The organism is Exiguobacterium acetylicum, from assembly GCF_022170825.1.
Classification (GTDB): Bacteria; Bacillota; Bacilli; order Exiguobacteriales; family Exiguobacteriaceae; genus Exiguobacterium_A; species Exiguobacterium_A acetylicum_B.
In genome coordinates this window covers 2,991,571-3,176,680 of the sequence record NZ_CP081878.1, presented here as the reverse complement: position 1 = coordinate 3,176,680, position 185,110 = coordinate 2,991,571, and the positions used below count along the sequence as shown (strand labels likewise).

The following is a 185,110-nucleotide window of genomic DNA, read 5'->3' as shown; positions in this document are numbered from 1 at the left end:
AAATACCCCCCTTTTTTTATCAAGATAGAAAATTTTTGTACACAGGCTTATACACAGACAAAGTTAATGAAGAAACTCGACTTATCCCCATAACGTAAAAACTGTGGATAACGTTATCCACAGGCAGTTGAATCTGTGTATAAAGTTATCCACAGGGTGTGTATAACTTGTTTTGTCCTGAACGATCAGGATCATGTTATGCACAATTAGTGTATCAAAAGAAATGAGCCCTGGCAATGGTTGGAATGATTTATCCACAAGTAAATTAAACCGTCCACAGGTAGTTACCCACAAGCTGTGGATAGTGTGGATAAATTGTGGATAAGAGGTGGATAACTTTTCGAAAGAGGAAGCGTCAAAAAAGAGTTATTCACAAAATGCAAAAGAAGTGTAAAAAGAGAATCCAAAATCGAGGATTGACGTCGATTTTAAAAAATACTATTGTAGACAAAGTGAAGAGTTATCCACGGAAAGTGTGGATAATGTGGATAAGTCTGTGGATAGGTGGATAAGTCTACAAACATCCCCTCCATGATCCATATGTATTCTATCGCGTAATAGAGTTTGCTCAGTCGAATCCTATCGCCTGTTTTCGAACCAGAAATCCCTTAAGCAGGACAAGAAATCTTCCGAACTTTCATTGACAATGCCACAATCAGTTTATATAATGTACAAGACTGCCTTAAAGTAGAAAATAACAATTGGTTATAAAAATCTTTTAAAGGAGGTGCAGACGAATGAAACCAACTTTCAACCCAAACAACCGTAAGCGTAAAAAAGTTCACGGATTCCGTGCGCGTATGGCTACGAAGAGTGGCCGCCGTATCTTGGCTGCTCGCCGTCTTAAGGGCCGCAAAGCCTTGACTGTCTAATGCATTGATGCATCCATCACTTCGGGCATGATCCGAGGTGATTTTTTTTATGTTTTTTCGTGTGTTCCTGCTTTTGTCACATGCGCCCTATCGCGTCGCATGTTTATTCTATGATATGATGAGAGACGACGAATTTTCGTAGTGTCAGGATGGAGTGTGAATAAGGTGAAGAAGGAATACCGCGTCAAGAAAGACAAGGAGTTCCAAGCGGTGTTTACTAAAGGAGCCTCTGTCGCAAATCGGCAATTTGTCGTGTATGCCTTGAAAAAGGAGCAACAGACTCACTTTCGGGTTGGTTTATCCGTCAGTAAGAAAATCGGGAATGCCGTCGTCCGGAATCAGGTAAAACGGTATCTTCGGGAAGCATGCCAGCAGCATGAAGCCTCGATTGCCCCGAATTATGATTTGGTGATCATCGCGCGCAATCCGGCCGCTAAGATGACCGCGCAAGAAGTGGCTGACAGTCTCCGTCACGTCCTTAAACGTTCCGGTGTCTGGATGCGATCAAAAAAATGAATCGTAGCAATGCATCCTGTTGATTTGTACGGCGCTCCCTTTCCTTGCCTTACTATAGAAGAAGATGGCGTTCGACAAAGCGTAAACAATTTCTAGGAGGAATTATGAACAAGAGAACTAAGATTTGGTTAACTCTCGGACTCATGTCCGTGCTCGCGATCGTATTATCCGGTTGTACACCTAGCTCGTATGGTACTGGTGAACCGATCACAGCAGACACAGAAGGTTTTTGGAAACATTACTTCGTTTGGCCGATGGCGTGGTTGATTCGTGAGATTTCACAGTTCTTTAGCGGTGATTACGGTATCGGGATCATCATTACGACACTTCTCGTTCGTCTTGTCATCCTTCCATTGATGATCAAACAAACGAAGAGTATGGGTGGAATGCAAGTCATTCAACCAGAAATGATGAAACTTCGTGAAAAATACAGCTCAAAAGACCAAGAAACGCAACAAAAATTGCAACAGGAAATGATGAAGCTCTACCAAGAGCATAACGTCAATCCGCTTGCAGGCTGTTTGCCGATTTTGATCCAAATGCCGATCTTGATCGCGTTCTACAACGCCATCATCTATACACCGGCTATTTTCCAACACACATTCCTTTGGTTCGACCTTGGGAAACCGGATCCATTCTTCATCTTGCCGATCATGTCTGCGGTACTAACGTATCTCCAGCAAAAGATCTCGATGGCAGGTCAAGAAGACAATCCACAAATGAAAATCATGCTTTATGTCTTCCCGATCATGATTTTCATCATGGGGGTTACACTCCCATCTGCCCTTTCTCTTTACTGGGTCGTCGGTTACATCTTCTCGATCATCGTTACGATCGTCATCATGAAGCCAATGCGTGAAAAGATTAAGTTGCAGACGGAAGCGACAATGGCTGCTAAACGTGAAAAAGAAGCGGCACAAGCAGCACCGGCTCCTAAAAAATCGAAAAAGAAACGCTAATATTTGAAGAGCGACGCTTTGTTTTGACAGAGTGTCGCTCTTTTTCTTTTGCGTCATTTCGTGTATAGTTGTTTCGTTATACCCATTGTAATAATTAAGGATTAAATACTCATAAAAAGACAGAAGAAAAACGAGGTGGAAGAACGGATGATGGAATTTGATACGATTGCCGCGATTTCGACGCCGATGGGAGAAGGGGCGATTGCGATCGTTCGCTTATCAGGTCCTGATGCAGTCGCTGTAGCCGACCGTGTCTATAAAGGGAGCAACCGCTTGACGGAAGTACCAACCCATACGATTCATTACGGGAAATTGGTCGACCACGAGGCGGATCGTGTCGTCGATGAAGTAATGGTGAGTGTCATGCGCGCACCAAAAACGTTTACACGTGAAGATGTCATCGAATTGAATTGTCATGGAGGAGTCGTCGCGGTCAATCGTGTCCTCGAACTCATCCTCGCACAACCGGAAGTTCGGTTAGCGGAACCTGGTGAATTTACGAAACGCGCGTTTTTGAACGGGCGAATCGATTTGTCGCAGGCGGAAGCCGTCATGGATCTGATCCGGGCGAAAACGGACCGAGCGATGCATGTCGCCGTTAGTCAGATTGAAGGGCGTCTTTCAAAACTCGTCCAAGACTTACGTCAACAATTGCTACAAACGATTGCTGCGATCGAAGTCAATATCGATTACCCCGAATACGATGCAGAAGAGATGACGCAACAGATCGTCGAACGCGATGCGGGTGCTGTTCGTGCGATTCTAGCAGAGTTATTAACAACGGCACGCCAAGGGAAAATCTTGCGCGAAGGGTTATCCACAGCGATCATCGGTCGTCCGAACGTCGGAAAGTCGTCTTTGCTCAACACATTGGTGCAAGAAGCAAAGGCCATCGTTACGGATATCGCGGGAACGACGCGCGATACGATCGAGGAGTACGTCAACGTTCGTGGTGTACCGTTGAAGTTGATCGATACGGCAGGGATTCGCGAGACGGAAGATATCGTCGAACGGATGGGTGTTGAAAAATCACGTCAAGCATTAAAGACAGCTGATTTGATCTTACTCGTCTTAAACGGAAACGATGTTCTGACAGATGAGGATGTTTTGCTGTTTGAAGCGATCAAAGGGATGAACGCGATCATCATCGTCAACAAGAGTGACCTGGCGCAACAGATTGATTTGGCGCGTGTCACGGAACTTGCTGATGGTCGACCAATCGTTACGACATCCTTGCTCGAAGAAGCAGGCGTCAACGATCTTGAAGCAGCGATTGCGAGTCTGTTCTTTGAACAGGGTGTCGAAAGTCAGGATATGACGTACGTCTCAAATGCGCGTCACATCCAGCTCATCAAACGAGCGAGTCAAATGATTGAAGATGCTCTCGGTGCAGCAGAAGCAGCGATGCCGATCGACATGGTACAGATCGATTTACGACGAGCGTGGGATACGCTTGGCGAGATCAATGGTGATACAGCACAGGATAGTTTATTGGATCAGTTGTTTTCGCAGTTCTGTCTTGGGAAATAATTCGAGACGACTGCGTGTGGAATTAAGAAGGAGGAACCAGTACTATGGCTTATCAAGCAGGTGAATTCGACGTCATCGTCGTCGGAGCCGGACATGCCGGCATCGAAGCCTCTCTTGCTGCGGCACGAATGGGCTCGAAAACGGTCATGTTGACAATGAATCCCGATATGGTCGGATTCATGTATTGCAACCCGTCGATCGGTGGTCCTGCAAAAGGGATCGTCGTCCGGGAAATCGATGCGCTCGGTGGCGAAATGGCACGTGCAATCGATGCAACGTATATTCAAATGAAAATGTTGAACACGTCTAAAGGTCCTGCAGTGCGTGCACTCCGGGCACAGGCGGATAAATTCGAATACCAAAATCGGATGAAAAAGGCACTCGAAGATGAACCGAATCTTCTTTTGCGTCAAGCACTCGTCGAGCGGTTGTTGATTGACGACGAAGGACGCTGTGTTGGTGTCGTCACGAACACAGGAGCGGAGTATCGAGCGAAAGCGGTCATCATCACGACAGGAACGTTCATGCGTGGAAAAATCATCATCGGTGAATTGTCGTATGAGAGTGGTCCGAACAATCAGATGCCATCGATCAATCTATCGAAACATCTTGAAGAACTTGGATTCGAACTCGCACGTTTCAAAACAGGTACACCACCGCGAATCGACGGAAAAACGATCGATTATTCGAAGACTGAGATCCAACCCGGCGATGAGGTAGCACTTCCGTTTAGTCATGAAACGACTCAGATGATCACGGAACAAATTCCATGCTGGTTGACGTATACGACAGAGTATACGCATCAGTTGATCGATGCGAACTTACACCGTTCACCGATGTTCTCAGGAATGATCAAAGGAACGGGTCCACGTTATTGCCCATCGATCGAAGATAAGGTCGTCCGGTTCAACGATAAACCGCGTCACCAAATCTTCCTTGAGCCGGAAGGTCGCGATACGGAAGAAGTCTACGTTCAAGGATTATCAACAAGCTTGCCGGAAGACGTTCAACACGATATTCTCCGCTCGATTCCAGGGCTTGAAAACTCTGAAATGATGCGTCCTGGTTACGCGATTGAATACGATGCGGTCGTTCCGACACAACTTTGGCCAACGCTCGAGACAAAACGTGTTCCTGGTTTATTCACAGCAGGTCAAATCAACGGAACAAGTGGCTACGAAGAAGCAGCCGGACAAGGAATCATGGCAGGGATCAATGCCGGACTTCAAGTCCAAGGCAAAGAACCGCTCATCTTATCACGTTCACAAGGTTATATCGGTGTCATGATTGACGATCTCGTCACGAAAGGTACGAACGAACCGTACCGTCTTTTGACGTCACGTGCTGAGTATCGTTTGTTACTCCGTCATGATAATGCGGATCTTCGTCTATCAGAAATCGGTCATGAACTTGGATTGATTTCAGACGAACGCCAAGCGAAGTTACTCGATAAACAAAAGCAAATCCGTCTTGAGATGAAACGTCTTGAGAAAGTCGTTATCAAAGCGACGCCAGAAGTGAATGCACAGCTAGAAGCGATTGGTGCGTCACCACTAAAAGAGGCTTTGCATGCGATCACGTTACTGAAGCGTCCGGAAATCACGTACGCGATGATCGCGCAAATGACGCCACCGGAAACACCACTGTCTGCAGAAGCAGCAGAACAAGTCGAAATCCAAGTCAAATATGCCGGCTACATCGATAAACAACTCGATCAAGTGGAAAAAATGATGCGGATGGAGCAAAAACGGATTCCAGATCGTCTTGATTACGATGCGATCAGTGGATTAGCGATCGAAGCGAAACAAAAACTAAACCAAGTGCGTCCGCTCTCGATCGGACAAGCATCTCGGATCTCAGGGGTTAACCCGTCTGATATCTCGATCCTGCTTGTCTATATCGAGCAAGGCCAATACGCATTGACTGCGGAGTGAACGAGATGAACCAACAGCAATTCGTAACAGCATTGGCAGCACAGGGACTTGAGGTCTCAGAACATCAGTTGCATCAATTTAAACGGTATTATGAACTGCTCGTCGAGTGGAATGAAAAGATGAATCTGACGGCGATAACGGACGAAGAAGATGTCTATCTCAAGCACTTCTACGATTCGATTACAGCAGCGTTCTATTTTGATTTCACGACAGTCACGACGGTTTGTGATGTTGGTGCGGGTGCTGGTTTCCCAAGTCTACCGATTAAAATCATGTTCCCGCATCTCCAAGTGACGATCGTTGATTCACTCAATAAACGAATCGGCTTCTTGAATCATTTGGCGACGGAACTCGGACTCGAAGGTGTGGCGTTTCATCATGGACGTGCCGAAGAGTTCGGTAAAAATAAACAATTCCGCGAACGGTTCGACGTCGTGACAGCTCGTGCGGTCGCCCGGATGTCCGTTCTCGCGGAATATTGCCTACCGCTTGCGAAAGTCGGTGGACAATTCGTTGCCTTGAAGGCAGCGAAAGTCAGTGAAGAGCTCGAGGATGGTGCGATTGCCTTAAAAGTACTCGGTGGGAATTTACGGGAAAGTTTCCAGTTCCAATTGCCAGGCGAGGAAAGTGAGCGTAATATCGTTATTGTAGATAAAAAACGAACAACACCCGGGAAATATCCGCGTAAAGCGGGTACGCCTGCAAAAGATCCATTAAGCTAAACACCGTTTCACGTGAAACGATGACTGATAAAGGTGAGGTGCGCCAACGTGAGAAATGCAATTGCCAAGCTGCTCGGTAAGGGAGGGCAACCTGCTACGATCGAGCTTGACCCACAAGAGACGGTTCAGGAATTACCATTGACAGAACTTGTCGCGAATCAATTCCAACCACGGACAGTGTTTGATGGGGACCGAATTGAAGAGCTAGCCGTTACGATCGAAGAGCATGGATTACTCCAGCCGATCGTCGTTCGAAAACAAGGAACAGGATACGAGATCATTGCGGGAGAACGACGATACCGGGCAGTGCGCTCGCTTGGCTGGGAAACGATTCCTGCCATCGTCAAAGAGATGACGGACGAGACGACTGCTTCACTGGCATTGATTGAAAATCTGCAACGCGAAGATTTGACACCAATCGAAGAAGCAGAAGCCTATGAGCGCTTGCTTGCGTTACAAGACATCACGCAAGAAGTGTTAGCTCGTAAGCTCGGACGTAGTCAATCGACGATTGCCAACAAATTGCGTTTGCTTCGATTGCCAACGGATGTCCGGGAAGCATTGAAGCAACGGACGATCACGGAGCGTCATGCCCGTGCGTTATTACCGCTCAAGGATGAAGCGCTACAAGTAACGGTACTCGCTGAAATTCTGGAACGGGAATGGAACGTCAAGGAGACGGAGCGCCGGGTGGAACGATTGATGACACCACAGCCACCGAAGAAAAAACGTCATAAGAGCTTTGCTCGCGATACACGGATTGCGTTAAATACCCTTCGCGATTCTGTCGATATGATCGAGCAAACCGGATTGACGATTGAAAAAGAAGAAGTCGATTGTGAAGAATATGTAGAGGTGCGGATTCGCATCGTGAAGGCACGTCCGGAATAAGCGGTCGTGCCTTCCGCTACGTTTAGGAGAGAAGGCAAGTGAACGAATTACCTGTTCGGGCGATTCGCCCGAATCCGACTCAACCCCGGAAACGATTCAATGAAAAAGCATTAGAAGAACTCGCCCAATCACTCGTTCGGCACGGGATGATCCAACCGATCGTCGTCCGACCACGTGATGGCTATTATGAAATCATCGCCGGCGAACGACGGTATCAAGCAGCGAGTCGCGCAGGATTCGAACGTGTACCGGTCCTCGTAATCGAAGCAGACGAGACACGCGTGATGGAGCTCGCTTTGATCGAAAACATCCAACGGGCGGATTTATCCGCGATTGAAGAGGCGATGGCGTATGCGGAGATGATCGAGGAATTCGGTATCACGCAAGCAGAGCTTGCGCAGCGTGTCGGCAAAAGTCGTTCGCACATCACGAACAGTCTTCGGTTACTACAATTGCCGTTACTCGTTCAACAAGCAGTGATGGATGAGCGGCTATCGATGGGACATGCCCGTGCCCTATTGTCGCTGAAGCATCCAAAGAAGATCGAGCAGATGGCAGAACGCGTCATGGCGGAAAACTGGAACGTCCGTCGATTAGAGCAGGCACTTCGGGAACGGAAAGAATCCGTTCGTCCGCAACAAGCGACCGCCGTTCAATTCGTCGAAGAATCACTTCGAGAAAAGTACGGTGCGACAGTCCGGATTAAACAAGGGAAACAGTCAGGGAAACTAGAGATCGATTTTGCAGACGAAGACGATCTCAACCGGTTGCTCGACTTGTTATTGCCCGAATTAGACCAATAAAAAGAAGCGATCCTGACGGCTCGCTTCTTTTTGATTACATCGAACGTGGTGTAAAGGAAATCGTCGTCCGAGTTGATTCAGCGGATAGTTTCGCATCGACTAAGTGGAAGCTGTTCGCGACAAGTTCCGCTAACTCATAAACGAGATGTAGGCGTGTGTTCTGCAGGATCATCATCTCCATGAACCCACTGACGTTGACGACAGCCTTGATGTTGAAGTCACCGACCGCAGGTAACTCTTTTTGAACGCCAGCACCAGGTGCAAGTGGACCTTCTGAGAAGAAGACATGTCCAACGCTTGAAAGTCGACCGAGGCACGCATCGATTGCAATGACGAGCGGACGGTAATGTGTTGTTTGGATCGAATGAATGGTTTCGGCGAGATTCAGTGCATGGACAGGTTTAGCGAGTGTGCCGTAGACGTGAAGATGAGCAGGTGCTTGTTTTTCAAGAAATGTCCCGACTAGTGGACCAAGGGAGTCACCTGTCGAACGATCAGAACCAATGCAGACGAGTACGATTGGTCGTTTTTCTTGGACAGCGGAGATTTGTTCGAATAGTTGTTCGGCTAAGCGTTCTTTCGCGAACGGTTCCGTATATTCTAAAAAGAAAGAATAGGGCTTGGGCTCGTGCGAATGAAAGCGGAAGTTCATCGAAATCATCCTTTCTTCTCTTGGTGTCGGTGTCGTGGTGGGTTGGCAAGAGTGAAGGGTTCTTAGATGATTTTCCTTTCCCGGTTTTTCCGAAAATCTAACGTCAAAATCGGCTCTTTGGTTGAAACTCAACTAAAATCACGTATACTGTCGTAATAGAGAGAACAAGAAAGGATGGAGAGAATGGCTACCAATCAAGATGTACAAGAATCCGTCGCCCAAGTCGATAAACTAATCAATCAAGTAATGGATGCGGATATGTGGATTCGTTTTGGGATAAAACTATTGATTGCGCTCATCATCATCGCGGCGTTCTACGTGTTAACGCGTGTTTTGACTGGGGCAGTCTCACGTCTCTTTACGATCAGGAAAATTAATGAACAGGATTACTTGGCACAACGTCAGAACGAAACCCTGCTGAAGTTGCTTCAAAATGCAATCCGTTACGTGCTCGGAATCGTCATGTTGTTGACGGTACTCAGTCAATTCGGAATCAACATCACCGGTCTTGTCGCCAGTGCCGGAATCGCCGGTCTTGCGATTTCGTTCGGTGCGAAGAACTTGGTGCAAGATATTATTACCGGAGCGTTCATCATCTTCGAACGCCAGTTTAAAGTCGGAGATTATGTACGCGTCGGTGTGATTGAAGGTGTCGTAACGGAACTCGGGATTCGAACGACGAAGTTAAAAGGACTCAATGGTGAGATCCATATCATCCCGAACGGTCAGATTTTGCAAGTCACGAACTATTCGGTCGACAACAGTTTTGCGCTAGTCGACGTTCAAGTCTCGTATGACGAAGATCTCGAACGTGTCGAACAAGTCTTGCATGAGATTGCGGACCGGACGACGAAGAAGTATGTCGATATGTTCGTCGAACCGATTCAAATGCTCGGTGTCCAGACGCTTGGTCCTTCTGAAGTCGTCTATCGTTTGATGGCGGAAGTACCACCGATGCAACACTTCCAAGCGGGTCGTCTCATCCGTAAGGAATTGAAACAAGGACTAGAAGAAGAGAACATCAAGATCCCGTATCCACGGATGGTCATGATGAATCCAGAACAAAAGAATGGTGGACAGACGGATGATTCCAAAAACGTATCAACTCCATGATTATGTTGAGATGAAGAAGCAGCATCCATGCGGTGCGAACCGATGGCAAATCATTCGGGTCGGCATGGATATCCGAATCAAATGTCAAGGTTGCGGGGCGAGCATCTTGATGCCACGCCGTGATTTTGATAAACGATTGAAAAAAGTCTTACCAGAGTGACGAAAAGCGGATCTGATCCTTGTGATTGGATCCGCTTTTTGATTGTCTTTTGTAAGCCGAGCAGTTGCCTTCGTTTAAGACGTGATTAAAAAAGACGGTCGAGCTCCTTGCTTAAAAAAATTGAACTATCTATAATTGTGAAAGATGTGCTGACGTGGTGTAATCATTCTACCCACTGCGGCCGCTAGCACGGATTTCCTAGGAAATACCGAAAAGGAGGAATTCCAAGTGGGATTAACAGCAGGAATCGTTGGCTTACCAAACGTAGGAAAATCAACACTTTTTAACGCCATCACACAAGCAGGTGTAGAGGCGGCGAACTACCCGTTCGCAACAATCGACCCGAACGTCGGTGTCGTTGAAGTACCAGATGCACGTCTTCGGAAATTGACGGAACTCGTCAACCCGAAAAAGACGATCCCAACAGCATTCGAATTCACGGATATCGCTGGTATCGTAAAAGGAGCATCAAAAGGTGAAGGGCTCGGAAATAAATTCCTCGCGAACATTCGTGAAGTAGATGCGATTTGTCAGGTCGTCCGTTGTTTCATTGACGAAAACATCACTCACGTTTCAGGAAAAGTCTCACCGATCGATGATATTGAGACGATCAACCTCGAATTGATCCTTGCTGACCTCGAGCAGGTTGAAAAACGGATCCAGCGTGTTCAAAAACAAGTTAAGTCACGTGATAAAAACGCAGCGGCTGAACTCGAAGCACTTGAAATCGTGTTGGCATTGCTCGAAGACGAGAAACCAGCACGCTTGGCTGAATTGAACGAAGATCAAGCAGCCATCGTCAAACACTTCCAGTTGTTGACGATGAAACCGATGCTTTACGTCGCAAACGTCGGTGAAGATGAAGTCGCAGATGCGGACAGCAACGAGAACGTGCGTCTCGTTCGTGAATTCGCAGCTAAAGAGGGTGCAGAAGTCATCGTCATCTGTGCACGGATTGAAGAAGAGATTGCGGAGCTTGAGCCAGAAGAACGCCAAGAGTTCCTCGTCGATCTCGGAATCGAAGAGTCAGGTCTTGATCAATTGATCCACGCGGCGTATAGCACGCTTGGTCTTGCGACATACTTCACAGCAGGTGAAAAAGAAGTACGCGCTTGGACGTTCAAAAAAGGGATGAAAGCCCCACAATGTGCGGGTGTCATCCACTCGGACTTCGAACGCGGATTCATCCGTGCAGAAGTCGTCGCGTATGAAGATTTAGCAGCTGCAGGCAACATGACGACAGTGAAGGAACAAGGACGTTACCGTTCAGAAGGTAAGGAATATGTCTTCCAAGACGGCGATGTCGTCACATTCCGCTTCAACGTCTAATCGAAAACGAATCGTTATTGCATAAAGCAAAATACTTTGGTAGTATTAACGAATGTGAGTAATGAATTATTGCTCCTTGCTCGAACATTCGAGCCGCCAGTCCAAGAGGAGGTGACAGATATGCGTAAATACGAAGTACTTTACATCATCCGTCCGGAACTTGATGAGGAAGCACGCAAAGCAACAGTGGAGCGTTTCAACAAAGTCCTCACTGATAACGGTGGTACAGTTGATAAAACAACTGAAATGGGTAAACGTCGTTTCGCTTACGAAATCAATGATATGCGTGAAGGGTTCTACGTTCTTCTTAACGTTTCTGCTGAACCAGCAGCTACAAAAGAACTTGACCGTCTCATGAAGATCAGTGACGATATCGTTCGCTTAATGATCACAAAAGACGAGAAATAAGCTGAAACAGGAGAGTGATTCTGATGATTAACCGCGTCGTTTTAGTCGGTCGGTTAACTCGTGACCCGGAAATGCGTTATACGCAGAGCGGGATTGCGGTAACGCGATTCACACTCGCATGTGACCGTCCTTTCACAGGGCAAGATGGGAAGCGAGAAGCTGATTTCATCGATTGCGTCGTTTGGCGCAAGCAAGCAGAGAACGTTGCTCAGTATTTGAAGAAGGGTAGTCTTGCTGGTGTAGAGGGTCGCCTCCAGATTAGCAGCTACGACGATAAAGAAGGGCAACGCCGTTATCGTGCGGAAGTCGTCGCTGATAGCGTCCGCTTCCTTGAGTCACGTAACGCGAGCCGTTCATCGGATGGTAGCGAAGGCTACGCTTCATCTACTGGTGGAAACGGGAATGCTGCAGGATGGGGTTCACAGCAACAGCAGAACAACTCTTCCTCGCCAGCACCCGCTTCATCGAATTCGGGCTTCGGCGCTGATCCGTTCAGCGGCGGTAGTTCGATCGACCTTTCAGATGACGATCTCCCGTTCTAAGGAAATCGTCCTGAAAAATTTAACTTAAAAGGAGGTTAATCACATGGCACGTCGTCCAGGTGGAAAACGTCGTCGTAAAGTATGTTACTTCACGTCGAACCACATCACTCATATCGATTATAAAGACGTAGAACTTCTCAAACGTTTCATTTCGGAACGCGGTAAGATTCTTCCACGTCGTGTGACTGGTACTTCAGCGAAATACCAACGTCCACTTACAATCGCAATCAAACGCGCACGTCAAATGGCTTTAATCCCATACGTGGCTGACTGATTTCGTAGCACCATCCTCATACGTGAGGGTGGTGCTTTTTTTCGCTTCCCTTTCATCCCCTCCTGCTTTTCGGTTATAATAAATAAGTTACTAAAAATTTAAATGAACCCTATAGAGCATAGAAGGAGGACACGATGGAGTCAGGTCAACAAGTATCACCGGAACGAGAACGACGCATCGTTCGCTTCATTCCGTATCTATTAATCGTCGGTCTGCTTCTCGTCGTCGCTGTACGTGAACCGATCATCTCCGCTATCGGAGCCGTCGTGACTGCCCTCCTCTTCGGATTACACTTGTACGAAGAACGTCGTGCGCGCAGGGCATGGGAAACGTATGTCGCCGGAATCTCGATGCAAGTCGAGGAGACGGGACAAGATGCATTGACGAACATGCCAATCGGGATTTTGTTATACGATGAGGAAACACTAGTTACCTGGTTTAATGATCCGATGCGGGACATCTTTGATGATGTCTCGATGGGACAGACCCTCAATGAGCTTGATCCCTTATTCATCGAGATGGTTGCGACGAATGAGGACCAGGCGACGCTTGAAATCGGTGATGCCGTATACCGTGTCTTTTCGAACCATGAGAACCGGACTTTTTATCTGTTTGATATGACAGAAGAAGCACAAGTCGAACAACAACTCGTCGACAATCAGACGGTCATCGGCGTCATTTATCTCGATAACTATGATGAGATGACACAAGGCATCGAAGATCAGTTGCGCAGTGAGTTGAACAGTCGTGTCACTCAACTATTGAATCACTGGGCAGCCGAACACGGGACGTATATCAAGCGGACCGCATCTGATCGGTATTTCATCGTCACGACAGAAGAGAATCTCCGGATTCTCGAACGATCGAAGTTCACGATTCTCGATACCGTTCGCGAAGAGACGAGTCAGCGTGGTGTCCAGTTGACGTTATCGATCGGAATTGGTTGCGGAAGTGACCCGATTCCGGCGCTTGGTCTGATGGCTCAGTCGAGTCTCGATCTCGCATTAGGACGGGGAGGCGACCAAGTCGTCATTAAACGTGATGGAAAAGTCCGCTTTTATGGCGGCAAGACGAATCCGACAGAAAAACGGACACGTGTCCGGGCTCGGGTCATTGCCAACTCGCTTCGTGACCTAATGCAGGAATCGAGCCGTGTCCTGATCATGGGGCATAAGAATCCGGATATGGATGCACTCGGATCAGCGATCGGCATTTTGAAGCTTGCGGAAATGAACGATAAGGAAGCGCATATCGTTTTACCGCCAGAAGAAATCGGTCGTGGGATTCGCCGGATGATGGACGAGATCGCTGAAGTACCACAACTCGAGACACGGTTCGTCAATGCGTTTCAAGCAGATCAGTTAATTGACGATCAGACGTTACTCGTCGTCGTCGATACACACAAACCGTCGCTCGTCGTCGTGCCGACGTTACTCGATCGATTCGAGCACATGGTCGTCATCGATCATCACCGGCGCGGAGAGGATTTCATCGAAGATGCGGTCCTCGTCTATCTCGAGCCATACGCGTCGTCGACGTCAGAACTCGTGACCGAGCTGATCGAGTATCAGCCGACGAATCAGAAGCTATCGATGCTTGAGGCGACGGCGTTACTTGCCGGAATCATCGTCGATACGAAAGGCTTCGCTCTTCGGACCGGCTCCCGGACGTTCGATGCTGCGTCTTACTTGCGTTCACAAGGCGCTGACACGGTGCTCGTGCAAGAGTTCCTCAGTCAGGACCTTGAAACGTACGTGGAGCAGTCACATATTCTCGAGCGTTCGGAAGTCTATACGAAGGGGATGGCGATTGCGACAGCGGAACCTGGTGTCATTCACGACCAGGTCTTGATTGCACAAGCAGCCGATCAATTGCTGTCGCTTCAAGGCATCCGTGCCGCTTTCGTCATCGCGGAACTCCAAGATGGACGGACGGCGATCAGTGCCCGTTCGCTTGGTGAGGTCAATGTCCAGTTGATCATGGAGACGCTCGGTGGCGGTGGTCATTTGACGAATGCGGCGACGCAGATGTCAGAATCGGTCATCACGGTTGCAGATGCCTTGCGCAAAGCAATCGATCAATATCTAGAAGATGAGACAAAAGGAGAGGAATCAGAATGAAGGTTATTTTCTTACAAGATGTAAAAGGACAAGGTAAAGCAGGAGACGTCAAAGACGTCGCCGATGCTTATGCAAATAATGTACTTTTCAAGAAAAAGTTAGCGCGTCCTGCGACGACTGGCAACTTGAAGCAACATGAAGCACATGAACGTAAAGCAGCAGAAGAAGCAAAAAAAAACTTGCTTGATGCGCAAGCGTTAAAAGAGAAAATCGAAAAAGAGACGATCGTCGTCTCGACAAAAGCTGGTGAAGGTGGTCGTGTCTTCGGTTCGGTCACAAGCAAACAGATCGCAGAAGCACTCAAGAGCATGGGCTACAAGATCGATAAACGCAAAATCGAGCTCGAGCATCCGATCAAGGCACTCGGCTTTACGAAAGTACCATTGAAGTTACACAACGAAGTGACAGCGACGCTGAACGTTCAGGTCAAAGAGGCGTGAGTAGAAAAGGGGACCGGTGATGAGTGAAGTCATGCAAAATATGCCTCCCCAAAGTATCGAGGCAGAACAAGCCGTCCTAGGGGCGATCATGATTGATGCGGATCGTTTGATCAGTGCATCTGAACGTTTGTTACCGCAGGACTTTTACCGTGCCTCTCACCAACGGATCTTCGAAGCGATGCTCGTGTTGTCCGACCGAGGCGAAGCGATCGACCTCGTCACGGTGACAGCCGAGCTAAGCACGCTTGGGATCCTAGATGAGATCGGTGGTCTACCGTATCTAGCGGAACTAGCGGAAGGTGTGCCAACCGCAGCCAACATCAATTACTACGTCAACGTCGTTGACCAGAAATCGACGCTCCGGCGTCTGATTCGGACGGCAGGCGAAATCGTCACTGACGGATATGAACGGCAAAATGAAGTCGACGTCCTGCTGAATGAGGCAGAGCGGAAGATTCTCGAAGTATCGCAAGGAAAAGGAAGTGCGAGCTTCATCCCGATCTCGGACGTCTTGACGAGTGCCTATGCAACGATTGATAAATTGCATAAGCAAAGCGGCGAGACGACGGGTATTCCGACGGGTTTCCAAGATCTCGATAAGATGACGGCTGGGTTCCAGCGTAACGATTTAATCATCGTTGCAGCACGTCCATCGGTCGGGAAGACGGCTTTTGCCTTGAACATCTCGCAAAACGTCGCAACACGTGCTGACGAAAATGTCGCCATCTTTAGTCTTGAGATGGGTGCCGAGCAGCTCGTCATGCGGATGCTCTGTGCCGAAGGAAACGTCGACGCCCAGCGTCTGCGGACCGGTCAACTTGAAGAAGAGGACTGGGGTAAGTTATCGCTTGCGATGAGTAATCTCTCTCAAGCCGGTATCTACATTGACGATACACCTGGTATTCGTGTCAACGACATCCGGGCAAAATGCCGTCGTTTGAAGCAGGAGCATGGGCTTGGGATGATCATGATCGATTACTTGCAGTTGATTCAAGGGAATGGTCGCTCAAGCGACAACCGCCAACAAGAGGTTTCGGAAATTTCCCGTTCCTTGAAATCGCTCGCGCGGGAACTCGAAGTCCCGGTCATCGCCTTATCTCAGCTCTCGCGTGGTGTTGAGAGCCGTCAAGATAAGCGACCGATGATGTCGGATATCCGAGAATCGGGAGCGATCGAGCAAGATGCCGATATCGTCGCCTTCTTGTATCGTGACGATTACTACAATAAAGAAACGGAAGATGCGAATACGATTGAGATCATCATCGCAAAACAGCGGAATGGTCCAACCGGTACCGTCAAACTTGCCTTTCGAAAAGAATTCAACAAGTTCGTGGATCTCGAGCCAAGCAACTCGTACGCGCCACCAGCTTAATCTAAGCTACGTTTTGTCTTCGATTGATCGGAGACAAAACGTAGCTTTTTTTATTTTTACCTAAAGATTCTCAGTTTATTCACCAAAAACGATAATTAAACGAACGAAAGAGAATTGTAACAATTAATTGTTCGGTATTTGGTTGACTTCTTTTTTTTATCGCGTTACACTTAGTCGTGGTTTTGAATCGTACGTGGAGGTGGATGATAAGATGTCATCAGTAGTAGTAGTCGGAACACAGTGGGGCGACGAAGGAAAAGGGAAAATTACCGATTTTCTTTCAAAACAAGCCGATGTCGTGGCACGTTATCAAGGTGGAGACAATGCAGGACATACGATCGTATTCAATAACGAGACGTACAAATTGCACTTGATCCCATCAGGTATTTTTTACTCGGATAAGAAATGTGTCATCGGGAACGGTCTCGTCGTTAACCCGAAATCACTCGTCAAGGAATTGAAGTATCTACACGATCGTGGTGTCTCAACGGATAACTTGTTAATTTCGAATCGGGCGCATGTCATCTTGCCGTACCATCAGTTGCAGGATCAGTTAGAAGAAGAAGCGAAGGGCGATGCGAAAGTCGGAACGACGCTAAAAGGAATCGGACCGTGTTACATGGATAAAGCAGCACGAATCGGTATCCGGATGGCAGACTTGCTCGACAAAGAAACATTCGCTGAGAAGCTGAAGATCGTTCTCGATCAAAAGAACCGCATGTTCACGAAGATGTATGACGCTGAACCAGTCGCGTTCGACGATATCTTCGAAGAGTACTATGCGTATGGACAAGAGTTCGCGAAATATGTCTGCGATACATCGGTCGTCGTCAACGATAGCCTTGATCACGGCGAAAAAGTGTTGTTTGAAGGCGCACAAGGTGTCTTACTCGACCTTGACCACGGAACGTATCCGTTCGTTACATCATCGAACGCATCTGCCGGTGGTGTCGCATCAGGTGTCGGTGTCGGTCCAGCCCGAATCGACCACGTCGTCGGTGTCTGTAAAGCGTACACGTCACGTGTCGGTGACGGTCCGTTCCCAACAGAATTGTTTGATGATATCGGTCATCAAATCCGTGAAGTCGGTCGTGAATACGGAACAACAACAGGACGTCCACGTCGTGTCGGTTGGTTCGACTCCGTCGTCGTTCGCCACTCACGCCGTACAAGTGGGTTGACGGACCTTGCGCTCAACTCGATTGACGTTTTGACAGGACTTGAAACGTTGAAGATCTGTACATCATACGAATTCAACGGGAAACAAATCGATGAGTACCCAGCAAGCTTCCGTGATCTTGAAGCATGTGTTCCAGTCTACGAAGAATTGCCGGGCTGGAAAGAAGACATCACAGGTGTCCGTCGCTTTGAAGATTTACCGTTGAACGCACAGAACTACGTTAAGCGGATTGCAGATCTGACAGGGATCTCACTTGTCACATTCTCGGTCGGACCAGGTCGTGAACAGACAGTCGTCTTACGTGATCTCTACGAAGAAGCATAAGTCGTTTCAACAGCCTCTTGCACCCTGCAAGAGGCTGTTTTTTGTGCGAAATGGTTCACAAACGGAAGCAAAAACAGGTATACTAAATACAGTGTTTCACGTGGAACCTCTCCCGTGAGACGACGAACAGCAGAGAGAGTGGCGCCGGGAGTTTCCGTCGCCACCTTTCTATATGCCGAAAAAACAGGTAAAATAGATTGAACAGAAATTTTTAAGGGGGCACACCCAGTGACGGAACGTAAAATTCTAGTCGTCGATGACGAGTTACCGATTGCAGATATACTCAAGTTTAAATTAGAAAAAGAAGGCTACCAGGTCGCGATTGCAAACGACGGCGTGGAGGCATTAGAAAAGTTCGAAGAGTTCAAACCCGATTTGATGTTGCTCGACATCATGCTTCCATTAATGGACGGCATGGAGGTCTGCCGGGAAGTCCGGAAGACGTCGAAGATTCCAATCATCATGCTGACAGCGAAGGATTCTGAGATCGATACGGTACTTGGTCTTGAGCTTGGCGCGAACGATTACGTGACGAAGCCATTTAGCTCGCGCGAGTTACTTGCCCGCGTTAAAGTCCATTTACGCAACACGAGCCCGGAAGCAACACCACAACCTGTTGGACCAGGTCCACTCAAAGTTGGAGAACTGTATATCGATACGAATTCGCATACGGTGACACGTAAGGATCAAAAGATCGAGCTGACGCAGCGTGAGTTCGAATTGTTGCACTACCTCGCGAAAAACATCGGTCAAGTCATGACACGTGAGCATTTGTTGCAAACGGTCTGGGGCTATGACTACTTCGGTGATGTCCGGACAGTCGACGTAACAGTGCGTCGTCTCCGTGAGAAAGTCGAAGACAACCCAAGTACGCCGGTCTATATCATGACGCGTCGTGGTGTTGGCTATTATCTCCAAGACGGGGAGAATGAATAACGATGTTAAAAGGAACGAACTTCTTTAAATCCATCCAATGGAAACTCGTCGTCATCTATGCCTTATTGATTTTAGTGGCGATGCAGGTCATTGGCGTCTATTTCGTTCGTTCCCTTGAAAAGCAGTACATTACGAACTTCTCGAAGTCGGTCGAGGACCGGGCAGGTCTTGTCGCCTATAATGTCGGGAAGGAATTCGATAAAACAGGCGATGATGACGCCTCCAAGCGGCAGTTGTCCCAATCACTAGGGCAACTGCTGTCTGAGTTTAGTAATGGCTCCACCTCAAGGAACGACATCCTCGAAGTCCAGATCATCGACCAGGACTCAATCATCCAAGCGACATCGGATAACGAGAACCAATCAGCGGTTGGACAACGGGCGACGAATTCACTGATTAAAAAAGCGCAGGCAACGAGCTCGACCCGAACGGACACCGTGCTTGATCCGGAATCAGAGGATAAGATTCGGATCTTTGCTGTACCGGTCACCTCGGAACGAGATGGTGTGACGACCGGGATGATTTATGTCCGCGCCTCGATGGAGTCGATCTATTCGCAGATGCAACAGGTCACGCGGATTCTTGCGACCGGGACGGTCATCGCCCTCGTCATCACGTCGATTCTCGGTGTCTTGTTATCGCGGACGATCACACGTCCGATTTCCGATATGCGGCGTCAAGCAATCGAGATGCGACGCGGGAACTTCTCGCGGAAGGTTAAGGTCTATTCGGATGATGAGATCGGGCAACTCGCTCGTTCCTTCAACGAATTAACAGATGAGCTACTCGAAGCGAACGCGACGACGGAAGCCGAACGGCGGAAGTTGACGAGCGTCCTCGAGAACATGACCGATGGCGTCATCGCGACGGACCGGACGCTTCGCGTCATCTTGATGAACGATCAAGCGAAGGATATCGTCGGGGCGGATGATGCGAGTGTCGTCGGAACGAACTTGAAGGACTTACTAGCACTTGGTGACGATTTCATGATTCCGGAAGACGGTACGATGCCACCGCGTCTACTTGATTTCAGTAGTGAAGATGAATTGTTCCTCGTCCGGGCATTCTTCTCGCCCGTCAAGAAACACAGTGGTCCGATTACCGGGATGATTGTCGTCCTGCATGACGTCACGGAACAGGAGCAGGTTGAACAGGATCGTCGCGAATTCGTCGCGAACGTCAGTCACGAGCTCCGGACACCGCTGACGACGATGCGCAGCTACCTCGAAGCCTTAGCAGAAGGAGCGTATCAAGACGAGGAACTCGCACCACGTTTCCTTGAGACGACACAAAACGAGACGGAGCGGATGATCCGCCTCGTCACCGATCTCTTACAACTGTCGAAGATGGACAGTAAGGAATACAAGATGAACAAGGTCCGCTTCGATTACATTCAGTTCTTAAATGAGATTCTCGATCGCCATGACATGACGAAACCGGAACGGATTCGTTTCCGTCGTAAGATCATGAAGCGGAAAGTCTACATCCGCGGCGATCAGGATAAATTGATTCAGGTCGCAGACAACATCCTGACGAATGCGATCAAGTACTCACCGGAAGGCGGCACGATCACCGTCCGGACGATGCTGCGGGCAAAACGGATCGTCATCAGCATCAAGGATGAGGGTGTCGGAATCCCGAAAGCGAATCTCCAAAAAATCTTTGAACGCTTCTATCGTGTCGATAAAGCCCGCGCCCGTAAAATCGGCGGCACCGGTCTTGGTCTGTCAATTGCGAAAGACGTCGTTTCCGCACATGGTGGCGACATCTGGGCAGAAAGTGAATGGGGACGCGGCACGACGATTTACTTCACGCTTCCGTATGAGGTGATCGAAGAGGTGGATGCCGGATGAAGAAACAACACTGGAGTTCGCTGTTACTCGTCCTGCTCGTCGCCGGTTCGATCGCTCAGACAGCGATGCTCTGGACCTATCATCCAAGCAGTGAATCGATCGAGCGGGAACAGGTCTCGTTCAACGAGATCGATGCCTCAAAGACGATTGAAAGCAACCAACTGATTAATCCAGAATTACTCGTCTATACGGATCAGGAAGGGATCTATCAGACGCAAATCATCGGTCGGACCTTCCTCAACCGAATCGGTGCGTCGTTTAACATCGGTGTCCTTGTCCTGACCGATAAAGCAAATAACATCCCGGTCGGTGACCGGAGTGTCGAGATGATTTTTCCAACGCCAATCAGTGCGACGATTCTTGAAGAGTTGCTTGGCGAAAAACAGATTGCCTTCTCGGAACCGATCAAACGGCTCTATTTGCTTGATTATGACGGACCAATCCTCCGTCTCGAATCAGCGACAGGTCGCCTGAAGGACTTCAAGCTCGTCGGCGATGAGACGGTTCTGAAACGATTGTTCGCGCACGATAAGAAAAAACCGATGACACGCGTCGAACTCAAAGGTGGCGATTATACGTATGTCGCGAGCGGTACGACGCGACTAGAGCAAGTCTTCGTCTACGACGAGGTCGGGCAATCGCCAAAACCACTCGATCGCATCCGCAGTGCCTTTTTCGCGGAGAATTCGAACGTCCAGCAAATCAAGAGTCGGGACGATCTCGACGTCTTGACGGACGGTGTCAGTGTTTCGACGTATGACCGAAACTACAATGTGTACCGTTTCAATACATTATCGCCGAACACGCAAAGCTCGACTGTCGATTACAGTACCCTCGTCAGCTATGTCAACATTCATGGGGGCTGGCTCGACCAAGATACGCAACGCAGTGGCTTCCGGTATTACTTCGATCAGATGAGTAAGAAGGAGGATGAACAGACAGCGACGTTCCGGTTGTACTTGAACCGCTATCCGGTCTTCGGAGAGAGTGGTCCGCTACTCGAACAAACGAAGTTTGATCTTGCGACACTCAAAATCATGTATGAGGAAAACCAAGTCCGGTCGCTCAGTCGTAGCATGCTTCGGGCGAAGCGGAAGCTCATTCTTCGGGAAGAGACGGTGCCGGCTGTTGAAACGGTCCTCGAACGTCTCAAACGTGCGGAACTCCTGACAGAGATCAGTGGAATCCGGATCGGATATGAGATGACGTATAAAATTTCAACGAGTCGCTACGCCGTCTTTGAGCCAACATGGTTCATTAAGATCGATGGGGTCTGGCAATCGATCAATCAAGCTGTCGGGAATGAGGGGTGAGGACGAATGGACTGGAGTAAAGCGAAGACCTTATTGATGCTGACCTTTTTGATCCTGAATGTCTACCTCGCCATTCAATTGATGGACCGGATGGTCGAGCCGCGGATCGTCGCGACGAGTGCGACCGGTAAATCAATCTTGAAGGATCGCCAAATCGATGAGAAGAAACTGCAGCCGGTCACGCGAGACATTGGCTATTTAACGGCTGAAGTTGACGCGCGGACGCTGGCACCACTTGCGAGTTCACCGATTCGGGACGCGGTCGCCTCCGTCAAAAATGATGTCGAGTGGTCGGTTCGGTTAACGAAACCGTATCCACTCGAAGCGAAGACGATGCGGGATTCCGCCTCATCATTCGTGCAAGCATCAGTCCGGTACGGCGCCGAATATACATTTTGGAAGTATGATAGCAAGTATCAGGAGATGACGTTCGTTCAGACGTATAAAGGACAACCGCTCTATTCGACACCACAACAATCGCGTGAAGATGACGCGATGATCGGACCGTCCTTACTTGTCTTGCAGCTGAACGATGCGAAGGAAATCGTCAGCTACAAACAACGCCACTTGAACAAGGTCGTCCGGCAAGCGCAGGACGTGACGTTGTTATCGGCAAGTGAAGCGATCGTCCAGTTGTCGGAGCAAGGCTTGTTCCCGGCATCGAAGCGGTTGACGAGTCATAAGCTCGGTTATTTCTGTCTCGTCACGGAAGGCACGGAATCGGTTCAAATCCTGCCGCCGACGTGGCAAATCGAGCTCGACAATGAAGAAGTCTACTTCGTCAATGCGATTGACGGCGGTGTCCAGACCGTCGAACGATTGGATACAGTCTCAGAGAAATGAGGAATGCACGATGAGCCTACACTACAGCGTCATGGCCAGTGGCTCGACGGGGAACGCCCTCTATATCGAAAGTGAACAGACCCGCTTGCTCGTCGACGCGGGACTGACCGGCAAGGCGATGCTCGCCTTGTTCGACCAGATTGACCGGTCGCCGCATGGCATCGATGGTCTGTTCGTCACCCATGAGCACTCCGACCATATCAAAGGCGTCGGCATCATGGCACGGAAGTACAATATCCCGCTCTATGCGAATGAAAAGACGTGGGCGGCGATGGAAGCGAAGATCGGCAAGATTGATCCGGCGCTGAAGTTCCTCTGGGAAGTCGGAGAGGTCAAGCAGTTCGGTGACATCGAAGTCGAATCGTTCAACGTCAGTCACGATGCAGCAGATCCGATGTTCTTTCAGTTCGCGCATGAAGGAAAACGGTTGGCGCACATCACGGATACCGGATACGTCTCGGATCGGATGAAAGGTGTCATTCGGGGCGCTGATGCTTATATCTTCGAAGCGAACCATGATATCGGTATGCTCCAGATGGGACATTACCCGTGGAGCGTCAAACGACGGATCCTTGGGGATTACGGACACGTCTCGAACGAGGACGCCGCAATCGCGATGAGCGAGGTCCTCGATGACCGGACAAAACGGATCCACATGGCCCACTTGAGCAAGGACAACAACATGAAGGAACTCGCCCGGATGAGTGTCTCCCAAACGCTCGCGAGCCGTGATGTCGATCTGAGTAAGATTCAGCTTCTCGACACGGATCCGGTCATTCCGACACCGCTCCTGAAGCTTTGATTATGGGAAATTACTGAATATGCTCAAAAGACCCCCACATTTGGCTCACTTGCCACGTGATGGGGGTATACTTGTGTAAAGAGAGTCATAAAGGAGGCGTATGTCGATGGATCGACCGGAAGAACCACGGAACGAATCCGAACGATACGAACAGTCATCCGATGAGAGCGGCTTCCCGCCCCGTCAGCCGGCAACGAGCGAACCGGTCAGCCCTTATCGTGAACCATATGAAGAACAACCAGAACCACCGCGTCGTCGTGGTGCCGGAAAAGCCTTTTTCGTCGGTCTGATCGGCGGAATCGTCGGAGCCTTGTTGATCGCTCTCGTCGCGTGGCCGTTCGTCCGCGATGAGATGACGAGTCCGACTCCGGTTTCGTCGACGACAGCGGAACAGACTGCAACACAGACGACAGAGGATGAAGCCGACATCGTCGGTGCTGTCGGTAAGACGAAGGAAGCCGTCGTGAGCGTGACGAACCTTCAGAGCTCGTTTCAAGGAACGGATCAGGAAACGGGTGCGGGGTCCGGCGTCATCTATAAAAAAGACGGGAATAAAGCCTACGTTGTCACGAACTACCACGTCGTTGAAGGCGCAAGCCGCTTGTCTGTCACGTTATCTGACGGAACAGCACTCGAGGCAAAAGTCCTCGGGGAAGATCCGACGTACGATTTAGCTGTCCTGTCAATCGATTCATCGAAAGTGACACAAGTCGTGAAACTCGGGGATTCGGATACGTTACGTGCCGGTGAAACGGTGCTTGCGATCGGAAATCCGCTCGGAATCTTTGCAAACTCCGTCACGCGCGGTGTCATCAGTGCGCAAGAACGGACGGTTCCAGTCGATACGAACAAGGATGGACAGCAAGACTTCAATACAGAAGTCATCCAAACGGATGCGGCAATCAACCCGGGTAACTCCGGTGGAGCGCTCATCAACACAGCGGGTCAATTGATCGGGATCAACTCGATGAAGATTGCGGAAGCGAGCGTCGAAGGAGTCGGATTTGCGATTCCAATCAACGAAGCGTTACCGATCATGCGTGATCTCGAACAAAACGGTGAAGTTGTTCGTCCACAGCTCGGGATTCAGATCCGTGACGTGCAGGAATTCCCAAGTGGATACCGCGAAGATCGGTTAAAATTACCGAATGATGTCACGAAAGGGATCGTCGTCGTCGGTTTGACGCGTAATAGTGGAGCCGAAAAAGCGGGTATGAAAGCAAACGATGTCATCGTTGAGATCAACGGAAAAGAAATTGCTTCCTTCGCTGATCTAAAAAGCGTTCTCTACCGGGATGCAAAAGTTGGCGAAACAGTCAAAGTCACGTTCTATCGTGGCGGTGAAAAGCAGACAGCAGATGTGAAGTTGTCCGCCCAGTCTCCGACCGTTCAGTAAGGCGTAATCTCAAAACCATCCACAGGTCCGACCTGTGGATGGTTTTTTTAAGTGAGGAAACCTACGGCTTTTCCGGTCAGGAAGGTTGATATTTGTTATACTGGAAGCGGATAAATGTGGATAAGTGAAAGGAGGAGACAACTTGTGGATAAGTACGTCTGTTTAGAACATGTCGAGCTCGCGCTTGACGAAATCGTGGATGAAACAGAACAATACCCGATTCTCGATCAGCTAAATCCAGAAAAAAACATCACGTGTGAATACTGTGACGCACCGGCAACATATCTTGTGTCAAGCAAAAAATAAATTTCAACATGTGGATTTGTGGATAACTCTGTGGATAACTCCTGAATTTTCTGTCAGAAAGCGAGAAAAAAGATGCAAATTACCATCATTACGGTCGGAAAGCTAAAAGAGAAGTATTTGAAACAAGGCATCGCCGAATATACGAAGCGTCTCAGCGCCTACTGTTCGATCCAAGAAATCGAGGTCGCGGACGAAAAGGCACCAGAGCAGTTGAGTGAAGCGGAGATGGCGCAAGTGAAGAAAAAAGAGGGTGAACGGATTTTAGCGAAGATCGGACCGGACGTTCATGTCCTTGCACTTGCTATTGAAGGAAAACAACGGACGAGTGAACAGTTCGCGAAAGAACTCGATCAACTCGCGACGTATGGTAAGAGCAAAATTGCTTTCGTCATCGGTGGATCACTTGGTCTTGCACCAGAAGTGATGCAGCGGGCAAATGATACAATCTCGTTTTCAAAGATGACATTCCCGCATCAATTAATGAAGATGATTCTCTGTGAACAGATTTATCGGGCGTACCGGATTAATCGGAATGAGCCGTATCATAAATAAACTTAAAAACTCTAAAATTTCTTAGAATATACTTAAATGTATGTTCTGAAGGATTTTAGAGTTTTTTAAATAACGAAATTTATATTATTTATTAAATTAGTAAAAATGTATAATTAGAAAAGGAAAAAAATACATTTTTAAGGAGAGCAAATTTTGAAAAAAACAATTATCACTAGCATAATCTCAATTGTATCTTTTGTAATGATAGGATTAGCTATTTTCTTCATATTCAAACCAATCGAACTAAAAACTGAAAAAAGGTCCAGTACCTCTCTGATCCAAGAAAAGATAGTAGAGCTATCGGAGCTAGCCACTTTAAAATATGAGTACAGTGATGTAGTGGTTAGTCGTACGAACAGAAAAATTTCACTTGGAGTCACCGATTTAAAGTTTGCTGAGGCGATAAAACTCATCAAATACTCTGGGTATTTAAAAGCAGGAACTGATCTTTCTAAAGCAAGTGTGTCGTATAACAAAGAAAAAAATTTGATGCTTGTACGAGTACCAAAAGCTAGAATTCTCGATAATGTTGCTGAAATCGAAAAAGCAGAGGTAGAAGATGTAAAGGGAAACATCCTATCGGACTATCCGACGCAAACTGTGTTCGATGTCATAAGTAAGAATAAAGAAAAGGTGGAAAAGAAAAAGATAAGTGAAGGACTTTTAGAAAAAGCAGATCAATCTACTCAAAAGTTGCTAACATCTTTTTTGAAATCGAATGAATATAAAAATATTTCGATTGAGTTTTATTGAGTTATTATACTGTTATAAATTTCATATAGTCCGCTTCTTTCTTAAACTGATCATTCACAATCAAATCTGGTGAAATCAAATAGGTTCCGGCATATTCACCGTACTTAATTTTGAAATAGCATGTCTTGGGTGCGAGTAGACTTTTCGATGGATGAATCTGCTCTCGTAATAGTGGCGTCCAACCTGATTGATTTTGTGAATTAGCAAAAGAGACAACAATCAATTGATCAGCTTGAATCAATAGTACAAGATCGTTGTCTTGTAAACGCGATGGATTGACGTGGGCGAGGATCGGATCGACAGACTTAGCGATAAACCCGCCAATAGTAGCGTGTGACTGCTGTTCCTTGATGAATTGTTGAATCATAGTTACCCCCCTGACTGTACCTATAGATTACTCCGACTTTTCTTTTGTGATGATACCAATACCGAAACCAAATAGCATGATGATACCCGTAACGAGTAACGCAGGCACGTGACCTTCTAATGCCATATAGAGACCTGCGCCACTTAAAATGACGCCGGTTGGAATCAAAACGTTTCGCATGAAGTATTCCTCCCTAAAAGGATAATGACGTTGTTCTCACTATACCGGATAGAACGTCAGATAAAACGCATGCTTTAGTAAATAATGACAATCTGATTTTGAATATGCAAAACGAAAAACAGACGCCACCCATTAACTTGGGCAGCGTCTGTTTTCATTATGTTCGTTCCAGTACATTGATGAGCATCTGATGAATGACATCATGATCCCGAACGTCATGGACACGATAAGTGCCGGGTAACGTATAGACGTCTATCGCCCCGACATAAGCAATCTTTAGTTCCAACGTCCCGTCTTCCTGACAGGTCGTCCGGAGTTCGAGTTCACCGCTGATGACACCAACTTCTTGCGTCATAACACCATGTGTGGCGGTAAAGGTAGAGGTTTTCGTTTCCATCGAATCGACTCCTTTTTAGTATGTACATGTGTTCAACATCGTTTGTAAGGCTGTTTTTTCACTCGACTGTAAGCTGAGGTTCCAGCGACTCTTCGTATTGATCCACATCTTTGAGTAGGCACAGCTCGCACCTGCACGTGTCGGCTTCCATGTCGACGGATCCTGATCCCCTTTTGAACGGTTCGAGCTTGCAGAGACAGCAATCAATTGCGGACCTGTTAAATCGTTTGCGAACGCTTGACGTGTCGTCGTCGTCCAGCTGCTTGCTCCTGAACGCCATGCTTCGGCAAGCGGTACGACGTGATCGATGTCGAGGTCAGACGGGTTCGTGAATGTCAGTCCGTCATAGTAACTATACCAAGAACCAGATGTAACGGGACACGATCCGACATATGAATCAGCGTCACGTTTTAAGACGACTTGTCGCGTATCACAGCCGCTTCCTTGACTGATCCAGTGCGGGAACAAATCACGCGAATAACCGGTCATACTGCCTTCTGTTTTAACCGTTAAGGCATCGAGTTGAGACTGGGCCGTCGCTTTCGACGAGATCCCTGAGGGCAGTGCGGAAACGGATGTCGTATCGAATTGAAAAGCGGTCAGGCAGACGAGCGTAGTGATGACGATGGACTTGATGGCTTTGAACACGTGTCATTCCTCCTATGTATGAGACGAGATGATGTGAAGACACCCTTCACAATTTTTAGTATGGCATCACTTATTTAGGAAAAAATAAATATCGTGTAAATGTTATAAAAATTAAACTTTTGTCATTATATAGAAGGGTCTGATGTTAGGATTTAGGTGGAGAAGAAAGGGGACTACATAATGAACGAACGAATCAGAGGATGGTTGATTGTGTTCGGTATCTTTTTATTCGTAAGTGGCACGTTAAAGGAAGCACAACGTTATTTCAACACAAAAGAACTAGAAAATTGTATCGCGCAAGCTCGCGCTGCCCACCAGGAATATGAATATGAGATCGTTAATCCTGTCACACGCGCGTATTCATTCCGTGCGCATTGATTTTCTAAAAGATGTCGGGTCATCTCGCATATGTTACGCTTTTCAAGAAGCAGGATTTTAATGATTCGAGGAGCTGGTATGCATGAATAAAAAAGACATCGCCGATATCCGTCGTCACTTTAAGATGGATGCCGATTTACTAAAAATCCATGAAATCTACAACGTCTATATCCGAAAAGAGACGAGTGAAATCTATCATGAGGAAGCACGACCGTTTCCATTGCTTGATCCGGAGCAACAGGAACTGTTCCTCGCGAACTTCAAGAAGGTACTAGGTGGAAAACTCGACGTCAAGCTGTTCGAGGTCAAGTTCACCCATCCGGAAGAAGGGGAGACGGTACACACGCAACAACTCCTTTACGAAGGACTCTATGCGGAAGAGCCGGAAGACTGGGTCGAACAGATGCAGACGATGGCGCTGAAAATGGTTCAAGACGTCCAGTACGAGAATGACCTTGTCGTCACGTTCATTCGTGGTCAATACTATAAAACGACGAAGCGCCAAGCGGATGAGACAGAGATCGATCCGAATGACGACGTCTATACGACACCATTCATTCTCGGTAGCCTGAACTTAACAGAGCTACCGAAGCAATCGCTTGTCTTTGATTTCGTCGAACGTGAATTCAAGTCGAACTTATTCATCAATCCGGTCATCAAACTCGCATCGCCAATCGGTGGGTTTCTCTTCCCGACCTTCACCGACAACGCAGCAGACGTCAATCACGTCTTGTATGCAGCGGGCAAGCCGAATAAACCAGATTTCGGCTTCCTTGAAAACGTCTTGAACGGTCAACCGATCGTCACAGCAGATGAGGATAAAGCGATTTTCGAGGAAATTGTCAAATCGGTCGTTGGCGAATCGATGGATACGAAGACGTTAGCCGGTGTCTATGAAAACATTAATCAGTTGATTGTTGTCGAAGAGGATCAAGATGAGGAAGAAGTGCCGATGCTCGACGTCCAGGAAGTCGAGCGTGTTCTCAAAGCGAGTGGTGTTGAAGACATCAGCACGGAGCAGGTCGAACGGGCATTCAAAACGGTTGTCGACGATCCGACGTACGAGATGAAGGCGAGTAACATCGTTCCGAACTATGAAGCGAAATCAATTAAAATCAATACGAAGGTCGCGAACATCGCGATCAGTCCGCAAGACTTGAAATACGTCAAACAAGTCAACTACCAAGGCAAACGCTGCCTGTTGATCGAGGTTGAGGAAGATACGGTCATCGATGGCTTTACGATCGTTTCACAAGAACAATTACGATGAGGATCAGCGCAGGCGACTGCGCTGATTTTTTTAGGTGAAACATTTGCTTCTCCTGTCAAAGACAGGTATATTGTGATGTAAGCGGTCTCTTTTTTGAAAAAGAGGCATTCGAATTTTTTTTAAATGTTATCGAAAGCGCTTTCGATAACATTTTGACTAGAAAGGAAGCGATCCACTTGTCTACTGCATCGATGCAAGATTTACTGCGAACGTTACGAAATTGTTCAGCGATCCATCAAGACGGACTCGAAATCGTCGATAAGCCGATTCCTGACGTCTCGACTCCAGGAACACTCGATCCACGCGTCCGTGAGGTCGTCCTCACGCAGCGTCCATCGGTCTCGATTCCGGAAGGTGCATCACAAGTCGACATGGCGCGTGCCGGCATGGGCTGGGACAATGAAGACGTGACGACACGGCAGATCTCAACGGACATCCTCGCGATTCCAAGACCCGGTACCACGATTGAAGCACGGCTGTATCGCCCGGAAGCGGCACGTCCGCTCCCACTCGTCGTCTACTTCCACGGCGGTGGTTTTTTCGGTGGCACGCTTGAGACAGTCGAGAACCCATGTAAGGCATTAGCCGATAAAGGGAACGTCGCTGTCTTATCGGTCGGCTACCGATTAGCGCCAGAGCATCCATTTCCGACAGGACTTGAGGATTGTCATGCGGCAATCGATTGGGCAGTTGAACACGCCGATCGACTTGGAATCGATCCAAGTGCGATTGCTGTCGCCGGCGATAGTGCGGGTGGGAACTTAGCGACGGTCTGTTGCCTGCTCGACCGCGAGCGTCCGACGCCGTACATTCGCTATCAAGTCTTATATTATCCGGTCGTTAATGTCGGCGAACATCCGAATTCGGAATATAACTGGACGCTAGAAGCGTATGACCGACAAACGGAACCGCAGTTACTCGAACGGATCATTTTGTCGCTGCAAGATGAAGAAGGTGTCCTCGAAGAGTGGTATGTCCAAGCGAGTGATTCGACGGATCCACGGATCTCACCGTTATTCGCGACGCTCAACGACTTACCAGAGGCACTCGTCATTACAGGAGAGTTTGATTACTTACGTCTTGAAGGGGAAGCGTATGCGAAAAAGCTCGCGCGCGCCGGCGTCAAGACTTGTTATCTCCAGTACCGTGGGATGGAACATGCTTTTCTCGATAAACTCGGTCTGTATCCGCAAGCCGAAGATAGCTTAGACGAAATCGCAAAGGACTTAAAACGACTCTTTTCTCAAACTAACTAACAAAGGTGGATGACTCATGACATATACACTCGATTGGCAAGCCTATACAAAGCTCGCACGACAAACCGTCGCGGAAGGAGCAGTACTCTTACAAAACGATGGTGTGCTCCCGTTGCAACCCGCAACAACGGTCGCAGTTTTCGGACGCAACCAGTTCAACTATTATAAAAGTGGCACAGGATCAGGCGGAATGGTCAACGTCACGAACGTCGTCAGTCCGCTCGATATGCTACGCGAAGACGTGACACTGAACACGGACGTCCTTGCGACGTACGAAACATGGCTTGAATCCCATCCGTTTGACCAAGGTGAAGGCTGGGCAGCCGAGCCATGGTCGCAAGAAGAGATGTCGCTTGACGCGACACTCGTTCAGCAAGCAGCGCTTGATTCCGATGTTGCTTTGATCATGATCGGTCGCACGGCTGGAGAAGACCGCGACAATACAGCGGATCCAGGAAGTTACTTCCTGACGGAGACGGAACAGGAGATGCTCCGACTCGTGACGACACACTTTAAGCAGACTGTCGTCGTCTTGAACGTCGGGAACATCATCGATATGCGCTGGGTCGAAGAGACGACGCCAAGTGCGGTCCTCTACGCGTGGCAAGGAGGAATGGAAGGCGGAACTGGACTGAGTGATCTCTTGCTCGGACGCATCTCACCGTCCGGGAAACTACCGGATACGATTGTCCGTTCACTCGATGATTATCCGTCGACACCACACTTCGGTCATGCTGATCGCGCGTTGTATCAGGAAGACATCTATGTCGGGTATCGTTATTTCGAGACGTTTGCACCGGAAGCGGTCTTGTATCCGTTTGGGTATGGATTATCGTATACGTCGTTCAACCTTACGACAGATGTGACGACGTCAGCTGATGCCTGGACGATTACAGCGACGGTGACGAATACCGGGCAGACGAGCGGGAAGGAAGTCGTACAAGGATACCTTGAGAAACCACAAGGACAACTCGGGAACCCAACGCGTCAGCTCGTGACGTTCGGAAAGACAAAAGAACTCGCACCTGGCGAGCAAGAATCGCTCACACTCGTCGTACCGTTCGCTTCGTTTGCGAGTTATGACGATAGTGGCGTCACTGGACATAAGTCTTCTTATGTCGTTGAACCCGGAACGTATCAGTTGTATCTCGGAACGGACGTCCGGTCGGCGGTTCCAGTCGCGAGCCATTCCGTCGAGACGCTTGACGTCACGGATGTCTTAACGGAGAACATGGCACCGGTGACGGCGTTTGAACGCATCAAACCGCAAGCGACCGAAACGGGATATACGGTGACGTATGAAGCGACACCACTGCGGACGATCGATCCGGAACAGCGTCGTCAACAGGAGCGTCCCGTTGAACGGACACAGGCAGAAGATGCCGGTTGGAAGTTACGCGATGTCAAAGAAGACCGGGTCACGCTCGAGACGTTCCTCGATCAATTGACGGATGCGGATCTCGCGGCAATCGTCCGGGGGGAAGGGATGAACTCACCGCGTGTCACACCAGGAACGGCGGGTGCCTTCGGTGGCGTGACGACAGAACTCGAAGCACTTGGCATTCCAGCAGGCTGTTGCGCAGATGGTCCGTCCGGGATCCGGATGGACATCGGAACGAAAGCCTTCTCGTTACCGAACGGAACGTTGCTTGCTTCGACGTTCAACACGACGTTGATCGCGGATCTATTTGAGATGACAGGTCTTGAGTTACGGAAGAACGAGATTGATACGTTGCTTGGACCAGGGATGAACCTCCATCGTCATCCACTCAATGGACGGAACTTCGAGTATTTCTCGGAGGATTCGTATCTGACTGGGAAAATGGCCGTGGCACAACTCGACGGGATGCACCGGGTGGGTGTGACAGGAACGTTGAAACACTTCAGTGCCAACAACCAAGAGTTCCACCGGCATGATCTGGATTCGATCGTGTCAGAACGGGCGTTGCGTGAGTTGTACCTGAAAGGGTTCGAGATGGCAGTCAAAGACGGAAAAGCATACTCAATCATGACGACGTATGGTGCCGTCAATGGCATCTGGACCGCTGGCTTGTATGATCAGAACACACGGATCCTACGTGATGAGTGGGGCTTTGACGGAATCGTCATGACCGACTGGTGGGCGAAGATCAACGCGGAAGGGTTAGAAGCAAATCGTCAGCAAACGGCGACGATGGTCCGTTCACAAAACGACCTCTATATGGTCGTTGGCGAACCAGGAACGAATCCGTTCGAGGATGATACGTTGACGGCTCTTGCCGACGGGACACTTCGACGTTCCGAGTTACTGCGCAGTGCCGCGAACATCTGTCAGTTCCTACTGCGCTCACCGGTCATGGATCGCGTGATGGGAACCGCGACATCGATTGCTGTCCTCGGGGCACCGGTCGAAGAAGAGACACTCGAAGAGCAAGCGGTCTCACACCAACGTCTTGTCAGTGGGGATGCGTTCCCGTTAACAGACGTTACGACGACGACCGGCAGTAGTCATGTCTTCGCTGTTACAGCAGAAGAGACAGGAATGTACCAGGTCACGTTGACGGCACGTTCGAACGCCGGTGAACTGGCGCAAATGCCGGTGACACTGTTTGCGAACAATATGCCGGTCGCGACCTTCACCTTCAACGGAACGAACGGCGAGTGGGTCAGCCAGACGAAGGACGTCTTTGTCTTCAACCCGCACAACTATTTAAAGCTCTACTTTGCACTCGGAGGTCTTGAGTTAAAAGAGTTGACGTTTACGCTTGCGGAATCGTTTCATATGAAGAACGGCTAATCACATTAGCCGGACGGAAAGGACGGATCGCTTGCAGTTTTCCATCATCAAAAAACGGGTCGAGCAACTGCTCGCCCCGTCGTTACAAGGACGAATCGCTTTTCACGCCGCTGTCTACCGGATTCAAGATAGTCCTAGTCGCGTCTGGGTGACGTTTGACGGAGAAGAGATTCTCGGAGCAGACGACTTTCACTTCGAACGGGAAGTCGATCGGCGCTACGCGTTACAAGCTGCACAGTTAGCGGATAAACCAGAAGCATCCTTCCGAGAATTATGGCAGTCCGACTGGTTGAAGCAGTCGCATGCGTTATCGGCTGAGATCGAACGACAGGTCAAACAAGACGGGTATCTAGAGAACTATGAGATGCAACAAGATTTGTTACAGTACCCGAATCTCGCGTTTGAACAAGCGCTCGTTCATCCACATCCTTTCATCCGCGGCATCGCGCGACTCGATCGACGACTCGGGAAACGACGTTTCTTGTTACTGACACATGCTTCAGACTTTGAACAATGGTGTGCGCATACACGTCAAACAGTTGAACGCTGGTGACACCAAAAAGCACGCTTCCTCAACAAGAGGAGGCGTGCTTTACTGTTAGATCGAAAACGAGTTAACCTCGTGAATCCCTTCTTCTTCAACGAAAGCGTCGAGTAAAGCACGCACTTCGTCTGTTGAATTCGTCTCCATCAATTTGACACGCAGCTCACTCGCACCGCGGAATCCGCGGACGTAAATCTTGAAGAACCGGCGTAATGGTTTAAAGAGACGTGGCTCGAATTGAGTCGAGTAGTGATCATGCAAATCGAGCTGTAGACGTAACAAATCGAGTAATTCTTGGCTCGAATGGTCTTTTTTCTCGACTTCGAATGCAAACGGGTTGTGGAAGATCCCGCGACCGATCATGACGCCGTCGACACCGTACTTCTCGACGAGTTCAAGACCGTGTTGGCGATCGTTGATATCCCCGTTAATCGTCAATAACGTTTGTGGTGCGATCTCATCGCGTAACTTCTTGATTTCCGGGATCAATTCGAAGTGTGCTGGAACGGCACTCATCTCTTTACGTGTCCGGAGGTGAATCGAGAGGTTCGCGATATCTTGCTCGAGGATGTGGCGCAACCAATCGTGCCACTCTTCGACCTTCGTGTAGCCGAGACGCGTTTTGACGCTGACCGGGAGACCGCCTGCTTTTGCAGCTTGAATCAATTCAGCCGCGACTTCCGGACGATTGATCAAACCCGAGCCTTTTCCGTTAACAGCAACGTTATGGACGGGACAGCCCATGTTGATGTCGATTCCGCTAAAGCCCATCTCTGCCATGCCGATGCTCATTTCGCGGAAATATTCCGGTTTGTCGCCCCAGATGTGAGCGACCATTGGTTGTTCATCCTCCGTGAACTCGAGACGTCCGCGGACGCTCTGTTTGCCTTTCGGATGACAATAGCTTTCTGTATTCGTAAATTCCGTGAAGAAGACGTCCGGACGCGCCGCTTTTGCGACGACGTGGCGGAAGACAACATCGGTGACATCTTCCATCGGTGCTAAGACGAAAAATGGTCGTGGGAGGTCCTGCCAAAAGTTCTTTTTCATAGTATATTAAACCCTTTCCTTAAGGTAATGCACATGTGTGGTTAAAGAATTTCATCAACTATACACTTTAAGCGCTCTGGCTAAAAAGTGCAAGTAAGGGATGCGATTCACTAGATGCAGAAGGGAATGACGGAAATAACAGAAAGCTCGGCGGAGGTAGTTTCCAGATATTGAATCTTTTCCGTCGGTGAAAGCGTAAATGAAACTATACATTAAAGGAGGAGACCGGGATGCATACACTCTATATGAAACAAAAAGCCTTCAGTTTACGTGGGCGATTTGCGATTCAGGACGAAGCGGGACACGATGCGTATCATATCGAGGGGAGTTTCTTGAAACTACCGAAGACGTTCAGCGTGACGAACCGAGATGGCGAAGAGGTCGCGGAAATTACGAAAAAGACGTTTAGTTTCCGCCCTGTCTTTTATGTCGAAGCAGCAGGACAATCATTTGAAATCATTAAAGAACTTACCTTCTTCAAGGACCGTTATACGATCAACTCGGATCAGTTCGAAGTGACGGGCGACTGGTGGGATGTTGATTTTGAAGTCCTACAACAAGGGCAACGAATTGGACGTGTTCAGAAAAAATGGATTTCTTGGACCGATCAGTACATGATTGAAGTCGAAGATGAATCGATGGAAGAGTTATTGATTGCCCTTGTCGTCGCGATTGATTGCGTCAAGGCGGAGGAAAGTTCAAACAACTCGTCTTTCATCAATTAAAAAGGGGAATGATGCAAGATGGAGCAATGGGATGTATACACAGCCGACCGCAAGAAAACAGGACGGCTCTGGACACGGGGAACGCCACATACAGCAGGCGATTATCACATGACGATTCACGTCTGTGTCTTTAACGCCAAGGGAGAGATGCTCGTCCAACAACGACAGCCGTTTAAATCCGGTTGGCCGAACATGTGGGATCTGACGGTCGGGGGTAGTGCCATCAGCGGAGATACGAGTCAGATGGCAGCGCAACGTGAACTGTCTGAAGAGCTCGGTCTCGATATTGATTTCACGGGTGTCCGTCCTCATCTGACGATTCCCTTTGAAATCGGGTTTGACGATTATTATCTCGTCGAGCAGGAAGTGGATTTGACGACTTTGACGCTGCAGGAAGAAGAAGTTCAGCGCGTCGCTTGGATGACAGAAGAAGCGATCGTCAATGGAATCGAAGAAGGCTGGTTCATCGGCTATCATGAATCATTGATTCGACTGTTATTTGCTCTTCGTCATAGCTACGGCGCGCATAATGAAGCATAAAAACAAGCCCTTCCGGTGATGATCCAGAAGGGCTTGTTGGTTAATTAGGCAGATTTTCGAAGTGCATTCGTCCGTTTTGGTTTTGTTTCTGGTAAGAAGAACGTAAAGAACAGATACACGGAACAGCAGAGGAAGAAGACGATCATTGAGACCGTATATCCCGCATGTCCGAGTGCGTAACTCCAAATGATCGTAAAGATTGTCTGCGTCGCATAAGCGATCGCCCAGAAGAGACCGAATAAGACGGTAATCTTTTGCGGTGTCATCCCTTTTCGTTCGTGTGCCAAGTTCATGAAGATCGGATACTGGATGTACATCGCAAATCCAGAAATGAACGCAAAGACATATGAAACGAGTGGCGAGATGTTTCCGAACAAGACGGTGACGAGGAAACTCGCAATCATGACCGTTCCACTAATCAATAGAATCGGTTTACGAGGTGTGCCTTTGTTACCGATTCGTAGACCGACGAACGTACCGACGATCCCAGCCCCTGAGACCAACAGGTTGACGAGTGAACCGTTCAACTGCGTATACGTATCAAAGACCGGTTTCAAGCCGACGAGCGATAAGATGTAGAGCGTCAGGAAACCACCGAAGGCAACCGCATATTTCCAGAGGAATGCATCGCGGATAGCGTCTCCGTAACCGTAAGGCGTTTCGTCCGCATCCGCAGCATCGTTCAACTCGAACGACTCACTACCAATCCACCATGCGAAGAAGAGAATCGCTGTCAGACTCGCAAAGATCGTCAACGTCAGTTTCCAGTCACTGACGAATTGATCAGCGAATAGTGTGAACAAGAGTGAAACAACGAATGCACCAACGTTATAGGAGACAGTGTTGAAGGCATTGATCCGTAACTTTTCAGCTGGATCCTGAATGTAACGTGTTACGACAGGGTTCATGTAGACGATGACCATTGAACCACCAAGTCCCATGACCATGCGAGCGACCGTATATGCCCAGTAGTTCGGCAGATAGATGGCGACAATCGACATCATTAAGAACAACAGCGCGAGTAACGGTGCTTTTTTCGGACCGAGCTTCATTAAGATGAGCGCGGCGAGAATGTTAGCGAAGACACGTGCCGTCGTGATCGAATAGTTGACGAGTTGTGAGATGAGGGGGTCAACGGTCTGATTGCCGAAGAAATGCGCCGTGATTTGCGGCGTCAACGACGAACCGGCGACCCAGTTCATGGCGAAGGTCGCATAGGCGAACCAGAGGACGATCATCATGAAATAGCCTTTTTTTGTGGTAGACATAAAAATCCCTTCTTTTCTGAAGTTCCGCTTCATACATGAATCGAAAACTACTTAACTTTGTTATCAATTCATTCAATATAAAGCCGTTTCAAAGGGAAGTAAAATAGATAGTTCTTATGGTGAGTATAAGAAAATAGAATAAAAGAGCATCTGTGAAAACTAATAAATTACATAATTAGTTAATAGTTTTGAATAATTTACCGATAAAGATATGCACAAATAATTTTGTTAGATAGGGGAAGTAAGAATGAGATTAGCTAAAACGATTATAACGGGGTTATTACTTGCAATTTTAGTACTTGTTGCAAATGAAAATTTAGTAACAGCAAGTACAAAAAATTTAAAAGCAAGCGATGGGAAAAAATGTACAATCATTGGTACAAAAGGAAACGACACCTTAAAAGGCACTAATAAATCCGATGTAATCTGTGGTTTAGGTGGAAATGATAAAATTCAGGGTCTTGGAGGAAGCGATACAATTGATGGTGGAAGTGGTGATGATTCAATTGTTGCGGGTTCAGGAGACGATAAGCTATATGGAGGAACAGGAAACGATACGCTCAAAGGGGAAAGTGGATCAGATTATTTTAAAGGAAATGAAGGAATCGATACCGTTTCATATAGCGATAAGAAAAAAGAGTTGAATATCAGCTTAAACAATAAAAAAGATGATGGAGAAAAAAACGAAAAGGATTTAATTGGTAGTGATGTTGAAAACTTAACTGGCGGAACAGGAAACGATAAAATCCAAGGGAACGATCGTAAAAATACGCTCGTTGGACTCTCTGGAAACGATAAAATCGAAGGTAATAAAGGCAATGACGAAATCGTTGGAAAAGAAGGTAGTGATATTTTGAAAGGCAATCAAGGCGACGATCACATTAATGGAGGACAAGGTAGTAATACATGTTACTTGGATCAAGAAGATAGTGAGAGTTCGAGTTGCCAGTTGTTAAAAGATTTAGGTGATTTAGTGGTCCGCGTAAAAGGAACTATTTATAACAGTGACTTGAAAGGTTGCTATTTTTTCATGAATAGTCCGATTGGGGAAGAGCCTGCTGCTTCCGGTTTAATTGATAAAAACGGTCATTTTGAATTTGATGCCTTTACAGGAAAGTATCTTAACTGGCAGGTTGGGAAACTATTTGATAGTGGATACACGGATTACCCTGGAAAAAATCCAGAGTGCACATCAAACATAAGACTAAGTGGGAACATGTATAATCTTGAAATTGTTAAAAATATGCCTGAATTTTCGGTGAAATTACCTGATCTTATTGAATCGACAATTAGTGTGAAAAATACTTCTGGAAAACGAATAGCTGGGCTGACTTCAAGCTATGTTTATAGTAACTCTCGTCAAATATCTTCTTCTTGGGATGAGAACAGTAGTTTTTCTGTCATGATTCCATCGTTCACAACACAGGCAAATCAAGATCAAAAAGTGAAAGTATTAGAAGGCGATGACTACTATATTCGATTAAGCGGGAAGATTTACGGGATGAAGATTTCTAGAGAATTTGAAGGGGAATGGTCTAAAAAAGTTAACTTAGTCATCCAATAATTATAAAAAATAAGTAAGCGGATACAATTAATTTTAGAGTTAATTCTTGAAAATTAATATCAAAATTAATTTGACAAACGCTGTCGAGATTACTAGAATTAGAAACAATTCATCGATGCAGCGACGCATCGGATAATCAAATAAAGAGAAAGCTATGATTGTCATGGGTCACACTATGGCAGGAGCAGCTTCTGGAGAGACCGTGTCGACACGGCGCCGAAGGGTTCACAATCTCAGGCAAACGGACAGAAGAGTAATCACATGCAGCGACGGGCATTCATGGAATGTCGTAGTGGCGTGTATGGGTTATTCCTTTGATTTTGTTGAGATTGGACATTCGTCCAGTCTCTTTTTTTCTTTTTCAGGACCGACAGAACGGTCTGAAGTGTAGAGAAGCCATCATAAGGAGGAGTTCAGGTTTGGAACAGCAAGGATTAAAGCGGGATTTATCGAATCGTCATGTACAGTTGATTGCCATTGGTGGAACGATCGGAACGGGTTTGTTTTTAGGATCAGGTAAAGCGATCCAACTCGCCGGACCATCGATCATTTTTGCCTACTTACTCGTCGGGATTGCAATCTTCTTCGTCATGCGTGCACTTGGGGAATTGTTATTGTCAAAAGCAGGTTATCAGTCACTCACGGATATCGCAGAAGATTATCTCGGACCACGTGCCGCATTCGTGACCGGTTGGACGTACTGGTTCTGTTGGATTATGACCGCGATGGCGGACATCATCGCCGTCGGTGTGTACGTCAAGTATTGGTTTGATATCCCGCAATGGATTCCAGCCGTTCTTGCGCTCTTGATTTTACTTGGTTTTAACTTATTAACGGTTAAATTGTTCGGTGAACTCGAGTTTTGGTTTGCCTTGATCAAGGTCGTGACGATCCTTGCCTTGATTGGTGTCGGAATCGTCTTGCTCGCGATCGGTTTTAAAACGGACGCGGGTCCTGTGACGGTGTCGAACCTCTGGTCACATGGTGGCTGGATGCCAAACGGAATTACTGGATTCCTGCTATCGTTCCAAATGGTCGTCTTTGCCTATGTCGGTGTTGAGCTCGTTGGGGTATCCGCAGCGGAGACAGCGGATCCGAAAAAGAACATTCCGTCCGCGATCAATAAGATTCCGCTTCGGATCTTATTCTTCTATGTCGGTGCCTTACTCGTCCTCTTGATGATCAACCCATGGACAGGATTAAGTGCGACAGAAAGTCCGTTCGTCAAGACGTTTAGTCTGATCGGGATTCCACTCGCAGCAGGAATCATCAACTTCGTCGTACTGACGTCTGCTGCTTCTGCATGTAACAGCGGAATGTTCTCGACGAGCCGGATTCTGTATAACCTGGGAAATCAACAACAAGCATCGAACAAGTTCTCGAAGTTGAACAAAAACCATGTTCCAGCAAACGCCTTGTTCGTCTCGACGATCGTCGTCTCAGTTGGTGCTTTGCTCAGTAAACTGTTACCAGGGCAAGCGTTCAGTATCGTCACGACAATCAGTGCGATCTGTTTCATCTGGGTCTGGGGTGTCATCCTCGTCTGTCATCTCCGGTACAAGAAACAAAATCCGGAATTACATGCGGCGTCGACATTCAAAGCACCATTGACACCACTCGTCAATTACCTCGTACTCGGATTGTTTGCGGTCATTCTCGTCGTCATGCTGTTTGCTGACGATACACGTCCTGCCTTGTTGCTGACACCGGTCTGGTTCCTCGGACTATTCGGACTGTATCACCTCCGGAAAAAGAAACAACAAGCAGCTAATCAAAAAAGTGCGTAAGCCAAAACAAGCCGGTCGGATCTAATCCGACCGGCTTGTTTTATGGTGTATCGAAAGCACCGTCCTGTAGTTGTTTCCGAAGTGCTTTGGCTTTCTTGCGAATATCGCGTTTGCTGTCGGCATCGCGCTTTCCCCATTGCCGATACATCATCGACATCCGCTGATTATCAGCGAAGCGTTTTTCATGCCGGTCGATGAAGTCCCAGTACAAGGCGTTAAACGGACAGGCATCCTCTCCGAGCATGTCCTTTTGATGAAACGGACATCCCTTGCAATAATCACTCATCTTATGGATGTAATTCGCCGAAGCGATGTACGGTTTAGTCGATAACGTTCCCCCATCGGCATGAAGCGCCATCCCGAGGACGTTCGGTAAGACGACCCAATCGTAGGCATCGATGTACATCTCGTTGAACCAATCTGCTGTCTGTTGCGGCGAGATCGCAAACAGATTAGCGAAGTTTCCGAGCACCATCAAGCGTTGGATATGGTGATTATGGGCATGCTCGACAACAGGACGTAACGATTCAGCGACACAGTGCATGTTCGTTTTCCCGGTCCAGAAAAAGTCCGGTAAATCCGCTTCATGCCGTAGCGCATTGACGGAAGCATAGTCCGGTATCTCGGCTAGATAGACGGCACGCATGTATTCGCGCCACCCTAAGATTTGCCGAATAAAACCTTCGACCGCATTGAGCGGAGCATCTTGATCTTCGAGGGCTGCCTCGACTTGACGAATGACTTCTTCCGGTGTCAGCAAGCCGAGATTGATTGCTGCGGACAAGAGCGAATGCGATAACGTATCTTCACCGGTTAGCATGGCGTCTTGATACGTCCCGAACGTCTCGAGTCGTTCTTCGATGAAACGATGGAGAGCCCGCGTCGCTTCCTTGCGCGTGACCGGCCAATGGAAGGAATCAAGTGCTCCCGGATGATCGGAAAAATCACGCTCGACCTTGTCGATGACATCCTTTGTGATGCGATTGGGACGAAACTTAACGGGATCCGGAAACGCCGTCCCGGACTTCGCTGGTTTTCGGTTCTCGGCGTCAAACGACCATTTTCCACCGATCGGCTTGGAGCCGTTCATGAGAACGTTTCGTTCCTTGCGCAGTTTGCGATAAAAACGATCCATCTTGTATGGCTTGTCGCCGATTGCTTCGATCGCTTCTTCCTGCGTCAGTAAAAACAACGGCACGTCGGAACAAATCTCGACCGTGATTTTCTTCGGTAAAGCGTCTTGCCATTTGTGCATCGCCTTGCGCATCGGTTCATCCGTAACCGCCGTATAGAGGACATGATCCGGATCATAATCTTTGCGGTGCGCCTTGAATGCCTGATCAAACGAATCGGCTTCCCGGTAATCGACGGTGAAGCCTTTCTCTCGCAGTTCTTCCGCAAAATGTCGCATCGCTGAGAAGACGAGGACAAGCTTTTGTTTATGGTACGTCTTCCACTTGGAACGTGAGGTCGCTTCGACCATCAGGATGACGTCGTCTTGTTTGTTTGCTTCCTGCAATAAAGGGAGATCGTGATTCAATTGATTGCCGAATATCCAGCGTGTCGCCATGAGTGTTCCTCCTTTTACTTTCGTTATATGATTACCGTTTTTCGTTAAAGTCATGCCTGATTGTGTGCCGACTGATGAGAATCTTCTTAACGTAAGTGACGCCTTTGCACATTTCTGAATGTAAAAGAAGTTCCTTTCTGTGCAAGCTATGATAGGGTTATAATGGAAAGGTAAGTTGTCGTCATGAGGGGGAAGTTTTTCATGACAGGTAGTCCATAATATCAACGGGGATAGGAAGGATATCATGAGCAGTATGCCTAAAAAAACAGACGTTATTTTAATTGGTGCCGGAGTCATGAGCGCGACGTTAGGGGTCTTATTGAAAGAACTCGCGCCTGAGATGAACATCAAGGTATTCGAGAAACTCGCGAGTGCCGGGGAAGAGAGCTCGAATGAGTGGAACAATGCAGGAACAGGTCACGCCGCACTATGCGAACTGAACTATACGACGGAAAACGCTGATGGTTCAATCGATATTAGTAAAGCGGTCAAAGTAAATGAACAGTTCCAACTGTCACGTCAATTCTGGTCGCATCTCGTCAAGGAAGGTGTCTTGCCGAATCCAAAAGAATTCATCATGCCGATTCCACATATGAGTATGGTCGAAGGGACGGAAAACGTCGAATTCCTGAAAAAACGATTGGAAGCGCTATCAGCGAATCCATTGTTCTCAGGGATGGAATATTCGGAGGATCCAACGAAATTAGCCGAGTGGATTCCACTCATCATGAACGGTCGGACATCACCTGAGCCGATCGCTGCGACAAAAATCGATTCAGGAACGGACGTCAACTTTGGTGCGTTGACACGAATCCTGTTTGAATATCTCGCACAGAACGATGTAGAGATCAACTATCAGCACGGTGTCGAAGACTTGAAACGTGTTGACGGTGGTTGGGAAGTCAAAGTGAAGAATGAGCGCGATCACCGGATTGAGCATCATACGGCGCAGTTCGTCTTCATCGGAGGTGGCGGCGGTAGTCTACCGTTGCTCCAAAAAACAGGCATCGAGGAATCGAAGCAAATCGGTGGTTTCCCGGTCAGTGGTCTGTTCCTCGTCTGTAAAAATCCGGACATCATCGAACAGCACCATGCGAAAGTCTATGGAAAAGCGAAAGTCGGAGCACCGCCGATGTCAGTACCGCACTTGGATACACGGTATATCGATGGGAAGAAATCACTCCTCTTCGGACCGTTTGCTGGCTTCTCACCGAAGTTTCTCAAGACAGGATCAAATCTTGATTTGATCGCGTCCGTCAAACCGAACAACGTTTTGACGATGCTCGCTGCGGGAGCAAAAGAGATGGGATTGACGAAGTATCTGATCGAACAAGTCCTCTTGTCGACGGAGCAACGGATGAACGAATTACGAGAGTTCATCCCGAATGCGAAGACGGAAGACTGGGATGTCGTCATCGCTGGTCAACGTGTCCAAGTCATCAAGGATACACCGCAAGGAAAAGGGACACTCCAGTTCGGAACAGAGGTCGTCAGTGCAGCCGACGGATCTGTCGCTGCCTTACTTGGGGCGTCTCCAGGTGCCTCAACAGCGGTACCGGTCATGCTCGAAGTGCTCGGCAAATGTTTCCCGTCCGAATTACCGGCGTGGGAAGCAAAAATCAAGGAGATGATTCCGTCTTACGGGATCTCACTCGTTGAACATCCAGAACTGTTCGAGCAGATTCATGCCGAAACAGCAAAAACGCTTGAGCTTGAACAAGGTCAACCGATTCGCTAAACGAAAACCGTCCGACTCTACGAGGAGCCGGACGGTTTTTTGATTTAGCGGAAGTTACGGAAGAAACGTGTTTTCTTTAATGCCATCCCGACTGGAATCGCAACGAGGATTCCGATGACGTTTTGTGTGATGTTTCCTGGAATTGAAGTGGCTGGTGCGACCCAGTTGCTGAACATAATCCCTTCATGCACGAAGTAGACGAGTAGCATGACAGGAACGGAAGCGATCATCCCGATTAAGTTGAACGTGACATTCGTTCCGTTACGACCACCTGACCACGCGATGTAACCGACGATCAATCCTTGAAGTCCACGTGCGATGATCGTACCAGGTGCCCAAACCGCATAGCCCGATAGAAGATCGAATAATCCCATTCCAACAGCACCAGCAATCAATGCTGTCCGTGGACCGAATAAAATCGCGATGAGAAAGAGCATGGCTGTTCCCATATGAATGAGACCACCGTTTAGTGCGATTGGTAATTGAATCTTGATCAACATCGTCGCAACAAGAACAAGGGCGATCGACATCGCAGTGATGACGAGCTGGCGGGTACGAGTGCTAGAATACGGTGCTGCTTTTTGCATGTGACTAACCTTCTTTATGATAGATTTTAAGATATCTTCAATCTATCAGATGACTGGACTAGTCAAAAGTGTCAACTTTGAATTATTTATAGGGGTCAGATTGACTGAAGCATCGTCATTCGTTCTTAATTCCAGAAGAGTTTAATCTATTCATATAATCTTGAATGAAAAAATCTCTAAAACAGTCGCTCTTTTCGAATGTACCCTTCATTTTTTTCATACAATGAACGGAGAAGGGAAGGGGAAGTCAATGAAATATCAGATCGCAACAGCCGTTGTCATACTTGCTTCATTGTTACCAGTTACAACGGAGGCAAAGGATCAGACGACACAACATCAGCGTTATTACGTAGCATACGAGAAAATCGTACAGAAAATAAATCGGACGCATGAAAATGCAGATATGACGTTACTTGCAGCAGATCGTTTTTCAGACAAGGACTGGGTCTCGCCGAAACGTTTTCAGGAACGGGCACTCGAACGGTTGAAGCCATTGCATGTCCAAACGAGTCTAGAGTGGGATAGTGAACGGACACTCGAACGAACGGAACGCGAAAACGAAGTCAGAATTAGCGGGAATTTCGAGACAGAATTCTTGAAACAGAGTAAACGACAACGATTATCCGATGTCTTTTCGATGACGTCTCTTGCGATCGATGACGGAAAGTGGACGCAAACCGGATTCTCTGGTAATCCAATCGATGCAGGGCAAACGATGATCGTGACAGTCAGTGGTACATATGCAAAGCAAGGCATCTTAACAAAACACCACATCACAAAAGAATATCATTGTTCATGGTACGGTGAAATCTACTATTGAAATAGAAAAAGAGCGAAACTCAGGCGAGTTTCGCTCTTTTGTATTAATTCCGAATCAAGTGGTCGAAAGCACCCAGTGCAGCTGTTGCACCAGATCCCATCGAGATGATGATCTGTTTATACGCGCTATCCGTGCAGTCTCCTGCAGCGAAAACTCCTGGTACGTTCGTTGCGCCGTGGCGATCGACTTGGACTTCACCGAACTTGTTACGGCTCACTGTTTCACCGAGCCAGTCCGTGTTCGGTACGAGACCGATTTGGACGAAGACACCTTCGAGCTCAACGTGACGTTCGACGTTCGTTTCGCGCTCAATGTACGTGATGCCGTTCACTTTATCCGTTCCTGTGATTTCCTTCGTCTGTGCGTTGACGACGACCGTGACATTCGGAAGGGAAGCGAGGCGTTCTTGAAGAACAGCATCCGCTTTTAGTTCCGGTGCGAATTCAAGGACCGTGACGTGCTTGACGATTCCCGCGAGATCGATGGCTGCTTCGATCCCTGAGTTTCCGCCACCGATAACTGCGACACGTTTTCCTTCAAACAATGGACCGTCACAGTGTGGGCAGTAGGCGACGCCTTTATTCTTGAATTCGAGTTCGCCTGGAACACCGACGTTACGCCAGCGTGCACCTGTTGAAAGGATCAAACTCTTCGTCTTCAAGACAGCACCATTCTCAAGCTCAAGCTCAAGAAGGTCCTTCTTCTCAAGGCGAGTTGCCCGTTGTAGGTTCATGACGTCGATGCCATATTCCTTAACGTGCTCCTCAAGACTTGCGACGAGTTTTGGTCCTTCCGTGTATTTCATGCTGATGAAGTTCTCGATGCTCATCGTATCCATGACTTGTCCACCGAAGCGTTCTGCGACGATTCCTGTCCGGATCCCTTTACGGGCTGCATAAATCGCAGCACTCGATCCAGCAGGACCACCACCGACGACGAGAACGTCGTATGGATCTTTGTCAGCGAAATCAGCAGCATCGGCACCTGTGCCAAGCTTCGCAAGGATTTCTTCGAGTGACATCCGTCCGTTACCGAATGCTTCGCCGTTGACGAAGACTGTCGGAACAGCCATGATCTCTTTTTGTTCGACTTCTGTTTTAAATGCCGCACCATCAATCATCGTGTGACTGATGTTCGGGTTGAGGACGCTCATGACGTTCAACGCTTGTACGACATCCGGGCAGTTGTGGCAGCTCAAGCTGATGTACGACTCGAAGTGGTACGTTTCTTGAATGCCTTGAATCTGCTTGATGACGTCCGCATCGACCTTCGGTGCTCGACCGCTGACTTGTAGCAGGGCGAGAACGAGGGACGTGAACTCATGACCGAGTGGAATTCCCGCGAACGTGATGCCGCTTGTTTCACCGACACGGTTGACTGTGAAACTTGGTGTCCGGGGAAGACTTGCCTGCTCGACGGAGATGCGTGGTGTCATGCTTGCGATCTCTTCGACGAGTGCGCTCATCTCAAGCGAGACGGCGTCTGTCCCAGCGCTAACGGCTAGGACGAGATCGCCTTCGAGAAGCTCGAGGTACTGCGCGAGTTGTGCTTTAATGTCTGGTGCTAAAGCCATCGCGAATCCGCTCCTTAAATTTTTCCGACGAGGTCAAGGCTTGGTGTGAGTGTTGCAGAGCCTTCTTCCCATTTCGCTGGGCAGACTTCGCCTGGATTGTTACGTACATATTGTGCTGCTTTGATTTTGTTGACGAGCGTGCTCGCATCACGACCGATACCGCCTGCGTTGATCTCAACTGTTTGGATGACGCCGTCTGGATCGATGATGAACGTACCGCGATCAGCAAGACCATCTTGTTCGTTCAAGACTTCGAAGTTACGTGAGATGACGTGTGATGGGTCACCGATCATGACGTACTCGATTTTACCGATTGTTTCTGACGTTTCGTGCCATGCTTTATGTGTGAAATGCGTATCTGTTGAAACAGAGTAAACTTCAACGTCAAGCGCTTTAAGTGCTTCGTATTGGTTTTGAAGATCTTCGAGTTCTGTCGGGCAAACGAATGTAAAGTCTGCAGGGTAGAAACATACGACACTCCATTTACCGCGAAGGTTGGCATCCGTTAGGTCGACGAATTCTCCATTGTGGAATGCTGATGCGCTGAATGGTTTTACTTCACTTCCGATTAAAGACATGATAAAAATCCTCCTCAAGGGTTCTATATTTAGAATCTGTTCTAGTGCATACAGGCAATCTGTATTTATCACACTAGAATAATTCTAATCTAATACTAATTTCATATAGACCAACACTTTTGTCAAGGTATAATCGGTAAATTCTTATTTCAAGAAAGATTGTGTGAACAAAAAAAGAAATCCCGACACCTAAATGAAACAGGAGTCGGGATCTGTATTCCTTATTGCCAGTCTGTATGGAAGATGCCTTCGCGGTCTGTTCGAGCATACGTGTGAGCTCCGAAATAATCGCGTTGCGCTTGCAGCATGTTGGCATTCGAATTTGCTGTCCGGTAGCTATCATAATACGTCAACGACGTTGATAGACATGGTAGGGCGAAACCAGACAGAGCACCCTCAGCAACAACATGGCGTAACGATTCTTGATACGCCTGTACTTTCTCAGCGAAGAACGGTGCAAGCATCAAGTTCGAGAGATTCGCATCATTTTTAAACGCGTCACTGATGACGTTCAAGAAGTCGGCCCGGATGATACATCCGCCGCGGAAAATCAAGGCAATCTCTTCAAGCCGTAGATTCCAGTCATACAATTCAGACGATGTCCGGTACTGGGTAAAGCCTTGCGCGTAAGCTGCGACTTTCCCCATATAAAGCGCTTGACGAATCCGTTCGACCCACGCGTCTCGCTCAAGCGATGACAAGTCTTCTGGTCCCTTCAAGACAGCAGACGCTGCGACGCGTTCTTCTTTAACAGCCGAGAGGTAACGCGCGAACAAGGCTTCCGTAATGATAGAAGAGGCGATCCCATTATCAATGGCTTGCAGGCTCGTCCATTTTCCTGTTCCTTTTTGACCGGCTTGATCGAGAATGACATCGATCAACGGTTGTCCTGTTTCGTCATCCGTTTTCCGGAGGATATCTGCTGTAATCTCGATCAGGTAACTTTTCAGTTCGCCTGCGTTCCACTCAGCAAAGATGTCTGCAACTTCCGTGACATCAAGTCCGAGACGGAATCGAAGGAAACTGTACGCTTCTGCGATCAGTTGCATGTCGGCGTATTCAATGCCGTTATGAACCATCTTGACGAAGTGACCGGCACCTTTAGGACCGATATAGACACAACATGGATCGCCTTCGACGTGAGCGGCGATTTTCGTCAAGATCGGTGCGACATGGTCGTACGCTTCTTTTGATCCACCCGGCATGATCGCAGGGCCGGTCCGTGCGCCGACTTCTCCACCCGATACACCGACGCCGATGTATTCAATCCCGTGGCGTTGTAGTTCATCAAAACGGCGCTCTGTATCGAGGAAGTGCGAGTTCCCACCATCCATGATGATATCGCCTGCTTCAAGATGCGGAAGTAACGATTCGATGACCGAATCAATCGCGCTACCAGCCGTAACCATCATGAAGATTTTACGCGGGCGAGCGAGTGACTGAACGAATGCTTCGATATCGTAGTACGGATGGAGTGGTAATCCTTCATCATGTGCGACGAGATCATCTGTTAAATCACGTGTGTAGTTATAGATGGCGACTTCTTCTTGATGACTCGCCATATTCAGTGCTAAGTTGCGGCCCATGACACCAAGACCGATGACTCCGATAGAATGTTGCATAAGTAGAACGACTCCTTTTTTTAGACGACGAGGCTGAGGAGAAGAACGAAACCAAGTCCACAAACGGAAATGATCGTCTCAAGCACAGTCCATGTCGCAAACGTTTCTTTTAATGATAATCCGAAATACTCTTTAAACATCCAGAAACCAGCATCGTTGACGTGTGAAGCGATCAGACTACCTGCACCAGTCGCGAGAACGACGAGTGCTAAGTTGACGTCGGATTGCTCAAGTAACGGAATGACGAGACCTGCTGTCGATAAGGCAGCGACTGTTGCGGAACCGAGTGAGATCCGGAGAATTGCAGCGATCAACCAAGCGAGTAGAATCGGAGATAACGCCGATCCCTCAAATAATTGGGCGACGTATTTCCCAACACCACCGTCAATCAAGACTTGCTTGAAGGCACCGCCACCACCAATGATCAACAGCATCATCCCGATTTGGGCGATCGCTGTCGTACAGGATTCCATGACCGATTGCATCGGGATCTTGCGGGCAATTCCCATCGTGTAGACCGCGACGAGTAGTGAAATCAGCATCGCCGTTGAAGCGTTCCCGATGAATTCAATCGCCGAGATGACACTGTTTTCACCCCAACCGAGTGTCTCTTGTAAGAGTGTGAAGATTGTTGCGATCGACATCAAGAGGACCGGTAGCATCGCAGTGAAGACACTGATACCGAAGCCTGGTGTCTCTTCTAAATCAAATTCTTTTTGTTCCCCGAGTGACGCGATGTTTCCTGTCCGTGTAAACGATTCAGGTACGAGTCGTTTTGCGATTTTCGTAAAAATTGGCCCGGCGATGATGACGGTCGGAACAGCAACGATGAAACCATACAATAAGACTTCCCCGATATTTGCTTTATACTCACCAGCGATGACAGTCGGACCTGGGTGAGGTGGTAAGAATCCGTGCGTGACGGATAGGGCAGCGACCATCGGAATCCCAAGATATAAGATCGAGACACGAAGTTGACGTGAAATCGCAAAGACGATTGGAATCAACAGAACGAGTCCGACTTCGAAGAAGAGTGCAATCCCGATGATGAACGAAGCAACGACGACCGCCCATTGGATGTTCTTTTCCCCGAATCGTGCAACAAGCGTCATAGCGATTCGCTGCGCCCCCCCGGCGTCAGCGATCAGCTTTCCAAGCATGGCACCAAGACCAAAGATCAGTGCCAAGTGACCAAGCGTTCCTCCGATACCAGCTTCGATCGTCTTGACGATCTGATCGAGTGGCATGCCGAGCAGTAGTGCAACGCCAAAGGAAACGATGATGAGTGAGACGAACGTATTTAATTTCAACCCCATGATGAGAACGAGCAACGCAACGATCCCAATTCCTACGATGACTAAAGGCATGATGACTTCCCCCAAAAGATTAAGTTAGTTTTCTTCTTGAATCAAGCTCCGTTGATACGCAGCAATTCGTTTATGATCTGCAGATAATGTCCGCGCCAGGCTAATGAAAATCGGTAAGAGCTGACGGTATTCATGCATCGCTTCTTCATTTGGTACATGGCGATGCGTTTCCCCGATCATCTCGGAGACGACTTCGAACGAATCGACTTCCCCAGTCGCATACAGTCCGAGAATACAAGCACCGAGACATGAACTTTCGAAACTTTCCGGAATGACGACTTCCGATTCGAAGATGTCCGCCATCATTTGGCGCCAGACTTCAGACCGAGCAAAACCACCTGTTGCCTGAATCCGTGTCACGGGACCGTCCATGCACTCAATCAGGGCGAGGAAGACGGTGTAGAGATTGTAGATGACGCCTTCCAGTGCCGCCCGGATCATATGCTCTTTTTTATGCGAGAGAGTCAAACCGAAGAACGAACCGCTGACATCCGGATTCCATAGCGGCGCTCGTTCACCGGACAAGTAAGGGTGGAACAATAACCCGTCGGATCCTGGGCGGACGCGTTCGGCAATCTTCGTCAGGACGGCGTACGGATCGATGCCAAGGCGTTTTGCTGTCTCGACTTCTGCTGACGCGAGTTCGTCTCGGATCCATCGTAAGACCATTCCGCCATTATTGACGGGCCCACCGATGACCCAGTGGTCCTCGGTCAGGGCGTAACAGAACGTCCGTCCCTTTTCATCGGTCTGCGGACGATTGATAATCGTCCGAATGGCACCGCTCGTTCCGATCGTGATCGCAATTTCTCCTTTACGAATCGCGTTGACACCTAAGTTAGAAAGGACACCATCACTGGCACCGACTAAAAATGGTGTATCGACGGACAGTCCCATTTGTCGTGCATAATCGGCATTCAGTCCGGTACATGACGTCGTCGTCGGTACGGGTTCCGATAAATAGCTCGCATCGATTCCCGCGACGTGTAACGCACCAGTATCCCAGCCTAATTCATGAATATTGAAGAGACCGGTTGCTGAAGCGAGAGAGTGGTCGATGACATATGTTCCGAACAGTCGTTGGAAAACGAATTCCTTGATCCCGATATACTTTTTCGTCAAGGCATGGATTTCTGGGCGATCTTCGACGAGCCAACTGATTTTACTCAGTGGTGACATCGGATGGATCGGCGTACCGGTCCGGTGATAGATCGATAGACCATACTGCTCCTTGATTTTGTTCGACCATGCTTCACTGCGACTGTCCGCCCAGGTGATGCAAGCAGTTAATGGTTGGTGTTGTGCGTCCATCGCAATCAAACTGTGCATGGCACTGCTGAATGCGACAAACTTCGGTGGCATGCTCGGATGACGTTTTGTGATTAAGCGGATCGATTCGAGTACGGCATCGAAAATTTCTTCCGGATCTTGTTCTGCCGTTGAACGGTTCGGCGTATAGAGTGGATAACCGACATTCGTTTGTCCGATGACCTCTCCTTTTGTCGTAAATAAGACCGCCTTCGTACTCGTCGTTCCGATATCGACGCCTAACATGTATTCAGTCATGTGAATCGACTCCTTTCGACATCATTTGTTGCGTTTTCCAGAGATCTTCGACTTCCTGGACGTCATCAAAGTTCTGATGTAAGGAAGCAACCATCCGTTCACGATCCCCTGTCTCGATCGCTTCGATGTACAGGGCATGGTTCGCGAGGATGCGTTCGAAGTCTTCGATGTCTTCCTCGAATCGTACCCGCATCGATAGGAGGATGAAACTTTCCATGACCGGTTTGAGATTTTGCCAAATCATACTGACATACCCGTGATCAATCGAGCGGATGATCGTTTCGTGAAACAGCACATCTTGGAAAGAGAATTCATCGGCATCCTTATATTTGATAGCGACCTTCATCATTTCGAGAATCTTACTCAGTTCACGGACGAGCTCCGATCGTTCAATCTTGACGAGTCGCTCAAAGACGAACGTCTCGATGAGAAGCCGGACATCATAGATTTCTTGAATGTCACGCTCGGATAAACCGACGACGACCGCCCCCATTCGTTCTAGACGAATCAACTGCTCGGATGCAAGAACCTTTAGTGCATCACGGACGGGCGATCGACTGACGGAAAAGTCAGAGGCTAATTTGTTTTCGGATAAAATGGTACCGCTTTCAATACGTCCTGAAATGATACGCATCCGTAGTTCGTGCGCAACACGATCTCCAGCGGAAGCTTTTGATAACCACTTCAAGGGGTATAACAGTTCTGACAATGGAATCACCTGATTTCTAAAGTGAGTATACTTGTATACAAGTTAGTATATACGTTTTTTTCTAAAATGCAAACGCTTAACTTAAATCTGAATGCGTTAACCTGAAGTCAGGAAAACGATTCCAAATATGTTAGGGTGAAGGAGTAAACGGCACACAGAACGGGTAAGGAGGAGATAGTACATATGAACATTTTAGTCGTAGGTGCAGGGGCAGTCGGAGGGTATTTCGGAGGTCGTCTTGCTGAACAAGGTGAACAGGTGACATTCCTCGTTCGTCCGAAACGTTATGAACAGCTACAAAAAACAGGACTACAAATTACGAGTCCTCATGGAGATTTCACGATCACGCCTCAGTTAATGACACGAGATATGCGACCAGATCACGTCTTCGACGTCGTATTGCTTTCGACGAAAGCTTATCACTTAGATGATGTCTTGCAAGATCTTATGCCATTCGTCTCGACTAATACGTATATCATTCCTTTATTGAACGGGATGCAGCATATTCGACGGTTAACAGAAGTCTTTGGAGAAGACCGAGTGCTTGGAGGACTCTGTTTCATTGAGTCAACGCTTGATGCGGAAGGACGCATTTTACAGACAAGCCCGTCACATCGACTATTGTTTGGTTCTCGTACTGGTAAGCCAACAGCCCGTCTAAAAGAGATCGCAGCGTGTTTTGCGAAAACAAAGGCGCCGATGACGTACTCGATGCATATCATGGATGACATGTGGCAAAAGTACCTCTTCATTTCGACGTTCGCTGGCGTGACGACGCTCTTTCGTTCCGCGATCGGTCCGATTCGACAAGAGTCTGTCGGGCGTCAGATGATTGTAGACGTCATGAAGGAAGCGAAACAGGCAATGGAAGAACAAGGAGCAATCTTTAATGATGATGCAGAAACGGTACTTCTGAAACAGATGAATGCGATGGAAGATACGATGAAATCATCGATGTTGCGCGATATGGAAAAAGGTCAGCCAGTCGAAGTGGAACATTTTTTCAGTGCCTTGTTAGAACCTACGTCGACAGAACGGTTGAAAGCTTTAAAATTGGTCGAAGCAAACTTGCGCATGTATCTTGGAACGATTGAATAGTTACATTTTTCTATTTTAGAGAAATAATGGAGTGGTCCTAATGTTTCGTTTTGATGACGAAAGACCTGTTTCCCTTAGGATTCGTTGACTTTCGAAATAAAGTTCATCTATTCTTAATGAGATTGAAAAAAGTGATAATATATTTTTCCGTATTTTTTTCTTGCAAGGACGAATGAAACAGCTGAGAGGGGAAGTTTATCCATTATGAAACGTATTATTATTCGTGCAGGTATGACACCATTCGAACAGTTCGATGCTCCTTATTTGATGAAACATAATTCCATTGGAGGAAACGTTGGAAATCTCATTTATCAATACAGTATCTTTCGGACGTTGATGACGGAAGGTACAACGATTACACCGGACTATTACTATTACGATGAAGAACGAGCAGATGAGATCAATGCAAACTTCGATCTCTACGTCATTCCGTTAGCAGACGCATTCCGAAAAGAATTCGTACCGACGTTACGGAAGTACACACGTCTCATCAAAAAATTAAAAATTCCAGTCGTCGTCATCGGTGTCGGGTTACGTGCACCGTTTGAACCAGACTTAGACCGCGGATTCCCGTTCGATGAAGATGTTAAAGCATTCGTCAGCGCCGTTCTTGAGCGTTCGAGCATGCTTGGTCTTCGTGGGGAAATCACGTCGAAATACTTAACGCGTCTTGGCTTCCGCGAGGGGATCGATCACCGTGTCATCGGATGTCCTTCGATGTATGCGTTTGGTCGTGATTTGAATATCCGCGAAACGAACATTACGCCTGAATCGATGATTACGGTTAACTCGTCACGCTTGGCACCACAAAACGTTCTTGATTTCATTACGCGCGGGATGGAAGAGTATCCGAATCATTACTTCATTCCACAGTGGATGAAGGAACTGAAATTGACGTATACAGGAACGCATCCAATCGCGGACTTGTCTGTGACGAACTATCCAGTGAAGATGTCGGATCCTGCTTATATGAATGACCGTGTTCGTTTCTTCTTGAACGCACAAACGTGGTTCGATTTCATCGGACAAGCAGACCTCAGCTTCGGAGCTCGTTTACACGGAAACATCACGGCGACGCTTGCGGGTACGCCAAGCATTCTCATTCCAAAGGATGCACGGATGCGCGAATTGACGGATTATCATCAATTGACACATATTTGGGCGAACGATATCAAAGCAGATACACAATTATCTGACGTCGTAGCAAACGCTGACTTCCAAAGTCCAGTACGTGTTCAAGCACGTAACTTCGACAACTTCGTTGATTTCTTGAATGTCAATAATCTTGAGCATATCTATCAAGAGACGAACTATCCTGAGAATGTTCCGTTTGATCGTCAAATGGCACAAACCGAGTTGCTCCCACCGGTCCAACCGATCTCTGGCGTGAGTCTTGAGGAAGCAGTAGCACGTTTCGAACGTTTCTTCCCAGAACAAGAGAAGAAGATTGCGGATGCACAAAAGCAGACGAAAGCGCAATTAGCTGAAAAAGATAAGAAAATCAAAGCATTGCAGAAACAAACAGGAACGGCTCAAAAGGATCAAGAGATTGCAGCCTTGAAAGCGCAACTGGCCGAACAAACGAAAAAAATGAAACATCAGCAAGGAACATTGAACCGGAAAGCGGTTCGTGCAGCATTGAAAACAGCTGATTTATTCGCAAAAAAATAAAGCGTTCAAACATTCCGGGTCATCACGATGCGGAATGTTTTTTTGATAGGAGTATTCTGAATTGTGTTGACAATTCGAAAAAGACTTGATAGGGTTAGGAACAATTACATACTTATCCAGAGAGGTGGAGGGACTGGCCCTATGAAACCTCAGCAACAGGTCGAAAGATACTGTGCTAATTCCTGCGGGTGCTGCACCCGATCGATAAGATTTCCGAATTGTCGACCGACGCATCCGTGAGGATGCGTTTTTTGTTTGGAATAGGTTGAATGAGGAGGAAACGGATTCATGAAAACAAGCGGGGCTTTTCGACGAAAGATGGAATCACGTCATCTGATCATGCTGTCGTTAGGTGGTGTCATTGGAACAGGGTTATTTTTAAGTACAGGCTATACATTGGAACAAGCAGGGCGCGTCGGAACGATTTTGTCGTATTTGATCGGAGCCGTCGTCGTTTACTTAGTCATGTTAAGTCTCGGTGAACTGGCGGTGCACATGCCGGAAACCGGTTCATTCCATAAATACGCGACAAAGTATATCGGACCTGGCACAGGTTATACAGTGGCCTGGCTCTACTGGCTGACGTGGACGGTCGCCCTCGGTTCAGAATTCACGGCAGCAGGCATTTTGATGCAACGCTGGTTCCCATCCGTTCCTGTCTGGGTGTTCAGTGCATTATTCGCTGCGATGATCCTTGGGATCAACGTTTTGAAGGTCCGCGTGTTCGCTGAAGTCGAGTTTTGGTTCTCTGCCATTAAGGTCGTAACGATCATTGCGTTCATTTTACTTGGTGCCGGAGCAATCGTCGGCTTCATTCCATTGCAAGATGGTAGCCCGGCACCATTCTTTTCTTCATTAACCGAAGGTGGATTGTTCCCGAACGGTGCATTTGTCATCTTTATGACGATGCTTGCGGTGAACTTTGCTTACTCGGGAACGGAATTGATCGGTGTAGCAGCGGGTGAAGCGGTCGATCCGAAACGGACGATTCCGCTTGCAATCCGGACGACGATTCTACGACTGGTCCTCTTTTTCGTTGGGACGATCATCGTATTAGCCGTCTTGTTACCAACGGAAGGAAAGGGCGTACTTGAAAGTCCATTCGTCGCCGTGTTTGAACGAATTGGAATTCCCTACGCAGCAGACGTGATGAACTTCGTCATCTTGACCGCCATTTTGTCAGCTGCGAACTCTGGGCTTTATGCTGCCTCAAGGATGCTCTGGTCGCTTGCGAACGAACGCATGATTCCGCGCTTCTTTGCACAGGTGACGCCAAGTGGGGTTCCACTTCGAGCTGTATTGTTTAGCATGCTCGGTGGAGGACTTGCCTTGCTTTCTAGCATCTATGCAGCAGGAAGTGTCTATATCGCGCTCGTCTCGATTTCCGGACTTGCGGTTGTTGTCGTCTGGATGAGTATTAGTGTTGCGCAATATCGCTTCCGGAAACAATTCCTCCGCGAAGGGCATACGGTCGACGAATTAGTCTATCGTACACCACTCTTTCCATTCGTACCGATCGCAGCCTTCGTTGTCTGTTTGATTTCCCTGATTGGTATCGGATTTGATCCGACACAACGAATTGCCTTGTACTGCGGTATTCCATTCATCGTGATCTGTTATGTCGTTCATGCGTTCACGAATTCTTCTAAGAAACGGAGTGTTGAAGATGTCCCGAATCAAAAATCCAGTTGATCAACGATTACAGGAAGTTCCTTTTCTCATCTTAGATGGTGCCCTTGCGACCGAACTTGAACAAAAGGGATTCGACCTGAATGATCCGCTCTGGTCCGCACGCCTCTTAATTGAAGCACCGGAACAGATCGAACGCGTCCATCACGACTATTTTGAAGTAGGCGCAGACGTTGCCATCACCTCAAGCTATCAAGCAAGCATTGACGGATTGAAGCAACGTCACATCGAAACGGATGAAGCAAACGCTTTGATTCGTCAAACGGTCACATTGGCGCAAGATGCACGCGCGCGTAGCGGAAAGAGTGACGCACTGATTGCAGGATCGGTTGGTCCTTATGGGGCCTACTTAGCGGATGGTTCTGAATATCGCGGTCATTACGGTGTGTCACAGGACGTGCTAGAAGCTTTCCATCGACCACGGATCGAGGCATTAATTGAAGCAGGTGCTGATCTATTAGCGTTCGAGACGATTCCGTCGCTCGAGGAGGCAATCGTGTTATTCCGGATTCTCGAAGCCTATCCGGACGTCTCTGCTTGGTTGACGTTCTCGCTTCAAGATGCGACGCACATCAGTGAAGGAACGGCACTCGCGACATGCATCGAGACGATCGGACAGCACCCGCAACTAGCAGCAATCGGTGCAAATTGTTTTCCAGCGTCTTACGCGACTGATTTCATTCGCCACGTCAAGGCGTTGACGGATGTACCAATCATCGTCTATCCGAACTCTGGTGAGATCTATGATCCGGTCGCAAAAACCTGGTCGGGTACGAATCAGTGTACATCGTTTCAAACTGTCGCGAAGACGTGGTATGAGGCAGGGGCACGATTGATTGGCGGTTGTTGCCGGACGTCACCCGAGCATATCGCACAAATTCGGTCGGTTTGTCAGGTTTCTCATACATCATGAATAATGACGAAAAGAACGGACGCGAAATCGATTGATTTCGCGTCCGTTCTTTTAAATGGTGTAATTCCGTTATCGTTCGCGCAAAGCACGGTTGAATTGTTGCAACAGGCGTCCGAAATCTTTGGCATCATCTGCCGGCCAATCCGTCAGGAGACGTTCGATGCTCGCGAGGCGCGCTGTCCGGTAAATCGTGAGCTCTTCTTGTCCTTTATCTGTGATGTGATAGAAGAAGGCCCGTCCATCTGTCGGATCTTTTACTTTTTCAACGAGTTGTTTCTGATCAAGTGCCGCGGCTTGGCGACTGACGGTTGAGACATCGAGCTGAAGCTCACGGGCAAGCGTTTTGACACCGACCTTGCCGGAATCCGCTAATTGTCGCAGTAAGAGGTAGGAAGCACGATCCAAATTACGATTGTCAGCCGTCGCTGTCGTTAAGCGTCGGATCAGAATCGCTAGCTCCAATTCAATGGTTTCGAGTGCTTGTTGAGACATCGGGTATCTCCCCTTTCGAAAAAGTCTCTCTGTCCCTCATGATTACCCAATGTGGATAAGCTGTCAATGCGAAAAGCAGGAGGCTTGACAGAGTTGTAGTTGTATTATACAATCATTTTTGTTCTTTTAATTGTATCATACAACTTTAATAGATGAGAAACGAACGACAAAGGAGAATTCAGATGAAAGCTTATGAGTCGATGAAACAAGAAGTCATCACGGTACACGATACAGATCTGATTCGTACGGTCATTGAACGATTCATTCAGTCGGGTATTAGTGGCGTTCCCGTCATCAATGCCGAGCAGGAGGTCGTCGGATATATCAGTGACGGAGATATCATGCGAGCGATCGGGAAACACAAAGACATCATCGTCGACACGTTCTTATATGTAGATGTCATCAAAGGGGACGAAGAAGGCTACGAAGACCGGATTCGTCACATCTTGAATCGACCTGTCATGGAGCTTGCACGCCTGAAGGTCGTAACAGCGGACGCTGATACAGAAATGGAAGAGATCGCGGCGACACTTGGCGCAAAACGAATCAAAAAACTTCCGATTCTCAAAGCAGGACGTCTTGTTGGGATCATTAGTCGGGGCGACGTTATCCGAAATTCGTTTAAACAGTTCATGTAACACAATCAATAGAAAGAAGGGACACTATGGCACTTGCTGAAAAAACAACGACGCTTGAGCCGGAAACGGTATTAGCAGAAAGTAAACATGGATTATTCCATCAACCGATTGCTGTTTGGGCAGTCTTTTTCGCCAGCATCACAGCATTCATGGGAATGGGTCTCGTCAATCCGGTCTTACCGACGATTGCCGAGAATTTAGAAGCATCAAAAAGTGAGGTAACGCTCTTATTTACAAGTTATAACGCCGTCATGGCATTTGCGATGTTAATCACGGGTGCGATCTCGTCACGGATCGGTCAAAAAGGAACATTAATGCTCGGGATCGCCGTCATCGCAGTCGTTGCTGGTTTTGCTTCACAAGCAGACAGCATTTGGACGCTCGTCGCGCTACGCGGTGGTTGGGGACTAGGAAACGCCTTGTTCGTCGCAACCGCACTCGCTGCGATCGTTTCGCTGTCATCGGGCGGAACAGCAAAAGCTATCATTTTGTATGAAGCAGCCGTTGGTCTTGGGATTTCGATTGGACCACTATTAGGCGGAACGCTCGGATCAATCACATGGCGCGCCCCATTCATGGGTGTTGCGACAATCATGGTCATTGCGTTTCTTGTCTTGCTTTTCTTAATGCCAAAACCAGCAGCATCTGCTGCACCGAAACAAAAGTTGTCGCTGAAAGCACCGTTCCAAGCGATGAAGCATCGTTCGCTGTTGACACTCGGAATCGTTGCAGCACTTTATAACGTTGGTTTCTTTACAATCATGGCTTATGCACCGTTCGTCATGAAGCTACCAGCTCAAGGACTCGGATTCGTCTTCCTCGGCTGGGGAATGTTACTTGCGATCACATCGGTTTTAACAGCTCCGAAACTAAAACAATGGTTCGGAACGATCAAAGCGATGGTCATGATGTTGATTACATTTGCGATCTTGCTTCTGTTAATGGGGATCTTTACGGAAACACCAGCCGTCGTCATCGTCTGTGTCATCTTGGCGGGAGCTGTGCTTGGGAATAATAACACGCTCATCACGACAGCTGTCATGGACGCAGCACCTGTCGAACGTTCGACAGCATCTGCGGCATACAGTTTCCTACGTTTTCTCGGGGCAGCCATTGCGCCATTCATGGCCGGTAAATTGGCTGAAATCTTCAACGCGAACTTACCGTTTTATGTCGGAAGTGGCTTTGTCCTCTTATCCGTCATCATCATCGGGGTCAATCTCAAACACATTCGCCATATCGATCGGACAGAAGGCGGACATTAATTCGATAACAGGACAGCCGAAGCGAATCCGCTTCGGCTGTTTTTGTGTGAAATCAAGAAGGGTACATGGTTTTTAACGTGTAAATCGAGTGCTCGATCATCGCTCGTAACACGTCTAGGTCGATGTCAGTCAATCGTTTGACGTAGATACAGGACTTACCGCGTCGATACGTACCGAGAGTGGCAAGCAGTCGTTCTGATACGTCGTCTTCACCAAGCGCGAGATACAGGACAAGATTCGTCTTCCGCGGAGAAAAACCGACATAAAAGCTGTCGCCCTCATGACCTGAGGCATAGCGATAATGATAGGCACCATAACCAATCAAGGAAGAACCCCAAAGGACGGCTTCGTATCCCGTGATCTCTTCGAAGAACTGACGTAATGTGATACCATCTGCTTGACGTTGCGGCGGTTCGACTTGTGCTAGAAAAGCGTCGACGGACTGTTCTGTAGGACCTGTTTTTGGCGAATCAGACATAAGCAGACTCCTTTCGCATTGAGAAGATATCGGTTACTTTCGAGAAAAGGAAGCGAATATCCTGTATAGGGAAGGGAGAGAATCGGATGGTACATCGAATAGCATTCAGAGGAGAAGGACATAGTGTAAAGTGGGAGATTTTAGACGTAGATTCAGTCAAAGAGGAATTGACGATTCAGATGACAGGAGAAAACAGCGAACAACGATTTTCCATCCCGTTCGTAGCATACGATGCGTTCATTCGCGATTTTGCCCGCGTTCATGAGTCTTTACAGGGGGAAGTCGTATTTGAGCAGGATACGGTTCATCTTAGCTTACGATACGACCGACTTGGTCGTGTCTTCATCACTTGGTCTGACGGGGAAACGAGTCATCAGTTTCGTAGTGACCAAAGTTATGTAAGTGAGGCGTTGGCTCAGCTTGGTGTGTACGAATAGAGACTAAAAAAGAAGGGACGACTTTGGGTATTGTACCCGAAAATCGTCCCTTCTTTGTTTAATGTGAGTGAAGTGCTTGATGCAGCGGTGTCTTAATTAAGTTGAAACAAAACGCAATTGTTTGTTCATATTCGGATAACAGAATCGACTCATCCACTTGGTGTGCAAGACGAAAATCATGGAAAGAAGCGATCGCAATCGGGAATGATTTTTTCGATTGGCTGAACATGGCACCATCCGTACCACCTGGAATAGCGATTTTTCGTGGTATGACGCCGCTGACCTGCTCCATCGTATCTGCGACCTGTTGTAAGAAAGGTGCCTGTTCATCGGTTTCACATGACGGAATATCCTTGATGACCGTCACGTTCATTTCAAACTCAGGGTCTTCTGCTACAAGGCGACGTTCGATTTCTGTAAAGGCAGCAAGAACATCCTCTCGACCGAATCCAGGAATCGTCCGAATGTCCATATAGAACGAAGCCTGGCTTGGAACGACATTCGGTCCTTCACCTCCTGAAATCGAGGTGATTGACGCAACGACTGGACCGAGCGCTGGGTGATGATTCATCGTGATCGAGAAGCGTTCCGACTTCACTTCCTGAATGACACGATACATGGCATCAATCGCATTGCGTCCGAGTTGCGGGGCAGAGCTGTGCGCACTTTTCCCGCGACACGTCACTTCGATTCCGACGACACCTTTTTGCGCATAACCAATCATCCCGCTCGTTGGTTCTGTGATCAACAAAGCATCTAAATCATCCGCATACCCTTGTTCGGTCAAATGACGAGCCCCTGTCATCCCATTTTCCTCATCGGATGTAATCAGAAGTTTGACGGTGTTCGGACGGTCTTGACGTTCTCTATATTGAATCAGTGCTTGCACCATCGCCATGACACCTGATTTCATATCTGAAGCACCGCGACCATAAATGCGTCCATCTTCGATTTCACCACCGTACGGATCTTTCGTCCAGCCATCTCCTTGCACCGGAACCGTATCGAGATGTCCAGATAGCCCGAGCACGGCAGGACGTGAAACGTCTTCGCTCGCCGGAACGGTCGCGACGAGACAGATTCGTTTCGGTGAGACTTCAATCCATTCTGTCGTAATTTGATGATCGATCAGTAAGTCGTACACATAACGTGCGACGGCTTCTTCCCCGTCCATCGGATTGACGCTTGGAATTTGAAGACACCGTTGTAAGTAAGTAATGGCTGTTTGCATAAATATTTCCCCCTTTACCTATCCTGTACCCTGATAAAAATACTTCAGGGAGGTAAACGAATTCGGAAAATAATTTACGGGTCTGAACGTCTTGAGATAAAAGAAAAACGGTGCAACCGGAGGGTTACACCGTAAGATCATCATTCACTTTTTTCTGCTTCATCTTTCCACTTCGAATCGATCAACATCTCTCCCGGCCATGTATAGGCCATGATACCACCGTCCGCTGTAATGTCCTCACCTGTGACATACGAGCTGTCATCAGATGCGAGGAAGAGAGCGACCGTTGCCATCTCGCGTGGTTTACCGAGTCGTCCGAGTGGTGTGATCCAAGCGTTCGCATCACGGAACTGTTTACCTTGCTCTTTTTCTTTTTCACCGACAAGTGTATCGATGAGTGGTGTTTCGATCGTTCCTGGCGACAACGAATTGACACGAATGCCATGACGCGCATAATCAATTGCCATCGCGCGTGTGAAGTTCGCAATCCCGCCTTTTGCTGCGTTATAACCGGACCGGTTCAAGTCAGCTGCGCGACCCGACATCGATGACGTATTAATGATTGAACCACCGTTATCAAGCATGAGTGGGATCAAGAATTTACTGACGAGGAATGTACCGCGCAAGTCGACAGCAATGATCCGGTCGAAGAGATCGATTGGATAATCGTGGACTTTCCCGCCTTGTTCATCGATTCCGGCATTGTTGAAGAGGACGTCGACTGTACCGTATGTCTCTTTGATGTGCTTCGCAAGTTGCTCGACACTCTCGACGTCTGAGACGTCGACATGGACGGCTTCCGCTTTCCCGCCTTGTTGTGTAATCTGTTCTACTGTTTGTTGTGCTTTTTCAAGTGAGACATCGGCACAGACGACCGTTGCTCCCTGTTCTGCGAAGACAAGTGCGGTCGCTTGTCCAATCCCTGTTGCCGAGCCGGTAATGACAGCTACTTTTTGATCGAGTCTACCCATTTGTTAAATCCCTCCTAAGTCGTATCATTCACCTTATGAAAGATTCCCGGAGAAATGGAGATTAAACCCATCGATGCGTCTAGTGTTAGCGGATAGGGGGTACATCTACAACAGCACAATCGCTGTATAGAGGGAGATGAGAACGCTGACATCCGAGCAATGGCAACTTGCCAAAAAATTATTACACGAAGCCGTCCAGTATCAAATGATACTCGAGAAGAGTGCATTCGCAAGTGAATTGATCGACCAAACGACACCTGTCCTCTGGTTTGGTGATGCGACGCGTAGCAGTTGGATAACGATCGCGACGAACCCATCCCGATCGCAGTTTTTAGACCGGACGGGTGCATTACGATTTGACGAGCACGGTCCGCTTTTCATACGTCCACAATCCATGACATGGAATGCGTATTTACAAGAAGAGACATTGACGGAATCGATCCGGCGCTTCAATAGCTACTTCAAACAACCAAATGTGTACCGGACCTGGTTCGGTCGACCGGGTGGCGGTAAGCTCGAAGGATTCTTGAATGGACTCGGTGCATCGTTTTACGAGAAGACGCTTGATTCAGTCATTCATCTGGATTTTTTCCCGTTTCCGACATACCACTACATGGGAGCAATCAAAGAACGTGGATTGTTGGAAGATAGTCCGTTCGGTCAGACATTTTTGTTACGCCTGCTTGAACTGTTTTCGATAAAAGGAATCATCCTACTCGGGAAGGAACACACGGAACGATTTGCGAAGCTTGAACCAGACATCGATTGGACGACCTATCAACCAACGGATTATCCGGACGCGATTTTTCAAGTCAGCTTTTCGTCACGATTTCAGGTACCTGTCGTCGGGCTCCACTTCAAACCAAGTGAACAGTTCATCGGTCTCGGTAATCGAAAGGATGAAAATGGCGTCAGCCATGGCACCTACGGGTCAGCAGAACACTTACGTCAAATCGGAATGATCGTCCGTGAAAAAGTCACGACCTACAGTGAAAAAGGAGATTGACAGATATTTCGAACTCCCTAATAATAGGAGATGAATTAGCACTCTATATGATTGAGTGCTAAAAAAGGGAGGCAGAATGAGCATGGAAACGAAACAATTTAAGGCGGAATCAAAACGATTGCTGGAGATGATGATTCATTCCATCTATACGCATAAGGAGATTTTCCTGCGCGAATTGATCTCGAATGCAAGTGACGCCATGGATAAGATGTACTACAAAGCGTTGACGGACGAGACGATTTCGTTCGAGAAAGAACACTACAAAATTACGATTGAACCAAATAAAGAAGCGCGTCAGCTCATCATTCGTGATACGGGAATCGGAATGACGAAGGACGAACTAGAAGAGAATCTCGGTACAATCGCGAAGAGTGGCTCGCTTGCCTTCAAGGCAGAAAACGAGGCACAAGACGGTCATGATATCATTGGTCAATTCGGTGTCGGATTCTATTCCGCATTCATGGTCGCAGACGTCGTCACTGTCGTTACAAAACCATTTGGCAGTGCAGTCGCCTATAAATGGGAATCGCGTGGTGTCGAAGGCTATACGATCGAGGAAGTCGACAAAGAAACCGTCGGAACGGAGATTACGCTCCACATCAAGGCGAACGAGGAAGAAGAATCGTATGACGAATACCTCGAGACGTATCGTTTGCGCAGTATCATCAAAAAATACTCAGATTTCATCCGTTATCCAATCGAGATGAAGGAACTCGAACGTCAGCCAATCGAAGGCAGTGATGAGACGGAAGAGGTTGAAGTCGTCAAGACGATCAACAGCATGGTGCCAATCTGGCGGAAGAACAAACGGGAATTGACAGACGAGGACTATACGAACTTCTACCAAGAGAAACGATATGGTTTTGACACACCGGCAAAACACATCCATATCAGTGTCGATGGTGCCGTTCGTTATCAATCGATCTTATTCATTCCGGAGCAGGCACCGTACGATTATTATTCGAAGGAATTTGAAAAAGGTCTCGAACTCTATGCCAACGGTGTCTTGATCATGGAAAAATGCAGCGACTTGTTGCCGGATCACTTCAGTTTCGTTAAAGGGATGGTCGACTCGGAAGACTTATCGCTCAACATCTCGCGCGAGTTACTGCAACACGATCGTCAATTGAAACTGATCGCGAAAAACATCCAAAGTAAAATCAAGACGCAACTCGAAGCCCTCCTGCGCGAGGATCGTACAAAGTACGAAACATTCTATCAAGCGTTCGGACGTCAGTTGAAGTTCGGTATGTATAATGATTATGGCATGCACAAAGAACAAGTGCAGGACCTCGTCCTCTTCTACTCAGCGAAGGAGAAGAAGTTGATCACGCTTGCGGAATACGTCGCAGCGATGCCAGAAGATCAAGCGCATATCTACTATGCGGCTGGTGAGAGTACGAATCGTTTAGATAAGTTACCGCAATCCGAGCTCGTTCGTGATAAAGGATACGATATCTTGTACTTCACGGAAGAAATTGATGAGTTCGCGATCCAGATGCTCGTGACATATAACGAGAAGACATTCAAGTCGGTCACGAGTAGCGATTTAGGGATTGAAGCAGAAGAAGCAGAGACGACAGACGCACAAACGGAGATGTTTCAAGCAATGCAGGAAGTGCTAAGTGGACAAGTCAAAGAAGTCAAAGCATCGACGCGTCTAAAATCACATCCCGTCTGTTTTGCGACAGATGGCGCGGTCTCGATCGAGATGGAGAAAATTCTAAAGGCAATGCCGAATAACGAAGGAGTAGAGGCGGTCAAGATTCTCGAATTGAACCCGTCACACACAGTGTTCCAATCTCTTGAAGCAGCGTATCAAAACGATCGTTCGAAATTCGAACGCTATACAAAATTAATGTATCAGCAAGCGTTGCTTGTTGAAGGACTTCCGCTTGAAGATCCAGTAGCGTTCGCGAATGATGTGTGTTTATTGATGGTGTGAAACGAATAGATATAAAAAAGGCATTGGATGCGCGCATCCAATGCCTTTTTTCGTAAAATGTTACATTAATCCGTCTGTAAATCCGAAGCGGTTTCGCCTTTTTTCGAGAGAACGTTTAAGACGACGACGAAGAGTACGAATGTGACAAGAGCTCCGATGAAACCGAAGACTGAAGACTCCGTGAAACCGATGACTAAATAACCGACTGCAGCAGTGACAGCACCAACTAAAGCATACGGTAACTGTGTCGTGACGTGGTCGATATGATGGGATCCAGCCCCAGTCGAACTGAGGATCGTCGTATCGGAAATCGGTGAACAATGGTCACCGAAGACAGATCCAGCAAGAACAGCAGCAAGCGTCGGTAACAAGAGTGAGGCATCGACAGCCATAACGAGATCCGCACCGATTGGCAACATGATCCCGAATGTGCCCCAACTTGTTCCTGTCGAGAATGCCATCAAGCCGGCAATCAAGAACAATAAGAACGGCAAGTACGAAGCGGAAATCGAGTTGCTGACGAAACTTGCAAGGTAGTCACCTGTTTTCATATCACCGATGACAGCGATGATCGTCCAAGCGAATAACAGAATCACGACTGCTGGCCACATCGAACGCATACCAGCGACGATGCTTGCGCGGTAATCGCGACCCGGAATTTTTCGTCCGATCAGCATCAGGAAAGCGACGATTAAACTAATGACGACACCAGCGACGAGTGAACGTGTGACGTCTGTTGCCTCAAATGCTCCAATTAAAGTAAACGGGCGATTATCGGCTGCAAGTGCCTGAGCACCTGTTCCGAGCAACGCACTGATCGTAGCGATGACGAGAACGACGATCGGAACGACGAGATCCCGTACCTTTCCGTTCGTGTGTTCCTTGACCTCTTTTGCCATCCCCATCGGTGTTCCTTTTGATGCATCGAAAAGTTCACCTTTTGCGGCACGGCGTTCGTGTTGTTTCATCGGTCCGACAGAGATACCAGAGTAAGCAATATAAAGCGTTAACAGAAGAGCGAAGATCGCATAGAAGTTCATTGGAACAATCATCATGAAGGCACTAAACGCTGAGTAATCCGTAATCGAGTGAGTGGTTAAGATACCAGCAATGATCGAGATGATGAATGCACCCCAACTTGAAAGCGGGCTAATAACACAGACAGGTGCAGCCGTTGAGTCAATCAAGTAGGCAAGCTTTGCTCGTGAGACACCACGACGATCCGTAAGCGGACGACTAACATTTCCGACAGCGAGACTGTTGAAGTAATCATCGATGAAGATCAGAATCCCGAGACCGAATGCAACCAAACGAGCACCACGTGCCGTTTTGACGTGCGTCGATGCCCATTCTCCGAAAGCGCGTGCGCCACCTGATGTCTGAATCAATGTGGAAAGGACGCCGAGCAATAACAAGAAGACAAGTAATAAAACGTTCCACTCGTTCAAGGCACCGTCCGCCCAAAAGAGGCTGAAGATATTCTTGCCGAGATAGGTCACCGTATCGATCGGGTTAAAACGGTGGAGTAACAGGGCACCGACGAGAATGCCGACACCTAGCGAAAGAACGACCTTTCGGGTAAAGATGGCTAATAAGATAGCTAGTAAAGCAGGTACAAGGGCAATGATGGAATCTGAATAGTTGACCATGAAACATATCCTCCTCTTTAATAAATGGCTTAAAGATGAGACCCCGCTGCACAAAAAAAGCAAGGGCACCGGCAACAAAGCCGACACCCTCGCTGGATGCGTCTTTCTTAGCCGAATTGGAGCGCTCCATACAAGTACTATGTATGGCAATCGATCGGGTATTTCCCGAATCGACCAACGACGATATGTTAGACACATACTGTCATTTCGGCGATGTCACCTTTCCTTTAGTCGTCTTCGTTGTCATCCTCAGACCAAGTACTGATTGAAATCGCGCCTCTACCTCATCGATAGAATAGTCATATTCTGTTCTTATGGACACTTTATCATGTATTTCAGAAACGATTCAACCATATATTCTGATAATTTAAGATAAAGTTGTCTATTCGGCAAAATGTTGAATGAGCTGTTTCATCAAATAGGCTTGGTTTTCCTCGAATTGTTTTTTTCGATGACCATTCGCGCCAGATGGGTGGGGAAAGCCGGAAAGAAGCTGATGCTGTTCGATTCGTCCGTCATGAATCAATCCACTGACTTGCGTCTCGACGACACGACCGAGCGGAATCAATAGCGCCGGTTCGCGTAATTGATTGATTTCAGCGACGAAATGTTCTTCTGCATAATGTTTCAGCAAAGGACTACGGCTGATTTTTGGTTGGTGCCCCGAGTAATTCTTTTCGCGATAAAAGACGGGTTGCTTTAACAGCGACGTTGGGTGCAATAATTTCTGATGTTGATGAAATAAGCTAGCCGTCGTCTCGATTCCGAGCAATGCTGGAAGTTCGAGTGTGTCGAGCATCTGGACGAGGTTACGTCGCATCGTTCCAGCAAAGCTTGCTGTATATTTGACGAGACGTGCCGTCTCTTCCAATGAAACACCATGATGGAGTGCATCCGTCGCTTCTTCGAAAGCGATTCGCATCTGTTCAAAACCTGGTGTGATCCCGATGATGACGACTTTTGCTTCAGTATTGACATATTCCCCAATCGGAGAGTAATAGACGGTCAGCTCGTTCTCCTGCTGCAATAAAAAGGCATCCGTCCATAATTCATCACGTCGTAACGTACGATCGTCGGGTAAGCTACGAATGGCTTGTTCAAATATAGTTAATGAATTCATGAAGGACCCTCTCTCTCTGTAATGGCACTATGATAACAAATAATACCATTTGAGACAATTCAACCCTTTCACTATTTATGTATAGGTATATAAAAAAAGGACTCGATACGAGTCCTTTTCGTGCATCATGCGCGTTCTTTGACCGAAGCCACTTCATAAGTCAGAATCTCGCTGCCGAGCATTGGCGATTCTCCTGCCTCACTACTCGCAGGTCGACTATGTGACGCTTTGAAATCGTCACTCTCCCGCCATGCTTGAAAACTCTTCATGTCTTCCCAGTACATGTTGACGTTCATCTCATCATGTTCTTCGATATTTTGTGTCAATAAGACCTCGACGCGGATGAATCCGTCCATCGTATCAAGTCCGCTTGGACGCGTAAAACGAGGAGCGAGAGCTGCAGCCATCCCTTTTTTGACTTTAATCCGGTTCGTAACGACGATCATCATGAAATCCCCTTTCAAAAACGAGTAACGTACTTCTTCAGTATAGTACGATGAAGGCAAGAATGTCGGAAAGAAGGAACAAAAGATGAATGAACAGGAATACGATCAACGATTACGAATTGAGACTATCGAGATGCAACACCTTTATGGTGTATTTAGTCACTACAATCGCTATGAACCGACGCCTTATGCGGCACTAGACGAATTATGCGAAACCTACCCGTTTCAAAAGCAGGATACGGTCATTGATTTTGGTTGCGGAAAAGGGCGCTTGAACTTTTACTTACACGACCGATTTGATTGTTCCGTCATTGGAATCGAGATGAACGGACAATTTTATGAGGACGCACTTCGAAATATGGTGAACTATCAAAGTCGACGGAAGCGACGTTCCGGAAGTGTACGATTTGAACAAGCATATGCCGAGCGATACGTCATTCCAGAGGAGGCGAACAAGTTTTATTTCTTTAATCCGTTCTCTTCTCAAATTTTCATGAAAGTAGTTGATCACATCTTAAGTTCGGTCGAGCGGTCCTTGCGCTCGGTTGATCTCATCTTGTACTACCCAACTGATGAATATCGAGAATACCTGGAGCGTCATACCGTATTCGAACAAATCGATGAAATCCGATTACGAGACTTTTATGACAAAAATCATGACGAACGATTTGTCATCTATCGTTTTGATCCGAACAAACTACTTCAAAACGGGTATGAATACAGTGATGAGAGAAATGAAAAATAAGGAGGTCGTATGATGATTCGCTTGGAGCATGTCACGAAAGAGTTTGCGCCGGGGCGTGGAATATTCGATGTCAGTTTTACGGTCGAGCCGGGAACAATCTTCGGTTTCATTGGACCAAACGGCTCCGGAAAATCAACGACGCTCCGACATTTGATGGGACTACTGGCTGCGGATGGTGGAAAGGCGACGATCGGCGGCTTTGATTGCTGGAAACAAAGTAAGGAAGTGAAGCAGTTGGTCGGTTATTTGCCGGGCGAGATTAGTTTACCTGGAGATATGACGGGAGCAGACATGCTGGACTTGATGCAACGGTTGCACGGCAGTGATCCGGCACGGCGACAATTGCTACTAAAACGATTTCCGTTTGAGACGAAGACGAAAATCCGTAAGATGTCAAAAGGGATGAAACAAAAATTAGCACTCGTCGGTTGTTTCATGAAAGACGCACCGGTTTATCTACTCGATGAACCGACAAGTGGACTCGATCCGTTGATGCAAGAACGTTTTTTAGAGTGGATTGAACAGGAGAAGCAGGCTGGAAAAGCGATTCTGATGAGTTCACATCACTTCCCGGAGATGGAAAAGTCATGCGACCGGGCTGCTTTAATCAAAGCGGGTCGTATCATCGTTGTATCAGATATCCATGAGTTGATTCGTTCAAGCCGAAAGGCGTATACGATTGTTTTTCGGAGTGAGATCGAAGCAGCGCAGTTCGCGATGCAGATCGGTACGGAATCGAAGCGAACAGAAGTCAGTTTTCAAACCGACGAGACGTTGACATTAAACCAGGCGATCGCTTATCTAACCCAGTATGATGTACAACTGATTCGTCCGTCAGTAGATGATTTAGAACAGGTCTTTTTGCATTATTACGGAGAGGAGGAGTCATCGTGATATTGTTGATCCGTTCTTTGTTCAAGCAAGTCAGAAAGCCAGTACTTGCCTATGCAGTAGGAACGAGTCTCTATTTATTGATGCTTGCATTGCTTTATCCATCGATGATGAAAACTGGTTTATTAGAAGCAAAACTTGAAGCATTACCCCCCGAAGTCTTGAAAGCTTTCCAGTACGATAAGGTGACAGGGTTTGATAACGTGCTAGATCTACTCGGTGGAAACTATTACGGATTGATCTTCCAAGTCATTGTGAGTCTATTCCTGCTCTCATTAGCGGCGCGCCTTGTTGCGCGACCAATCGATAACGGAGAATTGATCGTTTATCTCGCAGCACCTATTACACGACATGCATACACGCTTGCTGTCGCTGTCGTCATGGGTATCGCGAGTACGCTTCTCGTAGGACTAAATGGACTTGTTTTGATGGTGGCTGACTGGTCGATGACCGGTATTTCGATCGATGATGTCATCTTATGGCGGATTCAAGTTAATGCTCTCCTGTTACTCTTTGCGATTGGTGCCTTTACGTTATTCATTGCGACTTTATTTGATGAAGAACGACGCGCTTTTTCGCTTGCCGGTAGTGTATTAGTTCTCTCCATCGTTTTAACGATCCTATCCGGATTGAGTGATAAGACAGAGTGGCTCCGTTATCTATCTGTCTTTTCCTTATTCAATACGACGCAGTTACTAGAAGGAACGGATCATTTTCTTCTTCACTCGGTTCTCTTACTCGTCCTCTGCCTTGTTTTCCTGACAGGAGCGTTCGTTCAGTTTGGGCGTCGGAGTCTGTCGATTTGATCGAAAGTAACGCAAAAACTTTACAGAAAGTGAACATTTAGGATTTGAACGTTGCGTCAAGCGCTGATTTTTACTAAGATAAAGGAATGTTGTAGTTCTGGAAAAAGAAATGAGGTCTTTTGAAATGAATAAACCATCCATTTATGGATTAACGCTTGAGCAGATGACAGAGTGGTTATCGAATCAAGGGCACAAACCATTCCGTGCCAAACAAGTATGGGATTGGCTCTACCGTAAACGTGTCACGACTTTCGCGGAAATGACGAATGTCAACAAGGATTGCCTTGAGTTGTTAGATCAGAGTTTTACGATTGACTCGATGACAGAAGCGGTCAAGCAAGAATCAGCAGACGGAACAATCAAGTTCCTCTTCAAATTATATGATGGCAACTTGATCGAAACAGTTCTAATGCGTCATAAATACGGTCTTTCTGTCTGTGTTACGACACAGGTTGGCTGTAACATCGGCTGTAGCTTCTGTGCAAGTGGTCTCATCAAGAAGAGCCGTGACTTGTCAGCAGGCGAAATCGTTGAACAGATCATGAACGTTCAACATCACCTCGATGCAGTCGGTAACGAAGAACGTGTCAGCCACGTCGTCGTCATGGGTATCGGTGAACCGTTCGATAACTTCGACAACATGGTCGACTTCTTGAACGTCATCAAGGACCACAATGGTCTTGCGATTGGTGCGCGTCACATCACGGTTTCAACAAGTGGTTTGGCAGACAAGATCTACAAGTTCGCTGACTTGAAACTCCAAGTCAACCTAGCGATCTCGCTTCACGCACCAAACAATGAATTGCGTACGCAAATCATGAAAATTAACCGGGCGATCCCGCTTGAGAAATTGATGCCAGCGATCGATTATTACGTTCAAACGACGAACCGTAAAATCACGATTGAGTATATCTTGCTTCGTGGCGTCAACGACCAAAAAGAACACGCGGTCGAACTCGCGAAACTATTCGAAGACAAACGTCACCTGACGTATGTCAACTTGATTCCGTACAACCCAGTTGATGAGCACGGTCAATATCAACGCAGTACGTCTGAAGACATCACGACGTTCTACGATACGTTGAAAAAGAACGGCTTGAACTGTGGTGTTCGTCTTGAACACGGAACAGACATCGATGCTGCATGTGGTCAATTACGTAGTAAGCAAATCAAAAAAGATAAAGTAGCATCCAAATAATTCGTTGGGCTTCTCATCGTTTCGGTGGGAAGCTTTTTTTACGATAAGAAATGAGGACATCCTATGACACGTACACGATTCAATGATTTTAACTTAAGCACACCGATTCTCGATTCGATCGAGCAACTCGGTTACACGACACCAACCGAAGTCCAGCAATCGGTCATTCCGGTCGTATTATCCGGAAAAGACGTCATCGTCAAATCACGGACAGGGAGCGGGAAAACGGCATCGTTTGCGATTCCACTGTGTGAACTCGTCGAGTGGGAAGAAAATAAACCACAAGTTTTAGTCTTAACACCAACACGTGAGCTTGCCTTGCAGGTCAAAGAAGATATCATGAACATTGGACGTTATAAGCGGATCAAAGCGACTGCTGTCTTCGGCAAGCAACCGTTCCGTGGACAAGTGACAGAGCTCAAACAAAAGACGCACATCGTCGTCGGCACACCAGGACGCGTACGCGACCATATCGAGCGAGGAACGTTATCGCTTGAGAAAGTCCGTTACGTCGTTTTAGATGAAGCGGATGAAATGCTGAACATGGGCTTCCTCGATCAAGTCGATGCTATCTTGTCCGAGTTACCGAAGGAACGGATGACACTCTTATTCTCTGCGACTTTCCCAGAAGACATCGAACAGTTGAGCAATCGTTACATGGACGCACCAAAACGAATCGAAGCGGGTGAGACGGTCGTCTCAACGATCACGCATAGCTACATTCCGGTGACGGATAAGACGAAGTTCGCCATTTTAAAAGATGTCCTCGTCGCTGAAAACCCGGATCGCTGCATGATTTTCTGTCGGACGAAAGAACATGTCGATTTCGTTGCGAATGGCTTGCGTGCACATGACTATCCGGTTGAAGCGATTCACGGTGGAATGGAACAAGACGATCGACTCGATGCGATGAAGGCATTCCGTGCCGGGAAGTTCCGGATTCTCGTTGCAACCGACGTCGCAGCACGCGGAATCGATATCGAGAACATCACGCACGTCATCCAGTACGATCTCCCTGTCGAACGGGAAAGCTACGTTCATCGAACAGGTCGGACAGGTCGTGCGGGAGCTACTGGACAAGCAATCAGTCTTGTCACACCAGCAGACGAACGTCGCCTGAAGGAGATCGAGCAGTATCATGGGAAGCTGACACGCCGACAAGCACCGACCGAAAAGGACTTGATGCGCACAGCGGATGCGTTCGAAGAGAAGATGGCGACGGAAGATACGCGTTCGTCGAAAACGGAACAGCTCGATGCCGATATCATGAAATTGTTCTTTAATGGTGGGAAGAAGAAGAAACTCCGTGCCGTCGACTTTGTTGGAACGATTGCGAAGATTGAAGGCGTCACAGCAGACGACATCGGGATCATCTCGATTCAGGATACGTTAACGTATGTCGATATCCTGAACGGAAAAGGTCCGCTTGTCCTACGAGCGATGAAGACGACGAAGGTCAAAGGGAAACAACTGAAGGTGTACGAAGCATTCAAGAAGTAAAACAAGCCGGTCCATCTCCGCTTAGGCGAAGAGGGACCGGCTGTTTTGCGTCAAGGCATGTCCAAGATGAAGTCCGCTTGCGGCTGCCTGAGCAAGAGAGTGTGTCGCACCGGAACAATCACCGATCGCATAGACGCCGGGGCATGTCGTCTCAAACGTCTCGGACGTCTCAAGCATCGGTGCGTAAAACTTACCATCTAGTCCGTAAAGCAACGTATCTGCAGGGAGTTCCGTCTCAAGAAGTCGCTCAAGGCGCTCCAAAAAACCGTATAAGACGAGACAATCTTCTGCAGGAACTTCCGCGTGTAAGTTCCCAGGGGAAGCAGTTAGGGAAGGAATGATTTCGTTACGAGTCAATTGCTTCGTTGTCGTCGCTTGCGAAGTTCGAAAATCACCGAGTCGCTGGACGACGATGCGATCACCATCTTGATTGATTCCGCCAATGACATGCGTAGCATACGTATTGGCTTTTGCTAGCGTCGGAAAATAACGCGGGAGAAACAGTGTGAAGTTCAGATTCGTCGAGCCTTCTGTTGTCTCGTGGACGTTTTGACCGTCCGGCATGACGAGTCCTTCTTGGTATTTTCGAATGATCCGTCCACGCGGATTCATGCAATAAGTGACGGCTTGACCATGAGGAGAGTCGTAACCGAGCTTCGTCTCGAACGTCTCCTGTAGTAGCGTTCGAAAGATGAGTTCATCTGTTTCAATCCGCACACCGAGATCAAGTCTCGTCCGCTGTGGCGTGACACCAAGCGTCGCTAACTGGTGTAGCGTAAAGTCTGCACCGGAACGACCTGTCGCGAACACGATCCGTTGACTGACGAATGTCTCGTCCGCTGTTTTGATCGTAAACTGCTCGGACTTCGTAATCTGCTCGACTGTCGTTTCGAAGCGAGCATCGAGTCGCGGTAGTAAGGCATCCTCAAACGCTGTAAAGACGGTAGCAGTCCGTGCTGTGCCTAAATGACGCACCGTTGTCTCGACTGTGTGGAGACCGGCGCGGCGGGCGCGAGATGCTACAGTAGGCGAATGAGTGGAATAGGTTTCGATTGTATCTGCACCATATGTACATAAGAGGTCATCGACTTCTCGGAACAGTTGTTGTGTCGTCTCTGCGCCGATTTTTGAGACGAGTTCTCCACCGAATCCCGTTGCATAATTGAATTTTCCTTCTGATTTTCCGAGACCTGCGAATCCAAGATACGCATCTTCTGCCGTTCGTTCGCGGATCGGTTTTCCGGCATCGAGCAATAAGACACGCTGTCCATGTTCAACGAGCTGATGAGCGAGAAAAATTCCCGCTACACCGGCTCCGATAATCGTGACATCATACATCAAAGACGCCTCCTTTTCTCTGAGTATACAAAAAAGCCGGATTCCTATGAAAGGAATCCGGACCGGGTGGTCTTGCTTATTTCCATTCTGTGATGTCAGCGATTGGTAGACGAACAGATGGGTATCCTGCGTCAACTGCTTTACCGATTGAAAGCAGCATAACTGGGAGGTAACGCTCTTTTTCAAGACCGAATGCTTCTGCGATTTGGTCTTTTTCATAACCACCAATTGGGTTTGTATCGTAACCGTGTGCACGAGCCACGAGCATCAATTGCATTGAAACGAGACCAGAGTCGATCAAGATGCTATCACGTAATGTTTCAACGTCTTCTGGACGATAGAAACCTTTGATGGCTGGTACTTGGCGATCGCGTACTTCTTGTGGCATAAGACCTTTTTCAACAGCCATATCGTAGATTGTCTCGATGCTATCGACCGCGTTCATGTCACCGAAGACGGCGATGACAGCAGAAGATGTCTCGACTTGAACTTGGTTGAATTTCGCGAGTGGTGCAAGTGTTGCTTTACCTTCTTCGCTATCGATGACGAGGAAACGCCATGGTTGCATGTTGACTGAAGAAGGTGCAAGTGTTGCTTCTTCAAGGATTTGTGTCATTTCTTCTTTTGAGATCTTCACGTTTGTATCGTAGTTACGGATTGAGCGGCGTCCTTTGACGATTTCCATGAAGTCCGTTGTTGTTTGAGTAGTCATAATTATTCAATCTCCCTTGTGTGTTTTCTCTTTTTATAGTGTGAAAAACTTATTTCCAGTCTGCGATGTCGTTGATTGGCAGACGAACAGATGGGTATCCTGCGTCAACCGCTTTACCAATTGATAGCAACATGACCGGTACGTAACGCTCTTTCTCAAGACCGAATGCTTCCGCGATTTGGTCTTTTTCGTAACCACCGATTGGGTTTGTGTCATAACCGTGTGCACGAGCGACGAGCATTAATTGCATTGAAACAAGACCTGAGTCAATCAAAATGCTGTCTTTCAAATCGTTCGCTGATACGCTGCTGTACATACCTTGAATGGCTGGCACTTGGCGATCGCGTACTTCTTGTGGCATGAGACCTTTTTCAACAGCTGTATCGTAGATGTTCTCAAGTTGATCAACGGCGTTCATATCACCGAAGACGGCGATGACAGCAGAAGATGTCTCGACTTGAACTTGGTTGAATTTCGCGAGTGGTGCAAGTGTTGCTTTGCCTTCTTCGCTATCGATGACGAGGAAACGCCATGGTTGCATGTTAACTGAAGAAGGTGCAAGTGTTGCTTCTTCAAGGATTTGTGTCATTTCTTCTTTTGAGATCTTCACGTCTGTATCGTAGTTCCGGATCGAACGGCGTCCTTTGACGATTTCCATGAAATCTGTTGTCGTTTGCGTTGCCATATTAAATCGACTCCTCTTTTAATTTAGGTAATGTGTCGGCGTTCGCTTCGATACGTTGAATCATCTCAGCTAACGTCCGTTGTTCTTCAGCAGAGAATCCTTCGAGTAAGTTCTCGAGGAACTCATCTTTTTGTTCGCGTAATCGTGCAATGCGCGTCGCCCCTTGTTCTGTTAAGGAAACAAGAATCACCCGATTGTCAGCAGCTGAACGCTCGCGAGCAATCATCCCGGTCGATTCCAGGTGTTTGAGGTGACGGGTCACTGCCGCATGATCGACATTAACGCGTTTTTGCAATTCTTTTTGACTGATCGTTTGATCGACTTGAAGTTGAGCAAGTAAATCCATTCGAGTCTGACTGAAACCATCCGTACAGAGATCGAATTTTTGAGCAATCGTCTTATTGACGGAGACGAGTGCATAGATCAAACGTCCTTTTTCGTTGCAGGAAATACTCAATCCATCACATCCTTCCCTTCGTTCGAAGAAACCTTTGACGTATCAAAGATTGATATGTAAACGAATATAACGTGTTTATTTTGATGACGCAACTTATCTGCTTCTCACATAAAAAAAGATATCATTCAAGCGGAATGATATCGAGTCAGGCGACTTAGCTAATTTGGCGCTCGGATGCTGGAATTCCTTTTGCATCAATCGCTGCAATGATCCGGCGGAAATAAAACAACCAAAATTGCAGGAACGGTCCGATCAGGAAAATCGAGAGGATCGTACCGAAGAAAACAGGTCCCCCAAGCAACCAGCCAATGCCGCATGCCGTAACTTCCATAATCGTCCGCATCAGACGAATCGACGTTCCAAAACGCTCTGCAAGTGTCAGCGTTAATCCATCGCGTGGACCGGCCCCGTAACCAACAGCGACGTATAGACCGGCGCCCATGCCGATGATGAAGATTCCAAAAACGAGCCAGAGTGTATTCAACCAGACGGACTCAAAAGACGGTAAGAGATGAGAACCAAGGACAAGATTCATGAAGACACCGACGAAAATTGCGTTGACAAGCGTTCCGATTTGCGGTGTGACGCGGTCTAATGCGTATTTAACGAACACAAGTAAGAGACCAACGAGTAAGATGATCGTTCCGACAGACAGTGGTGTCTTCTTTTGAAGACCAAGATGTAACACGTCCCACGTCGAAACACCGAGTTCCGCTGTGATCATCATTGATGAGCCAAGGGCGAGTAAAAATAAACCAAGAAGGAAGAGTCCCCACTTTAACGTAGCGCGTAATAACCAGGAAGCGCGATGACGCGTCATGTCTGGCACCTCATTTCTTAAAATAATTGATTCGTTAACTGTATCATGAGGAAAGTGGAAGAAGAAAGACGAAATTTTCCGTTTTTTCCATCCTAAGAAGGAGGGGAAGGGCAAAAGAGAAACGTATACTGGAGAAAAAAGGAGGTAACAGGATGAAAGCGATTCGACATCTGATTCGTTTTACATATATAGAAGCCGTCTGTTGTGTCTTTCCCGTGATGATTTTCGCGGCGCTCGCTCTTTCACGTTATCTGCCGACTGAACCGATTGCGCGATACGATCTCTTGTTGCTGTGGTGTATTTTCGTTCAAATCGCGTTACTTGTCAGTCGTTATGAAACGATGGAAGAATTCAAACTGATCTTATTGTTTCATGTCATCGGTCTAGCACTTGAACTATTCAAGGTGAACGTCGGTTCGTGGAGTTACCCAGAAGACGCTTGGACAAAAGTGGCAGGTGTTCCACTGTATGCAGGGTTCATGTACGCAAGCGTCGCAAGTTATGTGTGTCAGGCGTTCAGGCGATTTCATTTACGATTCACAGCATTTCCTCCCCCTTGGCTTGCGATTAGTGTCGGCAGTCTCGTCTATCTCAACTTCTTCACCCATCACTGGATTTTGGACGTGCGCTGGATTTTGATGATTCTTGTCGTCCTCGTTTTCTATAAGTCATGGGTTCATTTTACGATCGAGCAGACGGTTTACCGGATGCCGCTCGTCCTGTCCTTTTTACTGATTGCTTTCTTCATTTGGATTGCTGAGAACATCGTGACGTTCTTCAAAGGCTGGGTCTATCCGCATCAAGAGGAGGGATGGGCAGTCGTTGATCTTGGCAAATTGTCTTCTTGGTTTTTACTTGTCATCATCACCGTTCTGATCGTCATCGTCGCGAAATACAAGCGTCAGGACCCGGCCGTGGAAATTCAGCAACGTACCTAAATAAAAAAATAACCTGGTTGTTTTTTTGAACTACTTCCGTATTTTTTCGTTGCTATAGTGAAAAAAACGAAAAGGAAGTGGTTACGGATGATGCAACAGGTGTTGGAACGAGCAACTGAATTGGTACAGATGAAATTAGCGGTCGTCGAGCGGTATGAAGATTGGCAACTCTGGCTCGACGAAGTGAACGGAATCGACGAATGGGTCAAGATGTCAGCGTATTATGCACCGCGCGACGTACAGGAAACACCAGTCATCGACGAAGTGGTGGAACTAGAGAAGCAGACCAGCGTAATGCCACAGCAAGTACCTGTCGAGCCAGTACGCAAGCAACGTTATGCCTATACGTTTCAGCGGGGATTAAAAGGCGGGACTTTACTAGAATGGTCCGGTAGCCATATTTCCGAACGGGACGTCCGAGAATGGAATCTCGAGCATGGCATGGAGGTCCGTGTCCGTGTCGAGCGTCAGGATGATCAGAAAACGCTGTGCCGTGTTGAAGCCGTCGTCTCGACAGAGCGGATGAGAGAGAATCCGGAACGTGTCGTGTTTGAACAAGCGATCGTCAAAGCGCACGGCATTGTTGAAGAGACGGTTAACGGTCCGCTACAGGATGAAGCGGGCAAATCGTTCTACTATGTCGTACCGGTAGAGGACATGCGCTATTTTCGACTAGAAGCAGGACAACTCGTCGATCTCGTCATGTGGCGGGGACGGAAAGAGAGCTTGACGATTGTCTGGAAACATCAGTTTACGTATGAAAAACCGGTTGCCAACGAACCATCAGATCGTCCTGTAAAAGTAGAACAATTAGTAGAGAAGGCACCTGTTACAGCGAAAAAGTCAGATCGATATGCACGGAAAATGAAACGGCAAACAGTTCCAAAACCTAAAAAAGCGCAGCGGCGCATTCGTATTCAAAAAGAGCGAAAAATTGAACCAATCGTGACGACAGCTGTACCTGGACAATTGATGGATTTCGTCGATAAGACACCGCTTGATTTCACGCGCTTCAAAGGTATGCGCCTTGTCATCGTTGGAAACGAACAACAAACGGCTGTTTATCGTGAGTTCTTTGCGCCAACAGGAATCGAATTAATTCATCTGGCAGGAGACGCGCAGTCCGCGAAAAAGATTGCTTGTCTCGCCAAAAAGACGGATGCCATCGTCGTCGTGACGAGTCGTGTCTCTCACGCTGCGAGTGCACATGTCATTGCGCAGGCGAAAAAACATGGTATTCCGTTTGCGATGGAACGTCTCGATGGTCGACGTTCCTTATATACAGCTTGCGAACGACAACTTGAGCGAGCATGGCTCAAAGAGCAACAACGGGACGGAAAATTATTGAAAAAAGAGTGAAACATTAGAAACTTTAAGCCGTAGAGTAAGAAGAGAACTTATTTTTTCAAGGAGGACCTTACTCATGTCATCTCAATTAAAAAAAGCAGCGAAGGAGTCGCTCAGCGGTCGTTGGGGATTTGCCATCCTCATGTTCGTACTGTTTTCTATCATCCAGAGCGTTCCGACGTTCATCGGACCTGATCCTCAACAAGATCTAAATGCGATGAGTGCAGTCAGTATCATTCTATCGATTTTATTGATCCCAATCGCAGCGGGTTGGACGTGGGTCGCGATGTCGTTCGCACGTAATGAAGAAGTCAAAGTAGCTGATTTGTTCGAACCGTATAAAATCTTCGGTAAAGTAATCGGCGTCTCGATTGTACAAGCGGTCTTTTTATTCTTATGGACACTACTCTTGATCATCCCTGGGATCATCAAGTCGTTCTCTTACTTGTTAACGTTCTACATCCTTCGGGATGAACCGTCAATCGGTATTCTTGAAGCGATTACACGCTCGCGTCAACTCATGGATGGACACAAGATGGAAGCATTCTTGCTCTTCTTATCGTTTATCGGTTGGGCGTTACTCGTAATTGTTACACTTGGTCTTGCTGTTTTATGGGTTGGACCATACTTCAGCGTTACAATGGCAAAATTCTATGATCGTGTTCGTGGCGAACAAGCGCCAGAACCAACATCGGATTTCGTCGCACCATATTAATACTGAATCCCGACATCATGTCGGGATTTTTTTATGTTTGAAACAATTCCGATGGGAAAAGACGGTTTAATGGTTGCTTTAGTTCAGTGAATTCTGTACGATAAATGCAACACATCTTATCTAGAGAAGTCGAGGGACTGGCCCGAAGACACTTCAGCAACCCCGCTATAGCGGAAGGTGCTACTTCCAGGAAGGGATACCTTCCGAAGATAAGAGCGGACAGGACAAGATACCGTCGCTCTTTTCGAACTTCGAAAAGGGCGTTTTTTTTATGATAAGGGGGATGATGGAGTGGAGTATGGTTTTTGGTTACCGATTTTTGGAGGATGGTTACGGAATGTCGAGGATGAACAGATGCCGGCGACATTCGATTATGCAAAACAAGTCGCACAAACAGCAGAACGCATTAACTTCTCGACGACATTGATCGCGGAATTGAACTTAAACGATATCAAAGGAATCAAGGAACCGAGTCTTGAGGCATGGACGACGGCAGCAGCGATTGCCGCAACGACAGAACGCCTTGAGATCATGACAGCAGTTCGTCCCGGGTTCCATAATCCGGCGACGACAGCGAAGATGGCAGCAAACATCGATCAGTTAAGCGGAGGACGTTTTACGCTCAACGTCGTCTCAGCCTGGTGGGCAGAGGAAGCGAAACAGTATAACGGTATCTTTACGGCGCACGATGAACGCTATGCTCGGACGGAAGAGTTCGTCACGGTCATGAAAGGACTATGGGCAGATGCGTCACCGTATAGTTTCTCAGGCAATCACTACACGATCGAGCAGGCAGAATTGCATCCGAAGCCAGTCCAGCGTCCAGGCATCAAGCTCTACGCCGGTGGAGAGAGTGAAGCTGGAAAACGAACGATCGTCGAACACTGTGATGCTTATGTCATGCATGGAGGCACCACGGAAGAAGTCGCTCACAAAATCAACGACATGAAAGTACGTCGGGAAGCAACGGGACAAGCTCCACTCGAAAGCTTCGGTCTTGCGGCTTATATCATTTGCCGAGATACGGAAGAAGAAGCGCTTCTAGAGTGGCAACGGATTACGGATGTAAAAGAAGATAGCGCCGGTTATGCCGGTTATCAGGATTTCATCAGTAAATCGCAACTGGAACAACAGGTCGAACGAAATGATTATTCCGTCTCGAACCGTGGTCTAAGACCGAACTTGATCGGAACACCAGAACAGATCGCAGAACGCATTCTAGCGTTCGAAGCCGTTGGTGTCACGTTACTCTTATTACAATTCTCACCACAACTCGAAGAAATGGAACGCTTTGCTCGTGACGTAATGCCACTGGTCGAAGCAAAACGAAAGGTAGGTCAACAATCATGACAAAAATTCATATTCTCCACGAAAACCAGGAATGGACGGATCATCTCATCAAACGTCTCGAAGAACTTGAATTACCATATGAACAGTGGCACTTGAATGAAGGAGTCGTTCCACTCGATGAAGTACCACCGGAAGGCGTTTTTTACAGCCGGATGAGTGCCTCTTCGCATACACGTGGTCACCGCTATGCACCGGAGTTGACGGAAGGTGTCCTTGCTTGGTTAGAAGAACACGACCGGACCGTCTTTAACGGAACGCGTGCACTCCGCCTTGAAGTCAGCAAAGTCAATCAGTATACAGCACTACGTAAAGCAGGAATTCGTGTACCGAAGACGACGGCTGCAGTCGGACGCGACCAAATTGTACAAGCGGCAAAAGAGATCGGCGTTTCGTCGTTCATCACGAAACATAACCGTGCTGGGAAAGGACTCGGCGTTCAACTGTTCCATTCAATCGAAGCGCTTGAAGCCTACCTCGATGGTCCGACATTTGACGAACCGGTTGATGGCATCACGTTGATTCAAGAGTACATCCAAGCACCAGAACCATACATCACGCGCTGTGAGTTCGTTGGTGGGAAATTCGTTTATGCAGTCCAAGTCGATACGTCAGAAGGTTTTGAGCTCTGCCCAGCGGATGCGTGTGTAATTGACGACTTGTTCTGCCCAGTTGGGGAAGAAGCACCGCAAACACCGATGAAGTTCCAAATCGTTGAAGGTTTCAATGATCCAATCATTGAAAAGTACGAAGCGTTCCTCCAAGCGAACCAAATCGCGGTCGCCGGAATCGAGTTTATCAAGGATGCGTCAGGTACAATCTATACGTATGACGTCAATACGAATACGAACTACAACTCGGACGCTGAAGCAGCTGCAGGACGCTACGGTATGCTCGAACTGGCGAAGTTCCTTGGAGCAGCACTTGAAACAAGCACAGTAAAATAAGAATCTGCTCCCGCCCTGTCACCGGACGTTACAAGACCGGACGACAGGGTATTTCTATAGAAAAGGGGGCGGATCTATGATTACGTGGAGAGAAGAACGACAGCTCGATATTCCGATTGAGGAAGCATGGCACTTGTTTGATCACACGCGATTGCAGCGTTTGATTCCAAACGTCGTCCAGCACGAGGTAATCGAACGAAAACCGGGTGTGGTCGGTTCGACGTATCGTCAAACGTACATGCAGGGTAACCGACTTGAAACCTATATCGTGACCGACTTAGCTTATACGAACGAACCCGACTTCAAACAAAATACGATTGGATTTACATTGGCTAAAATATTCAAGATCGAGATGACCTTTACGCTCAAACCAATCGACCATGATCGTTGTCTATTGATCTATACGGGAAAAAACGAGGGAGCGAACTTTGTTGGAAAGAGTTTGTTGTCTCTCGGAGGTGAACGAGAGAATGAGAAAATCGTTCATGGGTTGTTGCAGCGTGTCGAAGAAGAAGCGGCAAAACAAAAGAAGAACAACGCATGAAAAAACGGATTCCCGAGCCTGGGAATCCGTTTTTTCATATCTTATCGATTCGTATACGATTTGTAACCACTCGGTAAAACGGATAGGCAGTTGAAACCTTGATAACGTTTCCGTTTTCTATCGCTGGATCGAGCGATTTTGGATTATCAAAAAACTTAGTTACCGACTACTATTTTTAGGTATAAATATAGTTATTAAATTTTCGTTTAATTCAAAGATTATATCGTTACGATAGTAGGCGCAAATGGGAAATCTGAGGATCATTTTGCATCTCATTCAGTGGTCGAAACCGAACAGCTCGTAATTCTTGTTGATCAAGCGATAATTCAGGATCGATCCCGAGTCGAGGTTCAGGACTACCTAAGACACGGCGAACGAGAAAACATGTTTCCGTCCCTTGATCAATTGAAATCTCATAAAGTTTTTGTTCGACCGTGACGTGAAGATGCGTCTCTTCTAATACTTCGCGCACGACGGCTTCTTCTTTTGTTTCTCCGTTTTCGACACCACCACCGGGTAACGTCCAGAATGTTCGAGAAGGGGTGTGTAACTCGACCATCAATATCTGTTCCTCTTCGATCAGTGCAGCACATACGCGATGACGCATGACTCATTCCTCCTCCACCGTGTTCAAAAAAGAGACCGAAACGACAGTTCCGGTCTCTTTTAAAATCATTGTGCGTATAACGCTGTTAATTGCTGTTGGATTGTATCATTGTTCAAGTACTCATCGTATGTCGTTTCTTTATCGACGATACCGTTTGGCGTCAACTCGATGATGCGGTTCGCGATCGTTTCGACGAACTGATGGTCATGCGAGCTGAAGAGCATTGCGCCTTTATAAGCGATCAATCCATCGTTGAGTGCTGTGATCGATTCAAGATCCAAGTGGTTCGTTGGATCATCGAGCACGAGGACGTTAGCACCGCTGAGCATTGCTTTTGAAAGCATACAACGGACTTTTTCGCCCCCAGATAAGACAGATGCCTTCTTCATGACTTCTTCTCCTGAGAAAAGCATCCGACCGAGGAATCCACGGAGGAACGTATCGCTCTCATCTGCCGGTGAATACTGACGGAGCCAATCGAGGATCGTCTTATCCGAGCCTTCGAAGAATTCCGAGTTATCTTTTGGCAAGTAAGACTGGGAAGTCGTGACGCCCCATTTGAACGTACCGCTATCCGGCTCCATCTCACCCATGAGGATTTTGAACAGTGTCGTGATCGCGATATCGCTCTGGCTGATGAACGCGACTTTATCCGTCTTGTTCAACGAGAAGCGGACGTTATCGAGGACTTTGACGCCATCGATCGTCTTCGAGATTCCATCGACCATCAAGAGGTCATTTCCGATTTCACGTTCTGGCGTAAAACCGACGAACGGATAACGGCGTGAAGATGGACGAATGTCGTCGAGTGTAATTTTATCAAGCAACTTCTTCCGTGACGTTGCTTGTTTCGCTTTCGAAGCGTTCGAGCTGAAACGTGCGATGAAGGCCTGCAATTCTTTGATTTTCTCTTCTTTTTTCTTATTTTGATCATTTGCCATACGGGAAGCAAGCTGGCTTGACTCGTACCAGAAATCGTAGTTTCCGATATAAAGCTGAATCTTACCGTAATCGAGATCTGCCATGTGCGTACAGACGTTGTTCAAGAAGTGACGGTCATGGGAAATGACGATGACCGTGTTCTCGAATCCGATTAAGAATTCTTCGAGCCATTTGACAGCTTTCAAATCGAGTCCGTTCGTCGGCTCATCGAGTAAGAGAATGTCTGGTTTACCGAATAACGCTTGGGCAAGCAAGACTTTGACCTTTTCCGATCCAGTCAACTCTGCCATCGTCTTCGAATGCAGGTTTTCTTTGATGCCGAGTCCTTGAAGAAGCATGGCAGCTTCCGACTCCGCTTCCCAACCGTTCATTTCAGCGAATTCACCTTCGAGCTCAGCAGCACGCATGCCGTCCTCGTCTGAGAAATCTTCTTTCATATAGATAGCATCTTTTTCTTTCATGACTTCATACAGACGCTTATGTCCCATCATGACCGCTTCGATGACTTGGAATTCTTCGTATTCGTAATGGTTCTGACGGAGAACGCCTAAACGTTCGCCTGGTGTGATAATGACATCGCCTTGTTGTGCTTCGATGTCACCAGCGAGAATTTTCAGGAATGTCGACTTACCGGCACCGTTCGCACCGATTAGACCATAACAGTTACCTGGTGTGAACTTGATGTTGACGTCTTCGAATAATTTGCGGTCCGCAAAGCGAAGACCGACGTTTTGTACTGTAATCATATAGAGATGAACCCTCGTTTCTAGTAAGTGATGTGCTCATTCGAGTGTACCACAAATTGTGATCTGTCGTAGAGCAGGCAAAGTTCCCTCCATATTAGGACAGAAATTAAAAATAAGCAACCAGACATTTAAAAAAATGAAACATTTTCCAAATGGATACGTAGAAGAAGGTAAGGAATTCGTTAGAGGAGGGGTTAGATGGCTATCTTTTTCACTGTATTATTTTTCGCCCTCATCGTTTTGCTTGGCATGGAACTCTACCGCTATATCCAAGAAAAAATCGATAAAGGAGATTCAGAATGAGAGAAATTAAACCAAAGAAAAAAATTCGCCCATCGATGATCATCGCTGGTGTACTTGTATTAGCATTGCTCGCAACGACGCCATTTATCGTCGAACAAATCGAACCCGGGCAGGTCGGTGTCGTCTATACACCATCAAGTGGTGTCAAAGATGAGACGCTTTCGCAAGGCTGGCACGTCGTTTCACCGATCACACGTGTGACAGAGTATCCAATTCGGACACAGACAAAAGCGCTTGAAAACATGACGCTTGCAACGAAAGACGGGAAGAACATCGTCGTTGACTTTACATACAGCTTCTCTGTCTCACCGGATAAGGTAACGAAAGTCTTCAACAAGTTCGGACCGATCGAAATCGATGAGATCGCAAAAGGTTATCTGAAACAACGTCTCTATGATGCATCGCGTGAGCAAATCTCGAAAGTTACGGTCCTTGAACTGTTTGGTGAGAAATCAGGAAACGTCTCGACGAGCATTCAGACGCAGTTTGCGGAAGACGTCAAAGAGATTGGTTTCATCATTGAAGACGTCGCACTCGGCGCACCAAAACCAGATGAAAAGACACAGGAAGCGATCGATGCACGTGTCAAAGCGTCACAAGAACTCGATAAAAAGAAAACGGATCTTGAAATTGCTAAAGCAGAAGCGGAACGTTTACGCGTCGAAGCCAAAGGAGCAGCAGATGCTCGGCTGATCGAAGCACAAGGTTTGGCAAAAGCTCAAAAAGAATTACAGAAGACGTTGACCGAAGAGATGATTCAATACGAAGCCGTCAAGAAGTGGGACGGAAAGTCACCACTCGTCAGTGGATCGGGTAGTATGGTTCAATTACCGATTCCAGACAGTACGACAGAAGAAAAGAATTAAACCCGATGTGCTTGGAAACAAGCACATTTTTTTATTTTGTAATAATAAATCAAATGAATTAACAGTTTAATGGAACTAATTTTTAGTATATCAGTAAATAAAGATTAATTTTATATCTTTTAACTACCAAATTAATGGTTTAATTCCCTTATTTAGAAGGGAAAAGATGTGAAGAAAAGTCATTTAGATCAACTAGGTCAATGAATTGTTGCAATTGAAGGGGGAATTTTATTGTATCGAAATCGATCACCAAATATTTTTATTATCTTAATGTTCTTACTGGCAACAAGCTTTCCAATTCCGCACAGTCATGCGACGACTAAGGAATTCGAAATTCCAGACCCTTTGACGTCATCGTTTTGTGAAGAGACGTTGAATGATTCAAAGAAAAAGGACTTGTTGGAAAAAGAGGAAATTGAAAAATGCGAAGAGCTCGTAGAAGTAGAGAAGACACCATCAAACGAGAGCGAAGACTCACTAACACCTGAGACATCCCCAACTGAGAGTGAAGATTCACCAACACCTGAGACATCCCCAACTGAGAGTGAAGATTCACCAACACCTGAGACATCCCCAACTGAGAGTGAAGATCCACCAACACCTGAGACATCCCCAACTGAGAGTGAAGATCCACCAACACCTGAGACATCCCCAACTGAGAGTGAAGATTCACCAACACTTGAGACATCCCCAACTGAGAGTGAAGATCCACCAACACCTGAGACATCCCCAACTGAGAGTGAAGATCCACCAACACCTGAGACATCCCCAACTGAGAGTGAAGATCCACCAACACCTGAGACATCCCCAACTGAGAGTGAAGATCCACCAACACCTGAGACATCCCCAACTGAGAGTGAAGATCCACCAACACCTGAGACATCCCCAACTGAGAGTGAAGATTCACCAACACCTGAGACATCCCCCACTGAGAATGAAGATCCACCGACATCTGAGACATCTCCAGATGAAAAGGACAATGAAGTTCCCGAGCAACCTGATTCTGAAGAAGAATCATCGAGCAAAATTGAAGAACCTACCTTAAAGCCGACTAAACCAAGACAAGAGAAGCAACAAGCGGTTGCACCGACGCTTGCTGGAGTAGCACTTCTTGGAACATCAAGCTTAGATGCTTCCTATAATGGAACGACTAAAACGATCACGTTAGAAAATACTGTTTCTGGATTGTTGAGCTTAAATTTATCAAGTGGGTATATTATTTTTCGACTACCACCAGAAGTGATACAAAGTATTGAAACGAGTTCCGTCAAACTGCAATATCGCTATAGTGGATTACTTGGGATTGGATCGCAAACGAGAGATGTGACAGCAATAATCGATCGAACAAATAACCAAATCTATGCAGATGTTAGCTCTTTATTAAAGCTATCTCTTCTAAGTAGCGATCGATTCACCTTATCTTTTAAAGTTGGAAATTTACCAGTCGGAGTCGATAAAGTCTACACATTTCGAAGTGTTTTAGCAGATGGGTTAGTTGATTTGAATGTTTTAAGTAGTGGTACGGCGGCAGCAACACTTGGAATCGGACCTACATTCAACTTAATCGTTCCGAGCATACTGGACTTTGGAAATCATGAGTTGACAGGACGTGAGAAAATCATCCCTCGCTTATCACCAATGACGATTTCTATTTCGCATGAAAATGCAACAGGTTACAACTGGAAGCTACAAGCAAGTCTCAGTCGTCCTTTGACGAGTACAGACAATGACGTGTTAAGCGATGTTCTTTATTTTAAGACAACTTCCAAAACCCAACTGTTACAAGCGACTGCTATTGAAATCGCAACAGGAACGATGTCGGCAAGCTTGAATCAGACACCATTAACCTACGCAGAAAACGAAGGCATTATTCTCGACTTAACTGGCAAATATCCAAAACCTTCATCGTATAGCGCAGACATTCAATGGAGTTTAATCAATGCACCATGAAAAGGAGAGAACAGAAATGAAGAAACGTTTCGCTGTTTCGACGGTATTGATGGGTACGGCTTTGGTTTTAGGAACAACCACTGCATGGGCGACGACTTCTACTGGCGAGTCGACGGCAAAAATCACGTTCACGACGAATGAAGCACCGGTCATCGTGGATCCAGATGATCGAGATCCGAATAATCCATACGAACCAGACAAAAACGGCGGAAATACACCTACAGGAAATACAGGCCCATTGACACTCGATTATGCGCCTAACTTTGATTTTGGATCAAACGAAATGCTTTCTAACAAAGCTGAGTTTAAGGCGACCGATCAAAAACCATTTCTCCAAGTAACGGATCGACGGGTCAATCGGACAGAATGGGAAGTAACCGTGAAGTTGGGAGACTTTATAGATGAAGGTGGAGCATCCTCGTTAGTAGGTTCGACGTTATCTATTGATGCCGGTACTGTTCAAACATTAGTGAATGTATCAGGATTCACGGCACCTACGACAGCAGACATAACATTGACACCAGGAAATGAAGGAGATGCGCAAACGATATTAACATCCCCAGAAGGAACGTTCTCAACTTGGCAAATTTACTGGAAAGGTAACGGTACCGATAATAATTACATCAAACTTAATGTACCCGTTAACGTTCAAGTGGAAGGAACACATACCGCGACACTGGACTGGACGCTTACGGATGTCGTGAATTGATTGGAAAGCAGGTGGAGATAAAGATGAAACGATGGGGAATCTGTTTTCTTGTGGCATTATTTTACGGGCTGCTCGCTTGGATAATACCATCTGCTAGCTTCGCGGAAGATCGCGTCAACTTTTCGATTGAAGCCGTTCCGAATGACTATCAAGTCGATTCGGGTGTCTCGTACTTTGATTTACGTATGACAGCGAAACAAAAAACGAATATTCAAGTTCGAATTTTCAATCATGGACCGGAGGATCATACGTTTTTGACATCAATCCGGAATGCGACGACGAACGATAATGGTTTGATTGTTTATGATCAAAAGAAACCTGTCCCGTTAGCTCCGACTTCCTTGACGGATCTCATCCAACCAAACACGAAATCAACGTTCATTAAAGGAGGCGAATCGAAAGTCGTTTCTTTACCACTTGAGATCGTGAACGATTTAGACGGTACCTTGTTAGCTGGTGTTCGGGTCGAGAAGAAACCAGAAAAAGAAACAGCTGAAAAAAATACAATCGGTATTCAAAATCGTCACTCTTACATCATCGGTTTGAAAGTTCGATCTTCGATTAAAGAACTGGCGCCCGAGATTACGTACGAAGGGGTAGAGGCAAAATCGTCTTTTTCTAGACCAACCGTCTTTGTTAAGCTAGCCAATCAGGTACCAACGATCAGTCAGCCAATGAAATTCGAAGCCGTCGTTACGCAAGGCAAAAAAGTCGTCGTTCGTAAAGAAACGGAGATTCGATTTGCCCCATCGATTTATATGAAAACACCAATCGAAACGACGGGAATTTTAGAACCGGGAACCTATCAAATTCGTATCCGTGTTGAGGGAGAAGAAAAGACATGGAAGTGGAAAGACAGCTTTAAGATCACGAAGCGTCAAGCAGACCAAATGAAAGAACAGATGCCTGAGCGAGAGATTGAGGAAAACTCCAACTCTTTCGTCGGCGAATGGTCGAAAGAACTCATGATTGCCTCGACGTTAATTATTTTCTTATTAATCGGCTACATTTACCGGCTAAAAAAACAACAGCGTCAGACATGAAAAAAAGCAGATTCTCAGCATTGAGAATCTGCTTTTTGATTAGCGCGAAGCTTGTTCGAAACCTTGAGCGATAGCAATGATGACTTGTGTTGCTTTCACCATGTTATCGACAGAGATAAATTCGAACTTTCCATGATAGTTCTCACCACCGGTAAAGATATTCGGTGTCGGAAGTCCCATGTACGAAAGTTGTGATCCATCTGTTCCACCACGAATCGGTTTAACGATTGGCGTAATATCAAGCGACTCCATCGCTGCATGAGCAATATCAACGATTTGCATGTGAGGCTCAATTTTTTCACGCATGTTGTAGTACTGATCGTGTAAATCGATTTCAACACTACCAGCACCATACTTTTTGTTCCACTCATCAACGAGGGCGGACAAGAAGTGTTTTCGTCCTTCGAATGCTTCACGATCAAAATCACGAATGATGTAATCGAGCGTCGTCTTTTCAACAGAACCGTCAAACGAAATCAGATGGAAGAACCCTTCAAAACCATCAGTAAATTCAGGAGACTCTTCTCCAGGAAGACGATCGTGGAACGCCATCGCGTGTTTCTGTGAATTGACCATCTTATCTTTTGCTGTTCCCGGATGAACATTCGTTCCGTGGAAGACGATTTTGGCAGCAGCCGCATTAAAACTTTCGTATTCCAGTTCACCAAGCGGACCACCATCGACCGTATAGGCATACGTTGCATCGAACGCTTCGACGTTGAAGTGATGCGGTCCACGACCAATCTCTTCGTCTGGTGTGAAGGCAACACGGATGCGACCATGCTTAATTTCCGGATGTGTGATTAAATGGTGCATCGCTGTCATGATTTCTGCGATACCAGCTTTATTATCGGCACCAAGTAACGTCGTCCCATCCGTCGTCATCAATGTATGACCGACATAGTTGTGTAATGCTGGAAAATCAGTTGGTGATAGAATCACGGATGGTACTTCACTTAACGTGATTGGATTTCCATCATATGCTTCCACGAGTTGCGGACGGACATTCGTGCCTGTGAAATCCGTTGCCGTGTCGAGGTGAGCGAGGAAACCGATTGTTGGGATGTCTGCGTCCGTGTTAGCGGATAATGTCGCCATGACATAACCATTGTCATCGACAGTGACTTCTTCCATGCCAATTGTTTTTAACTCCTCTACGAGCAATCGAGCCAGTGTCCATTGTCCTTCGGTCGTTGGAACAGTTGTGCTTTCATAGTTCGACTGTGTATCGACCTTTACGTATGTAGTTAGACGATCAATCAATTCTTGTTTCAAATCAAAAACGTCCCTTCTCGTCATAAGATATGTTCATCATAGCATGAACGCCTAATGTGAGAGAATTCTGAATCATGATAGACTAATGATGATAAGGGGGAATTTTTCATGAGAGCATTCGTAGTCGATCAGTACGGAAAAGACGCATCGCTTACAGAAAAAGACGTCACACCTGAAAAAGCGGGGAAGTACGAATTACGTATTCAAATCGAGGGGTCGAGCATCAATCCACTTGATACGAAGATGTTCTTCGGACATGTGGCGGCGGCTTCGACGACTGGAATTCTCCAGGGCGATGTAACGGGGAAAGTCATTGAAATCGGCGAGGGTGTGACGTCTTTTTCTATCGGCGATCGCATCGTTGCATTCGGCGGTGGACTTGGAACACGTGCCGGTGCGTTAGCAGAAGAAATGCTTGTGCCTGAAGAGATGGCGGTTTTACGACCGGAAGGGGTCTCGGCTGAAATTGCTGGTTGTTTACCGGTGATTGGATTGACCGCGATGGAGATTTTAAAAGAGCGAATCGCAATCCAACCCGGAATCCGTTTATATGTAGCAGGAGGAACGGGTGGAGTAGGACATCTTACCGTTCAACTCGCTCGTCATTATGGGTGTGACGTCACAGCGAGCGCCTCTTCTGACGAGAAGGCAGCTTGGCTAGAAGCGAAAGGGATTCGCGTTCATCGGTATAAGGAAGAATCAGCTGAAGCGTTACTCAAACGACTGGATCTGGATGGATTCGATGTCATCATTGATACAGTCGGTGGTGACCACTTACAAGAATCGTTCATACTCGCAAAAGAGCGGGGGCGCATCATTTCGATCGCGACACGGACGACACAAGATTTAACGATGATGCATAGTAAAGCATTATCACTTGAAGCTGTTTTCGTCGCACTTCCGTTGCTCAAAGGAAAAGTAGATGAGATGAAGCAACAGCAACATCATTTAGCGGAACTCTTGCAATTAGTCGAAGATGGCACAATCGAAATTCGAATTGAAGAACAGATTCCATATGAACTTGATGCTTTAAATGACATCTATCAACGATTTGATCAGACATCACATTTCGGTAAAGTGAGTGTGTATCCGACCTCTAAAAAATGATTCTTCATTCATTTTACATTTCCTGTTAAAAACATAAAAAATCCGTTACTGAATGTTTCAGTAGCGGATTTTTTAGATAATGTGTCATTTTCGTCGAACGAGAATACTTTTTAGGGCTAGTTGTGGCATAGAAGAAGGAGTTGGGAAATCTTTTTGCTCCGGTTGCTCCCAGACGACTTCGAATTTTTGGCGCAATTTATTAAAAGCTTGCTCCACAGCTTTTTTCAATTGTGCCGCATCAAGAGCAGGACTATCTGTCGTAATCGCAAGGAGTCCTCCACGATTCGTTAAATGAATGACTTTTTGGATCCAAAGGGCAAGATCCTGCTCTGTCCGAAACTGACGCGTCCGTGTATTGACTTGTACCGGTGGATGGAACAAGACGACATCAAAACGAGTCTTTTTATCTGCTTGTTCGATATAGTCAAACGCATCTTGGACTAAGATTGTCTGTTTTTCCGGAATAAAACTGTTCAACGCAAGATTATCTGTTGTTTTATTTCGACTGCGTGTCGAGAAATCAACACTCGTTGTTCGAGCAGCTTCACCATAAAGCGCAGCTACCGTTAGAGCTCCTGTATCAGAAAAGAGATTAAGTACGGTTTTTCGTTCGACAGAATCGAGAAGAATCCGGCGAAGTTCGCGTTGTGCAATATCAAAACCAGTCCGCATACCAGCATCTAAGTCATATTCATAGAGGACACCGTACTCTTGTGCGACTTCAGGGAAATCGCCTCGTTCCCCTTTTAAAAAGTCGTCGCCTTTAACAGGTTGAAGATCGACGAGGAAATCTCGTTTTTCATAAATACTTCTATAATTTAGTAGTGATTCAAGAGCCTCAAGTATTAGTGGACGGAATGTATAAATCCCCTCATTTTCGAATGTGATGAGGTAATGATGATCATAACAGTCAATCGTCAAACCACCAATACCGTCTCCGGCGCCGTTAAAGATACGGAAGGCTTCCGAATAGTCTTCAAAAAATTCGTTGCGTTTATCTAACGCTTTTTCGAATAGTTGTTTGAAGAAGGCGGCATCAATCGCTTCTTGCTCGTCCATAGAGAGAGTCCAACCGACACCTTTTTCCTGCTTGCCAAAATAGCCGGTCGCGAGGTATTCTTTATGTTCTGTCATCAGATGGAGCAGTCCGCCTGCATCTTTAACGTGCTGCAAAGATTCGAACATTTCCTTGCGTAATGCGGGATAACCACTTCGAATCGATTCAATCCATTCTGGTTTAACGACAATCGGATAGAGTTCACGGGACATGTTAGTTTCCTCATTTCTACTTGTGGATAAGTGCCATAAGTATACCATAAATGGGGTTATCCACATGTGGATAACTGGATATAAATAAAACCGTTATTCTTTGTGTGAGTAAAAGGAGTAACGGTTTTTGTTATGATAAGTAGAGATCATAAAATCTATACTGACTTGGAGTGAGAAAAATGAAAAAACATGTTCAAGTTGTGGGAGCCGTTATTCGAAACGACCTTAACGAAATATTATGTGCACTTCGTAGTAGCAAAATGTCATTACCAAACTTATGGGAGTTTCCAGGTGGGAAAATTGAGCTACATGAAACGCCTTCACAGTCTTTAGTGCGCGAGATCAATGAAGAATTAAAATGTAATATTAAGGTCAAACAATCAATCGAAAAAACGACTTACGAGTACGACGCAATTATTGTCACATTACATACATTTGAAGCTGAAATTGTAACAGGCGAGCCCATTGCCATAGAACATGCAGAGCTTCGCTGGGTGTCTGTTTCAGACCTTGATCAGCTTGAATGGGCTCCTGCCGATATTCCTGCAGTTGAGTACATTAAGAAAGAGTTTGCCACTCCTTAAACAATTCAATTGATAGTGGATAATGAAGTGACCAAGTCACACTAATCGGTTTAGAACCTGTACTTTGAAGATGCTTTAACTGGCCAAAGTATGTGAACGGCATCGTTTTTCCTTGTTCTTTATCTGCTTTACGCATAAACAAATGAATACGAATTCCTTCGCTCTCATGGTTTTGATATAAAGTACCCGCTTTACCTGTAGCAGTTGCATTACTTTGAGACTGCCAATGGAAACGATATTGATCTAAGAAATAATCGTTATATTTTAGTTGCTCATCAATGGTTTCATCTTTGTGTAAATTCACGAATAAAATGTAGTCGTCACCAGCTTGAGCTACGCCTTCACGCCAAGAACCTTCCTGACTTGGTGAACAGAGAAGACGTTGGATAACAGAACGATTGTATGTTTGATGTAATAGAAACGCCTGATCTTCGATCAACCAATTGATTCGATCTGGTAGTTGATGAAATGCAAGTAGACCTGCTTGGATAAAATGCATCATATATGAACGTAATTCAGTTGATTGTTGAAGTGCTTGGACGACTGTATTTGAAAAGCGATAGCGCTCTTCTGATACAGCATCTAGCAATTGAATACGATCATTTTTAAACGCAGTAGACCAGCGTTTAAAAAGATGATGAATAATTGGTCGCTTTGAAAAAGAGTGATTCGGTGATAAGGCGAATTCTTTGAAAACTTCTTGTTCAATATCTTGTACTGAAGCAGAAGGATGATGCAGTAAATGTTTTAAAATCAGTAAGCTGAAGGGCTCACGAATTGGAAATAGTCCTTCGAGCTGTTCAACAATTTTGCGTGTAGTGTCATCGAGCAATAAACGTAGTTCTTCATCGGTAGCATGTTTTTCAAGTTGTTTAAGACGTAATGTACTTCTCCATTGTTGAACAATACTTTCAATAGCTGGTGCGTCTTTATGCGTAACTAAATCATTTAAACTCGGAGGATTTCCGATCATGCGTGTCAGTCTTTGATAACTTTCACGGAGCTGTTTGCTAGCTGAAAACTCTATTTTTTTCATTTGTTCAATAATAAATCTTTCTGTAATTGAATCTAGAATGGCTAAAGATCCTTCCGGTAAAATCGGAAAATGCTGTTTTACAGCAGTAGCAATTTTATAACGATCAATAGAATGAAACGATTGTTGACCAGACAACACAAGTGGTGCAACAAAAGCCTTTTGACTATTTCCGATAAAATCTAAAATCGTAACAAATTCTTTTGAGCTATGTTTACGTAAGCCTCTCCCCAATTGTTGAATAAAAATAGTAGGAGACTCCGTTGGACGTAAAAATAGCATTAGATTGACTTTTGGAATATCGACTCCTTCGTTAAACAAGTCAACTGTAAAAATATATTGCAGTGGATCTTGATCGTCCTCTAGTCGGCGAATGGCCTCTTCGCGTTCATCTTCGGACTGTTTACTTGTAACAGCCATTGCTTCAATCTGATGTCGTTTAAATTCTTGCTCCATAAACTCTGCATGATTGATATTGACGCAGAATCCTAATCCAACAGCTTGATTACCACTGAACCCAAATTTACGAATCATTTCAACAATATAATCTGTTCGTGTTGAGCGTTCGAGTGCAACAACAAGATCTTGTTCTACATAAAAGCCATTTTGTTGAGGAATAAGAGAATAATCAATCGATTCATCATCTTGAATCCCAAAATAATGGAATGGTGAAAGTAAATCTTGTGCTAAGGCATCATACAGACGTACTTCGTAAGCAACATTATAGTCAACAAGCTGAAAGATATTTTGACCATCCATTCGTTCTGGTGTTGCCGTTACACCAAGTAAAAATTGAGGTGTAAAATAGTTAAGAATGCTTTGGTAAGAAGCAGATGAAGCGTGATGGAATTCATCAATAATGATGTAGTCAAACGTATCCTGTAAAAATTGATTAAGATGAACCTCTTTTGAAAGTGTTTGAACGGTAGCAAAGGTAAATTGTGCATCTTGAATTTGTTGTGATCCTGAATATCTACCAAATGTATAACTCTCATTTGAAAAAACTTGTCTAAATGTATGCTCAGCTTGTGATAGTAACTTTCCACGATGTGCAACAAATAATACTTTTTTAGCCTGGGCTTGACGTACATCAAATGCTGCTAAGTACGTTTTCCCTGTTCCTGTTGCCGCAATGACCATTGCTTTTGTTTCTTTTCGCTCGCGCAAACGATCCAGTTCTTCTAAAGCCGGAATCTGCATGAGGTTTGGTTCAATAACGGTGTAATCGACAGAGGGTTCGGCAATTGTATCGCGGATAGAAAATGATTTTATAGGTGGTGTTTCTTGTTGGTACTGTTCGTATTGAAGTAATAATTCTTCTGTACATATAGTCGCTTCTTGGCTGTTCCAAAGCTGTTCAAACAAGCTTTTCGCTTGAGTGACTAATGTTGTAACAGGTGTAGAAGGTATACGAATATTCCATTCCATACCATGTGTTAAAGCTGATTTTGATAAATTAGAGGAGCCAACAATAGCACTATCCAACTGATCAGGACGGGAAAATAAATATGCTTTCGGATGGAAGGCATGATTTTTTTTAATCGGTTCATAAATTTTCACTTCGATATTGCTGAATTCCATCAACTGTCGGATAGCCTTCGCTTCTGTAATATTCATATAAAATGAAGTCAAAATGCGGATTGGTTTGTTTTGAGCTTCTGCTTCTTTTAAGGCTGGGACAAGCGTCTGGATTCCAGAATGTCGTGTAAAACTCACCATCCAATCAGCAGCAGATGCTGTCCATAATTCTTGATTGATATGATGCAATAACTGTTCTTGTTCAAGTTGGCCAGGAGCAATGAGTTCCCAAGCACGCAAAGAATTTTTATATTGTGTAGGTAAAGCATGAGTTGTGCTAGTAGTGAGTTCACGATGAAGCGGCGAGTCGATCGGAGGTTGATTTAAATATAGGAGCCATTCATTGACCGTTTCAACCATTTGATCAGGTTTATCTTGTTTTTGTAAATAGTCTAAAGATTGATATAGTACTTGATTGAGATGTGTGAGTAATTCTGTTGTGTAATCATGTGCTGGTACAGAGACACTTGTTGTATCGGATTGTGAGTTAGTTTCAGTTGAAGAACGTAGTGTTTCATAATAAGACATGGTTATCCCCCGAATGATAGTAAATGGTATTCATAATGAGTAAATCATCAATAATATACCAATAAATAGATAAATAAAGTAAAAAAATCATCGTTTAACTAAAAAGTTAAACGATGATTTTTTTTTGTTAATTTGAGATTCGCTCCACAACAGCCTCAAGCGATACTTTGACATTACCAGCTAGTGCCCGCGTAATCATACACGAACCTTCCGCTTTTTCAGCGAGACGTTGCGCCTTCTCCAAATCACGATCCGACAAATCGGCTGGTAATAAGAGAGTAGGACGATGAATGATCGCATCGTACGTAAAGACACCGTTCGTGACATCGACGATCCCTTCAGATTCCATCGTTAACGAGACTTTTGGAATGTTACTACGCTCAAGCATCGCGGCAAGCGTGATGATATAACACGTAGCAGCAGCCCCGAGTAACATCTCGTCTGGATTCGTACCGACACCCGGACCATCCATGGCGTCCGGAATTGAAATTTTTGTTTTTAACTCACCCGTCTCGATCTGACCGACGTCGTTTCGATTACCCGGCCAGTCTGCGGTTAAATGAAAGTGGTGCTTCATGATCAATCGCCTCCATGCCTCCATCATACGAAGTTCAGCATGATTTTTCGCCTTTTCTGCTCATCTGCGTAGGAAGCAGCACGTTAGCTAAAAATCTGATCAATTTTTTTGATATCGTTTTGCGACAACTGAACATCTAACGTACGCAACGTATCCGTCACTTGGTCTGGTCGTTTCGCACCCGGAATGATCGCATCGATACCGTCCTGCGCCAAATACCAAGCAAGTACGATGTGTGCGACTTCCGCATTGTGTGCTTCTGCGATCGGGCGAAGTTGATCAACTTTTGCGAGGTTTTGTTCGAAGACATCTTTTTGGAATAACGGATCGTTTTTTCGTAAATCATCAAACGTCGTCTCTTTTGTATATTTCCCTGCCAATAATCCAGCGGCGAGTGGGAAGTAAGGGACGAACGACATACCATTTTCAACGATGTACGGTAAAAGTTCTTTTTCCGCGTCTCGTTTGAATAAATTGTACTCTCCTTGGTAGACATCGACATGTCCATCTTTGTTCGCTTCCTTCAGTTGTTCAAGTGAAAAATTCGAGACACCGATCGCGCGGATCTTTCCTTCTTCTTTCAGTTCAGCGAGTGCAGCAACGGCTTTGTCCTTTGGTGTCGATTCATCTGGAAAATGAATATAATACAAATCGATATAGTCTGTCTGAAGACGTTTTAAACTTTCTTCGACCGATTGACGGAGAAAGTCAGGTGAGTTGTTCATAACGACATTCCCGTCAACGAACTGATGTGCACCTTTCGTCGCGAGGATGACGTCTTCTCGAGCGACCGCGTCGCTCCAGACCTCACCGACGAGTTCCTCCGAACGTTCTGGTCCATAGATGAATGCCGTGTCGAGGAAGTTGATCCCTTGTTTTAAGGCGACACGGACGAGATCACGTCCAGCTTGCTCGTCGAGATTCGGATATAAGTTGTGTCCACCGACGGCATTCGTACCGAGACCGATTGGATGAACGAATAGATTAGATTGACCGAGTTGAACATGTTTTGTCATGAAAATGACCTCCTTAAACGATATCGAGTGGTTCTTTTTGTGTAGGTGCTGGGAACGCTTGATCGAGTGCGTTGAGTTCTTCCTCTGTTAAATTCAAGAGTGCAGCGCGACCATTCGCTTCGACATGATGAGCTTGTCCTGCTTTAGGGATTGCAATGATGTCTCCTTCACGGATGACCCATGCGAGTAGGATCTGTGCTGGTTCAACACCATGCGTCTCAGCAAGTTCCTCGACGGTTGAATGATTCAAGAGTTGATCGCGCAACGAACCACCTTCAGCTAGTGGGCAATACGCCATTACTGGAATACCATGTTCGCGTAGTAACGGTAGCAGTTCATACTCGATTCCACGTGATCCGAGGTGATAGAGTACCTGATTGACAGCACACTGGTCACCGTTTGGCAGTGCCAACAGTTCTTTCATGTCTGATACGTCAAAGTTCGATACACCCCAACGGCGAATCTTGCCCTCTTGTTTTAAGGCTTCCAGTCCTTCAACGGTTTCCTTCAGTGGAATGTCACCTCGCCAGTGCAGGAGATAAAGATCAAGATAGTCGGTACCGAGACGTTCGAGCGTTTCGGAACAAGCCTTCTTTAACGCTTCTCCACCGGCGTGATGAGGGTAGACTTTCGAGACGAGGAAGACTTCTTCGCGTCGATCTGCGATCGCGTCACGAATCAATTCCTCAGAAGCACCTTCCCCATACATCTCTGCCGTATCGATGAGTTCCATCCCACTGTCGAGTCCGACACGGAGTGCTTCGATTTCAGCCTCATGCTTCTCCAACTCTTCCCCCATCCGCCATGTACCTTGTCCGAGTGCCCGAACGTGCGTCTGATCGGGAAACGTCACCGTTTTTTGCTTCAATGCAGCAAGTATCAGCGTCTTTTCTGTTTCGTTCATTGATTTTCCTCCTTTAAGTAGAGAGACAATAGTAGGGTTTACCACGCCAACTGTGAACAAAAACGTCTTCTTCAAGTGAAGGGGGCGTCACCAATGTTCAAACACAGGACCATGATTGCCGAATACAGGATCTTGATTTGGACGCATCACCTGACGAATACGTTGAAGATTTTCCGGGCGTTCACTTGTTTGACCTGTCAGCGTGTCGTAATCTTGACCATCGGGATAGGCACCGATCACCCGAAAGTGTCGACTCGTATCAAGTGCTTTGTGTCCCGTACCTGCAGGAAGTAAGAGAACATCTCCGCTCGTTAAAGTGAACGTCTTACCGAGCGGACCGCCGAGTTGGACGGTCGCATGTCCTTCGAGAATACCGATTACTTCATGCGCGATACTATGATAGTGATGAAAGTCAAAAATGCCATCCACCCAGTTGTTACGCCAGTCATGTGCATGGAAAGTCTGTTCGATCCGTGAGGTTTCTTCAAACGCATGCCGATAAATCAACACGGGGAATGTCGGGTTGTTCGGAATGTGCCCGTCATCCTCAAAATAAAATACCTCAACGCGCATCTTCGTTGCTCCTTTCTTTGATGTGGCACAAAGTAATAATTACCTCTGTAATTACCCGTAATTAAATATCATCAATCGTCCGAGCATCTTTATGGCGTAACGAATTCGGAGGTGCTAAGATGCTTAAGTTAACGAAATTACAAAGGAGGCTTTCCGATGATCGCCATCGAAGCAAAATTAGAAGTACAACCCGCAAAACGAGAAGAATTTTTAGAAGCAACTAAAACACTAGTGGCAGGATCACGTGCTGAAGCAGGTAACATCAGCTATGACTTGTTCCAAAGCACAGAAGACGAAAATGTCTTCATGATGATTGAAAAATGGGAAGATCAAGCTGCAATCGAAGCACACAACACAAGTGCTCATTTCGGACAATTCGTTGCATTTGCTCAAACGGCTCTTGCTAAACCGTTAGACGTTCAATCGTTCCAAGCATAATCATAAAAGATTGACGTAACATATAAGGAAGGTATTCTGGGTTCGTGACCTAGAGTATCTTCCTTTTTTGTTTCACACGATATGATCGTTCAGAACATCCATTTTTAACGAGACTTTAAGCTAGAAGCATTCCACTTTTCTTTTACAATCCTATGACATTTCATCAAAAATGTTAGTTTCTCCCTGATTAGGGCATTATTCTGATAAAGACACAAAAAGGAGGCTTTTATCATGAATGAACGAACGAATGCACCAGGGTCGAAGCGATCATTCTTCAAGATGCCTCATACATATGCCATCATCATGGCAATTCTCATCATCTCAGTCATCTTGACGTATACGCTCCCCGCAGGACAATTTGATCGTGAAAAGCAAGACGGACAGACTGTCGTCATCGATGGTACGTATCGCGCGGTAGAATCTGCACCGGTCAATCTCTTTGGTTTATTCGAAGCAATCCCGCAAGGAATGGAAGCAGGCGCTGCAATCATCTTTTATATTTTCTTAGTCGGTGGTGTCTTTGGAATCATTCGTCAAACAGGTGCCATTGAAGCAGGGATCAATCAATTGATACGCCGGTTTGGTCAAAAAGGACACATCATGATTCCGATGACAATGTTCGTTTTCTCAATTGCCGGGGCGACGATCGGTATGGCAGAAGAAACGATCATCTTCGTACCGATTGGGATCATGCTCGCGCGGGCGCTCGGTTATGACGCGATGACAGGAGCCGCGATCGTCAGTTTAGGAGCGGCCGTTGGTTTTGCCGGCGGGATGTTGAATCCATTTACGGTAGGTGTTGCTCAATCGATTGCTGAAGTTCCACTCTTTAGCGGTCTCGGTTATCGAACCGCTGTCTATGTCGTCTTTTTAATCGTAACGATTCTTTATGTCATGAATTACGCAAGGAAAGTCAAACATGATCCAACGCGCAGTTTAGTTCATGATCTTGAACAAAGTCGTACGGAAGAAGCAGCGACGACGATTTCAAGCTTTTCGAAACGTCATGCCTTCGTCTTACTCGTTCTAATCGGTGGTATCACACTCAATGTCATCGGAATTTTCGAGTGGGGTTGGTATTTGACAGAACTGACAGCATCCTTCCTCATCATCGGGATGGTAGCAGGAATCGTCACACTAGGTGTGAACGGGACATTTGAGAGTTTGATTGACGGTGCAAAAGCGGTAACGTTCGGTGCATTGATCGTTGGATTTGCTCGTGCGATCGTCGTCATTCTCGAAGAAGGACGTGTCATTGATACGGTCATTTACGGCTTATCGAATGCCGTAGGACACTTGCCGACGTTCTTCGCCGTCATCGGGATGTACGCTGTACAGCTAATTACGAACTTCTTCATTCCATCTGGGAGTGGACAAGCGGCGACGACGATGCCGATCATGGCACCATTGTCGGATTTATTAGGGATTGAGCGTCAAGTGGCTGTCTTAGCGTTTCAATATGGAGATGGACTGACGAATATGATTTTTCCGACGAGTGCGCATTTAATGGCGTTTCTCGCGATTGCAGGAATTCCTTATGAAAAATGGCTTCGTTTCGTCTGGAAGCTTTTCGCGATTTGGATTGCCTTAGCATGCGCTGCCCTATTACTTGCCGTAACGCTTGGTATTCAATGAAGTTGGCCTTCCGGACAGACGTCCGGAAGGTTTTTTCGTTGCAGGAATCGGGAAGCGTTATCACGAACGGATAGAGAATGACTAAAGGGGGAACTGAAGTGACATATTCAATCGTCGGTTATTGTGAAAAAGAACAAGCGTGGGGTGTTGCCGTTCAGTCGAAATTTTTAGCGGTCGGGAGTGCTGTGCCGTTTGCGAAGGCGGGAGTAGGTGCTGTCGCGACACAATCGTTTGCAAACACGACGTATGGTCCAGAAGGGTTACGGATGATCGAACAAGGTGCTTCAGCGGATGAAGTATTACGTCGATTGACGGAAGCAGACGAAGGGCGAGCAGATCGTCAAGTCGGGATCATCGATGCTACTGGAAAGAGTGCGACATTCACGGGAGAAGGATGTAATGACTGGGCAGGTGGTATCGCCGGAAAACATTTTGCAGCGCAAGGTAATATCCTCGTAGACGGCAATACGGTCAAAGAGATGGCACGCGTCTTTGAATCGACGCAAGGTCCGCTAGCAGAACGGTTATTGCGTTCGTTAGCAGCTGGTCAAGCAGCAGGTGGTGATTCACGCGGAATGCAATCAGCAGCACTGCTCGTCGTCAAGGAAGGTGGCGGATACGGCGGCTTCAACGACCGCTATATTGACTTACGTGTTGACGATCATCCGAGTCCAATTGAAGAACTCGAACGCATCTATCAACTGCATACGCTCTATCTACAACCGAGTAAACCAGAAGAAATCAAGCCAATTGATGATGCGCTTGAGTCAGAGTTGATGGATAAATTATTAGCTCTTGGTTATCGCGGTGATTTTGCAGACGCGTTCCGGACGTATCTGCATACGGAAAATTTCGAGATGCGTGAACAAGCAGATCGTTCGATTGATACACGTGTTCTTGCCTATATCCGATCACAATGAAAATGACAGGATGGACTGCGGTCCATCCTGTCATTTTATTTATGCTTGCGTCGACTTGGCGCGAATCGGCACTTTAAATCCGGTCGCGATGAAGCGTTCCATCTCCGGTTCCGATTTGGCATTCAAGCCAACTGTCCCGTCTCCTTTTAGTGCCACGTTCGTCAACTTGACGCGAGTGATATCAGGACCAATCGTAATCCCATGTTTGGCAGAATCCTCGATTCGAATATCACGAAGGCGCACATCCTCGGCACCGTTTTCTCCGCCAAAAATTTGGATATCCGTTTTGGCTTGTCGGAATCCGCTCATTTTCAACTGACTGATCGTGACGTTTCGGGCTTTATATTGAATTCCGATCATTGGTTGTTCTTGGTAGTCGTAGTACGGATCACCAAGTACCGTAAAATCATGAATGACGACATTTCGATACGCCGAAACGACGAGTGCACGCGGTTTTGAATTTGCGTATAACTCCGTATATTGAGGTGTCTGAGCGATCAAGCGTGTTGCAATGATATTGTAAGCCGTCTGAGACGTCGGATCGCTTGCTTGATGATGTCCGATGTGACGGAAGTTAAAAGCACGATGATCATCAATCGATAGATGACCGACGATTTTAACGGTCGAAGCAGCAGAAGAGGTCGCATGTGCCTTGATTTCCAGTCCGCCGAAGCAACGGCTTGTTGCGTTATTGAATAACCAGACGTCACGCGACCCATCATCAATTTCAATACCATTTGAATTCGAGAACCCTTCTGCATGAGCACGTCCACTTGGATCATGCATGAAGCAGTTCGAAATGAAGAGGTGATCACTATGATGCGTCGTAATCCCGTCGTCTCCAAATCCAGAACCGGTCAATCCGTCGAACCAGATGAATGAACTACTTAAGTTCGCTCGAGCACCGTCCCCGTTGTAATTGTAATACGGTGTCGAGATATCAAAACAGTGAAGTCCTGGGTTGATGGCTTCGACATCAAAGACCCAGCCATAGGTGACATGTGCGTAGGTGAGGCAGCTGGAGTGATTCCCCCATGTACTACTTTTCTTCGCGTCACCGATTCGTTTGATATTCCAGTCAAGCGTCATTTTCTCGACGAGCAGGTGATGATTGCCGAGGAGATAATTTTGGTTCGTCACGAGACGACGGCCTTTCGGTGCCTCATCATGCATCTTTAAAATCGTCTTCCCTTTGCCGGCTCCCGTTAAGATCGTGTAACTAGGTAAGCGAATCCCTCGAACGATGTACGTACCGGCTGGGACATGGACTTGTCGATGTCCATCGCCGAGTGCGTCGATGAACGCTTGGGTATCGTCTGTTTGTCCATCACCGACTGCGCCAAAGCCAGTGACATCAACGATTTCGACTTCGCTAATCAAGCGTTCGAACTCATGATTGAGCCGACCGAACCAACTTGGACGAATCTCATCGCGTGGCGTCACGAAGGCCGGTGTCAGCGGTAGAATATATTTATCACGATTCGTCAAAAATAACGGTGAAATTATCGAACGAAGTGTCCGACTAAGATTAGGATCACGTCTTGGTGCGACGAATGCACTATCGTGTAGCAGTTGTTCCGCTTGTCGAACAGCTTGTTCATTGGTTGACGTTTCAACGTATTCCTGAATCAACGCCGCATTTTGATACGGATCATGCGTGTGATCGAGTTTTAACATGAAATGGTTCCCCTCTCTGAATAGGTCTGTCTACCTTTTCCCCTCTCTTTGGACAATCATTCCTCGTTTCACGACATCCATAAAAATACACAAAAAAATTTTAAATGGATTATAATGGATTTTAAGGGGGGTCTTCTGATGTCACTTCGCAAACGACTTGTAATTGGTATCGGACTGATTTTGCTGATCTTAGGGATCAGTAAGCCGCTGACGGAAGAGGCTATTCAAGCATTGAAGCCAAAAGCGGTTCAAATGTCTACGATCGAAACGAATGGATCGTGTAAACCGAACTGCAATAGAAACGGTAAGCTGTTACATATTCCGTTTCTTTCGTGGTGGCCTAAAAAGCAGATGAAGAATGATGAAGATCTACGTGTTTGGGACACGAATCAAAAGCCGAAGAAGCAGAAAGACCTCAAACCGAAAAAGAAAAAGAATAAGGTCATCACTGTAGGAATTAAAAACGCCGAGCGAGGTACGAACGAAAAAGGGGGATCGTCCTCATCGATGTTACTGATGAGCCTGCTTGTTTTACCTCTAGTCATAATAGGCTATATCGTTTGGGGGAAACGTCGAAAGACCAAGAAACAGGACGAGGAATCGATACGAGCTGACATCCCGTTACAGCCTTTAGCCAACGACTTTGTTTTAACTGAGAATCCGGTCGAGCTACCAGATGCCTGGATTCGCAAACAACTCATCCAGTTCAATCACATACTCCCGACCCGCTCACGGCGACATGATACAGAAACACTTCAGGAATGGTGCCTGCGGATCGGATTCCAACCTTCACATATCCTAACAAGAGCCTACCTCTTAGAGCGCTACACAGACCGAACTACTACGATATCGGAGATGGACAAGCAAACGATCCAGAGAGAATTCAGAGCCTTCGTCCATCAGTTCGACTGACACCTAAAGAAATTAAATGTTTTTCGTATCCTCATGCCCTGCCTTTTCCTCGGAAAGGGTAGGGATTTTTAGTGTGTCGATGGAAACAACAGGGTATAGAGAAGCACAAGAGAAAGGAGAGAAATCATGGAACACACTTTTTCAGCATTCGTCGTACGAGAAGTAGACGGATCGTATGAGGGAACAATCGAGACAAAACATGTCGATGATTTACCGGAGGGAGACGTCCTGATTCGTGTCACGTACTCATGCGTCAACTATAAGGATGCTTTATCGATGTCGGGTAATCGAGGAGTGACGAAATCCTATCCGCATACACCAGGCGTTGATGCAGCAGGATACATCGAGCAGACGACAGATGAGCGTTTTCAAACGGGTCAAGCTGTCGTCGTCAATGGTTTTGATTTCGGAATGAACACCTCTGGAGGGTTTCAAGAATACATACGTGTGCCAGCCGAGTGGGTGACGCCACTCCCGGAATCCATTCGTCCGTTAGAAGCGATGCGACACGGTACAGCAGGATTGACGGCGGCACAATCGGTCGATGAGTTGTCACGGATCGTTTCAAAAGATGCAGGACCAATTCTTGTAACGGGAGCGACGGGTGGCGTCGGAACGATTGCGATTGCTTTACTGATTCGCTTGGGGTACACGGTACATGCAGTAACCGGTAAACGAACCGAACAAGACCGATTGCTTGAAAAAGGTGTGGCTGAGGTACTAGACCGCACTACGTTCCTAGAAGAAACCGATCGTCCTCTAAAGAAGGGACTTTATGCCGGTGTGATTGATACGGTAGGTGGTCCATTACTCGCATCCGTCATTCGCTTCGTACAATATGGTGGTGTTGTGACGACATGTGGAAACGTCGGTGGGGCAGAGATGACGTTGACCGTCTATCCCTTCATCCTGCGTGGCGTTCGATTGATTGGAATCGATGCGGTCCAAACACCGATTGCGTATCGAGAGGCGTTATGGCAACGTTTAGCGAACGAGTGGCAAGTCGACCTTGCGCCAGAAGTCGACGTCAAAACACTGAACGATTTACCAGAAATCGCAGAAGCCTTGCTGACTTCTCGTCATCGTGGTCGAACTGTCATCGAAATTTAAATATTTCGAGTAAACATTGGTGGTATAGTGGGGAAAAACTGTGTCGACTTTTCAGGAGGAACCATACATGAGTGAACACCAACAAGAACAAGAACGACAGTCTCGTCAAGAAAGACGGAAACAGAAACGTAATCGTCGAGGGATTGCTTTCGGCGGTATTCTAGCGACGGTATTCATCGTCGGTGGTTGGTTGTATATGTTGACGAATAACGACGCTTCTCAAGCGACATCCACGCTTGAAAAGCCGAAAACGACGGATCAAGCAACGAAAAACGATGAGTCGAAAAAAGAAACAGCAGCGTCGAAAGATAAAAAAGAAGCGAAAACAGAAAAGAAGAAAACAAAGAAGAAAGCAGCAGAGTATGCGCAAGCGGCTTGGGTGACGCGTCCGTTCGCGAATGTCTACAGCGATGCAAGTCGTAGTAGTGTCATCTACAAAGCGGATTTAGGTGATGTTTATGAGGTATTAGATGCAAAAGATGGCATGGTTCATCTCAAGCTCAATGACAGCATTGAAGGGTACTTACCGGAAAGTGATGTTCGTTTGGAAGCGCCACAAGGGACGTCAGATAAAGCTGTCCTTTCAGCACTCTCACAAGCTGTCGCCAACCAACCGATCGACAAGCCGGAGCAGTATCTCGGAAAACCGATTGCTGAATTCGAAGCGAAATACGGTGCTGTCGGGAATACACAGCAAGATGCCGTCAATACGTATTACTTCTCAAATTCCGGATATCTGCTCGTCGTTTCAGACGGAATCATTGAAGCGATCGACTGGACGAATGCTTCGACTGGTGGATTATCGACACTTGGTGAACCCGTCGTCGATACGAGCTACGGAACATGGTACGAGGGAGAATCCTTACAATTAAAAGTGTTCCCGGATAACGGAAAGATGCGTCTGCGTCTTGCTCGTGATCCTGGTCAAGAATGAAGGAAAGACGGATTCGCTTGAAGCGAATTCGTCTTTTTTGCACAAAAAACCTCCCGAGTCCGACACTCGGGAGGAAGTATGAAAATCCTTTGGGAGGAGATTTTCTTAGTAGACGCCTACAGCATCAAATGATTTCGCTGCAGCTGTTGCTTCTGCACTTGTTGAACCGTAAAGGTCTTTCGCCGATTGAACGACTGCTGCACGGAGTGAGCTGAAGTTCGAGTTCGGAGTCAAGTACACGTTAAGGGCACGGTAGTAGATCGCACCGAGTTTCGGTACACCGATTCCTGTGACAGATACGTTGTAGAACGTTCCACCGTTACCGAGGAGGTAAGCAGCTTTGTTGATGATACCAGAGTTGATATGGACACCACCGTTATCTTGTGTTCCTGTGTAGCGTTTTGAGTAGTGATCAGGATCACCGTAAGCAGCTGGGTTCGACATCGAACGGAGTGCGTCACCGCTGACTCCTGGTGTATAGATGTCTTCTCCTACGAGCCAGTCGAAGTTCGATCCGACTGTGTATTCAGCTACTGTACCCATGATATCTGAGACTGCTTCGTTGATTGCACCTGATTCGTTTTGGTAAACGAGACCAGCTGTGTATTCCGTGACAGCGTGTGTCAATTCGTGAGCGACGACGTCAAGTGCGCCTGAGAGTGCGACGAATGTCGTGCCATCTCCGTCACCATAGACCATCTTCGTTCCATCCCAGAATGCATTGTTGTAGTTCGTTGAATAGTGAACCGTTGAGTTCAGGCGCGCACCGGCATTATCAAAGCTGTTACGGCCGTATGTGTTCTTATAGAAATCATATGTTTTTGAAGCGTTGACGTGTGCACTGACAGCAGCGCGGTCATATGTCGCGTTGAAGACGTTATCTGCATCTGCCCAGAGTGTTCCAGGGAGTGATGTCCGGTTTTTCGCGTCATAAGTGTAAACACCTTTTCCGCGCGTCGTATCTTGAAGATAGTATTTCCCAGCACTCAACGTCGTGTTGAATGTTGCGCTTGTGCCAAGTACTGTCGTACCTGTTGCGTGAGCGAGTTGGTTGAACTTGTTAAGTACTTTACCAGAGTTTGCATCGATGAAGTATGTCCAACGTGATGGCTCTTTGCCAGCGAGGACCGTCGATGTGACTTTGTATGCATAGACAGCATCATCTTTTACTGGATAGATGACGAGTTCTGCTTTTGGAGCGACTTCGAATTCAGAAGCCTTGATTGCTTTTTGATAAAGTTTGATGGCTTTCTTTTCAGAGAGCGTTGCTTTTTTCGCGAGACCTGGTTTTCCTTTGACGTTGATCGCATCGTTTACGACTGCTTTCAAAGTACCGTCTTTCGCGACGTTCCCGACGACGACACTACCAAAGACAGGGACGCCATCCACTTCTTGTTGGAGACGTACGATCTGTGAAGATCCGTCTTTTTCGACGTTCTGAACAGCAAAGTCACCTTTTTTGTTCACGAAATCTTTAACAATCGTTGCAGCTGGTTCTGACGAAGCTTTTGTGAGCTTACCAGACTGAAGACCTTCAGCACCTACGACCGTAGGAACGACAAGTACACTTGCGACAAGCGATGTAGCGAGAAACTTTTTCAAAATAAATCGCCTCCTTGTTTGGGTTGAGTCTAACTATGCCAAAGAATCAGGAAAGCGAGAATAAGTCATTCGAATTAAATAGAATTTTCTGAATATAGTCCGTAGTACCTGGACTGAATTATTAAGTGTGAAAGATATTTAAACACAAAAAAGAACCATTCAAGAGAATGGTTCAGCGAATCCGTTGGTAGAGATGGTGGACGTCATCTCGTGTCTCATCAATTTTAAAGTCATGTGGATCGAGTTCAATTCCTTGTTTTGAAGCAAAGCGTTGAATTTTCTCGAACGATTTCCAAATTTCGATATCCGGTCCTTCGTGCTTCCAGAAGACATAACGCGCAGCAGGAATCCGATGCCCTTTCATACCTTTAGGAATCTGCTCGAGCGACGAGACGGGATACCCGACACATTGCGAATATTTGGTTCCATGTCGTTCAAGCGAGATATCGAGCGGATAGCTGTCCAGCTTTGCAGGGATCTCATGCGAACGTCTTGAAAATTCACGCCAGAGTTCTGGCATCAAAGTATGCAACTCGTTCTCTTCACACGTCAGTCCAAGTCCAACAAAATAAAATTCATGGCGTTCAACGATTTTTGGATGCATCAGAAACTCCCTTCCTTCTTATGACACGTCCTCGACGGGCGAACGCTTCAAATCTAGAAATAGACGCGTAAAGGTGGCGTCCCATTGTGTACCCATACCTTCTTCTAAAATCGATAAGGCTTTTTCTGCGGACATTCCCTTACGATAAGGACGGTCGGATGTCATCGCATCATAGGCGTCAGCAATCGCCATGATTCGACCGAAGAGTGGAATGTCCTCTCCTATAAGACCTTCCGGATACCCCTTTCCGTCGTAACGTTCGTGATGGTACTTTACCCCAGGAAGAATCGGTTGTAACGTCTTTGGAAGCTGAACTTGCGATAGAATGTGCACACCGATAACCGGATGTTGCTGAATGGCATGAAATTCTTCGTCTGTGAGACGTCCTTCTTTCAATAATACATCGTCTCGAATCCCAATTTTTCCGATGTCATGTAACAGCGCGGATTTACGTAACAGTTCGATTTGTTCAGTCGGTAGATTGGCAGCGGTAGCGATTTCGACTGAATAGGCAGCGACACGAACGGAATGACCGGCTGTGTAAGGATCACGGGCATCTAGTGTCGCAGCAAACAAGGTGAACAAACTATCGAGTAACTGTTCGTTTTCCGCATCACGCTTTTTGATACCTTCCATCATCAAGTTGAAACCAGAAACGAGGTGGGAGAACTCGTCCGAATACGGATTCGGTAACGAGACGAGTCGATTACTTTCGACATCTTGAATCCCTTGTTGCAGGGTGGCGATCGGTTTGCGAATATTTTCATAGAGAAGAAGACTACAAAACGTCGCAACGGATAAGATGACGATTAAAATGAGTGTCGCCCAACTCCAGTAAGAGCGAAGGCTCTCATTTTCCGTTAACTGGACAGCTGAGGCGAGAACGAACAGCATGACGGGAAAAACACCGATGATCAGTGTACTGATCAGCATTTTTTGCTTTAGTGTGACGACCGTCGTTTTTTTAGGAAAATCAAATCCATGTTCAAATGCATAGTTTTCTAAAGTGAGTAGCATACGTTCGGTAACACGATAAGTAAGAAAAAACTCAATCAAAGCATGAAGGATGGCGACGAGGACCGCACCAAAACAAGCAAGACCAATTAAATAGTAAGGCATCTGTAACCACCCTTGAGAGATCGCCAGGGCTGTCAGAAGTGAAGCGGGAACGGAAAGACCTAAAAAGTGTGGTCCCATGATGCGCTTTACAGTCAATACCGGAAAACGATGTGTCGTTTGATAGGCCTCTTGAAACGAGACGAGAGAAGAAATATCGTTTTTGAAAAAGCGGCGTAAGGAAGCGACATGTCGGGAGTAGAGCATGTATTCCAGTGAAAACATCAGGCTGACGGACGTAGCCATGATACCGATTAAAATCAATTGTTCTATTCCGGTGAAGGTAAGCGTCTCGAAAATAAATAGGCAACCGACGCCGAAGACAGCGACGAATGAACCAATCAGGTAGTTTCTAAGTAAATGACGTTCAAAATGTTGTAAAGGGCTCATTGGATCCTCCTTATGGTAATCAGAGTGCCTTCAGCGTACCGTTTTCTAAAATGAGAGAAGCGTATTTTTTTGAAAAAGAGGTGAAAGAATCCTTTGAAAATCATTTAAAATTACTACCTAAAAATAGGTATGGTTACAAAGCACTAATTGTCTTAAAAGCAATTGATTAACGAAATAAAATAATCTATGATTTGAATATTCAGAAAAGTATAGTAATCACATGCTTTTCACTACTACATAGGGGGTCAATTCACGTGGGAAAAAAGAAACAGCTTAGCCTAGCCGTTCTATCTGGAATTACGGCAGCTGCATTTGCTGTTGGTCCGGTCTTACCTGGTGGGCAGGTAACATCGGTACAAGCAGCAGAAAAAGTAGCACCTGGTGCACCGATGGACTTGAACACGGTCGATCAGGATCGATTAGCAAAAGTGCTTGAAAAACGTGGGGTCATCTCAAAAGCAGCTTCAGCAGAAGCAAAACAAAAAGCCGTTCAAAAGTATCTAGATAAAAAGGCGAACGGAAAACCGGCCGTCGATCATGATCACGATCATGAATCAAGTAAAGAAGCAGCGTTTGATAAGAAAACAAAAGACTTCTTAACAAAACAAAAGGAACAACTTGCTAAACAATTGAAGAAAAAACACGACAACTACAAAAAAGGCAATCCGAACGGCTTCGTCAAAGTTGATAAAGCAAAACAGGCAGCCTATAACGGTGCGACACGGACGGATAAAGTCCTCGTCCTTCTCGTCGAGTACAGCGACTTCAAGCACAATAATGTCGTTCAAGAGCCTGGATATATGTATTCGGATGACTTCAACCAGAAACATTATCAAGATTTAATGTTTGGTGATCAAGAGTTCGAACTCTTCAACGGAGACAAAGTAAAAACGTTCAAACAGTTCTATGAAGAACAATCAGGTGGTAGTTATTCAGTCGATGGTACGGTGTCCAATTGGTTGACTGTTCCTGGAACAGCAAAAGATTATGGTTCGGATAATCCTGCAGGTGGGAATGATAACCTTCCTGGAGCAAAAGGTCCACGTGGTCTCGTCAAGGATTCACTGAATGCAGCTGTTAAATCTGGTATCAACTTAGCAGACTACGATAAGTTCGACCAGTACGATATGGATGGCGACGGCGACTTAAATGAACCCGATGGTCTCGTTGATCACTTGATGATCATTCACGCAGGTACAGGACAAGAAGCAGGCGGCGGAACGCTCGGCGACGATGCAATCTGGTCACACCGCTGGACACTTGGTAGCGTATATCCTGTAGCGGATACGACAGCAAGCGTCAACTACTGGGGCGGAAAAATGGCTGCTTATGATTACACAGTTCAACCAGAAGATGGCGCGGTCGGTGTCTTCGCGCACGAATTTGGTCATGATCTAGGACTTCCTGATGAGTACGATACACAGTATACAGGTCAAGGTGAACCGGTCGCTTCATGGTCGATCATGAGTGGTGGTAGCTGGAATGGTAACATCGCCGGAACAGAGCCGACAAGTTTCTCGCCACAAAACAAAGAGTTCTTCCAAAATGTGATGGGTGGAAACTGGGCGAACATCCAACAGATTGATTTTGATTCACTCACTAAGGCAGGAACGGCATCGTACCTCGACCAAAGTGTTACGAAATCAAAAAATCCAGGAATCATTAAAGTCAATTTACCGAAAAAACCGGTAAAAGGTATCACACCGGCTTACGGTAAAAAGTATTACTACAGTACAAAAGGTGACGATCTTCATACGTCGATGACATCACCAGAGTTTGATTTGACGAATGCAAAAGAAGCGAAGTTCGACTTCAAAGCTTACTATGATGTGGAATTCGATTACGATTATTTGACGGTCACAGCTACTGCTGACGGTCAATCAAAAGTTATCGATAAAATCGGTGATCAAGATACAGATGGCGATCAACGTGCTGAATCGACAAAAGGAGCATGGGTCGACAAATCATATGACCTCAGCGAATTTGCTGGTAAAAAAGTCACGTTGAAATTTGAATACGTGACAGATGGTGGACTTGCACTAGACGGATTTGCACTTGATAACGCGAAGTTGACAGTTGACGGTAAAGTCGTCTTTGAAGATGATGCAGAGGGTACTCCTAAGTTCACTCTTGATGGTTTCGTTGCTTCAGATGGCTTCTCTTACGCCGATAACGCGTACTACCTCGAATGGCGTAACTATGCAGGCTCGGATAAAGCACTCGAGCATGCACGCGGCGTCAAATACAACACAGGTCTTGTCGTCTGGTATGGCGATTCAAGCTTCAACGATAACTGGGTTGGCGAACACCCAGGTGAAGGATTCCTTGGAGTCGTAGACTCACATCCTGAAGCAATCGTTGGAACACTTAACGGTAAGCCGGTCACGACAGGAAGCACACGTTACCAGATCGCAGATGCTGCGTTCAGCTACGATAAAGCACCTGCATGGCTCATCGATTCGCCATCACGTGGACTCTACGACTATAAAGGTCTTCCAGGTGTGACGAAGTTTGATGATTCGAAATCGTACATCAACCAGTTGATTCCGGACGCAGGTAAATTGCTTCCGAACAATGGGCTGAAGATTCAAGTCATCGGTGAAGCGAAAGATAACTCTGCTGGAGCAGTCTGGATCCACCGTTAAAAACAGAAGAACAGGTTCAGTTTCGACTGAACCTGTTTTTTATTTTAGTTATGTAGAAGAAGTGGAATCAATTGGAAAAACATTGGTCTGACAACTTGACTTTTAAAGCGCATCCATTCTATACTTACGTTAGCTTAATATTGTTATTGTCATTACGGATTCACATCGTGTCACGAACAATCTTTTCGTTGCTCCATGTATTTCGGGACAATAATGAATTCTTTTCATATGCTCAGCATATGTATTAAGTAATTTATTTTTGGAGGTTGTTCCCATGAACACAGGTAAAGTAAAATGGTTTAACGCAGAAAAAGGTTTCGGTTTCATCGAAGTTGAAGGCGGAGAAGACGTATTCGTACATTTCTCAGCAATCACTGGTGAAGGCTTCAAAACTCTTGACGAAGGTCAAGAAGTTGAGTTCGAAATCACTGAAGGCGCACGTGGAGCACAAGCTGCTAACGTCGTAAAACTTTAATTTCAACTATTCAATCGTCCCTTTTCGGAGGGACGGTTTTTTATTTGTTAAATATCTTGAATTCAAGATATTTGTACGATATACTTCAATTACCAAATCCTTTACAGGGGTGACGAAGATGGAACTACTCGGAATTCATCATGTATCGATCTTAACAGGCATGGCAGAACGCAATTATCAATTTTATACGCAAGTACTCGGGATGCGTTTGATCAAAAAGACCGTCAATCAGGATGATACAACGTCGTATCATTTGTTTTATGGCGATGCGGAAGGGAATCCTGGAACCGATTTAACGTTCTTCGATATTCCGCATCTTGGAACGGGCGTACCGGGAGCATCGAGTATCTCTTCGACATCGCTTCGTGTCAAAACGACGGCTGCACTTCATTTTTGGAAACAACGTTTTGAAGCGAAATGTGTGGATCACGATGAAATCGTCGAGCGAGCAGGACGTCGAACACTCGCCTTTCGTGATCAGGAAGGAACACGTCTGATTCTCGTCGCGGAAGATGGTGAGGCGGGTGTCGCAGGTGGTGTACCGTGGCCGCAAGAAGAGATTCCGTCTGAGCACGCAATCGTTGGACTTGGAGCTGTCACATTGACGGTCAACGATCCGACGCTGACCGTCCGTGTACTGACAGAAGTCATGGGCTTCCGAAAAGTCGGCACGTATCCATCGTTAGCGGGTGAGTTTGCACCGATTGAAGTCTATGCAACGGGAGAAGGAGGTATCGGAGCAGAGGTTCATATTGAGGTACGTCCAGATCTCGACCGAGAACGTCTAGGTCGTGGTGGTGTGCATCACGTCGCCTTCCGTGTACCGAATAGCGACGAGTATGAGAAATGGGTTGAACGTCTGAATGCCTATTACTTACCGAACTCTGGAAAAGTTGATCGTCATTATTTCCAAGCCCTTTACTTCCGGGAACCGAATCATATTTTATTTGAACTTTCGACAGATACACCGGGATTCGCGACAGATGAGTCGGTTGAAACGTTAGGGGAGACACTTGCATTACCACCGTTTCTTGAGCCAAAACGAGCCGCCATCGAAGCACGGTTGCGACCACTTGAAATCTGACAATCCTGTGACACAGGTCACAGAAGGATCGTCCATCCCGTATACTAAGAACAGGAATCAAGAAAAAGGAGTGACGGGATGTTAAGAACTACGCTTGGGCAATTCCGAATGATTGCGATATTAGAAGGAATCTCGTTTTTAGTCTTACTGTTGATTGCGATGCCATTGAAATACATGGCAGATATTCCGCAAGCCGTGTCTGTCGTTGGTGCACTTCACGGTGTCTTATTCGTCATGTACGCACTTTGGCTCGCAGTCGTGAAATTTAAATACGATTGGTCAATCATCAAGGCGGGTATTGCATTCATCGCATCATTCATCCCGTTCGGTACATTCGTACTCGACTGGAAGCTAAAACAGGAAGCAACAAACGCGTAAATTGTGTATACTGAATAGAGCACGGCTGTGGATAACTGTTTTTGTCTATGCGAAGCAGGTTATCCACAGCTTTTTTCTGTGGATAATTTTTAGGAGGATATATCATGTCAACATTTGAAACATTAAACATCAGCGACCTGTGGATAAAAAAATTACAAAAACAAGGCATCAAGGAGCCGACACCGATTCAAGAACAGGCGATTCCATCGTTACTTGAAGGACGCGATTTGATTGGACAGGCGCAAACGGGAACAGGGAAGACGTTAGCGTTTCTCTTACCAATCCTTGAGCAAATTGATGTCGAATCACAAACGGTTCAAGCATTGATCGTCGCACCGACACGTGAACTTGCGCGTCAAATTGCCGATGAGACACATAAACTGATTCGGAATACAGAGCAGTATCGTGCGCTTGCTGTATATGGTGGACAAGACGTCTTTAAGCAAATTCAGCGTCTCGGTCGGATGCCGCAAATCATCATTGGGACACCAGGGCGGATTCTCGATCACGTTGGTCGTGGCACATTAGACTTAAGTGAATTACGGACACTCGTCTTGGATGAGGCGGATCAAATGCTGCAAATCGGTTTCTTACCAGAAATCGAAGACATCATCGAGGCAGCGCCAGTCGATCGCCAATTCGTCATGTTATCCGCAACGATGCCACCTAAAGTAGAAGAACTCGCGAAAACGTATTTACGTAATCCAGTCGAAGTACAGGTGGAAGCGGAAAGCATCACTGTTGAAGCAATCGAACAATTTGTCGTCGAGACGACGGATCGCCGCAAACAGGCGACACTGCGGACGATGCTCGACGAGATGCGTCCATACGCAGCTATCATTTTCTGCCGTACGCAACGTCGCGTCAGTAAATTGAACGAAGAGATGCAAATGCAAGGGTATCCGACGGATGAATTGCATGGTGGACTGACGCAAGGGAAACGTGAAAAAGCGATGGCGAAGTTCTATCAAGGAAAAACGCAATTCTTGATCGCAACAGATGTCGCCTCTCGTGGACTTGATGTGACAGGCGTGACACACGTCTTTAACTACGATTTACCAGATGATGCGGAAAGCTACGTTCACCGGATTGGTCGGACAGGACGTGCTGGGAACGACGGGATTGCGGTTTCGATCGTGACACCAAAAGATGGTCGGACGTTCCGTGATATGGAGCGGGAATTGAACATCTCGGTCACACCGATCGTCGTCGAATTGTCTGAAGAAGCGATTCGCGCACAGCACGATCAAAGTAAAGGAACTCGAAAAGTGACGGAAGGACGTGGAAACACACGTCGTTCGAACAACCGTCGCCCGGGACGTGCACATCGCAAATAAATAGAAGCGCAAGATAAAAGAGCCATTCTATTTCTCTGATAAGCAGAGGAATAGAATGGCTCTTGTTTTATTTTGCATACACCATCTGACCACCAAGATGCCCAGTGTAAGCGAGCAGCGCGCTCCCGACGATTGCAACGATGAAACTGAGTAACAGAAACATTTTTTTATTCGAGCGGTAACCAAATAAAAGGAATAACAGCGAGATGCCAAAAGCAACAAGGCTGAATAACGCGAAGTGCTCATGATTTTCAATGGCGGCATGGGTGACACTGCTTAAGTTCGCTTCCGCATACTCTTCTGCTCCGTCTCCAGACAAATAGGCAGCAACTCCAGAAATCAGACCAACGACTAGCGTAAAGAGGGCGAACAATTTGAATTGCGTCCATTTCAGACTGACGAGTAACAATAACGTTGCGAATAATAAAAGTGCGATCGGTGCATGGACAAGAAGTGGATGAAGCGGTACGTTCCCCAACATATCAAAGACCTCCTTAGATAAGTATGATAAAGGATAATTTCACTGTACCCTGCTTATCTGACAGCTAACTGACATAGGTTTAAAGAGTTGGGAAATGAATGATGAAGCGTGTACCTTCACCGAGCGTCGAATCAATGGAAATCGTACCGCCATGTTGCTCGACGATGGACTCGGCAATCGATAAGCCGAGGCCAGTCCCCGTTCCGTGACGTGAATGGTCACCTCGGTAAAAACGCTCGAATATTTTGGTTTGTTGGTCGGAATCGATTCCGATTCCACGATCATGGATCGTTAATTGACGCTCTGTCGCTGTCTCTTCAAGCGATACATCGATGGCATCATCGCTGTATACGAGTGCATTTTCAAGAAAGACCGTCAATAAGCGATTCAGTTGATGAGCATCACCTGTCATGCGTAAGTTTGGCATAATCGAAGTATGAATGACGCGATCCGAGTAGGCGTGCTGAAAACGTTCAACGGTCTTCTGGACGAGCGAACTGAGATCAACTTCCTGTTTCGGTGAAGATTGTCCTTCTCGAGCGAGCAATAATAGATCAGATACTAGATACTGCATGCCTGCCGTCTCCGCTTTGATATCTTCTAGAATCGTGCGTCCTTCACTCGAAAGTGGTTCTGCTTCCAGTAATTCAATCCCGCTATAAACGATCGTCAGTGGTGTTCGTAGTTCGTGTGAAGCATCGGACGTAAAACGACGTTGTCGATCGAATGCCTGTTGCACCGGAACCACGGCTCGACCAGCAAGGACGTATCCGATTAATGTCAGAATGATTGTTGCAAGAACCGCAATCCCCGCAAGAACAGCGATCAATCGCTGTAAGGTATCTTCGGTCGGAGAGATGTCCTTCATCAGCAGTAGTCGTCCTTCTTCGGTACTCCGTTGATACACTAAGAAGTGTCGATCATCCCACTCCACTTGTTTCGTCGTATCATCCGACCTTAAAAAACGGCGCAGTGTTTTCGTCTCGACGTCTGGCGGCAGACTTGCATAGCGTTCATTTCCTGAATCATCGAGTAACTGAAAGTAAATCGGATTTCGGATGAATTGATCTTCTCCGTGCTCGATCCGTTCAAAGATATCTCGATCTGACACTCCCTTTAATTGATTCAATTCCATTCGATTCAGCAATTGAGCGTTCGTGACATACACACCGACTAGGATGAGGACCAATACAAGAAAAAATGAACCACTGAATAGTAACGTCAGTCGTTTTCGAATCGATTCAAGCATGCGGATCACCTAAACGATAACCGAACCCGCGAACTGTCCGAATCAGATTCGGTGCTCCGACAGCATCTATTTTTTTTCGAACGAGTCGAACAAGCGCATCAAGGGCGTTATCGGTAATATCAGCACCAATCCCCCATACGACCTCGATGATTAATTCACGACTCATCACCTGTTCAGGGCGTCTTAAGAGCAAAGAAAGGAATTCGAATTCACGTCGTGTTAAATCGATTGGCTGTCGCTCGTAAGAGATCGTTTGTGAGGACATGTCGAGAACCAGCCCGTGAAAAGTGACCGTCGAAACAAACGCTTTTTGCTGACGACGACTGAGCGCGCGCAGTCGTGCCAAAAGTTCATTTGATTGAAACGGTTTGACGAGATAGTCATCGGCGCCACTATCGAGACCATGGACGAGATCGATTTCCGTATCGCGAGCAGTCAGCATCAAGATGCCGCCTTCAAACTGTTCTTGACGTAAGGTAGCGGCGACTTCGACTCCGCTCTTGCGAGGCATCATCCAATCGAGAACGAGTAAGTCATAGCGATACGTCTGACATTGAAGGAGTGCCTCGGCTCCATCCTGCGCAACATCGACCTGATATCCTGCCCGCTCCAAATGGAGTCGTAACATCTTCGCAAGACGCTGATCATCTTCTGCCACCAAAACCCGCATGAACATCTCTCCTCTTTTTTTCTCATTATCCCATAGTTGCCGTCAGTTAGTTGTCAGTTTTTTTCGATACAGTAAACATAACAAGAAGGGAGAGGAAACAGATGAAACCAAAACCATTTGCGAAATGGCTCGTCGGGCTCAGCAGTTCCGTCTTCATTGGACTGGCGATTGGTCAATTAAGTGTCAGCTCGAATGATTCCTCGACGACACCTGTTTCGACAGGGGACACGTATTCAGACGATACGACGTTACCATCTCAAGGAGATCAATATAGTGATGATGAAAGCGAGTACGGAGAAGATGATGGATACTACGAAGATGACGATGATCAATGGCAAGGAGATGAATCGTCTGGCTTCAGTCAACCCGGTGGATCGAGTGACGGTCAGTCCAGCCATTCGAGGTAAGGAGGAGGAAGATGGAGCGACAATTGTATGCGATGCATAACCAGGTACGATTCGTGACGGATCAGCCAATTGATGAAACAGAGTGGGAGGAACTCGTCCGTTTTTTCAGTTATGTGGATCGACAGTGGTCACGTTTTGATGATCAAAGTGAGGTCAGTCGCTTGAATCGCTTGCGAATCGGAGACACGTTATCGGTGTCCTTACCGTTAGCACGTTTGTTAGCACGTGCCACACGATACTTCGAACAAACGGAACGTTATTTTTCACCATTCCTATTAGCGCAACAACAAGCCAATGGCTATCGTCAATCATTTCCTTTTACACAAGCCGTCGCGTATGAAGAAGTCGATCCACCAGAAATTGCTCCTTTCATTATTGAAGGATGTGACGTAACGAGAGTCGGGGGCGGTTTTATCGATTTAGGTGGAATCGGAAAAGGCGCGGCTGCGATGATTGCGGCGCAACGATTGCGAAAAAACTGGAACCGCGGATTGATTGAAGCGGGAGGTGACGTTATTGTCTGGTCTGATGGTGAACCATGGAATATCATGATCACGCACCCAGAGACGGAACAACGCGTCGCAGACATGCAATTACGACAAGGTGCTGTCGCGACATCAAACCGTGTCTATCGATCGTGGAAGACGAGGGATCAAACCCATCATCATTTGTTAGATGGGCGAACAGGGCGCCCGACAGTAAGCCCGATTCTTCAAGTAACGGCATCTGCCCCGCAACTTTATGAAGCGGAAGTCATGACGAAGCTTGCCTTTCAGATGACAGAAACAGAACGTCAAGAAAAGCTGTTTCGTTGGTTTCCAAAAGGACGATTATTGATTTTGGATACTGCCGGGGAATGGCGAAGTGAACAGAAAGGAGCGAGTGAGATATGGACTGGATGAAATGGTTATTTTCGACCTGGACGATGATTCGGTTGAGTGGATTAAGTGGACACTTCTTCATGACGATTTCTGTTCTGGCTGGGTTGCTCGGTTCATACCCGGCACTCAAAAAACAAAAAGCCCGATTACATCACGTGCACTTATATAGTGGCTGGGCAGGATTACTGGCAATCGTCCTCCATGGGACCCTCATCATTGTGGATTCATACGCACCACTGACGATCTTTGAAGTCTTGATTCCGGGGCAAGCTTCTTATGAGCCGCTTTGGAATGCGCTAGGAACAATCAGTCTCTATTTATTTGGGTTCGTTCTCGTGACTTCGGATTTTTTGAAAGAGACGTTAGGTAAGACACTTTGGAAATTGACACACTGGCTCGTCTTACCTGCTTGGCTATTGATGACGGCACATGGTCTATTCGTCGGTACGGATACCGGCACACTGTTTACAACGATTTGGTATGCCGCCTCGACATTGACGATGTTCACGCTCGTCCTATACCGAATGCGAATCCGTCCCGTTCCACGGACTCGGACTTCAGCAAAGGAGGGCTCAGCCGTACGCTGAGCCCTCCTTTCATTGTCGTGCGAGCCAGGCTGTCCACTCGTTAAAGGCAGCGTCTCGGTTCTCGATGTAATTGTGATCACTGTCGACGATCGCTTCCTCAAACGGGCTGTCGGATAGCAATAAATCATGATGGAGCGCTTTGATTGAGGTTTCGTCCCGCTCTGACGTCATGAGTAACAGCGAGCGATCGGCTAGACGTTCTTTTAGCATCAGTAAGTTCCATGTCGCATGATGTTGCTTTAACTCGTCGAGTAACGCGTCAGCATCAGCACCATTTAGGAAAGCAGCCCCTCGCTCGAGGACTCCGTGAAGTGCAGCGTCGTATTCCGGATGTTCGAGGACGAGTTGACCGACGAGACCGAAATTAAACGGAGAAATTCCGACATAATGTGCAGCTTCCGGCGTCTCAGCAAAGGCATGCAGACCGGCGAAACCACCCATGCTATGACCGACAACGGTAATCTGATCTGCCTTGATTCGGTGTTCGACGGTAAAGGACTCGGAGCAGACGTAACGTAATGTCGCCGTCGCGTCTTCCAAAACATGCTGGAATCGGAATGTTCCAGGACTACCGATCGTTCCACGATACGACGTGACGAGCACATGATAGCCCATGCTTTGCAGTTGTACTGCCCAGTCCATGTTCAACTGTTTCCCGGGAAATCCGTGGAAGAGGACAACCAGCGGTGCATCCTCTGTATGTTCCGGTGAATAAAGGCGGGCAATCAACTGTTCCGAACCGCCACTTGGAACATGTAGATAGGACAGTGTTGCTTTTTTCGTGATTGTTTCCAAAAAAACACGCTCCTTCATAACCATTTTCTAAGTCCTAGTGTGCGTGAAGATGAACAATCATGCAATGATTAAGTGTATGAACTAAAAAGATGGGATACCCTTCTGGGCATCCCATCTTTTGTAAAGTGTCGCTTAGAATACTTTTGTCGTCCACGATTCACAGTTCCATAAGTCTGTCGCAACAGCTTCATAGAATTCTGGTTCGTGTGAGATCAATAGGACTGTTCCTTTGTACTCTTGTAACGCACGTTTTAACTCTTCTTTGGCTTCGACGTCCAAGTGGTTCGTCGGCTCATCGAGTACGAGAATGTTCGATTCCGTATTCATCAATTTACAAAGACGGACTTTCGCTTTTTCCCCACCACTGAGCACTTCGATTTTCGATTCGATGTGTTTTGTCATCAGACCACACTTCGCGAGCATAGCGCGTACTTGTTGTTGTGTCAGAGACGGGAACGTATTCCAGATTTCTTCGATACACGTATTCGAGTTCTTCTCTTTGACTTCTTGTTCGAAGTACCCGATATGCAGGTTTTCTCCTCGCTCAACAACACCTGAAACAGCAGGGATTTCACCGAGCAAACTTTTCAGCAACGTCGATTTCCCGATTCCGTTCGCACCGTGCAAGGCAATCTTCTGTCCACGTTCGATTGTCAAATCAAGAGGACGCGAAAGTGGCTCATCGTATCCGATGACGAGACCTTTTGCTTCGAACATCAATTTACTTGGTGTCCGTGCTTGGAGGAAGTGGAACTCTGGTTTTGGACGTTCTTGCGCGAGTTCGATGACATCCATCTTATCGAGTTTCTTCTGACGTGACATCGCCATGTTCCGTGTCGAAACACGTGCCTTGTTCCGGGCAACGAAGTCCTTCAACTCAGAGATTTCCTGCTGTTGACGCTTGAAAGCAGACTCGAGTTGTTTTTTCTTCGCTTCATGGATCGTGACGAAGTTGTCGTAATCGCCGACATAACGATTCAATTCTTGATTTTCCATATGATAAATCAAGTTGATGACGCTATTGAGGAATGGAATATCGTGCGAGATCAAGATGAACGCATTCTCATATTCATTCAAGTAGCGTTTTAACCATTCGATATGCTGGACATCGAGATAGTTGGTCGGCTCATCGAGTAAGAGAATGTCTGGTTTTTCGAGAAGTAGTTTTGCGAGCAAGATTTTCGTCCGCTGTCCACCACTAAGTTCTTGTACATCTCGGTCGAGCCCGATTTCATCCAGACCAAGACCACGTGCGATTTCTTCGACTTTTGCATCAATCGTATAGAAGTCATTGTTCGTCAAAATGTCTTGTAAGACACCGACTTCTTCGAGCATCTTTTCGAGTTCTTCTGGCTCGACTTCGCCCATTTTACCGTATAGATCATTGATTTCCTGTTCGATGTCGAACATGTACTGGAATGCACCTTTAAGGGCATCCCGAATCGTTAATCCTTTTTCAAGGACAGCATGCTGATCCAAATAACCAACACGTACATGTTTCGCCCATTCTACTTTTCCATCATCCGGTTCAAGTTGCGACGTAATGATGTTCATGAACGTCGATTTTCCCTCACCGTTTGCACCGACGAGCCCGATGTGCTCGCCTTTTAACAGGCGGAAGGAGACATTTTCGAAAATGGCGCGGTCACCGAATCCGTGACTTAAGTTAGATACCGTTAAAATACTCATAATTACTCCTTATTTCATGAATTCCTGTGATTTAGACGCCTGTCCGTTTTTTCTGGTTGTTTGCTTTTTTCGTCTGTTGGCTTGTCAGTTGTTTCGTTTGTGTCCCTTGTAAGCCAGTCGGACGTTTCGTTTGCGCTTGTTTTTTTGCTTTCAAGCGTTCGACCATTGCCTCTTGCAATGATAGTTTTTTTGGTTGTTCACTCATGTTCGTTCACCTCGATTGATTCGTTCTTACCTTCTAGTATGCCAAAAAAAACGTCTCTTGGAAATGAAGAGACTTGATTTTACTTCTTAAAGTGTATCTGCTAGATAGACAACGTAACAATTCCGATCGATATCGATTTCACAGCTATCTCGTTCGAAAACGCCATGTCCTTCGACTTCAATCTTGTCCTTTATCAAAAAACGCATTGCTTGGACGTGGTTCGGAACTGTAGATGTTTTTAAGAGTGGCTGGGCACTGTCTGATAGATACTGCCTGAATTCAATATGAATTTGATGAGGTGGATAAATACGTTCTTCCGTCGCGCGTGGCGATGCTTTGATATGATCGACGATCAATTGATCGTATTCGCCTGTCATCTCATTGGAACGGAGCTCGTATTGATGTCCTTCGATGATATGAAATTCGCAAAGTTGATGGGCGATGATTTCTTCCGGCTCGATTGCATAGCGATCATATTGATAAATCGGATGAAATTCACCATTTTCTTCAACATAATAGGCAAGTGACATACGTAAATCCTCCTTTTTGTTCTATAGATACTATTACCACGTTTGAGGAAAAAAAGTTCCGGCAGAACAAAGAAACTTTTCTCTCTAAAAAAGCGTATACTATCCATAACGAGAGTAAATGGAAAGGGGACTGAGACGGTGAATTGGATGAAACAAGCGACATTAGCTGCAACACTGTTGATTGGAACGACATTGAGTGGTTGCGGATCGGATGATGCACGAGCAGAACGACCAGACGATCCAGATTGCGATGACTATGAGTATGATAATGACGAAGGCGTTTGGTACTGTGATGATAGCTCGTCGACGCATGCAGGATACTTTTACTGGGGTGGTAGTTATTTCGCATCCCGTGCCTTGATGCATAGTGCGATGCGAACAAAAGGATATACGCCAAAATCAAAAGAAGTGAAGAGTTATAACACGAAGACAAAAGGATTCGGAACAGGCTCGTCTTCCGGCTTTTTCGGCGGATGAACAAGCGAGAAACGTTTTATGGAGACATTGATCGTTTTTGGGATGTGCTAGACGGGGAACCGTACGCTGTGACGGAGATCATGCCCATCTCGGACGAACGCATTGATCAATTGCATATTGCAGCACAAGAAGTTTACCAGATATTCGAAAAAGTGCTTCCGATTCTTCGATCGATGGATGATGAGGCACTGCTCGAGCTTGGCTTCCCATCCGAAAGTCTTGCTTTTTTAAGACTTGAGACGATGCGACCGTTGACCGTCATCGGACGATTTGATTTTATTGCGACAGATGATCGCATTTCACTGATGGAGTGGAATGCAGATACGCCGACCTTCATCAAAGAAGTATTTGAAGTCAATGATACTGTAGCGAAGAAGCAAGGTTTTAAAAGCGTAAACGATGGGGAAAACAAATGGTTGAAGGCAGCCGTCCATCGAGCGATTGAAGCTGCGACGTACCGGACGAAACAGAATCCACATGTCGTTTTTACCTCACATGGTGACCATATCGAGGACCGGTTAACAGCTGAATATTTGCAGTCGTTTTGGAATGAAGCGACCTACTGTCCGCTTGATGCACTAGAGATTCGCCCGGAAGAAGGCTTATACGATGAGGCAGGTAGAAGAATCGATATTTTGTATCGTCAAACCTTTCCGATCGAGATGGCGTTACTTGATCGGGATGAAGACGGGCGAAATTTAGGACGCTTATTATTACAACTCGTCGAGACGGGGCGACTCGAAATCATCAATCCGCCTTCCGCCTTTTTAATGCAAGCTAAGTCGGTCCTTGCATTGGTCTGGATGCTACACGAAACCAATCATCCGTACTTGAGTGAAACGGACCACACGATGATTGCTCGTTATTTTTTACCGACGTACTTATCTGCCGATGCGTTCATCGCAAGCCGGCAACCATTCGTTAAAAAACCGATCTTCGGACGTGAAGGGGACACTGTCACCGTCCATGATGGATACGGAGATATCATGCTGAAAAACGAACAACATACGTTTCGTGATCAGCCGGCTGTCTATCAAGCATATCAAGAATTACCGACGTATCCGCTTCAGGAAGAAGGAGAAGTCGCGTATATGTACGGTGTTTTTATTTTAGGAGGAAGACCAAGTGCGATCGGTGTACGTGCCGGTGAGCGGATTACTGGAAACCGTTCTTATTTCGTACCAATCGGTCGACAGTAAAAGGAGGGAGAACCGTATGAGAGCAGCAATTTTAGGAGCATCCGGTCTAGTCGGACAAGAACTCGTGGATCGTTTGTTGGCAGAAGATGCGTATAGCGAGGTTCATGTTCTCGTTCGCCGCCCGATGCGTCGTTTTCATCCAAAACTGGAAGAATGGGTGATTGATTTTGATCGCGTGACAGAAATTGAATTACCTGTCGTTGACCATGTCTATTGTGCACTGGGTACGACGATCAAACAAGCAGGATCGCAAGAGGCATTTCGTCTTGTTGACTATACGTATCCAGTCGAACTCGGTCGTGAATTGCTAGATCTCGGGGCGACACGATTTGCTTTGATTTCGGCACTCGGTGCCCATCCGAATGCCAAAACCTTTTATAACCGAGTAAAAGGGGACACGGAAAACGGATTGCGTGTACTTGGATATGATGCGTTATTGATTTTCAGACCTTCTCTCTTGTTAGGAGATCGTGATGAGTTTCGTTTCGGTGAACAGGCGGCTGCGAAAATTTCGACAGTCTTACGCCCCTTGTTGAAGCGGAGCGCGATTGCACCGATTGAAGCCGGTCAAGTCGCTACTGCGATGATCCGCGAAACGTTACATGCACCACCAGGGATTACGATTATTGAATCGAAACAGATGCAATCTTGAGCAGCCGACTCGTCGACTGCTCTTTTTGTTATTTTTGTAACGTAAATAATATTTGACTCATCAAATGATTTGCGGTTGAATGGTAAAGTGCTGTCTCATATATAAAAAAAGTAGTGAGACAATTCAGGCAAAACAGTGTATTTGTATCCTATCTGTTTCGTCACGCTTACCGTTTGGGGAAAGCGGGAAAAGATGATGGATTATGCACTTATTCAGGGTAGATGAAAGGAGCCGATCATATGGCAGAGTTTGATCGCGATCAGGTCTATAAGACCGTTCCGCAAAAAGGATTCTTTGGGAATCCGAAAGGGTTATTCACCCTCTTCTTCACCGAGTTTTGGGAGCGTTTCTCCTACTATGGCATGCGTGCCATTCTCATCTTCTATATGTATGACTCGGTTGCTAACGGTGGTTTAGGTATCGACAAGACGACAGCTGCGTCGATCATGGCCGTCTATGGTTCACTCGTCTACATGTCAGGCATCATTGGTGGCTGGGTGGCTGACCGCTTACTCGGTACGTCACGGACCGTCTTCTATGGTGGTATCTTAATCATGCTTGGACATATCGTCCTTGCTTTACCAGCAGGTATTACGGCTCTCTTCATCTCGATGGGTCTCATCGTCATCGGTACGGGGTTCTTGAAACCGAACGTATCGAATATCGTCGGTGATCTGTACAGCAAGACGGATAACCGTCGTGATGCTGGATTTAGTATTTTCTATATGGGGATCAACGCCGGAGCATTCCTCTCACCACTCGTCGTTGGTGAAGTGGCTGACCGTGGTGGATACCATGCAGGTTTCGCACTTGCTGCCATCGGAATGTTTGCTGGACTCGTTGTTTTCGTTCTGACGAAGAAGAAAAACCTCGGTCAAGCGGGTACGTATGTCTTGAACCCATTAAAAGGGGACGAGAAAAAACGATTCATCACGATTGCATCAATCGTTGTCGTCGTCATTGCTGTACTCGGTGTTATTGCATCGATGACAGGATTGTTGACGATTTCTCGCTTTACTTTGATGGTTACGATTCTCGGGATTCTGATTCCAATTGCGTATTTCACAGTCATGCTCCGTAGTCCGAAAATTACGGATGACGAACGTTCACGATTGATTGCCTATATTCCACTATTCATCGCAGCAGCGATCTTCTGGGCGATTCAAGAACAAGGATCATACGTCCTCTCGATCTTTGCGAGTGAACGGACGAATCTTTCGTTCTTAGGATTTGAGATTCAACCGGCATTCTTCCAATCGTTGAATCCACTCTTCATCATCGTGTTGGCACCGGTGTTTGCAAGCTTCTGGGTCAAACTAGGTGATCGTCAACCAACGACGATGCAAAAGTTCTCGTTTGGTCTTCTGTTTGCAGGTCTTTCGTTCATTGTCATGACACTACCAGGTATCCTGTTTGGTGTTGAGACGACAGTTAGTCCACTCTGGCTTGCACTGAGCTTCTTCCTCGTCGTCATTGGTGAGCTCTTCTTGTCACCAGTGGGATTATCAGCGACAACGAAACTAGCACCAGCAGCTTTCTCAGCGCAAACGATGAGTCTATGGTTCTTGACGAACGCAACAGGTCAAGCGGTCAACGCACAAATCGTTAAATACTATACGAATGATACGGAAGTTCTTTACTTCGGTATTACAGGTATCGTAGCCGTCATCTTCGGATTACTGTTGTTTGCTTTCGCACCAAAACTACAGAAATACATGCGCGGCATTCGCTGATGCATGAAAAAAGACGCTTTCTCAGCCGAGAAAGCGTCTTTTTATTAATCGTTCGTACGAACATGTCGTAAGCCTTCTGCGAGCAAGGCGACGAGTGTTCCGAGAACGAGTCCGTTCGACATCAGGGTCGTTACGAGTGGTGGTAAATCTGCCGTTGCACCTTTCGGTAGTAACAGCGCACCAATTCCGACGAGAACTGGAAGACCGACCGTGATCATCGCCGTTTGACGATTCAAGTCACGGGCTGCTTCCGTGACACCGATGATCGCCATACCGGCAACGATTGGAGCGACCATCGCATAACCGACCGCGACGGGAATCTTAGCAATCAATCCGACGAACGGTGTCACGATACTGAGGAAAAGACACGTGATATTCGCATAGACGAAAGCTTTGCGGTCCGTATTATCGGTTGAGGCGATGAATCCGGCTGTACCGGAAATCGCAACAGGACCAACCGTTCCGAATAGCCCAGCGAATAGTTGCCCGATACCAGCCGTGATACCAGCCGTCCCGACTTGTCCTTTGACGGTTTCTCCGCGTTTTGCACTGATGATCCGTTCGATGACTTTAATGTTTGCTAAAACGTTCGTCATCAAGAGTAACGAGATGATGAGGGCAGTCGGCAACAGACTCCAGTCGACATGAATACCGCCGAACGGTAACAGACTCGGTAAAGTGAACAGTGGACCATCGAAGCTTGGCATCTCAGCACGACCGATCAGCGCGAACATACTCCACCCAACAAGTAAGGTAATCAATAAAGCGTATTGGCGTAAACGATCACTTCTTTCTAGATAAAGCGAGATCAAGACGGTCAGAATCGAGATGACGGCAGGTAATACTTGAATTCGTCCATCCTCGATATTGAGCAATCCTTTCATGACAGATCCCGAAAGCTGTGCCGACAGCAATAACATATAAACACCAATGACTTGGGGAGTGAAGAGCGGAACTAAGCGCCGTAAAACACCTGTTACCGTTAAGACGATACAGATGATTCCGCTAAGTAGAAGTAGGAAACCGAGCGACTGTAACGTGTTCGAATAACTACCATACAGCGTGACGCCGATTGATGAATAGAGAGCGAACACCCCCCACCAAATTCCGGCAGGACCTTCCATGATCGGAAGGCGATGTCCGAGCAGGACTTGAAATAGACTTAAGATGGCAAATACGAATAGACAACGAGATAAAAAGGAAAGCGTCTCGGCACCCGAGAGTTCAAACGATGCTGCGATGGCGAGGGGCGGGGCAATGTTGGTACAGATGATAAATAAAAACCATTGGATCGTAGACACAAGGGTACGCGGCAAAACGTGAATCTCCTTTCGAAAAAACAATATTGATTTTATCTTAAACCAATTCATGAAAAAGAGATAGGGATGCTTACAATGACTGAAAATTCTATCATTTGTTTTCATATGTGATTGATCACATAATAATGGGTATAACGCTATAGGGAGGGAATGACATGAAGAAATGGAGTAAACGAATCCTTGGAACGATTGTTGCAGTACTTGCGCTACTCATTTTTGCTTTCATGATTTGGGCACAGTTCGATTATGATGCTTCGCAGCAAGCAACGTCTTACGTGGAGACGGAAACACCAAGCGAAGTGACGTTTGGAAAAGAGACGAGTGACGTCGGATTCATCTTTTATCAAGGGGCAAAAGTCGATGCTGCTGCCTACAGTTATTATGGCAATCAACTAGCGAAAGACGGATATTTTGTCATCATACCGAAGCTACCGTTTCGGATTGCCTTGCTCGATGCAAACGAAGGACTCGATATCATCGAGGATTATCCTCAAGTCAAACGGTGGTATCTAATGGGACATTCACTCGGCGGCAGTGCGGCTTCAACGATCGTCGAACAGAATCCAAAAATCAAAGGAATCATTTTCCTTGCGTCCTACCCGATTGATTCGATTGATGCGCCTTCCTTGACGATTTATGGTGGGCGAGATGGTGTCTTACCAGTCGCTGATATCGAAAAAAGTAAACAGGACGTTCGAAAAGATGCGATCTTCCATGAAATCAAGCAAGGAAATCATGCGAACTTTGGTATGTACGGAACACAAAAGGGAGATAATAGTAGTCCATTGACACCAAAAGAGCAACAAGATGAGTCGTTAGATGAAATCAAACAATTCATTAAAAAACCGTAAATAGCACGCGTGAACATGAGGGATTGGATAGAGGTGTTCATCCATCGAAAAAGGAGAGGAAGTGTGTAGACACCTCCTCTCCTTTATTCATGGAAACGATCTTAATTCAAGCGATGTGCGACTTCGTCGAGCGTTGGCAAAGCAGCCATCGCGCCTTTGACGGAAGCAGCAAGTCCACCGGAAATCGCTGCGAATCGACCGATATCACGAAGTTCATCTTCAGACCAATCAAACGAAAAATCGCGTAACGCACATTGGTAGAGTAAGCCGGACATGAAGGCATCTCCAGCTCCTGTCGTATCGATGGCATCGACAGTAATCGCATCGATGACAGCCATCGCACGATCCGTATAGAGGATTGAACCTTCGCTTCCTCGCGTGATGGCAAGAAGGCGAATCGGATATTCGGCTAATAATTCGGCAGCCCCGTCATCAAGATTCGTTTGTCCGGTTAAAAACGTCAGTTCTTCCTCGGCGAGTTTAACGATTTGGGCATCCGGTAAAACAGACCGGATTGTCGTTCGTGCTTCGTCAAGACTTGGCCATAACGACTCTCGTAAGTTCGGATCATATGAGACTGGGACTTGATGTGCTTTCGCACGTGCGATGGCTTTACGTGTCGCTTTGACTGCTTCTCCAGTGATCAAAGAGATAGAACCGATATGCAATAAGTCGACAGACGTGAAGTCCTCTGGAACATGTGTCTCGTGAAATTGCATATCAGCGCGCTCTGCATTAATGAATTCAAACGATCGTTCTCCATCCTGACCGTTCGTGACAAGTACTAGTCCTGTTTTTTGCGTCGAATCGTGGACAAGATGATCAGTACGAACACCGTAATGATGTAACGTATCCTTCAAGAAATGTCCCATCGAATCATTTCCGACGGCTCCAAGAAAATAACTGTCAGCACCTAATCGAGCGAGTCCGACAGAGACATTGGCAGGAGCACCGCCAGGATTTTTTTGAAATGTCATGTTTTCGGCATCAAGAGGAATCAAATCAATCAATGCTTCCCCTAAACTAAAGATTTTCATACGTAGAACTCCTTTCAAGATCGGGACGAATCCGTTCGATGTGTAAAGCCATATAGCCAATTTCCGATTCAGGTACACGTGTATCGAGTTCAAGCGTCAGCCACTTCCCCATCTGACTCGCACAGGCATACGCATCAGCATAACGGGTTTTGACGGCAGATAAAATCACATCATCCATGTCGTGTAGTGTTTCTCCTTGTTCGATCCGGGCGAGGACTAATTTCATATGCGTGAAGAAACGATAATACGTCATTGATGAGGTTTCGATGGTTTGTCCAAAAAAGACTTCAATCTGCTCGCGCAGTTCATTGAGTAACGTGACCGTCTGCAAGGCAGTTGCCATGTTCGGATGGATTTGTCGTGCATTATATAAGTGAAGCGCGATGTTCGCTGCTTCTTCTTTTGGTAGAGTGACCTGTAAGGCACGTTCGATTTCAAGGACCGCCCATTCTCCGATCGCATACTCCGGTCCGTATAAAAGGCGAATCTCTTCAGCTAGTCGATTGTGCACGACGAGTTGTTCACGTGCTAACCGGACAGCATGAGCAAGGTGATCCGTCAGACTGACATGAATATAGTCATGAAATGGTGTCTGAAGTTCACCTTCTGCATGTGAGATGATACGTTCCGATAAATCAATGATCTCAAGTGGTGTCGTTGTCAGAATTTCTTTGAATTGCTCCGCATTTTCAAAAGAAGGGATGAACATTTTTTCAATCTTCGTTGCTTGAATCGGATCTTTCTTCTTTTTTCCAAAAGCGATTCCAGGTCCCATGACGATCCGTTCCTGTCCATTTTCTTTGACGACAACAGCATTGTTATTTAGGATCTTATGAATAATCAGCCTGACGTCCTCCTTTCTGATCTTTTCTTTATTATAAAGCGAATGCTGATCCTTTGCGAACCGACAAATGCGACCACCGAGTCAGTGGACTCGGTTTGGTCGCATGAAGGATTAAGCAGCAACGTCTGTTTCTTTTTGTTTCCGTGCATCAAGACGCATGAGAACGACAGTCGAGATGAACGCAGTAGCGACAGCAATTGCAAACCCAACGAGGTAGTTGATTAAGTTTGACGCACCAAGTGGGGCAACGATTGCGATCATTGGAATTCCCGTCAATCCGTAAGCGTTCGCAGCAACTTGCGTCAATACGACGTAACCACCGCCAATTGCGCCACCGATCGCACCACCGATGAACGGCTTTCCGAGGCGTAAGTTGACACCGTAGATGACTGGTTCTGTAATTCCTAAGAATGCCGAGAACGCAGACGGTAGGGCAAGTGCTTTGAGTTTGACGTTCTTCGTCAAGAAGTAAACAGCAAGTCCAGCACCACCTTGGGCGACGTTCGCCATCGACCAGATTGGTAAGAGGAAGTTCTTCCCGATACTCTTATCGGCAAGTAGACCTGCTTCGATTGCATGGAAACTGTGATGCATTCCTGTGATGACGATCGTCGAGTAAAGTCCACCGAAGAGAAGACCAGCGACGACCGAGAACTGCTCGTAGAAGAAGACGAGTACGAATGAGATGCCTTTTCCGAGTAATGTTCCAATCGGACCAATGACGATCAAGGCCAGGAATCCAGTGACAAGTACCGTGACGAATGGTGTGACAAGTAGATCGAGTGTCTCTGGCGTACGCTTACGAACTTGTTGTTCGATTTTTGCCATAACCCAAACAGTTAAGAGAACCGGGAAGACCGTTCCTTGATAACCGATTAATTCGATATTCATGCCGAGGAACTTCATGACTTCAGGATCACTGTTACCAAGCGTCCATGGATTCAAGAGGGACGGGTGTGTCATAATTCCCCCGATGACGGCACCGAGGTACGGATTCGCGCCAAATTCACGAGCAGCCGAGAAACCGATTAGAATCGGTAAGATGATGAAAGCAGAAGACGAGAACATATCGAGCAATTGGACGATTGGCGAATCGCCATCAACCCAACCGAATGCTTTGATCATACCGAGTAGTCCCATCAAGAGACCAGCAGCGACGATTGCCGGAATGAGTGGAACGAAGACGTTCGAAAGGGAACGAGCGAGACGAGCGAACGGATTTAATTTTTGAGACGCAGCCTTTTTCACGTCGAGTGGTTCTTCTCCATCGACTTGTACACCAGCTAACGGTGCAAAAGCAGCAAATACTTTATTGACAGTACCGGTTCCGAAGATGATCTGGTATTGACCAGAACTTGAGAATGCACCACTGACACCATCCAAGTCTTCAAGTGCTGCTTGATCAACCTTTGATTCATCATGCAGGACAAGACGTAGGCGTGTCGCACAATGAGCGGCAGTGATGATGTTTTCGCGTCCACCGACGAGTTCGAGCACACGTTTAGCAGTTTGTTGATAATCCATCGGAAAAGTCCTCCTTTTTCATGAAACGTGCGAGATGAGACAAAAAAAGCAAGACCGAAAGACACCTCTCCTAACGAGGTGTCATTTCGGTCTTGCCAGCCGTACTGTCACAATCCGCACTATTGATTTGATTTCATCATAAAGGAGAAAAGAAAGCGTTGTCAATACTCAATGTTCATTTTTTTGAATCAAGATATCGACTTCAACGCCATAGTGATCGGAAACAATCGGTCCGTGAATCCCATCGAACACGACACCGACACGTTCAACATCAATCTTTCGATTCGATAAAACGAGGTCGATCCGCAAGCCTTGTTGATTATCTTCCCAGCCATCGATATTACCATTGATCGTTTCGATCCCGACTGTTTCCTTAGCAAGCAGGAAAACATCGTGTAATCCACGTTGCATCATATAATCATAACCAGTATCACGTTCTAAGGCATCGTTGTTGAAATCACCAAGGAATAACGTCCATTCGAGTGGATCCATCCTAGCCATCAAATGATTGAACTGTTCTTGGAAGGGTTCTGCTTCATCTGCCCACCAGCCGAGATGGCAGGTGTTGAATGTAATCGGTGTCCCGTCGACTTGAATCGTCGCACGGACGATTTTCCGTGATTTCCAATCAAGTGTATCTTGACTCCGGCTGACATAATAACTGTCCGACTTTAGAATCGGATGTTTCGTCAAAAGAGCGAGTCCTTCTTCATATTTATCGTATCCGATATGGGCGAAATCCCAAACGAGAGAGTAGGTTTGCCCTTGTTTTTTTAAGGCTTGCTGGATTAAATAAGCAAAATTGTCATTGCGCACATCGTCATGGACGATCGGTGTATCCATCAATTGACTGACTTCCTGCAGCGCGATGACATCGTAATCTTGAGCGAGGATCTGTTGGACGATTTGATTTAATTTTTCGAGAGGCTGTTCTTCTTGCCACGAATGACAGTTTAATGTGAGTAGACGCATGAGTGATCCTCCTGATTTTTCAAATAAGAAAGGTGAAACTCTTATGAAAGAGCTTCACCTTTAGGTAGTTCCCTAATCTCGCAGGTTTATGCGCCAATCCGGTCTTGGATATCTGATTTTAAGATATCGGCTTTTGGACCGTAAATGGCTTGCACGCCATTGTTCTTAAGGATCAGACCGAGTGCACCGTTTGCTTTCCAGTCTGCTTCTTTTGCGACAAGCGCTGGATCTTTGACAGTGACACGGAGACGTGTCATACAAGCATCGACGTCTTCGATGTTTTGCTGTCCACCAAGCAAATCGATGATTTGTGAAGCTTGTGAACCGTCGGCAGGAGCTGATGTCGCAGCAGCCTCACCTGAAGCTTCAGTTGTAGATACGTTGATGTCATCAAGATAGTTCCCGTTACGACCTGGTGTCGCATAGTTGAACTTTTTGATGACGAAGCGGAACGTAAAGAAGTTTAAGAAGAAGAAGAACACACAGACACCGATAAAGCGAATCAAATCACCAATCAATCCTGCTTTTGCAATCAAAGGAATCCGTGTCAGAAGTTCAATGGCACCGAAGGCGTGAATCCGAAGATGCATGACATCTGCCAGTGCGAAAGCAACACCTGTTAGTACAGCATAGATGACGTAAAGGACAGGAGCGATGAACATGAACATGAATTCGATTGGCTCTGTGACACCTGTTAAGAAGACAGCAAGTCCTGCAGATAAGAAGACGGGTTTGTACGCCTTTTTCTTATCTTCATCAACCGACATATACATCGCAAGGGCAATACCAATCAATGAAGCAAGTGATGTGACGACTTGTCCTTCTTTGAAACGGGCAGGAACAACGCTGTTGATCAAGTCGTTATATCCTTGTGTGTTGCCAGCTTGTTTCAAGTTGACAAGGTCAGTGATCCAAGCTAACCAAAGTGGATCTTGACCGGCAACCGTTGAGCCTTGAGCAGCTCCCGTCAAGATTTTATACGTTCCACCGAGCTCCGTGTAGTTCATTGGAACAGTCAACATGTGATGCAGACCAAACGGTAGTAATAGACGCTCGAGTGTACCGTATACGAACGGTGCAATGATTGGTGCAGAATCGCGTGAAGAGGCAATCCAGCGCCCGAAGTCATTCAATAATCCTTGGACGAACGGCCAAACGAGTGATAAAGCAAATGCTGCAACGACTGATCCACCGATGACGACGAATGGAACAAAACGCTTTCCGTTGAAGAAGGCAAGCGCATCTGGCAACTTGCTGAAGTTATAGAATTTATTAAAGAGAACGGCACCAAGGAAACCAGAGATGATTCCGACGAATACGCCCATGTTAAGCGCAGGTGCGCCTAAAACTGAAGTGAAATAATCTTTTACGATAAGCTCAGAACCGAGTAATGAATCGACTGTTGCTTTTGGATCCGCGATCATGTCAGCATTGACACCGAAGATAGCTCCTGTGACACGGTTGATCAAAATGAAAGCGAGTAACGCCGCGAACGCACCACCAGCACGTTCTTTTGCCCATGATCCACCAATCGCAACCGCGAATAAGACGTGGAGATTCGTAATGATGGCCCAACCTAAATCTTCAACGATTCGGGCAATCGTTTGCATTAACGCGATGTCGCCTCCGTACATACCGATCAGTTTCCCGACCGAAATCATGATACCTGCAGCAGGCATGACGGCGATGACGACCATCAAAGCTTTACCGAGTTTTTGCCAAAAATCAAACGAAATAGCATTTTTCAAGATCATTCACTCCTTTGTATCTCTTTTTCTCTAATATGTGTGTAAGAACAGTGCAATAATGTAAGCGATTAATGCAACCGTTTGCATATAGAATTGTAAGCGATAACTTTTTAAAAAGCTAGTGTTTTACAAGAAAAATATTTGAAATTTTATTTCTAAAGAAAATTGATGATTCGGAAAGGTGTTCAGATTTAAAAAAAGTGGGAATAAGACTACAGTGAACGTTGTCTGGTTTCAAAAAAGAAAGGATGTTTGGCGGATGAAAGAAGTGATTCAACCGATTGGGCAGTACGGTCAGCGTATTCGTACATTAAGAGAACGTCACCAGTTCGATCAGAAAACTTTAGCTGAGTTGACCGAAACGACACCCGAGATGATTCAACGTATCGAAAGTAGCATTGCCCATCCCTCCTTTTCAATGATTGAGCGACTGGCACGTGCCTTGCATGTCCCTTCGGATCATTTACTTCGGCACATCTGGCCATCTGAAGTCATCCGTCAGCAAAATAGTACGACCTTGATCGACCTTCCATCTAGTTGATAAGCATCAAAAAAAGGAACCGTGGAATTTTCCGCGGTTCCTTTTTTAGTCGTCTTAACGATTATCGATCGTTTCAGGATAGAGATCGTGATTAAATAGACGATGCTCTGCCATCTGCTCATATTTTGTACCAGGCTTCCCGTAATTGTAGTACGGGTCAATCGAGATTCCACCGCGTGGCGTAAATTTGCCCCATACTTCAAGGTAACGTGGTTCCATCAACTTCACAAGGTCTTTTCCGATGACGTTGATACAGTTCTCATGGAAATCACCGTGGTTGCGGAAGCTGAATAGATATAACTTGAGTGACTTCGACTCGACGAGTTTTTCGTCCGGGATGTACGAGATGTAAATCGTCGCGAAGTCCGGTTGATTCGTGATCGGGCAAAGACTCGTAAATTCTGGTGCATTGAATTTAACGAAGTAATCGTTTTCCGGATGACGGTTCGGGAATGCTTCGAGTACTTCGGGTTGGTATTCAAAAATGTATGGAACGGCTTTTTGGCCGAGTAACGATAAGTCGTTTAAATCTTCAGGGCGCATAAATCATTTCTCCTTAAACGCCACGATCGTTCGCGAAAACGAGGGCGTGTAGTTGTGGTAGGACACGTGCATGATTAAAACGTTCATCACGAGCAACGCGTTCCCAAAGTGTTTTTAAATCGTGTAGCATCCGTGGGGCAATCGTACCTTCTTCTTGCGGATCCGGATTTCCGAGTGATAGATAGAGCATTTTTAAGGCATATCGCTCTGAAATCATCGCAGCGAAATCGAGATCTGCTTCATCAAAGATGACGATTTTAACCGCACGCTGTTGTTCTGGTAGACGCTTGAAAAAAACATCCAAGCGATCAAAATCAATCTTCATCCCACTTGAAGGTGGTTTTGGACTGAGTGTGACGTCATCGATATCGAGCAACCAATTTTGCCAGTAAGAACCTTGTGTCTCAACGGACATCGTGACGTTTCGTTCTTTTAATGCTGCAACCAATGTACCGATCGATGCATGAAGTAACGGATTTCCACCTGAAATCGTAACATGTCCGTAAGAGCCGAGTGCATCAAGCCGTTCGATGATCGTTTCAGCCGTTAACAGTTCTGGTTTTTCAGAACCATCCCATGTGAAGGCGGAGTCGCACCACGAACAGGAATAATCACAACCACCCGTCCGGACGAACATCGTCTTTTGACCGATTGATCGTCCTTCTCCTTGGAACGTCGGTCCGAAAATCTCGAGAACCGGAACTTTTGGTGTTTTCGTTAAGGCACTCATGCTTCGTTCATCCACTCACGACGAACTTCAGCAAAGGCAGTCGGTGTCTCATAGAGTTTGACGAACTCGACACGAAGTCCACGTTCATCTGGAAGGTGTTGTCCGAGTGTCTCAAAAATCCACGCCGCCATGTTTTCGGCTGTCGTATTCATATACGGCAACGATTCATTCAGATAGCGGTGATCGAGAAGCGGTTCGAGATGTGTTTTAAAGATTTTTTTGAGGTCACCAAAATCGAGTGTCATACCGCGGTGATCAAGAAAGCCACTGATCCCCATATCGACGTGGTATGTGTGACCGTGAAGAGCACGACATTTTCCATCGTAGTCATACAGGTGGTGTGCTGCGTCGAACGTCAGTTTTTTGACGATCATGACGCGGGATTTCGTATAGATAAGCGAGTCGCCAGTTGGGCGCTCGACCGTTTCAGGTGCTTCGTAGTTGAATGTCATGTATGTTGAACCTCCTTGATGTATGCATCTAATCCATTTTTACGTAATTCACAGGCTGGGCATTCGCCACAACCATCTCCGATGACACCGTTGTAGCATGTCAACGTCCGATTCCGAACGAAATCAAACGCGCCGAGTGAGTCGGCAAGCGCCCATGTTTCCTTTTTGTCGAGCCACATGAGTGGCGTGTGAAGTACGAATGGATAGTCCATCGCAAGGTTCAATGTCACGTTGAGTGACTTGATGAAGGCATCACGGCAGTCTGGGTAACCGGAAAAGTCTGTTTCACATACGCCAGTGACGATGTGACGAATCCCACGTCCTTTCGCAAGGACGGCTGCGAACGAAAGAAACAGGTGGTTCCGTCCATCTACAAAAGTAGAAGGAAGACCATCTTCGTTCGTTGTGATGGTTTGGCTGTGGTCAGTCAAGGAATTACTCGTCAATTGACTGAGAAGAGAGAGGTCGAGCTCATGGTGTTTGACACCAAGCTCTGAGGCGATGTCGCGTGCGACTTCGAGTTCTTGTGCATGACGTTGTCCGTAATTAAACGTCACGACTTCGACTTCTTCATACTGTTTCAGTGCCTGAAACAGACAAGTCGTTGAGTCTTGGCCGCCACTAAAGACGACAAGAGCACGTTCGTTTTTCATAATGTACACTTCCATTCCTAGTTTTTATAACGGAGGAGGTTACGAACTCCGGAGACGTAGTCTCAACTATTCACACTAGCAGAAGCCGTTCGAAAAGTCGACGTTTTCTGATGAAGACAAAAAAAGAGATGCGTATCGTCGATTTGACGATGCGCATCTCTCAAAAAAATTAAAGCGGATAGTGATAGTAGCGTTCTTTGACAAGTAAATCACGAATGTTCGAGTCTTCCGAGATGACTTTCATCAGACCACCGGTTTGTGAAGCATGTGCTTCGAGTGCTTTGATTTTTTGATCCGTATAGGCACTGACATCATGAATGAATGTTCCTTCTCCGAGCTCTTCTTTTGTATTGTTCGCAAAAGCGACAGCAAGGAACTCTGGGCGATCAGCAGCATCCATCATCCGAAGTGCACGAACGACGGCACGGGCTGTCGCTTCATGATCGGGATGGACTGCGTAACCCGGATAGAACGAAATCAAACGAGTCGGGCGTGTTTGTTGAATCAAAGCAAGAATACGATCAGCAAGCGCTGCTTCATCCTCGAATTCAACGGTCTTATCGCGAAGTCCCCACATTTGGAGATCCGAGATTTTCATTTTTTCAGCAGCATCGATCAACTCACGTTTACGAATCGTTGCGAGCTGTTCCCGGTTCGTAAAGACAGGACGACCCATGTTACGTCCCATCTCACCAAGCGTCAAACAAGCGTATGTGACAGGACCACGATTTTCAGCGTGCTCGATGATTGTACCGGCAGAACTGAAGGCTTCGTCATCCGGATGAGGGAAGACGACGAGTAAATGATCTTCGTGTGTCATGCGTCTACCTCCTCTGCGCCTTGAGCGAATGGTGTCGGGCTGAGTTCAAAAGCAATCGCAAGACGTCCTTCGACATCGTGACCCGCGATCAATAATTGATCCCCAGCGAATTCAAAGTCAGTCAAGCCTTCTCCGTATAACCAACCATGTGCTAGCTTAAGACCAATCCGGTAAGGTCCGTTTCCTGTGATCAGACCCCGTTCGTAAGTGATTTCCGCATTACGGAAAAACATACCCGCACTATGGAATGTTGGATCCTGGTGCGTGGCGTATGCCCCGTTCGTCGTTTCGACATGTACATATAACGGTGTATTCGCATGCGCGTCGATATAGTGTTGAATCTCTTGTAAATCAATGGCTTGCATAAATTATTCTCCTCTCCTATACAGAAAGAAGCCCGCGGATATCGCGGACTTCTTGAGCGGATCAAGACTGGACTGTACGATGTGCAGCGTGATCAGTTGGTCCAACGTATTCATTCAAACGGAATGAATGACGAATCGCAGAAGTGATGAAAGATTTTGCTGTACGGACAGCGGCTTCTACCGATGCACCTTTTGCGAGTTCGGCCGTGATTGCTGCAGAGTACGTGCAGCCAGCACCGTGCGTGTACGGTGTCTCGATTCGTTCGTCCTCAATCAGGATAAACTCTTTTCCGTCATAAAGCACGTCAACTGCTTGTGGATGATCAATCTTACTGCCACCTTTGACAAGAACGTATTGCGCACCTTTTTCGTGAATCCGCGCTGCTGCAAGTTTCATCTCGTCGATCGTTGACGGCGTTTTGCCGAGACCGGACAATTGTCCTGCTTCGAAGACGTTCGGAGTGACGACAGTCGCAAGCGGTGTCAGGACATCGCGAAGTGCATTCGCTGTATCAGGATTCAACACCTCGTCTTCGCCTTTACAGACCATGACAGGATCGATGACGACGTTTTGGACGCCGGAAGATTTAATTTTTTCAGCAACGGCTTCAATGATTTCGACAGTCGGGAGCATTCCCGTCTTCATCGCATCAACACCAATACCTCCAAGGACCGTATGGATTTGTGTCCGGACGAGTTCTGTGTCGATTGGGTAAACCGCGTGGTGCCAAGAATGATCAGGGTCTTGTGCGACGATGACCGTCAAGGCATTCATTCCATAGACACCAAGTTCTTGGAACGTCTTCAAATCAGCTTGAATACCAGCTCCACCACTCGTGTCGGAACCGGCAATCGTTAAGGCTTTACGTTTTGTCATGGGGCATTCCTCCTAAAGAAATAGACAATCCTTCTTGTTCTTCATCATAGCGAATTATGGGAAAAACAACAACTATCGACGCTTTTAACGTACACAAAACCCCACCTCTTTTGAATAGGTGGGGCAAGTACTTATTTAATGAATAAGAAGTCGAGAATGTAGTAGATCAAAGCAGCGAAAGCCATTGAAATCGGCAATGTGATGACCCATGTGATAAGCATGCGTTGTGCTGTTCCCCACTTGACACCTTTCTTACGGTGCGATGTACCTACACCCAAGATGGCAGAAGAGATGACGTGTGTCGTCGAAACCGGAAGATGAATCGCCGTTGCACCAAAGATGATCGCTGCTGATGTTAAGTCAGCTGCAACACCGTTGACTGGACGGATTTTCATGATTTGACCACCAACGGTTTTGATGATGCGCCATCCACCGACAGATGTTCCAAGACCCATTGCGATCGCACAAGAGAGTTTAACCCAAGTGGCAACTTCGTGGTCCGTTTGATAACCAGATGAGATCAAAGCGAGCGTAATGATCCCCATCGCTTTTTGTGCGTCGTTCGTACCGTGTGTATACGACTGCAAAGCAGCGGTAGCAATTTGGACATGACGGAAGCGACGATTCGTCTTCGCCAAGTTTCCTTTTTTGAAGATGACCTTAAAGATTGCATAAACGATGAAACCGAGTGTAAATGCGAGAACAGGTGAAATCAATAGAGCTTGAATGATCTTTAAGAATCCTTTTGCTTCGATTCCACCGAATCCGACAGATGCCACAGCGGCACCGGCAATCGAACCAATCAGTGTATGCGAAGAACTTGACGGAATACCGAAGTACCAAGTCAAAAGGTTCCAGGCAATCGCTGAAATCAAGGCAGCGATGACGACGTAGCTACCATGTTCGAGTGTTGACGGGTCAACGATATCACCAGAAATCGTTTTTGCGACTCCAGTGAACGTGATTGCACCTAGGAAGTTCATCGATGCAGCCAAGATGATGGCATGACGTGGTTTCAAAGCACGAGTCGACACCGAAGTCGCGATCGAGTTCGCTGTATCGTGGAAACCGTTGATGAAGTCGAAGCTAAGTGCGAGAATCACGATTATGGCGGTGATGATAAACAGGCTATCCATCTCGTTAGCTCCTCACTTAAGCGTTTTTCATGATGATCGTTTCAATGACGTTAGCTGCATCTTGGCAGTAGTCCGCGATTGATTCGAGCGATTCATAGATTTCTTTGTATTGAATGATTTTGATCGGATCTGTTTCTGTTGCGAACAATGCTTTGATTGATTTACGACGTAAGTTATCACAAATCGTTTCTTGTTCTTTAATTTTGATGACGTGTTCACGCATCGGTTGCAATTTACGGGCAACGAGAAGATCCATTGACATAGCAAGTTCTGAGACAGCGATGTTGATCTCATCAACGAATTTAACCATGTGCTCATCTGCTTGAACGATATTGTAGATTTCGAAGATTGCTGAACATTCTTCAAAGCCGTCTAAGACATCATCAAGTGCATTAGCAAGTGCGAGTAAGTCTTCACGGTCAATTGGTGTGATGAACGCATTGTTCAAGTCGATGATCAACTGGTGCATTAACTCATCCCCAGCTGTTTCGAAGTCTTTTACTTTATGGGCAAATTCTTTTACATCCGCGATGCCGTTGATTTTAAAGTCAACGAAGAATTGCGAAGTCGTTTTTAAGTGTCCTGCGATTTCTGATAATTTCACTGCAAATGGATCTTGTTTTTTACTAAACATTTCTTCTGCCTCCATATTAAGAACAAGAATAGAATTAGTGAAGTAACTTCACGAGTTCGATTGTAGCAGACGATATTGTAAAAGAATACATTTATGAAGCGTCTTTACGAAATCTTAATAAATCTTAATATGAAGGGGATTGTTGATTTAATAAATTGTCTGACAATGAGTATTTTGTTGTGTACTTGATTGAAATAGGTTGGATTATGTTGCGATGAATAGGATTTGTCTTGTGATTGTAAGAGTAGAAGCGCATCAGAAGTGGGAAAAGAGGATATAGCGCACGAAAATCGAATGATATGATTAAGTCTGCGTAAGTAGGTAAAAGAGGAGGGTTTTATTATGCTCGTTCAAAGTTTATGTATCCCGAAACATCAATGTGTCACGATTTCCGAAACAGCAACGATCCGTGAAGCACTCGACACACTTGAAAAGACCGGATACCGTTGTGTTCCCGTTCTTGATCAGACAGGACAGGACTTCAAGGGGAACATCTATAAGATGCATATCTATCGGCACGGGATGAATGGTGGCAGTCTAGACGATAATGTCATGTCGCTGATTAAGAATACATCCAAATACATCTATACAGGAAGCAATTTCTTTGAAGTCTTCTTTTCAATCAAAGAACTACCGTATATTGCAGTCTTAAATGATGATGGTCATTTCTTCGGTATTTTACCGCACGGAAAGATGCTTGGAATGCTCGAAGAAGCGTGGAATCGTGATTCTGGGAGTTACGTTCTGACAGTAGCGTTGAGCGAACAAAAAGGGGCACTCGAGAAGATCTCGAAAATCGTCAACAAGTATTCAACAGTCGCGAGTCTGATGACGCTTGATGCAAAAAGTAGTGTCATGCGTCGAGTGTTGATTACGCTACCGACGGATTGTGACGAGAAGACGAAGAAAAAAATCGTCAAGAAACTTGACGACAAGGGACTTCGTGTCGTTGCTGTCGAAGATTTAGCCGTTCGTGTATAATGGACCCGCACAAGACCAGTTCATGACTGGTCTTTTTTTTGAGGGAAAGGAAGGATATATGATGAAACTATTAATAGTAGGAGCCGGTGCAATGAGTGAGGCGCTCGTTCAAGGATGGGTCGCTTCTGGATTTGCGCGAGAGGATGTTACGATGACGAACCGAAGTGGCGGGACACGATTGACGGAAGTCGCAGCAAGACACGGTGTTCAGACTGTTGAACAGGAAGATGTCTCCTTATACGATATCGTCATGCTAGGCATGCAGCCCGATGGTGTACTCGACTATGTAGCAAATCAACAGTGGACGAATCAAATGATTGTTTCGATTGCTGCTCACATTACTCCGCATGAAATCGAACAGTTGGCAAAATGTCCGACAGTCGCTGCCATGCCGAATACACCAGTCGCACACCGTTTAGGAATGACTGGACTATGGTTCGGCTCACGTGTGAACGAAGAGAAGCGAAGTGTAGTCGAGGCATTATTTGAACGGGTCGGCGAAATCGCAGAAGCGAATGAATCGACGATGCCAGCGTTCATGGCGGCGGCCGGATGTAGTCCTGCTTTCTTTTATGAAATCATAGCTGGTATGATACCCGTTTTAACGGATGCTGGTTTTGACTCAGGAGACGCACGCCGGATTGTTGCTCAAGCGATGAAAGGTTCGGCTGAGATTCTTATGCATTCTGAAGCGAGTACGGATCGTCTCATTGCTGACGTTGCAGCACCTGGTGGACCGACGGATCGTGGTGTTCAAGTACTACGGGAGCGTCATCTGTTCGAAACGATGCAAGCGGCGTTGCGAGAGAGCGCGCGTGAAGCGGACGAATAATCTATTGGAGAACGCTTACGTACAATGAAATGCGTAAGCGTTTTTTCGTTCACGAAAGTTTCACGTGAAACATAAGCAAAGCGATTGCATCTCGAAATGAGAATCCGTACACTATAAAAAGAAACCGTCCAGACGGTACAGTAAAATAAACAGGAAAAGGGGGAGGCTTTTGGCTAGTGCAAAAGCACAAGAGACCCGTCGCCGGATTCTTGAGGCAACGACGGCGATTATATTGCAACAAGGCTTTACGCAGCTAACGCTCGATGAAGTCGCGAAACAAGCGAATGTCTCAAAGGGTGGACTGTTGTATCATTTTTCTTCGAAAGAAGCGTTGCTAATGGGTGTCATCGAGGCGCAAGAAGCACGTCAATTCGAACTATACGAACAACATCAGTTGACGATGGGACCGATGGAAGCGTTTGTGACGTTGCAAATTCAGCAGCAAGAGGAGTTCCATCTCGACATGGATGCGCTTCTTTACTTGTTGTCCTTGTTAAAGGACCATGCGACGTTCGTCGAGGAACGAAAACGACAAGCGGAGCATTTCTTCCGCCAACTGACCGAACAGATGGATCCGGTTGAGGTATTGTCGATTCGCTTTACGTTAGACGGTTTGAAGTTGTCTGAGCATTTTCAGTTCGGCGCTCCTTCTCCGACTGTTCGACAACGATTGATTCAGCAATTGATAGAACGTGCACGACGATTAGACAAACAAATTGAAGAGTGAGGGAGAACCATACGATGAAAAAGATCATCCAGTTTTCGGTAAACAATAAGTTTGCCCTCTGGCTCATGACGATCATCATCACGGTTGCCGGCATTTATGCGGGAACATCGATGAAGCTTGAGACGTTGCCAGACATCACGACACCAACCGTGTCCGTGACGACGATTTATCCAGGTGCTACACCAGAACAGGTACTAGATGAAGTCAGTCGAGAACTTGAAAGTAAGGTCGAAAATTTACCAGGGGTCGATACTGTACGTTCGACGTCCTTCCAAAATGCATCGAACTTACAAATCGACTATAACTTCAGTACGGACATGGAAGAAGCAGAGCAAAAGGTAAAAGAAGCTCTTTCAAACGTCGAATTACCAGAAGGTGTCCAGGAGCCACAAGTATCACGGATTTCTTTTGATGCATTCCCAGTCATCGGTTTTGCTGTCTCAGACAAGGAACGTTCCCTGTCCGAGTTAACGAAACTCGTTGAAAATGAACTCCAACCAAAACTTGAGGGAATCGAAGGTGCTCAAACGGTTCAAGTCGCAGGTCAAGAAATTCGTCGAATTGAGATTCGATTTGATGAGAAAAAACTCGAACGTTACGGTTTAACAGAAGAGAATGCAAAACAATTAATTCAAGCTAATGATTCACGTTTAGCGCTTGGTTTGTACGAGCTAGGAGATAAAGAACAGGCGGTCGTACTAGATGGTAAAGCAACGACGGTCAAGGAATTAAAAGATCTTCGTCTTCCCTATACACCGCCAGCAGCGAATACTCCTGAAGCAGGACAAGCAGGACAAGCAGGACAAGCAGGACAAGCAGGACAAGCAGGACAAGCACCAGCAGCGACAGGAGGTGCTGCATCCCAAACGACACCATCGACAGGTGCTACGTCAGGACAAGCAACACAAGCACCAACAGAAGTACCAACTGTCACGCTGTCGCAAGTCGCAACGATTGAAGACAAAGGGATTGAAGAATCGATTTCTCGTTCGAACGGTGAACGATCGATTGGTGTTCAAGTCACAAAGTCGCAGGACGCAAATACGGTTGATGTCGTCAACGCAGTGAAGCAGACGATTAAAGACTTTGAAAAAGAAAATGGATCAGTCAATGCATCTGTAACACTTGATCAAGGGAAACCAATCGAGGAATCCGTTTCAACGATGATTAGTAAGGCGCTGATTGGTGCATTATTCGCGATCGTCATCATCTTGCTGTTCCTTCGAAATATCAAGTCAACGATCATCGCAGTCATTTCGATTCCACTATCACTTCTGATGGCGATTCTTGTACTGAAGCAGATGGATATTTCCTTAAATATCATGACGCTTGGGGCAATGACGGTCGCGATTGGTCGCGTTGTTGATGATTCGATCGTCGTCATCGAAAATATTTATCGTCGTTTAACAGATCCGACGGAAAAGCTAAAAGGAAAAGAACTGATCATCAGTGCAACACGAGAGGTATTCATTCCAATCGCATCGTCAACGGTCGTTACGATTGCTGTATTCTTACCACTCGGATTCGTTACGGGATTCGTCGGAGAACTCTTCTTACCGTTCGCATTGACAGTCGTCTTTGCACTGTTCGCGTCCTTGATCGTAGCGGTCACGGTCGTTCCGATGTTTGCGGACTCGCTCTTTAAGCGTGGTAAAGCACCAAAACCAGAAAAAGAAGAAGGCGGAAAGCTAGCGAACGGATATCGTCGTATGCTGAATTGGTCGTTAAACCATAAACTCATCGTCTTTGGTCTTTCCGTCCTACTGTTGATCGGAAGTTTTGCACTTGTACCAACGATTGGTGTCAACTTCTTGAATCAAGAAGGAGAAAAAACACTCTACGTCACGTACAATCCAAAACCAGGTCAAACACTTGATGATTCATTAAAAGCAGCTGACCAAGCAGAAGATTATTTCAACAAACAAAAAAATATCGATAATCTTCAATTCACAGTCGGTGGAGAAAACCCATTGAACCCAGGGAATACGAAACAAGGTGTCTTCATCGTCCAGTATGATCCAGACACAGAAGATTTCGCAGATGTTAAGCAGACAGCGATCAAGCAGTTGAATGCTGATATTCCGACAGGTGAATGGAAAGAGCAAGACTTTAGTGGTGGAGCTGCGTCGTCAGGCGTCTCGTATTCGATCTTCGCGAACAATATCGAAGATTTAGAAAAAGTCACACCGAAATTCGTCGATGCGATCGAAGGCGAAACGAAATATGTTCGAAAAGTAACGACAGATCTAAAAGAAGCCTATACGCAGTACACGTTCGAAGTCGATCAGCAAAAAGCGGCTGAATTCGGTGTATCAACAGCACAGCTTGCGCAGGGTATTGCGAATGTCCAGGGAGAGGAAAAACCACTTTCTACTATTAAGGTAGATGGGAAAGAACTTGATGTCATCGTTCCAAACGAACAGACGACATATGATTCGATCCGAGACTTGGAGGAGACAGACGTCGTGACACCACTTGGCGTTCGTAAGCTGTCCGATTTCGTTGAAGTGAAAAAAGGAACGACACCAGATTCGCTCAATGAACGTGACGGAAAACTCGTCGCTACTGTGACAGCAGAATTGAAAACGGATAAAGCGACAGAAGCTTCCCAAGCGATTGAAAAATCTGTCAAGAATATCGATCGTCCGACAGGTGTCTCATATGAGCAAGGTGGGGTCACAGAACAGATTCAGGAATCGTTCACACAACTCGGTCTAGCAATGGCTGCAGCTGTAGCCATCGTCTATCTCGTCCTTGTCATTACGTTCGGAGGAGCATTGACACCACTCGTCATCTTGTTCTCGCTTCCGTTCGCAATCATCGGAGGGCTCGTTGCACTTCTGATTACAGGAGAGACGATTTCTGTATCGTCCTTGATTGGTGCCTTGATGCTGATCGGGATCGTCGTGACGAATGCGATCGTCCTAATCGACCGTGTCATTCATAAAGAAGCGGAAGGTTTATCGACGCGTGAAGCGTTACTCGATGCGGCAGGTACACGTTTACGTCCAATCTTGATGACAGCTCTCGCGACGATTGGTGCCCTTGCACCACTTGCCCTTGGCCTTGAAGGCGGCGCATTGATTTCAAAAGGATTAGGCGTGACGGTCATCGGTGGACTGACAAGTTCGACGTTGTTGACACTCCTTATCGTTCCGATCGTCTATGAATTCTTAGCACGCTTCCGGAAAAAGAAGTCAATGGATTCTTGAAAAAATGATTAAATGACTAAAACGGGCAGATATGTAGAAATGGCGATGATAAGCCATTCTACATATCTGTTTTTTTGTTTTGTTACAAAAGTATTACAAGAAAGAATCTGCGTTAAATAACTGTAACATGATGAAAATCTGGAACGTGATAGGATAAAAACAGAAATTATCTGACAATTTAAAGGCATATTATACTCATACATAAGAGGAGAATGAATTGATGAAAACTGTCACTCGTGTTTTGCTAACTTTAACGTTACTGATCAGTAGCTGGACAATCGTTCCGTCATCAACACAAGCCGCAACGAATAAGAAAGTCATTGTCTCCGTCGATGTGTTAAACATCCGAGCGAAAGCAACAGCATCGAGCAAGCGAGTCGGTCAATTGAAACTTGGACAGTCCGTGACAGTGAGCGGAAAAGTGAAAGAGTGGTACCAAATTCGCCATCAAGGCAAAACAGCATATATCGCTTCGATGTATACGAAAGCATACAACGCAAAAACGACAAAAGGACTGAGCAAAACAGGGGCAACGATTGTTTCAGTAGCCGAGGGCCTTAAAGGACGTCCTTATGTTTTTGGTGCGACAGGACCAGTTAGCTTTGATTGTTCAGGATTTACGCGTTACGTCTATCAAGCGCTTGGAAAATCACTTCCGCGCACGGCAGCTGCTCAGTATTCATCAACGAAACGAACAGCTCCTGGCGCAGGAGATCTCGTCTTCTTCACACACGGTAGTGGCGTTCAGCACGTTGGAATCGCTGTCGATGGCAGTAAGATGATTAATGCGAACTCGTACTATGGAAGAGTCGTCAAAGAATCGTTCCGCGGTGGCTACTGGGGATCACGTTATGTAGCGGCAGGAACACTTTAAACGAAATAAAGCGGCGAATTCAAATCGATGAACTCGTCGCTTTTTTATATGGATTCATGTGTGAGGCAGGACGGTCGTTCCAGAAATAAACGCTGACGGTACTTCAATTTGTGGACGAGCACTCGTATCTTTTCGAACTGTTAGCTGAAAAGCATGTCGTCCAATCGTAGCATATGGAATCGCAATCGTCGTCATCGATAAGACTTCAGCAAGTTCGCTTCCGTCAAAGCCGATTACTGAGAGATCTCCGGGGACCTGGTAACCTTGTTTTCGTAGTTCTAAAATGAGTCCCGCTGCCACGTGGTCGCTTGCAGTCAAGATGGCGGTCGGTCGTTGCTTTTGTTGCATCCAACGCCTTGCGACGTTCGCACCATCTTCAATCGTCAATGTCTGTTCATAGACGAACGCGTCACTGACAACTTCTTCATACGCATGCTTGCGTGCTAAGCTATTCGTACTGTCAGGGCGCCCGAGACAAATCCCGATACTTGTATGTCCTTGTTGTCGCAGATGTACGAGTCCTTGTTGAAAAGCCGTATAGTGATCGATATAAACGGCAGCGACGTCTTCGTGGTGTTCACAAAAGACGATTGGTCCATAGCGTTCATATGGCAGGATCGCCGATAAAGGGAGACTGTGCGAAACGATGATGAGTGCATCGATCTCCTGTTGCGCGAGTGCATCCAGCGCCAGTTGCTCATGCGTTTCTATATAGTTCGTTTGCCACGTTAAGAATCGATAACTGGCGTCAAAAGCAGCTTGTGCGATCCCCTGAAGAATAGCAGCATGATACGGATGATCAACAAACGGAAGCATGACACCGACCGTTTTCGTCATACCCGTCGATAGATGGACGGCAGTTTGATTTCGGATGTATCCGAGTTTTTCAATCGCTTCTCGGACAGCTCGTCGCTTCTCGTTTGCTACGTAAGGGTGATCATTTAATACACGTGAGACTGTCGTAACGGACACGTTGGCTTCGCGTGCCAAGTCTCGGATATTTGTCATCGCGCATCTCTCCTTCATTACATCTTACGAGATAACCGTCGTTCAAGTCGGCGCCAATCCTGTCGTGTGACAGGAGTCGAGAATGAAGGTGTCTGTTCAGCCAATTCATTAATCTTTGAAAGTAGTCGTATTTTTTCTTGAGAAGACAGATCAGGATATTGATCAACCAACGTATGCTGACACAAATAATAACCTGCTGGTGTATGCAATTGTTCGATGGCCCACTCAAACGCTACATTTCGCTTAAATAGCTGGGTTAACCGTGTATGGATCGACATGATGATTACCTCCTTTTTAGTGTATATCAAGACGATAGGCTATGAAACGCGTTTCACGGCAAGAACTATTTTTTGAGATATAAATCGATTGGAAAAATTCAACAAGAATTGACCGGGTAGACAAAGAAGTCTATGATTGTGACGATACAACACAAAGAGGGGCGAACGTAAAATGGAATCGACAGACTCGAAGCTGGCATTGAAAATGCTCGTTGTTCTATCTCGGACGATGCATGCGGTGACGGAGCAAGTGAAGGCAGACATCAAAACACATCAATTGAATTTATCGGAATTCGGAGTTCTTGAATTGCTCTACCACAAAGGGGATACGCCTTTACAACAGATCGGTGATAAAATTCTGTTAACGAGCGGAAGTGTGACGTATGTCGTCGATAAACTTGAAAAGCGTGGGTTGATTGCGCGAAAATCATGTGCGACGGATCGGCGTGTCACGTTTGGAACCCTAACGGAAGCTGGACGCGAACTGATGGAAGAAACATTCCCGAAACACGAAGCCTTTTTAGCAGACTTATTCAAGGATTTATCGGTTTCAGAAAAGGAACAGTTGATTGATCAGTTAAAACGAATCGGTTTGCGAGCCGAACATTATACGCCGCTCGAAAATGTATAAGGATTAGCACTCATAAGATCAAGAAAGCTCGAGTCATGGACTTGAGCTTTTTTATTCGTTTAGAAGTCAAACTAATTGACAAACGAAAAAGTGGTTGGTATGTTTAGTTACAGAATTTACTTTAAATAAAAGGGAGAAATAATAATGACTAAATTACTTTATGTAACTGTTAACCCGAAAGCTACAGAACACTCTTTCAGCCTTCAAGTCGGTGAAGCATTCCTCGAAAGCTATAAAGCAGCGAATCCTTCAGCTGAAGTAGAAGTTCTTGACCTATACAACGAAACAGTCCAAGAAATCGATACAGATGTCCTTAGCGCATGGGGCAAATTCGCGACTGGCGAAGAATTAACAGAAGTGGAGATTGCAAAAGTCGGTACGATGACAAAACATCTCGAGCAATACATGGAAGCAGATGAGTATGTCTTCGTTACACCAATGTGGAACTTCTCTTTCCCAGCACGTCTTAAAATGTACATCGACAGCGTACTTCTTGCAGGTAAAACATTCGCTTACACTGCAGAAGGTCCAAAAGGTTTGATGGAAGGCAAAAAAGCACTCCACATCCAAGCAACAGGTGGCGTTTACACAGGATCTGGTCTTAACTTCGGTGATGACTATCTCCGTCAAGCACTTGCTTTCACTGGCGTAACAGACTACGATGCACTCTTCATCGAAGGTATGGCAATGAACCCAGAAAAAGCAGAAGAAATCAAAGAAGCAGCAATCGCTAAAGCGAAAGAACTCGGTCGTTCATTCTCGACTGTCAACGCATAAGATAAGCGTAAAAAAGGCTCCCGCCGTGTCGGGAGCCTTTTTGTGTGCGCTCAAGAGAGCGTTGATTTTTTACGAAGCACAAGCGTCAGGAAAAGTAACAAGTCCTTGAGTTTCTCGAATCCACGAGGATGCGTCGAGATACGATAGAGCCACTCTAGCTTGAAGCGGCGGAATAATTTGGGCGCGCGCTTACTGTGTCCGGACCAGACGTCGAACGCACCACCAACACCGATGAAGATGCCGTGATCGACTTGATCATAGATGGAAGCAATCCATTCTTCCTGTTTTGGCGCACCGAGTGCGACGAGAACAAGATCAGCGTCTGCTTCTGTAATTGCTTGCGTTGCTTCTTCTGTCTTTCCAAAACCATGAAATGTTCCAACGAAGTGGATATTCGGAAAACGAATCGATAACTGACGGATCAACGATTTCATGACTTCCGGGCGTCCACCAAGTAAAAAGACGCGCTTCTCGAGTGCGTCTGCCGTCCGCAATAGTTCACGTGCGGTCTCGATTCCCGGCAATGTCGCAGTGAGCGGTGCTCCCATCCGTTTACTGGCAGCCGTTACACCGATCCCGTCTGGTGTAATGAACGTCGCCCGTCGTAAGATGGCATCGTAAGAAGGTTCACGCAATGCACGCAACACGAGCTCGGGATTCGCCGTGACAAGAAAGGCTTTTCCGCGGTCGTGTAAGATTGTTTTAATATGGGTATACCATTGCGAAGGTGTCGCATCGACGAATGGTAGTCCGAATAATTGTTTTGTCTGAATCATAATTTTCCACCTCATCATCCATCATAGCAGAATCAAGACGGACGAACAGCGACTTGAGACTGAAAAAGGAGCGGATTCACGTGCATCCATCTTGGCAAACCGTGTTAAAAGAAGAAAAGGAAAAACCCTATTTTCAAGAACTGTGGGCTTTTTTGAAGGAAGCCTATCAAACGACGACCGTCTATCCTCCGAAAGAGCGGATCTTTCATGCGTTTGATGCAGTCGCGCCAGAAGACGTCCGGTGCGTCATCTTAGGGCAAGACCCCTACCATGGTCCGCGTCAGGCGAATGGACTCAGCTTTTCCGTCCACGACGGAGTTCCGATTCCTCCATCCCTTCGAAATATGTATAAGGAACTTGTCGCGGACATCGGTTGTCCGGCACCGACATCCGGCAATCTCGAAGCATGGTCCCAGCAAGGAGTATTCTTGCTCAATACGTCGCTAACGGTTGAGGAGGGGAAAGCGGGATCCCATGCTAAAAAAGGCTGGGCATCGTTCACGGATCGGGTCATCGAAGTATTAGGAACACAGACACAACCGATCGTGTTCATCTTATGGGGGAATCATGCGAAGAGTAAAAAAGCGCTGATCGATACGGATCGTCATCTTGTTCTTGAAGCCGTCCATCCGAGTCCCTTATCCGCGAGTCGTGGATTTTTCGGTAGTAAACCGTATTCTCAAACGAATGCTTGGCTGAAAGAGCAGGGAAGAGAGCCGATTGACTGGTGTTTGTCGTAAATCAAAAAAGGCTGACTCAAAAGTCAGCATGAGACTGAAGATAAAGCGCAGTTTTTCTCTTAACGAGAAGGATTGCGCTTTTTTGTTCGTCTCGAATCGTTTTCCAGAGACAAGCATCGCGCCGCTTCGCTGCAGGGTCGCTCTTGCTTGTTTTTCCCTAGGAAGCGATGTCGAGTGAACAAAATGCTTCTCTAATCCTTCTTCCGGATCTAAAAAATGACGCGTCACACGAAACTCCTAAAGGAAAAAGCGCAATTTTGCGCTGTCAGAGACAAACAAGCCAGTTTTCCTGCTTGAATGAAGCAGGAAAACTGACTTGTGTCTCGCCTGAGGAAAGGGCGTGAAAAGACGCGTCATTCTTTTTTTGAGTTACTTAGCGGCTTGAGATAGCCGGTTCCTCATCCATCATGAACTTTTCGACGACGAGAGCAACACCATCTTCATCGTTCGAAGCTGTCATATACTGTGCTTTTTCTTTGACGGTATCGGCTGCGTTCGCCATTGCGACACCAAGACCCGCCCATTCAATCATCGACAAGTCGTTGTTCCCATCACCGCAAGCGATGACTTCTTCTTGAGCAATCCCTAGTTTCTCAGACAGTAAGGCAAGACTTGTTCCTTTTGTGACACCGTCTTCCGTGAATTCGAGGAAGAACGGTTTCGAACGAGCGACTGCAAGTTCACCAGCAAGCTCCTGTTGAAGCGTCTGCTCGACACGTGCAAGTTTCGTCTCTTCAGCCATCATCAAACACTTGACGACAGGTGTTTGGATTGCTGCTTTAAAATCAGCGACGGGAACGACGTTCATACCAGTCAGTTGTCCTTCGAGCGTCGTATACTCATTCGGTTGCTCTGTCAGAATCTCATGTCCGACATACGTGTGGATATAGACTCCTTCTCGTTTACTTAAATCATCAAGACGATGGACCGTCTCCGGGGATAGGGTACTGAGGAAGAGCGATTCGTTCGTTTGGCAATCGATGATCGAGGCTCCGTTGAAGCTCAGAATGTAGCTTCCGTATCGTGCGAGTTCTAGTTCTTTTGCAAGGTCGAGCATCGCGAAAGTCGGACGACCGCTAGCGAGGACAACCTTCTTGCCTCGGCGCTGAGCAGCGAGCAATGCTTCTTTCGTGCGTGGTGAAATCGTATGGTCACTTGTCAACAAGGTATCATCTAAATCGAGAACAATCATTTTGTACGTCATACATTCAAACCCCTTTCAATTATCTGTATATCGTAACAACTTGTCTCCCGTTCGACAATATACTCTACTCGAAGAGAGTGTGATAAAGTGGAAACAGAGCCCGTACGGAAAGGATTCCAACTTTATGAAATATCTCTTCATCATCATATCAAGTCTATTATTAGCGGGATGTAATACAATGTTTCCGCACCCAGCCTCTCTACTCGAACATCCGTCTCTTCCGGCATGGGAGCAGTCGTTGAAAGAACGGATTGAGCTTGATTTACCGAAACAGGCAGAAATCGTGGCGCCACGCAATCAAGCAGTGTCACGTTTATATGAACTCATTGATTTAGATCGAAATGGTAAAGACGAAGCGATCACTTTCTATCGTAGCGAGCAAGAGGGACGATTCACGATCCACCTTCTCGTTCATGAACGGCAAGGCGAAACATGGCGACTCATGACGCGACAGACAGTGGCAGATGGTCGTGCCATTGATCGACTCGAAGTCGTAGCTGACCCACGACATAAACAAAACCATCTGGTCATCGGGATTACCAGTTATGGCGAAAATACGTTGTACATCATTGAACGGTTGCTGTCGAAGCAACGAAACGTCACAAAAGTCGATCAGTATGATCGCTTGTCAGTGGCAGATTTGAATCAAGATCGAGAGCGGGATATGGTGCTCCTCCAAAAGGGAAGTCCGTCTCGTTTGATCTATTATAATGACATTTTGTCGAAAGAGCACCAAGAGACGACGCTTTCGACGCAAGATGGTGATTTATTTGCAGAACATGATTTATTTGAAGTCGATACGATCAATGCTGCTCGAAATAAAGGTTTGATCGTTTCGTATACACGAGACGCTAAAATGCACATCGCACTATTCCGTTTGGCGAACGAAACGTTAGAACAGGTGCGCTTCGGTCAAGTGGATGAGATCGTTGAACCGATGTATACGTTCCCAAAAGATGTGGACCAAGACGGAATCGTTGAGTTCGGTCATCAATACACACCCGAAGGTAGTAAAGGACGTGAGGGTGAACCAAAACCACGCATCACGGCATACTACACATGGAATGGATCCGACAATCCGCCGTTTCTTGAGAGTGGATTCGAATTGCGGGAAGAACAATATATCGATCAAGAATACAATTTTGTGATGCGTTTCCCTGCCAACTGGGCGACACGTGAAACAATCGAAAAACGCGAAAATCGTGTCCGTTTCATTAATCAGGAAACGAAGCAGGTCGATTTCGAATTAGAGATCATTCCGAAAAAGCAATACATTGCTAGTGATCAAAAAAGAAAAATCAAAGAAGGTATCGATTATGTCTATGTGATTGATGCGACGAAGGATTATGAAGTGTTCGTCAATCGTGTCACACTCGTGGAATAAAGAATCAGGGGGAGAAGAGAATGACCAAAATACTAGTAGCCGAGGATGAACATGCGATTCGCAGTTTCATCGTCATCAATTTGAAACGGGCAGGCTATGATGTCATCGAGGCGGAAAATGGAAAAGAAGCACTTGCACAATTCAATCAACAAACCTTCGATATTTTGCTATTGGATATCATGATGCCAGAAGTCGATGGTTTTGCCGTCTGTGAACAGGCACGGGCAAAAGATGAAGTCGTCGGGATCATCATGCTGACAGCTCGTACGCGAGAAGAGGATAAAGTCATGGGACTAAGTGTTGGGGCGGACGACTACATCGCGAAGCCGTTTAGTCCAGCAGAGTTACTCGCGCGCATCCAGTCGCTCTTACGACGAGTAGAGACGTTACGTCGTCGGAAACAGCCGCGTGAACTCGTTTCTGGACCGTTCCGGATCGATTTAGGGGCGAAGCGTGTCCAAAAAGAAGGAATCGACGTCGAAGTGACACCGACTGAATATGATTTACTTTGCCACTTCATTAAGAATGAAGACCAAGTCATGTCGCGCGATGAATTACTCGATGCGGTATGGGGCGAGAACTACTTTGGCGACCGGAAGACAGTCGATGTCAACATTCGCCGTCTACGTCAAAAAATCGAAGAGAATCCAGCGGAACCGAAGTTCATCGAGACATTGTGGGGACATGGATACAAGTGGCGTAACGAAGAATGAAACGCCAGATATTGATGCGGTTTATGACGATCATCACGGTGACGGTCCTACTCGTCATCGGGATTCTTTCGTTCGTGACCTATAACTATTACTACGTGACAGCGACAGATGTCTTAAAACGTCATGCAAATGCGAGTGCCGTCTTGTTTGCGAATAGCGGTCTTGCTTACGACTATACGGATTCTGAAACAACGATTCACGATGTACTGGATTCCTATGCTTATCCGGATGCGGAAATCGAAGTCTTGGATGCAACAGGTATTCCACGCTACTCCTCGACAGGGTTCATCTCGGAACGTAAATTGACACGCGAGGCGCTCAATCAAGTGCGGGGAGGACAGACCGTTACGAAACGCTACGATGATGAGGCGACTGGAGAACATCTGCTTGAAGTGACGGAGCCTGTCGTTTCATTCGGTCAGACGACGGGAGCACTTCGTTATACGACTTCCCTTGAGCGGATTGATCGACGTGTCATCGAAATTTGTTTAGCGATCGTCCTCCTGGGTACAGTAATCTGGGGACTTGCCTTCATTTATTCCTCGCGTCTTGTTTCGTCAATCGTTCGACCGATTCAGGAAGTCATCGGTGCATCGGACCAAATCGCGAAACAGCATTATGACGTCAAGGTGAACGAGGAGTATTCGTTCGAACTTGGAGAACTAGCGCGGACGATCAATTATATGGGGCAACAGATCAAGCAACAGGAAACGCTGAAAGATGAATTCATTTCTGGTATCTCCCATGAATTGCGGACGCCGTTGACATCGATCAAGGGCTGGAGCGAGACGTTACTCGTCGAACAGGATCAGTTGCCGGAAGAGGCATCGCTTGGGATGGGCATCATTCACTCGGAGACAGAGCGTTTGATTTCGCTCGTCGAGCAGTTACTGGACTTCTCAAAACTTGAGACAAGTCGTCTCGTCTTATACCGTCAGGAAGTCAACTTGACGGAAATCATCGAGACCGTAACGGCGCAACTTCGTCAAAAGTTAGAAGAAAAAAATGTCCAGATCGTGCAGAAGTTACCGGCACAAGTCGTCGGTCTGTACGATGAAAATCGACTGAAGCAAGTCTTTTTGAACCTGCTTGATAATGCGATTCGCTTTTCACCGATCGACGGGACAATCACGATTCGACTTGTTCGTTCGGAGCGCGTGTTGTTCCTCTCATTCAGTGATGAAGGTCCCGGTATTCCGAAAGAGCACTTACGTCATGTCACGGAAAAGTTCTATCAAGTGCAAAAAGGAAAGGGCGGAACAGGACTCGGTCTATCGATTTGTCGAGAACTCGTCGAAGCACATGAAGGCAAGCTATTCATTGATAATCAGCCGGAAGGTGGCGTCATCGCAACGATTCTACTACCTGTCACGAAAGCGTAAACACTGAGACGGGCAGAGTGAAACAGAAACTGGTAAAGTTAAGTGGATTATAGTACGAAATGGATCAGATGATAGGAAACGGAGGAATCAGTCATGGCACTTGGTGTTTCAAATGGTACGCTTCAACCGCTCTCCGGAAAACCGAACGCGGTATCTACTCAAACCGATCTACAAGAAATGAAAATGCGACCGCTCCCATTCAAAGGAACGCTTGCAGATTCGAAGTTTCAACTGTTACGTATCCTTCAAAGCCTCGACCGCGTTAAAGTCGTCAAGGAAGAAGGAACATACATCCATGCCATCTTCACAAGTAAAATCTTTCGCTTCAAGGATGACGTCGAATTTTACTTCGATGAAGCAGCACAAGTGATTCATTTCCGTTCGGCGTCACGTGTCGGGTACTCTGACTGGGGTGTCAACCGCAAACGCATGGAAGACATTACACGCCGTTACGAGGAGGAATCACGATGAAGAACTATCAATTAGTCGTCATTGGTGGCGGTGCAGCAGGAATGACGATCGCTGCCGGTGCAGCGAGTCTTGGCGCACACGTTGCCCTGATTGAACGCCATACGCATCTAGGTGGGGATTGTCTCCATTACGGTTGTGTTCCTTCAAAAGCGTTGATTGAAGCAGCGCACGATGTTCATGTCATGAAGCGGACGGCAGAGAAGTACAACGTGACGTTGAACGGAGACGCTGTCTATTCAAAAACGAAAGCAAGCGTCGATCGGGCACGCAACATCATTCAATCACATGATGGAACGAAACGGTTCGAGGACTTGGGTGTTGATGTCTACATCGGAGAAGCGACCTTCCTCAGCGCACACGAAGTCGAAGTGGCGGGGCAACTTGTCGTTGGTGAGAAGTTTGCGATCTCGACTGGATCCCAACCAATCATTCCACCGATTGACGGACTTGATACGATTGAATATTTAACGAACGAGACGATCTTTGAATTGACGGAACGTCCAGAACGTCTCCTCGTTATCGGTGGTGGTGCGATTGGTCTTGAGTTGTCACAAGCTTACGCGCATCTTGGAACAGAAGTCACCGTCATCGAAGGCATGAAGACATTGCTCGGAAAAGAAGATCGTGACATGGTCGAAGTCATTCAACGCCAGCTCGAACAAGAATTGACGTTACATCTCGATACGAAGGTCACGCATGTCCGGAAGTCAGCGGGAGGCATTGAGGTCACGGTCGAAGCAAACGGTGAATCACGTGTCATCGAAACGGATGCCGTACTTGTAGCGGTCGGTCGGAAGCCGCGCATCGAGGCGCTACGTCTTGACCGAGCTGGCGTGCATGTCGAAAAAGGATTCGTCCAAGTCGACAGTTCACTTCGGACAAGCCAGCGACACATCTTTGCGGTCGGGGATACGATCAACTCTCTTCCATTTACACACGTCGCAGGACTCGAAGGAAAAACCGTCGTCACGAATGCTTTATTCGGTCTACGGACGAAGCCTGATTATCGAGCGGTCCCTTGGGTCACATTCACGACGCCTGAATTATTCCACCTCGGTTTGACGGAAGAAGAGGCACGCAAGAAACATGGCGAGATCAAAGTCTATCAGACAGGTCTTGATGAAGTCGATCGTTTTGTCATCAACGGTCAGACAGAAGGACGCGTCAAGCTCATCGCTGATAAACGGGGTAAACTAATCGGAGCGCATGCGATTGGGGAACAAGCCGGAGAGTGGATGCAAGAAGTCGTCTACGCGATGGCACGTAAAGATAAGGTCGGTCAATTGTCGCGTGTCGTCCACCCGTATCCGATTCGTGGTGCTGCGGTTCAGCGCGCTGCTGATATTTACTGGCGTGAACGTTTATTCGCCGGTCCGATCCCAAAATGGTTGAAACGTTATTTCGACTGGAAACAAGGAGAATGATTCATGCAACAACCTGCTACTAAACGGAATTTCGTCCCGCTCGTCATTCTGTTGACGCTTGTCATCAACTTGCTCGTGGCGCTCTTATTTTTTGCACCACCCGTACAAGTTGATTCAGGATTCGACTGGACGTTACTTCCTTTTTTGAACGCCATCTTCAATAGTTTTACCTTCATGTTGTTGCTCGGCGCTTGGATTTCCATTCGTCGCGGCAACCGTGTGAATCATCGTCGCTTCATTGGTGGTGCGATGACGACGACGACATTGTTCTTGATTTCGTACGTCACGTATCATGCCGTCAGTGAATCGACGAAGTTCGGGGGCGAAGGTTTTGTGCGTCCGATCTATTTCTTTATCTTGATTTCGCACATCATTCTAGCGGCAGTCATTGTTCCACTCGTCTTGATGTCGCTCGCGCATGCCGTGAATCAAAATTTCGAGAAGCATAAGAAATGGACACGCTTTACGATGCCGCTTTGGTTATACGTCAGTTTGACCGGTGTTATCGTCTATATCATGATTCGTCCATATTATTAAAAAAGATCCTTCGTGGTAATTACCACGAAGGATCTTTTTTGGTTAGGACTCGACTTTTGTTTCGTCGAGTACGTTCGCTTTCAAGTCGATTAATGGTCGAATCAATACTTCAACACGTCGATTCTGGCTACGCCCCGCCTCTGTTTGATTGGAAGCGATGGGTTGGAATTCTCCGTAACCGCTGACGGTAAAACGTTTTGGTTCAAGCTTTGGGTTTCTTTGTAAGGCGCGCATGAAACTGATCGCCCGGTCCGCACTAAGTTCCCAGTTCGATGGGTACTGTGCTGTGTTGATTGGAATGTTATCCGTATGCCCAGACACTTGAATTTGACGTTGTCCTGCCTTGACGAGAAGGGCGCTCATCCCCTCTGCAATTTGAAGCGAGCGTCCTCTTACTTCTGCCTGAGCTGGCGAGAATAGTGCCCGGTCACGAATCGTAAAGACGAGTCCTTCATTTGTGATCTCGACCTTGATGTCTTTCTCAAGCTTTTCATTTTTAATGTATTGATTGGCTTCTTCTTTGATTTTCTCGAGTTCGGCGATTTCATAGCTTTGTGCTTTTGTCCGGGCATCGAGTTTTTTTGAATCCTCTTCTTCTTGTGAAGAAAGAGAACTGTTCGTGATCATTCCCGAGCCACCATTGAAGACGGAGCTAAACGACTGTGACATTGCTTTTAATTTTACAGCGTCAACATTACTCGAAGCGAAGAGAACGATAAAGAGAGCCAGAAGCAAGGTCAATAAGTCGGCGTACGGAATCAACCAGCCTTCGGAGATATGTTCGTCATGCGGCTTCTTTTTCCGCTTCATAGTTTGCACGCTCCTTCGGTGTCAGGTACACAAGTAGCTTATCCTCTAAGTTTTTTGGCGATTCGCCGTTTTGAATCGAGAGAATGCCTTCGATCATCATCTCGTACAACTGAATCTCGCTCGCTGATTTTTGCTTCAGTTTCGTTGCGAACGGGAACCACAGAACGTACCCGGTGAATATCCCGAATAGCGTCGCAATGAAGGCACCCGAAATCGCGTGACCTAATTTTTCGATATCCGATAAATCCGATAAGGCAGCGACCAGACCAACGACGGCACCGAGAACCCCGAGCGTTGGAGCGTAGGTTCCAGCTTGCGTGAAGATGTTCGCATTTGCATGATGGCGTTCCGTCATATTTTCGAGGTCGCGTGTCATGACGTCCTCGACATATTCGGATGGTTGTCCATCGATGACCATCATGACGCCGCGCTTCATGAAAGCATTATCGACCTCTTCAAGTGCTGATTCGAGAGATAGTAGACCTTCTTTACGTGCTTGCGTTGAGAGTGTCAGAAATTGTCCGAGCAACACTTGTTTCGTCATCAACTTTTGTTCGAATAAGATGACTTTAAACAAGGCAGGTAAGACTTTCAATCGTTCCTTCGGGAAGGAAATCATGATGGCAGCTGCTGTCCCGACGAAGATGATGACGAGTGCTGCAGGGTTAAGTAGAGCGACTGGAGGCGCACCTTTTAAGATCATACCTCCGACTAGTGTGATGAGACCAAGAATGATCCCGATGATCGACACGATATCCATGATTGATGTGTGCCACCTTTCTGTATGTAATCCGTATATGAACGAAAAATAAAAGAGCAGAAGACACTTCTTCTGCTCGGAAATCCAAAAACCGAGAATCAAGCGCCGTTTTCGTCGATTAGCATTTGAATGCTTTCGTTTCGTTCGTCACGCTCTATATCGGTCAGTACGTCGTATTTTTTTAACACTTGATACAATTCATTTAGAATCGGTTGCTCCAAATGTAATGATAAGAGTTCCTCGAATTGATAATACAATTGCGCAGGCATCCATTGTGATTGTCGTTCCAGCCTTCGCCAGACATCCTCAATCGAATGATCAGCCGTCTTAGGGTCCACTGTTTCCCTCAACCTCCTTTAATGATTACACGTCCACTTTTATCTAGTTTACCAAAAAAATACGAAAACGTTTAGTCGATTGCATATTTCGATAGAACTTCTTAATTCGAGGGAGTATGATAAAGACAATTCTGTCTGAAAACAATCTAGGGGGAGTAAGATGTTCTCGCATAAAAGACGTTCACCACTGGCGCGCTTCGGGCGTTTCGGTGAATTGATGTATCATCAGCTATTCGATAAACCAGCGCGTTTCATCGCAACGGGCTTTACATTGACGATTTTACTAGGTGGTTTTTTATTGTGGCTTCCGATCTCACAACAAGAGGGGCAAGATGTGTCTTTCATCGATTGTCTATTCGTCGCGACATCGGCAGGAACCGTCACAGGACTGTCACCGATCAATATTGCCGAATCCTATAATTTACTCGGTCAGATCATCATGATGCTCTTAATCCAGGTCGGTGGGCTTGGATTCATGACGATTGCGCTCGTCTTGCTGAGCGTGACGGGACGAAAAATTGGGATTCGTCAGCGAATCATTATCCAAGAGATGTTTAATCTCGATAGTCCGGGCGGAACTATTCGTCTCGTCCGTAATATCATCGTCACGACGATCCTCGTTGAAATCGTTGGTATGTTTTTGATTGCGCTTGATTTATTCATTCAATATAAGTATACCTTTGGGAAAGCACTCTATTACGGTCTATTTCATGCCGTATCCGCCTTCAACAATGCGGGATTCGCACTTTGGGGTGATAATTTAATCGGTTTCCAACAAGATACAACATTCATTCTGACGATTGCAGCGCTCTTGATGATTGGGGGTCTTGGTTTTACGGTCATCGCGGATATCGCTGGTAAACGAAACTTCAAGAAAATTTCGCTTCATTCTAAATTGATGGTGCTTTCATTACTTGTCATCAATGGACTCGGTGTTTTAGCGATGATGCTCTACGAATGGGTATCGAACTTAGGTTCATTAAAAGATGAATCGTTTTTCAGTGCGCTCCATATCGTGTTCTTCCAAGTCGTCACGACACGAACGGCTGGTTTCCAGACGATCGATTTAACGACGATGGTGCCGCTCTCGATCGGCTTAATGATGGTCTTGATGTATATCGGAGCGGGTTCCGCATCAACAGGTTCCGGGATTAAGGTCACGACGGCAGCGGTCATCTTGAAGAACGTTTGGACGTATATACGTGGTCAACGAGAAACGGTATTAATGCGTCGAACGGTTCAAACACAAGCGATCCAAAAAGCATATGCGATTGCGGTCTTCAGTTTGTTGTTCATTGCTCTGATCACGACGTTCCTTGCATTGACACAACCGAATATCTCATTCATTGGTTTATTCTTTGAGACGGTGTCGGCGTTTGGTACGGTTGGTCTTTCTTTGAATGTGACAGCTGAGCTCAATAGCTTCGGTAAGTTTTTAATCATGTTCATGATGTTACTAGGACGCGTCGGATCCTTAACAATCCTATTCACATTTGCTGCGCAACGAGATCGGACGATTCGTTATCCGAAAGAAAACATGTTGATTGGCTAATTCATTAAAAAGTCCAGAGCCCCTTTCTTAAGAAAAGGAGATCTGGACTTTTTTTTAGTGTGATGCATGTGTTTGGTAATAGGTGACGAGACGCGGCATCGTCTCCGCAAGATCTGGACAAATGATACCGGTATTGCGTAAGTCACGTAAAGTATGTGTCGTATCATATTGAACGGAATGAATGAAGTAATCGAGCGTTTGACGCTGCATCTGGAGTCGTTTTGCGACAGCGGGAGTCAATGCTGTGCTGACAAGACGGAAGGGCACGATGCCACGCGGATACCGACCGTAATAGGCGACATGTAACATCTCGAAAATCGCGCGTGCCCCATGTGGGAATGGATCGGTCAGGTGATAGGTCTTATTTTTTCCGACGGGTGCGTGACTCAGATAAGCAGTTGCTTCGATCACATAATCATATGGCACGAGGTTGACGAGTGCGTTTGCCCGACCGGGATAAGGCAGAGGGGCAAAGGATTGCAAAAGACGCATTGCATTCAATACGAAGTAGACGCCGTCCCACTTCGGTGTTTCGCCTGTTTCGGAATGTCCGACAACGATTCCAGGACGAATGATCGTATAGGGGATCGTGCCGATTTCTTTACGCAAGCGAACTTCTGCTAGATATTTCGTTTCTTCGTAAGCATTTTTAAAAGTGCTAGCCTGTAAATCATCCTCAAGAACCGTTCCTGAGCGTAGACCAGAGACATATGCTGTACTGAAGTAGATATAGCGCTCTAAAGAGAGGAACGTGTGGGCGAACTGTGTCACGTTCGCGGTACCGATGACATTGATCCGAAAGGCAGGTTCATATGCCGTTGCTAAATCATATAGCGCAGCAAGATGGAAAATGTGTGTGACGTCTTGTTGCAGGATTATCCGCGTATCGGGTGCTAAGCCAAGCTGTTCGACGGTAATATCACCCTCATGTAACACGAGTTGATCCGCTCGTAAGGACGTATGTTTGAGAAGATCATCGCGTCGCTTAGAAGCAGTATCCCGCTCTGATGCTACATGCAACAAATGAAAACAAGCGATTTGATCCGGGACACGTGCTAGTTGTTCAATCAGTTTTGTTGCTAAAAAACCGGGAAAACCGGTCATAAAATAGGTCCGCATCAATTCCATTCCTTTCTTGGGTCACGTTCGAGCACGACAGTGAATGTCGAACCATCATTGATTTCTGATTCGACTGAAATCGCTCCTCCATGTGATTCGATGATTTCTTTACAAATGGCAAGCCCAAGTCCGGTACCTCCAATTTTTCGGATGTCTGAGTTATCGACTCGGTAAAATTTCGTAAAGAGCTTTTCAAAAGCATTTTGTGGAATGCCTAGTCCGTGATCCGTTACAGACAACGTCGCTTGTTCTGAGTTTGCTGAAAGATTTACTTCAATATGATCCGCTTGTGGAGAGTATTTAATGGCGTTAGACAGTAAGTTCAAAATGACTTGCTTGATTTTATGCTCGTCCGCAAAAATCAGGACAGGATCCTCTGGTAGTTTCAGATCAATGCGATGTGAATCGACGGTCTCGCCATAAGCATCAACGGTCGCTACTAGAAGCTCACGCAATGAGAACGATGAGAAAGCATATTCTTGCTTTCCGCTCTCTAATCGCTGAATATCTAAAAACTCATTTAACAGAGTCGTCAGCCGTTTCGTTTCTTCGTGAACGATTTCAACATAACGTTCGATCCTAGCAGGCGGCTGTTCTTTATATCGAAGTAATTCCATATAGCCAAGGATGGAAGACAATGGCGTCCGCAACTCATGCGATACTGTACTAACGAGTTCATCCTTGACTTGATCCATCTTCGCTTCCTCCGTCCGGTCGCGGAAAACGAATAAGAAACCATGACGGGAAATACGGCTCTTCTCCTTTTTGATCGCAGTCGCATAAAATTCGAAGTAGAGCGGACTGGACTCATTCGGTCGCTGTAACGTAAAACGAAACGATAGTTCAGAATGTTTTCCGGCAAGCAGTTCCTCGACTTGTCGGAGCATATCGAATCGAGTATTCAAATCGAGATTTGGAATCAAGCTGATCCGTTCTTGGATCTTACTTGGCGCAATTCCTGGAACATCAAGTAACTTACGTGCTTTGACGTTCATGAAGATAAAACTTCCATCCTCTTCCGTCAGTAAGAAGCCTTCATTGGATGCTTGAAGAATCGATTGCGTGATGTCGCGTTGACGCATGATGGCATTTTTTTCGCGCTCGAGCATTTTCTCGATCTTTTTTCGTTCCGTAATGTCGCGAACGACGGCGACACGCATGCGGGTATTGTTATAGATGATTTCACGTGGAAAGACTTCGATTTCGACAGAAGTTCCGTCGGCACGCTGACCGAGCACTTCGTAAGGTTCTTCCCGATGTTGCTCGATGCGCTGTAAGACACGTGCATGATGATCCGGATGGATCAACTCAAGTGTCGTTTTTCCTTTCATCTTCTCGAGTTTTGTGCGGAAGATGACTTCTGCTGCGCGATTGGCATCGATGATGATGCCATGATCATGAAAGATGACAGCTTCAACGACGGATTCCGAGAAGAGTCGGAATCGGCGTTCACTTTTCGTCAGGTGCCATTCGATTTGTTTTTGCGTCGTAATGTCCTGAATGAGTAAAAAATACGTATCATTCGGTAAACGTGTCATATAAAGCCGTCCATGAAACGTTGATCCATCCAAACGATGGTACGTCCATTCATTTTCAGCTTCTCGTCCATGAAGCAGAAGGAGTTGAGCATCGGATAAATCCTTTAAGTTCAGTTGTTCGAGATGGTGACGGCGGGTAGCCATTTCTTTTGCATCATGTAAAATCGTCGGTTGAAGACCGATGATATCTTCGACGTGATCAAATTGAAACAAGGCACTTGCTACCTCGTTACATGCTTGGATCCGAAATTCCGTATCAGTGATGAATAAAGCAGCATCAAGTGATGAACCGAACAAGTCCGTGATTTTCAGAGATGCAACATGGACAAGAAAATAGTTAGTCGCTTCAATCGCTGTGATCGTTAATTGATGTGTCGTTGAAATGACAGCTTCCTTCTGAAGTGGAAAGAAGTCATCTGTAATCGGAAAAAGTTCCTGGATTGTTTCTATGTTCGGAGTGGTCATGAACTGGTGTTGAAAAGCGTCATTATGAAATTGAATCATTCCATTTGCGTCGATAAGAAGAACGGGGTCTTTCATAGCACGTAACGTCGCATGGATCATTCGTAAGGATGAAGGGGATGAATGTTCTGCCATGAGCTACCTCCTGACTGGTCTTCGACCATGGATTTTAAGACAGTCTTTCCTCGTTAGTTTACTTCTGCAAGACGAGTTGTGTTTCCTGTCGAAGGAAGCAACGAACGAGGAATTTTAGTATAGTGAAAAAAAGGTCACGATAAAGCAGAGGGGAAAAGTACGATGAAACGATTGAAACGAAAACGTTTATTACTGGCATCTTTGTTTGCAATGATAGGAATTTTCGGAACTTATTTTTTTTCGAGTTCTTGGGAACCTTTAATCTTAATCATCAGTATAGTAGGGTGTATCCTTTTTCTTCTTTTGTCCATTTTAACGCCGTCGCTTGAAAAACGACTCGATCGAATGGAAGGACGAGAATTTGAAGAATGGCTTGCCGATTTGTTTGAAACAGCAGGATATCGGGTTGAGCTGACACCTGCCTCACGTGACTTCGGAGCAGATTTGTTGATAGAGGATGAACGAGGGTATAAGATTGCCATCCAGGCAAAGCGATATAGTGCGGCTGTAGGGCTCGAAGCGGTTCAACAGGTCGCTGCATCGGTTCCATTCTACGGAATGGACGAGGGGTGGGTCGTTACGAATTCGACCTTTACGGAAGCCGCATATCAACTGGCAGAACCAAATCAGGTTCGCCTCATCGACCGGGAAGAATTGCTCGCATTTGCAAAGGAGATGAACCTGCATTAAGTATGTCGAATGATTGTCGACAAAAGGGGGTTGTCAATTTGGAGAAACGGTGCAATAATCATTTTCGTTAACGAAATATCATACAGATAAAGAAAGTTAAACTATACAGGATGTCTAAATAAACTGGGGACGAAAAACCAGCACGTTTTAGCAGTGAGAGGAGAATTTCTGTTGCGCAAAGTTGTCTATGTGCAGGGTTGCGTTTTTTCGCAAGGTCATGCCGCGATTTATGATGAAGCACACCAAATGATTGGTGCGGTTCAACACGACGAAAATGGTCGTGTTCAAGTAATGAATGGTGAAGGTAGAGGGGTAGCGTTTGGTAAGTTTATTCCGACATGTAAGAAATGGGTCGTGATGAACCATGATGGACAAGAGGTAGGTCAAATGCGTGAGAAGTTCTCGCTCTTCTCGAAGAAATGTGAGTACAACGTGTATGAGCGTGGTACGTACACGATTTCCTTCGACCTGACAAAAGGGAAGTTCTCCGTTCGGAGTGCAGCTGGAGAAGTCGTAGCAGAATTGTTGCAAGATGGTGATGAGTACCGTCTCGTCAAGGATGCTGACAAACTCTCGATGTACGAACTACTCTCTGTCTTGAAAAGTCTGACGAACAACGTCCACTATAAATCACTGACAGCCGTCTAAATAAAAAAAGATGCCATCCATGTCATGGAAGGCATCTTTTTTTCATCATGTCGTTTGGAGAACATGATGGAGGCGTTGTTTCGCTTCGTGCGTCAGATGCGACACACGACGGGCATAGAGGCAGAGTTGCAAGACATGGACGGTTTCTGGACGATAAGCGTTAATGCGCTCAAGTGAGCGTCTGAGACGCTTCTCCGTCAATTCAATCGGTCCACTCGTCTCCGCGTGTTGCGTATAGATGAGATAAAAATTAAGCGGACTGATTAAATCATCCTCATCGATATTCGGATTCTTGAAGACGATCGTGAGCAGTTCACGTGTTTCTTCTAACGAGAAAAGGTGTTTTAAATCGTCCAGCAGGTAGATGATGGAGGCCTGATTGATCGAGTATTTCTTTCCGCGATGCGGTACGCCGATGATGTCTCGGACTTCACGCTTCGTCCAGTTCTGAATCGTCGTCGCCGACATGTGTTCTCCGATCAGGGCATTTGCCAAATGAACGATTTCATTGATGGATAGACCATTCTTAAGTGGGTCGAATTGTTTCAGACGATTGATGACCTTTGGCAATTCTGTTCCCTCTGCTAGAACAAGGGGCTCGATCCCTTTTCCTTCGTTCAAGCGTTGCAGACAACTTGATAATGTTTGGACTGCTTGAGCATCATACATTTCCAAAACTTCCTCTCTAGGACGTCATTTGACCTTATGTTATCAAATGAAGGTTCAATAGGGCAAATGGCAACTAAAACAACGTACAATAATAGGAAAGGGGGAATCACGATGGAATGGATTGCTGCCATTGGTACGATTGGAATCGTCGGGCTCGTTCTCGTCATCCTCGAATTGATAGGACGTCGCTTCGGTTTTTCTCCCGAGACGGTTCGGAAATGGATTCATATTGCTGTCGGTCATTGGGTATTTCTTGCGCTTCTATGGCTTGATCACTGGTACGTTGCCATCGTACCGCTGTTATTCTTTGCTGCTGTTAACCTACTGACACTACGGAAAGGGATCGGACAGATGCATGACGTCGACCGTCCTTCTTATGGGACGGTCTACTATCCGCTCGCCTTAGCAGGGCTCGTCCTATTCTTCTTCGAACGGCAGCCAATGGCACTCGTTGCCGGAAGTATGGTACTTGCCTGGGGCGATGGACTCGCGGCACTTATCGGAAAACGCTTCGGGAAGACGTTTTACGTTCGCGGTGAGGCGAAACGATCCTTTGAAGGAAGTATCGCGTTATTTTTAGCGTCATTTCTCGTTTTGACGCTGACGTTCTTGTTTTACGAACAACCCGTTTGGCTCGCAGTCAGTTATGGCTTTTTACTTGCGAATATCGCAGCATTGATCGAAGCGATTTCGTACAGGGATCTCGACAACTTAATCTTGCCGTGGACGATTGCGGCGCTTGTCGCGTTTGCTTTCTAAAATTACAAACCAATCGTATAACATCAAAACACGGCAGTGGAAACGATCCACTGCCGTGTTTGTAATGATTGTTTCTATTATGCGTGAAGGTGAAGAACCTCTTCGACAGATTTATACGTGTATCCGAGATCGCGTGCGACTGCTTCATATGTGACGAATCCTTGCGCAACATTTAATCCTTTTTCAAGAGCATCGTTTTCAGCAAGTGCACGATGAGTGCCTTTGTTTGCGAGTTCAAGAACATAAGGAAGCGTTGCGTTCGTCAATGCAAGTGTAGACGTACGCGGAACGGCACCAGGCATGTTTGCAACAGCATAATGAACGACACCGAATTTTTCGTACGTTGGATCATCGTGCGTCGAGATACGATCGACTGTCTCGAAGATGCCACCTTGGTCGATAGCGACGTCAACAATGACAGCACCTGGCTTCATCCGTTTGACCATGTCAGCAGTGACGAGTTTCGGTGCTTTTGCACCTGGAATCAAGACAGCACCGATAACAAGGTCACTTTCAGCGACTGCTTCAGCAATCGTGTACGGGTTTGAGATCAATGTGTTGATCGAGTTACCGAAGATATCATCTAGCTGGCGAAGACGTTCTGGGCTGACATCGATGATCGTGACATCCGCACCAAGACCGACTGCGAGTTTCGCAGCATTCGTTCCGACGACACCACCGCCGATGACTGTTACTTTTCCACGACGGACCCCAGGAACACCAGCAAGCAGGATGCCCATACCACCGTGTGGTTTTTCTAAGAACTGTGCACCGATTTGTGATGCCATACGTCCTGCGACTTCACTCATTGGTGTTAGCAATGGAAGCGTGCGGTTCTTCTCAACTGTTTCATAAGCGATTGCTGTGATGTTCGAATCAACGAGTGCACGTGTCAGTTCTGGTTCAGCAGCTAAGTGTAGGTACGTGAACAATGTCAGGTCCGGACGGAAATATTGGTACTCAGAAGCGATCGGCTCTTTAACTTTTAAAGCAAGTTCAGCTGTTGCCCAGACTTCAGCAGCTGTTGGGATGATTTCGGCACCTGCTTTGACATACTCTTCGTTCGTGAAGCCACTTCCCATACCTGCCATTGATTCGATGATGACACGGTGTCCTTGTGCATGTAACGCTGCTACCCCGGCAGGTGTTAATGCAACACGGTTTTCGTTGTTTTTGATTTCCTTTAATACTCCAATGATCATGTGAACGCGATCCCCTTTCGCAAATAAACAAATCAATTTCTCTTCTTCTTCAGTATACGAGAAATGAAAGCGTTCTACTTTATCGGCGTTTTCAAAAATAACCGATATCCTTTGTGTAAAATCACAAAGGATATCGGTCTGCTTTTAGATACAAATAAAGCAAGGAGCGTTCAGGTAGTGATTCCATCCGGATGCCGGCTTCCTCCTCGATTCGTCGCATCCGATACAGGATCGTATTCGGATGCACGTGGAGATGGGAAGCGACTTGTTTGACGTTTCCATCATAATGAAGGAACCATTCTAGCGTCTCACATAGAGAGGAGGCATGTTTCACATCATAAGCACGCAGTCGTTCGATTTCTTCGAGACGAACTGTTCGCCGGCGCAGACGTTCCGAGAAGATCGGTAAGAGCTGGAATAAGCCGAGGCGCTCGTAACGGGTGACGTTCTTTAGCTCGAATGGAAAGGCATCTTTCAAACGCAAGACGATGCCCGCTTCTTCATAGCGCTCGGGGATTGCTTGGACGCCAGTGAAGACTTCACTACTTGCCGCAACGAAGTCCGTATAATCGAATCGCTCCGCGAGCAATTGTCGGAAGGACTGGATGAAGGCGTCGAACTGCAGACGCTCTTGTTCCGCATCGCGGTCGTTTGTGCTGATCCACAAGATGAAATCCGTTTCATCATACGCATAAAGTAATGGACGAACCGTCTGCTGGATCGTGAGTAAATAGCGCAGGCGATCTGCGAGACGTGGCGTGATTGCTTCTGAAAACCGAATGACCGTCAAGCGACTGATGCCAGGTGGTGCGACGTGTAGTTTAGAGAACATCTTCAGGATTTCCGACTCGGATAATTCTTCATGTAATAACTCGAAGAAAAACTGTTCCGTCTGCTCTTCCTTCCGTTTTTTCTGCATATCAATCGCGAGTAACTGACGTTGTGCAAGCAGAGCTCCTTTCTTTAAGTCCGCTAGTTCCGACGAAGTAAACGGAGTGCTTCGCGCAATCGACCAGATATAGCCGAGAATTTCTGAATCTTGCTTGATCGCAATGGCAACCCGGTCATTTAGCCCGACACCAGTACGTGCTGAAATGATCAGTGGATCATCTTGTGTAGCAAGACTCTGAATAACCTCGTCTTTCCAAAGTTGATCGATGACTGATTCCGGTACACGGCGACCGATAATCGTTGCGACACGAGCAGGGTCCGTATCAGATGTATGCGTGCTGTAGGCAAGGAGGCGATGATTCCGATCTTCAATCGTAATCGGAGCATTCAACGCGATACCAATAGCTTCTGCTAAGTCATCTAAGGAATGGTAAGACGCTTCTAACATAGATTTTCCCTTCTTTCTCTCTCGTTCAATATCTTCATTATATCTCCTGTTGTGTAAAATCACAAAAAGTATTCTTTTGTATTGTATAAAAACACAACTCCATGCTACGGTAAGCCTCGGAAAAGAGAGAAAGGATGAAATGGCATGGATGTGTTACGTATGATATCAGCTTGGGTCTGGGGGATTCCAAGTATGATGTTGCTTGTGGGAACAGGAGTATACTTTACGATCCGTTTACGTGGTCTTCAGTTTCGACGATTGAAACAAGCGTTTCAGTTATCTGTTCAAAAATCAGGGCAGGGTGAAGGTGAGATCAGCAGCTTTCAGATGTTGATGACATCCCTCGCAGCGACGATCGGGAACGGTAATATCGCGGGAATCGCGGTCGCCTTAACGATGGGCGGGCCAGGTGCGGTCTTTTGGATGTGGATCATTGGTTTGATCGGAATGGCAACGAAATATGCGGAAAGCCTACTTGCTATTCTCTTTAGAAGTCGAAATGAACGAGGCGAAGCCGTTAGTGGACCGATGTATTATATCGAGAAGGGACTAGGACCGAAATTCAAATTCCTCGCGATTTTGTTTGCGGTATTTGGTTTAATCGCATCATTTGGTGTCGGAAACACGGTACAAGCAAATGCGATGGCGACGGTGCTTGAGCAATCTTTCCGTGTGCCGTTGCTACTGTTTGGTGTATTGCTTGCGATTGCAGTCTATGTATCGATCCGTGGTGGACTTGAACGTGTCAGTGCCATCTCGACAATTTTCGTTCCGATCATGAGCTTACTGTATATCGGTGCCGCTTGTGTCCTCTTAGTATTGAAGGCGGATCAGATTTTGCCAGCTTTAGGATTAATCTTTGAATATGCGTTCCAGCCGCTTGCGCCAGCAGGTGCTTTTACAGGTGTGTCCATCATGATGGCGATGCAAGTCGGTGTAGCACGCGGGATTTTTACGAACGAGGCAGGACTTGGGACAGCAGCATTAATTGCTGGATCTGCAAAAAGTGAACGCCCAGTCGAGCAAGGATTGATCTCGATGACGAGTACCTTCATCGTGACCTTGATCGTCTGTACGATGACTGCACTCGTCCTTCTGACGACAGGCTTTTGGGATCCGTCAGGTGGGCTACATTCAGGTATGACGCATGACGCGAGTCTTTCTGGGGCAGCACTGACGGCAACTGCCTTTGCGAGTGTCCTTGGATCATTTGGAGAATGGACCGTTGCTTTCTCCGTCTTCTTCTTTGGTTATTCGACGATCATCGGATGGTATGTCTACGGAGAAAAATGTTTAGAGTACTTGAGCGGTACAACACGCTTCAATGAAGGTTATCGTGTGTTCTTCGCTCTTGCAGCTTGTTATGGTGCCGTTGCTCAACTAGAACCGTTGTGGCTCGTCGCAGATATCGCAAATGGGTTGATGATGATTCCGAACTTGATTGGAATGTTGTTCTTGTCGCACTTAGTCATTGAACAAACGAGGAACTACGAACGGGCGGGTCATAAACGAGTGGCTTAACGGAAAAAAGCGGTGATGCCTGATAGAAGGCATCACCGCTTTTCTGATAAGACGATTCATCCATTCGTTCGACGACGACTGTAGATGAGGAGTGTCAGTAAGAAAATTAAACTAAGGGCAACGAGGACAGAGAGTGAGGCGACGTTCCAGCCGAGGACTTCAAATAAGACACTGATCGCAACCGTCAAATAGAAGATACCGAGGTACTTTTTGACGAACGGACTTTCAAAATGCGTCAACTGCTTCGCTCCGATTGGTGCTCCGAGCAAGGCACCGACGATTAGCATGATACCGACTAAGATATCGATGTTCGTACTTGCGACCGTATAGTTGACGAGTCCCGATAGGACGATCAGTAACGCGGAAGCAATACTCGTTCCGACTGCACGTTTCAACTCATAGCCAACGATCCCGACGAGTAACGGTGTGATGATGAATCCACCGCTGACACCAAGTAACGAAGAGATGAATCCTGCGAACAGACCCGTGAAGGCAAGAGCAAGATATCGATTTTTCCAACCGGTCTGTTCACCTGTCGTCGATTTTGGACGTAAGAACTTATTCGCAAAGTAGAGTAAGAGTCCGATATAAACGATCGAGATGACGAGATGGGCACCGTTGACTTCCTCTAAACGAAGGACGAGTGGTGTCGCAATCGTCGAACCGATGATTCCGACGCCACCGACGACGAGACTATCGCGCCAGACGACATTCTTAAGACGTAAGTGAGAGATTGTTCCTGAAACGGTAGATCCAAGAGTCAGCATGAGACTCGTCGCGATCGCGACACTCGGAGCATATCCTAAAATGAGTAATAGTGGCGTTAAGATGATGCCACCACCGATTCCGAAAAAGCCGGAAATGATGCCAATGAAAAATCCAAGGATTAAGAAATAATAAAAAGCGAGATCCATGTACAGTCTTCCTTTCTCATTCTTCTATATGATTCACTAAGTATCGCAATGAATGAGAAAAATGTAAAAGGGGACGGCTCCTTCAAGGGGGTTGAAGGAGCCGTTAAGGGGAACTTATTCTTTTGACGCGGCGACTTCTGTAGCTGCATCGATACCGGTATTGGCCTTGACTATGATTCGTTCGAAGTTACCGGCGACTTCGTTCGATTTCGTCAACAACGTCCCAACGATGGCTCCGAGGAAACCAAGTGGGATAGAGACGATTCCTGGATTCGTCAGCGGGAAGAGGGCTTCCCCGACGAACAAGGCTGAACCGTCGACTGCCCAAAGATTTGGACTGAGTGCGACGAGAATCAGTGAAGAGAATAACCCGACGACCATACCTGTGACTGCTCCGCCAGTATTGAAACGGCGCCAGAAGATCGTCAAGAGAATGACTGGCAAGTTGGCACTTGCTGCGACAGCAAAGGCAAGCGAAACAAGGAACGCGACGTTCATCGTTTGTGCAAATAATGCCAGTACCATCGAAATCAAGGCGACGGCGATGGAAGCGAGTCGTGCTGCCGTCATCTGTTCTTTTTCTGTTGCTTGTCCTTTGCGTAAAATATGACTATAGAAGTCATGAGCAAAGGCGGATGCTGCGGATAAGACGAGTCCTGCCACAACGGCGAGGATTGTCGCAAAGGCGACTGCAGCGACGAACGCGAAGAGTAAATCGCCACCGAGTGCTTGGGCGAGAAGTGGTGCCGCCATGTTACCAGCGGCATTCGCAGCAATGATATCGTCAGAACCGACGAAAGCAGCGGCACCAAAGCCTAGGAAGATCGTCAAGATATAAAAGGCACCGATGATCCATGTCGCATACACGACGGACTTACGAGCTGTCGGAGCATCTTTGACGGTAAAGAAACGAATTAAAATATGCGGTAATCCAGCCGTTCCGAGAACGAGTGCGAGATTTAATGAAATCGTATCGAGTGGTAACTTGAACTTGTTTCCGGGATTCAAAAATGAATCACCGAGCGGCGTCGCTTGTTTGACTTCTGCAAACATCTTGAAAATCGAAAAATCGAACTTCGCGAAGACCATGAATGAGATGACAGCTGTTCCTGCCATCAAGAGAATCGCTTTGATGATTTGGACCCATGAGGTCGCCGTCATTCCACCGAAGACGACGTAAACGGTCATCAAGATCCCGACGATGATGACACTCGTCGTGTAAGGAATTCCTAGTAACAGTTCAATCAAGGCACCTGCACCGACGAGTTGCGCAATCATGTAGAAAATCGAGATGGCAATCGAGTTCATAGCAGCGACCCCACGAACCTTTGAAGCGTTGAAACGAGCAGCGATCATATCGGCCATCGTATATTTCCCGAGATTCCGAAGTGGTTCGGCAACGAGGTACAAGACGACGAGGTAAGCAACGAGGAAACCGATCGAGTAGAAGAATCCATCGAAGCCAGCTAAGGCAATCATCCCAGCAATACCGAGGAACGAGGCGGCAGACATGTAGTCGCCGGCAATCGCCATCCCGTTTTGCGCACCGGTTAATCCACCATCTGCTGTATAAAAGTCGTTAGCAGTCTTTGTTTTACGGGCGGCAAAGTATGTAATGACGAGCGTCAAACCGACGATCGCCGCAAATAACGCAACGGCAGTATAATTCATTTCGACTCCTCCTTGATCTGTTCGACGAGTCTATCAAAGGCACGTGCTTTTTTGCTGTACATCATGCAAAACGTCCATGTCATGATGAACTGGGCAAACGCGAAGATCCAAGCACCCGTGATATCACCGAACACCGGCTCGTTCAAGATCGTGAAATAGCTTGTCAAAATCGGAAGCGTAAAATAAAAAATAAGGCAAAAACTGATGGCAGGGAGAATGAAGCCATTCTTTTGGCGCATCAATTGCTGAAAGGTCGCGCTCTCGACGATCGCTGGAGCAGATTGAGTTGCTTCATTTTTCTGGACTTCGGACACTTGATGCATGAGGACGCCTCCTTCAAGAAATGAATGTAAATTCATTATAAGGATGTCGTTTCTGGAAAAGCTATCCTAATTTTTAAGAGAAAAAGCTCATTACTATATTAGTATTGGTCATACCAATTTAATGTAAGCGTTTTCAATATTGAACATTGTTTGAACGTTATTTTTATATATTAATTATATTGGAAAATGATTCAAAAGACCTATTAGTAGAAAAACGAGAATAGATTAAAAAAGCCCGTCTATGAAATCATAGACAGGCTTGAGTCATTTTTCAGATGGACGTTCGATCTTATCTTCGATTTCCCGTAAATGATCTGCACGTTTTGAGAGCGCGCGACGCTTCAACCATTCTTCTGTCCCACGACTGACTCCCCAGATGGCGAGTAAGATCAAAAATAGAAGAACAAGACGCATCGGACGCTCGAGGAACGTTGACCATTCCTTGCCAATCAGCGAAAAGATGATCACGACGATCAAGCGACCGGCACCGGCAGCGATCAAGTACGTCCGCAGTGATAATTGAATCATGGCGGAAATGGACGTGATGATGAACGCGGGCATGAACGGAAGCGAGAAAAAGAATCCCAGTGAGATCGGACTCATGTGACGAACGCGTTCGATCCATTGTTGAGCACCATGATGTTTTTCAAGCCAACGCGTGACCGGACGCCGGAACAAATAGCGAATACAAGCGAAGACGACGAGTGATCCAAGCATGCTCCCGACCCATGATACGAGAACACCCATACCAAAACCATAGGTTGCCGCGTTCGCGGAAATGATCAGGACGAGTGGCAGGAAAGGAAATAGAGACTCAAGAAACGGGGCAATTAAACCGGTGGCAGCTCCTCCAGGTAAGTCTTGGAGAAAGAAGATCATCTGCTCGATCCAGTCACGAAGTGTGTGGAGCATTCGGAATCCTCCTTGCAAGATGTACTACTGAGTTTTATTTTACCTCTTTCTGATTCAGAAAGGGAATGAAATTCCTTGAAAGGGATTCAGGAATTGTGGATTGTACATTCGAAAGGGAGTTGGTATTATACTTAAATGGGTGCGTTTTGCAGGCGTTCCCAGCTAGTCAATAGCTAGACGCTTCGTTTGCCAACGTTCGTTTTACTGCAAAAAACTGACATGGGGGCTAATGAGGAATATGAAACCTTATCGCGTACTATTATTTTATAAGTATGTTCCGATTGAAAATGCGGAACAACTGACGAAAGAGCATCTTTCCTACTGTAAAGAGCTCGGTATTAAAGGGCGGATTTTGATCGCACCAGAAGGAATCAACGGTACACTTTCTGGAACGGTCGAACAGACGGAACAATACATGAAGGATTTGACGGCGGATCCACGATTCGCTGACATCGAATTCAAAATCGATGAAGTTGAAGAACATGCCTTCAAAAAAACGTTCGTCCGCTACAAAAAAGAACTCGTCACATGGCGTTTTGAGGACGAATTCAACGTACCACAAGAACACGCTGCGTACCTTGAACCAGCAGAGTGGAAAGAAATGATGAAACAAGATGACGTCGTCATTCTCGATGTACGAAACAACTATGAATACGACCTCGGACACTTCAAGAATGCCGTAAAAGTCGATGTCGATGCTTCACGGGAATTCCCAGAGTGGCTCGACGAGAACGAGCATTTATTTGAAGGGAAAAAGGTTCTCACATATTGTACGGGTGGTGTTCGTTGTGAGAAATTCACGGCGTACTTCCGGAAACGGCAACAAAGTGATGATATCTTCCACCTAAAAGGCGGAGTCGTCATGTACGGAAAAGATGAACAGACACAAGGAGAAGATTGGGAAGGCGAACTGTACGTCTTTGATGAGCGTGTGCAAGTTCCTGTTAATGCCGTCAATCCATCTGTCGTCTCAGAATGTTATTACTGCGGAAAAGCGGAGACACGCTACGTTAATTGTGCAAACCCGGAATGTAATCGCCAGCACTTCTGCTGTGAAGAATGTGAACCAAAAGTGATGCGTTCATGTTCTGATGAATGCCGGGAGCATCCGCGTAACCGTTATGAAAAAGAGCAACAAGAAGAATTGGTATAAGGCAACGTGTAAAAAGCCAGATGATTTCTTTTTAGAAATCGCCTGGCTTTTTTTGTATTCAGGAGGAGGGAAATAAGTAACGCAAAATATCGGGTAAACGGTTGGCCCATGCCGTTTCATGATGAATCGCTTCCGGGATGATCGTATAGCGACTTTGAGTGAGTTTTTGTGCGACTGCTCGTGCTAAAACGTCATTCGTGTGTAGATAATCCGTCTCGGTCATCGGACCACTTACTTCTTTCGTACCGACATCCATGTAACAACGATGATCAGTAGAAAGAGACGGGCTTCGCTCGATGAATTCAAGGAGTGAGGAGAAGTTTGCCCATCCGGCAGTCGACAGGGCAGCGACGCGCGTGATGACTTCCGGATACGCAAATAATCCATAGAGCGAAATGACGCCACCCATCGAGCTGCCGATCATCGTCGTATCGTCAGGTCGTGTCGCATAATTGGCATCAATATATGGCTTCAGTTCACGGATGATCCAGTCCATGTAGACTTTTCCGTTGCCTCCGATTGACGACCGATGCGAGGGATAGGCCGTCCGCATCAATAAAGCTTCGTCACTCCAAGGGGCGTAATCATCGTATCGATCCATTCCGTCTTCGGGGCTATCGATGGCAACGACCATTGCCGGAATTTGGGTTTGTTGGAGTGCGAGATGAATTTCCCAGCCTTTTCCGAACGAAGCAGTCTCCCCACTGAAGACATTTTGTCCATCGTGCATATAAATCACTGGTAGGGCTTCATCAGGATCGAGATGTGTTGGACGATGAATCCGAATCGTTCGGTTAGTTTGAGACGTGGGGAGTATCATTTCAATTTCCGTAATTGACAATAGAGTCACGACCTTTCAAAGATTTGCATAGTGTGCAGTACAATTACGTCCGTTGTGTTTTCCACCGACATATAACGCATGGTCGGCTTGACGTAACGATTCTTCGAACGTCCGTTGATACCTTTCGTCCACTGTGTCAATGCCAAGACTGACTGTTAACGAAAGTCGATGACCATCGACGAGGAAGGGCCGATCCATGACCGTGTGGCGAACGGTCTCAGCGAGCTGAATGGCAGCCTCTTGACTACCATTTCGCAACAGAAGGACGAATTCCTCCCCACCATAACGAGCAGCAAAGACATCATCTTGTTGTAATTGAATCGCCTGGATGCGTCGACCGAGTTCGCGGAGGACAAGATCGCCTACCTTGTGACCGTACGTATCGTTGACTCGTTTGAAATGATCGATATCGAACAAAATGACGGATAACGGATAGGTACTAGCAGCAAATTCTTGCCGACCGTGTTCGTAAAAAGCACGACTATTTGGTAATTCAGTCAAGGCATCCGTCCGACTTTCCG

At 46.6% G+C, this 185,110-nt stretch carries 184 protein-coding genes and 4 riboswitches (1 of these 188 cut by a window edge); of the genes, 104 read left to right on the top strand and 80 right to left on the bottom strand.

Annotation, left to right across the window (positions count from 1 at the left end; genetic code table 11):
- Positions 1–737 precede the first annotated feature (737 nt).
- The 8 genes from rpmH (at position 738) to K6T22_RS16450 (ending at position 8,227) form a co-directional block, all read left to right on the top strand.
- Positions 738–872 (top strand): 50S ribosomal protein L34, encoded by a 135-nt coding sequence (gene rpmH / locus K6T22_RS16485; RefSeq protein ID WP_012371910.1) that lies wholly within the window; start codon positions 738–740, stop codon positions 870–872.
- A gap of 165 nt (positions 873–1,037) precedes the next feature.
- Positions 1,038–1,388 carry a ribonuclease P protein component gene (gene rnpA, locus K6T22_RS16480; RefSeq protein ID WP_023469862.1) on the top strand — a complete coding sequence of 117 codons (351 nt, stop codon included), beginning with the start codon at positions 1,038–1,040 and terminating at the stop codon, positions 1,386–1,388.
- A gap of 104 nt (positions 1,389–1,492) precedes the next feature.
- The gene (gene yidC / locus K6T22_RS16475) at positions 1,493–2,347 is read left to right on the top strand and encodes a membrane protein insertase YidC (RefSeq protein WP_023469861.1); all 855 of its coding nucleotides are present in this window, start codon (positions 1,493–1,495) and stop codon (positions 2,345–2,347) included.
- Between the two features lie 147 nt (positions 2,348–2,494).
- Entirely contained in the window at positions 2,495–3,877 is a 1,383-nt protein-coding gene (gene mnmE / locus K6T22_RS16470; RefSeq protein ID WP_023469860.1) for a tRNA uridine-5-carboxymethylaminomethyl(34) synthesis GTPase MnmE, read from the top strand.
- 44 nt (positions 3,878–3,921) lie between these two features.
- Positions 3,922–5,811 (top strand): tRNA uridine-5-carboxymethylaminomethyl(34) synthesis enzyme MnmG, encoded by a 1,890-nt coding sequence (gene mnmG, locus K6T22_RS16465; protein WP_238238325.1) that lies wholly within the window; start codon positions 3,922–3,924, stop codon positions 5,809–5,811.
- A 5-nt stretch (positions 5,812–5,816) separates the two neighbouring features.
- Positions 5,817–6,533 carry a 16S rRNA (guanine(527)-N(7))-methyltransferase RsmG gene (gene rsmG, locus K6T22_RS16460; protein WP_023469858.1) on the top strand — a complete coding sequence of 239 codons (717 nt, stop codon included), beginning with the start codon at positions 5,817–5,819 and terminating at the stop codon, positions 6,531–6,533.
- 48 nt (positions 6,534–6,581) lie between these two features.
- Positions 6,582–7,424: a nucleoid occlusion protein gene (gene noc, locus K6T22_RS16455; protein ID WP_023469857.1), complete on the top strand. Its 843-nt coding sequence runs from the start codon at positions 6,582–6,584 to the stop codon at positions 7,422–7,424.
- A 38-nt stretch (positions 7,425–7,462) separates the two neighbouring features.
- Positions 7,463–8,227: a ParB/RepB/Spo0J family partition protein gene (locus K6T22_RS16450; RefSeq protein ID WP_238238324.1), complete on the top strand. Its 765-nt coding sequence runs from the start codon at positions 7,463–7,465 to the stop codon at positions 8,225–8,227.
- Positions 8,228–8,261: 34 nt separating this feature from the next.
- Here the strand turns inward: K6T22_RS16450 and yyaC are convergent, their stop codons facing one another.
- Positions 8,262–8,879: a spore protease YyaC gene (gene yyaC / locus K6T22_RS16445; protein WP_238238323.1), complete on the bottom strand. Its 618-nt coding sequence runs from the start codon at positions 8,877–8,879 to the stop codon at positions 8,262–8,264.
- Between the two features lie 183 nt (positions 8,880–9,062).
- Between yyaC and K6T22_RS16440 the strand changes: the two genes are divergently transcribed.
- The 19 genes from K6T22_RS16440 to K6T22_RS16350 all read left to right on the top strand — a co-directional run bounded on the left by K6T22_RS16440 (position 9,063) and on the right by K6T22_RS16350 (position 26,895).
- Positions 9,063–9,992 (top strand): mechanosensitive ion channel family protein, encoded by a 930-nt coding sequence (locus K6T22_RS16440; protein WP_238238321.1) that lies wholly within the window; start codon positions 9,063–9,065, stop codon positions 9,990–9,992.
- The gene (locus K6T22_RS16435) at positions 9,964–10,152 is read left to right on the top strand and encodes a DUF951 domain-containing protein (protein ID WP_238238320.1); all 189 of its coding nucleotides are present in this window, start codon (positions 9,964–9,966) and stop codon (positions 10,150–10,152) included. Before K6T22_RS16440 ends, K6T22_RS16435 begins: the two co-directional genes overlap by 29 nt.
- A 228-nt stretch (positions 10,153–10,380) precedes the next feature.
- Positions 10,381–11,481, top strand: a complete 1,101-nt coding sequence (gene ychF, locus K6T22_RS16430) for a redox-regulated ATPase YchF (protein WP_029343022.1) — start codon at positions 10,381–10,383, stop codon at positions 11,479–11,481.
- A gap of 120 nt (positions 11,482–11,601) precedes the next feature.
- The gene (rpsF, locus tag K6T22_RS16425; RefSeq protein ID WP_023469851.1) at positions 11,602–11,889 is read left to right on the top strand and encodes a 30S ribosomal protein S6; all 288 of its coding nucleotides are present in this window, start codon (positions 11,602–11,604) and stop codon (positions 11,887–11,889) included.
- Positions 11,890–11,912: 23 nt separating this feature from the next.
- Positions 11,913–12,431 carry a single-stranded DNA-binding protein gene (gene ssb, locus K6T22_RS16420; RefSeq protein WP_023469850.1) on the top strand — a complete coding sequence of 173 codons (519 nt, stop codon included), beginning with the start codon at positions 11,913–11,915 and terminating at the stop codon, positions 12,429–12,431.
- Positions 12,432–12,474: 43 nt separating this feature from the next.
- On the top strand, positions 12,475–12,705 hold the full coding sequence (rpsR, locus tag K6T22_RS16415; RefSeq protein ID WP_023469849.1) for a 30S ribosomal protein S18: 231 nt from the start codon (positions 12,475–12,477) through the stop codon (positions 12,703–12,705).
- 134 nt (positions 12,706–12,839) lie between these two features.
- On the top strand, positions 12,840–14,825 hold the full coding sequence (locus K6T22_RS16410) for a DHH family phosphoesterase (RefSeq protein ID WP_238238319.1): 1,986 nt from the start codon (positions 12,840–12,842) through the stop codon (positions 14,823–14,825).
- Positions 14,822–15,265 carry a 50S ribosomal protein L9 gene (gene rplI / locus K6T22_RS16405; RefSeq protein ID WP_238238318.1) on the top strand — a complete coding sequence of 148 codons (444 nt, stop codon included), beginning with the start codon at positions 14,822–14,824 and terminating at the stop codon, positions 15,263–15,265. The genes K6T22_RS16410 and rplI overlap by 4 nt, the downstream gene beginning before the upstream one ends.
- 19 nt (positions 15,266–15,284) lie before the next feature.
- Positions 15,285–16,637: a replicative DNA helicase gene (gene dnaB, locus K6T22_RS16400; protein WP_023469846.1), complete on the top strand. Its 1,353-nt coding sequence runs from the start codon at positions 15,285–15,287 to the stop codon at positions 16,635–16,637.
- A gap of 211 nt (positions 16,638–16,848) precedes the next feature.
- Entirely contained in the window at positions 16,849–18,141 is a 1,293-nt protein-coding gene (locus K6T22_RS16395) for an adenylosuccinate synthase (protein ID WP_050678890.1), read from the top strand.
- Between the two features lie 228 nt (positions 18,142–18,369).
- Positions 18,370–19,077, top strand: a complete 708-nt coding sequence (gene yycF, locus K6T22_RS16390) for a response regulator YycF (RefSeq protein ID WP_023469844.1) — start codon at positions 18,370–18,372, stop codon at positions 19,075–19,077.
- A gap of 2 nt (positions 19,078–19,079) precedes the next feature.
- Entirely contained in the window at positions 19,080–20,930 is a 1,851-nt protein-coding gene (walK, locus tag K6T22_RS16385; RefSeq protein WP_029343019.1) for a cell wall metabolism sensor histidine kinase WalK, read from the top strand.
- Positions 20,927–22,243 carry a two-component system activity regulator YycH gene (gene yycH, locus K6T22_RS16380; protein ID WP_238238317.1) on the top strand — a complete coding sequence of 439 codons (1,317 nt, stop codon included), beginning with the start codon at positions 20,927–20,929 and terminating at the stop codon, positions 22,241–22,243. Before walK ends, yycH begins: the two co-directional genes overlap by 4 nt.
- A gap of 6 nt (positions 22,244–22,249) precedes the next feature.
- The gene (locus tag K6T22_RS16375; protein ID WP_238238316.1) at positions 22,250–23,086 is read left to right on the top strand and encodes a two-component system regulatory protein YycI; all 837 of its coding nucleotides are present in this window, start codon (positions 22,250–22,252) and stop codon (positions 23,084–23,086) included.
- Between the two features lie 10 nt (positions 23,087–23,096).
- Positions 23,097–23,888, top strand: coding sequence for an MBL fold metallo-hydrolase (locus tag K6T22_RS16370; RefSeq protein WP_023469840.1), 792 nt, complete (start codon positions 23,097–23,099; stop codon positions 23,886–23,888).
- Between the two features lie 106 nt (positions 23,889–23,994).
- The gene (locus K6T22_RS16365; protein ID WP_238238315.1) at positions 23,995–25,284 is read left to right on the top strand and encodes a S1C family serine protease; all 1,290 of its coding nucleotides are present in this window, start codon (positions 23,995–23,997) and stop codon (positions 25,282–25,284) included.
- A gap of 144 nt (positions 25,285–25,428) precedes the next feature.
- The gene (locus K6T22_RS16360; protein ID WP_023469838.1) at positions 25,429–25,590 is read left to right on the top strand and encodes a CxxH/CxxC protein; all 162 of its coding nucleotides are present in this window, start codon (positions 25,429–25,431) and stop codon (positions 25,588–25,590) included.
- Positions 25,591–25,662: 72 nt separating this feature from the next.
- Positions 25,663–26,142 (top strand): 23S rRNA (pseudouridine(1915)-N(3))-methyltransferase RlmH, encoded by a 480-nt coding sequence (rlmH, locus tag K6T22_RS16355; protein WP_058713709.1) that lies wholly within the window; start codon positions 25,663–25,665, stop codon positions 26,140–26,142.
- A gap of 153 nt (positions 26,143–26,295) precedes the next feature.
- On the top strand, positions 26,296–26,895 hold the full coding sequence (locus K6T22_RS16350) for a DUF4230 domain-containing protein (protein ID WP_133208481.1): 600 nt from the start codon (positions 26,296–26,298) through the stop codon (positions 26,893–26,895).
- 4 nt (positions 26,896–26,899) lie between these two features.
- Here the strand turns inward: K6T22_RS16350 and K6T22_RS16345 are convergent, their stop codons facing one another.
- From K6T22_RS16345 to K6T22_RS16330, 4 genes are all read right to left on the bottom strand, one after another.
- Positions 26,900–27,262 carry a hypothetical protein gene (locus K6T22_RS16345; RefSeq protein WP_238238314.1) on the bottom strand — a complete coding sequence of 121 codons (363 nt, stop codon included), beginning with the start codon at positions 27,260–27,262 and terminating at the stop codon, positions 26,900–26,902.
- A gap of 27 nt (positions 27,263–27,289) precedes the next feature.
- Entirely contained in the window at positions 27,290–27,442 is a 153-nt protein-coding gene (locus tag K6T22_RS16340) for a hypothetical protein (RefSeq protein ID WP_238238313.1), read from the bottom strand.
- 157 nt (positions 27,443–27,599) lie between these two features.
- On the bottom strand, positions 27,600–27,839 hold the full coding sequence (locus K6T22_RS16335) for a hypothetical protein (protein WP_238238312.1): 240 nt from the start codon (positions 27,837–27,839) through the stop codon (positions 27,600–27,602).
- Between the two features lie 15 nt (positions 27,840–27,854).
- Positions 27,855–28,475, bottom strand: a complete 621-nt coding sequence (locus K6T22_RS16330) for an HNH endonuclease family protein (RefSeq protein WP_396133879.1) — start codon at positions 28,473–28,475, stop codon at positions 27,855–27,857.
- A gap of 192 nt (positions 28,476–28,667) precedes the next feature.
- Here K6T22_RS16330 and K6T22_RS16325 point away from each other — a divergent pair, with 192 nt between their 5' ends.
- From K6T22_RS16325 to K6T22_RS16305, 5 genes are all read left to right on the top strand, one after another.
- A complete protein-coding gene (locus K6T22_RS16325; protein WP_238238310.1) occupies positions 28,668–28,865 on the top strand; it encodes a hypothetical protein in 198 nt (65 codons plus the stop codon).
- An 82-nt stretch (positions 28,866–28,947) separates the two neighbouring features.
- Positions 28,948–30,135, top strand: a complete 1,188-nt coding sequence (locus K6T22_RS16320) for a DUF4317 domain-containing protein (RefSeq protein WP_238238309.1) — start codon at positions 28,948–28,950, stop codon at positions 30,133–30,135.
- Between the two features lie 176 nt (positions 30,136–30,311).
- Positions 30,312–31,391: an alpha/beta hydrolase gene (locus K6T22_RS16315; protein WP_238238307.1), complete on the top strand. Its 1,080-nt coding sequence runs from the start codon at positions 30,312–30,314 to the stop codon at positions 31,389–31,391.
- A 16-nt stretch (positions 31,392–31,407) separates the two neighbouring features.
- On the top strand, positions 31,408–34,167 hold the full coding sequence (locus tag K6T22_RS16310; RefSeq protein ID WP_238238305.1) for a glycoside hydrolase family 3 protein: 2,760 nt from the start codon (positions 31,408–31,410) through the stop codon (positions 34,165–34,167).
- Between the two features lie 31 nt (positions 34,168–34,198).
- Positions 34,199–34,720: an SF0329 family protein gene (locus K6T22_RS16305; RefSeq protein ID WP_238238304.1), complete on the top strand. Its 522-nt coding sequence runs from the start codon at positions 34,199–34,201 to the stop codon at positions 34,718–34,720.
- Between the two features lie 45 nt (positions 34,721–34,765).
- Here K6T22_RS16305 and K6T22_RS16300 read toward each other — a convergent pair whose 3' ends face one another.
- Complete coding sequence (locus tag K6T22_RS16300; protein ID WP_238238302.1) at positions 34,766–35,761, bottom strand: tRNA dihydrouridine synthase; 996 nt, start codon at positions 35,759–35,761, stop codon at positions 34,766–34,768.
- Between the two features lie 230 nt (positions 35,762–35,991).
- Between K6T22_RS16300 and K6T22_RS16295 the strand changes: the two genes are divergently transcribed.
- Positions 35,992–36,486, top strand: a complete 495-nt coding sequence (locus K6T22_RS16295) for an LURP-one-related/scramblase family protein (protein ID WP_238238301.1) — start codon at positions 35,992–35,994, stop codon at positions 36,484–36,486.
- Positions 36,487–36,504: 18 nt separating this feature from the next.
- Entirely contained in the window at positions 36,505–37,026 is a 522-nt protein-coding gene (locus K6T22_RS16290; RefSeq protein WP_053451991.1) for an NUDIX hydrolase, read from the top strand.
- Between the two features lie 44 nt (positions 37,027–37,070).
- Here the strand turns inward: K6T22_RS16290 and K6T22_RS16285 are convergent, their stop codons facing one another.
- Entirely contained in the window at positions 37,071–38,294 is a 1,224-nt protein-coding gene (locus K6T22_RS16285; protein WP_238238299.1) for an MFS transporter, read from the bottom strand.
- Positions 38,295–38,541: 247 nt separating this feature from the next.
- Between K6T22_RS16285 and K6T22_RS16280 the strand changes: the two genes are divergently transcribed.
- The gene (locus tag K6T22_RS16280; protein ID WP_283205691.1) at positions 38,542–39,858 is read left to right on the top strand and encodes a calcium-binding protein; all 1,317 of its coding nucleotides are present in this window, start codon (positions 38,542–38,544) and stop codon (positions 39,856–39,858) included.
- 181 nt (positions 39,859–40,039) lie between these two features.
- Positions 40,040–40,117: riboswitch (glycine riboswitch) on the top strand.
- Between the two features lie 160 nt (positions 40,118–40,277).
- The gene (locus K6T22_RS16275) at positions 40,278–41,645 is read left to right on the top strand and encodes an amino acid permease (protein WP_238238298.1); all 1,368 of its coding nucleotides are present in this window, start codon (positions 40,278–40,280) and stop codon (positions 41,643–41,645) included.
- Between the two features lie 40 nt (positions 41,646–41,685).
- Here the strand turns inward: K6T22_RS16275 and K6T22_RS16270 are convergent, their stop codons facing one another.
- Positions 41,686–43,215: a cryptochrome/photolyase family protein gene (locus K6T22_RS16270; protein ID WP_238238297.1), complete on the bottom strand. Its 1,530-nt coding sequence runs from the start codon at positions 43,213–43,215 to the stop codon at positions 41,686–41,688.
- A 244-nt stretch (positions 43,216–43,459) separates the two neighbouring features.
- On the opposite strand from K6T22_RS16270, the gene K6T22_RS16265 reads away from it, so the two are divergent.
- A complete protein-coding gene (locus tag K6T22_RS16265) occupies positions 43,460–44,953 on the top strand; it encodes a malate:quinone oxidoreductase (protein WP_238238296.1) in 1,494 nt (497 codons plus the stop codon).
- Between the two features lie 44 nt (positions 44,954–44,997).
- On the opposite strand, the gene K6T22_RS16260 is transcribed toward K6T22_RS16265, so the two are convergent.
- Positions 44,998–45,540 carry an ECF transporter S component gene (locus tag K6T22_RS16260; protein ID WP_238238295.1) on the bottom strand — a complete coding sequence of 181 codons (543 nt, stop codon included), beginning with the start codon at positions 45,538–45,540 and terminating at the stop codon, positions 44,998–45,000.
- A gap of 250 nt (positions 45,541–45,790) precedes the next feature.
- On the opposite strand from K6T22_RS16260, the gene K6T22_RS16255 reads away from it, so the two are divergent.
- Entirely contained in the window at positions 45,791–46,360 is a 570-nt protein-coding gene (locus tag K6T22_RS16255; protein ID WP_238238294.1) for a hypothetical protein, read from the top strand.
- 43 nt (positions 46,361–46,403) lie between these two features.
- Here K6T22_RS16255 and ahpF read toward each other — a convergent pair whose 3' ends face one another.
- The 6 genes from ahpF to K6T22_RS16225 all read right to left on the bottom strand — a co-directional run bounded on the left by ahpF (position 46,404) and on the right by K6T22_RS16225 (position 53,775).
- Complete coding sequence (gene ahpF, locus K6T22_RS16250; protein WP_238238293.1) at positions 46,404–47,933, bottom strand: alkyl hydroperoxide reductase subunit F; 1,530 nt, start codon at positions 47,931–47,933, stop codon at positions 46,404–46,406.
- Positions 47,934–47,947: 14 nt separating this feature from the next.
- Positions 47,948–48,511, bottom strand: coding sequence for an alkyl hydroperoxide reductase subunit C (gene ahpC / locus K6T22_RS16245; protein ID WP_238238292.1), 564 nt, complete (start codon positions 48,509–48,511; stop codon positions 47,948–47,950).
- Between the two features lie 221 nt (positions 48,512–48,732).
- Positions 48,733–50,133: a decarboxylating NADP(+)-dependent phosphogluconate dehydrogenase gene (gene gnd / locus K6T22_RS16240; RefSeq protein WP_238238291.1), complete on the bottom strand. Its 1,401-nt coding sequence runs from the start codon at positions 50,131–50,133 to the stop codon at positions 48,733–48,735.
- 20 nt (positions 50,134–50,153) lie between these two features.
- The gene (locus K6T22_RS16235) at positions 50,154–51,500 is read right to left on the bottom strand and encodes a GntP family permease (protein ID WP_238238290.1); all 1,347 of its coding nucleotides are present in this window, start codon (positions 51,498–51,500) and stop codon (positions 50,154–50,156) included.
- A gap of 24 nt (positions 51,501–51,524) precedes the next feature.
- Positions 51,525–53,066, bottom strand: coding sequence for a gluconokinase (gntK, locus tag K6T22_RS16230; RefSeq protein WP_238238289.1), 1,542 nt, complete (start codon positions 53,064–53,066; stop codon positions 51,525–51,527).
- On the bottom strand, positions 53,059–53,775 hold the full coding sequence (locus K6T22_RS16225; protein ID WP_268022165.1) for a GntR family transcriptional regulator: 717 nt from the start codon (positions 53,773–53,775) through the stop codon (positions 53,059–53,061). The genes gntK and K6T22_RS16225 overlap by 8 nt, the downstream gene beginning before the upstream one ends.
- Before the next feature lie 183 nt (positions 53,776–53,958).
- Between K6T22_RS16225 and K6T22_RS16220 the strand changes: the two genes are divergently transcribed.
- The 4 genes from K6T22_RS16220 (at position 53,959) to mmuM (ending at position 59,146) form a co-directional block, all read left to right on the top strand.
- On the top strand, positions 53,959–54,873 hold the full coding sequence (locus K6T22_RS16220) for a ketopantoate reductase family protein (RefSeq protein WP_238238287.1): 915 nt from the start codon (positions 53,959–53,961) through the stop codon (positions 54,871–54,873).
- A 204-nt stretch (positions 54,874–55,077) separates the two neighbouring features.
- On the top strand, positions 55,078–56,544 hold the full coding sequence (locus K6T22_RS16215) for a polysaccharide pyruvyl transferase family protein (RefSeq protein ID WP_238238286.1): 1,467 nt from the start codon (positions 55,078–55,080) through the stop codon (positions 56,542–56,544).
- A gap of 109 nt (positions 56,545–56,653) precedes the next feature.
- A riboswitch (SAM riboswitch) is annotated at positions 56,654–56,755 on the top strand.
- Between the two features lie 77 nt (positions 56,756–56,832).
- Positions 56,833–58,236, top strand: a complete 1,404-nt coding sequence (locus tag K6T22_RS16210) for an amino acid permease (RefSeq protein WP_238238285.1) — start codon at positions 56,833–56,835, stop codon at positions 58,234–58,236.
- Positions 58,211–59,146 carry a homocysteine S-methyltransferase gene (mmuM, locus tag K6T22_RS16205; protein ID WP_238238284.1) on the top strand — a complete coding sequence of 312 codons (936 nt, stop codon included), beginning with the start codon at positions 58,211–58,213 and terminating at the stop codon, positions 59,144–59,146. Before K6T22_RS16210 ends, mmuM begins: the two co-directional genes overlap by 26 nt.
- A gap of 69 nt (positions 59,147–59,215) precedes the next feature.
- Here mmuM and K6T22_RS16200 read toward each other — a convergent pair whose 3' ends face one another.
- Entirely contained in the window at positions 59,216–59,638 is a 423-nt protein-coding gene (locus tag K6T22_RS16200) for a MarR family winged helix-turn-helix transcriptional regulator (RefSeq protein ID WP_238238283.1), read from the bottom strand.
- Between the two features lie 182 nt (positions 59,639–59,820).
- Between K6T22_RS16200 and K6T22_RS16195 the strand changes: the two genes are divergently transcribed.
- Positions 59,821–60,276 (top strand): CBS domain-containing protein, encoded by a 456-nt coding sequence (locus K6T22_RS16195; protein ID WP_238238282.1) that lies wholly within the window; start codon positions 59,821–59,823, stop codon positions 60,274–60,276.
- A 26-nt stretch (positions 60,277–60,302) separates the two neighbouring features.
- Positions 60,303–61,541 carry an MFS transporter gene (locus K6T22_RS16190; RefSeq protein ID WP_238238280.1) on the top strand — a complete coding sequence of 413 codons (1,239 nt, stop codon included), beginning with the start codon at positions 60,303–60,305 and terminating at the stop codon, positions 61,539–61,541.
- A gap of 52 nt (positions 61,542–61,593) precedes the next feature.
- Here K6T22_RS16190 and K6T22_RS16185 read toward each other — a convergent pair whose 3' ends face one another.
- A complete protein-coding gene (locus K6T22_RS16185) occupies positions 61,594–62,019 on the bottom strand; it encodes a DUF1801 domain-containing protein (protein WP_238238279.1) in 426 nt (141 codons plus the stop codon).
- Between the two features lie 86 nt (positions 62,020–62,105).
- Between K6T22_RS16185 and K6T22_RS16180 the strand changes: the two genes are divergently transcribed.
- Entirely contained in the window at positions 62,106–62,456 is a 351-nt protein-coding gene (locus K6T22_RS16180) for a hypothetical protein (RefSeq protein WP_238238278.1), read from the top strand.
- 58 nt (positions 62,457–62,514) lie between these two features.
- On the opposite strand, the gene K6T22_RS16175 is transcribed toward K6T22_RS16180, so the two are convergent.
- Positions 62,515–63,687, bottom strand: coding sequence for a M20 family metallopeptidase (locus K6T22_RS16175; protein WP_238238277.1), 1,173 nt, complete (start codon positions 63,685–63,687; stop codon positions 62,515–62,517).
- A gap of 140 nt (positions 63,688–63,827) precedes the next feature.
- Complete coding sequence (locus K6T22_RS16170; RefSeq protein ID WP_238238276.1) at positions 63,828–64,658, bottom strand: SDR family oxidoreductase; 831 nt, start codon at positions 64,656–64,658, stop codon at positions 63,828–63,830.
- A gap of 136 nt (positions 64,659–64,794) precedes the next feature.
- On the opposite strand from K6T22_RS16170, the gene K6T22_RS16165 reads away from it, so the two are divergent.
- Both K6T22_RS16165 and htpG read left to right on the top strand, forming a co-directional pair.
- Entirely contained in the window at positions 64,795–65,664 is an 870-nt protein-coding gene (locus K6T22_RS16165) for a hypothetical protein (RefSeq protein WP_238238275.1), read from the top strand.
- Positions 65,665–65,746: 82 nt separating this feature from the next.
- Entirely contained in the window at positions 65,747–67,609 is a 1,863-nt protein-coding gene (gene htpG / locus K6T22_RS16160) for a molecular chaperone HtpG (RefSeq protein WP_238238274.1), read from the top strand.
- Positions 67,610–67,674: 65 nt separating this feature from the next.
- Here htpG and K6T22_RS16155 read toward each other — a convergent pair whose 3' ends face one another.
- From K6T22_RS16155 to K6T22_RS16145, 3 genes are all read right to left on the bottom strand, one after another.
- A complete protein-coding gene (locus K6T22_RS16155; protein ID WP_238238273.1) occupies positions 67,675–69,258 on the bottom strand; it encodes a Na+/H+ antiporter NhaC family protein in 1,584 nt (527 codons plus the stop codon).
- Between the two features lie 111 nt (positions 69,259–69,369).
- Positions 69,370–69,548, bottom strand: a riboswitch (Lysine riboswitch).
- A 92-nt stretch (positions 69,549–69,640) separates the two neighbouring features.
- Positions 69,641–70,378, bottom strand: a complete 738-nt coding sequence (locus tag K6T22_RS16150) for a uracil-DNA glycosylase family protein (RefSeq protein WP_238238272.1) — start codon at positions 70,376–70,378, stop codon at positions 69,641–69,643.
- A gap of 125 nt (positions 70,379–70,503) precedes the next feature.
- The gene (locus K6T22_RS16145) at positions 70,504–70,824 is read right to left on the bottom strand and encodes a heme oxygenase (protein WP_023469797.1); all 321 of its coding nucleotides are present in this window, start codon (positions 70,822–70,824) and stop codon (positions 70,504–70,506) included.
- Between the two features lie 85 nt (positions 70,825–70,909).
- Here K6T22_RS16145 and K6T22_RS16140 point away from each other — a divergent pair, with 85 nt between their 5' ends.
- The 5 genes from K6T22_RS16140 (at position 70,910) to K6T22_RS16120 (ending at position 75,964) form a co-directional block, all read left to right on the top strand.
- Complete coding sequence (locus K6T22_RS16140) at positions 70,910–71,569, top strand: SAM-dependent methyltransferase (protein WP_238238271.1); 660 nt, start codon at positions 70,910–70,912, stop codon at positions 71,567–71,569.
- 9 nt (positions 71,570–71,578) lie between these two features.
- Entirely contained in the window at positions 71,579–72,463 is an 885-nt protein-coding gene (locus K6T22_RS16135) for an ABC transporter ATP-binding protein (protein ID WP_238238269.1), read from the top strand.
- Positions 72,460–73,266 carry an ABC transporter permease gene (locus K6T22_RS16130; RefSeq protein ID WP_238238268.1) on the top strand — a complete coding sequence of 269 codons (807 nt, stop codon included), beginning with the start codon at positions 72,460–72,462 and terminating at the stop codon, positions 73,264–73,266. Before K6T22_RS16135 ends, K6T22_RS16130 begins: the two co-directional genes overlap by 4 nt.
- Before the next feature lie 124 nt (positions 73,267–73,390).
- Complete coding sequence (rlmN, locus tag K6T22_RS16125) at positions 73,391–74,464, top strand: dual-specificity RNA methyltransferase RlmN (RefSeq protein WP_023469793.1); 1,074 nt, start codon at positions 73,391–73,393, stop codon at positions 74,462–74,464.
- A gap of 63 nt (positions 74,465–74,527) precedes the next feature.
- Positions 74,528–75,964, top strand: coding sequence for a DEAD/DEAH box helicase (locus K6T22_RS16120; protein WP_238238266.1), 1,437 nt, complete (start codon positions 74,528–74,530; stop codon positions 75,962–75,964).
- Between the two features lie 21 nt (positions 75,965–75,985).
- On the opposite strand, the gene K6T22_RS16115 is transcribed toward K6T22_RS16120, so the two are convergent.
- The 5 genes from K6T22_RS16115 to K6T22_RS16095 all read right to left on the bottom strand — a co-directional run bounded on the left by K6T22_RS16115 (position 75,986) and on the right by K6T22_RS16095 (position 79,976).
- Entirely contained in the window at positions 75,986–77,302 is a 1,317-nt protein-coding gene (locus K6T22_RS16115) for an NAD(P)/FAD-dependent oxidoreductase (RefSeq protein WP_238238265.1), read from the bottom strand.
- Between the two features lie 76 nt (positions 77,303–77,378).
- On the bottom strand, positions 77,379–78,014 hold the full coding sequence (locus K6T22_RS16110; protein WP_053452025.1) for a nitroreductase family protein: 636 nt from the start codon (positions 78,012–78,014) through the stop codon (positions 77,379–77,381).
- 49 nt (positions 78,015–78,063) lie between these two features.
- On the bottom strand, positions 78,064–78,699 hold the full coding sequence (locus K6T22_RS16105) for a nitroreductase family protein (RefSeq protein WP_238238263.1): 636 nt from the start codon (positions 78,697–78,699) through the stop codon (positions 78,064–78,066).
- Between the two features lies 1 nt (position 78,700).
- A complete protein-coding gene (locus tag K6T22_RS16100) occupies positions 78,701–79,156 on the bottom strand; it encodes a MarR family winged helix-turn-helix transcriptional regulator (RefSeq protein WP_029342970.1) in 456 nt (151 codons plus the stop codon).
- A gap of 154 nt (positions 79,157–79,310) precedes the next feature.
- Positions 79,311–79,976, bottom strand: coding sequence for a YczE/YyaS/YitT family protein (locus K6T22_RS16095; protein WP_238238262.1), 666 nt, complete (start codon positions 79,974–79,976; stop codon positions 79,311–79,313).
- 152 nt (positions 79,977–80,128) lie between these two features.
- Between K6T22_RS16095 and K6T22_RS16090 the strand changes: the two genes are divergently transcribed.
- From K6T22_RS16090 to K6T22_RS16065, 6 genes are all read left to right on the top strand, one after another.
- Entirely contained in the window at positions 80,129–80,914 is a 786-nt protein-coding gene (locus tag K6T22_RS16090) for a DUF817 domain-containing protein (protein WP_238238259.1), read from the top strand.
- Positions 80,915–81,001: 87 nt separating this feature from the next.
- Positions 81,002–82,273: a DUF2325 domain-containing protein gene (locus K6T22_RS16085; RefSeq protein ID WP_238238257.1), complete on the top strand. Its 1,272-nt coding sequence runs from the start codon at positions 81,002–81,004 to the stop codon at positions 82,271–82,273.
- Positions 82,274–82,337: 64 nt separating this feature from the next.
- The gene (locus K6T22_RS16080; RefSeq protein WP_238238255.1) at positions 82,338–82,976 is read left to right on the top strand and encodes a DUF975 family protein; all 639 of its coding nucleotides are present in this window, start codon (positions 82,338–82,340) and stop codon (positions 82,974–82,976) included.
- 113 nt (positions 82,977–83,089) lie between these two features.
- Positions 83,090–83,192, top strand: a riboswitch (SAM riboswitch).
- A gap of 75 nt (positions 83,193–83,267) precedes the next feature.
- Positions 83,268–84,326 (top strand): LLM class flavin-dependent oxidoreductase, encoded by a 1,059-nt coding sequence (locus K6T22_RS16075; protein ID WP_238238254.1) that lies wholly within the window; start codon positions 83,268–83,270, stop codon positions 84,324–84,326.
- Positions 84,323–85,270 (top strand): ATP-grasp domain-containing protein, encoded by a 948-nt coding sequence (locus tag K6T22_RS16070; RefSeq protein WP_238238252.1) that lies wholly within the window; start codon positions 84,323–84,325, stop codon positions 85,268–85,270. Before K6T22_RS16075 ends, K6T22_RS16070 begins: the two co-directional genes overlap by 4 nt.
- 76 nt (positions 85,271–85,346) lie before the next feature.
- Positions 85,347–85,814 (top strand): SRPBCC family protein, encoded by a 468-nt coding sequence (locus tag K6T22_RS16065; protein ID WP_023469781.1) that lies wholly within the window; start codon positions 85,347–85,349, stop codon positions 85,812–85,814.
- A gap of 226 nt (positions 85,815–86,040) precedes the next feature.
- Here the strand turns inward: K6T22_RS16065 and K6T22_RS16060 are convergent, their stop codons facing one another.
- Together K6T22_RS16060 and K6T22_RS16055 are read right to left on the bottom strand one after the other, a co-directional pair.
- Positions 86,041–86,421, bottom strand: a complete 381-nt coding sequence (locus tag K6T22_RS16060) for an NUDIX domain-containing protein (protein ID WP_238238250.1) — start codon at positions 86,419–86,421, stop codon at positions 86,041–86,043.
- Positions 86,422–86,486: 65 nt separating this feature from the next.
- Positions 86,487–88,109 carry an ABC-F family ATP-binding cassette domain-containing protein gene (locus K6T22_RS16055; RefSeq protein ID WP_050678786.1) on the bottom strand — a complete coding sequence of 541 codons (1,623 nt, stop codon included), beginning with the start codon at positions 88,107–88,109 and terminating at the stop codon, positions 86,487–86,489.
- Positions 88,110–88,408: 299 nt separating this feature from the next.
- Here K6T22_RS16055 and K6T22_RS16050 point away from each other — a divergent pair, with 299 nt between their 5' ends.
- The 4 genes from K6T22_RS16050 to K6T22_RS16035 all read left to right on the top strand — a co-directional run bounded on the left by K6T22_RS16050 (position 88,409) and on the right by K6T22_RS16035 (position 92,980).
- Positions 88,409–89,278, top strand: coding sequence for a prohibitin family protein (locus K6T22_RS16050; protein WP_238238248.1), 870 nt, complete (start codon positions 88,409–88,411; stop codon positions 89,276–89,278).
- A 231-nt stretch (positions 89,279–89,509) separates the two neighbouring features.
- Positions 89,510–91,228 (top strand): hypothetical protein, encoded by a 1,719-nt coding sequence (locus K6T22_RS16045; protein ID WP_238238247.1) that lies wholly within the window; start codon positions 89,510–89,512, stop codon positions 91,226–91,228.
- Between the two features lie 16 nt (positions 91,229–91,244).
- Positions 91,245–91,937 (top strand): WxL domain-containing protein, encoded by a 693-nt coding sequence (locus K6T22_RS16040; RefSeq protein WP_238238245.1) that lies wholly within the window; start codon positions 91,245–91,247, stop codon positions 91,935–91,937.
- A 23-nt stretch (positions 91,938–91,960) separates the two neighbouring features.
- Entirely contained in the window at positions 91,961–92,980 is a 1,020-nt protein-coding gene (locus K6T22_RS16035; RefSeq protein WP_238238244.1) for a WxLIP family cell surface protein, read from the top strand.
- A gap of 39 nt (positions 92,981–93,019) precedes the next feature.
- Here the strand turns inward: K6T22_RS16035 and pepT are convergent, their stop codons facing one another.
- On the bottom strand, positions 93,020–94,255 hold the full coding sequence (gene pepT / locus K6T22_RS16030) for a peptidase T (RefSeq protein WP_238238243.1): 1,236 nt from the start codon (positions 94,253–94,255) through the stop codon (positions 93,020–93,022).
- Between the two features lie 108 nt (positions 94,256–94,363).
- Here pepT and K6T22_RS16025 point away from each other — a divergent pair, with 108 nt between their 5' ends.
- The gene (locus K6T22_RS16025) at positions 94,364–95,362 is read left to right on the top strand and encodes a zinc-binding dehydrogenase (protein ID WP_238238242.1); all 999 of its coding nucleotides are present in this window, start codon (positions 94,364–94,366) and stop codon (positions 95,360–95,362) included.
- An 84-nt stretch (positions 95,363–95,446) separates the two neighbouring features.
- Here the strand turns inward: K6T22_RS16025 and K6T22_RS16020 are convergent, their stop codons facing one another.
- On the bottom strand, positions 95,447–96,631 hold the full coding sequence (locus K6T22_RS16020) for a class I SAM-dependent rRNA methyltransferase (RefSeq protein ID WP_238238241.1): 1,185 nt from the start codon (positions 96,629–96,631) through the stop codon (positions 95,447–95,449).
- A 179-nt stretch (positions 96,632–96,810) separates the two neighbouring features.
- Between K6T22_RS16020 and mutT the strand changes: the two genes are divergently transcribed.
- Positions 96,811–97,215 (top strand): 8-oxo-dGTP diphosphatase MutT, encoded by a 405-nt coding sequence (mutT, locus tag K6T22_RS16015; protein WP_238238240.1) that lies wholly within the window; start codon positions 96,811–96,813, stop codon positions 97,213–97,215.
- Here the strand turns inward: mutT and K6T22_RS16010 are convergent.
- From K6T22_RS16010 to K6T22_RS15990, 5 genes are all read right to left on the bottom strand, one after another.
- Entirely contained in the window at positions 97,190–100,354 is a 3,165-nt protein-coding gene (locus tag K6T22_RS16010) for a DEAD/DEAH box helicase (protein WP_238238239.1), read from the bottom strand. The two genes, mutT and K6T22_RS16010, sit on opposite strands and share 26 nt — an antisense overlap.
- Positions 100,355–100,481: 127 nt before the next feature.
- Entirely contained in the window at positions 100,482–100,934 is a 453-nt protein-coding gene (locus tag K6T22_RS16005) for an OsmC family protein (RefSeq protein WP_238240140.1), read from the bottom strand.
- 80 nt (positions 100,935–101,014) lie between these two features.
- Positions 101,015–101,947, bottom strand: a complete 933-nt coding sequence (locus K6T22_RS16000; RefSeq protein WP_238238238.1) for an aldo/keto reductase — start codon at positions 101,945–101,947, stop codon at positions 101,015–101,017.
- Between the two features lie 13 nt (positions 101,948–101,960).
- Positions 101,961–102,851, bottom strand: a complete 891-nt coding sequence (locus tag K6T22_RS15995; protein WP_238238237.1) for an aldo/keto reductase — start codon at positions 102,849–102,851, stop codon at positions 101,961–101,963.
- An 87-nt stretch (positions 102,852–102,938) separates the two neighbouring features.
- The gene (locus tag K6T22_RS15990) at positions 102,939–103,424 is read right to left on the bottom strand and encodes a cupin domain-containing protein (RefSeq protein WP_238238236.1); all 486 of its coding nucleotides are present in this window, start codon (positions 103,422–103,424) and stop codon (positions 102,939–102,941) included.
- A gap of 156 nt (positions 103,425–103,580) precedes the next feature.
- Here K6T22_RS15990 and K6T22_RS15985 point away from each other — a divergent pair, with 156 nt between their 5' ends.
- The 3 genes from K6T22_RS15985 to K6T22_RS15975 all read left to right on the top strand — a co-directional run bounded on the left by K6T22_RS15985 (position 103,581) and on the right by K6T22_RS15975 (position 106,417).
- Complete coding sequence (locus tag K6T22_RS15985) at positions 103,581–103,862, top strand: putative quinol monooxygenase (RefSeq protein ID WP_029342949.1); 282 nt, start codon at positions 103,581–103,583, stop codon at positions 103,860–103,862.
- A gap of 231 nt (positions 103,863–104,093) precedes the next feature.
- Positions 104,094–105,497: a YfcC family protein gene (locus tag K6T22_RS15980; protein WP_238238234.1), complete on the top strand. Its 1,404-nt coding sequence runs from the start codon at positions 104,094–104,096 to the stop codon at positions 105,495–105,497.
- A gap of 98 nt (positions 105,498–105,595) precedes the next feature.
- Positions 105,596–106,417 carry a DUF1028 domain-containing protein gene (locus K6T22_RS15975; protein WP_238238233.1) on the top strand — a complete coding sequence of 274 codons (822 nt, stop codon included), beginning with the start codon at positions 105,596–105,598 and terminating at the stop codon, positions 106,415–106,417.
- A gap of 39 nt (positions 106,418–106,456) precedes the next feature.
- Here the strand turns inward: K6T22_RS15975 and K6T22_RS15970 are convergent, their stop codons facing one another.
- Positions 106,457–108,094: a glycosyl hydrolase family 28-related protein gene (locus tag K6T22_RS15970; protein WP_238238231.1), complete on the bottom strand. Its 1,638-nt coding sequence runs from the start codon at positions 108,092–108,094 to the stop codon at positions 106,457–106,459.
- Positions 108,095–108,232: 138 nt separating this feature from the next.
- On the opposite strand from K6T22_RS15970, the gene K6T22_RS15965 reads away from it, so the two are divergent.
- From K6T22_RS15965 to K6T22_RS15955, 3 genes are all read left to right on the top strand, one after another.
- On the top strand, positions 108,233–109,006 hold the full coding sequence (locus K6T22_RS15965; RefSeq protein WP_238238230.1) for a hypothetical protein: 774 nt from the start codon (positions 108,233–108,235) through the stop codon (positions 109,004–109,006).
- A 126-nt stretch (positions 109,007–109,132) separates the two neighbouring features.
- Entirely contained in the window at positions 109,133–110,116 is a 984-nt protein-coding gene (locus K6T22_RS15960; RefSeq protein ID WP_238238229.1) for a YhdH/YhfP family quinone oxidoreductase, read from the top strand.
- Between the two features lie 67 nt (positions 110,117–110,183).
- On the top strand, positions 110,184–111,050 hold the full coding sequence (locus K6T22_RS15955; RefSeq protein ID WP_238238228.1) for an SH3 domain-containing protein: 867 nt from the start codon (positions 110,184–110,186) through the stop codon (positions 111,048–111,050).
- 105 nt (positions 111,051–111,155) lie between these two features.
- On the opposite strand, the gene K6T22_RS15950 is transcribed toward K6T22_RS15955, so the two are convergent.
- The 3 genes from K6T22_RS15950 to K6T22_RS15940 form a co-directional block, all read right to left on the bottom strand.
- Positions 111,156–112,652, bottom strand: coding sequence for a M4 family metallopeptidase (locus tag K6T22_RS15950; RefSeq protein ID WP_238238227.1), 1,497 nt, complete (start codon positions 112,650–112,652; stop codon positions 111,156–111,158).
- A gap of 172 nt (positions 112,653–112,824) precedes the next feature.
- Positions 112,825–113,256, bottom strand: coding sequence for a GyrI-like domain-containing protein (locus K6T22_RS15945; RefSeq protein ID WP_238238226.1), 432 nt, complete (start codon positions 113,254–113,256; stop codon positions 112,825–112,827).
- Positions 113,257–113,274: 18 nt separating this feature from the next.
- Entirely contained in the window at positions 113,275–114,762 is a 1,488-nt protein-coding gene (locus K6T22_RS15940; RefSeq protein WP_238238225.1) for an HD domain-containing phosphohydrolase, read from the bottom strand.
- Positions 114,763–115,016: 254 nt separating this feature from the next.
- On the opposite strand from K6T22_RS15940, the gene K6T22_RS15935 reads away from it, so the two are divergent.
- The 5 genes from K6T22_RS15935 (at position 115,017) to K6T22_RS15915 (ending at position 120,681) form a co-directional block, all read left to right on the top strand.
- The gene (locus tag K6T22_RS15935) at positions 115,017–117,407 is read left to right on the top strand and encodes an immune inhibitor A domain-containing protein (RefSeq protein ID WP_238238224.1); all 2,391 of its coding nucleotides are present in this window, start codon (positions 115,017–115,019) and stop codon (positions 117,405–117,407) included.
- Between the two features lie 274 nt (positions 117,408–117,681).
- Positions 117,682–117,882 (top strand): cold-shock protein, encoded by a 201-nt coding sequence (locus K6T22_RS15930; protein ID WP_023469752.1) that lies wholly within the window; start codon positions 117,682–117,684, stop codon positions 117,880–117,882.
- A gap of 118 nt (positions 117,883–118,000) precedes the next feature.
- Positions 118,001–118,966 (top strand): ring-cleaving dioxygenase, encoded by a 966-nt coding sequence (locus tag K6T22_RS15925; protein ID WP_238238223.1) that lies wholly within the window; start codon positions 118,001–118,003, stop codon positions 118,964–118,966.
- Between the two features lie 78 nt (positions 118,967–119,044).
- The gene (locus K6T22_RS15920) at positions 119,045–119,344 is read left to right on the top strand and encodes a DUF3817 domain-containing protein (RefSeq protein ID WP_050677188.1); all 300 of its coding nucleotides are present in this window, start codon (positions 119,045–119,047) and stop codon (positions 119,342–119,344) included.
- A gap of 104 nt (positions 119,345–119,448) precedes the next feature.
- Positions 119,449–120,681, top strand: coding sequence for a DEAD/DEAH box helicase (locus K6T22_RS15915; protein ID WP_238238222.1), 1,233 nt, complete (start codon positions 119,449–119,451; stop codon positions 120,679–120,681).
- 67 nt (positions 120,682–120,748) lie between these two features.
- Here the strand turns inward: K6T22_RS15915 and K6T22_RS15910 are convergent, their stop codons facing one another.
- The 3 genes from K6T22_RS15910 to K6T22_RS15900 form a co-directional block, all read right to left on the bottom strand.
- A complete protein-coding gene (locus K6T22_RS15910; RefSeq protein WP_238238220.1) occupies positions 120,749–121,162 on the bottom strand; it encodes a DUF2231 domain-containing protein in 414 nt (137 codons plus the stop codon).
- Between the two features lie 79 nt (positions 121,163–121,241).
- Entirely contained in the window at positions 121,242–122,411 is a 1,170-nt protein-coding gene (locus K6T22_RS15905; RefSeq protein ID WP_238238218.1) for a sensor histidine kinase, read from the bottom strand.
- Positions 122,404–123,081 (bottom strand): response regulator transcription factor, encoded by a 678-nt coding sequence (locus tag K6T22_RS15900; RefSeq protein ID WP_238238217.1) that lies wholly within the window; start codon positions 123,079–123,081, stop codon positions 122,404–122,406. The genes K6T22_RS15905 and K6T22_RS15900 overlap by 8 nt, the downstream gene beginning before the upstream one ends.
- 101 nt (positions 123,082–123,182) lie before the next feature.
- Here K6T22_RS15900 and K6T22_RS15895 point away from each other — a divergent pair, with 101 nt between their 5' ends.
- The 3 genes from K6T22_RS15895 to K6T22_RS15885 are packed head-to-tail and all read left to right on the top strand — an operon-like array spanning position 123,183 to position 124,956.
- Positions 123,183–123,488 carry a hypothetical protein gene (locus tag K6T22_RS15895; protein ID WP_238238215.1) on the top strand — a complete coding sequence of 102 codons (306 nt, stop codon included), beginning with the start codon at positions 123,183–123,185 and terminating at the stop codon, positions 123,486–123,488.
- Between the two features lie 11 nt (positions 123,489–123,499).
- On the top strand, positions 123,500–124,390 hold the full coding sequence (locus tag K6T22_RS15890; protein ID WP_238238213.1) for an FAD:protein FMN transferase: 891 nt from the start codon (positions 123,500–123,502) through the stop codon (positions 124,388–124,390).
- A complete protein-coding gene (locus K6T22_RS15885) occupies positions 124,378–124,956 on the top strand; it encodes a ferric reductase-like transmembrane domain-containing protein (protein ID WP_238238211.1) in 579 nt (192 codons plus the stop codon). The genes K6T22_RS15890 and K6T22_RS15885 overlap by 13 nt, the downstream gene beginning before the upstream one ends.
- A 9-nt stretch (positions 124,957–124,965) precedes the next feature.
- Here the strand turns inward: K6T22_RS15885 and K6T22_RS15880 are convergent, their stop codons facing one another.
- The 4 genes from K6T22_RS15880 to K6T22_RS15865 all read right to left on the bottom strand — a co-directional run bounded on the left by K6T22_RS15880 (position 124,966) and on the right by K6T22_RS15865 (position 128,175).
- Positions 124,966–125,751, bottom strand: coding sequence for an alpha/beta hydrolase family protein (locus K6T22_RS15880; protein WP_238238210.1), 786 nt, complete (start codon positions 125,749–125,751; stop codon positions 124,966–124,968).
- Positions 125,752–125,883: 132 nt separating this feature from the next.
- Positions 125,884–127,440, bottom strand: a complete 1,557-nt coding sequence (locus K6T22_RS15875) for an ABC-F family ATP-binding cassette domain-containing protein (protein ID WP_029342933.1) — start codon at positions 127,438–127,440, stop codon at positions 125,884–125,886.
- A 31-nt stretch (positions 127,441–127,471) separates the two neighbouring features.
- Positions 127,472–127,645, bottom strand: a complete 174-nt coding sequence (locus tag K6T22_RS15870) for a hypothetical protein (RefSeq protein ID WP_197499335.1) — start codon at positions 127,643–127,645, stop codon at positions 127,472–127,474.
- An 86-nt stretch (positions 127,646–127,731) separates the two neighbouring features.
- Entirely contained in the window at positions 127,732–128,175 is a 444-nt protein-coding gene (locus K6T22_RS15865) for a hypothetical protein (protein WP_238238208.1), read from the bottom strand.
- A gap of 147 nt (positions 128,176–128,322) precedes the next feature.
- On the opposite strand from K6T22_RS15865, the gene K6T22_RS15860 reads away from it, so the two are divergent.
- The 4 genes from K6T22_RS15860 to K6T22_RS15845 all read left to right on the top strand — a co-directional run bounded on the left by K6T22_RS15860 (position 128,323) and on the right by K6T22_RS15845 (position 132,236).
- Complete coding sequence (locus K6T22_RS15860; protein WP_238240139.1) at positions 128,323–128,652, top strand: hypothetical protein; 330 nt, start codon at positions 128,323–128,325, stop codon at positions 128,650–128,652.
- A complete protein-coding gene (locus K6T22_RS15855; protein ID WP_238238206.1) occupies positions 128,649–129,851 on the top strand; it encodes a glutathionylspermidine synthase family protein in 1,203 nt (400 codons plus the stop codon). Before K6T22_RS15860 ends, K6T22_RS15855 begins: the two co-directional genes overlap by 4 nt.
- A 16-nt stretch (positions 129,852–129,867) precedes the next feature.
- Positions 129,868–130,503, top strand: a complete 636-nt coding sequence (locus K6T22_RS15850; RefSeq protein WP_238238204.1) for a Rossmann-fold NAD(P)-binding domain-containing protein — start codon at positions 129,868–129,870, stop codon at positions 130,501–130,503.
- Positions 130,504–130,742: 239 nt separating this feature from the next.
- A complete protein-coding gene (locus K6T22_RS15845; protein WP_238238203.1) occupies positions 130,743–132,236 on the top strand; it encodes a peptide MFS transporter in 1,494 nt (497 codons plus the stop codon).
- 44 nt (positions 132,237–132,280) lie between these two features.
- Here the strand turns inward: K6T22_RS15845 and K6T22_RS15840 are convergent, their stop codons facing one another.
- The gene (locus K6T22_RS15840; RefSeq protein WP_238238201.1) at positions 132,281–133,552 is read right to left on the bottom strand and encodes a purine/pyrimidine permease; all 1,272 of its coding nucleotides are present in this window, start codon (positions 133,550–133,552) and stop codon (positions 132,281–132,283) included.
- Between the two features lie 158 nt (positions 133,553–133,710).
- Between K6T22_RS15840 and K6T22_RS15835 the strand changes: the two genes are divergently transcribed.
- Positions 133,711–134,406, top strand: a complete 696-nt coding sequence (locus tag K6T22_RS15835) for an alpha/beta hydrolase (RefSeq protein ID WP_238238199.1) — start codon at positions 133,711–133,713, stop codon at positions 134,404–134,406.
- 101 nt (positions 134,407–134,507) lie between these two features.
- On the opposite strand, the gene K6T22_RS15830 is transcribed toward K6T22_RS15835, so the two are convergent.
- From K6T22_RS15830 to K6T22_RS15810, 5 genes are all read right to left on the bottom strand, one after another.
- Entirely contained in the window at positions 134,508–135,443 is a 936-nt protein-coding gene (locus K6T22_RS15830; protein WP_238238197.1) for a carbohydrate kinase family protein, read from the bottom strand.
- Positions 135,430–136,272, bottom strand: coding sequence for a PRD domain-containing protein (locus K6T22_RS15825; RefSeq protein WP_238240138.1), 843 nt, complete (start codon positions 136,270–136,272; stop codon positions 135,430–135,432). Before K6T22_RS15825 ends, K6T22_RS15830 begins: the two co-directional genes overlap by 14 nt.
- A 126-nt stretch (positions 136,273–136,398) precedes the next feature.
- Positions 136,399–137,811 carry a sucrose-specific PTS transporter subunit IIBC gene (locus K6T22_RS15820; protein ID WP_238238195.1) on the bottom strand — a complete coding sequence of 471 codons (1,413 nt, stop codon included), beginning with the start codon at positions 137,809–137,811 and terminating at the stop codon, positions 136,399–136,401.
- A 168-nt stretch (positions 137,812–137,979) separates the two neighbouring features.
- A complete protein-coding gene (locus tag K6T22_RS15815; RefSeq protein ID WP_238238193.1) occupies positions 137,980–138,783 on the bottom strand; it encodes an endonuclease/exonuclease/phosphatase family protein in 804 nt (267 codons plus the stop codon).
- Positions 138,784–138,869: 86 nt separating this feature from the next.
- On the bottom strand, positions 138,870–140,537 hold the full coding sequence (locus tag K6T22_RS15810) for a PTS transporter subunit IIBC (RefSeq protein ID WP_238238192.1): 1,668 nt from the start codon (positions 140,535–140,537) through the stop codon (positions 138,870–138,872).
- Positions 140,538–140,790: 253 nt separating this feature from the next.
- On the opposite strand from K6T22_RS15810, the gene K6T22_RS15805 reads away from it, so the two are divergent.
- Positions 140,791–141,072 (top strand): helix-turn-helix domain-containing protein, encoded by a 282-nt coding sequence (locus K6T22_RS15805; protein WP_238238190.1) that lies wholly within the window; start codon positions 140,791–140,793, stop codon positions 141,070–141,072.
- A 54-nt stretch (positions 141,073–141,126) separates the two neighbouring features.
- Here the strand turns inward: K6T22_RS15805 and queF are convergent, their stop codons facing one another.
- The 9 genes from queF to K6T22_RS15760 form a co-directional block, all read right to left on the bottom strand.
- Positions 141,127–141,615 carry a preQ(1) synthase gene (gene queF, locus K6T22_RS15800; protein WP_023469726.1) on the bottom strand — a complete coding sequence of 163 codons (489 nt, stop codon included), beginning with the start codon at positions 141,613–141,615 and terminating at the stop codon, positions 141,127–141,129.
- A 13-nt stretch (positions 141,616–141,628) separates the two neighbouring features.
- Positions 141,629–142,345, bottom strand: a complete 717-nt coding sequence (gene queE, locus K6T22_RS15795; RefSeq protein ID WP_238238188.1) for a 7-carboxy-7-deazaguanine synthase QueE — start codon at positions 142,343–142,345, stop codon at positions 141,629–141,631.
- Positions 142,342–142,797, bottom strand: a complete 456-nt coding sequence (queD, locus tag K6T22_RS15790) for a 6-carboxytetrahydropterin synthase QueD (RefSeq protein WP_023469724.1) — start codon at positions 142,795–142,797, stop codon at positions 142,342–142,344. Before queD ends, queE begins: the two co-directional genes overlap by 4 nt.
- Positions 142,794–143,450, bottom strand: coding sequence for a 7-cyano-7-deazaguanine synthase QueC (gene queC, locus K6T22_RS15785; protein WP_238238187.1), 657 nt, complete (start codon positions 143,448–143,450; stop codon positions 142,794–142,796). The genes queD and queC overlap by 4 nt, the downstream gene beginning before the upstream one ends.
- Positions 143,451–143,619: 169 nt before the next feature.
- On the bottom strand, positions 143,620–144,270 hold the full coding sequence (gene bshB2 / locus K6T22_RS15780; RefSeq protein ID WP_238238185.1) for a bacillithiol biosynthesis deacetylase BshB2: 651 nt from the start codon (positions 144,268–144,270) through the stop codon (positions 143,620–143,622).
- Positions 144,267–144,635 carry a YojF family protein gene (locus K6T22_RS15775; RefSeq protein ID WP_238238184.1) on the bottom strand — a complete coding sequence of 123 codons (369 nt, stop codon included), beginning with the start codon at positions 144,633–144,635 and terminating at the stop codon, positions 144,267–144,269. The genes bshB2 and K6T22_RS15775 overlap by 4 nt, the downstream gene beginning before the upstream one ends.
- A 61-nt stretch (positions 144,636–144,696) precedes the next feature.
- The gene (gene pdxK / locus K6T22_RS15770; protein WP_053452089.1) at positions 144,697–145,512 is read right to left on the bottom strand and encodes a pyridoxine/pyridoxal/pyridoxamine kinase; all 816 of its coding nucleotides are present in this window, start codon (positions 145,510–145,512) and stop codon (positions 144,697–144,699) included.
- A gap of 131 nt (positions 145,513–145,643) precedes the next feature.
- Positions 145,644–146,648: an inorganic phosphate transporter gene (locus tag K6T22_RS15765; protein WP_238238182.1), complete on the bottom strand. Its 1,005-nt coding sequence runs from the start codon at positions 146,646–146,648 to the stop codon at positions 145,644–145,646.
- 16 nt (positions 146,649–146,664) lie between these two features.
- Positions 146,665–147,282, bottom strand: a complete 618-nt coding sequence (locus tag K6T22_RS15760) for a DUF47 domain-containing protein (RefSeq protein ID WP_238238180.1) — start codon at positions 147,280–147,282, stop codon at positions 146,665–146,667.
- Between the two features lie 342 nt (positions 147,283–147,624).
- On the opposite strand from K6T22_RS15760, the gene cbpA reads away from it, so the two are divergent.
- The 5 genes from cbpA to K6T22_RS15735 all read left to right on the top strand — a co-directional run bounded on the left by cbpA (position 147,625) and on the right by K6T22_RS15735 (position 153,908).
- Positions 147,625–148,263, top strand: coding sequence for a cyclic di-AMP binding protein CbpA (cbpA, locus tag K6T22_RS15755; RefSeq protein ID WP_058704384.1), 639 nt, complete (start codon positions 147,625–147,627; stop codon positions 148,261–148,263).
- Positions 148,264–148,324: 61 nt separating this feature from the next.
- On the top strand, positions 148,325–149,095 hold the full coding sequence (locus tag K6T22_RS15750) for a pyrroline-5-carboxylate reductase family protein (RefSeq protein WP_238238179.1): 771 nt from the start codon (positions 148,325–148,327) through the stop codon (positions 149,093–149,095).
- 169 nt (positions 149,096–149,264) lie between these two features.
- Positions 149,265–149,822, top strand: coding sequence for a TetR/AcrR family transcriptional regulator (locus K6T22_RS15745; RefSeq protein WP_238238178.1), 558 nt, complete (start codon positions 149,265–149,267; stop codon positions 149,820–149,822).
- Between the two features lie 14 nt (positions 149,823–149,836).
- On the top strand, positions 149,837–153,034 hold the full coding sequence (locus K6T22_RS15740; protein ID WP_238238177.1) for an efflux RND transporter permease subunit: 3,198 nt from the start codon (positions 149,837–149,839) through the stop codon (positions 153,032–153,034).
- Positions 153,035–153,254: 220 nt separating this feature from the next.
- Positions 153,255–153,908 (top strand): C40 family peptidase, encoded by a 654-nt coding sequence (locus K6T22_RS15735; protein ID WP_238238176.1) that lies wholly within the window; start codon positions 153,255–153,257, stop codon positions 153,906–153,908.
- A gap of 54 nt (positions 153,909–153,962) precedes the next feature.
- Here K6T22_RS15735 and K6T22_RS15730 read toward each other — a convergent pair whose 3' ends face one another.
- Positions 153,963–154,916, bottom strand: a complete 954-nt coding sequence (locus tag K6T22_RS15730) for a LacI family DNA-binding transcriptional regulator (RefSeq protein ID WP_238238175.1) — start codon at positions 154,914–154,916, stop codon at positions 153,963–153,965.
- Between the two features lie 17 nt (positions 154,917–154,933).
- Positions 154,934–155,194 (bottom strand): hypothetical protein, encoded by a 261-nt coding sequence (locus K6T22_RS15725; RefSeq protein ID WP_238238174.1) that lies wholly within the window; start codon positions 155,192–155,194, stop codon positions 154,934–154,936.
- Positions 155,195–155,366: 172 nt separating this feature from the next.
- Here K6T22_RS15725 and K6T22_RS15720 point away from each other — a divergent pair, with 172 nt between their 5' ends.
- Together K6T22_RS15720 and K6T22_RS15715 are read left to right on the top strand one after the other, a co-directional pair.
- Positions 155,367–155,825 (top strand): MarR family winged helix-turn-helix transcriptional regulator, encoded by a 459-nt coding sequence (locus tag K6T22_RS15720; protein ID WP_029342913.1) that lies wholly within the window; start codon positions 155,367–155,369, stop codon positions 155,823–155,825.
- A gap of 144 nt (positions 155,826–155,969) precedes the next feature.
- Positions 155,970–156,602, top strand: a complete 633-nt coding sequence (locus K6T22_RS15715; protein ID WP_023469709.1) for an NAD(P)H-dependent oxidoreductase — start codon at positions 155,970–155,972, stop codon at positions 156,600–156,602.
- Positions 156,603–156,652: 50 nt separating this feature from the next.
- On the opposite strand, the gene K6T22_RS15710 is transcribed toward K6T22_RS15715, so the two are convergent.
- Entirely contained in the window at positions 156,653–157,378 is a 726-nt protein-coding gene (locus K6T22_RS15710) for a WecB/TagA/CpsF family glycosyltransferase (protein WP_149428012.1), read from the bottom strand.
- 80 nt (positions 157,379–157,458) lie between these two features.
- On the opposite strand from K6T22_RS15710, the gene K6T22_RS15705 reads away from it, so the two are divergent.
- The gene (locus K6T22_RS15705; RefSeq protein WP_208796370.1) at positions 157,459–158,118 is read left to right on the top strand and encodes a uracil-DNA glycosylase; all 660 of its coding nucleotides are present in this window, start codon (positions 157,459–157,461) and stop codon (positions 158,116–158,118) included.
- Positions 158,119–158,491: 373 nt separating this feature from the next.
- Here the strand turns inward: K6T22_RS15705 and K6T22_RS15700 are convergent, their stop codons facing one another.
- Complete coding sequence (locus K6T22_RS15700; protein WP_238238173.1) at positions 158,492–159,322, bottom strand: Cof-type HAD-IIB family hydrolase; 831 nt, start codon at positions 159,320–159,322, stop codon at positions 158,492–158,494.
- 124 nt (positions 159,323–159,446) lie between these two features.
- Here K6T22_RS15700 and K6T22_RS15695 point away from each other — a divergent pair, with 124 nt between their 5' ends.
- The 6 genes from K6T22_RS15695 (at position 159,447) to K6T22_RS15670 (ending at position 165,233) form a co-directional block, all read left to right on the top strand.
- Positions 159,447–160,706 (top strand): hypothetical protein, encoded by a 1,260-nt coding sequence (locus K6T22_RS15695; RefSeq protein WP_238238172.1) that lies wholly within the window; start codon positions 159,447–159,449, stop codon positions 160,704–160,706.
- A 20-nt stretch (positions 160,707–160,726) separates the two neighbouring features.
- A complete protein-coding gene (locus tag K6T22_RS15690) occupies positions 160,727–161,419 on the top strand; it encodes a response regulator transcription factor (RefSeq protein ID WP_238238171.1) in 693 nt (230 codons plus the stop codon).
- Complete coding sequence (locus K6T22_RS15685) at positions 161,416–162,801, top strand: sensor histidine kinase (protein WP_238238169.1); 1,386 nt, start codon at positions 161,416–161,418, stop codon at positions 162,799–162,801. The genes K6T22_RS15690 and K6T22_RS15685 overlap by 4 nt, the downstream gene beginning before the upstream one ends.
- Before the next feature lie 93 nt (positions 162,802–162,894).
- The gene (locus K6T22_RS15680) at positions 162,895–163,272 is read left to right on the top strand and encodes a DUF1499 domain-containing protein (protein WP_238238167.1); all 378 of its coding nucleotides are present in this window, start codon (positions 162,895–162,897) and stop codon (positions 163,270–163,272) included.
- Complete coding sequence (locus K6T22_RS15675; protein WP_238238165.1) at positions 163,269–164,696, top strand: dihydrolipoyl dehydrogenase family protein; 1,428 nt, start codon at positions 163,269–163,271, stop codon at positions 164,694–164,696. Before K6T22_RS15680 ends, K6T22_RS15675 begins: the two co-directional genes overlap by 4 nt.
- Positions 164,697–164,699: 3 nt before the next feature.
- Positions 164,700–165,233, top strand: coding sequence for a DUF420 domain-containing protein (locus tag K6T22_RS15670; protein WP_050678430.1), 534 nt, complete (start codon positions 164,700–164,702; stop codon positions 165,231–165,233).
- Positions 165,234–165,275: 42 nt separating this feature from the next.
- Here K6T22_RS15670 and motB read toward each other — a convergent pair whose 3' ends face one another.
- The 3 genes from motB to K6T22_RS15655 form a co-directional block, all read right to left on the bottom strand.
- On the bottom strand, positions 165,276–166,043 hold the full coding sequence (motB, locus tag K6T22_RS15665) for a flagellar motor protein MotB (RefSeq protein WP_238238164.1): 768 nt from the start codon (positions 166,041–166,043) through the stop codon (positions 165,276–165,278).
- Complete coding sequence (motA, locus tag K6T22_RS15660) at positions 166,018–166,803, bottom strand: flagellar motor stator protein MotA (protein ID WP_023469698.1); 786 nt, start codon at positions 166,801–166,803, stop codon at positions 166,018–166,020. Before motA ends, motB begins: the two co-directional genes overlap by 26 nt.
- A gap of 98 nt (positions 166,804–166,901) precedes the next feature.
- The gene (locus K6T22_RS15655; protein WP_023469697.1) at positions 166,902–167,141 is read right to left on the bottom strand and encodes a hypothetical protein; all 240 of its coding nucleotides are present in this window, start codon (positions 167,139–167,141) and stop codon (positions 166,902–166,904) included.
- Between the two features lie 160 nt (positions 167,142–167,301).
- Between K6T22_RS15655 and K6T22_RS15650 the strand changes: the two genes are divergently transcribed.
- A complete protein-coding gene (locus tag K6T22_RS15650; RefSeq protein WP_238238162.1) occupies positions 167,302–168,693 on the top strand; it encodes a TrkH family potassium uptake protein in 1,392 nt (463 codons plus the stop codon).
- A gap of 54 nt (positions 168,694–168,747) precedes the next feature.
- On the opposite strand, the gene K6T22_RS15645 is transcribed toward K6T22_RS15650, so the two are convergent.
- Together K6T22_RS15645 and K6T22_RS15640 are read right to left on the bottom strand one after the other, a co-directional pair.
- Entirely contained in the window at positions 168,748–169,812 is a 1,065-nt protein-coding gene (locus tag K6T22_RS15645; RefSeq protein WP_238238161.1) for an SDR family oxidoreductase, read from the bottom strand.
- Positions 169,812–171,947 (bottom strand): PAS domain-containing sensor histidine kinase, encoded by a 2,136-nt coding sequence (locus K6T22_RS15640; protein ID WP_238238159.1) that lies wholly within the window; start codon positions 171,945–171,947, stop codon positions 169,812–169,814. The genes K6T22_RS15645 and K6T22_RS15640 overlap by 1 nt, the downstream gene beginning before the upstream one ends.
- 162 nt (positions 171,948–172,109) lie before the next feature.
- Here K6T22_RS15640 and K6T22_RS15635 point away from each other — a divergent pair, with 162 nt between their 5' ends.
- Together K6T22_RS15635 and K6T22_RS15630 are read left to right on the top strand one after the other, a co-directional pair.
- Complete coding sequence (locus tag K6T22_RS15635) at positions 172,110–172,637, top strand: restriction endonuclease (RefSeq protein ID WP_238238158.1); 528 nt, start codon at positions 172,110–172,112, stop codon at positions 172,635–172,637.
- Between the two features lie 171 nt (positions 172,638–172,808).
- On the top strand, positions 172,809–173,285 hold the full coding sequence (locus K6T22_RS15630) for an LURP-one-related family protein (RefSeq protein ID WP_238238156.1): 477 nt from the start codon (positions 172,809–172,811) through the stop codon (positions 173,283–173,285).
- Between the two features lie 45 nt (positions 173,286–173,330).
- Here the strand turns inward: K6T22_RS15630 and K6T22_RS15625 are convergent, their stop codons facing one another.
- Positions 173,331–173,954 (bottom strand): DUF1836 domain-containing protein, encoded by a 624-nt coding sequence (locus K6T22_RS15625; RefSeq protein WP_238238155.1) that lies wholly within the window; start codon positions 173,952–173,954, stop codon positions 173,331–173,333.
- A gap of 111 nt (positions 173,955–174,065) precedes the next feature.
- Between K6T22_RS15625 and K6T22_RS15620 the strand changes: the two genes are divergently transcribed.
- A complete protein-coding gene (locus K6T22_RS15620) occupies positions 174,066–174,713 on the top strand; it encodes a diacylglycerol/polyprenol kinase family protein (RefSeq protein ID WP_238238153.1) in 648 nt (215 codons plus the stop codon).
- Between the two features lie 77 nt (positions 174,714–174,790).
- Here K6T22_RS15620 and ald read toward each other — a convergent pair whose 3' ends face one another.
- Both ald and K6T22_RS15610 read right to left on the bottom strand, forming a co-directional pair.
- Positions 174,791–175,915: an alanine dehydrogenase gene (ald, locus tag K6T22_RS15615; protein WP_238238151.1), complete on the bottom strand. Its 1,125-nt coding sequence runs from the start codon at positions 175,913–175,915 to the stop codon at positions 174,791–174,793.
- Positions 175,916–176,036: 121 nt separating this feature from the next.
- The gene (locus K6T22_RS15610; protein WP_238238150.1) at positions 176,037–177,254 is read right to left on the bottom strand and encodes a PucR family transcriptional regulator; all 1,218 of its coding nucleotides are present in this window, start codon (positions 177,252–177,254) and stop codon (positions 176,037–176,039) included.
- A gap of 144 nt (positions 177,255–177,398) precedes the next feature.
- Between K6T22_RS15610 and K6T22_RS15605 the strand changes: the two genes are divergently transcribed.
- The gene (locus K6T22_RS15605) at positions 177,399–178,775 is read left to right on the top strand and encodes an alanine/glycine:cation symporter family protein (RefSeq protein ID WP_238238149.1); all 1,377 of its coding nucleotides are present in this window, start codon (positions 177,399–177,401) and stop codon (positions 178,773–178,775) included.
- A 56-nt stretch (positions 178,776–178,831) separates the two neighbouring features.
- Here the strand turns inward: K6T22_RS15605 and K6T22_RS15600 are convergent, their stop codons facing one another.
- The 4 genes from K6T22_RS15600 to K6T22_RS15585 form a co-directional block, all read right to left on the bottom strand.
- Entirely contained in the window at positions 178,832–179,689 is an 858-nt protein-coding gene (locus tag K6T22_RS15600; RefSeq protein WP_238238148.1) for a sulfite exporter TauE/SafE family protein, read from the bottom strand.
- 114 nt (positions 179,690–179,803) lie between these two features.
- Complete coding sequence (locus K6T22_RS15595) at positions 179,804–181,360, bottom strand: solute symporter family protein (protein WP_238238147.1); 1,557 nt, start codon at positions 181,358–181,360, stop codon at positions 179,804–179,806.
- Positions 181,357–181,683, bottom strand: a complete 327-nt coding sequence (locus K6T22_RS15590) for a DUF485 domain-containing protein (protein WP_238238146.1) — start codon at positions 181,681–181,683, stop codon at positions 181,357–181,359. The genes K6T22_RS15595 and K6T22_RS15590 overlap by 4 nt, the downstream gene beginning before the upstream one ends.
- 264 nt (positions 181,684–181,947) lie before the next feature.
- A complete protein-coding gene (locus tag K6T22_RS15585; RefSeq protein WP_238238145.1) occupies positions 181,948–182,595 on the bottom strand; it encodes a TVP38/TMEM64 family protein in 648 nt (215 codons plus the stop codon).
- Positions 182,596–182,833: 238 nt separating this feature from the next.
- Between K6T22_RS15585 and K6T22_RS15580 the strand changes: the two genes are divergently transcribed.
- Positions 182,834–183,748 (top strand): oxygen-dependent tRNA uridine(34) hydroxylase TrhO, encoded by a 915-nt coding sequence (locus tag K6T22_RS15580; protein WP_238238144.1) that lies wholly within the window; start codon positions 182,834–182,836, stop codon positions 183,746–183,748.
- Positions 183,749–183,806: 58 nt separating this feature from the next.
- On the opposite strand, the gene K6T22_RS15575 is transcribed toward K6T22_RS15580, so the two are convergent.
- Both K6T22_RS15575 and K6T22_RS15570 read right to left on the bottom strand, forming a co-directional pair.
- Positions 183,807–184,589, bottom strand: coding sequence for an alpha/beta hydrolase (locus K6T22_RS15575; RefSeq protein WP_238238143.1), 783 nt, complete (start codon positions 184,587–184,589; stop codon positions 183,807–183,809).
- Positions 184,590–184,604: 15 nt separating this feature from the next.
- Positions 184,605–185,110, bottom strand: the 3' end of a protein-coding gene (locus tag K6T22_RS15570) for a GGDEF domain-containing protein (protein WP_238238142.1). 1,171 nt of this gene lie beyond the right edge of the window; the window shows 506 of its 1,677 coding nt (coding positions 1,172–1,677); its start codon lies beyond the right edge, outside the window — the gene reads right to left on this strand; the stop codon is at positions 184,605–184,607.

Bases quoted from the DNA above. Each gene is read 5' to 3' on its own strand.
- K6T22_RS16210 (WP_238238285.1), top strand. From the start codon at position 56,833: ATGAAAACAAGCGGGGCTTTTCGACGAAAGATGGAATCACGTCATCTG.
- rpsR (WP_023469849.1), top strand. From the start codon at position 12,475: ATGGCACGTCGTCCAGGTGGAAAACGTCGTCGTAAAGTATGTTACTTC.
- K6T22_RS15960 (WP_238238229.1), top strand. From the start codon at position 109,133: ATGGAACACACTTTTTCAGCATTCGTCGTACGAGAAGTAGACGGATCG.
- K6T22_RS15850 (WP_238238204.1), top strand. From the start codon at position 129,868: ATGAGAGCAGCAATTTTAGGAGCATCCGGTCTAGTCGGACAAGAACTC.
- queE (WP_238238188.1), bottom strand. From the start codon at position 142,345: ATGAGTGCCTTAACGAAAACACCAAAAGTTCCGGTTCTCGAGATTTTC.
- rsmG (WP_023469858.1), top strand. From the start codon at position 5,817: ATGAACCAACAGCAATTCGTAACAGCATTGGCAGCACAGGGACTTGAG.
- K6T22_RS15735 (WP_238238176.1), top strand. From the start codon at position 153,255: ATGAAAACTGTCACTCGTGTTTTGCTAACTTTAACGTTACTGATCAGT.
- K6T22_RS16345 (WP_238238314.1), bottom strand. From the start codon at position 27,262: ATGATTCAACAATTCATCAAGGAACAGCAGTCACACGCTACTATTGGC.
- K6T22_RS15590 (WP_238238146.1), bottom strand. From the start codon at position 181,683: ATGCATCAAGTGTCCGAAGTCCAGAAAAATGAAGCAACTCAATCTGCT.
- K6T22_RS16440 (WP_238238321.1), top strand. From the start codon at position 9,063: ATGGCTACCAATCAAGATGTACAAGAATCCGTCGCCCAAGTCGATAAA.
- K6T22_RS16410 (WP_238238319.1), top strand. From the start codon at position 12,840: ATGGAGTCAGGTCAACAAGTATCACCGGAACGAGAACGACGCATCGTT.
- K6T22_RS15695 (WP_238238172.1), top strand. From the start codon at position 159,447: ATGAAATATCTCTTCATCATCATATCAAGTCTATTATTAGCGGGATGT.
- K6T22_RS16280 (WP_283205691.1), top strand. From the start codon at position 38,542: ATGAGATTAGCTAAAACGATTATAACGGGGTTATTACTTGCAATTTTA.
- K6T22_RS15650 (WP_238238162.1), top strand. From the start codon at position 167,302: ATGTTCTCGCATAAAAGACGTTCACCACTGGCGCGCTTCGGGCGTTTC.
- K6T22_RS15625 (WP_238238155.1), bottom strand. From the start codon at position 173,954: ATGTATGATGCTCAAGCAGTCCAAACATTATCAAGTTGTCTGCAACGC.
- K6T22_RS16295 (WP_238238301.1), top strand. From the start codon at position 35,992: ATGCATACACTCTATATGAAACAAAAAGCCTTCAGTTTACGTGGGCGA.
- K6T22_RS15920 (WP_050677188.1), top strand. From the start codon at position 119,045: ATGTTAAGAACTACGCTTGGGCAATTCCGAATGATTGCGATATTAGAA.
- K6T22_RS16165 (WP_238238275.1), top strand. From the start codon at position 64,795: ATGAGAACGCTGACATCCGAGCAATGGCAACTTGCCAAAAAATTATTA.
- cbpA (WP_058704384.1), top strand. From the start codon at position 147,625: ATGCTCGTTCAAAGTTTATGTATCCCGAAACATCAATGTGTCACGATT.
- gnd (WP_238238291.1), bottom strand. From the start codon at position 50,133: ATGCAACATTCTATCGGAGTCATCGGTCTTGGTGTCATGGGCCGCAAC.
- K6T22_RS15645 (WP_238238161.1), bottom strand. From the start codon at position 169,812: ATGCGGACCTATTTTATGACCGGTTTTCCCGGTTTTTTAGCAACAAAA.
- K6T22_RS15810 (WP_238238192.1), bottom strand. From the start codon at position 140,537: ATGATCTTGAAAAATGCTATTTCGTTTGATTTTTGGCAAAAACTCGGT.
- K6T22_RS15730 (WP_238238175.1), bottom strand. From the start codon at position 154,916: ATGACAAATATCCGAGACTTGGCACGCGAAGCCAACGTGTCCGTTACG.
- mutT (WP_238238240.1), top strand. From the start codon at position 96,811: ATGAAAAAACATGTTCAAGTTGTGGGAGCCGTTATTCGAAACGACCTT.
- K6T22_RS16375 (WP_238238316.1), top strand. From the start codon at position 22,250: ATGGACTGGAGTAAAGCGAAGACCTTATTGATGCTGACCTTTTTGATC.
- yidC (WP_023469861.1), top strand. From the start codon at position 1,493: ATGAACAAGAGAACTAAGATTTGGTTAACTCTCGGACTCATGTCCGTG.
- K6T22_RS15765 (WP_238238182.1), bottom strand. From the start codon at position 146,648: ATGGATAGCCTGTTTATCATCACCGCCATAATCGTGATTCTCGCACTT.
- mnmG (WP_238238325.1), top strand. From the start codon at position 3,922: ATGGCTTATCAAGCAGGTGAATTCGACGTCATCGTCGTCGGAGCCGGA.
- dnaB (WP_023469846.1), top strand. From the start codon at position 15,285: ATGAGTGAAGTCATGCAAAATATGCCTCCCCAAAGTATCGAGGCAGAA.
- K6T22_RS15700 (WP_238238173.1), bottom strand. From the start codon at position 159,322: ATGACGTACAAAATGATTGTTCTCGATTTAGATGATACCTTGTTGACA.
- K6T22_RS15865 (WP_238238208.1), bottom strand. From the start codon at position 128,175: ATGTCACTTGCCTATTATGTTGAAGAAAATGGTGAATTTCATCCGATT.
- rpsF (WP_023469851.1), top strand. From the start codon at position 11,602: ATGCGTAAATACGAAGTACTTTACATCATCCGTCCGGAACTTGATGAG.
- ahpC (WP_238238292.1), bottom strand. From the start codon at position 48,511: ATGTCTTTAATCGGAAGTGAAGTAAAACCATTCAGCGCATCAGCATTC.
- K6T22_RS16195 (WP_238238282.1), top strand. From the start codon at position 59,821: ATGAAAGCTTATGAGTCGATGAAACAAGAAGTCATCACGGTACACGAT.
- motA (WP_023469698.1), bottom strand. From the start codon at position 166,803: ATGGATATCGTGTCGATCATCGGGATCATTCTTGGTCTCATCACACTA.
- K6T22_RS16270 (WP_238238297.1), bottom strand. From the start codon at position 43,215: ATGGCGACACGCTGGATATTCGGCAATCAATTGAATCACGATCTCCCT.
- rpmH (WP_012371910.1), top strand. From the start codon at position 738: ATGAAACCAACTTTCAACCCAAACAACCGTAAGCGTAAAAAAGTTCAC.
- K6T22_RS16300 (WP_238238302.1), bottom strand. From the start codon at position 35,761: ATGAAAAAGAACTTTTGGCAGGACCTCCCACGACCATTTTTCGTCTTA.
- K6T22_RS15925 (WP_238238223.1), top strand. From the start codon at position 118,001: ATGGAACTACTCGGAATTCATCATGTATCGATCTTAACAGGCATGGCA.
- K6T22_RS16090 (WP_238238259.1), top strand. From the start codon at position 80,129: ATGAAAGCGATTCGACATCTGATTCGTTTTACATATATAGAAGCCGTC.
- K6T22_RS15915 (WP_238238222.1), top strand. From the start codon at position 119,449: ATGTCAACATTTGAAACATTAAACATCAGCGACCTGTGGATAAAAAAA.
- K6T22_RS15595 (WP_238238147.1), bottom strand. From the start codon at position 181,360: ATGAATTATACTGCCGTTGCGTTATTTGCGGCGATCGTCGGTTTGACG.
- pdxK (WP_053452089.1), bottom strand. From the start codon at position 145,512: ATGACAAAACGTAAAGCCTTAACGATTGCCGGTTCCGACACGAGTGGT.
- K6T22_RS15805 (WP_238238190.1), top strand. From the start codon at position 140,791: ATGAAAGAAGTGATTCAACCGATTGGGCAGTACGGTCAGCGTATTCGT.
- K6T22_RS16140 (WP_238238271.1), top strand. From the start codon at position 70,910: ATGAATGAACAGGAATACGATCAACGATTACGAATTGAGACTATCGAG.
- K6T22_RS16290 (WP_053451991.1), top strand. From the start codon at position 36,505: ATGGAGCAATGGGATGTATACACAGCCGACCGCAAGAAAACAGGACGG.
- K6T22_RS15605 (WP_238238149.1), top strand. From the start codon at position 177,399: ATGGATGTGTTACGTATGATATCAGCTTGGGTCTGGGGGATTCCAAGT.
- K6T22_RS15680 (WP_238238167.1), top strand. From the start codon at position 162,895: ATGGCACTTGGTGTTTCAAATGGTACGCTTCAACCGCTCTCCGGAAAA.
- K6T22_RS16320 (WP_238238309.1), top strand. From the start codon at position 28,948: ATGAATAAAAAAGACATCGCCGATATCCGTCGTCACTTTAAGATGGAT.
- K6T22_RS15835 (WP_238238199.1), top strand. From the start codon at position 133,711: ATGAAGAAATGGAGTAAACGAATCCTTGGAACGATTGTTGCAGTACTT.
- K6T22_RS15945 (WP_238238226.1), bottom strand. From the start codon at position 113,256: ATGCATCCAAAAATCGTTGAACGCCATGAATTTTATTTTGTTGGACTT.
- yyaC (WP_238238323.1), bottom strand. From the start codon at position 8,879: ATGAACTTCCGCTTTCATTCGCACGAGCCCAAGCCCTATTCTTTCTTT.
- K6T22_RS15725 (WP_238238174.1), bottom strand. From the start codon at position 155,194: ATGTCGATCCATACACGGTTAACCCAGCTATTTAAGCGAAATGTAGCG.
- mnmE (WP_023469860.1), top strand. From the start codon at position 2,495: ATGATGGAATTTGATACGATTGCCGCGATTTCGACGCCGATGGGAGAA.
- K6T22_RS15715 (WP_023469709.1), top strand. From the start codon at position 155,970: ATGACTAAATTACTTTATGTAACTGTTAACCCGAAAGCTACAGAACAC.
- K6T22_RS16070 (WP_238238252.1), top strand. From the start codon at position 84,323: ATGACAAAAATTCATATTCTCCACGAAAACCAGGAATGGACGGATCAT.
- K6T22_RS16155 (WP_238238273.1), bottom strand. From the start codon at position 69,258: ATGGTCAACTATTCAGATTCCATCATTGCCCTTGTACCTGCTTTACTA.
- K6T22_RS15985 (WP_029342949.1), top strand. From the start codon at position 103,581: ATGATCGCCATCGAAGCAAAATTAGAAGTACAACCCGCAAAACGAGAA.
- walK (WP_029343019.1), top strand. From the start codon at position 19,080: ATGTTAAAAGGAACGAACTTCTTTAAATCCATCCAATGGAAACTCGTC.
- K6T22_RS16395 (WP_050678890.1), top strand. From the start codon at position 16,849: ATGTCATCAGTAGTAGTAGTCGGAACACAGTGGGGCGACGAAGGAAAA.
- ssb (WP_023469850.1), top strand. From the start codon at position 11,913: ATGATTAACCGCGTCGTTTTAGTCGGTCGGTTAACTCGTGACCCGGAA.
- rlmN (WP_023469793.1), top strand. From the start codon at position 73,391: ATGAATAAACCATCCATTTATGGATTAACGCTTGAGCAGATGACAGAG.
- K6T22_RS16435 (WP_238238320.1), top strand. From the start codon at position 9,964: ATGATTCCAAAAACGTATCAACTCCATGATTATGTTGAGATGAAGAAG.
- K6T22_RS16285 (WP_238238299.1), bottom strand. From the start codon at position 38,294: ATGTCTACCACAAAAAAAGGCTATTTCATGATGATCGTCCTCTGGTTC.
- K6T22_RS16150 (WP_238238272.1), bottom strand. From the start codon at position 70,378: ATGAATTCATTAACTATATTTGAACAAGCCATTCGTAGCTTACCCGAC.
- K6T22_RS15640 (WP_238238159.1), bottom strand. From the start codon at position 171,947: ATGGCAGAACATTCATCCCCTTCATCCTTACGAATGATCCATGCGACG.
- queD (WP_023469724.1), bottom strand. From the start codon at position 142,797: ATGACATTCAACTACGAAGCACCTGAAACGGTCGAGCGCCCAACTGGC.
- K6T22_RS15845 (WP_238238203.1), top strand. From the start codon at position 130,743: ATGGCAGAGTTTGATCGCGATCAGGTCTATAAGACCGTTCCGCAAAAA.
- K6T22_RS16340 (WP_238238313.1), bottom strand. From the start codon at position 27,442: ATGCGAAACGTTTTGATTCCAACCGGCGTCATTTTAAGTGGCGCAGGT.
- K6T22_RS15710 (WP_149428012.1), bottom strand. From the start codon at position 157,378: ATGATTCAGACAAAACAATTATTCGGACTACCATTCGTCGATGCGACA.
- K6T22_RS15760 (WP_238238180.1), bottom strand. From the start codon at position 147,282: ATGTTTAGTAAAAAACAAGATCCATTTGCAGTGAAATTATCAGAAATC.
- K6T22_RS15820 (WP_238238195.1), bottom strand. From the start codon at position 137,811: ATGGATTATCAACAAACTGCTAAACGTGTGCTCGAACTCGTCGGTGGA.
- K6T22_RS16235 (WP_238238290.1), bottom strand. From the start codon at position 51,500: ATGCCTTTAGTCATCGTAGGAATTGGGATCGTTGCGTTGCTCGTTCTC.
- htpG (WP_238238274.1), top strand. From the start codon at position 65,747: ATGGAAACGAAACAATTTAAGGCGGAATCAAAACGATTGCTGGAGATG.
- K6T22_RS15890 (WP_238238213.1), top strand. From the start codon at position 123,500: ATGGAGCGACAATTGTATGCGATGCATAACCAGGTACGATTCGTGACG.
- K6T22_RS15815 (WP_238238193.1), bottom strand. From the start codon at position 138,783: ATGCGTCTACTCACATTAAACTGTCATTCGTGGCAAGAAGAACAGCCT.
- K6T22_RS16220 (WP_238238287.1), top strand. From the start codon at position 53,959: ATGAACATTTTAGTCGTAGGTGCAGGGGCAGTCGGAGGGTATTTCGGA.
- K6T22_RS15855 (WP_238238206.1), top strand. From the start codon at position 128,649: ATGAACAAGCGAGAAACGTTTTATGGAGACATTGATCGTTTTTGGGAT.
- K6T22_RS16095 (WP_238238262.1), bottom strand. From the start codon at position 79,976: ATGACGCGTCATCGCGCTTCCTGGTTATTACGCGCTACGTTAAAGTGG.
- K6T22_RS16370 (WP_023469840.1), top strand. From the start codon at position 23,097: ATGAGCCTACACTACAGCGTCATGGCCAGTGGCTCGACGGGGAACGCC.
- queF (WP_023469726.1), bottom strand. From the start codon at position 141,615: ATGCGCCCTGAAGATTTAAACGACTTATCGTTACTCGGCCAAAAAGCC.
- rlmH (WP_058713709.1), top strand. From the start codon at position 25,663: ATGCAAATTACCATCATTACGGTCGGAAAGCTAAAAGAGAAGTATTTG.
- yycH (WP_238238317.1), top strand. From the start codon at position 20,927: ATGAAGAAACAACACTGGAGTTCGCTGTTACTCGTCCTGCTCGTCGCC.
- K6T22_RS15980 (WP_238238234.1), top strand. From the start codon at position 104,094: ATGAATGAACGAACGAATGCACCAGGGTCGAAGCGATCATTCTTCAAG.
- K6T22_RS15860 (WP_238240139.1), top strand. From the start codon at position 128,323: ATGAAACAAGCGACATTAGCTGCAACACTGTTGATTGGAACGACATTG.
- K6T22_RS15740 (WP_238238177.1), top strand. From the start codon at position 149,837: ATGAAAAAGATCATCCAGTTTTCGGTAAACAATAAGTTTGCCCTCTGG.
- K6T22_RS16215 (WP_238238286.1), top strand. From the start codon at position 55,078: ATGAAACGTATTATTATTCGTGCAGGTATGACACCATTCGAACAGTTC.
- K6T22_RS15635 (WP_238238158.1), top strand. From the start codon at position 172,110: ATGAAACGATTGAAACGAAAACGTTTATTACTGGCATCTTTGTTTGCA.
- K6T22_RS15940 (WP_238238225.1), bottom strand. From the start codon at position 114,762: ATGAGCCCTTTACAACATTTTGAACGTCATTTACTTAGAAACTACCTG.
- K6T22_RS15955 (WP_238238228.1), top strand. From the start codon at position 110,184: ATGAGTGAACACCAACAAGAACAAGAACGACAGTCTCGTCAAGAAAGA.
- bshB2 (WP_238238185.1), bottom strand. From the start codon at position 144,270: ATGACACACGAAGATCATTTACTCGTCGTCTTCCCTCATCCGGATGAC.
- K6T22_RS15720 (WP_029342913.1), top strand. From the start codon at position 155,367: ATGGAATCGACAGACTCGAAGCTGGCATTGAAAATGCTCGTTGTTCTA.
- K6T22_RS16190 (WP_238238280.1), top strand. From the start codon at position 60,303: ATGGCACTTGCTGAAAAAACAACGACGCTTGAGCCGGAAACGGTATTA.
- K6T22_RS16335 (WP_238238312.1), bottom strand. From the start codon at position 27,839: ATGGAAACGAAAACCTCTACCTTTACCGCCACACATGGTGTTATGACG.
- K6T22_RS15875 (WP_029342933.1), bottom strand. From the start codon at position 127,440: ATGAGTATTTTAACGGTATCTAACTTAAGTCACGGATTCGGTGACCGC.
- motB (WP_238238164.1), bottom strand. From the start codon at position 166,043: ATGAAGCGGAAAAAGAAGCCGCATGACGAACATATCTCCGAAGGCTGG.
- K6T22_RS15585 (WP_238238145.1), bottom strand. From the start codon at position 182,595: ATGCTCCACACACTTCGTGACTGGATCGAGCAGATGATCTTCTTTCTC.
- K6T22_RS16325 (WP_238238310.1), top strand. From the start codon at position 28,668: ATGAACGAACGAATCAGAGGATGGTTGATTGTGTTCGGTATCTTTTTA.
- K6T22_RS15885 (WP_238238211.1), top strand. From the start codon at position 124,378: ATGGACTGGATGAAATGGTTATTTTCGACCTGGACGATGATTCGGTTG.
- K6T22_RS15610 (WP_238238150.1), bottom strand. From the start codon at position 177,254: ATGTTAGAAGCGTCTTACCATTCCTTAGATGACTTAGCAGAAGCTATT.
- K6T22_RS16120 (WP_238238266.1), top strand. From the start codon at position 74,528: ATGACACGTACACGATTCAATGATTTTAACTTAAGCACACCGATTCTC.
- K6T22_RS15895 (WP_238238215.1), top strand. From the start codon at position 123,183: ATGAAACCAAAACCATTTGCGAAATGGCTCGTCGGGCTCAGCAGTTCC.
- K6T22_RS15685 (WP_238238169.1), top strand. From the start codon at position 161,416: ATGAAACGCCAGATATTGATGCGGTTTATGACGATCATCACGGTGACG.
- mmuM (WP_238238284.1), top strand. From the start codon at position 58,211: ATGTCCCGAATCAAAAATCCAGTTGATCAACGATTACAGGAAGTTCCT.
- K6T22_RS15990 (WP_238238236.1), bottom strand. From the start codon at position 103,424: ATGCGCGTTGAGGTATTTTATTTTGAGGATGACGGGCACATTCCGAAC.
- K6T22_RS16055 (WP_050678786.1), bottom strand. From the start codon at position 88,109: ATGATTACAGTACAAAACGTCGGTCTTCGCTTTGCGGACCGCAAATTA.
- K6T22_RS16010 (WP_238238239.1), bottom strand. From the start codon at position 100,354: ATGTCTTATTATGAAACACTACGTTCTTCAACTGAAACTAACTCACAA.
- ahpF (WP_238238293.1), bottom strand. From the start codon at position 47,933: ATGGCTTTAGCACCAGACATTAAAGCACAACTCGCGCAGTACCTCGAG.
- K6T22_RS15750 (WP_238238179.1), top strand. From the start codon at position 148,325: ATGAAACTATTAATAGTAGGAGCCGGTGCAATGAGTGAGGCGCTCGTT.
- K6T22_RS15580 (WP_238238144.1), top strand. From the start codon at position 182,834: ATGAAACCTTATCGCGTACTATTATTTTATAAGTATGTTCCGATTGAA.
- K6T22_RS16115 (WP_238238265.1), bottom strand. From the start codon at position 77,302: ATGTATGATGTCACGATTATCGGAGCCGGTGTAGCGGGAATTTTTCTC.
- queC (WP_238238187.1), bottom strand. From the start codon at position 143,450: ATGAAAAACGAACGTGCTCTTGTCGTCTTTAGTGGCGGCCAAGACTCA.
- K6T22_RS16265 (WP_238238296.1), top strand. From the start codon at position 43,460: ATGAGCAGTATGCCTAAAAAAACAGACGTTATTTTAATTGGTGCCGGA.
- rplI (WP_238238318.1), top strand. From the start codon at position 14,822: ATGAAGGTTATTTTCTTACAAGATGTAAAAGGACAAGGTAAAGCAGGA.
- K6T22_RS15995 (WP_238238237.1), bottom strand. From the start codon at position 102,851: ATGAACGAAACAGAAAAGACGCTGATACTTGCTGCATTGAAGCAAAAA.
- K6T22_RS16180 (WP_238238278.1), top strand. From the start codon at position 62,106: ATGGTACATCGAATAGCATTCAGAGGAGAAGGACATAGTGTAAAGTGG.
- K6T22_RS15910 (WP_238238220.1), bottom strand. From the start codon at position 121,162: ATGTTGGGGAACGTACCGCTTCATCCACTTCTTGTCCATGCACCGATC.
- K6T22_RS16065 (WP_023469781.1), top strand. From the start codon at position 85,347: ATGATTACGTGGAGAGAAGAACGACAGCTCGATATTCCGATTGAGGAA.
- K6T22_RS16025 (WP_238238242.1), top strand. From the start codon at position 94,364: ATGAGAGCATTCGTAGTCGATCAGTACGGAAAAGACGCATCGCTTACA.
- K6T22_RS16260 (WP_238238295.1), bottom strand. From the start codon at position 45,540: ATGCAAAAAGCAGCACCGTATTCTAGCACTCGTACCCGCCAGCTCGTC.
- K6T22_RS15775 (WP_238238184.1), bottom strand. From the start codon at position 144,635: ATGCAAGCCATTGATTTACAAGAGATTCAACACTATATCGACGCGCAT.
- K6T22_RS16040 (WP_238238245.1), top strand. From the start codon at position 91,245: ATGAAGAAACGTTTCGCTGTTTCGACGGTATTGATGGGTACGGCTTTG.
- ald (WP_238238151.1), bottom strand. From the start codon at position 175,915: ATGATCATTGGAGTATTAAAGGAAATCAAAAACAACGAAAACCGTGTT.
- K6T22_RS16050 (WP_238238248.1), top strand. From the start codon at position 88,409: ATGAGAGAAATTAAACCAAAGAAAAAAATTCGCCCATCGATGATCATC.
- K6T22_RS16170 (WP_238238276.1), bottom strand. From the start codon at position 64,658: ATGGGTAGACTCGATCAAAAAGTAGCTGTCATTACCGGCTCGGCAACA.
- K6T22_RS16035 (WP_238238244.1), top strand. From the start codon at position 91,961: ATGAAACGATGGGGAATCTGTTTTCTTGTGGCATTATTTTACGGGCTG.
- K6T22_RS16105 (WP_238238263.1), bottom strand. From the start codon at position 78,699: ATGGCAACGCAAACGACAACAGATTTCATGGAAATCGTCAAAGGACGC.
- K6T22_RS16060 (WP_238238250.1), bottom strand. From the start codon at position 86,421: ATGCGTCATCGCGTATGTGCTGCACTGATCGAAGAGGAACAGATATTG.
- K6T22_RS15690 (WP_238238171.1), top strand. From the start codon at position 160,727: ATGACCAAAATACTAGTAGCCGAGGATGAACATGCGATTCGCAGTTTC.
- K6T22_RS15905 (WP_238238218.1), bottom strand. From the start codon at position 122,411: ATGCTTGAATCGATTCGAAAACGACTGACGTTACTATTCAGTGGTTCA.
- K6T22_RS15670 (WP_050678430.1), top strand. From the start codon at position 164,700: ATGCAACAACCTGCTACTAAACGGAATTTCGTCCCGCTCGTCATTCTG.
- K6T22_RS16080 (WP_238238255.1), top strand. From the start codon at position 82,338: ATGTCATCTCAATTAAAAAAAGCAGCGAAGGAGTCGCTCAGCGGTCGT.
- K6T22_RS16145 (WP_023469797.1), bottom strand. From the start codon at position 70,824: ATGATCGTCGTTACGAACCGGATTAAAGTCAAAAAAGGGATGGCTGCA.
- K6T22_RS16085 (WP_238238257.1), top strand. From the start codon at position 81,002: ATGATGCAACAGGTGTTGGAACGAGCAACTGAATTGGTACAGATGAAA.
- K6T22_RS16310 (WP_238238305.1), top strand. From the start codon at position 31,408: ATGACATATACACTCGATTGGCAAGCCTATACAAAGCTCGCACGACAA.
- K6T22_RS15930 (WP_023469752.1), top strand. From the start codon at position 117,682: ATGAACACAGGTAAAGTAAAATGGTTTAACGCAGAAAAAGGTTTCGGT.
- K6T22_RS16135 (WP_238238269.1), top strand. From the start codon at position 71,579: ATGATGATTCGCTTGGAGCATGTCACGAAAGAGTTTGCGCCGGGGCGT.
- gntK (WP_238238289.1), bottom strand. From the start codon at position 53,066: ATGACTGAATACATGTTAGGCGTCGATATCGGAACGACGAGTACGAAG.
- K6T22_RS15970 (WP_238238231.1), bottom strand. From the start codon at position 108,094: ATGTTAAAACTCGATCACACGCATGATCCGTATCAAAATGCGGCGTTG.
- K6T22_RS15830 (WP_238238197.1), bottom strand. From the start codon at position 135,443: ATGAAAATCTTTAGTTTAGGGGAAGCATTGATTGATTTGATTCCTCTT.
- K6T22_RS15965 (WP_238238230.1), top strand. From the start codon at position 108,233: ATGTCACTTCGCAAACGACTTGTAATTGGTATCGGACTGATTTTGCTG.
- K6T22_RS16110 (WP_053452025.1), bottom strand. From the start codon at position 78,014: ATGACTACTCAAACAACAACGGACTTCATGGAAATCGTCAAAGGACGC.
- K6T22_RS15870 (WP_197499335.1), bottom strand. From the start codon at position 127,645: ATGAGTGAACAACCAAAAAAACTATCATTGCAAGAGGCAATGGTCGAA.
- K6T22_RS16365 (WP_238238315.1), top strand. From the start codon at position 23,995: ATGGATCGACCGGAAGAACCACGGAACGAATCCGAACGATACGAACAG.
- K6T22_RS16255 (WP_238238294.1), top strand. From the start codon at position 45,791: ATGAAATATCAGATCGCAACAGCCGTTGTCATACTTGCTTCATTGTTA.
- K6T22_RS15600 (WP_238238148.1), bottom strand. From the start codon at position 179,689: ATGGATCTCGCTTTTTATTATTTCTTAATCCTTGGATTTTTCATTGGC.
- K6T22_RS16200 (WP_238238283.1), bottom strand. From the start codon at position 59,638: ATGTCTCAACAAGCACTCGAAACCATTGAATTGGAGCTAGCGATTCTG.
- K6T22_RS16000 (WP_238238238.1), bottom strand. From the start codon at position 101,947: ATGACAAAACATGTTCAACTCGGTCAATCTAATCTATTCGTTCATCCA.
- K6T22_RS16175 (WP_238238277.1), bottom strand. From the start codon at position 63,687: ATGCAAACAGCCATTACTTACTTACAACGGTGTCTTCAAATTCCAAGC.
- K6T22_RS15620 (WP_238238153.1), top strand. From the start codon at position 174,066: ATGGAATGGATTGCTGCCATTGGTACGATTGGAATCGTCGGGCTCGTT.
- K6T22_RS16185 (WP_238238279.1), bottom strand. From the start codon at position 62,019: ATGTCTGATTCGCCAAAAACAGGTCCTACAGAACAGTCCGTCGACGCT.
- K6T22_RS15675 (WP_238238165.1), top strand. From the start codon at position 163,269: ATGAAGAACTATCAATTAGTCGTCATTGGTGGCGGTGCAGCAGGAATG.
- K6T22_RS15900 (WP_238238217.1), bottom strand. From the start codon at position 123,081: ATGCGGGTTTTGGTGGCAGAAGATGATCAGCGTCTTGCGAAGATGTTA.
- K6T22_RS16020 (WP_238238241.1), bottom strand. From the start codon at position 96,631: ATGTCCCGTGAACTCTATCCGATTGTCGTTAAACCAGAATGGATTGAA.